At 61.3% G+C, this 230,686-nt stretch carries 196 protein-coding genes and 2 tRNA genes (2 of these 198 only partly in view); 75 read left to right on the top strand and 123 right to left on the bottom strand.

Going from position 1 to position 230,686, the window contains the following annotated elements:
- A protein-coding gene (locus B5T_RS04675) for a TetR/AcrR family transcriptional regulator (protein WP_014993315.1) crosses the window boundary here: on the top strand, positions 1-265 show its 3' portion. It extends 344 nt beyond the left edge of the window; the window shows 265 of its 609 coding nt (coding positions 345-609); its start codon lies beyond the left edge, outside the window; the stop codon is at positions 263-265.
- 38 nt (positions 266-303) lie between these two features.
- On the opposite strand, the gene B5T_RS04670 is transcribed toward B5T_RS04675, so the two are convergent.
- From B5T_RS04670 to B5T_RS04650, 5 genes are all read right to left on the bottom strand, one after another.
- The gene (locus tag B5T_RS04670; RefSeq protein ID WP_014993314.1) at positions 304-1,275 is read right to left on the bottom strand and encodes an acyl-CoA dehydrogenase family protein; all 972 of its coding nucleotides are present in this window, start codon (positions 1,273-1,275) and stop codon (positions 304-306) included.
- A 21-nt stretch (positions 1,276-1,296) separates the two neighbouring features.
- A complete protein-coding gene (locus B5T_RS04665; protein WP_014993313.1) occupies positions 1,297-1,860 on the bottom strand; it encodes an NADPH-dependent FMN reductase in 564 nt (187 codons plus the stop codon).
- 52 nt (positions 1,861-1,912) lie between these two features.
- Positions 1,913-2,203: a DUF1330 domain-containing protein gene (locus B5T_RS04660; protein WP_014993312.1), complete on the bottom strand. Its 291-nt coding sequence runs from the start codon at positions 2,201-2,203 to the stop codon at positions 1,913-1,915.
- Positions 2,204-2,361: 158 nt separating this feature from the next.
- Positions 2,362-3,156 (bottom strand): ligand-binding sensor domain-containing protein, encoded by a 795-nt coding sequence (locus B5T_RS04655; RefSeq protein ID WP_014993311.1) that lies wholly within the window; start codon positions 3,154-3,156, stop codon positions 2,362-2,364.
- 10 nt (positions 3,157-3,166) lie between these two features.
- Positions 3,167-7,732, bottom strand: a complete 4,566-nt coding sequence (locus B5T_RS04650; RefSeq protein WP_202803033.1) for a phosphodiester glycosidase family protein — start codon at positions 7,730-7,732, stop codon at positions 3,167-3,169.
- Positions 7,733-8,021: 289 nt separating this feature from the next.
- On the opposite strand from B5T_RS04650, the gene B5T_RS04645 reads away from it, so the two are divergent.
- Positions 8,022-8,828, top strand: a complete 807-nt coding sequence (locus B5T_RS04645; RefSeq protein ID WP_014993309.1) for a LuxR family transcriptional regulator — start codon at positions 8,022-8,024, stop codon at positions 8,826-8,828.
- 128 nt (positions 8,829-8,956) lie between these two features.
- Here B5T_RS04645 and B5T_RS04640 read toward each other — a convergent pair whose 3' ends face one another.
- Positions 8,957-10,252, bottom strand: coding sequence for a substrate-binding domain-containing protein (locus tag B5T_RS04640; protein WP_014993308.1), 1,296 nt, complete (start codon positions 10,250-10,252; stop codon positions 8,957-8,959).
- Between the two features lie 97 nt (positions 10,253-10,349).
- The gene (locus B5T_RS04635; protein WP_041716861.1) at positions 10,350-11,636 is read right to left on the bottom strand and encodes a PstS family phosphate ABC transporter substrate-binding protein; all 1,287 of its coding nucleotides are present in this window, start codon (positions 11,634-11,636) and stop codon (positions 10,350-10,352) included.
- Positions 11,637-11,691: 55 nt separating this feature from the next.
- Between B5T_RS04635 and B5T_RS23350 the strand changes: the two genes are divergently transcribed.
- Positions 11,692-11,928: a hypothetical protein gene (locus B5T_RS23350; RefSeq protein ID WP_167321201.1), complete on the top strand. Its 237-nt coding sequence runs from the start codon at positions 11,692-11,694 to the stop codon at positions 11,926-11,928.
- Between the two features lie 176 nt (positions 11,929-12,104).
- Here the strand turns inward: B5T_RS23350 and B5T_RS04630 are convergent, their stop codons facing one another.
- Positions 12,105-12,896, bottom strand: coding sequence for a LuxR family transcriptional regulator (locus tag B5T_RS04630; protein WP_014993306.1), 792 nt, complete (start codon positions 12,894-12,896; stop codon positions 12,105-12,107).
- Positions 12,897-12,955: 59 nt separating this feature from the next.
- Complete coding sequence (locus B5T_RS04625) at positions 12,956-25,225, bottom strand: filamentous hemagglutinin family protein (RefSeq protein WP_014993305.1); 12,270 nt, start codon at positions 25,223-25,225, stop codon at positions 12,956-12,958.
- Positions 25,226-25,549: 324 nt separating this feature from the next.
- Here B5T_RS04625 and B5T_RS04620 point away from each other — a divergent pair, with 324 nt between their 5' ends.
- The 3 genes from B5T_RS04620 to B5T_RS04610 are packed head-to-tail and all read left to right on the top strand — an operon-like array spanning position 25,550 to position 27,794.
- The gene (locus tag B5T_RS04620) at positions 25,550-26,260 is read left to right on the top strand and encodes an STN domain-containing protein (RefSeq protein ID WP_167321200.1); all 711 of its coding nucleotides are present in this window, start codon (positions 25,550-25,552) and stop codon (positions 26,258-26,260) included.
- Complete coding sequence (locus tag B5T_RS04615; protein ID WP_014993303.1) at positions 26,257-26,814, top strand: RNA polymerase sigma factor; 558 nt, start codon at positions 26,257-26,259, stop codon at positions 26,812-26,814. The genes B5T_RS04620 and B5T_RS04615 overlap by 4 nt, the downstream gene beginning before the upstream one ends.
- Entirely contained in the window at positions 26,811-27,794 is a 984-nt protein-coding gene (locus B5T_RS04610; protein WP_041716859.1) for a FecR family protein, read from the top strand. Before B5T_RS04615 ends, B5T_RS04610 begins: the two co-directional genes overlap by 4 nt.
- On the opposite strand, the gene B5T_RS04605 is transcribed toward B5T_RS04610, so the two are convergent.
- From B5T_RS04605 to B5T_RS04565, 9 genes are all read right to left on the bottom strand, one after another.
- Positions 27,762-28,091 carry a hypothetical protein gene (locus B5T_RS04605; RefSeq protein ID WP_014993301.1) on the bottom strand — a complete coding sequence of 110 codons (330 nt, stop codon included), beginning with the start codon at positions 28,089-28,091 and terminating at the stop codon, positions 27,762-27,764. The two genes, B5T_RS04610 and B5T_RS04605, sit on opposite strands and share 33 nt — an antisense overlap.
- A gap of 25 nt (positions 28,092-28,116) precedes the next feature.
- Positions 28,117-29,082, bottom strand: a complete 966-nt coding sequence (locus tag B5T_RS04600; RefSeq protein ID WP_014993300.1) for a peptidylprolyl isomerase — start codon at positions 29,080-29,082, stop codon at positions 28,117-28,119.
- Between the two features lie 50 nt (positions 29,083-29,132).
- A complete protein-coding gene (locus B5T_RS04595; protein ID WP_014993299.1) occupies positions 29,133-29,645 on the bottom strand; it encodes a YbjN domain-containing protein in 513 nt (170 codons plus the stop codon).
- A gap of 40 nt (positions 29,646-29,685) precedes the next feature.
- Positions 29,686-30,354, bottom strand: coding sequence for a hypothetical protein (locus tag B5T_RS04590; RefSeq protein ID WP_014993298.1), 669 nt, complete (start codon positions 30,352-30,354; stop codon positions 29,686-29,688).
- A gap of 29 nt (positions 30,355-30,383) precedes the next feature.
- Positions 30,384-32,078: a putative porin gene (locus tag B5T_RS04585; protein WP_014993297.1), complete on the bottom strand. Its 1,695-nt coding sequence runs from the start codon at positions 32,076-32,078 to the stop codon at positions 30,384-30,386.
- A 61-nt stretch (positions 32,079-32,139) separates the two neighbouring features.
- Positions 32,140-32,898 carry an energy transducer TonB family protein gene (locus B5T_RS22965; protein WP_148279203.1) on the bottom strand — a complete coding sequence of 253 codons (759 nt, stop codon included), beginning with the start codon at positions 32,896-32,898 and terminating at the stop codon, positions 32,140-32,142.
- A 29-nt stretch (positions 32,899-32,927) separates the two neighbouring features.
- Positions 32,928-33,353 (bottom strand): ExbD/TolR family protein, encoded by a 426-nt coding sequence (locus B5T_RS04575; RefSeq protein ID WP_014993295.1) that lies wholly within the window; start codon positions 33,351-33,353, stop codon positions 32,928-32,930.
- An 11-nt stretch (positions 33,354-33,364) separates the two neighbouring features.
- Positions 33,365-35,269: a DUF2341 domain-containing protein gene (locus B5T_RS04570; RefSeq protein ID WP_014993294.1), complete on the bottom strand. Its 1,905-nt coding sequence runs from the start codon at positions 35,267-35,269 to the stop codon at positions 33,365-33,367.
- Between the two features lie 59 nt (positions 35,270-35,328).
- On the bottom strand, positions 35,329-36,828 hold the full coding sequence (locus tag B5T_RS04565; RefSeq protein ID WP_014993293.1) for a ShlB/FhaC/HecB family hemolysin secretion/activation protein: 1,500 nt from the start codon (positions 36,826-36,828) through the stop codon (positions 35,329-35,331).
- A gap of 496 nt (positions 36,829-37,324) precedes the next feature.
- Between B5T_RS04565 and B5T_RS04560 the strand changes: the two genes are divergently transcribed.
- Together B5T_RS04560 and B5T_RS04555 are read left to right on the top strand one after the other, a co-directional pair.
- Positions 37,325-37,651 carry a hypothetical protein gene (locus B5T_RS04560; RefSeq protein WP_041716856.1) on the top strand — a complete coding sequence of 109 codons (327 nt, stop codon included), beginning with the start codon at positions 37,325-37,327 and terminating at the stop codon, positions 37,649-37,651.
- Between the two features lie 63 nt (positions 37,652-37,714).
- Positions 37,715-38,416, top strand: a complete 702-nt coding sequence (locus B5T_RS04555; protein WP_014993291.1) for a 4'-phosphopantetheinyl transferase family protein — start codon at positions 37,715-37,717, stop codon at positions 38,414-38,416.
- 162 nt (positions 38,417-38,578) lie between these two features.
- On the opposite strand, the gene B5T_RS04550 is transcribed toward B5T_RS04555, so the two are convergent.
- The 3 genes from B5T_RS04550 to B5T_RS04540 form a co-directional block, all read right to left on the bottom strand.
- Positions 38,579-40,366: an acyl-CoA dehydrogenase C-terminal domain-containing protein gene (locus B5T_RS04550; protein ID WP_014993290.1), complete on the bottom strand. Its 1,788-nt coding sequence runs from the start codon at positions 40,364-40,366 to the stop codon at positions 38,579-38,581.
- 87 nt (positions 40,367-40,453) lie between these two features.
- Positions 40,454-40,825 (bottom strand): YbaN family protein, encoded by a 372-nt coding sequence (locus tag B5T_RS04545; RefSeq protein WP_014993289.1) that lies wholly within the window; start codon positions 40,823-40,825, stop codon positions 40,454-40,456.
- A gap of 168 nt (positions 40,826-40,993) precedes the next feature.
- Entirely contained in the window at positions 40,994-42,790 is a 1,797-nt protein-coding gene (locus B5T_RS04540) for an acyl-CoA dehydrogenase C-terminal domain-containing protein (RefSeq protein WP_014993288.1), read from the bottom strand.
- A gap of 215 nt (positions 42,791-43,005) precedes the next feature.
- Here B5T_RS04540 and B5T_RS04535 point away from each other — a divergent pair, with 215 nt between their 5' ends.
- A complete protein-coding gene (locus tag B5T_RS04535) occupies positions 43,006-43,194 on the top strand; it encodes a Trm112 family protein (protein ID WP_041717317.1) in 189 nt (62 codons plus the stop codon).
- A gap of 32 nt (positions 43,195-43,226) precedes the next feature.
- Positions 43,227-44,240, top strand: coding sequence for a phospholipase A (locus B5T_RS04530; protein WP_014993286.1), 1,014 nt, complete (start codon positions 43,227-43,229; stop codon positions 44,238-44,240).
- 9 nt (positions 44,241-44,249) lie between these two features.
- Here the strand turns inward: B5T_RS04530 and B5T_RS04525 are convergent, their stop codons facing one another.
- Positions 44,250-45,593, bottom strand: coding sequence for a nicotinate phosphoribosyltransferase (locus B5T_RS04525; RefSeq protein ID WP_014993285.1), 1,344 nt, complete (start codon positions 45,591-45,593; stop codon positions 44,250-44,252).
- A gap of 189 nt (positions 45,594-45,782) precedes the next feature.
- Positions 45,783-46,301: a macro domain-containing protein gene (locus tag B5T_RS04520; protein ID WP_014993284.1), complete on the bottom strand. Its 519-nt coding sequence runs from the start codon at positions 46,299-46,301 to the stop codon at positions 45,783-45,785.
- Between the two features lie 63 nt (positions 46,302-46,364).
- On the opposite strand from B5T_RS04520, the gene B5T_RS04515 reads away from it, so the two are divergent.
- Both B5T_RS04515 and B5T_RS04510 read left to right on the top strand, forming a co-directional pair.
- Positions 46,365-46,823, top strand: a complete 459-nt coding sequence (locus B5T_RS04515) for an LEA type 2 family protein (protein ID WP_014993283.1) — start codon at positions 46,365-46,367, stop codon at positions 46,821-46,823.
- A 45-nt stretch (positions 46,824-46,868) separates the two neighbouring features.
- Positions 46,869-47,801 (top strand): alpha/beta hydrolase, encoded by a 933-nt coding sequence (locus B5T_RS04510; RefSeq protein ID WP_014993282.1) that lies wholly within the window; start codon positions 46,869-46,871, stop codon positions 47,799-47,801.
- A 142-nt stretch (positions 47,802-47,943) separates the two neighbouring features.
- Here B5T_RS04510 and B5T_RS04505 read toward each other — a convergent pair whose 3' ends face one another.
- Positions 47,944-48,954 (bottom strand): AraC family transcriptional regulator, encoded by a 1,011-nt coding sequence (locus tag B5T_RS04505; protein ID WP_188832160.1) that lies wholly within the window; start codon positions 48,952-48,954, stop codon positions 47,944-47,946.
- A gap of 102 nt (positions 48,955-49,056) precedes the next feature.
- Between B5T_RS04505 and B5T_RS04500 the strand changes: the two genes are divergently transcribed.
- From B5T_RS04500 to B5T_RS04490, 3 genes are read left to right on the top strand one after another with little or no spacing between them, the layout of a single operon-like run.
- Complete coding sequence (locus B5T_RS04500; protein WP_014993280.1) at positions 49,057-50,508, top strand: flavin-containing monooxygenase; 1,452 nt, start codon at positions 49,057-49,059, stop codon at positions 50,506-50,508.
- Entirely contained in the window at positions 50,492-51,451 is a 960-nt protein-coding gene (locus B5T_RS04495) for an alpha/beta hydrolase (RefSeq protein ID WP_014993279.1), read from the top strand. The genes B5T_RS04500 and B5T_RS04495 overlap by 17 nt, the downstream gene beginning before the upstream one ends.
- Positions 51,448-52,221: an SDR family oxidoreductase gene (locus tag B5T_RS04490; RefSeq protein ID WP_014993278.1), complete on the top strand. Its 774-nt coding sequence runs from the start codon at positions 51,448-51,450 to the stop codon at positions 52,219-52,221. The genes B5T_RS04495 and B5T_RS04490 overlap by 4 nt, the downstream gene beginning before the upstream one ends.
- 13 nt (positions 52,222-52,234) lie before the next feature.
- Here the strand turns inward: B5T_RS04490 and B5T_RS04485 are convergent, their stop codons facing one another.
- Positions 52,235-52,654 (bottom strand): 3D domain-containing protein, encoded by a 420-nt coding sequence (locus tag B5T_RS04485; protein WP_014993277.1) that lies wholly within the window; start codon positions 52,652-52,654, stop codon positions 52,235-52,237.
- Between the two features lie 295 nt (positions 52,655-52,949).
- Between B5T_RS04485 and B5T_RS04480 the strand changes: the two genes are divergently transcribed.
- Positions 52,950-53,813: an SDR family NAD(P)-dependent oxidoreductase gene (locus B5T_RS04480; protein ID WP_014993276.1), complete on the top strand. Its 864-nt coding sequence runs from the start codon at positions 52,950-52,952 to the stop codon at positions 53,811-53,813.
- On the opposite strand, the gene B5T_RS04475 is transcribed toward B5T_RS04480, so the two are convergent.
- On the bottom strand, positions 53,789-54,400 hold the full coding sequence (locus B5T_RS04475; RefSeq protein WP_014993275.1) for an acyl carrier protein phosphodiesterase: 612 nt from the start codon (positions 54,398-54,400) through the stop codon (positions 53,789-53,791). The two genes, B5T_RS04480 and B5T_RS04475, sit on opposite strands and share 25 nt — an antisense overlap.
- 200 nt (positions 54,401-54,600) lie before the next feature.
- Between B5T_RS04475 and B5T_RS04470 the strand changes: the two genes are divergently transcribed.
- Positions 54,601-55,542 carry a DegV family protein gene (locus tag B5T_RS04470; RefSeq protein WP_014993274.1) on the top strand — a complete coding sequence of 314 codons (942 nt, stop codon included), beginning with the start codon at positions 54,601-54,603 and terminating at the stop codon, positions 55,540-55,542.
- Between the two features lie 7 nt (positions 55,543-55,549).
- On the opposite strand, the gene B5T_RS04465 is transcribed toward B5T_RS04470, so the two are convergent.
- Positions 55,550-56,152, bottom strand: coding sequence for a GNAT family N-acetyltransferase (locus B5T_RS04465; RefSeq protein ID WP_014993273.1), 603 nt, complete (start codon positions 56,150-56,152; stop codon positions 55,550-55,552).
- Positions 56,153-56,201: 49 nt separating this feature from the next.
- Entirely contained in the window at positions 56,202-57,302 is a 1,101-nt protein-coding gene (locus tag B5T_RS04460) for a DUF2855 family protein (RefSeq protein ID WP_014993272.1), read from the bottom strand.
- Between the two features lie 73 nt (positions 57,303-57,375).
- Here B5T_RS04460 and B5T_RS04455 point away from each other — a divergent pair, with 73 nt between their 5' ends.
- On the top strand, positions 57,376-58,005 hold the full coding sequence (locus B5T_RS04455; protein ID WP_041716853.1) for a TetR/AcrR family transcriptional regulator: 630 nt from the start codon (positions 57,376-57,378) through the stop codon (positions 58,003-58,005).
- Between the two features lie 13 nt (positions 58,006-58,018).
- On the opposite strand, the gene B5T_RS04450 is transcribed toward B5T_RS04455, so the two are convergent.
- Together B5T_RS04450 and B5T_RS04445 are read right to left on the bottom strand one after the other, a co-directional pair.
- Positions 58,019-58,459, bottom strand: coding sequence for a hypothetical protein (locus tag B5T_RS04450; protein WP_014993270.1), 441 nt, complete (start codon positions 58,457-58,459; stop codon positions 58,019-58,021).
- Positions 58,460-58,545: 86 nt separating this feature from the next.
- A complete protein-coding gene (locus B5T_RS04445) occupies positions 58,546-58,884 on the bottom strand; it encodes a histidine triad nucleotide-binding protein (RefSeq protein ID WP_014993269.1) in 339 nt (112 codons plus the stop codon).
- 337 nt (positions 58,885-59,221) lie between these two features.
- Between B5T_RS04445 and B5T_RS04440 the strand changes: the two genes are divergently transcribed.
- Positions 59,222-60,100: a 6-pyruvoyl trahydropterin synthase family protein gene (locus B5T_RS04440; RefSeq protein WP_014993268.1), complete on the top strand. Its 879-nt coding sequence runs from the start codon at positions 59,222-59,224 to the stop codon at positions 60,098-60,100.
- A 192-nt stretch (positions 60,101-60,292) separates the two neighbouring features.
- On the opposite strand, the gene B5T_RS04435 is transcribed toward B5T_RS04440, so the two are convergent.
- Positions 60,293-61,243 (bottom strand): LysR family transcriptional regulator, encoded by a 951-nt coding sequence (locus B5T_RS04435; protein WP_014993267.1) that lies wholly within the window; start codon positions 61,241-61,243, stop codon positions 60,293-60,295.
- Between the two features lie 179 nt (positions 61,244-61,422).
- Between B5T_RS04435 and B5T_RS04430 the strand changes: the two genes are divergently transcribed.
- Together B5T_RS04430 and B5T_RS04425 are read left to right on the top strand one after the other, a co-directional pair.
- A complete protein-coding gene (locus B5T_RS04430; RefSeq protein ID WP_014993266.1) occupies positions 61,423-61,695 on the top strand; it encodes an Arc family DNA-binding protein in 273 nt (90 codons plus the stop codon).
- A 114-nt stretch (positions 61,696-61,809) separates the two neighbouring features.
- Positions 61,810-63,030, top strand: coding sequence for a GGDEF domain-containing protein (locus B5T_RS04425; RefSeq protein WP_014993265.1), 1,221 nt, complete (start codon positions 61,810-61,812; stop codon positions 63,028-63,030).
- Positions 63,031-63,226: 196 nt separating this feature from the next.
- Here B5T_RS04425 and B5T_RS04420 read toward each other — a convergent pair whose 3' ends face one another.
- The gene (locus B5T_RS04420) at positions 63,227-64,777 is read right to left on the bottom strand and encodes an HD-GYP domain-containing protein (protein ID WP_014993264.1); all 1,551 of its coding nucleotides are present in this window, start codon (positions 64,775-64,777) and stop codon (positions 63,227-63,229) included.
- Positions 64,778-64,960: 183 nt separating this feature from the next.
- Here B5T_RS04420 and thrS point away from each other — a divergent pair, with 183 nt between their 5' ends.
- The 8 genes from thrS to B5T_RS04380 all read left to right on the top strand — a co-directional run bounded on the left by thrS (position 64,961) and on the right by B5T_RS04380 (position 74,004).
- Positions 64,961-66,877, top strand: coding sequence for a threonine--tRNA ligase (thrS, locus tag B5T_RS04415; RefSeq protein WP_014993263.1), 1,917 nt, complete (start codon positions 64,961-64,963; stop codon positions 66,875-66,877).
- Positions 66,878-66,908: 31 nt separating this feature from the next.
- The gene (gene hisI, locus B5T_RS04410; RefSeq protein ID WP_014993262.1) at positions 66,909-67,334 is read left to right on the top strand and encodes a phosphoribosyl-AMP cyclohydrolase; all 426 of its coding nucleotides are present in this window, start codon (positions 66,909-66,911) and stop codon (positions 67,332-67,334) included.
- A 3-nt stretch (positions 67,335-67,337) separates the two neighbouring features.
- Complete coding sequence (cysS, locus tag B5T_RS04405; protein WP_014993261.1) at positions 67,338-68,720, top strand: cysteine--tRNA ligase; 1,383 nt, start codon at positions 67,338-67,340, stop codon at positions 68,718-68,720.
- 204 nt (positions 68,721-68,924) lie between these two features.
- Complete coding sequence (yidD, locus tag B5T_RS22470) at positions 68,925-69,239, top strand: membrane protein insertion efficiency factor YidD (protein WP_014993260.1); 315 nt, start codon at positions 68,925-68,927, stop codon at positions 69,237-69,239.
- Entirely contained in the window at positions 69,226-69,555 is a 330-nt protein-coding gene (locus B5T_RS04395; protein ID WP_014993259.1) for a hypothetical protein, read from the top strand. The genes yidD and B5T_RS04395 overlap by 14 nt, the downstream gene beginning before the upstream one ends.
- Before the next feature lie 119 nt (positions 69,556-69,674).
- On the top strand, positions 69,675-71,795 hold the full coding sequence (locus B5T_RS04390; RefSeq protein WP_014993258.1) for a TonB-dependent receptor domain-containing protein: 2,121 nt from the start codon (positions 69,675-69,677) through the stop codon (positions 71,793-71,795).
- Between the two features lie 87 nt (positions 71,796-71,882).
- Complete coding sequence (locus B5T_RS04385; RefSeq protein WP_014993257.1) at positions 71,883-73,193, top strand: hypothetical protein; 1,311 nt, start codon at positions 71,883-71,885, stop codon at positions 73,191-73,193.
- A 292-nt stretch (positions 73,194-73,485) separates the two neighbouring features.
- Positions 73,486-74,004: a porin family protein gene (locus tag B5T_RS04380; protein WP_014993256.1), complete on the top strand. Its 519-nt coding sequence runs from the start codon at positions 73,486-73,488 to the stop codon at positions 74,002-74,004.
- A 76-nt stretch (positions 74,005-74,080) separates the two neighbouring features.
- Here the strand turns inward: B5T_RS04380 and folE2 are convergent, their stop codons facing one another.
- The 3 genes from folE2 to B5T_RS04365 all read right to left on the bottom strand — a co-directional run bounded on the left by folE2 (position 74,081) and on the right by B5T_RS04365 (position 77,812).
- Positions 74,081-75,037, bottom strand: coding sequence for a GTP cyclohydrolase FolE2 (folE2, locus tag B5T_RS04375; RefSeq protein ID WP_014993255.1), 957 nt, complete (start codon positions 75,035-75,037; stop codon positions 74,081-74,083).
- A 360-nt stretch (positions 75,038-75,397) separates the two neighbouring features.
- Positions 75,398-76,336: a tetratricopeptide repeat protein gene (locus tag B5T_RS04370; RefSeq protein WP_014993254.1), complete on the bottom strand. Its 939-nt coding sequence runs from the start codon at positions 76,334-76,336 to the stop codon at positions 75,398-75,400.
- Positions 76,337-76,339: 3 nt separating this feature from the next.
- On the bottom strand, positions 76,340-77,812 hold the full coding sequence (locus B5T_RS04365) for a sodium/proline symporter (protein WP_014993253.1): 1,473 nt from the start codon (positions 77,810-77,812) through the stop codon (positions 76,340-76,342).
- A 194-nt stretch (positions 77,813-78,006) separates the two neighbouring features.
- Between B5T_RS04365 and B5T_RS04360 the strand changes: the two genes are divergently transcribed.
- From B5T_RS04360 to B5T_RS04340, 5 genes are all read left to right on the top strand, one after another.
- Complete coding sequence (locus B5T_RS04360; protein WP_014993252.1) at positions 78,007-78,540, top strand: MarR family winged helix-turn-helix transcriptional regulator; 534 nt, start codon at positions 78,007-78,009, stop codon at positions 78,538-78,540.
- Positions 78,541-78,544: 4 nt separating this feature from the next.
- Complete coding sequence (ectA, locus tag B5T_RS04355; protein ID WP_014993251.1) at positions 78,545-79,078, top strand: diaminobutyrate acetyltransferase; 534 nt, start codon at positions 78,545-78,547, stop codon at positions 79,076-79,078.
- A 28-nt stretch (positions 79,079-79,106) separates the two neighbouring features.
- Positions 79,107-80,399 (top strand): diaminobutyrate--2-oxoglutarate transaminase, encoded by a 1,293-nt coding sequence (gene ectB / locus B5T_RS04350; RefSeq protein WP_014993250.1) that lies wholly within the window; start codon positions 79,107-79,109, stop codon positions 80,397-80,399.
- Between the two features lie 65 nt (positions 80,400-80,464).
- Positions 80,465-80,863: an ectoine synthase gene (locus tag B5T_RS04345; protein WP_014993249.1), complete on the top strand. Its 399-nt coding sequence runs from the start codon at positions 80,465-80,467 to the stop codon at positions 80,861-80,863.
- Positions 80,864-80,943: 80 nt separating this feature from the next.
- Positions 80,944-81,594 (top strand): response regulator, encoded by a 651-nt coding sequence (locus B5T_RS04340; RefSeq protein WP_014993248.1) that lies wholly within the window; start codon positions 80,944-80,946, stop codon positions 81,592-81,594.
- Between the two features lies 1 nt (position 81,595).
- On the opposite strand, the gene B5T_RS04335 is transcribed toward B5T_RS04340, so the two are convergent.
- The 12 genes from B5T_RS04335 to B5T_RS04280 all read right to left on the bottom strand — a co-directional run bounded on the left by B5T_RS04335 (position 81,596) and on the right by B5T_RS04280 (position 98,579).
- Complete coding sequence (locus B5T_RS04335; RefSeq protein WP_014993247.1) at positions 81,596-85,060, bottom strand: hybrid sensor histidine kinase/response regulator; 3,465 nt, start codon at positions 85,058-85,060, stop codon at positions 81,596-81,598.
- Between the two features lie 58 nt (positions 85,061-85,118).
- Entirely contained in the window at positions 85,119-85,340 is a 222-nt protein-coding gene (locus B5T_RS04330) for a hypothetical protein (RefSeq protein ID WP_014993246.1), read from the bottom strand.
- 26 nt (positions 85,341-85,366) lie between these two features.
- The gene (locus tag B5T_RS04325) at positions 85,367-85,972 is read right to left on the bottom strand and encodes a 3'-5' exonuclease (protein WP_014993245.1); all 606 of its coding nucleotides are present in this window, start codon (positions 85,970-85,972) and stop codon (positions 85,367-85,369) included.
- Between the two features lie 17 nt (positions 85,973-85,989).
- The gene (locus B5T_RS04320) at positions 85,990-87,804 is read right to left on the bottom strand and encodes a DUF294 nucleotidyltransferase-like domain-containing protein (RefSeq protein ID WP_014993244.1); all 1,815 of its coding nucleotides are present in this window, start codon (positions 87,802-87,804) and stop codon (positions 85,990-85,992) included.
- Between the two features lie 78 nt (positions 87,805-87,882).
- Positions 87,883-89,679, bottom strand: a complete 1,797-nt coding sequence (locus B5T_RS04315; RefSeq protein WP_014993243.1) for a sodium:solute symporter family protein — start codon at positions 89,677-89,679, stop codon at positions 87,883-87,885.
- Between the two features lie 29 nt (positions 89,680-89,708).
- A complete protein-coding gene (locus B5T_RS04310; protein ID WP_014993242.1) occupies positions 89,709-89,966 on the bottom strand; it encodes a DUF4212 domain-containing protein in 258 nt (85 codons plus the stop codon).
- A 158-nt stretch (positions 89,967-90,124) separates the two neighbouring features.
- On the bottom strand, positions 90,125-92,461 hold the full coding sequence (locus B5T_RS04305; RefSeq protein WP_041716848.1) for a CHASE2 domain-containing protein: 2,337 nt from the start codon (positions 92,459-92,461) through the stop codon (positions 90,125-90,127).
- A gap of 42 nt (positions 92,462-92,503) precedes the next feature.
- Positions 92,504-93,541 carry a FecR domain-containing protein gene (locus B5T_RS04300; protein WP_014993240.1) on the bottom strand — a complete coding sequence of 346 codons (1,038 nt, stop codon included), beginning with the start codon at positions 93,539-93,541 and terminating at the stop codon, positions 92,504-92,506.
- Between the two features lie 73 nt (positions 93,542-93,614).
- On the bottom strand, positions 93,615-94,619 hold the full coding sequence (locus B5T_RS04295) for a fimbrial protein (RefSeq protein WP_014993239.1): 1,005 nt from the start codon (positions 94,617-94,619) through the stop codon (positions 93,615-93,617).
- Positions 94,612-97,161 (bottom strand): fimbria/pilus outer membrane usher protein, encoded by a 2,550-nt coding sequence (locus tag B5T_RS04290; RefSeq protein WP_014993238.1) that lies wholly within the window; start codon positions 97,159-97,161, stop codon positions 94,612-94,614. Before B5T_RS04290 ends, B5T_RS04295 begins: the two co-directional genes overlap by 8 nt.
- A 43-nt stretch (positions 97,162-97,204) precedes the next feature.
- Positions 97,205-97,948, bottom strand: a complete 744-nt coding sequence (locus B5T_RS04285; protein WP_014993237.1) for a fimbrial biogenesis chaperone — start codon at positions 97,946-97,948, stop codon at positions 97,205-97,207.
- A gap of 76 nt (positions 97,949-98,024) precedes the next feature.
- Entirely contained in the window at positions 98,025-98,579 is a 555-nt protein-coding gene (locus B5T_RS04280; RefSeq protein ID WP_014993236.1) for a fimbrial protein, read from the bottom strand.
- A gap of 631 nt (positions 98,580-99,210) precedes the next feature.
- Between B5T_RS04280 and B5T_RS04275 the strand changes: the two genes are divergently transcribed.
- A complete protein-coding gene (locus B5T_RS04275) occupies positions 99,211-99,939 on the top strand; it encodes a response regulator transcription factor (protein WP_014993235.1) in 729 nt (242 codons plus the stop codon).
- 6 nt (positions 99,940-99,945) lie between these two features.
- Here B5T_RS04275 and B5T_RS04270 read toward each other — a convergent pair whose 3' ends face one another.
- Positions 99,946-100,293: a hypothetical protein gene (locus tag B5T_RS04270; RefSeq protein WP_014993234.1), complete on the bottom strand. Its 348-nt coding sequence runs from the start codon at positions 100,291-100,293 to the stop codon at positions 99,946-99,948.
- 437 nt (positions 100,294-100,730) lie between these two features.
- Between B5T_RS04270 and B5T_RS04265 the strand changes: the two genes are divergently transcribed.
- From B5T_RS04265 to dxs, 3 genes are all read left to right on the top strand, one after another.
- Entirely contained in the window at positions 100,731-100,967 is a 237-nt protein-coding gene (locus tag B5T_RS04265) for an exodeoxyribonuclease VII small subunit (RefSeq protein ID WP_014993233.1), read from the top strand.
- Positions 100,957-101,859 carry a polyprenyl synthetase family protein gene (locus tag B5T_RS04260; RefSeq protein WP_014993232.1) on the top strand — a complete coding sequence of 301 codons (903 nt, stop codon included), beginning with the start codon at positions 100,957-100,959 and terminating at the stop codon, positions 101,857-101,859. Before B5T_RS04265 ends, B5T_RS04260 begins: the two co-directional genes overlap by 11 nt.
- A gap of 99 nt (positions 101,860-101,958) precedes the next feature.
- Entirely contained in the window at positions 101,959-103,881 is a 1,923-nt protein-coding gene (gene dxs / locus B5T_RS04255; RefSeq protein WP_014993231.1) for a 1-deoxy-D-xylulose-5-phosphate synthase, read from the top strand.
- A 127-nt stretch (positions 103,882-104,008) separates the two neighbouring features.
- Here the strand turns inward: dxs and B5T_RS04250 are convergent, their stop codons facing one another.
- The 9 genes from B5T_RS04250 to B5T_RS04210 form a co-directional block, all read right to left on the bottom strand.
- On the bottom strand, positions 104,009-104,485 hold the full coding sequence (locus B5T_RS04250; RefSeq protein WP_014993230.1) for a phosphatidylglycerophosphatase A family protein: 477 nt from the start codon (positions 104,483-104,485) through the stop codon (positions 104,009-104,011).
- An 18-nt stretch (positions 104,486-104,503) separates the two neighbouring features.
- Complete coding sequence (gene thiL, locus B5T_RS04245; RefSeq protein WP_014993229.1) at positions 104,504-105,415, bottom strand: thiamine-phosphate kinase; 912 nt, start codon at positions 105,413-105,415, stop codon at positions 104,504-104,506.
- 40 nt (positions 105,416-105,455) lie between these two features.
- Positions 105,456-105,935 (bottom strand): transcription antitermination factor NusB, encoded by a 480-nt coding sequence (gene nusB / locus B5T_RS04240; RefSeq protein WP_014993228.1) that lies wholly within the window; start codon positions 105,933-105,935, stop codon positions 105,456-105,458.
- Positions 105,935-106,405 (bottom strand): 6,7-dimethyl-8-ribityllumazine synthase, encoded by a 471-nt coding sequence (ribH, locus tag B5T_RS04235; protein ID WP_014993227.1) that lies wholly within the window; start codon positions 106,403-106,405, stop codon positions 105,935-105,937. The genes nusB and ribH overlap by 1 nt, the downstream gene beginning before the upstream one ends.
- A gap of 137 nt (positions 106,406-106,542) precedes the next feature.
- Positions 106,543-107,655 (bottom strand): bifunctional 3,4-dihydroxy-2-butanone-4-phosphate synthase/GTP cyclohydrolase II, encoded by a 1,113-nt coding sequence (gene ribBA, locus B5T_RS04230; protein WP_014993226.1) that lies wholly within the window; start codon positions 107,653-107,655, stop codon positions 106,543-106,545.
- A 79-nt stretch (positions 107,656-107,734) separates the two neighbouring features.
- Positions 107,735-108,397: a riboflavin synthase gene (locus tag B5T_RS04225; RefSeq protein WP_014993225.1), complete on the bottom strand. Its 663-nt coding sequence runs from the start codon at positions 108,395-108,397 to the stop codon at positions 107,735-107,737.
- A 126-nt stretch (positions 108,398-108,523) separates the two neighbouring features.
- Positions 108,524-108,931, bottom strand: a complete 408-nt coding sequence (locus tag B5T_RS04220; protein ID WP_041716845.1) for a GFA family protein — start codon at positions 108,929-108,931, stop codon at positions 108,524-108,526.
- A 19-nt stretch (positions 108,932-108,950) separates the two neighbouring features.
- Positions 108,951-109,361: a putative signal transducing protein gene (locus B5T_RS04215; RefSeq protein WP_014993223.1), complete on the bottom strand. Its 411-nt coding sequence runs from the start codon at positions 109,359-109,361 to the stop codon at positions 108,951-108,953.
- Positions 109,362-109,481: 120 nt separating this feature from the next.
- The gene (locus B5T_RS04210; RefSeq protein ID WP_014993222.1) at positions 109,482-110,177 is read right to left on the bottom strand and encodes an FMN-dependent NADH-azoreductase; all 696 of its coding nucleotides are present in this window, start codon (positions 110,175-110,177) and stop codon (positions 109,482-109,484) included.
- A gap of 149 nt (positions 110,178-110,326) precedes the next feature.
- On the opposite strand from B5T_RS04210, the gene B5T_RS04205 reads away from it, so the two are divergent.
- Positions 110,327-111,217 carry a LysR substrate-binding domain-containing protein gene (locus tag B5T_RS04205; RefSeq protein WP_014993221.1) on the top strand — a complete coding sequence of 297 codons (891 nt, stop codon included), beginning with the start codon at positions 110,327-110,329 and terminating at the stop codon, positions 111,215-111,217.
- Between the two features lie 13 nt (positions 111,218-111,230).
- On the opposite strand, the gene B5T_RS04200 is transcribed toward B5T_RS04205, so the two are convergent.
- Entirely contained in the window at positions 111,231-111,875 is a 645-nt protein-coding gene (locus B5T_RS04200) for a response regulator (RefSeq protein ID WP_014993220.1), read from the bottom strand.
- A 206-nt stretch (positions 111,876-112,081) separates the two neighbouring features.
- Between B5T_RS04200 and B5T_RS04195 the strand changes: the two genes are divergently transcribed.
- Positions 112,082-113,014, top strand: coding sequence for a helix-turn-helix transcriptional regulator (locus B5T_RS04195; RefSeq protein WP_014993219.1), 933 nt, complete (start codon positions 112,082-112,084; stop codon positions 113,012-113,014).
- Positions 113,015-113,078: 64 nt separating this feature from the next.
- Here B5T_RS04195 and B5T_RS04190 read toward each other — a convergent pair whose 3' ends face one another.
- From B5T_RS04190 to B5T_RS04175, 4 genes are all read right to left on the bottom strand, one after another.
- Entirely contained in the window at positions 113,079-114,788 is a 1,710-nt protein-coding gene (locus B5T_RS04190) for a hypothetical protein (protein ID WP_148279202.1), read from the bottom strand.
- A 139-nt stretch (positions 114,789-114,927) separates the two neighbouring features.
- Positions 114,928-116,841: a hypothetical protein gene (locus tag B5T_RS04185; RefSeq protein ID WP_014993217.1), complete on the bottom strand. Its 1,914-nt coding sequence runs from the start codon at positions 116,839-116,841 to the stop codon at positions 114,928-114,930.
- Positions 116,842-117,010: 169 nt separating this feature from the next.
- Positions 117,011-117,526, bottom strand: a complete 516-nt coding sequence (locus B5T_RS04180) for a hypothetical protein (protein ID WP_014993216.1) — start codon at positions 117,524-117,526, stop codon at positions 117,011-117,013.
- A 319-nt stretch (positions 117,527-117,845) separates the two neighbouring features.
- Complete coding sequence (locus B5T_RS04175) at positions 117,846-120,542, bottom strand: hypothetical protein (protein ID WP_229682919.1); 2,697 nt, start codon at positions 120,540-120,542, stop codon at positions 117,846-117,848.
- 411 nt (positions 120,543-120,953) lie between these two features.
- Here B5T_RS04175 and B5T_RS04170 point away from each other — a divergent pair, with 411 nt between their 5' ends.
- The 3 genes from B5T_RS04170 to B5T_RS04160 all read left to right on the top strand — a co-directional run bounded on the left by B5T_RS04170 (position 120,954) and on the right by B5T_RS04160 (position 126,431).
- Positions 120,954-121,595: a response regulator gene (locus tag B5T_RS04170; protein ID WP_014993214.1), complete on the top strand. Its 642-nt coding sequence runs from the start codon at positions 120,954-120,956 to the stop codon at positions 121,593-121,595.
- A 170-nt stretch (positions 121,596-121,765) separates the two neighbouring features.
- Positions 121,766-123,934 carry a sensor histidine kinase gene (locus B5T_RS04165; RefSeq protein ID WP_014993213.1) on the top strand — a complete coding sequence of 723 codons (2,169 nt, stop codon included), beginning with the start codon at positions 121,766-121,768 and terminating at the stop codon, positions 123,932-123,934.
- A gap of 280 nt (positions 123,935-124,214) precedes the next feature.
- Positions 124,215-126,431: a sensor histidine kinase gene (locus tag B5T_RS04160; protein ID WP_148279201.1), complete on the top strand. Its 2,217-nt coding sequence runs from the start codon at positions 124,215-124,217 to the stop codon at positions 126,429-126,431.
- A gap of 92 nt (positions 126,432-126,523) precedes the next feature.
- Here B5T_RS04160 and paaK read toward each other — a convergent pair whose 3' ends face one another.
- The 4 genes from paaK to paaX form a co-directional block, all read right to left on the bottom strand.
- On the bottom strand, positions 126,524-127,819 hold the full coding sequence (gene paaK, locus B5T_RS04155; RefSeq protein WP_014993211.1) for a phenylacetate--CoA ligase PaaK: 1,296 nt from the start codon (positions 127,817-127,819) through the stop codon (positions 126,524-126,526).
- Positions 127,820-127,878: 59 nt separating this feature from the next.
- On the bottom strand, positions 127,879-128,349 hold the full coding sequence (gene paaI / locus B5T_RS04150; RefSeq protein WP_014993210.1) for a hydroxyphenylacetyl-CoA thioesterase PaaI: 471 nt from the start codon (positions 128,347-128,349) through the stop codon (positions 127,879-127,881).
- Positions 128,350-128,375: 26 nt separating this feature from the next.
- Positions 128,376-129,167, bottom strand: a complete 792-nt coding sequence (gene paaG, locus B5T_RS04145; RefSeq protein ID WP_014993209.1) for a 2-(1,2-epoxy-1,2-dihydrophenyl)acetyl-CoA isomerase PaaG — start codon at positions 129,165-129,167, stop codon at positions 128,376-128,378.
- Positions 129,168-129,564: 397 nt separating this feature from the next.
- A complete protein-coding gene (gene paaX / locus B5T_RS04140; RefSeq protein ID WP_014993208.1) occupies positions 129,565-130,491 on the bottom strand; it encodes a phenylacetic acid degradation operon negative regulatory protein PaaX in 927 nt (308 codons plus the stop codon).
- Between the two features lie 312 nt (positions 130,492-130,803).
- Between paaX and B5T_RS04135 the strand changes: the two genes are divergently transcribed.
- The 5 genes from B5T_RS04135 to B5T_RS04115 all read left to right on the top strand — a co-directional run bounded on the left by B5T_RS04135 (position 130,804) and on the right by B5T_RS04115 (position 135,448).
- Positions 130,804-131,961, top strand: coding sequence for an ABC transporter substrate-binding protein (locus tag B5T_RS04135; RefSeq protein ID WP_148279200.1), 1,158 nt, complete (start codon positions 130,804-130,806; stop codon positions 131,959-131,961).
- Positions 131,962-132,034: 73 nt separating this feature from the next.
- Positions 132,035-132,910 carry a branched-chain amino acid ABC transporter permease gene (locus B5T_RS04130; protein WP_014993206.1) on the top strand — a complete coding sequence of 292 codons (876 nt, stop codon included), beginning with the start codon at positions 132,035-132,037 and terminating at the stop codon, positions 132,908-132,910.
- Between the two features lie 17 nt (positions 132,911-132,927).
- Entirely contained in the window at positions 132,928-133,914 is a 987-nt protein-coding gene (locus B5T_RS04125) for a branched-chain amino acid ABC transporter permease (protein ID WP_041717301.1), read from the top strand.
- Positions 133,911-134,705 (top strand): ABC transporter ATP-binding protein, encoded by a 795-nt coding sequence (locus tag B5T_RS04120; RefSeq protein ID WP_014993204.1) that lies wholly within the window; start codon positions 133,911-133,913, stop codon positions 134,703-134,705. Before B5T_RS04125 ends, B5T_RS04120 begins: the two co-directional genes overlap by 4 nt.
- Complete coding sequence (locus B5T_RS04115; protein WP_014993203.1) at positions 134,702-135,448, top strand: ABC transporter ATP-binding protein; 747 nt, start codon at positions 134,702-134,704, stop codon at positions 135,446-135,448. The genes B5T_RS04120 and B5T_RS04115 overlap by 4 nt, the downstream gene beginning before the upstream one ends.
- Positions 135,449-135,524: 76 nt before the next feature.
- Here B5T_RS04115 and lepB read toward each other — a convergent pair whose 3' ends face one another.
- From lepB to B5T_RS04085, 6 genes are all read right to left on the bottom strand, one after another.
- Positions 135,525-136,349 (bottom strand): signal peptidase I, encoded by an 825-nt coding sequence (lepB, locus tag B5T_RS04110; protein ID WP_014993202.1) that lies wholly within the window; start codon positions 136,347-136,349, stop codon positions 135,525-135,527.
- 68 nt (positions 136,350-136,417) lie between these two features.
- On the bottom strand, positions 136,418-138,373 hold the full coding sequence (locus B5T_RS04105; RefSeq protein ID WP_014993201.1) for a WD40 repeat domain-containing protein: 1,956 nt from the start codon (positions 138,371-138,373) through the stop codon (positions 136,418-136,420).
- Positions 138,374-138,385: 12 nt separating this feature from the next.
- Complete coding sequence (locus tag B5T_RS04100) at positions 138,386-139,186, bottom strand: DUF4163 domain-containing protein (protein WP_148279199.1); 801 nt, start codon at positions 139,184-139,186, stop codon at positions 138,386-138,388.
- 269 nt (positions 139,187-139,455) lie between these two features.
- Positions 139,456-140,430 carry a hypothetical protein gene (locus tag B5T_RS04095; protein WP_014993199.1) on the bottom strand — a complete coding sequence of 325 codons (975 nt, stop codon included), beginning with the start codon at positions 140,428-140,430 and terminating at the stop codon, positions 139,456-139,458.
- Positions 140,431-140,452: 22 nt separating this feature from the next.
- On the bottom strand, positions 140,453-140,908 hold the full coding sequence (locus B5T_RS04090; protein WP_051015447.1) for a GNAT family N-acetyltransferase: 456 nt from the start codon (positions 140,906-140,908) through the stop codon (positions 140,453-140,455).
- Between the two features lie 122 nt (positions 140,909-141,030).
- Complete coding sequence (locus B5T_RS04085) at positions 141,031-142,398, bottom strand: hypothetical protein (RefSeq protein ID WP_014993197.1); 1,368 nt, start codon at positions 142,396-142,398, stop codon at positions 141,031-141,033.
- A 262-nt stretch (positions 142,399-142,660) separates the two neighbouring features.
- Here B5T_RS04085 and B5T_RS04080 point away from each other — a divergent pair, with 262 nt between their 5' ends.
- Positions 142,661-144,484: a bifunctional metallophosphatase/5'-nucleotidase gene (locus tag B5T_RS04080; RefSeq protein ID WP_014993196.1), complete on the top strand. Its 1,824-nt coding sequence runs from the start codon at positions 142,661-142,663 to the stop codon at positions 144,482-144,484.
- 43 nt (positions 144,485-144,527) lie between these two features.
- Here the strand turns inward: B5T_RS04080 and B5T_RS22190 are convergent, their stop codons facing one another.
- The 3 genes from B5T_RS22190 to B5T_RS04065 form a co-directional block, all read right to left on the bottom strand.
- Positions 144,528-145,109 (bottom strand): hypothetical protein, encoded by a 582-nt coding sequence (locus tag B5T_RS22190; RefSeq protein ID WP_148279198.1) that lies wholly within the window; start codon positions 145,107-145,109, stop codon positions 144,528-144,530.
- Between the two features lie 182 nt (positions 145,110-145,291).
- Positions 145,292-145,759, bottom strand: coding sequence for an OsmC family protein (locus tag B5T_RS04070; protein WP_014993194.1), 468 nt, complete (start codon positions 145,757-145,759; stop codon positions 145,292-145,294).
- A 48-nt stretch (positions 145,760-145,807) separates the two neighbouring features.
- Positions 145,808-147,406, bottom strand: a complete 1,599-nt coding sequence (locus tag B5T_RS04065; protein WP_014993193.1) for a tannase/feruloyl esterase family alpha/beta hydrolase — start codon at positions 147,404-147,406, stop codon at positions 145,808-145,810.
- Between the two features lie 616 nt (positions 147,407-148,022).
- On the opposite strand from B5T_RS04065, the gene B5T_RS04060 reads away from it, so the two are divergent.
- Positions 148,023-149,612 (top strand): Fic family protein, encoded by a 1,590-nt coding sequence (locus tag B5T_RS04060; protein ID WP_014993192.1) that lies wholly within the window; start codon positions 148,023-148,025, stop codon positions 149,610-149,612.
- A gap of 197 nt (positions 149,613-149,809) precedes the next feature.
- Here the strand turns inward: B5T_RS04060 and paaZ are convergent, their stop codons facing one another.
- The 13 genes from paaZ to B5T_RS03995 form a co-directional block, all read right to left on the bottom strand.
- Complete coding sequence (paaZ, locus tag B5T_RS04055) at positions 149,810-151,861, bottom strand: phenylacetic acid degradation bifunctional protein PaaZ (RefSeq protein ID WP_014993191.1); 2,052 nt, start codon at positions 151,859-151,861, stop codon at positions 149,810-149,812.
- Between the two features lie 127 nt (positions 151,862-151,988).
- Positions 151,989-153,065: a 1,2-phenylacetyl-CoA epoxidase subunit PaaE gene (gene paaE, locus B5T_RS04050; RefSeq protein WP_014993190.1), complete on the bottom strand. Its 1,077-nt coding sequence runs from the start codon at positions 153,063-153,065 to the stop codon at positions 151,989-151,991.
- 17 nt (positions 153,066-153,082) lie between these two features.
- Positions 153,083-153,622: a 1,2-phenylacetyl-CoA epoxidase subunit PaaD gene (gene paaD, locus B5T_RS04045; protein WP_014993189.1), complete on the bottom strand. Its 540-nt coding sequence runs from the start codon at positions 153,620-153,622 to the stop codon at positions 153,083-153,085.
- Positions 153,609-154,379, bottom strand: coding sequence for a 1,2-phenylacetyl-CoA epoxidase subunit PaaC (gene paaC / locus B5T_RS04040; protein WP_014993188.1), 771 nt, complete (start codon positions 154,377-154,379; stop codon positions 153,609-153,611). Before paaC ends, paaD begins: the two co-directional genes overlap by 14 nt.
- 11 nt (positions 154,380-154,390) lie before the next feature.
- Positions 154,391-154,672, bottom strand: coding sequence for a 1,2-phenylacetyl-CoA epoxidase subunit PaaB (gene paaB / locus B5T_RS04035; protein WP_014993187.1), 282 nt, complete (start codon positions 154,670-154,672; stop codon positions 154,391-154,393).
- Between the two features lie 25 nt (positions 154,673-154,697).
- The gene (gene paaA / locus B5T_RS04030) at positions 154,698-155,693 is read right to left on the bottom strand and encodes a 1,2-phenylacetyl-CoA epoxidase subunit PaaA (protein WP_014993186.1); all 996 of its coding nucleotides are present in this window, start codon (positions 155,691-155,693) and stop codon (positions 154,698-154,700) included.
- Positions 155,694-156,105: 412 nt separating this feature from the next.
- Complete coding sequence (locus tag B5T_RS04025) at positions 156,106-156,765, bottom strand: glutathione S-transferase family protein (protein ID WP_014993185.1); 660 nt, start codon at positions 156,763-156,765, stop codon at positions 156,106-156,108.
- Between the two features lie 115 nt (positions 156,766-156,880).
- Positions 156,881-157,069 (bottom strand): VOC family protein, encoded by a 189-nt coding sequence (locus B5T_RS04020; RefSeq protein WP_014993184.1) that lies wholly within the window; start codon positions 157,067-157,069, stop codon positions 156,881-156,883.
- A 162-nt stretch (positions 157,070-157,231) separates the two neighbouring features.
- Positions 157,232-158,347, bottom strand: coding sequence for a bifunctional diaminohydroxyphosphoribosylaminopyrimidine deaminase/5-amino-6-(5-phosphoribosylamino)uracil reductase RibD (gene ribD, locus B5T_RS04015; RefSeq protein WP_014993183.1), 1,116 nt, complete (start codon positions 158,345-158,347; stop codon positions 157,232-157,234).
- On the bottom strand, positions 158,344-158,877 hold the full coding sequence (gene nrdR, locus B5T_RS04010; RefSeq protein WP_051015446.1) for a transcriptional regulator NrdR: 534 nt from the start codon (positions 158,875-158,877) through the stop codon (positions 158,344-158,346). Before nrdR ends, ribD begins: the two co-directional genes overlap by 4 nt.
- Before the next feature lie 60 nt (positions 158,878-158,937).
- Positions 158,938-159,294 (bottom strand): four helix bundle protein, encoded by a 357-nt coding sequence (locus B5T_RS04005; protein ID WP_014993181.1) that lies wholly within the window; start codon positions 159,292-159,294, stop codon positions 158,938-158,940.
- Between the two features lie 60 nt (positions 159,295-159,354).
- Entirely contained in the window at positions 159,355-160,611 is a 1,257-nt protein-coding gene (gene glyA / locus B5T_RS04000; RefSeq protein ID WP_014993180.1) for a serine hydroxymethyltransferase, read from the bottom strand.
- A gap of 149 nt (positions 160,612-160,760) precedes the next feature.
- Complete coding sequence (locus B5T_RS03995; protein WP_014993179.1) at positions 160,761-162,356, bottom strand: methyl-accepting chemotaxis protein; 1,596 nt, start codon at positions 162,354-162,356, stop codon at positions 160,761-160,763.
- 203 nt (positions 162,357-162,559) lie between these two features.
- Here B5T_RS03995 and ettA point away from each other — a divergent pair, with 203 nt between their 5' ends.
- From ettA to B5T_RS03975, 4 genes are all read left to right on the top strand, one after another.
- Complete coding sequence (ettA, locus tag B5T_RS03990) at positions 162,560-164,227, top strand: energy-dependent translational throttle protein EttA (RefSeq protein WP_014993178.1); 1,668 nt, start codon at positions 162,560-162,562, stop codon at positions 164,225-164,227.
- Between the two features lie 54 nt (positions 164,228-164,281).
- Positions 164,282-164,896, top strand: coding sequence for an RNA polymerase sigma factor (locus B5T_RS03985; protein WP_014993177.1), 615 nt, complete (start codon positions 164,282-164,284; stop codon positions 164,894-164,896).
- Positions 164,890-165,126, top strand: a complete 237-nt coding sequence (locus B5T_RS03980; RefSeq protein ID WP_014993176.1) for an anti-sigma factor family protein — start codon at positions 164,890-164,892, stop codon at positions 165,124-165,126. Before B5T_RS03985 ends, B5T_RS03980 begins: the two co-directional genes overlap by 7 nt.
- Before the next feature lie 70 nt (positions 165,127-165,196).
- Positions 165,197-165,892, top strand: a complete 696-nt coding sequence (locus tag B5T_RS03975; RefSeq protein WP_014993175.1) for an HvfX family Cu-binding RiPP maturation protein — start codon at positions 165,197-165,199, stop codon at positions 165,890-165,892.
- Here B5T_RS03975 and B5T_RS03970 read toward each other — a convergent pair.
- Positions 165,860-166,768: a helix-turn-helix transcriptional regulator gene (locus tag B5T_RS03970; protein ID WP_167321199.1), complete on the bottom strand. Its 909-nt coding sequence runs from the start codon at positions 166,766-166,768 to the stop codon at positions 165,860-165,862. The two genes, B5T_RS03975 and B5T_RS03970, sit on opposite strands and share 33 nt — an antisense overlap.
- Before the next feature lie 59 nt (positions 166,769-166,827).
- On the opposite strand from B5T_RS03970, the gene B5T_RS03965 reads away from it, so the two are divergent.
- Positions 166,828-167,592 (top strand): YiiX/YebB-like N1pC/P60 family cysteine hydrolase, encoded by a 765-nt coding sequence (locus B5T_RS03965; RefSeq protein ID WP_014993173.1) that lies wholly within the window; start codon positions 166,828-166,830, stop codon positions 167,590-167,592.
- A gap of 17 nt (positions 167,593-167,609) precedes the next feature.
- Here B5T_RS03965 and B5T_RS03960 read toward each other — a convergent pair whose 3' ends face one another.
- From B5T_RS03960 to B5T_RS03950, 3 genes are all read right to left on the bottom strand, one after another.
- Positions 167,610-169,988, bottom strand: coding sequence for a TonB-dependent receptor domain-containing protein (locus tag B5T_RS03960; protein ID WP_014993172.1), 2,379 nt, complete (start codon positions 169,986-169,988; stop codon positions 167,610-167,612).
- Positions 169,989-170,303: 315 nt separating this feature from the next.
- On the bottom strand, positions 170,304-171,254 hold the full coding sequence (locus B5T_RS03955) for a FecR domain-containing protein (RefSeq protein WP_014993171.1): 951 nt from the start codon (positions 171,252-171,254) through the stop codon (positions 170,304-170,306).
- A complete protein-coding gene (locus B5T_RS03950; RefSeq protein ID WP_014993170.1) occupies positions 171,251-171,754 on the bottom strand; it encodes a sigma-70 family RNA polymerase sigma factor in 504 nt (167 codons plus the stop codon). Before B5T_RS03950 ends, B5T_RS03955 begins: the two co-directional genes overlap by 4 nt.
- Positions 171,755-172,049: 295 nt before the next feature.
- On the opposite strand from B5T_RS03950, the gene B5T_RS03945 reads away from it, so the two are divergent.
- The 5 genes from B5T_RS03945 (at position 172,050) to B5T_RS03925 (ending at position 179,443) form a co-directional block, all read left to right on the top strand.
- A complete protein-coding gene (locus B5T_RS03945; RefSeq protein ID WP_014993168.1) occupies positions 172,050-173,093 on the top strand; it encodes a methyltransferase domain-containing protein in 1,044 nt (347 codons plus the stop codon).
- Positions 173,094-173,112: 19 nt separating this feature from the next.
- Positions 173,113-175,269, top strand: coding sequence for an FAD-dependent oxidoreductase (locus B5T_RS03940; protein ID WP_041716826.1), 2,157 nt, complete (start codon positions 173,113-173,115; stop codon positions 175,267-175,269).
- 22 nt (positions 175,270-175,291) lie between these two features.
- A complete protein-coding gene (locus B5T_RS03935; protein WP_014993166.1) occupies positions 175,292-176,074 on the top strand; it encodes a DUF547 domain-containing protein in 783 nt (260 codons plus the stop codon).
- A 144-nt stretch (positions 176,075-176,218) separates the two neighbouring features.
- On the top strand, positions 176,219-178,342 hold the full coding sequence (locus B5T_RS03930; protein ID WP_014993165.1) for a TonB-dependent receptor: 2,124 nt from the start codon (positions 176,219-176,221) through the stop codon (positions 178,340-178,342).
- A gap of 15 nt (positions 178,343-178,357) precedes the next feature.
- The gene (locus B5T_RS03925) at positions 178,358-179,443 is read left to right on the top strand and encodes a PepSY-associated TM helix domain-containing protein (RefSeq protein ID WP_014993164.1); all 1,086 of its coding nucleotides are present in this window, start codon (positions 178,358-178,360) and stop codon (positions 179,441-179,443) included.
- A gap of 57 nt (positions 179,444-179,500) precedes the next feature.
- On the opposite strand, the gene B5T_RS03920 is transcribed toward B5T_RS03925, so the two are convergent.
- From B5T_RS03920 to rnr, 11 genes are all read right to left on the bottom strand, one after another.
- A complete protein-coding gene (locus tag B5T_RS03920; protein WP_014993163.1) occupies positions 179,501-180,871 on the bottom strand; it encodes a TrkH family potassium uptake protein in 1,371 nt (456 codons plus the stop codon).
- On the bottom strand, positions 180,868-181,518 hold the full coding sequence (locus B5T_RS03915; protein WP_014993162.1) for a potassium channel family protein: 651 nt from the start codon (positions 181,516-181,518) through the stop codon (positions 180,868-180,870). Before B5T_RS03915 ends, B5T_RS03920 begins: the two co-directional genes overlap by 4 nt.
- Before the next feature lie 53 nt (positions 181,519-181,571).
- Positions 181,572-182,939 (bottom strand): DNA repair protein RadA, encoded by a 1,368-nt coding sequence (gene radA / locus B5T_RS03910; protein WP_014993161.1) that lies wholly within the window; start codon positions 182,937-182,939, stop codon positions 181,572-181,574.
- 45 nt (positions 182,940-182,984) lie between these two features.
- Complete coding sequence (gene alr, locus B5T_RS03905; RefSeq protein ID WP_014993160.1) at positions 182,985-184,049, bottom strand: alanine racemase; 1,065 nt, start codon at positions 184,047-184,049, stop codon at positions 182,985-182,987.
- Between the two features lie 18 nt (positions 184,050-184,067).
- On the bottom strand, positions 184,068-185,459 hold the full coding sequence (gene dnaB / locus B5T_RS03900) for a replicative DNA helicase (protein WP_014993159.1): 1,392 nt from the start codon (positions 185,457-185,459) through the stop codon (positions 184,068-184,070).
- A 213-nt stretch (positions 185,460-185,672) separates the two neighbouring features.
- A complete protein-coding gene (gene rplI, locus B5T_RS03895; RefSeq protein WP_014993158.1) occupies positions 185,673-186,125 on the bottom strand; it encodes a 50S ribosomal protein L9 in 453 nt (150 codons plus the stop codon).
- A 15-nt stretch (positions 186,126-186,140) separates the two neighbouring features.
- Entirely contained in the window at positions 186,141-186,371 is a 231-nt protein-coding gene (rpsR, locus tag B5T_RS03890) for a 30S ribosomal protein S18 (RefSeq protein WP_014993157.1), read from the bottom strand.
- Between the two features lie 17 nt (positions 186,372-186,388).
- Positions 186,389-186,700, bottom strand: a complete 312-nt coding sequence (gene priB, locus B5T_RS03885) for a primosomal replication protein N (RefSeq protein WP_035451201.1) — start codon at positions 186,698-186,700, stop codon at positions 186,389-186,391.
- Positions 186,700-187,041, bottom strand: coding sequence for a 30S ribosomal protein S6 (gene rpsF / locus B5T_RS03880; protein ID WP_014993155.1), 342 nt, complete (start codon positions 187,039-187,041; stop codon positions 186,700-186,702). The genes priB and rpsF overlap by 1 nt, the downstream gene beginning before the upstream one ends.
- 116 nt (positions 187,042-187,157) lie before the next feature.
- The gene (gene rlmB / locus B5T_RS03875; protein WP_373287308.1) at positions 187,158-187,967 is read right to left on the bottom strand and encodes a 23S rRNA (guanosine(2251)-2'-O)-methyltransferase RlmB; all 810 of its coding nucleotides are present in this window, start codon (positions 187,965-187,967) and stop codon (positions 187,158-187,160) included.
- Complete coding sequence (rnr, locus tag B5T_RS03870; protein ID WP_014993153.1) at positions 187,964-190,396, bottom strand: ribonuclease R; 2,433 nt, start codon at positions 190,394-190,396, stop codon at positions 187,964-187,966. The genes rlmB and rnr overlap by 4 nt, the downstream gene beginning before the upstream one ends.
- A 240-nt stretch (positions 190,397-190,636) precedes the next feature.
- Here rnr and B5T_RS03865 point away from each other — a divergent pair.
- The 3 genes from B5T_RS03865 to B5T_RS03855 all read left to right on the top strand — a co-directional run bounded on the left by B5T_RS03865 (position 190,637) and on the right by B5T_RS03855 (position 192,983).
- A tRNA-Leu gene (locus B5T_RS03865) sits at positions 190,637-190,723 on the top strand.
- Between the two features lie 166 nt (positions 190,724-190,889).
- The gene (locus tag B5T_RS03860; protein WP_014993152.1) at positions 190,890-192,641 is read left to right on the top strand and encodes an alkaline phosphatase D family protein; all 1,752 of its coding nucleotides are present in this window, start codon (positions 190,890-190,892) and stop codon (positions 192,639-192,641) included.
- Between the two features lie 87 nt (positions 192,642-192,728).
- On the top strand, positions 192,729-192,983 hold the full coding sequence (locus B5T_RS03855; protein WP_014993151.1) for a hypothetical protein: 255 nt from the start codon (positions 192,729-192,731) through the stop codon (positions 192,981-192,983).
- Between the two features lie 27 nt (positions 192,984-193,010).
- On the opposite strand, the gene B5T_RS03850 is transcribed toward B5T_RS03855, so the two are convergent.
- From B5T_RS03850 to B5T_RS03840, 3 genes are all read right to left on the bottom strand, one after another.
- Positions 193,011-193,694: a hypothetical protein gene (locus B5T_RS03850; protein ID WP_014993150.1), complete on the bottom strand. Its 684-nt coding sequence runs from the start codon at positions 193,692-193,694 to the stop codon at positions 193,011-193,013.
- A gap of 65 nt (positions 193,695-193,759) precedes the next feature.
- Positions 193,760-195,166, bottom strand: coding sequence for an alkaline phosphatase (locus B5T_RS03845; RefSeq protein ID WP_014993149.1), 1,407 nt, complete (start codon positions 195,164-195,166; stop codon positions 193,760-193,762).
- A 26-nt stretch (positions 195,167-195,192) separates the two neighbouring features.
- Complete coding sequence (locus B5T_RS03840; RefSeq protein ID WP_014993148.1) at positions 195,193-196,653, bottom strand: alkaline phosphatase; 1,461 nt, start codon at positions 196,651-196,653, stop codon at positions 195,193-195,195.
- 322 nt (positions 196,654-196,975) lie between these two features.
- Between B5T_RS03840 and B5T_RS03835 the strand changes: the two genes are divergently transcribed.
- Entirely contained in the window at positions 196,976-198,727 is a 1,752-nt protein-coding gene (locus B5T_RS03835) for a PhoX family protein (RefSeq protein WP_014993147.1), read from the top strand.
- 129 nt (positions 198,728-198,856) lie between these two features.
- The gene (locus tag B5T_RS03830) at positions 198,857-200,464 is read left to right on the top strand and encodes a hypothetical protein (RefSeq protein WP_014993146.1); all 1,608 of its coding nucleotides are present in this window, start codon (positions 198,857-198,859) and stop codon (positions 200,462-200,464) included.
- Positions 200,465-200,543: 79 nt separating this feature from the next.
- Here B5T_RS03830 and B5T_RS03825 read toward each other — a convergent pair whose 3' ends face one another.
- The 12 genes from B5T_RS03825 to B5T_RS03770 all read right to left on the bottom strand — a co-directional run bounded on the left by B5T_RS03825 (position 200,544) and on the right by B5T_RS03770 (position 213,778).
- Positions 200,544-201,836 carry an adenylosuccinate synthase gene (locus B5T_RS03825; protein ID WP_014993145.1) on the bottom strand — a complete coding sequence of 431 codons (1,293 nt, stop codon included), beginning with the start codon at positions 201,834-201,836 and terminating at the stop codon, positions 200,544-200,546.
- A gap of 20 nt (positions 201,837-201,856) precedes the next feature.
- Positions 201,857-203,035 (bottom strand): ATP phosphoribosyltransferase regulatory subunit, encoded by a 1,179-nt coding sequence (locus tag B5T_RS03820; RefSeq protein ID WP_041716814.1) that lies wholly within the window; start codon positions 203,033-203,035, stop codon positions 201,857-201,859.
- Between the two features lie 16 nt (positions 203,036-203,051).
- Positions 203,052-203,249 carry a DUF2065 domain-containing protein gene (locus B5T_RS03815; protein WP_014993143.1) on the bottom strand — a complete coding sequence of 66 codons (198 nt, stop codon included), beginning with the start codon at positions 203,247-203,249 and terminating at the stop codon, positions 203,052-203,054.
- 75 nt (positions 203,250-203,324) lie between these two features.
- Positions 203,325-204,386, bottom strand: a complete 1,062-nt coding sequence (hflC, locus tag B5T_RS03810; protein WP_014993142.1) for a protease modulator HflC — start codon at positions 204,384-204,386, stop codon at positions 203,325-203,327.
- On the bottom strand, positions 204,386-205,570 hold the full coding sequence (gene hflK / locus B5T_RS03805) for an FtsH protease activity modulator HflK (RefSeq protein ID WP_014993141.1): 1,185 nt from the start codon (positions 205,568-205,570) through the stop codon (positions 204,386-204,388). The genes hflC and hflK overlap by 1 nt, the downstream gene beginning before the upstream one ends.
- An 11-nt stretch (positions 205,571-205,581) precedes the next feature.
- The gene (gene hflX / locus B5T_RS03800; RefSeq protein ID WP_014993140.1) at positions 205,582-206,949 is read right to left on the bottom strand and encodes a ribosome rescue GTPase HflX; all 1,368 of its coding nucleotides are present in this window, start codon (positions 206,947-206,949) and stop codon (positions 205,582-205,584) included.
- Positions 206,950-207,105: 156 nt separating this feature from the next.
- Positions 207,106-207,405, bottom strand: a complete 300-nt coding sequence (gene hfq, locus B5T_RS03795) for an RNA chaperone Hfq (RefSeq protein WP_014993139.1) — start codon at positions 207,403-207,405, stop codon at positions 207,106-207,108.
- Between the two features lie 201 nt (positions 207,406-207,606).
- The gene (gene miaA, locus B5T_RS03790; RefSeq protein ID WP_041716811.1) at positions 207,607-208,611 is read right to left on the bottom strand and encodes a tRNA (adenosine(37)-N6)-dimethylallyltransferase MiaA; all 1,005 of its coding nucleotides are present in this window, start codon (positions 208,609-208,611) and stop codon (positions 207,607-207,609) included.
- Positions 208,611-210,458: a DNA mismatch repair endonuclease MutL gene (gene mutL / locus B5T_RS03785; protein WP_014993137.1), complete on the bottom strand. Its 1,848-nt coding sequence runs from the start codon at positions 210,456-210,458 to the stop codon at positions 208,611-208,613. Before mutL ends, miaA begins: the two co-directional genes overlap by 1 nt.
- Before the next feature lie 48 nt (positions 210,459-210,506).
- A complete protein-coding gene (locus tag B5T_RS03780; RefSeq protein WP_041717291.1) occupies positions 210,507-211,823 on the bottom strand; it encodes an N-acetylmuramoyl-L-alanine amidase in 1,317 nt (438 codons plus the stop codon).
- Between the two features lie 43 nt (positions 211,824-211,866).
- Positions 211,867-212,298, bottom strand: coding sequence for a tRNA (adenosine(37)-N6)-threonylcarbamoyltransferase complex ATPase subunit type 1 TsaE (tsaE, locus tag B5T_RS03775; protein ID WP_014993135.1), 432 nt, complete (start codon positions 212,296-212,298; stop codon positions 211,867-211,869).
- A complete protein-coding gene (locus B5T_RS03770; RefSeq protein ID WP_014993134.1) occupies positions 212,288-213,778 on the bottom strand; it encodes a bifunctional ADP-dependent NAD(P)H-hydrate dehydratase/NAD(P)H-hydrate epimerase in 1,491 nt (496 codons plus the stop codon). Before B5T_RS03770 ends, tsaE begins: the two co-directional genes overlap by 11 nt.
- A gap of 64 nt (positions 213,779-213,842) precedes the next feature.
- On the opposite strand from B5T_RS03770, the gene queG reads away from it, so the two are divergent.
- Positions 213,843-214,889, top strand: a complete 1,047-nt coding sequence (gene queG, locus B5T_RS03765; protein ID WP_014993133.1) for a tRNA epoxyqueuosine(34) reductase QueG — start codon at positions 213,843-213,845, stop codon at positions 214,887-214,889.
- A gap of 52 nt (positions 214,890-214,941) precedes the next feature.
- On the opposite strand, the gene orn is transcribed toward queG, so the two are convergent.
- Complete coding sequence (gene orn, locus B5T_RS03760; RefSeq protein WP_014993132.1) at positions 214,942-215,484, bottom strand: oligoribonuclease; 543 nt, start codon at positions 215,482-215,484, stop codon at positions 214,942-214,944.
- A 101-nt stretch (positions 215,485-215,585) separates the two neighbouring features.
- Here orn and rsgA point away from each other — a divergent pair, with 101 nt between their 5' ends.
- The 3 genes from rsgA to asd all read left to right on the top strand — a co-directional run bounded on the left by rsgA (position 215,586) and on the right by asd (position 218,467).
- Complete coding sequence (gene rsgA, locus B5T_RS03755; protein ID WP_014993131.1) at positions 215,586-216,614, top strand: small ribosomal subunit biogenesis GTPase RsgA; 1,029 nt, start codon at positions 215,586-215,588, stop codon at positions 216,612-216,614.
- A gap of 148 nt (positions 216,615-216,762) precedes the next feature.
- Positions 216,763-217,581, top strand: a complete 819-nt coding sequence (locus B5T_RS03750) for a sulfurtransferase (RefSeq protein WP_014993130.1) — start codon at positions 216,763-216,765, stop codon at positions 217,579-217,581.
- A 25-nt stretch (positions 217,582-217,606) separates the two neighbouring features.
- Positions 217,607-218,467, top strand: coding sequence for an archaetidylserine decarboxylase (gene asd, locus B5T_RS03745; protein ID WP_014993129.1), 861 nt, complete (start codon positions 217,607-217,609; stop codon positions 218,465-218,467).
- Between the two features lie 15 nt (positions 218,468-218,482).
- On the opposite strand, the gene B5T_RS03740 is transcribed toward asd, so the two are convergent.
- Entirely contained in the window at positions 218,483-220,393 is a 1,911-nt protein-coding gene (locus tag B5T_RS03740; protein ID WP_014993128.1) for a sensor histidine kinase, read from the bottom strand.
- Between the two features lie 187 nt (positions 220,394-220,580).
- On the opposite strand from B5T_RS03740, the gene B5T_RS03735 reads away from it, so the two are divergent.
- The 4 genes from B5T_RS03735 (at position 220,581) to B5T_RS03720 (ending at position 224,337) form a co-directional block, all read left to right on the top strand.
- Positions 220,581-222,827 (top strand): AsmA family protein, encoded by a 2,247-nt coding sequence (locus B5T_RS03735; protein WP_014993127.1) that lies wholly within the window; start codon positions 220,581-220,583, stop codon positions 222,825-222,827.
- A gap of 29 nt (positions 222,828-222,856) precedes the next feature.
- Positions 222,857-223,894, top strand: coding sequence for an A/G-specific adenine glycosylase (gene mutY, locus B5T_RS03730; RefSeq protein WP_014993126.1), 1,038 nt, complete (start codon positions 222,857-222,859; stop codon positions 223,892-223,894).
- A gap of 31 nt (positions 223,895-223,925) precedes the next feature.
- Positions 223,926-224,210 (top strand): oxidative damage protection protein, encoded by a 285-nt coding sequence (locus B5T_RS03725; RefSeq protein WP_041716803.1) that lies wholly within the window; start codon positions 223,926-223,928, stop codon positions 224,208-224,210.
- Between the two features lie 51 nt (positions 224,211-224,261).
- Positions 224,262-224,337 (top strand) — tRNA-Phe (locus B5T_RS03720).
- 199 nt (positions 224,338-224,536) lie between these two features.
- Here B5T_RS03720 and B5T_RS03715 read toward each other — a convergent pair.
- Positions 224,537-225,148 (bottom strand): TetR/AcrR family transcriptional regulator, encoded by a 612-nt coding sequence (locus tag B5T_RS03715; RefSeq protein ID WP_014993124.1) that lies wholly within the window; start codon positions 225,146-225,148, stop codon positions 224,537-224,539.
- Between the two features lie 131 nt (positions 225,149-225,279).
- Here B5T_RS03715 and B5T_RS03710 point away from each other — a divergent pair, with 131 nt between their 5' ends.
- Both B5T_RS03710 and B5T_RS03705 read left to right on the top strand, forming a co-directional pair.
- Positions 225,280-226,491, top strand: coding sequence for an MFS transporter (locus B5T_RS03710; RefSeq protein ID WP_014993123.1), 1,212 nt, complete (start codon positions 225,280-225,282; stop codon positions 226,489-226,491).
- A 70-nt stretch (positions 226,492-226,561) separates the two neighbouring features.
- Positions 226,562-227,512: an alpha/beta fold hydrolase gene (locus tag B5T_RS03705; protein WP_014993122.1), complete on the top strand. Its 951-nt coding sequence runs from the start codon at positions 226,562-226,564 to the stop codon at positions 227,510-227,512.
- 65 nt (positions 227,513-227,577) lie between these two features.
- Here B5T_RS03705 and B5T_RS03700 read toward each other — a convergent pair whose 3' ends face one another.
- Entirely contained in the window at positions 227,578-230,010 is a 2,433-nt protein-coding gene (locus B5T_RS03700) for a TonB-dependent receptor (RefSeq protein ID WP_051015444.1), read from the bottom strand.
- Positions 230,011-230,140: 130 nt separating this feature from the next.
- On the bottom strand, positions 230,141-230,686 hold the 3' portion of the coding sequence (locus B5T_RS03695; RefSeq protein WP_081586820.1) for a FecR domain-containing protein. Its footprint extends 447 nt past the window's final position; 546 of the gene's 993 nt are visible here — the last part of the coding sequence; the start codon falls outside the window, past its right edge; its stop codon occupies positions 230,141-230,143.

The following is a 230,686-nucleotide window of genomic DNA, read 5'->3' as shown; positions in this document are numbered from 1 at the left end:
GCACCGGCTGCCCACGGCTCGCGTGGCGGACGTGCTACAGGATCACTTCCTGGAACTGGCGCGGCTGTATTTCATCAAGCACCACCAGAAGTACCCGATCGAGGATCTGCAGGTGCGCATGTTCATCGTCGCCAACAGCACCTTGTTCACCATGGTGCGTCAGGTCAGCCAGGACGAAGGGTTGCTACGGCAGGAAGACGTGGCCGAGGGGCTCACCAACATGATCGTCGGCTATCTCGGCGGTGAGACAGGCCCGTCCCGGTAGCATGACCGGCACGGGCCCCGGTTCAGGACACCCCGGGTTCAGGACAAGGTGGCGAGTTGTTCCCAGGCCCGTTGGACGCGCAGTTCCCGTGGTTTGGAGGCGATCTGGAATAACGGCTGGTCCCGCAGCCAGCGCCGCAAGGCCGGGTCCCCGTTGTCACCGCCGCGCCACTGATCGGTCACCCTGCCATACAGGGCCTGCCCCTGACCGAGCAAACCGGCCAGCGCCACATGGGTCGCCGGGCTGGTGGCATCCACGTTGGCCAGGCTGCCCAGCGAGAACAAATTGGCGGCCAGAGCCTCGATGAGCGGATCCGGCCAGCCGCGATAGCGGGCTTCGCGCAACAAGTAGGCGTGCGTGGCGATGGCGATAAAGGTGTCTTCCACGGTGCGGAACGGCTTGACGTAATCGCTGTAACCGTCACCGGGCAGTACCGCCGCCCGCGGCACCCTTACATTATCGAAGGCCGCCGCCTGATGGGGCACCTCCGGCACGAATTCCAGCGGCGTCTTCTCCGAGAAATAAATGCCTTCGGAGGAGGCCGGCACCGCCACCACTTTCAACGCCGGCCTGGCTTCCGGTTCGTGGCCGTTGAGGCGGGCCACCACCAGAAACACGTCCACCACCGGTCCCAGCGTGGTCCAGCTCTTCTCGCCACTGACGGTGACCGTGCCGTCGCCGTTGTCGGTCACCTGGGTGCGAATATCCCGAGGACGGTTGCCGCTGCTTTCCGTGGCGCACAGCGCCATCGTCCATTCGTTCTCCAACAATTGGGGCCGGAAGGGAGTCAACAACCGCCGTAATGCCGATTGGTAGCCGCCAGCAAAGGCCCAGGCCAGTCGGTCGGAGAGAAAGCCGCCACTGACCGCCAGCGCCACCGGCGACAAACCCTCGGCGGCCTGGGCCCGCCATTCCGGCGCCCAATCCTCGGCGGTTTCCAAAGCGTCCACGTCCGCCCGGGAACTCAGCGCGAAACGCAGGGCCTCCATGAAATCGGATTGATCAGACATGATGCTCTCCCTCCCTCGGCATTACGAAGCGCGCAGCGGTTTCAAGGCGCCGGCCCATCGTTCCAGTTCATCGAGCATGGCCTGAGCGCTGTCCCGATGATAATCGTTACTTTCAAAGACACCGTCCTGCAGATGTTGGTTCACCATCGGTACCATCACCTGCTCCACCAGCGGCATCATTTTCAAGGTGGTCAACAACGGCTTGGTGGCCTGAACCGAACGCAATCCCCCGGAAGCCCCGCCATAGCTGACGAAGCCCGCGGCCTTGTAGTTCCACTCCAGGTACAGGTAATTGAGCGCGTTGGTCAGCGCCGGTGTCGGTCCGAAGTTGTACTCCGGCACCACGAAGACGAAGGCGTCGGCGGCATCCACCGTCTCCGCCCAGCGGCGCGTATGTTCATGCTGGTACTTCTGCATTCTCGGGTGATTGGGCTCGTCGAGCAGAGGCAGATTCATCTCGGCCAGATCCACCAGACGGGCATCGAAGGCGCCGTGCTCGCTGGCTACCGGGTAGAACCAATCGGCCACCGCTTTGCCCACCCGTCCGGGGCGGGTACTGGCGATCACCACATCAAGACGCAGCATGCGTTGCCCTCCAATTGCAGAAGTGATGCCTACAATCTACTCCCCAGCGCCGCTACTGCAAACCTTGAAGAAGCAAAACCACTCCATGAGAGCCCGCTTTGCGATCCCTGGCAATGGTGATGTACTGCTCGGACTGCGACCATTCCCGAAAGGCCTGGGCGTCGGGGAAGGACATCAGAATGGCCTTTTGGTAACCCCACTCCCCTTCCACTTGCTCCGGCGCTTCGTCGGCGGCGAGCAGCCGTCCCCTGAACTGCTGAAAGACTTCCATGAAACGGGACAGGTAACGCTGGTAGGCGTCACGATCGGTGATGGTGATTTGGGCTAACGCATAGACGGTCATGATCGGCTCTCCTTAACAGGCCAGCTTCCTTATTAGGAGAGACCGGCTGGTCAGGCAATGACCGAAAAGCAGCAATCCATTGGCGGGATATTCCGGACACGGTGACCGGGGCGGCCAATGCCGCCCCGGACCGCCCCCCCCTTTTTTGGCAGTCTCTTTTAGTCGGATTCCGGGCAGAACAGATTCGCTTCGTCGCTACCGCTCAGCCGTACCAGGTCCACATCTCCCTGGAACGGGGTCCGCGCCATGCTCCCCCAAGCGGCGCCGACCATGGCACCGGTAGCCTGGCTGGAAAGAATCGGCAGGCCGGCGTCGCGATCAAACTCCGCCACGGTCTCACAATCCAACTGCACCGTGACGTGATTGCCGTCACTGCCCACCCACAGTTCCTGCCAGGTGCCGGCGTCCCCCAACGCCACCACCAGACGACGCGCCTGGTTCGGGAAGTTCAGCACCGCGGCGGCACCGTTCATTTGCAAATCAAAGGCCAGTGCTCCCTGACTGCCCAGAGAGAACACCGAGCCCTGCGGGTCGGCGGCACTGCGAGCCCGCACATGCACTGCGAACGCCTCGCCGATCACGGTGTTGGCCAGTACCGAGTTTTCCCGGGTGGACAGCTGATAAGTGCCGTCGAAACCCAGCACGCCGCCAACGGCGCCGCCCTCCTCCGGCCGCGGCGCGGTTTCCAGTTCCTGGTAGCCGCCGTCCAGCGCGTACAGCGGATTACCGTAGGCGGAATAATCATTGACGCAAAAGCCCTCGCAGTCGGCATCCGCGTCCATGACCCAGAAACCCAGCACGTGGCCGTCCACGGGCATGTACTCCACCGGGTTCTCGACGGTGTCACCGGGGACTTCGGTGACACGATCCACATAGCGGGTGTCATCGCCGCCACAGGCGGTCAACGCGAAGGCCATGACGGCCAGGCTCAATGAAGTCTTGGCGAATTTCATGGTCAGCTCCTTAGCGCCCCGCCCGTGGGGTGATGATGGTGTCGTCCACCACGGTGCCGTCGAGAGTGCGCGTCAGCACATGCATGCTCTCGCCGTCGATTTGCAGCGTGGTGTAGGTGTTGACGTTGTCGTCGAACAGCACATCGGCGAACTCCGCGATGCCGCCGCCGTTGTTGTCGTAGTACTTGGCCGAATCGGAACCGGCGATCAGGTAGGTCGCACCGGCCGGGTGCGGCTGTCCGCCCGCCATCGGCACACTGCGCGAGTACATGTGGTCGTGGCCAGAGAGCACCAGATCAACGCCGAGCTCGTCCACCACCGGTGGCAGATACTGCATCACGCGGCCATTGCCGGAAGCCGGGTTGCCGTTGTACGGCGGCCGGTGAATCATGACGATCTTCCAGGTCTGGTCGGACGCGCTCATATCCGCGCGCAGCCAATCCATCATCTTCGGCCAGTCGCTTTCCTCGGTGAGTTCGCTGGTCAGCACGGCGATGTGGGTATTGCCGTAATCGAAGCTGTAGATAGCGCCTTCGAAGGGATCGGTCACGCCACTGTCGGTCTCGGCGAAGCGGAATATCGAGGCGAACTTCTCCGCGCCTTCGTTGTAGACCTCGTGATTGCCCTCGGCCGGAGCCCACACACGAGACGCCAACATGTCCTCGCCTTCCAGGGATTCCAGGAACAAACGCAACAGACGGTAGTCGCTGAGGTCCTCGGTGAAGTCGCCGACGTGCAGGATCAGATCACCGTCGGGCAACTGCGCCTGCATCTTGCGATACAGCTCCGTCACCAGACCGCTGCCGTTGAAGATGTTTTCGTTGGACAGGGTCTGGGTGTCACCGAACAGATGAATGTTCACCTGGTCATCGCCGTCGTCGGTGGTGAAGCTGAATTCGGCGCTTTGGTTGCCGGCGCCATCACCGACCCGGTAGCGGTAGGTGGTTCCTGGCGTCAGATTATCCAGCGCCACATGATGCACCCGCACCACACCCGCTTCGGAGCCGTAGAAGAAGGGCAGGATTTCGGATTCACCGGTGGCGGTCTGGTTCAAGGAACCGGTGCCGTAGGCGACCTCGCTGGCGCTCACGTCCGTGGAGGTGTACCAGGTCACGTTCACCTGAGTACCATCGCTGCCCGGGGTCAGGTACAGGTGGCGCGGCGCCGGTGTCAGCCGCTCCACCAAGGCCTGCACATCGGTCATCAGCGACGAGCCCTGATCGTCATAGGCCCGGAACAGTAAATCCTGGGAGTCGCTGCCAGCGGGCAGGGTCACCGCCAGGCGGCCTTCCGCGTCGGTGGTGCCGAGCACCACCACGTCACTGATCTGGTCCGTGCCACTGTTGTAGGTGAAGGTCTCCACCGTTACCCCGGAGGCGGCGTTGCCCTGCTGATCCACCACCAGCATGTCCAATTGCTGGCCGCTGATGCCCCAGTGAGTCAGCAAACGATAACGGCTGCCCACTTCCTTGCGCACCACCGGGTGGTAGTAGGTCTCTCCATCCAACTGGCCGTTCACCACCACGGACACGAAGGTGTTCTGGATGTAGTCGCGCACCTTCAGTTCCAGATACGCCACCACGCCGGTATTGTCATTGAATCCGGTAAAGCGTCCGCTCCAGTTGCCTTCCGTGGTGCTGACATCGGTGGCGCTCAGGTCGCCATCGATCACCGTCATGGCGGCTTTGGTGGCGTCGTAGTCGAGACTCAGATTCAAGTCACCGAAGTTGCCGCCGCCCTCCACGCGAATCGGTACCTGGAAGGTGCCGCCGGGGTAGAACTGGATATTGGCACTGTCGATGTAAACGCGCGGGCCGCCGGTCAGCACCTGGAACAGATAATCCCCGGCGGTGACGTTGCCGTTGGTATCCGCCACGCGGTAGTCCACCCGGTGCCAGCCGTCCGCCAGACCGGCGCTCTGGAATTCGATACGGTCCTGGCCATTGTTGGTGAGCGACGCGGAAACGTCCTGACCATCCAGGGCCACATAGGCGCTGCCGAAATCCACACCGGAATCGTCATGCACCTGCAGGGACAACAACGGATCGGGCTGATCCACCGTGGCGTCCGCTTGCGGCGACACCGTCACACCGGGACCGGCGAGATCAGTGTCATCGCTGTAGATGGCAATGAAGTCATCCAGAATCACGTGGGAGTCGATGCGCTCGGCGGTCTTCAACACCAGGAAGCGGAACGGCTGATTGAAACGCAGTGGTTCCCTGTAGCCGGAACCGATTTCCGCCTTCATGAAATGCCAGCCCCGTTCCGGCAAGGCGTCGCCGTCGTTGTTGTAGTTCAAGGTGACGGTCTTGTCGTCGGCATCCTTGAGACTGCCGCGCACCCACCACACCTTGCCGGCCAGTTCATCGGGGATATAAACGTTCACACCCAGATACTTGGGATAGCCGGGCAATTTGACAACATTATTTGGGTCGGTCAGGTAAGCACCGAACGTCCCCGGCTGAGCCGGGTTTGCTTCCCAGCTCAGCTTCATGGAATAGTCGCCGGCGAATACCTGGTCGGAGACTTTCTCGATATTCACCGCATTGTGTCGCGCACCGCCCGGCGCAAAGGCGCTGGTGTCACCCTCGAAGTCGGTCACCAGCTCCGGCGCCACACCGATGTTCACCACGGTAGTGGCGCTCTCGCCGGCGGCGGTGGCGGTAACGGTACAGCTGCGGCCTTGTACCGGCGCCACGGATAGCACGCCGGTTGCAGGATTCAGAGCGCAATCGTCGGTGTTATCCAACGCATAGCTGATCGCGTCGGTGGAGTAGTGCACGCTGTCGCCGTTGCTGATAAGCAGCGGCGTCAGTTGCAGACTGCCGCCGCTGTCCACCGCGTACTGATCGCTGGGGAAGCGGATCTCATCGATGGTATCGGTGACACGCACTCGGGCCACGCCCTTTTGCTCACCGACCTGAACCACCACGTACCCTTGTGCGTCCGCATCGGCGGCCTTAAAAGCACCGGTGCGGCTGTCGATCAATCCCAGGGACGCATCGCTGATGCCGTACTCCGGGATGTCACCACCCCCTTCCCAGGACACACTGTCGTACCCCACGCCCCGGAAACGGCGATAAACGGACCCGGCCATCACCGTCAGTTCCCGGGGGTAAACCGCTACCTCATTGGCGTCGTAGCGCGCCTGTTCCGCGTTCAACACCAGGCCCCACTTGGTGGCGGTGACCCGCTCGCCGCCATCGGAAGGCGTATTCACCAGATAGGTGTAGCGTTCCCCAGGCAGACGCGCCGCCAACGTGGACGAGCCACCGCCGTCCAGGTTGATAGCCTGCACCGCGCCGTAGCCAATCATGATCTGACCCAGCTTGGTCTGGGTGATGCCTTCGTCGGGCGCACCTACCGGCTTATCCACCACCAGGAAGAAAGCGCTGCCGTCGGCGCGAATGCCGAAAGCGGTACGGCTGCTGACGTCGGCTTCATTCTGATTGCTGCCAAGCTGACCGTCCTTCACCAACAGACCCCGACCGAAGCCGGCCCCCAAGGCGCTTTCCACCTGGTCCCAGGACGGATCGTCGGTTTCGTAACGGATAGCCACCCGGCTGCCCGCGGACAGCGCGCCGCCATCCACCAGCAACGCATGACCGGCGGGAACCACGTAGTGGGCGCGATCTTCCACGCGCCCCACCACAGTTCCGGACAGTGGCGGCAATTGCACGCTCAGTTGTCCATCGCCTCGCTCCACCACGCTGACGCCATTGGCCTCGGCGGCGATCAGCGCGGCGCTGCGACCGGTCAGATCGATGGTGCCGCGGTAGCTTTCCGCCGGGTACAGCTCCAGCTCGGAACTACCACGGCTGAAGCTGGTGTTGGTCTGGCTGGCGTTATCGAAGTAATGCACCTTGCCCAGCGGCTCCAGCAGCTGGCCGTTGTGGTATACGTTCAGGGTGAACTCCGGCACCTGTTCCAGAATGCCGGGCGAGCCGTCCTGGTAGACCACGATCGCCTGTTCGTTGCGATCGGAAAACCCCGTGTAGGTGACCCCGTCCTTTTTGATCAGACCCATGTTCCAGCCCTGGGTCATGTTATAGGGATCGGCGTTCACCGCCAGAATCACGTTCTGGCCGTTGTCGATGGCATGGTTGGCGGACGCGGTGGTGCGCTCGAAGGAGAACTGACCGTTGGAACGGGTCAGCGGCACCAGAGAGAGACTGCCGCCGGTGGTGAATTCAGCACTGAAGATGCCTTCATCGCGAACGTGATTCAGACGGCCGCTGGTCAGACTCAGATCAGTGTTGATCTGAAAACGCTGGTAATCGCTGATTACCGTCGGTTCCTTCTCTTGCTCCCGTTCGGTCACCCCATTGACCACCGGGGCCGGGTGCGGCTGGAACTGGTCGTCGGCGCCATCCGGCGCGGCGATTATATTCGCGGTAAAGGTTTCCGCACCGGAGAGGTCCTCCACATAGGGGACGTCCTCTTCCACCGGCACGTCGACAATCTTGTCGACGAATTTGGTGTCGGTATCCCCACCACAACCGGCCAGCAAGGACGCGATCAACGCTGGCAATACAGCCGCACGCCATCGGCCCGCGTGGCGAACGCAAGCTCCCATGATGTTCTCCCGAATCGATAAACCAATGTCAGGGCAAAGACCCTGCTAAAGATCGGGCACCATAAGAGAGCACAATGGCAAATCGATTACCGGCAGGTGACAGAATTTATGACAATCGGCCTTCCCTTTCCCCATGTCACAGCGGTGAAATTTCCCCTCATGCAAAACTGTAAGAAAGAACAGGGCAATCATCATGAAACCGCAACACTTACTGCCTAACCTGTTATGAAAATCCGAGAATCAAAATCATAAAACGAACACCCATAAACCACAGGGAAGGCTCAGGGGGATGTTCTACGACAAAAGCGTGGTGGCCCAGATCCTGGCTATCACCCGCCTTACACGTCTTACACGTTTGCACACCGCGGTGGAGTACTTCATTCGTGAACACGGCTTCCACTGCTATTTTTTTGTCATCAACAGCACGGTATCTCTGAATCAGTCCGAACCACTGCGCCTGCATAATCTGGCCGACGACTGGGTTCAACTTTACCGGGACGAGCACCTGATCAATACCGACCCGCTGGTCCACTATGCCCTGAACCATCAGTTACCCCTGGACTGGCGGTCCCTCATGACCCTGCCGGACTACGACACCGGCGAACAACGCCGCGTCATGATCCTGCGTGCCCACCACGGCATGGCCTCCGGCTGCACCGTTCCCCTGGCCATCGGCGGCCTGCATGCCCGTTTCAACCTGATCAGTGAACAAGACGGCGAGCGCGCCTGGGACCACGTTCATCAGTTCCTGCCCTATGCCCTGCTGCTCGGCAACGTGATCCTGGAACGCACTCGCACACTGCGCGGCCAGGATGGCACTACCACAGCACAACAACGTGAAGCCCATTGCGCCGAAGCGCTCAACAGCCGCGAACGGGAATGCCTGGTATGGGCCAGCGCCGGCCACACCAACAATGAAATCGGTCAACGCCTGGGCATCACCGAGCGCACCGTGGTCTACCACATCAGCAACGCCTGCCGGAAACTGCGCGCCCGCAACCGTCAGCATGCGGTGACCCGGGCGATTCTTTCCCGGCAATTGCCGTTGGAAGGACTGCCGGTGCAGTTTGATTCGCAGGGTGGCGGGGGCGACTGAAGCGGATACAGCGCCTCGGCTTACCCAGTGTGATCGGACCGATTGCTTCGGACGGGTATGGCTCTCTTTGTCTGTGGGCAGGGATACCCCATCGCTCATCGATCCGATGAGGCCCCTTTGCCCCCAGATTAGTTAATGCAAGCATCAACCAGGGTTTCCATGGATGACATGGTAGTGGAATCAAAGTAGGCATAGCCAGAAGGGAGAGGAGTTGTGCCACCAATCACTTCCTTGAACAAACCTCGAATCGCGCCCGGGTCCGGGTTATTTTCGGTGTAACCCAGCAAGTTGATAAACGCAACAATCGGATAAGCCTGAGTCAATTGGGCAGCCGGATCAATCATGGCCACGCAGCTCTCTTGCATAACCGGGTCGAGGGGCTGTGTAGTTGGCAAGCCACCCCAGGTGTTAGCACCAAGCACCCTGTCCACTAGAAGTTGCGAGGGCGATATCGTCAATAAGCTCGGCAGTGCCACGGGGTCAACGCCAGAAATGGTGAAATACTCCAACCCCGACGTTGTTGCAATAGTAGGGAAGCCGGCATAACCAATGCTCCCATAATTGGACTGCACCGTGGAAGTGATACCGACGTCACCACTGGCAGCGATAGCGTCATAATAGTTGGACACCCCTCCGACGGCAGCAGGAAAACTCTGACCCGTCTGAAAATGATTGCCTGGGATAGGCGTTCCATTCACCGTACGGCCATTACAGGTATCCGCAAGATAATGCGTTAATGCAACAGTGGCACCACTGTCATCGACTCGGTACACCACCACGATTGGCTGATTTGGCCAGGACGGGTTGATACTGTCCCAGTATTGGTAGATACCGGCATAAATACCGCAAACATCATCGGCGGAAAGATTCAGAGGCCCAGTACCCAGATTGAAAGACAGCCCCAAAGCCACGGCCAATGCCGGAGCCTGTACCAGATTATCACGATTGACCTGGTGACCATTTTGGAAGGTTACGATGTCATCCACACTGAGAGGTACCGCCGAAGACGAGAAGCCCGGGACAGGATTCAGATGGCTGAACCCCACCGGCACGGCCCCGTAATCACGGCAATCGCCATCAGCGGACCATCCCGAAGCCCCAAGAAAAACGCGTTTTCCTATACCGTTACCAGTTTGGCAGTAGGAAGCCGTGTGTGTTCCGGATAGCATTTCAAAAGTATCGAATATAGATCCAATACTGATAAACGATTGCACATATGGCGCCCCTGACATGGGATCAAACCCGGGAAACAGGGTGGTGTTAGTGGACAAACGGGACGATGGCGAAGTATAGGTAAAGTCTTCTCCAACGAAGGCGATAGCTGGTAATGACGCGCCGCCACCAACCAAATCAGTGGCCTGGGCATACAGAGGGGCCATGGAGAACGCCACAGCCATACTCAGTTTTACCAGATACTGTTTCATGATTAACCCCTTAAATTGTTTGTTTTATAGGTTTGTCGCTTATAAAAAGGGGCGCCCTCCTGGGGCGCCCCGCTCCGGTAGGTACCGGATATGATGCTTAGTTGATGCAGGTGCTGATGATGTTGGACACTGCAGTGGAGGCAACGCGAGCGTAGCCTACCGGCAGATCATAAACCGGCTCGCCGTTCTGATCACGAGTACCGTGAGTCACTTCGGTAAACAGCGCTTGAGTAGCCGCCGGATCGTTATTGTTTTCGGTGTAGGTCAGCAGGTTGGTGAAGGCGACGATCGGGTAGACCTGTTCCAGTTGGACGGCGGGATCCACCACGGCCAGACACTCTTGAGCCAAGCTCGAGTCCACGTCCTCAGGTTTCGGCAGACCAGTCACAGAATCATTGTCACCCAGAACCTTGTCGATCAGGATGTCGGAAGCGGCAACGTTGATGCTGCCACCATTCGCCGGATCGTGGCCTTCCACCAGGGCGTAAGCCAGACCCGGCTCAACTGCCACGTTGGAGAAGTTGGCGTAACCGATGGCACCCGGGGTGCCGGTTACGGCGTCGATCACACCACCATTACCGCTGCCACCCACATCACGACCGCCGTATACGGTCAAAGAGATAGCATCGCTATACAATTCCTGAGTAGTAAAGGTAGGGGCCAAGCCGCTGTTGCAGTTGGCCGCCAGATATTGACTGAAGGCGAAGGTGGTGCCACTGCCATCGGAACGATGAACCACCTTGATCTGCTGACTGGAAGGCACGCCCACATCGCTCCAAACGGTGGCGCTGCCGTCAAAGATGGCACAGACTTCGGCGGTGCTCAGATCGACATTGGTGATGGGATTGCCGGAGCCGTCCTGGATATTGATCGGCAGGCCCAGAAAAGCCCCCAGGGCCGGCACCTGAACCAGGTTGGTACGAGCAGCCTCATTACCATTCTGGAAGGTAACGATATCATCTGCGGTCAGAGGCGCGTCGGAACCGGCGAAATCCGGCAGAGCATCCAGGCCGCTGAAGCCTTCCGGAGAATCGCTGTAGTCCCGGCAATTACCGCTGGCGGACCAGCCAGAGGCACCCAACAGAACCCGCTTACCGGTGCTGCTGCCGGTCTGACAGTAAGAAGCGGTATGGCTCAGGTTATTTTGTTCAAAGACATCAAAAATGGAGTCGATACCCAGAGGGGCATCAAGGAAACCGGAACCAGGATTCAGGCCTGCATTGGTAGACAACCGAGCCTGGGGATCGGTCAGAGTGAAGTCTTCACCTACATAGGCCACAGCCGGCAGAGTGGCACCACCACCAACCAGATCAGTAGCGGAAGCGGCGAAAGGAGCGGAAGCGATAGCGGCAGCCAGGGCTGCCTTCTTGATCATAGCGTTCATAACAACAATACCCTCTTGATGTTTAATTCGATTGCAACGAAGCGCGGCGAACCGCATGAACCACATTAAAGAGAGCGTGTTTCCAAACCTTTTCACTTCAGGGAATATTGCCGGTCGCTCAGGCGACGTTTTCTTGTCACGGTTTTGTTGTTTCCCGCAGTTTGTAACCGGTTCTTCGTTCTCTTTTATGAACCCCGCTTGCATCCGGGGGTTGGGCACTGTCGATCTGGGAGGCCATGTGACAGAAGGTCATAAATCGGAGAAAAAGATTGCTGTGATCGGCAAAGAATGAAGACCGCTCTTGGGGGTGAATTCAGAGATTGCTACAAGGTGTCTGTAGGAGCTTGCCCTGCAAGCGAATTGGGCTCCCGAGGAAAGAGATTCGCTTGCAGGGCAAGCTCCTACAGCGGCTTCGTAGGTCGAGCGGGGAACAACAGATAGGTGATCGCTTTCGATCAGCGGCAAGCGCTACACCATGTTACCAACCAGCCGGGAACTGTCACTGGTGAGACCAAACAGCTTTCGAGACAGGATGGCCTTGGTGACCGCGTGTTGGCGATTGCGCGCATGGAGTTTTTCGCAGGCATGGTGAACGTGATACACCACGGTACGTTCGCTGATACCGAGCAGAGCACCGATTTCTGCGTTGGTCTTGCCTTCACTGGCCCAAAGCAGGCACTCCCGCTCCCGTTGAGTGAGCGGTGTGCCGCCATCGGGCTCCATCAGGTCGTCGTCTTCTTGCCGGGTCAGATCCCGGGTTTTATCGAGAAGGACCTGTCCCAATAAAGAGGCATAAGGCAAGTAGCGGCGAATACAGAGGTCCGCTTCCTCATCATCGTGATCACAGATCAGATCCAGCCTGGCCAGAATGCCATTGGCCTGGCTCAAGGGCACGGTGCAACCACTCAAAAGTCCGTGTTGAGCCCGGGCCGCCATGACGCGCAGACAACCTCGGTGCTGGTAGCCGGGCAAGGCCATGATCTGTTTCCAGTCCATGGGCAGAGTGCGGGTGGCAGCGTAATGAACGAGAGGGTCCTGATCCGGCTCTTTATCCATTACGGGCTTGCGGCCATTGGCCGGCAAATTATGCAAGGTGACCGGGTCGCGCCCTGTCAACGTATGCTGCCCGCGCAGCGAAAAATAATAATAGCGGAAGCCGTGCATCTGAATCAGATATGCGGTGGCGGCATGCAGGCGCGCCAGTGTGGTTACCCGGGTCATCGACAGTATCTGACTGGCCGCGTCACGGTCGTAGAACATCCTTGTGTCTCCTGGCAATGTCCCCGAAGCGGGCTTGCTCCGGGGATCAACCGAGATGATCAGCGCGATTTGAGTCCCTGACGCTCGGCGGGCGTCAACATACCTGTCTGGTTCGCCGACAACGGCCCCGCCCCCAACACTTCCACCACGCCCTCTCCAGACCGGGAGGCCGGGGCGGCACTGGTCCGGTCGCCTCCCGCTTCCAGACGTTCCTGGCCGTAACCGAGAATTTCCACGTTGATGATCGAGGGCTGCTGTTGCTGATAGCGCCGGCCGACCTGCTCCGCCGCTTGTACCGCACTGGAAGCGGCGTTGCTGGCGCTTGTCAGGGCGCCTACGTTCACCGCCGCCACCGCCGGCAAGCCGGTGGAATCCCCTTGCACCTGGATATTCTCCGCGTTCACCACCTGCAACGCCGCCACATTGATGCTGCCGGACACGCGGATGCCCGCCTCGCCAGCGTCAATCACGCCCAGCGGTGCGATCAGATCAATGTCTCCTGGCGGCACTTCCGGAATCGGCGCCAGAGTGGCGATGCCCGCGCCGGTACTTGGCACGGACGGCGATAGCGTCACATTACCCAGATCGTCATAAGTGCGGCGCGGCGGCGTGTACACCAGGGTGGTCTTGGCCCCGCGCCCGGCGTTGATGTCGCCAGCGTTGGACCAAGCGAAGATGTCGCCGCCGTAGGTGGTCATGATGCGGGACAGGCCCAACGCGATATCGCCCTGGCTGAACAGCTGAATATCGCCGCTGCCCTGGGTCATGATGCCGTTGTCGCCGCTTTCCGGGCGCACCGCTTCCAAGCCAATGATCAGGTCACCGCCGGGCACCAGCATCTGGATGTCGCCGCCGCCTTCGGTGCGCACCAAGCTGGAGTTCTCTCCGGTAATGTCCCCTGCCGCATTCCGCCGCTGGGTGGTGAACATGGTGAAGTCGCCGTTATAAGCCGAGGTGCCAGCCTCACTGTCCATCTCTGGCAACAGCGTCTCGATCATGCGGCGGCCACGCAGATAGCTGCCGTAGCGGTCACCGTCGGGGTCATTGTACTCCCGGCCGCCTTCACGCAGTTCGGCGTAATAAACTTCGCGCAGGAAGATACGCTGTTGCTCCGGCGTCAGGGCCAGGAAGTAGCTCAGAGCATCGGTGCCATCGAGCGCCGCGTCGCCGTATCGGGACAACAGCCAGGTTTCCAGCTCTTCCTCGTAGGTTTTGGCCACCTTGTCCGGCTGGTCCGCCAGGGCCAGGTCTGGGTCGGCCAGATTAGAGGGATCAAGATAGGCGTCGATGAGCGCCTGGTAATCCGGCCCCGCCTCTCCCATACCCACATTAATGACGATGTCCGCGCCGCCGCTGGGATCACTGGTTGCCAATTCCGTATGGGGGCCACGGCTGATCAGCTGGCCGCTGTCCGCCTGGTAGAAATTGCGCCCGGCGCTCAGTTCCAAAGTGCCCGCGCCCACCACCTGGGTATCGATATAAATCAGATCCCGGCCGGCCTGGATAATAGACACATCCGTATCGCTGTAGTGGCCCATGGCGGTAAGGCCGTTATTGCCATACCGCACGATATCCCGGCCAGCACGCACATGGGCCGGGCGACCGGCTTGGTTGATCAGCGACTGGGATCCTATCGGGCTGGTGTAATAGCCGTAGTACAACTGATAGATATCCCCCTCCCGGGCATAAAATCGGGCGGGAGAGACAGTGGAACCGAGCAGGTCCGGCTCGTAGGCCGACGACACCCCCAGGGTATAAATGGAATCCCCGGCCAGGAATTCCAGCCAGCCATCGGCGGTGGTTTCGGCTACCCAGTTCCTGACATTTGTACTGACGCCATTACTATTGCCGTAAATCGAACCCTCGGCGGCGATGGCGCTGAGCCGGCCCGGAGCCAAGCCCCCCGAGGTATCCCCCGACCCAACGCCCACATTGCCACCAGCGCTGAACAGGGAAGCCTCGGTTGTATCGGTCCATAGATCGACCCTGTTGACGCCGGGATCCTCCGGGTTAACGATCTGGTCCCCCAAGGTGTAGACCCGGGCCCGGGTATCGCCCAGCACCAGACGCAAGCCCCCATAGAGGTTGCGGTCGACTTGCAGTAATTCGTCGTCCGGTCGAGGGTCGGTGTTCGTGCTACTAACCAAATAAGTATTCCAGATCTGACCGATCGCACCGGCCTGCACCAGGACGTCGCCGCGCAGGTTGGTCACACTGCCATGTCCTTCGTCCATGGTGTCTTGGCGGGTATGATTAACGATGCCCCCCACCTCCAGGCGCAGATCGCCACCACCGTACTGCTGGCGCTCGCCGCCGGCGTTGACCCAGCCGGAAGAGGCCACCGCCAGGGACAGCCCGCCGAACAGGGTACCATCGGTCAACTGATCATAGACGCCGAAATCCCCGCCCACGGAAACGTCCAGGTTGCCACCGCCCAGGGTGCCGATACCGTCGAAGATCACCAGCTCACTGGCGTTGCCGTAACTGCCGGTATTGATCCACCAGGCCTCGGCGCCGCTCGCCGGGTCGCTCCAGGTCCAGAGCCAATCGGAAACCTCCTTCTTGGCCGTAGCGTCGCTGGTCTTGTAGTCATTACCCCTCATATCACGACCCACTCGCACCCGCACATTGCCGCCGCCCGTAGCGAAAGAGCCGGGTGTGGCTTCGGCAACACTCAGATAGGTGGGATCGTCTTCGTCCTCGGGGACGTAAGTATCACTGGGTAGAGTATCAGGATCTCTCTGGCGCTCGGGGGCGCCACTTGCCTCGGCCGCGGTGCCAGCGGTATAGATACCGAAGGGGGTTTCCTGAAGATAGTCGCGGGCGGCGATCAGTTCCAGATCGCCGCTGCCGGTGCGGATCACGCTGGTGCCCTGAAGGGGGTCACCGGCAAGGGCAAGACGGACCAGATAATCGTTGTCCAACACCAGATCACCGCCAATATTCCCGGTGGCGCGGGAATCGGCGGAATTCAGGTCGGCCCCGGCCACCAGCCGGATATCCCAGCTTTGGCTACCTTCCGGCAGCAGGGGCGCCACCGCCCAGATCGTCTGGGAAACTTCCTCGCTGGACTGGAAAGCACTTAGGCCGAAGCCTCTGGGTAATTCACTGCCCGCCGCCAGCACCTTATCCTTGCCGGACTCCAATACATCCTGAGGCCTTAGCCCCGCCAAGTCCGTACCAGCCGGAATAACCACTTCGTCCGTATAAAGGTTGGCGTTGGCACTAAAAACATTCCCCGACTTCACCGTCGAACCGACGGGTACGATAATACTGGTAACCAGGCTCCCAGCGGGAATCACCCCCGCGTAGACCGCTCCATTAGTATCCCTTACCGTCTCTCCTTCCGGTAAAAGAATGTCGGCCTCTAAAGTAGTATTGCGAACCGCCAATGTCCTGCCCGAAAGAACCACATCAACAGGCAATACCGTTCCACGAACCAGTGCAAGACGGCCAGTAACGGTAATATCAAATGACAAGGACCCGCCGTAGTTATACGCGGTGCCAAGATCCCAGCCAGCCTTCAGGGTCATGTCTTCAGGCAAGGCGTAGGTATCGGTGAGACGACCAGCACTGTCCAGCAAGCTTGGGTCCAACTCGATATCCAGATAGTAGCTACTGTCCGGCGTGTTCGGTGGCAAGTCAAAGCCATCCGTGACACTGCCATTGACTTCCAGATCGCCCCCAGCGCGCATCACGAACACACCGGCGGTGCCGCTACCGTACACGGCGTCATCCACACCTGGCCCATAACGATACTTGGCAAAGTTCACGTCACCGTCGATGCGCAGATTGCCACCCTCGGTGGCGGAGACGATCTCCACACCGGGGCGTAAAGAGAAAGCGTCGCCTGCGGCGGCTTTCAGGCTGGAGAGACGATCCTGTAAATCGTCGTTGTCCAGAGCCGCGTTGATAAAGTCCTTACTGTGCTCATGAACACCATCAAGACCATCCCAATGCGGATTTTCTTCCTCACCTTCAGGCACTTTCTCTTTCGTTTTATCCAACCAATCCTGGTCGACAACCTGGGTGTTTTTGTTCTCAGGATCGTTCGGAGCGTCGTCGTAGGTCCAGAAGCCGTTCACCGACACCCGCTTGGCGCCGGTGATGGTTAGCCCATTGCCCACGTCCACCGCCACATCGTTGCCGGTGGCCGACGCTTCGGTGGGCTCGCCCAGGCGGCGGGCATTCAGGTCGATGGTGCCACGGGCCTCGCCACCCGCGCCCACATCCAGCGTCACGTCATCACCCAGCACCAGACGGCCGTCCCGGCTGGTCAGGTTGATGATGGCCCGGTTGCTGCCCTCGATAGGGTCGCCATAACTGTCGACTTTCAGACTGTCGCCACTGGCATCCAGAGTCGACCCGTTGGTGACCCGCAGATCGTTGCCGGCGGCCAGGTAAATACTGCCGGCGTAGTCGCCGCCGGCGCGCAGGTTGCCGTCGACGATCAGGTCGCCACCGTTGGCGGTGGCCTCGATATGCTGTGCGCGGACTTCATCACCCAACGTCAGGTCGCCTTCATTGGTTTCGAAGCCGCGCAGGTAGTCAAAGCCGCCGTCGGTGAGGCGCTGATTGAGCGCCACGAAGCCAGGCAGGGTATTGGCCTTGATACGGATAGTGCCGCCTTCTCCCTCCCCTTCCGGATCCTCCTCTGGATTACGAGCGACCAGCTCACCGGCCAGGTCCACGGTACCGTTGACGGCGGTGGCTTCCAGTTTGCCGGCGTCGCTATAAGGCGCGGACACATCAATGCGGCTTCCCGCCGCCTGCTGGACATTGCCTTCAGCGCTTTCCAGGCTGATCGCGCCGCCGAAGCTGTATCGGGTGACATCGAAGAACTCCACCGCCCGGCCGGCCACGTTGATCAGGCTGCCGTCGGCCAGCAGTAGATCCTCAGTGGACTCGATGGCCACCTTGCCGCTGGGGGCGATAATGCTGCCTTCGACACGAACGCTGCTGCCTTCCAGGCTCAGTTGCGCGCCCAGGTCCAGGTTCACCGGATCCACGGCAGCGGCGTTGTCGGGGCGGCTCACCAAAAGGTTACCGCCTGTGCGATAGGCCATTTCAGATCCGGCCTGGCCGGTGAGCACCGGTGCACTCAGGGTCAGATTGCCACCGCTGAAGGTGTCGTCACTGTTCTTTTTCTGGTAAACCGACAGGTTGCTGTACAGATCGCTGCTGATACGGTCTCGGGCTTCGAAGGCAACATCGTTGAAACCGAGCATCAGACGTTCCAGGGTGGCATTGGCACTCTGGTCGCCCACCAGTCCATTGAAGCCGAACATTACTTCGTTGGCTTCCACCCGGAAAGCGCCCGTGCCCGTACCCGCGCCGCCGGCGATTACCTCGCCGGGCGCCACCGAGCCGGCTTCAAATTCCGCCGTCCCTTCGCGACCGGAGGTATACCCCAAACCGCTCCAGTTGAACTGATCGGTGCGGATGGTGACCGTGTCACCGGCATCACCAAGGCCGTAGATGGCCGGTCCGATAAAGCGCAGATTGGCCTGAGACTCACCACTGTCATCGTAGGTGTCCAGGGAGACCGAACCAATGAAATTGATCGACTCGGAGGCCTGCAGGCTGAGGCTTTCCAGGTCACCCAACGCCAGCAGACCGTCCAGGGTGGTTTGATTGAGCTGCCAGCCACCGGAGAGCACCCCCTGGGCCTCGGCCGCCGCCAGGGCGGCGTCCTCGCCGATATTGATGTCCTCCATGGACAGCAGCAGATCGCTGGCGGCCAGGCTGATATCACCGATCTCCAATCCGCCCGGGGCGGACAGGGCCAAGGTGCCCTCGCCGTACAAACCGGCGCCGTCCTCGATACGGATGGTGCCACTGCCACTGGCGGCGCCGAACTGCATCCGGTCGTTGCTCACCGTCAGCAGGGCCACATCAGCGCTCGGAGAAACAAGAAAACCGTTTTCGGCGCTCCAGCCGGCCTGGCCCCGACCACGGCTGTCGAGTACCGCGCCGGATTCCACCACCACCGCATCCTGCCCCGACCCGCCAATCAGCAGGGAACCGGCCCGCAAGGTGGCACCGGAACGAATCACTGTTTTGCCGGAGGCGTTGCTGGCCCAACGATTGATACCGACCCCCAGCACGGTGGCGCCGAGTTGGTTGAGATCTTCGTCCAGCAGGGTGATGTAGCCGCTGTCCTCCTCGTCACGCTCCCCGGTGGCTGAGACCACTTCCAGGTCGTTACCGTACAGCGCCACCATGCCGCCACGGCCGTCTTCCACCTGGGTGTTGCGCAACTCCCCGTTGAAGGAGAACACCCGGTCATCGCCGCTGGCGGCATTGCGGAAATCGAAGCTGAGCGGCCGCACATCTTCCGGCAACAAGGGGACCATTAGACGGGTGTCACCGAATTGCGCCAGCGTGTTCGCCACCCATTCACTCAAGGTGGTTTCGTTGTAGCTCCCGTAGCGGCGCACGGAGTCACCGGACATAACCGTGGCCCACAGGGGCGCCGAATCCGAGACCCCGCTCAGGCCGTTGACCGTGTTCACCGGAGCGCGATACAGACCCGCTGCCGGGCTGGCCACGATGCCCGTATCATACCGGGCCGTGTCGCCGCCCAACTCCACCCGGTAACCGCCAGGCATCAGGGCGTATTCCGCCGGCAACAGGGTATAGGTGCCCGCCGGCAGGCCGGGAACGCCATCGCCGATGGTGATCCGTTGTCCCACTTTGGAATGGCTTCCCAGGGCCGGGTCGAGAGGGGCCTGGCTGTCGCTCAAACCAGGTACGATGGCGTAGACTTGGGCATCAGCGTCACCCGCATGCCAGGGGGCGGCATTGGCCAGGGCGGTATTGAGAATATCCACGGAGCCGCCGCGCCCCGTGGTGAACCCCACGCCGCGCAGCTCGCCGCCGGCGCTGACGTCGATCACCGCGCCGTCCTCGGCCTCGAATGTAGCGGTGGCGAAATGGATGCCCGTGGCAGTGCGCTGATTCTGTTCGGTTCCTCTCTCCCCCAATTCGTCATAGCGAACCTCGGCGCCATTGTAGTAATAACTCTCCCCTTCCAGATAGCCGTAGGGCAGAACCAGACCGGTTGCGCTCACCGAGGTCAGGCTGCCTTGACGTAACAGCACGTCCATTTCCAGATTGCTAATGAACCGGGGCGTTATGCCGCCATAAAGGTCCGTGGGGTAATTCGCAAAGCCGCCCTGGTTCGCGGACGGACTCGCGAACGCGATGCCTCCCAGCGGAGCGTACAGCGCCCCCCCCTGATCGATGACGGGGGCCTCCATGGACAGGTAACCATAGACGGAAAGCGGCGACGCCTGCTCCCTCGCCCGCGCCTCGTCGTAGTAGCGGAAGCGCAGCGCCGCGTCCTCCAGCGGACCACCGTTGATGCCGACATCACCAAGCCCCACCCGGATGCGGTTACCGCTATGGGTGGTGGGGTACAGACGTTGGCTGATGAAAGTCAGCGCCTCCGTTGCCATCAGATCAGCGCCGGTGAGGCGGATATCCCCGGTGCTGGTCAGGGTGATATCGGCGAAGCCCGGCAATTCCACCGGGGTGGCGCCATTGGGGGTATCATGGCTGCCCCGGGCGCCGAAGGTCAGTACCCCTTCACCGAGATCAATCAGCGCCGCCTCGACGTTCAGGCTGCTGTCCCCCTCCGTAAGCGGCGCATTGTTGTCGAATTGTAGATAGGGGCGAACTCCCGGATCATTTCCTCCCAAGCCGGTAGGTTCATTCACCCGCCCAGCCAAATGCACATGAGGCGCGGCCAGCCGCACCTGCCTGGCGGCATGATCGGGGGTGGCCAGGGTGACGGCGGTGAGCGACAGGCTGCCGCCCAGCGCCAGGTCCACGTCGCCATCGAACAGAATAGCGTCCCGGGCCCACAGGCTCAGGTGGTCGATGCCCGAATCCTGCAAAGCGTCAACGGAGAAGCGGGCCTGGCCATAGGCCAGATTTTCTTCGTCGTAACCGGAGCCGGTATCCGCCTGGGTGAGGGTGATATTACGCAGTACCGAAGCCTCTTCGGTGGCTTGAGAGGTGGTGGTCAGCGTACCTTCCAGCAGCACCTCCAGACCGCCCCCCGATGCGTTCGCGCCACCGGCGTCGGCCCGCAGTTCGCCATCGAAATAGATCCCGGAATTGGAACGCATGGCCAGGGAGCCACCATCACTGGCCACCGTGGTGGCAGTGGGCTGCCCCAGGTCCAGGCCGGCACTGGCGCCGGACACATCGATCAGCGCGCCTTCGCGCACCACCACGAACAGATTACTGGTGTCGTACAGATTGGTATCACCGAAGTCCTCGGGCGCCTCCGCCCCCAGTACCACCTCGCCGCCATCCAGCACGACTCCATAGTTGCGATCCCGGGCATCCGTAGCCGTATAGGCCAGACCGGAGGCATCCAGCACCGCGTTTTCGCCGATCTCGATCCGTGCTTCCGGTCCGCTCGCGGGTACTCTGCTCAGCAGGGAGGAAAGCACCTGGATGGTGCCCCCTTGCGCCCGCAGTGTTCCGTCCACGGTCAGTTGATTACGGCCGGAAAGCAACAGCGACTCTCCCGGGTCCACCTCCAGGCGAGCGCCCTCTGCCACCGTGATGGCCCCGCCCAGGCCATTGAGATCGGAGCGCAGGGACAGACTGGCTCCACCACGTTGTTTCAGTTCGCGGCCAAGGGGATCTTCCAGGAAAAGAGGCGGCAACCACAGTTCCAGAGCATGGTCATACGAGGCGGCCTGAAAGGAACCATCGGCCAGACGCAGCACTGGCATGGTGGCTTCCACCTCGGTGCCCTCGCTGACCAACACACCGTTATGGCCGTTAATATCGTAGCTGGAAAAACCGCGCTGGAAGTCGCTTTCTTCAAGGATCAGCGTTTTTTTCACCGCCACATCCATATCAAAAACCGTGCCCGCCTCGATAACCCGCCCGGCATTCAGCACCAGGTCCCAGGGCAGTGCGCTACCCGTCGCCAGGGTTGCCTGATGCGCTTCGACGGGCAAACCATCGGGAAAGGCGTCCGCCGGAATGACGTAGTCGGCGGGCAAGGTTCCAACGGACAAAGTCAATGTCGAGCCTGCCGGGATCGGGTCTCCCGCCGAGGCGACCTTATTTCCATCGTAAAGAACCTGAAAACCGGTCGCCGCTTCCGGCACCACCCAGTCCGCCGCCAGGGTAACGGGATTATCGGACAACGTAGGCGTCGTATTTCCAAAGGCCTCACCCGGTCGCGCGACGGTTCGCAAGTAGTTGTAGTCGAATGGCAGTCTGCTGCCCTCCGTCAAAATCAGATCGTCCAGCAGCGTCAGATCAAAAGGAACCTCTTCGCCCGCCTGCAGCAAACCGTTGCTCTGCAGCCCGCCATCGCCGATCACCACCGCCTGCCCGGTCTCCAATATCAGCTCGCCACCGCCGGCGACCCCGTAGCTGCGCAGTTCTCCGTCCAGTACCAAGGTACCACCACCAGGCCCACCGGAACTGCTGCTACTATTGATCGGCGAATTCGCGCTCAATGTGACATCACCGCCACGTCCTCCCAGCAATTCTCCATCCGCCTTCAAGGCTGCCCCGGAAGACACATCGACCAGGCTGCCTTCCGCCAAAGTCACATCCTGGGTGCCTTCGATGGTGACATCACCGCCATCCACATAGGCCTGCTTCCAGTTCTCACCGCTTTCCAACAGGCCATTGCGCCACAGGCCACGGGCGTCCAACTGGCCGTTTTCGGTCAGACGTAATTCGCTGTTTCCATCCTCATCCGTGAAAGCGATTCGGGTCGCTGAGTTGACGCCTTCCGGCGTCAGCATGTTGGTCAACGTGATGTCCCCGCCCCGGGCGGTGACGGCGGCATCCACCGCCACCTGTCCGGACACCAGACGCAACCGGCCACCCTCGGCCAGCGTCAAATCATTCTCCACCGAGATGCTGCCGCCGGACACCAGATCCAGGCCACCGAGGCGTTGCTCATTCAAACGACCGGCGTCCAGCCAAACGGTGTTGAGCCGTTCGCTGAGGTCGGATTCCAGGGTGAGCTGTTCGCTGATGTCGTCGAAATCGCCGATGCGAATGTCGCTGTCGTAGGCGTTTTCCAGGCCGTACTGGCCATATTGCCCCACCGCCAGGCGGCCGCGGCGGGCCACCCGGTTCTGCGCTTGCTGGTAGCTGTCCCGCCCGGCGTCCTGGGCCTGGTTCTGGCGCTCGCCCTGGAACACTTCGGCAACGATGTCGCCCTCCAGCACGGCGGTGGGGGCGTTGATGATCAGGGTGCCGGCGTCACGGCCCACGGTGTAGCCGTTTTCCAACTGACGTGGCGGCGCGATCAGCGGGCTGCGCCAGGCGTCGGTCTGGCCCCAGCGCTCGCTGACCCGTTCATAGCCTTGGTACAGGCCGGTGTAGAGCATGCTCGCCGGGGCGTTGGAGGCGTCGTAAAGTTTGCCGTCGGCGCCTTTAAGCCAGGTTTTGGCGACGTAGCCGGTCTGCACATCAAGGGTACCGCCGGACAGGTTCACCGACGAGCCGGTCTGGGTAACCACTTCACTGCCGCCGAGCAGCACGGTGCCGCCCGCCGCCGACCATTCCCCGATACCGTGGCCCTGGGTATCCAGGTAGCCGCTCACTTCCAGCAGGCCGCCGGCGGTGTACCAGCGGTCCTCCGTATAGCCGCCGGTACCGGCGGGCACGAAGATCAGGTTGCGGCGGTCGACCCAGACATCACCGTTATTAAGCCCGCCGTTATCGCGGTTGTCCGGCGAGTCCCGTTGATCATTGCCCTGCACGTTGATCAGGACGTTGTTGGATTCCATCGCCACTTTCACGCCCACGGAACCAGACACATCCAGCTCCGATCCCGCGTTCAGGTGGGTGCGGCGGCCGGCGTCCACGGCGATCTGGCCGCCGGTGGCCAGGGTCAGGGAATCCTGCTCGAACACCACGTCGCCGCCGGAGACGATTTCCACCCGGGACTGGTCGCGGCGGTCGGACATCAGGCCGATGTTGTCAAAGGCGCCGGTGATCATGTCATCGCGCAAGGCGTCCATCTCGGCGGACTGCCTGATCAGGGTGTCGCGCTGATTGTCCAGGGCGGTCTCGCCATCGTCCTCAATCACCACCGTGGTCACTGCGCCGTTGCCCAGGGTCACCTTGCCTTCGGCGTCGCTGGCCGAGTTGAGCAGATGAACGGTACCCCGGGTGTTCACCGTGGTGGTGGCCATGGCCACGCCCTGTTGGCGCACGTCATGACCGGTGAGGGTGATGTCCCCTTCCCGCGCCACGATCAGGCCTTCATTGGTGACGGTGCCGGCGTCGCTGCCGGCTTCCCAGGTGCTGGCCACTTCGTTGCCACGGGTGGTGGAGGCCTGGTTGGCTTCGGTGCCCGCGCCCTTGCGGATGTAGAAATCCTCACCGGCGGCCAGGGTGGTCTGGCCCCGGCGGGTAGTGATTTCCCCGGCGTTGTTCACCTCCCGGCCCATCAGCAGCACATAGCCGCCGCCCTGGGTCACCGATTCCGGTTCGTGGGTGGTGATGCGGGCGCCGGCGTCCACCGTCACGTTGCCGGCGGCGTCGGTGAAGGTGGGCTGGGAGCCGTTGGTGTCGATGTACAGGCCGCGTTCGGTGAATTGTTCGTCGCTGATGTCGGCGGCGGCGGCCACCAGGTTGCGTACGTTGACCTGACTTGAGCCGCTGAACACCACACCGTTGCGGTTGACGATCATCACCGTGCCGTCGCCCTGGATCCGGCCCTGGATCTGGCTGGGGCGAGCGTTCGGGTCGTTGACCCGGTTCAGCGCCGCCCAGTTGGCCTGCTGATCGAAGTCCACGGTGGTGTCGCGGCCGACGTTGAAGGTCTCCCAGTTGAGGATGGCCTTGTCGGCGGTTTGTTCGATGCTGACGGTGGTGTGGCCGTCCTTGGTGGTCTGGGTCGGGTCCTTGGCGCCCCGCCAATCGGCGGTGTCCGGGTTCACATCGACCTTGAGGCCACCTTCACCGAGGCCGTTGGGAATGTTCGACGCGGCCTGTTGGGCGGCCCTGCGAGCCGCTTCCTGAGCCGCTCTCTGGGCGGCCACGGCAGCGGCGGTGCGGCCGAGGTTGTTGATCGAGTGTTGCAGTTGTTCGCGGGCGCGCTGCTGCTGTGACAGCGGCGGCGGTGTCCCCACGCCGTTACCCGGGCGCGGTTGCGCGGTGCCGGAACGCATGGCACTGAACCATTCGGCACTGAACGGGCGTGAACCGGCGTCGGCCTGCCCGGCGCCCACCGCCAGAATCGAGGCCACGGCCAGAGCCAGCGGCTTGCGGGAAATCACGGAACGTACCGGAGTGCGACGGGCCGGTCTGGTGTTTTTCATCAGCATGAAATAGGCGCTCTCAACAACGACTGTGAACGACCGCCAAGATGACGCTGGCGCACGCGACAGGCGCGCCCCGCATCCCTGGACGTTACCGACAGCGGCCACGACACAACCCCAACGGCCCCCGACGCGGCATCGGCTCCAGCGTGAACGGTCTTTGTGAGAAAGATGATCGGCCCGCCCCACGACCGCCGTTTTTTCACGGAAAGTTCATCAAGGGGCACAATCCAGGCAGTGTCGGGTTCTACAGTGAACGACACGGATTTGACATACAGAGCCTGCATGGTGGAGCACGGATTGAATCCGCCGGCTCAAGACCCGGATGCAGTGTCTACAGGTGACCATGCCAGTGCCGTCTTTCCCGTGACGATCACCGCCTCTTTCGCCGACTGGAGCCCCATTCTCCGTCTGTTGCGGCTGGTGGGAACGGGATTGATGCTGGCATCGACCCTGGCCGGCCACGCCAATGACGGCGCCCCCTTTTTTGATCTTCCAGTGCAGCCCTTGCCGCTGTCACTGGAGACTTTCAGTGAGCAAACGGGGATATCGATCTTGGTTACCAGCGATCGCATCCAGGACAAAACCGCCAGCGCCGTACGGGGCCATTTCCCTCCGGATCAGGCGTTGACGCTCATGCTGAACGGCACCGGGCTGACCAGCCGCCAGCTGAGCAGCTCTGCCCTGACGCTGGTGCCGGAACGGCACGACGACGCCGAGACCATCGCCCCCAAAGCCCAGCCCGTGGTGCCGCCCGCTTATGCCCGCTCACTGCAACAATCCGTACTGACCAGTCTGTGTCGCCATCAACCGGAACAGCTGGGACGTTTTCGCCTGGTGGTGCAATTGTGGGCCGACCCTCAAGGCCGGGTAACCCGGGTGCACTTTCCGGATGGCGACGCCGAGGCACAGTGGGGAAAAACCGTCCGCGCCAGTTTCAAGGACCTTACGCTGCCGCCGCTGCCTCCGGGCATGCCTCAGCCAATTACGCTGCTACTCCGTCCGGGCACGCCATCCTGCCAAGGAGAATCCAGGGAATGAGTACCGCCGACACTCTGCACCACTCGCTGCAGGATTTATTGGTGCAACGTTACGATGAATTTCGTCAGCGCCTGTACAGCCGTCTGGGTTCCCATCAACTGGCGGAGGACGCCTTGCAGGAAACCTGGCTGCGAATCGAACGTATGCAGGAGGGCACCCGTGTTCAGCATCCCGCCGCCTACCTTTTCCGCATCGCCATGAACGTGGCGGAGGAGCAACGCCGTAAACACGCCCGGGTGATGACGCTGGACGAAGTGGAAGATCTCTATCAGATGGCGGATGAACTGGCCGATCCCGCCCGTGAGGCACTGGGTGAACAGGAGATCCGGATATTCCGCAGAGCCCTGGCGGAACTGCCACGCCGCCGACGCGCCATCGTTACCGCGGCGCGTATCGAGGATACCCCGCACGCGGAAATCGCCGAACGTTTCGGTGTGTCCCTGCGCACCGTGGAAAAAGAACTGCGCGCCGGATTACAGCATTGTTGCGAACGGTTGGAGCGGGATTACTCCCCACGTTACGGGCCCAGACAAAAAAGGCCGACGCAATCATGACCGATTATCGAAACGCCCCCGCCTCTCCTTCCGACCGGATTACCCGGGAGGCAAGAGAGTGGGTGGTGCACCTCTCCTCGGGACGCGCCAGCGCCGCCGACGGAGAAGCTTTCCGCCGCTGGTGCGCGCGGAGCCCGGAGCACGCCCGGGCATTCGTCCATTGCCGCCAGGTCTGGCAAGGCATGGAGCAGGCCGCCATCAGCGAGACGGGCGAAGCCCGGGTTCATCCGCTGCCGCAACGTCGCCCTTCCCGTCTCACTCGCCGGGCCTTTCTCGGCGGCGCCGTGGCGGCTTCGGCGGCGGGCTGGCTGGCGTTACGCTCGCCTCTGGATTTGTGGACGCGCATGGGCATGCAGTCCGCCGATCTCTGGACCGGCACCGGGGAGCAGCGCGAAGTGGTGCTGCCCAACGCCGCCACCGTGCAGCTCAACACCCGTACCAGCATCGATGTGAACCGGCAGGCGGAACACATTACCGGACTGGTGTTGAACAGCGGCGAAACCGAGATCACCACCGCCGATGGCAATCGCCTTCCCTTCACGGTAACCGCTCAGAACGGCCTCATCGAAGCGCGTCGCGCGCGCTTCAATGTGCGCTTCACCGACGACCGCGTCCGGGTGACCTGCCTTGATGGACAGGTGGCGGTGCGTCATCAACACCAGAGCGTTCAGCTCCAGCCAGCCCAGCAGGTGGTGTACAACACCACTCGCCTGTCCTCGGTCCAGCACGTGGACCCGGACCGGGTGACGGCCTGGCGCCAACGCATGCTGGTGTTCAACGGCACGCCCCTGGCCCAGGTGGTGGACGAAGTTAACCGCTACCGCCCGGGGCAAATCGTATTGGTGAACGATCAGCTCGGCCGGGTTCCGGTACAGGCTTATCTGTCATTGGACAAACTGGAGGACTTCGCCGCGCTGGTCAAAGAGGTGCGTGGCGCGGAGGTGCGATCACTGCCGGGTGGTATTTTGATTATCAGCTGAGAGGCAGTAGTAGACCACCGAATAGTTGTACACCAGCGTTACCGGAGCCCCCCGCGCCACCGGGGCGCTCACGGAGTCGCGGGAATCCACGTTCTTCAAGCGCACTCGATCCGTGCCACAGGCCTGGCGTGCCTTGGCGATACAGGGATTGCCTTCCACATCATGGGTCAATGAGCATTGCACGATCACCGAACGCTGGTAGCGATCGATGGCGGAATCGGAGCGAGGCGTGGTCTGGGTACAGGCGGCCAGAGAAGCGGCGGCCAACGCTGTTGCGATTACCATCCGGATTGGCATACGGGTTCCTTTTCGGCTAAGGCTGCTATTGGTTTTCCAACAGCGCCGTTACCGCCGCGCCATTGATATTGAGAGAAGCTTCACCCACCAACCGATTCAGATAGGCCTCGGCGTTCTGCCGCCGACGCTGCTCTCTGACCGTGGCGCGCAGTTGATCCCGCACTTCGTCGAAAGTGGCGGTTCGCGCCGCTTCGGTCTTCTCCAGTTTGAGCACGTGCCAACCCGACACGGTGCGGAACGGCGCGGAGACTTCTCCTTCCTTCAACGCCGCCACCACCGGGCGGGCCTCCGGGGTAAGCTGGGCTATTGACTGCACGCCGATATCACCGCCCCGGGCGGCGGAAGCCGGGTCATCTGAATGACGGCGGGCCAATTCGGCGAAGTCCCCTGTTTTGCCGCGGGCTTCCTTCACCAATTGCCCGGCGCGTGCTTTCACCTGATCGACATTGGCGCCCTCCACGGCGAGAAAAATCTGTCTCAGGTGATAGCGTTCCGGCACCGCCAATTCCTGCTTGCTGCTTTCATAAAGCTGCCGCAGCGTGGCGTCATCGGGAAAGTCCTCCGGCACCTGGCTCACCGCCTGCAAGTAACTGCGCAGCAGGATCTGATCACGCGCTTGATCGATGGCCCGCGTCACTTCCTCCCGCTTCTCCCAGCCCTGTTGCCGCGCCTCCTGAATCAGTGCTTTTTCCGCCAGACGCTGACGCGCCCAATCATCAAACAACGCACGATCCCGCTGGATTGCCGTACGGGCGCGCGGCGACAACGCCGCCAGCCAGTCGGCCACTTCCTGGTCGCGCAGACTGACCGCCCCCAGGGCCGCAACCGCCTCCCCTTGCCCGGTGGAGGAGGGTGATGAGGGCGCCGGTGACGAAACCGATACCGGTTCCGAAACGGCCACCGCCTGGGACGGCTGCATCACCCAAACGGTGCCAATGACACCCGCAACACCGGCCAATACCGCGCTGAGCAAAACCTGTGCGCTTTTCATTATTCACTCCTTGGTTGAATCCACCGCCGGCATGCCGACGGTTCACTTCGCTACTCGTCACTCTCCGCCGCTTCCGTGCTTATCGCCTGCTCATGTTCGGGGGTATCGTCTTTATCGTGGCTTTCATCGCGGCTCTCATTACGGTTCTCGTCACGGTAATTGCGCAGATAGAGCAGGAACTCCTGCAACAGACGGTCCCAGATTTCCAGGTTGGCGCGCACATAGGCGCGGCGTACACCACCGGCCACGATCACGTCCATTTCCAGCACCAGAAAATCACCGTGCCGGCTCAAGCGCGAAAAGCGCTTGCCACGGTTCCAGGCCGGGATCAGCCCCTCCGGCAACTCGCCCTGGACACGCAGAGCGCAACTGATGGTGAAGTCCAGCAGCCCCTCACCCAATGTGTTGCCGGGGCGCACGGCGAAACCAATGCCCTGACTGGCGCTGAGCAGTTGCTTGCTGCCGTTATGCTCGGTTTCGTTGGTGCGATAACCGGCTTGCCGCAGCAGGGTGCTGAGTTCCTCGATAGGCAGAGTGTCGATGATGTCGTTGTGGTCGCTCATGATCATGTCCTTAACAAACCGTTGTGACGTTTCGATGATGTCAGCCGTCGTTTTCCGCCGCCCCGGCGTTACTGTCCTGATCCGACCGCACCACGCCGACCTGGGCGTTGTACAGTCGGTCTCCCATTTCCTGGGCCCTGTTCTCGAACTCCACCCGCGACGAGGTCGCCAACGGTTGACGCATCTTGAACAGACTGCCGGCGCCGAGGCTTTCATAAGCGGACAGAATCTCCTTACCCGCCAGATACATCTCCTCGTTGCGGCTGACGCAGGTCTGCAATTCGGCGGTACGTTGTTGCAATGCCTTTTGCAGTGTCAGACGCTCCGCTTCCTTGCCCTTGGCCAGGGTCAGCAACTCATCGTAGGCACCACGCATCTGCTCGGTGCGTTCCTGGCTGGCGGCGATGCGCGCCTGACTACTGCGCTGCTGGGAGACCAGGTTCCCTTCCACCGCATCGAGCCGGGCCTGCAGTTTGGCCACCTGGGCCCGGGCAGCATCACGTTGCACTTCCGCGTTGGAGCGGGCCGCCTCCAGGCCCGCTTGCCGGGATTGCAGGTCCCGTAATTGCTGGGTGGTGTTGCGTAACTCGGTGCGCAGACGTTCTTCCAGGCTGGACTGCTGGGCTTGCGTCCACGCCGGCAAGGCCAGAACCAGCAATGCTATCGTCGCGGGGAACCACTTTGTTCTGACGTTATCCGTCATCTTCATGGTATTACCTCCCTTCATCGCCAGGTCGATCAGAACCGGGCATTCAGTTCGAGCTGCAAAATGTCGATGGACAGCGGCGGCCCATACACCTCTTCCGAACTCATCCAGCGTCCCTGGAAGTACAGACGCTCGTTCAAGGCGTAAGCCGCGCCCAGGTAGTAGCCCTTGGCGTTGGTGCCGCCAAGGTGGAAGGAAGAATCGTTGTAGGCATCCGGCAACGCATCCGGCTTGATGTATTTGTAGCCCAGGAACGTCATCCAGTCGCCGCGGCGTTTCAGGTCCAGGGACGACCCGAAAGCGGCATGCACCATCCAGGCGTCACGGCCGCTCTCGATTTCGCCGGTGTTCAGGTCGAAGTTGTTGACCAGATTGCCTTCGGCGTTCTGCCACATCTCCTGCTCGTCGTAGCCGTGGTTGTAGATGTAGTTACCCGCCAGCTGCAATTTGTAGCCGTTGAACAACGTGGTATCCCAACGCACATTCAGATCAAACAACTGGAACTTGGAGGCCAGGCCAACGTACTGCGGCATCGGAGTATGCTCCGGATCATTGGGATCCAGCTGGATATCGCGTAACAGGAACAAAGTATTGCCCTTTTGCATGAACGCCGGCACCGACCAGTCGGTGTCACAGGGTGGGCCGCTTTGGTACAGGAAACATTCGGAAGAACGCTGGCCACGAACATTGGTGAAGTCGTAATAAGCAAGGGTGGCCTGGAAGCGGTTCTGATTTTCAAATTCCCAATTGGCACCAATCTGAGCGCCCACCAGCCAGCGGTCCTCGCTTTCGCCTTTATCAAAGCTGTTGGAGGGCCAGTCATCATCGCTGTATTGCAACGGGAAAGCGCCCAGGGTGCCGAAGACACTCCCGCGCTGACTGAAACGCAGCCCTGAAAAGCCAGCGGAGATGCCGTCGAAGTTCAGATCGCCGGAGTAAAGGATATCCGTGGATACGAACGGGTTTTCAGCCCGGCCGGCGGTAAAGTTCCAGTTTCCCGGATGCCAACTGATCCAGGCCCGGTCCAGCCAGATGTCTTTCTTGCTCAAGCCGCCGCCGAGGGTCTGAGTGGTGGACACCGGTCCGTTGCTGCTGCCGGTGGCGAGCCGGACTCCGGTGGTCCAGTTCTCGGACAGCTTCGCCTCCAGACCGAAACGGGCGCGGATGCGCAGTAGATTCTCGCGGTCCTCGCGAGTATTTATCGTTGGGAAAGGATACGTCACCGAGTCATCATTGACGTTATAGTTATCCTCATTAAACTCCACGAAGTCGATAAGCTGATCACTGTTATCCCCGGAGAAGAACCGGCTCTCATTTCGTACCCGCACATCACCGAACAGCTTCACCCGAGACACCCAGTCCGGGAAGGTATTCGGCGCCGCCCAGTTTTCCGCCTTGGCCTGGGTCATCACTTCCTGTTTGACCTCTTCGCGAATCTCGTCACGAACCACTTCCGGGATGTAGGGAACACGCACGTCCCCTTCCCGCACGTCCGGCTCGGGGCGGCGCTGGCTGGCAGCCTGGGCCTCCTGTTGCGCCTGCTGTAGCAAGGCGTTGGCCTGGGCGTCGGTGATCACCCCCTGTTCCACCAACAACCGGATCAGGTGCACGGTAGTGCTGTTGCCCCCCGGCGCGGTGGATTCGGCGGGTGTCTGCGCCACGGCCGGGCCGCTCAAGGTCGCCGCCACGGCCAGCATCAGCAGCCACTGATTGCGCTTCATGTTCATTGCTTTATTGCTCCTGAAACGGTTCGTCTCGATTCTTGGGTCAGGTTGGTTTCGGTCCCGGTCAGCCCGGACGCCGCCCTTGCAAAGCCACTTTCACCGGCAAAGTCATCGACTTCGGCGGCTTCTGATCCAACGCCGGAATGGCACGCACGGCGGCGATCACTTTGTCGTCCGTATCCGGGTCACCGCTGGAGTTCAGTAACTGCACCCGGGTGATCTGGCCGGCTTCGTTAAGCCAGAGATTGATCTGTATCCGGTAACTCAGATGACGGATCGACGGCTCCTCGCGCAGCGCCCGCTGAAACGCGTAGGAGAGATACTGCCCGTAGGTGGCGTTGCCGACCCGGCCGGTGCCGGAGCCGGCCATACCGCCACCACCGCCGGCACTGATATTGAAGGCGTCGGTACCGGCCTGGGCCTCGCCGTCGATCTGCATGGCCTCGGACAAATCATCCGACGGTGACGGCGGTTCCTCAGGCGTCGGCTCTTCCACCGGAGTGGGCTCCGGCTCCGGTTCGACGATCTCCTCCGGCTCGGGCTCCGGTTCCGGTTCCTTCATTTCCTCCGGTTCCGGCTCCGGTGGCGGTGGCGGCAGCGGTACCAGCATCGGCTCCTGCGGCACCTGCCGGCGCACACCGCTCATATCGTTGGCCCATTGCCAGATCAGCCAGCCCAGAACAATCAACACCACCGCGCCGACAGCGAAGCGCACATAGGTCATCGGCCCGCGCCGGGTACGGGATGCCCTGCTCGCGGAAACGGAATGCCGCTTGCCCGAGGCCGTTCCGGAATCCCGCGATTGAGGTGACTGCAACGACATGGTTCTTCCTGTTATCCGGTTGTCATCGATCACTGCGGCGGCTTGCCGGTCACCAGACCGACCTGGTTGAGATCCAGGCGCCGCAGCACATCCAGCACTTGCACCACTTTCTGGTATTGCACCGCGGCGTCCCCGCGCACGATCACCGGAAAGCCGGGGTTCATGGCTTTCTCGGTACGCAACCGATCCTCCAGTTCAGCGAGCGTCACCGGGTAGGCATCGAGAAACACCTGCCCGTCGTTGTTCACCGAAATGGCCTTGGTCTTGGATTCGGACAGCGACACCGAGGAGCTGGCCTTGGGCAGATCCACCTTGATGCCGGCGATCTGCGCCGTGGCGGTGAGGATGAACATCACCAGCACCACCATGAGCACATCCACCAGCGGCGTGATATTGATGCCGTCCACCGGCCCGTCCATTTCATCGTCGTCCATCGACGTTCTTACCGAAGCCATCGTTGTTCTCCTTACACCACCGGACTTTGAGAGATGCCATGGCGCGCGGCATGACCGGCCTGCGCCGGCTGCGGCGACCGCTGCCCGGCGCCATGAATCTCCGCCAGGCGGGTGACGAATTCGTCCAGGAAGACGCGCATGTCGGAACTGATATCGCGGTTACGGCCGTTGATGCGGTTGTAGGCAAACAGGGCCGGGATCGCCACGAACAACCCCATGGCGGTAGCCAGCAGGGCTGCGGCCATACCCGGTGCCACCGCGTTGATGTTCACGTCCCCGGCCATGGCGGTGCCGAGAAACACCACCATGATGCCCATCACCGTACCCAGCAGGCCGATGTAGGGGCCGCCGGCGATGGCGTTGGAGAGAACACCGAGACGGGAACTCAGCTCGCGATTCTGCTGGGTGCGAACGGCGTCCATAGAAGCGCGGATCGCTTCCAGCGTTTCCGAGGAAATACTGGAAGTATCGGCGCCCTGGGCACGGCGCAAACGCAGCTCATGCACCGCCACTTGGTACAGCTGCCATAGCGATGAGTGTTCCAGTTCCTGTTCCAGCTCCGGGCTGTCCGCCATTTTTTCCAGTTGCGTGCCGACCTGAGCGAACTCGCCACGGAAACGGCCGTTGGCTTCGTCCACCCGGCGGGTATAACGGAACTTGCGGAACATGACGAACCAGGTCTGGATCATCATGATCACCAGGACCCCGATGATGACCCAGGCGTCGATGGGCACCGCGCTCAGCAAAAAGCCGAGAGCGCCAAAACCGAATCCGGACTGCTCTTCGTCGACGCCGAACACCACCAGCCGCGACTCGGAACCCTGGGCCTGGTAATCCGCCATCAGCAACGGCGCTGACCGGGCCTGTTTGGAAATCCGCACTTCATCCATAGCGCCATTGAAGTGGCGGGATGGCGTCGCTGCCGGCGTGGAAGTGGCGACAGTAGTGGCGACGTCCTCCCCTTCACTCGCGGTCTCTTCCGCAACCGGCGCGGCGGGCGTGTAACCCGGAATATCGCCCCCCAAGGCGATGGCGGTGGCCAGCGGCGGCAGTGCCACCGGCAAGCTGCTGATCTGGCGGCCATTCACGTACAACGCCACTTGCTGCCCATCGGCGGTCACCGCCAGGTGCTGCCACTGACCGGATGCCAGTGGTTGCGCCGGCGCCGTCCTCTGGCCATTGACCTCAACGAAAGGCTGGCCAGCATTGATTCCGATCAGCAGCGAGTTGCCGGAGTCACGGCGGGCATAAATCAGCTGTTCGTTGGCACTCTGATCGGCACGCACCCAGGCGCTGAAGGAGAACTGACCGGCGGCGGGCGTCGCCAGGGCCGGCGCGGCGTCCACCATCAGCGGTTCGCCACCGGCGAAGGCGGCTGCCTGGCCGATCACCCCGGTGACACTTTGCGGCACGGTGTTACTGGAGTTGTTGCCGTAGGCGGTGGCATCACGGGCCGGTGCGCCGGGCGCCTGGTCAAAGTGATAGACCAGGGTGTAATCCGCGTCGAACACCGCCTGACCGTTGCTGGTGGCCGGTGCGTCGGGGTTGCCGTAATACATCCAGACATCCTGGCTGGACCCGGCTTCCAGCGCCGGCACGTCCACCCAGATGTAGGCCACGCCCAACAGCGCGTCGAAACTTTCAATCTGATGATTGAGAACGGTCTGATCGTCCGCGGCGACAAAGCGCAGGTCCGAGCCGTTTTCCTGGACGTCCTGAAAACTGAAATTACCGGTATGCAGACGTACCAGCAGCGGTACCCGGCCGACCCGCTGATCGATGGCCGCGCCCTGGGGCGAGGTATCGATGGTGATTTGCTTGCGGTAACTCCAGTCGTCTTGCCACCAGGCATGGGCCAGGGTGGGCAACAGCGCACCCAGGCAGGATATGAGAAAAATCAGCAGGCGTTGTTGCATGATCAGACACTCCGAAAAACAAGCTGTTTGGTCGCCCTTGGGGACGCCCTTGGTTCTGTTCAGAAACTGGCGGTAATACTGAAATGCACTCTGGGGTCATGTTTTTCCGTGTTTTCCGCGTCGGTAAGCGGGTACCCCAGATCCAGCCGTCCGCTCAACCAGGCACCAATCTCCGCCCGCAGACCAACACCGACACTGGCCAGGTCGAATTCATCGTCCTGTTCCGGCAACGGGTTTTGCAGTGTCAGATGCGCGCCTTCACCGAAGACATGGGCGCGCAGCAGACTCCAGGGGGACCCCAGCCACTCGGCGATGGAGGGGGTGCGCAGTTCAATACTGGCCAGCACACCGTCGTCGGCGGATTGCTCCGCGGACAGATAACCCCGAACCGTGCCGGAACCTCCCACCGCGAACTGCTCGTTGGACACCAGCGAGCCGGACGCCATTTGCGCGCTCAGTTTTGTCGCCAGCCCCCACTCGCCCAGCAGCCTCTCGTTGCTGGCCTCGGCCTTGATCACGGCGAAATCCGGTTTGGCCCGGTACCGTTTGTAATCGAACTCTTCCCAGCCGCTGCTGTTGCTGGGGAATTCATTGGTAGCGGTAACCAGGGTCAGATTGATCGAGCCCTGGTTCTTTTCGGTGTAGTAGTAGCCGTTATAGCCAAAGGTAAAAGGCGCGTATTTCAGCGGGATGGTGTCCTCTTCGCCGCCGAATTCCAGCGACTCATCGAAGTCCTTGAAATCAACGCCGAGGGAGAAGGAATGTCCCCAGGTGCCGTCGAACGGAATGCTGTAGGTGGCGGCAACGCCGTAGGACTGTCCTTGCCCCAATACGCTGGTGCCGCCCACGGTATTGACGTCACTGTCGGAGGTATAACCGGAGAAGCGCAGGGACCAGCGCTCGGACAGCGGCATGCCGTAGCTCAACGACCAGACCTCGGCGTTATCGGTATCCTCCGGCGCGGTGAACAGGGTCAGCGACATGCTGTGCCCCCGTTGCCACAGGTTGGAATGACCGAGGGTGGCGACGGTGCGCAGCTTTTCCGTGTCGGCGCTGTAATCGTTGTTCAAGGTCAGGCTGCCGTTCCAGGGCGTCTGATCCTCGACGGCCAGATCCACATCCATGGTGCCGGGAATGGCGCCTTCCTTGACCACCGGCATCACCTGCCGCTTGCCAGTGCGGTTCACCTTGGTCAGATCGTCCTGCACCAGTTCGAAATTGGGCACCACGCCTTCCCGCAGTGCCGGCACTTCCTCGCGGATCTTCAGCGGAGAGTGATGCTCGGCGCCCACCACGCGCACCCGGCCCACGGTAACCTCGACCACCTGCAGATAGACCACGCCGCCGTTGACCCGCTGCTCCGGCAGCTCCACGTAAACGGATTGATATCCTTTGTCCTGATAAACCTTTTGCAGAGCCTTTTGCGCGCTCTGGATGTCTTCCAGGCTTCGTTCCGGACCGAGAAAGGGGTACACCGCTTTCTCAATGTCACGCACCTCCAGAACCGTGTTACCGCGCACAATATATTCGTTGATGGTCACCGTTCTCGGTGCCGCCACCGGCGCCTCCGTCCGTCCCTCATGGCCGGTAGCGCCTTGTTGAGCATGAAGTGACGATGTCAAAGTCATGGCTGCCACAAACATTCCCCCCATAAACCAGGACATTCCGCTCATTCTGTTGGCGTCACGCATTGACTCGACTCTGCAAACACATACATAGATCGGTGGCCAGCATCACCGTGGGAAACTCTGGTAACCACGAACCACAACCCCGAAACACACCGCGGCAAAGACGGTGATCCAGTTAACACTCTCTAGATGGCGGGAGTCCGTCAGAACCGAACCGTTGTCACCAAAAATTCACGGAAAGACCGCATTGCTACAGCAAAAAAGAAGCTGACCGGGGGCCTCTGATCGGCGCCCAGGCGGCGCCAGAGCGGCGATAGAGAGGAACGGTGGGGAGCGGAACGGCCCGTCATGAAAAATTCACTGAAAAACCGCCGCGTTTTCATTCTCCTGGCAGCGGGCACATTCATCGATAGAAAACGGAAACGACATGAAGCACTGGATAAGCATGGGATGGCTGGTACTGATGGCGCCGGCGCTACACGCGGCGGAAGCGCCCGCGTCCGAGGCCGATGAGCCTTCCTGTGTGGAAGTAGAAGTGAACGGCCATCGCGCCCTGCCCTACGACTGCCTGCAACGGAAGATGATGCCGACGTCGATTCCCGAAGGCGCAAAAGGAGATAACCCGGCGCTGGACTCCGCCGATGTCACCCGCCTACCGCCCAACCAGACCGGGCAGTTCAGTCAGTCGGCGTTGCGCAATCGTATGGGGAACGCGCTGGGAAGTGGCGTCAAGCCGCAGCGTCCGCCGCGTTGAGCCCGACTTGCCGACATCGCGGGCAGACGCCAGTATAAAGACCCCGTCAGCGAGCGCCGTGTTATGCCCGAATCCGTATCCAGCCTGGATCCTATTCAACTTGAGCACTGGCAAGACGGTCTCTGTCTGGCCAGCGGCGGCTATTATCCGGAACGGACCCGGCTGGAAGATTTCGAACATCAGGCAGTGCCGCTGCCAGCGTCCCTGCGGGGCGCGGTGGAAAAGCGGCTGGCCGAGTATCTGGCGGGGCGATGCTGCGCCAGAGCGGCCATCGAGGCGGTCACTCATGCCCCGGACCTGCCCGGCTACGGAGAGGATCGGGCACCGGTCTGGCCACTGGCGGTATGCGGGGCCATCACCCACGCTCAGGGCCGAGCGGCGGCATTGGTGGCTGATCGGAGGCGTTGGCGTGGCGTCGGCCTGGACGCGGAAGCGTGGATCGCCCCGCAACGGGCGCTGAAACTGCGCGAGCAGTTGCTGACGGAAGCGGAGATCGAGGCGTTGTCGGACCTGGATCAGGAACAACAGGCGCGCCGCGTTTCACTCACTTTCTCGGTGAAGGAGGCGTTGTTCAAAGCGCTTTATCCGCTTACCGGCCAACGCTTTTATTTCCAGGACGCGGCTCTGCTGGATGACCATCGCATCGTGTTGCGCACTACTCTATCGGATGAGTGGCGCACCGGCGTGGCGCTGGATTATCAGTGGCGGGAACAGAACGGCGGGGTGCTCAGCTGGATTCTGGTGGCGCGGGACGGCGAGGAATGACTTCAGAGGCGCTATAGGGCCTCCTGTACGAGGCTTCTGTAGGAGCTTGCCCTGCAAAGCGAATCTTTTGGTGCCTGCCCATTCGCTTGCAAGGCAAGCTCCTACAGCGGCTTCGTAGTCCGGTCTGTGGGAAGCCGCCGGGCGGCTCCCCACTTTAACCGCTTAAAACAAATCCGCGTCGAGGCTCATCATGGTTTCCGCACCGGCTTTCAATTGCCGCGCCAGGGCTTCGCTGCGCGGCAGCAGACGCTCGAAGTAGAACCGTCCGGTGATCATCTTGGCACGACCGAAGTCGTCGTCACGCCCGGCGGCGTTGACCATCATCATCGCCCACAGCCAGGCGTAGGTGACATAACCGAAGAGGTCCAGATACTCCACCGCGCCGGCATTGACCGCATCCGGATTATCACCGGCCTGACGCAGCAATTCCTCGGTGGCCATTTGCAGACGATCCACCGCCGCGACCAGCGGCTCGCGCACGCCGTCCAGGCCTGCTTCCTGGCCATTCTCTTCGATCCAGTGGCGCACTTCCGCCAGGAACGACTCCACGTAACGACCACCATTGCGAGTCACTTTCCGGCCGGCCAGATCCAGCGCCTGGATGCCGTTGGTGCCTTCATAGATTTGCGAGATACGGCAATCGCGCACGAACTGCTCCATACCCCACTCACGAATGTAACCGTGACCGCCAAACACCTGCTGACCCAGCACCGTGGTTTCGAAACCGCGATCGGTGAAGAACGCTTTCGCCACCGGCGTCAGCAGCGCCACGCGATCCGCCGCCTTGCGGCGCACTTCCTCATCTTCGGAAAACTTCACCAGATCCAGTTGGATACCAACGTAAGCGGACAAGGCGCGGCCGCCTTCATTGAGGGCACGCATGGTCATCAGCATACGGCGTACGTCACCGTGCACGATGATCGGGTCGGCGGCACCATCCGGATTGGCGGCACCGGTGGCGGCGCGCCCTTGAATACGTTCGCGGGCGTAATCCACCGCGCTCTGATAACTGGCTTCGCCCAGTCCCAGTCCCTGGATACCGATGGACAGACGCTCGTAGTTCATCATGGTGAACATACACGCCAGCCCCTGGTTGATTTCGCCGACCAGCCACCCCTTGGCGCTGTCGAAGTTCATCACGCAGGTGGCGGAACCTTTGATGCCCATCTTGTGCTCGATGGAGCCGGCGGCGACGCCGTTGCGTTCGCCGGCTTCCTTGCCACTGACAGGGTCGGCGTCCGGCAGGAACTTCGGCACCAGGAATAGAGAGATGCCCTTGGAACCGGCCGGGGCGTCCGGCAGTTTCGCCAGCACCAGATGGATGATGTTATCCACCATGTCGTGCTCGCCGCCGGTAATGAAAATCTTGGTCCCGCTGATCTGATAGGAGCCGTCGTCCCGGGGTACCGCCTTGGTGCGCAGAATGCCCAGGTCAGTGCCGCAATGCGGTTCGGTCAGACACATGGTGCCGGCCCATTCGCCACTGTACAGCTTGGGCAGGTAAGCCTGTTTCAACTCGTCGCTGGCGTGGGCGTCCAGACACAGAGTGGCGCCGTTGGTCAGCGCCGGGTACAGCGCGAAGGAGGAGTTGGCGCTGTGCATCATTTCCTCGAACAGCACCGCCAGGGATTTCGGCATACCCTGGCCGCCAAATTCCGGATTGCCGGAGAACGCGCTCCAGCCGTTTTCGGCATAGGTTTTGAAGGCTTCCTTGAAGCCTTTCGGTGTGGTGACGACGCCGTCCTCGAAGTGACAACCTTCCTCGTCACCGTCACGGTTCAGCGGAAACAGCAGGTTCTCCACCATCTTGCCGGCCTCTTCAAGCACGGCATCGGAAAGATCGCGGGTCACTTCGGAGATAGGGGGCAAGGAAGACCAGAGGTGTTCCGCCTGAAACACGTCGTTAAGCACGAAACGCATGTCTTCCAAAGGAGCCTTGTAGATCGCCATGGTCTGTCTCCCGATTGCTGACCGTGTGAAAGGCGGTCAGTTTAGCCACGACGCCGGTGCGGTAAACGATTATTTGTGACTCCCCATTCATCCGTGACCGCCCGGTTCCGGCCGTTTCCACAGCCAGATCAGGGTCACGCAGAGGAAGGCGGGCACGCTGATTTTCACCAGCAAAGGCGCCGCCGACAGCGTGATCAGCAGTACGCTCAGCGCCATCATCAGAGTCGCCGCGACCTTGGCGCGACGGGATACCGCGCCATGTTCACGCCACTGCCGGATCGAGAAGCCGTAGCGAGGGTGATTGAGCAGCCAGTGCTCCAGACGCGGCCAACCGTGCGTGCCGGCCCAGGCCGCCAGCAGCAAAAACGGCACCGTGGGCAGACCGGGCACCACCACGCCGATCATGCCCAGCGCCAGAGTCAGCAAGGCCAGTGTTCGCCACAACAGAATCTTGATCATGGCGGCTATTACAGCATGGCCACCGCCCACTGTCTTCGTACGGGGAACGCGCAAGACCCAGCCACGAAGCTCCAGGCCTCCCCGATGAGAAAGGAAGGATGACCGCCAGGGACGGCCGGCCACAAAAAAGCCCGCCGAAGCGGGCTTTTCAACAGAACATGCCGACAATCAGAACGCGAAGTGCTCGGCGTCCAGATCCATCATGCTGTCCACGCCGCCTTCGATGGCGCCTTTATGGCCGGCGGTGCGCGGCAGGATGCGCTTGAAGTAGAAACGCGCGGTCTTGATCTTGGCGTTGTAGAACGCCTCGTCACCCGCACCGGCGGCCAGTTGTTCCTGGGCCTTGGAGGCCATCAGCGCCCACAGGTAAGCCAGGGTCACATAGCCGGAGTACATCAGGTAATCGACAGAGGCGCCGCCAGCGTATTCCGGATTCTGCATGGCCTGCAGGCCAATCGCCTGGGTCAGCTCGCCCCACTCACGGTTGCAACCGGCCAGCGGCTCGACGAACTCCTGCAGATCGGCGTTATCGGCGTTGGCTTCACAGAACTTGTGCACGATCTTGGTGAAGTTACGCAGCGCCTTGCCCTGGCTCATCAGCACTTTACGGCCCAGCAGGTCGAGCGCCTGGATACCGGTGGTGCCTTCGTACAGAGTGGAGATGCGTGCGTCACGCACGTTCTGTTCCATGCCCCATTCGCGGATGAAGCCGTGACCACCGTAGATCTGCACGCCGTGGTTGGCGGCTTCCAGACCGGCTTCGGTGACGAACGCCTTGGCGATCGGGGTGAGCAGCGCCATCAGTTCGTGGGCTTCTTCCCGCTCTTCCTCGGTTTTGCCCAGTTTCACGCTGTCGCCCAGTTGCGCGCACAGGTAAACCAGAGCACGGCCGCCTTCGGCGAACGCCTTGCTGGTCAGCAGCATACGGCGCACATCCGGATGAACGATGATCGGGTCCGCCGGGCCGTCCGGGTTTTTCGGGCCGCTCAGGCTGCGCATGGCGAGGCGGTCCTTGGCGTAGGTCAGACCGCCCTGGAAGCCCAGCTCGGCGTGGGCCACGCCCTGAATGGCGGTACCCAGGCGGGCGAAGTTCATAAAGGTGAACATGCAGTTCAGGCCTTTGTTCTCCGGACCGATCAGATAACCGGTGGCGCCGTCGAAGTTCATCACACAGGTAGCGGAAGCCTTGATGCCCATCTTGTGCTCGATGGAGCCGCAGGCCACCGCGTTGCGCTCGCCCACACCGCCGTTACCGTCGGTGAGGAACTTCGGCACGATGAACAGGGAGATGCCCTTGGTGCCTTTCGGCGCTTCCGGCAGGCGGGCCAGCACGATGTGGACGATGTTCTCGGCCATGTCGTGTTCGCCAGCGGAGATGAAGATCTTGGTGCCGGTGATCTTGTAGGAGCCATCGGCCTGGGGCTCGGCCTTGCTCTTCAGGATGCCCAGGTCGGAACCGCAGTGCGGCTCGGTCAGACACATGGTGCCGGTCCATTCACCGCTGGTCAGCTTCGGCAGGTAGGTCTGCTTCTGCTCGTCGGTGCCATGGGCCTCGATGGTGGCCACGGCGCCGTGGGACAGGCCCGGGTACATGCTCCAGGACCAGTTGGCGGTGCCGGTCATTTCGGAGATGGCGATACTGGCGGAACCGGGCAGGCCCTGACCACCGAACTCCGGATCACCGCCCATGGCCGGCCAGCCGCCTTCCACGTACTTGGCGTAGGCTTCCTTGAAGCCCTGTGGGGTGGTGACCACGCCGTCCTCGAAGTGACAGCCTTCCTCGTCACCGGAACGGTTCAGCGGTGCCAGTTCGTTTTCCGCGAACTTGGCCCCTTCCTCCAGGAAGGCGTTGAGCAGTTCGCTGTTCACTTCTTCCAGGCCCAGCTTGGCGTAGTGGGCATCCAGGTCCAGCACCTCGTTGAGAACGAAGCGCATGTCGCGCAAAGGGACTTTATACTCAGGCATGTCAGGTCTCCCTGAAAACGGTCTGTCTGGGGTTCCGAGCGGGCACGCCCAAGGGCGCCGCCGTCATTGAAGGGCCACAATCTTAGGTGAGGGTGTCATCAGTGCCCACCTCTATTTGTGACCCACAAGTCAAACGACTGTTTGAATTCGCGCATGGGACCCCGAGGGCTGGTATAGTCGGCCCCGAACCATCATGACGATGAGGTATGAAGGCGATGATCGACCCCAATCTGCTCGACATTCTGGTGTGCCCGGTCAGCAAGGCCCCGCTGATCCTGGATGAGAAGGCCAGCGAGCTGAAATGCAAGGCCAGCGGCCTGGCCTACCCGATACGGGACGGCATCCCGGTGATGCTGGAGGAAGAAGCCCGCACCATGAGCAACGAGGAATTGAAAGGTCTTTAGAGTCTGTTCATGACCACCAACGAGGACGGGGTATGAAGCGCATTTTGCTGGTTTGTCTGCTGTGTGGCCCGCTGTTGGCCCTGGCGCAGGAAAGCACGGAAGCCACCGAGGCCGCCGCCCGGGAGGCGGAAGCGAAACGCAATGAATGCTTGTTGCGTGGTGTTCAACAAGGTGACCGTTCCGTCACCCTGGAAGAACTGCGCCGCTGGTGCGATCCACAGCAGCAGCAACGCAGTGCCCACGAGGATGCTCTGCGCGGCCGGCTGGCCCTGGAACGCTCTTCCCTGAACAACCCCTTTGCCCTCACGCCCCATCGCCGCAATTACCTGATGCCCTATTCCTATTGGTCGAATCCCCAGTGGAACGACCCGGACCGGGAAGACGACGACCTGGACTCCAAGGAAATCAAATTCCAGCTGTCCCTGAAGGCACCACTGTACGACGATTTCTGGGACGGCAGCACGCTGTACATGGCCTTCACCGGCACCTTTTTCTGGCAGGCCTACAACAGCAATCAATCCAGTCCGTTCCGGGAAATCAACTACGCGCCGGAGATCTTTCTGGCCAAACCGATGGACTGGAAACTGGGACCGGTACGCACCGAGTTGATGTCGTTTGGTTTCATTCATGAATCCAACGGCCGCGATGTGCCCGCGTCCCGTAGCTGGAACCGCATTTATGTACGGCATGTTTCCCAGATCGGTTCCTACTACGTCTCGATGATGCCCTGGTACCGGATTCCCGAAGACAAGAAAAAGGATCCGCTGCAAACCAGCGGTGACGACAATCCGGACATCGAAAAATACCTGGGACATTTCCAACTGGAAGTGGCGCGGCCGTTCGGCAACCACGTGCTGGAATTGATGGTGCGCAACAACCTGCGCTCCGACAATAAAGGCGCCGGCGAAATTTCCTACTCTTTCCCGATCAACAAGCGCTTCAAGGGACTGGTGCAGGTGTTCACCGGCTATGGGGATTCATTGATCAACTACGACGACTACGAGAACCGTTTCAGCCTCGGTATTTTGCTGACCGACACGCTGTGAAGCGCCGTTTCAATTCGTCAGCCGCGCCAGAGTATCCCGGCGCAGGGTTTCCAGAGCCTCGCTGAAACGCACCGGATAGGGAGCTTGCGGGGTCAGCCCGCGCAGCGCCGCCGGCAAGGATTGCCGCTCCCGGCTCAGCCGCTCCCGGGCCTGATCCGGATCCGGCAACGGCAACACCGGCCGGCCGTCACGGATCACCGCCCGTAACAGCGGCTCGCCTGCACCGGGCTCGGCCAGCCCGCGGATCTCATCTCCGGCCAGCATCCCGTTCGCGTCGTGTTGGCGCCATACCTGTTTGGCGCCGGGATAGACCGGCTTGCCCGGCGCGTTCTTAAGCCGGGGCTCGCCGCCGTATTCGGTGAGCTTGTAGGCGAAATCCAGGGACGGCGCGTCGGCCACCGAGCCCATTTCCGTGCCCACCCCGAAACCGTCCATGGGCGCGCCGCCTTCCACCAGCTTGGCGATCTTCCATTCGTCCAGGCCACCGCTAACAACGACGCGTATACCGCTCAGTCCGGCGTTATCCAGCCGCTGGCGCGCCGCTTTCGCCAGGGCGCCCAGGTCTCCGGAATCGATTCGAATGGCGCCCACCTCAATGCCCTCGTCCCGTACCAGGCCGATCACTTTGTCCACCGCCGCCAGAGTGTCGTAGGTGTCCACCAGCAGCGTGGTTCCCGGATACAACCGCGCGTAGTCGAGAAAGGCCTGCCGTTCATCCCCCACCGCCTGAATGTAAGAGTGCGCCATGGTGCCCTGGGCCGGCAGATCAAAGTCCCGCGACGCCAGCACATTGCTGGTACCGCTGATGCCCGCCACCCGGTAGGCGCGCACACCACGCCAGGCCGCTTCCAGGCCATGCATGCGGCGCATGCCGAAATCCATCACCGGCCGTCCGCCGGCGGCGTCCACCACCCGGGAAGCCTTGGAGGCCAGCAGCGTTTCCAGGTTGATGTAATTCATCAGCAGGCTTTCCAGCAGTTGCCCCTGGATCACCGGCGCGCGCACTTCCAGTACCGGCTCATGGGGAAAGACCAGGGTGCCCTCCGGCACCGTGCGGATCTCCCCGGTAAAGCGAAAACCGGCCAGCCAGTCCAGAAACTCCGGCTGGAATTGCTTCAATTCCGCCAGGCGGGCCACTTGCACCTCGGGAAAGCGCAGTTCACTGACCAGGTGGGCGGCATACTCCTGACCGCAGGCCACGGCATACTGGCGCTGCTCGGGCAGCACGCGGAAAAACAGGCTGAAAATGGCTTCGTCGTTGCGCTGCTGGTGCCAGTAAGCCTGCGCCATGGTCAGTTCATAGAGATCCGTGAGCAGACACAATGCGTCTCGGTCCGGCCAAATGGCGGTCATCGGGATTCCTCATGCTGTGCTGTGGCCGGGTGGCGGTGCCCCGGCTGTCCTGCACGCAGTGTACCGGCCAGGACCCGCCACGAATATGAAACGAAACAGGTCCACCAGCAGGGCGTCTCCGGCGCGCATTGATGTGCCGGTCATGACTGACCTCCTTCCCTCCTTCACCGGCGAACGCGGCCATCGGAATCAGCCGGCCTCCAGTTCCTCCAGCACCCGCCGGTGTACTTCGCCCGCGGTCGGATCAAACAATGCCAACCGCACCCGTTGCAGCGATGATCGCTGCTCGGTCACCGTCCGCACCGTTCGCAGCGCCACCCGGGCGGCCTCTTCCATCGGATAGCCGAAGACCCCGGTGGAGATCGCCGGGAACGCCACCGAAGCCAGCTCGCGGGAAACCGCCAGCTCCAGGGCATTGCGGTAGCAGTCGGCCAGTAATTGGTCGGACGGCTGATCCAATTGGTAAACCGGTCCCAGGCAATGGATCACATACCGATTGGGGAGGTCAAACCCTGCGGTAATCACCGCCTCGCCGGGGCGGATCGGCGCCAGGGGCGCGCAGGCCCGGGCCAGTTCCGGCCCGGCGGCACGGTGAATGGCGCCGGCCACGCCACCTCCGGGTTTCAATTCCCGATTGGCGGCGTTGACGATGGCGTCCATGTCCGCTTGTCGGGTAATGTCTCCCACGGTAATTTCCAAGGAAGTCATGGTGACGTCCTCCCGATCGGTGTTTGATGTCCTCATGCTGCTTGCTCATCAGGGAGCCTGTAAATGCGTTTTGCCGTTGTTATTTTCGCCCTGCTGCTGTCCGCCTGCCAGACCCTGAGCGGTCTGGAAAAACCGGAAGTGTCGTTGTCCTCGGTACAACTGGAACAAGTCAGTGTATTCGAGCAGCAATGGCATCTGGTGTTGCGAGTACGCAATCCCAATGACCGGGAACTGACCCTCAACAGCCTCGACTATGAAGTGTTTTTCAACGGCGAGCGCTTCGCTCGCGGCCTGACGGGAGAACGCGTCACCTTGCCGGCCATGGGCGATGCTCTGGTCAGCACCCGCATCACCACCACCCTGCTGGGGACGTTGCAACAACTGCAAGGCCTGCAGCGGCTGGACGAGCCGCTGGACTATGAGATCAAGGGCAAAGCCCGGGTGGCCGGTGTCGGCTTCCCGCTGCATTTCGACCGCAAAGGCCAGTTCACCCTGCCCGATACCTTGCCACGGGCACGCTGATCATGGCCGGCACGTTGTTTCACCACAGTCCGCCAGGAGGCCGGGATGGGATTACGACGTGAACTGTTGGGCGGCCAGGCCACGCCCTTTCAGGCGGCGCTGGCCATGGCTCTGCGGGGGCTGTTGCGCTTCGGAGTACGCCCCGCTTTTCGCCCCGGCATACGCCTGGGGGTGCAGCGCTTCTGGCTGAACACCGCCAGCCGCGCCAGTCTGGTCGCCGGTGGGGTGCCACGCCACCGGGCCCGCTTCGGCTCGGTGCCGGCGGAGATATTGGGCCGCCCCCAGGGGCCGGTCTTGTTGTATCTGCACGGCGGCGGCTACGTCTCCGGCTCGCCCGCCACGCGCCGGTCGCTGACGTCCCATCTGGCGCGCCGTCTCAACGCCACCGTGGTGGTGCCGGCTTATCGACTGGCGCCGGAGCACCCCTGCCCGGCGGCGCTGGACGACGCCCTGATGGTGTATCAACGCTTGCTGGACAAAGGCCATGACGCCAGCCACATCGCGGTGGGGGGCGATGCCGCTGGTGGCGGGCTGACGTTGGCGCTGCTGCAACGGATCCGGGATTCGGCGCTGCCGGCGCCGGCGGCGGGTGTGCTGTTGTCACCGTGGCTGGATCTGACGGTGAATCAGGAGCAGCGCTCCGACATTGGTGAAACCCTGCTGAACGTGCCCTGGCTGGCCCAGGCGGCACGGCTCTACGCCGGCGACGACCTCGCCCGGCCGCAGGCGTCACCGCTGTATGGCGATCTCAATGGTCTGCCTCCATTGCTGATTCAGAGCGGCGGTGATGAGTTGCTGCGAGTGGACAGCGAACGGCTGGCGGATCGGCTGCGCGCCACCGACACGCCGAGCCGCTATCAGTTGTTTCCACGCCGCTGGCACGTCTTCCAGACCCACGCCGGCCTCCTCGCCGACGCCGACCTGGCCGTGGCGGAGATCGGCGATTTTCTGCACCAGAAATGGGGGAATATCAATTGACAGTTGATAGTGGACAGTTGACAGCGTGAAAAGACAAAACAGCCCGATCTTTAGCCACTGTGGAAGCTTGCCGGGCGGCGCTCCCACAGAGAATTCATAAATTGACTTTTTCCTTTCGCTGTCAACTGTCCACTATCAACTGTCAACTGCCTCTCTTTTCCCGTCGATAACGCGCCGGCGTCTGTCCGGTCCAGCGTTTGAAGGCGTGAATGAAGTTGGAGACTTCGGAGAAGCCGAGGCGCGCGCTGATTTCCTCCTGCCTCAGCCCGCCACCCAAAAGCCATTGTTCCGCCAGCAGCCGGCGCACCTCGTCCAGCAATTCCCGATATCGGGTGTCTTCGGCCAGCAGCCGCCGGCGCAGGGTGCGACTGGTGACGCCGATCTCGTCGGCCAGTTGTTCCATGGTCGGGAATTGGCCGGGCCTGGCCAGCAGCTGCTCACGAACCCGTGCCGCCATGCCCACCCGGCGCCGACGCTGCGCCAGCAACTGCTGGCACTGTTGCTCGCACAACCGGGCGGTGACCGGGTTGGCCTGCGGCAAGGGCTGGTCCAGCAAGCCGGCGGCGAATCCGATCCGGTTCACTGGCTGGTCGAATTCCGGCACCAGCCCGAAGACCGCCTCGAAAGGGGCCGCGGCACGCGCTGACAGACGCAGCTGAAGACGCGACAGCGGCATCCGGCTGGCAAACAACTCCTGCTGGATCATCATGATGGCGCTGGCGTCACGGGCCAGCAGATAATCGCGCACCCCTTCCGGCAGGTCGCCGTCATCAATAATAAGCGCGGCCTGTCTGCCTTGTTCTTCCAGCGTCACCCGATTAAAGGCGAACGTCAGATCCAGGTACCGCTGCCCCAGCGCCACCGCTTCGCGGAAAGTGTCGCTGCTGAGCAGAGCGAATCCCCAAACGCCGTAGCTGCTCAAGTGATAACGCTGGCCCATGACCAGCCCCAGTTCGGCGCTGTCACCCAGTTCGGCGCACAGATTAGTGACGACCGCCAACTCCTGCTCCGCCTCGATCTGCACGTCATTGCGCGTCAACCATTCCGGCTCGATGTCTGAGCCGGGCAGCAGACGCGCCACGGAAACACCGTGCTCCGCGGCGAACTCCACCTGCATGCGTACGCTGGTCAAACCCCGGCTGGATGCGCTCATGGCTGTCCGTTTCCCACAACTTTTTGTCCTAGCATGCCATAAACAGCCCATTCCCATCCCGCTACAGTGGGCCGATATCAATAAACAAAGTGGATACCCTCAATGGAAGCGACCCACCAGGTCATCATTATCGGCGCCGGTTTCGGCGGCCTGGGCATGGCGATTCAACTCAAGACTCAGGGCCAGCACGATCTGTTGCTGATCGAGAAAGGCGATGATGTGGGCGGCTGCTGGCGCGACAATACTTATCCCGGCGCCGCCTGCGACGTGCCCTCGCATCTGTATTCGTTCTCCTTCGAGCGCCATTACCCCTGGAGCCGCCGTTTCGCGCCCCAGGCGGAAATCCTGGACTACCTGCGCCATTGCACGGACAAATATGGTATCCGGGAGCATATTCGCTTCGGCACCGAAGTCACCGAGGCCCGTTACCTGGACGCCCACGGTCTCTGGCAGCTAACGCTGAGCGATGGGGAAACCGTTACCACACGAGCCCTGATCACCGCCACCGGACAGCTCAATCAACCGGCCTACCCGCCGCTGTCCGGCATCGAGGACTTCCAGGGTCCGCATTTTCACAGCGCCCGCTGGGACCACGACGTGGATCTGACCGGCAAAACCGTGGCCGTGGTGGGCACCGGTGCCAGCGCCATCCAGTTCGTGCCGGAAGTGGCCCGCAAGGCGGGCAGATTGCTGCTGTTCCAACGCTCGGCGGCCTATGTGCTGGGCAAGCCGGACCGCCGTTACCGCCCCTGGGAACACCGCCTGCTGAAAACACTGCCGATAACCCAGACGCTGGATCGTCTGCGTATCTACGCCGCCAATGAATCCCGGGTACTGGGTTTTACTTCGTTGCAGAAAGCCATGACGGTGTACCAGAGGCTGTTTCGCCGGCACCTGGAAAAACACATTGCCGATCCATCATTGCGGGCAAAGCTGATCCCGGATTACCCGATGGGCTGTAAACGCATCCTGATGTCGAACCACTACTATCCGGCACTGGCCCGGGACAACGTGGAAGTGATCAACCACGGCATTCAGTCGGTGGATCAGAGCGGCCTCACCGACAGTACCGGCACCCATCACCGGGCCGACGCGATCATTTACGGCACCGGCTTCAGGGCCACCGATTTCCTCACCCCCATGACCCTCATCGGCCGCCATGGCCTGACGCTCAATCAGGTCTGGCGGGACGGGGCCGAAGCGTATCTGGGCATCACCGTGCACGGTTTCCCGAACCTGTTCATGCTCTACGGCCCCAACACCAACCTCGGCCACAACTCCATCATCTACATGCTGGAAAGCCAGATTCACTATATCCAGCAGGCGCTGGCGCAATTGCCTGCCACCGGCGCGCTGGAAGTACGCTCACGTACACAGAACGATTTCAACCGGCGCTTGCAGAAACGCATCCGCGACACGGTTTGGGATAAGGGCTGCGACAGCTGGTACAAAACCGAAAGCGGCAAGAACACCAACAACTGGCCGGGCTTCACCTTCGATTACCGGCGCCAGACCCGGGTACTGGACCTGAGCGACTATGACTACCCTCACTGAGGCACTGCGGCGACGGCGCCGCCCCGACCAGCGTCTGTTGGTCGCCACTTTACGCCGTGCCCTGCTGTTGCTGTTCAAACCCGTGGCCCACCCTCGCGTCGGTATTGCCGCGCAGCGGCGCTGGCAGGAAGCCCTTGCGCGCACCAACCCGGGGGCCAGTGGTATGCCCCATCACAACATGGAAGCGGGCGGAGTCCGCTGCCGCGTCTATCAGCCGGAGGGCGCCGACACCACCGTGCTGTACCTGCACGGCGGCGCCTATATCACCGGGTCGCCATCCACTCATCACGGTCTGACCTCTCATCTGGCCAGACACAGCCAGGCCCGGGTCGTGGTGCCGGACTACCGGCTGGCGCCGGAACATCCGTGTCCGGCCGCCATCGCGGATACGATGGCGGTATATCAGGCCCTGCTTGATCAAGGCATCGATCCGGCCCGGCTGGCACTGGCCGGGGATTCCGCCGGCGGCGGGCTGGCGGTGGCGACGCTGCTGGCCTTGAAACAGGCGCGCCTGCCACTGCCGGCGTCGCTATTCCTGATTTCTCCGTGGGTGGATCTGACCCTGACCCGGCTGTTCGATACCGACCGGGACGTAATGTTGAGTCAGGCCTGGCTGGCGGACGCCGCCCGAGCCTACGGCGGCGATCATCCCGAGCGGCCGCCATGCTCACCGATCAATGGCGATCTGGCCAGGCTGCCTCCGGTCCTGATTCAGGCCGGTGGTGACGAAATCCTGCTCAACGACAGCCACCGGCTGGCGCGAGCGATCCGTGATGCCGGCGGCCAGGCCCGCATTCAGGTCCATCCACAACGCTGGCACGATTTTCAATTGCACGCCGGGTTGCTGGCCGACGCCGATCTGGCCCTGCGCGGCGGCGCCGGTTTTCTTCGGCACCATTTCCGGCAATCCGACCACCCGGCAGCGGAGCAGACACGGCCATGATCCCCGCCACCACGAAAAGTATCCTGATCACCGGCGCCGCCAGCGGCATCGGCCTGGCCACCGCGCGCCACTTCCATCAACACGGCTGGCGGGTAGGCCTGCTGGACGTCAACGAGACCGCCCTGGCCGGGCTGGCGCGGGACCTGGATGGCGCCTGGTTTCACCCTCTCGACGTCACCGATGCGGAGGCCTGCGCGCGGGCGGTTTCCGCTTTCAGCGGCGATGGTGCGCTGGACGCGCTGTTCAATTGCGCCGGCATCCTGCGCATGGGGCGTTTCGAAGCGATCAGCGCGGAGCAGCACAAACGCATCATCGATATCAATGTCACCGGCCTGGTCAACATGAGTCTGGCGGCCCTGCCGGCCCTGCGGCGGGCGGACGCTCCGGTGGTCATCAACATGAGTTCCGCGTCGGCGCTTTATGGCGTGCCGCACCTGGCCAGTTATTCGGCCAGCAAGTTCGCCGTGCGCGGCCTCACCGAAGCGCTCAATATCGAATGGAAACGTCTGGGGATCCGCGTGGTGGATGTGATGCCTCCCTTCGTGAAGACCCCCATGGTGGAAGAGGCTGACTATCAGGCGCCGGTGGTGAGCCGTCTGGGCGTGAAACTGAAAGCGGAGGACATCGCCGCCAAGGTCTGGGAAGCGGCGGCGCGGGAAGTGCCGGTGCACAACCCGGTGGGGGGTGTGTTCAAGATGATCAAGCTACTCGACAAACTGCTGCCCAGTGCCTCGACACGCCTGACCATGACCTTTCTGAGTCGCGAGTAAGCGGACGACGGGACTAGCGGTTCGCCGTCCGCACGTCCGGGGAAAGGGGTTCGAAACGGATCTTGACCTTGCGTTTGCCCCAGCGCAGCGCCGCCCTGCGATCCTCACCCATATAGATATCGATCTTGTTACGCCAGCGGGAGTGCATTTTGTCGCGCACGTACCAGATACCGTCCAGCCCCTCGATGGAGACCGCCGTACCATAGTCCAGCCCCGCTTCAAGCAGGTCACGGGACACGGCGATGACTCTCATGCCCGGTTCCAGCTGATCACCCCAGGCAGCCAGGCTGTGATCTTCTCCCGCGCCCTGCCCCGGCAACGAATTGTAGGCTGTAGCTGTAACGGTGCGGCGCTCTGAGAGGGTGGTTTCCCCGTGCACCGGTATGCTCGCGGCGGCCAGCAGCAACGCCAGCGCCCTTATGGCGGCTCTCATCAGCGCCCTCGGACTCAAGTCGATTGATTTGGCGGCCGATTATACCTCAACAAGACGGGAAAGCGGGCCATGCAACGATCTGCATTCTATCCGCAACGCCCGATCCGGCGGCGCGGCAGCCATAATCGGGCCGTCGCGTGCTACTTATCATGGCAATGGTTACCAAATTCCAACGAACCGCGAATGTCCCCGGCGGTCCCAATCTGTAAGCCTCGAAACCTGTTCGGGTAATCGGACACAGCCCCTTCGAGCATTACATCGGCAAGCACAACGGCTTCGGGCACAGGGAGGAGCAATGAAGAAAACCGTACTCATTACCGGGGGGAATTCCGGGCTGGGATTGCACAGCGCTGAACAAATGGCCGCGCGAGGCGCCGAAGTCCTAATCGGCTGCCGGGACCGGACCCGCGGCCAGGCCGCCGTGGCGCATATCAAGAATCACCACCCACAGGCACGAGTGCGCCTGTTCGCTCTGGATCTGAGTGATCTTGCTCAGGTCCACAGCGCCGCCCGCCGGCTGCGGGACGAAATCGGCGAGCTGGATGTGCTGATCAACAATGCCGGAACCGTCCCCACCCGGCAGCAGTTCACCGCCGACGGCTACGAAATGCAGTTCGGCGTCAATTACCTCGCCCCGGTGCTGTTCACCCATTTGCTGCTGCCCCTGCTGCGGCAGGCCCCGTCCGCCCGCATTCTGCACGTGGCGTCCGTGGCGCACTGGCTCGGGCGCATCAATTCCCGTACCTGGCGGGGCCGCTTCCCGTATCTGGTGATGGACGCCTATGGCCAGTCGAAGCTGGGCAACATCCTGTTCAGCAACGTGCTGGCCCAACGGCTGGCCCGGGAGGGCATCACCAGCAATGCCCTGCATCCCGGCGGGGTCGACACCGGCATCTTCCGCCATGTTCCCGGCCCCCTGCGGACGCTGATCCGGCCCACTCTGATCACACCGGAAAAGGCCGCCTTTCTGCCGGTCTCCATGGCGCTGGACGAGGATTTCGTCGGTGTCACCGGCGGCTACTTCGATGCCCGGGGGCGTGCCCGCCGCTCCCCCAGCGCACGCAACGGCGAGCTGGCGGCGCGGCTCTACGAAGAGACCATGGCGTTATTGGAACTGACACCGCTGGCGGCGGCTCAACCGGCGCGCGTGCCCGGCTGAGTCGGGCGTTCCAGCGCGGCGCCCGCCACATGGGCTCGCAGTTCGGGGTAGAAACTCAGAAAGGTATCTTCCAACGCCCCATAGTGGAGGCGGATATCCTCGATGCTGCCGGCGAAGGCATTGGCGAAGCGTAATCGCCCGGCGATGCGGTCCAACGCCACGCCCACCGTATCCAGGTCGGCGTAATGCCCGAACCAGTCGTTGCTGACCAGGCGTCGGGTGGTGTCGCGCATGAGCCCGGGCATCAACGGCTGACCGTATTGCAGATGGCGATAATCAGCGCGGATCACTTGCGCCAGGTCTTCGTCATGGAAGCGGGACCAGTGGCGAATGAGAAAATGGTCGAACAGGACATCCAGCGCCACACCCGCAAAGCGCCGCCGCTGCGGCGAGAAAAGCCGGCGCGCGGCGCGCACCCGCGGATGGTCATCGGTAAAGCGGTCCACCAGACGGTGATTATGCAAGCCCGCCCGAACCGGCTCCGACAACGCCTCCTCACGAATCCCGCGCATGAAATCCCCCATCAGGTTGCCGACCTTGGAGGTCACCGTGGGCTGCGCCAGTACTAAATGAGCAAAATAATTCATTGTTTTATTGCGACGCCGAGGCGCCATCCACTTTTGTCTTATTGTAAAAGTCGTTGATTAATACAATAAGATGATCCATATATAGTCATAAAAGATTAGAACGCGGACCAGCGCGAACCATAAAAACCGTCGCTTTTGCGATTTCATGCCCGCCTGGCGCCCGAGTCGGCGCTGCTTGGGCATTATTGGCGAGGATACCCATGAAAACTGGCCTGGTGGTGGACTCCGGTTGCGACTTGCCCTCTGACTTTATCAAAGAAAACGGCATCCTGGTGCTGCCGGCGTCGATCCGGATCGGCGACGAGATCATCGCCGATGACCGTTCGCCCCAGCGCACCCGATCCTTTTATGACCGTCAGTTACTGGACAAAGTCCATGATGCGCAGTCCCTGCCCGCCACCGTGGCGCAGATCAAACAACTTTTTCTCGAACAGGTGGTGACCCATTGCGACTACGCCCTGGTGGAAACCGTACTGCAAAGCCGCAGTCCGATTTTCCAAAACGCCACGGAAGCGGCCCACGGCATCCTGTCCGAGTACCGGGCGGTGCGTGACCGGGCCGGCCTGCAGGGTCCGTTCGCGGTGCGGGTGATCGACAGCCAGACCCTGTTCGCCGGTCAGGGTGCGCTGGCGGCGGAAACCGTGCGGCTGATGGCCACCGGCATGCGCGGCGCCGAGTTGCGCGCCCGGGTCAGCGCCCTGGCCGGCAAAGCCACCGGCTACGCGGTGGTGCCCGATCTCTACTATCTGCGGCAAAGAGCCCGCAAGAAAGGCGACAATAGCGTGGGGCTGGTGGGCGCGTTACTGGGCTCGGCCCTGGATATCAAACCGATTCTTTGCGCGCGCAGCGGCGAGACGTTCCCGGTGGCCAAGATTCGCGGCTTCGCCCAGGGCGTGGCGCGCTTGTTCGAACACGGCGCGCGCTGTATCGAAAAGGGACTGTTATCGCCGGTACTGTGCGTAAGCTACGCTGGCGATCCTCAGGCGGTGTATCAGATGCCGGGCTTCGAGACGCTGAAAAGCTGCGCCGACCGCCATCAGGTCAAGCTGCTGGTCAGCAGTATGGGGCTCACCGGCAGCGTCAATATCGGCCCCGGCGCGCTCAGTATCGGTCTGCTGACCGAGCAGCGGGATTTCCGCTAGCTTGCCACTAATCGGGGCCAGGTACGTCCAGCAGAAAAGCCAGATTCTGCCGCACCGCCGGCCATTCCAGATTGATGATGGAAAACACCACGGTGTCACGGTATACGCCATCCGCACTGCGGGTATGATTGCGCAGCACGCCATCCTGCTTGGCGCCGAGGCGGGCGATCGCCGTCCGGGAGGCGCGGTTGTGCCAATGGGTGCGAAATTCCACCGCGATGGCGTCCAGCGCTTCGAAGGCATGGCCCAGCAGCAGCCGCTTGCATTCGGTGTTCAAGCCGCTGCGCTGAAAGCGGCGGGCATACCAGGTGTAGCCCACCTCCAGACGATGGTTGTCCTCGTCCACATGACAAAAACGGGTGGAGCCGATCACTTTGCCGCTGTCGCGATGGCGCACCGCGAACGGCATTTCACCATGCCGATCACGGCGTGCCAGGGCAGCGCTCACGTACTCCGCCACCGCATCCGGCGCCGGCACGAAGGTGTACCAGAGCCGCCACAGCTCACCATCCCGGGTCGCCTCGATCAGATCGTCCACGTGTTCGGCCCGCAACGGCTCCAGCACCACCTGACGGCCTTCCAGCGTGACCGGCTCTATCCATCGACTCATGGTCGCCTATCCTTTTTTCTGGGCATGGCCCCCGAGGATAGCCAATCTGCTACCGCAAAAGCACCACGTGTCCTTCCCGAGGCAGTCCGCCGTGATCATTTAATGCGCGGATCACCGGGCCCGCCGCCTCGAAACCCCGGTGCTCGCACAGGCTCATCCAGCCCGATACCGGGTCGCTGACCGCCTGCAGAAAACGCCGCTGCGCCGCGCCGAAGCGTTCGCTCAACACCGCTGGCCCCCAGTCCTGATTGCGTTTGCGGATCTGCACCGGCGCGAAGAAAAAACGGGGCTCCGGTGTCAGTGTTGCGTCGGCCTTGAGGAATTCCGTGTTGGTGGCGGAACCGGCGTAGCAGTCGTACACCAGGGCCGGGCCGAAATGGTCGTGGACGGCGTGCCGCAACGCCTCATCGCCGGAAAAGTCGACGTACAGGGTCGGTTGATCGGCATCCAGTGACGCCAGTTGATCATAGTCCACCACCTGCTGGTAGAGTCCCAGGCCCTCGACGTAGCCCCGATTCGACGGCGACGTCAGCGCGATGCGGGCCGGGTCGCCCATTTCCCGCAACGCGAAAGCGGCACCATAGGCGGTCTTGCTCGAGGCGCTGGAGACCACCAGTTGCCGCGCGCCGAAGAACTGGTTGTCGGCGAGGAAGTCCGCCAGCATATAAGAAGTGAAGAACAACGGCCGCAGCAGCATTTGGTAATCTTCCAGTTCCTTCACATAGGCGCCGTCGGTGCTGCACCGGGTGTACTGGTTATAGGGTGAGGGCAATCCCTGGCGGTAGTCGGTGGCGTCATAGAAGCCGCGCTCGCTGATCCGCTCCGGCCGCACCTTGAGCACCGTGGCGATGGGGAAGTAACCATAGAAACGCTCCCCGGGGTCCACTCCCGGCACCCGCGAGTCGGTCACGGTGGCGAATCCCCACACCGGCATGTGCCCCCATCCGTTCTGCCCGGTGGGGAAGAAGGACCAGTAGTTCATGGCGTCACCGAAGGCGGCGTAGGTAATGTTGTTGGTGGTCAGGGCAAACCGGTCCACGGTGAGAATCACCTCGCCGTCACCGGCTTCCGGCAGTGTCTGGCTGTCATCCAGCCGGGTATGGCCCAGGTCGGTCTTGTCGGTCAGCAGTCGCAAATTAGGGGTGCGCATGGTCGCTCCGTTGGTGATGATTAACGTGGCATCATGCTAACAACGCCCCTTCGCCAACGGGTTCGGATTCCCCATGACCAGGAAAACACCATCGAAGCCCCTGCCCCAACCGCATAAGCGGCCCTCCCAGGCACGCGCGGTTTTCACCGTGCAGGCCCTTTACGACGGCTTTGTTCGGATTTGGCGCCGCGACGGACCGGCCGCCGCCACTACCCGTGCCATCGCCGAAGAGAGCGGCTACGCCGTGGGAACGTTGTATGACTATTTCCCCAACCGCACCGCGCTGTTGTCCGGTTACGTACGCCATTGCATGGACGTGCTTTGCCAGCGGCTGAGCGAGGAAGACGCCGCTCTGGACCGGCATTGCTGGGAGGAGCGTCTGCGGCGAGCGGTATCACTGACACTGGACGAGGACGGGCAAGCGCCCTACTTCGATCGGGATATGTTGATGATGGAAGGGAAAATCGCCACCGCCGCCCACCACCAGCGCGCCTTCCGACAGCTGGTGGACACCTGGGACGCGCTGGTGGCGGGCTGGCCGGACCGGCCCGGGCCGGCGGTGACCGCCGACACTCTGGAAACCCTGGTCCTGGCCCTTTGGGGGGCGCGGCGCTATGCGCTGTTGCTGGACACCAACACGCCCCCGATCCGACAACGGGTGGATCGGCTGGCCGTCATGGCCCGGGCTCTGCTGACCTCCTGAGCGGACACCAGGGTCAGGACGGGTCCTCCCCCGCGGCCTGGCGTTTGGCGTAGTCCTCCATGCGCTTCATCTGGTCCCTGGCGCGTTCCAGGGAGGCGGAGGCGCCGTCACAGGAGGTTACCGTGCCCAGACAGTCCACGCATTGCACCAGGTCGTTGGCGGCCATGCTCAAATGCACCTTGAAAGCCAGGGTTTGCAACGCGGCGGCCTCGCCGCGCAGGTTACGGGCCAGCTCCGGCAAGTCGGGGAAATCCGCCTTGCAGGCCTTTTGGACGTCGGCGGTTTTGCTATCGGGGTATTTTTCGTGCAACTCGCGGCCGGTCTGTTCCAGCGCGGCGATGCGCGTCATCAGACGGTCGATGACTTTGCGCTCGGCGTCGTCGGGCAATTGCGCGAAAGCCGGCACACAGGCGACCACGGCCAGCAGGCCGATGATCCAGGCTTTACCATTCATCTTATTATCTCCTTTTGTTTTTAGGCGGCACTCGGGATTGCCACCTTTTATTAGGGGCCGGGCAAGCCGGCCCCGGGGCTCCGGGCTCAGCCCGGCGGCCAGTTGAACGGACGTCCCCCCATGACATGAACGTGCAGATGGAACACCGCCTGACTGGCACTGGCGCCATTATTCACGTTGACGCGAAAGTCCTCCAGCCCCTCCCGGGCGGCGACCTGGTTGCCGACCAGCAACAGGTGCCCGAGCAACGCCTGGTCTTCCTCGGTGGCGTCGGAGAGCTTGGGGATGGGTTTCTTGGGAATCACCAGGAAATGCACCGGGGCCTGAGGGTTGATATCCCGGAACGCCAGGCATTGCTCATCCTCATAGATGATGTCCGCCGGGATCTCCCGGTCGATGATCTTGGAAAACAGGGTCTCGCTCATCTTTCAACGGTATCCAATGGCTTTACTGGGTTTTCGCGCCGCCGGCACCGGGCATCCGCGCACGGGTGTTTTACCGACGGGCAGAGCCAACCATAGAACAACAGAGCAGCACACGCCAGACAGCCGGTCACCGCTGGTCGCAGCTTGCGTTTACCACCACCACCGGGCAGGATGCGCGCCACGTCGCCGAGACGTGGTGCCGTTCACATCCCGTCCAATTCATCGCCCCGATCGCCTTCGGTGGGGTGAGCCAGGCCGCCCGGGGCGCGTATACTATCGCCCTGGCATCGCCGGCGGCGATGATATCCGTGAACTCTGTTTTGCTGATCGGAACGATATGGCCACTCTGTTCGTAGACAACCTGACCGTACTGGATTTCTCCTACCTGCACCCCAAGCGGGGCATGATCGGGGAATCCTGGATCGTGGACCTGGAACTGTCCGGTGATCTGGACGGCCAGGGCATGGTGTTTGATTTCGGCCAGGTCAAACGGCAGCTCAAGCGCCTGATCGACGATCAGGTCGACCACCGTCTGCTGTTCCCCGGCGCCCATGAGGCACTGAGCCTGAATCGGCGTAAAGACCAGCAACTGAGCCTCACCTGGCAGTATGGTGCCGGCGAAATCCGTCTGCTGGCGCCCACCGAGAGCCTGCTGGAAATCCCCGGTACCGAGGTGTCCAAGGCCTCCGTCACCCTGTTCCTGATGGAACTGCTGGAACCGTCCCTGCCAGACAATGTCAATGAAGCGCGCATCCTGCTCCGTGAGGAGGACACCGGTACCGCGCCTTTCTACCATTATTCCCATGGCCTGAAGAAGCACGACGGTAACTGTCAGCGCATCGCCCACGGCCACCGTTCCACCATTCAGATCTTCGAGAACGGCCGCCGCAGCCGTTACTGGGAGAAGCTGTGGGCGGACCGCTGGGAAGACATCTACATCGGCACCCGGGAAGATCTGGAAGGCACTTACTTCGTCGAGGAAGTCCCCCATCACCGGTTCCGCTACGACGCGCCCCAGGGCCACTTCGAACTGGTGATCCCGGAAGACCATTGCTATCTGATCGACACCGACACCACGGTGGAATACCTGGCCGACCACATCGCCCGGCAATTGGCCGAGGAAGCCCCCGGCAAGCACTTCCGCGTCCGCGCCTTCGAGGGCGTCGGTAAGGGGGCGATAGCTGAAGCCGGCGAAAACAACCTAAAAAGCAGTTGACAGTTGATAGTGGACAGTTGACAGCGGAAAAACAAAAACGGGTGATCTTTAACCGCTGTGGGAAGCTTGCTTGCAAGCGAATGGGATTCTCTCAGGCGCTTGGCAATATTCGCTTGCAAGCAAGCTTCCCACAGCGGTCCGGTCTCTTGTTTTCGCTGTCAACTGTCCACTATCAACTGTCAACTGCCCTTTTTATGGGTCCTCCGCCAATATCCGCTCGGCCTCCTCCTGGATCAGCTTGCGCAGCCAGCGGTGGGCGGCGTTGTGGTGCAGCAGGGGGGACCAGGCCATTTTCAGTTCGAACTCGGGAATGTCGAACGGTGGTGATTTGATCACCAGACGGGGGTTTTGTGCCTGCATGCGCGCCACCCGGGACGGCAGAGTCGCCACCAGGTCGTTGTTCATGGCCAGCAGGGCGGGCATTTGATAGTGGCGGGTGAAGATACTGATCTTGCGGGTCCGCCCCATCTGCTGCAGAGCGTGGTCGATCCAGCCCAGCCCACCCAGCTTTTCCGGGTTCATGCCAAAACCGACACCAAAACCGGTCTTGGATACCCAGATATGCTGGGCGGACAGGTAGCTGTCCAGATCGAAATGCCTGGCGATCGGGTTGTCCCGGTTAAGCAGGCAGGAGAAGGCGTCCTTCCACAGGGTGACCTGGTAGAAGGACCCCGGGATTTCATTGAACCGGTTGACCGCCATGTCCACCCGGCCCTGTTCCATATCGGGATAACTGACATCCGACGGCGTCAGGAAGTCCAGAACCACATGGGGCGCCTCTTCACGCAGACGGCGCACGATGTGCGGCACCAACGTGCCCTCCGCGTAATCGCTGGTCATGATACGAAAAACCCGGCGGCTTTCCTCGGGACGGAACACTTCCTCCGGATTGAACAGGGATTCCGCCTGCGCCATCAACTGACGCACCAGAGGCTGCAGCTCCAGGGCCCGGTCGGTGGCGGTCATGCCCTCACTGGTGCGGATCAGCAGCGGATCGTTGAACATCTGCCGCAGCCGTTTGAGGCTGTTGCTCATGGCCGGCTGGGTAATGCCCAGCTGTTCCGCCGCCCGGGTCACGTTTTTCTCCCGCAGCAGCACATCCAGGTACTTCAATAAATTCAGATCGGCGCCGGCGACATTCATGGCGGTGTGCTCTCTCTCCTGACAAGGCGATCATAACAGAGGCCGCGACGCTACCCCGCATGCTCTTTCGCACCGGGAATTGACCCGGATCAAGGCCGATTAATAGCACCGTGCCATCATCGCGTCATGTTTAAAAAGTGCGTAAGGTAACCGTTTTCTCGGGGCATATGACATACACTATGAAGCAGGACGAGACCACGCGGGCCGAGAAGTTCGTGGTTCGTTTCCCTCCCGGCATGCGTGATCGCATTGCCCAGGCCGCCCGCCACAGTCACCGAAGCATGAATGCGGAAATCGTGGCCCGGTTGCAGCGCAGCATGGTTGAATGGCCCGGAGATCTGCCAAGATCCGAAGGCTGTGTTCCCCAGGGCCTGGAGGAGGGATTACTACTGGACTGCTTTCGCCGCCTGCCCGCGGAAAAGCGCCAGGCGCTTTTGGCTTTGCTGATATAGTTGGCTTTGCTCATATAGCTGCGGGATATCTGTCGCGTCAGGCGTTATGCTGGGAGCCTGAATGTATCCGCAGGGACACCTCTGTCCCTGAACCAGCAGTAATAAGGACCCAAGGTGACCCAAGACCCGCAACGGACGAGCACGCTTCCGTCCGGCAGCGACATACGGCTGCCCTGGCATTTGCGTCTTCCGGCGCCGCTGGAACGCGAATTCGTTGACTATTTCCGCAGTAACGTGGCCCGTATCACACCCTGGGCCACCATCACCCTGGTTTCCATTCTGGCTCTGTCGGTGATTCTGGAGTTGACCGTGGAGCCGGACCTGGTCACCGCCACCTGGCGCCCACGTTTGTTCTGTATCATGCTGGCGGTGGCCACCGCGGTGGTCGCCCATCGCCCGGATTTGCGCCGCTGGCTGCATCCGATGATTATCCTGCTGGCGTTCGCGGTGGCGATCACCGGGATGTGGATGGGCCTGTCCATCGATCACCCGCAAGCGTTCTTGCTGTTCCTGCAAACTCCCCTGGCGATCCTGGTGCTCGGCGTACTGCTGCGTGTGCCGTTCCTGGCCTCCGCTCTGAGCACTTCGGCGATACTGGCGCTCCAGGCCCTCTGCACCCTCGCCCCCAATACTCTGCCGCTGTCCCAGGCGTTGACGCTGCTGTTGTTCTCCCTGGCAACCGGCACCATGAGTTTGTTTGGCCAATATATTTACGAGCGTCTGCTGCGCAGCCACTTTCTGTCCGAGCACGTGCTGTATCAGCACCGGGCGGAGCTGCATTCGGCCAACCGGGTGCTCGAGAGCCAGGCCACCGGGGACGGCCTGACCGGCTGCCTGAACCGGCGCGGCATGGAGTCCCGCCTCAATGACGCTTTGCACGGCCGTAGCCGGCATGCCATCGATAACGTCACCGTGGTGCTGTTCGACATCGATTTCTTCAAGCAATACAACGATACCTACGGCCACCTGGCCGGCGACGAATGCCTCAAGTCCGTGGCCGGCATTCCCCGTGGCATGGCCCAGGGCGAAGCCGATTTCGTCGCCCGTTACGGCGGCGAGGAGTTCCTGGTGGTGCTGGCCAACACCAGCCTCAAGGACGCCCTGGTGTTCGCCGAACGGATGCGTACCCGGATCGAGCAGTTGGGCCTGCCCCACGCCGGATCAAGGATCAGCCAGGTGGTCACCATCAGCGTCGGCGTGGCCAGTTCCCTGCCCGGAGAAAAGGACGTTCTCGCCCTGATCAAACGGGCCGACGAGGCGCTCTACCAAGCCAAGGGCGCGGGCCGCAATTGCGTGGCGTTCATGGATGAGCTGCAGCGGGTGCAGACGCTGTGAAGGAAGTTGACAGTTGATAGTGGACAGTTGACAGCGAAAACAAGGGGCTGAACTGCTGTGGGAAGCTTGCTTGCAAGCGAATGATGTCACTCAAGCCTTTGACAATATTCGCTTGCAAGCAAGCGGCTAAGAATCAGACTGTTCCGCGATCTTTTTCTTTTCGCTGTCAACTGTCCACTATCAACTGTCAACTGATTCAGTAGTATCTTCCCACTTCCTCCACATCCCGTTGTTCCGGGTCGAGGGCCTCGAGGGCGTATTGGCGCCAGACGCCGGCGTCGAGGAACAGCCGGTAAAGGTCCGGGTCCAGGTGCTGGTCGTCGCGCATCTGGCGCATGATCGCCAGCGCTTCCGACAGCTTCAGCGGTGGCTTGTAGGGCCGCTCCCGGGAGGTCAGCGCCTCGAAGATATCGGCGATGGCCATGATCCGCGCCGGGATCGACATTTGTTCGCGGGTCAGACCGCGGGGGAAGCCGGTGCCGTCCATGCGTTCGTGGTGACCGCCGGCGTATTCCGGCACTCGCCGCAGCTTGCGCGGAAACGGCAGCGATTCCAGCATCGCCAGGGTCACGTCCATGTGCCCGTTGATGACCGCCCGCTCGTCCTCGGTCAGCGTGCCCTTGGGGATGCACAGATTGTTCACCTCGTCGTCGCTCAACAGCGGCTGTAACCGCCCTTGCGCATCGGTCCAGGTGCGCCCGGCCATCGCCCGGACCCGTTCCTGATCCTCCCGGGCCATGGTTTCCCCGCCCAGGTTGACCCGCTGCAACAACGCCAGATCCGCTTCCAGCTCCGCCAGCGCCCGCTCTCTTTCCTCCGCCAGCGCCGCGGTCCGCTCCGGTTCCGCCCGTTCCCGCTCGGCGAAGTCCGCCACCAACTCCGCCCGCAGCACCGCGAAACGAGCGGCGACCATGTCAATGCGGTCATGCAGGGCCTGCAGTTTGGTGGATTTCTCCAGCACTGAGTCCGGTGTCGCCAGCTTGCCGCAGTCGTGCAGCCAGGCCGCCACTCTCAGTTCGTACCAGCCGTCCTCGTCCAGATCGAAGTCAGCGAAGGTGCCGTGATCCTGGCAGGCGGCACGAGCCAGCAATTCGGTCAGCAGGGGGACCCGCTGGCAATGGGCGCTGGTGTGCGGGCTCTTGGCGTCAATGGCCTGGGCGATGACTTTGACGAAGGCGTCCAGCAGATCCTTCATCTCCGCCACCACCAGCAGATTATTCAAGGCGATGCCGGCGTAGCCGGCCAAGGCCTCCGCCACCACGCGCTGGCGCCGGGAGAACGCCAGTCGGTGGCCCTGGTCGTCACGGGCATTGATCAACTGCACCACACCCACCACCTCACCATCATGGTTGGGCAGCGGCACCAGCAGTTGTGCGGACACCTCCGTCACCAGATCCGGCACCCACAATGCCCGGTCCTCTTCCGCCAGCCCCAGCCCGGACGCCAGCAACAGGGTTTCTCTTTCTTTCGCCACCCGCACCACCGGGCGCCCGGACCAGGCCAGGGGCACTTCGACCTCGTCCGTCACGCCGATGCCGCCTTCCCCTTGCCGCACCATGCAGACCAGGCGTTCACCACCGCCGTCGCCCCGGTACAGCCAGAGGGCGCCGGCCTCCGCGCGGCACAGGGCGCGCGCCTCGGCGACAATGGTTTGCGCCAGTGTGGCCACGTCTCTTTGCTCATTGATGCGCCGTGCCACCCGCAGCAGCGGCATCAGCTGATCTCCGATCCTGTGCAGTTGGGGCATGCCGTTTCCTCGTCGTTATTTGCCAAGCAAACCACGTCATAAGGCTGCTGTCATGGCTTGGCGCTTGAAGCCGCCGCGGCGATTGCCTACCATCCGTCGGTTCCGGGACGCAAACCCGTGCCCCCGCACCGGGCCTGCTTTCCACATCCGCCTGCTTCATTTGCTTTGGATTCCGTGTCACCCATGAGTGTGAGCTATCGACTGCCCGACGGGGCAACCCTGGAGTTTGATCAACCGGCCTCCGCCCTGGAGATCGCCGGGCGGATCAGCAAGAAACTCGCCAAACAGGCGCTGGCGGTGAAGGCCAACGGCCATCTCACCGACGTCTACCTGCCCCTCACCGACGGCACGGAAGTGGAAATCATCACCCGCGACCATGAGGATGCTCTGGAGCTGATCCGTCACGATGCCGCCCATGTCATGGCCGAAGCCGTGCAGGAGCTGTTTCCGGAAACCCAGGTCACCATCGGGCCGACCATCGAGAACGGCTTTTATTACGACTTCCACCGGGAGACCGCGTTCACCCCGGAAGACCTGGTCGCCATCGAAAAGCGCATGCAGGAGATCATGCGGCGCAACGAGGAGATCCGCCGCGAGGTCTGGGACCGGGACGAGGCGATCCGCTTCTTCCTGGATCAGGGCGAGGAATTCAAAGCGGAGATCATTCGCGATCTGCCCGAGGGCGAGGAAGTCTCGCTGTATCGCCAGGGTGAGTTCATCGACCTGTGCCGGGGCCCGCATTTGCCCTCCACCAGCAAGCTCGGCGACGGCTTCAAGCTGATGAAAGTGGCCGGCGCCTACTGGCGCGGCAACGCCGACAACGCCCAGTTGCAGCGGATCTACGGCACCGCCTGGCGCGACAAGAAAGAGCTCAACGCCTACCTCAAGCAGTTGGAAGAGGCTGAAAAGCGCGACCACCGCAAACTGGCCCGGGAAATGGACCTGTTCCATATCCAGCAGGAAGCCGTGGGCAGCATGTTCTGGCACCCGCGCGGCTGGCGCCTGCGCAAGAACCTGGAAAACTACATTCGCGCCAAGATGGAGAAGTACGACTACTCCGAGGTGTCCACCCCGCAGATGATGGACCGCGTGCTTTGGGAGCAGTCCGGACACTGGGACAAATACAGCGACGACATGTTCACCGTCTGCACCCATGATCACCGGGAAATGGCGATCAAGCCGATGAACTGCCCCGGCCACGTGCAGATCTTCAACCAGGGCATCAAGAGCTACCGGGACCTGCCGATCCGCATGGGCGAGTTCACCGCTCTGTTCCGTAACGAGGCCCATGGTGCCTTGCACGGTCTGATGCGGGCGCGCTCCTTCAGCCAGGACGACGCCCACATCTTCTGTACCGAGGGCCAGATCAACGAGGAAACCGCCGCCTTCATCACCATGTTGCGCGAGGTTTACCAGGATTTCGGTTTCGACAGCTTCCGCATCAAGTTCTCCGACCGGCCGGACAACCGCGCCGGTTCCGATGAAACCTGGGACCGCGCCGAGGGCGCTCTGCGCGAGGCGGTGGAATCCCTGGGCCTGGAGTGCGAACTGAACCCCGGCGAAGGTGCCTTCTACGGCCCGAAACTGGAGTTCGTACTGCGTGACGCCATCGGTCGTGACTGGCAGTGCGGCACCCTGCAGGTGGACTTCGTGTTGCCCGAGCGTCTGGACGCCGAATATGTGGCCGAGGACGGCAGCCGCCAGCGTCCGGTGATGCTGCACCGGGCGGTGCTGGGGTCGCTGGAACGCTTCCTGGGCATTCTGATCGAGTCCACCGCCGGTCATCTGCCATTATGGATGGCGCCGGTGCCGGTGGTGGTGGCCACCATTACCAACGCGGTGGATGACTACGCCGCCGGGGTGGTCGAGCAGCTCAAGGCGCGCGGTATTCCGGCGGAACTGGATACCCGCAACGAGAAGATCGGCTTCAAGGTGCGCGAGCATTCCCGCGCCAAGGTGCCGGTGATCTGGGTGGTCGGCGAGAAGGAAGCCGAGCAGAATCAGGTGGCGGTACGCCGTCTGGGCTCCCAGGCCACGGATACCGTGGATCTGGACGAGGCGGTGGAACAACTGCATCGGGACACCCGGGCGCCGATCTGAACGGGTCGGACGTCCGACCCCAAGAGGTCTCATGTTCAAAGCCAACGAACAACAGCCGGAAGGTTTCAGCGTTGCCCTCTGCGAAGCGCTGGATAATCTGGCCTTCAACGACCAGGGCCTGGTGCCGGTGATCGCCCAGCAGCACGACAGTGGCGAAGTTCTGATGTTCGCCTGGATGAACCGGGAGGCGATCGAGGAAACCGTGCGCACCGGCCGGGTCTGCTACTACTCCCGTTCCCGCGGCACGCTGTGGCGCAAGGGCGAAAGTTCCGGGCAGGTGCAGTATCTCAAGGAACTGCGGCTGGACTGCGACGGCGACGTCCTGCTGGCCAAAGTGGAGCAGACCGGGCCGGCCTGCCATACCGGCCGCCGCGCCTGTTTTTACTGGAAGGTGGAGGGCGATCGGGTGGTGATCGACCGCGCCCCGATCATCGATCCCAACGAGTTATATAGCTGAGCCATGCTGAAACTGCACAACACCCTGACCGGCCGCAAGGACGATTTCATCCCGCTGGACCCGAACCGCATCACCCTCTATGTGTGTGGGCCCACGGTGTACAACTACGTCCACATCGGCAACGCCCGTCCGGTGGTGGTGTTCGATGTGCTCTACCGGCTGCTGCAGAGGCTCTATCCCCAGGTGGTGTACGCCCGCAACATCACCGATATCGACGACAAGATCATCAAGGCGGCGGCGGACAACGGCGAGGACATCGGCGCCCTCACCGCCCGCTTCACCACGGCCTTCGAAGAAGACATGGGGCGGCTCAACGCCCTGCCTCCCACCGTGGTGCCCAAGGCCACCGATCACATCGGTGACATGCTCACCATGATCGAAACGCTGATCGCCAAGGGGCATGCCTACGAGGCCGATGGCCATGTGCTGTTCGCGGTGGAATCCATGCCCGACTACGGCAAGCTCTCCGGGCGCAACCTGGAAGACATGCTCGCCGGCGCACGTGTGGAAGTGGCGGACTATAAGCGCCACCCCGGCGACTTCGTGCTGTGGAAACCGTCCAGCGATGACCAGCCCGGCTGGGATTCGCCCTGGGGACGCGGCCGGCCGGGCTGGCACATCGAATGCTCGGCGATGATTCACAAGCATCTCGGCGATGTCATCGATATTCATGGCGGCGGGCAGGATCTGATCTTCCCCCACCACGAGAACGAGATCGCCCAGGGCTGCTGCGCCCACGGCACCGAGTATGTGCGCTACTGGATGCACAACGGCTACATCAACATCGATGGCGAAAAGATGTCCAAATCCCTGGGCAATTTCCGCCTGGTCCGCGAGCTGTTGAAGGAATACGCCGGCGAGGTGCTGCGTTTCGCGCTGCTCTCCAGCCACTACCGTTCGCCGCTGAACTTCTCCGCCGAGGTGCTGGATCAGGCCGGCAAGAGCCTGGACGGCCTTTACTACGCCCTGCTGGGACGCGGCGAACAGGTCGAGCCCGATACCGGCTACCGTCTGCCGGAGGATCACCCGGTGCTGCTGGCTCTGCGCGACGATCTCAATACCGCCGAGGCGATCAGCGCTCTGCACGCAGTGGCGGCGAAGCTGAACAAGGCGGATCTGCCGGAAAAACCGGTACTCAAAGCGGAACTGCTGGCCGGCGCCGGACTGTTGGGCTTACTGGAATCCGATCCGGTGGCCTGGTTCCAGAACCAGGGCAGCGCCGATGACGGCCTCGCCAACGACGAGATCGACGCCCTGGTGGCGGAACGGACCGCGGCGAAGAAAGCCCGCGATTTCGCCCGCGCCGACCAGATCCGCGACCAGCTCAAGGACGCCGGCATCCAACTGGAGGACACCCGTGAGGGCACCCGCTGGAGCCGGGACTAGGGGCTGACACGCTGACACGCAACACGCTAAACCCGTGGCGGAGGGGAATGGTGTGTTTCCTGACAGGGGACAGGAAACACACCACGGTTTCAGAGCCAGGGTTTAGCGTGAAAGCGTGTTGCGTGCTGCGTGTTGCCGCCAAATGACAGACAAATGTCATCTTCCTCGGGTATGCTGGCCGGATTCTGATTGGGAGTCGCCACCGTGAAACGGGTTCTACTGGCCAGCCTGCGTTTCTACCAGGGCTATTTAAGCCCCTGGCTGGGCAACCAGTGCCGTTTCTATCCCACTTGCTCCGAGTACGCGCGCCAGGCGGTGGAGCACCATGGCGCCTTGCGCGGCAGCGCCCTGGCGGCGCGCCGTTTGTGCAAATGCCATCCCTGGCATCCCGGCGGTTTTGATCCGGTACCAGGCCAGCCGCACCCGCTGCATGGCGACGCTCAGCATGATGGTCCCCAGCAAAACGGCTTCCAGAGCAACGGCCCCAAGGCTAACGGAGAGGACCATGTGTCCCCGTAGCGCCAGGGCCTTCCCGGTTCGTCTCCTGCTACTCTCCCTGCTGCTGATCGCCGGTCAGTGGCAGATGGCCTGGCACACCACCGAGCATTTGCCGACCGCCACGTCCCAGGCCGGCGACATTCCCGACGATGGCGGCACCTCCGCCGCCCCCCATTGCCAGCACTGCGCGCCGGTACAGATTGCCGTGCCGCCCGCCACGCTGGTTCAGCATAACCCCCCGGCGGAGCCATTCTGGCGCCCGCTGGCGCAGGGCCGTGGCCATACCCAGGCCAATCTGCGCGCCTACCTTTCCCGCGCCCCACCTCTGTCCACCTGATCTCCGATTTCGCAGCCGCCTCAAGCGGTTCGGGTTTCGATAGCGCATTTGTTATGATATAACATTCGCAGCATGCCAAGGCATGCTCCGCGTGCCTGTTCGATAGAGGAAAAGAGTCCATGAGACGCAAAGCTTTACCCCTGCCACTGGCCCTGGGGCTGATGGCCGGTGCCACCCTGACCGCCCTGCCCGCATCGGCGCAACAGAACGACAACGCCGATGATCAAGCGTCCCGGCAGCCGTCCCATCAGTTGGATTCGGTACAGGTGTCCGCCCTGCCTTTTGACGAGGACGCCGCCAGCGGCGCCTCGTCGTTCGGCTTGCTGGAGGACGGCCTGCTGTTCCAGCGCAGCAACGCCACCCTCGGCAACACACTGGAGGGGTTGCCCGGTGTTCATTCGGACACCTTCGGCGGCGGCTCCAGCCGTCCTGTGATCCGCGGCCAGGGCGCGCCACGGGTAAGCGTGCTGTCTGATGGTGCCCGTCTGTTCGACGCCTCGGATATCTCCCCGGACCACGCCACCACGGTGGAGCCCATGCTCGCCCGCAAGGTGGAGGTACTGCGTGGCCCGTCCACCCTGCTCTATGGCGGCGGCGCCATCGGCGGCGTGGTCAACGTCCTGGACGACAAGATCCCCACCCGCATGCCGGACCGTCCGGTGGAGGGCTTTGTTGCCGCCCGTGGCAATACGGTGGCCAACGAAAAGGCCGGTGCCGCCGGCATCACCGCCCGCGCCGGCGACCATTTCGCGGTGCACGTGGAAGGCTCCCGGCGCCGCGCCGACGACTATGAAGTGAATGGCTTCACCGTACCCGACATCGATGGCACCTACGCCGACAGCGACAATGTCAGTGTCGGTGCTTCCTGGATCGGCGAGCGCGGCTATCTGGGCATGGCCTACTCCTACCGCAGCGACATCTACGGTCTGCCCGGTCACAGCCATGAATTCGAGGGGTGCGGGGCCAATGGCGATCAATTGTCCTGTGATGGGGATGGTCATGACCATGATCACGACCACGGCGAAGGCGAGCACGCACCGCCTTACGTGGACCTGGACGCCCGCCGCATTGATCTGCGCGGTGAATACCGGCAGCCGCTGCCCGGCATCGAGAAGGTCAAGGTGCGCTCCAGCCACACCGACTATCGCCATCATGAAATCGAGGGCGGCGAAGTGGGCACCACTTTCCGTCACAAGGGCTATGAAACCCGGGTGGAAGCGGAGCACGCGCCAATTGGCGGCTGGCATGGCGTGGTCGGTTTCCAGTACGCCGATCACCAGTTCAACACCCAGGGCACCGAAGCCTTGATGCCAAAGACCGACACCGAAACCCTCGGCGTGTTCGCGGTGGAACACTATCGCTTCTCCGAACAGTGGCACCTGGAAGTGGGCGCCCGTCACGAGCATCAGCGCCTGGACCCGGTGGAGGATCCGCTGAACCGGCCGTCCTACAGTGACTCCGCCAATTCGCTATCGGCGGCGCTGACCTGGGCGTTCCTGCCGGACTACAACGTATCGCTGTCCGCCACCCGTGCCCAGCGCATGCCCCATGCCCAGGAGATGTACGCCCGGGGGGTTCACCTGGCCACCAACACCTATGAGTGCGGCCTGGTGTCCAGCAGCTACACCTGCGGCGCACCGGGTGATGATTCCGCCATTCATAAGGAAACCTCGCGCAACATCGGCCTGAATCTGCGCAAGGTTCGCGGTGATCTGACCTTCGATGTCGGTCTGTTCCATAACCAGGTGGACAACTACATCTACGCCCGCACCCTGGATCAGATCGAGGAATTCCGCCTGATCAAGTACACCCAGGACGATGTGGAGTTCACCGGCGCCGAAGCCGAGATGCGCTATCAATGGACACCGCGTTGGTCCACCACGGTGTTCGGCGACATTGTCAAAGCCCAGTTCAGTCGCGGCGGCAACGAGCTGCCACGGATTCCGGCCAAGCGTCTGGGCGGCCGCGTCAACACCTACTGGCGGGCGTTCGACGGCGAGCTGGAGTTCTATCGGATGTTCCCGCAGAACGACATCGCCGGCTACGAAAGCCGCACTCCGGGCTACGACATGCTCAACGCCACCCTCAGCTACACCCTGGAAGGGGCCCAGCGCTACAGCGTTTATCTGCGCGGCAGCAACCTGCTGGGCGAGGAAGTGTGGAATCACACCTCCTTCCTGGCCCGCACCGTGCCGGAGCCAGGCCGCAATCTGACCGTCGGCATGCGCATGGAATTCTGAGACCGGCCGGGCCCTTTGAGGGTCCGGTGCGATCCATTACTGAAACGCTATAACGTCATAAAACCGCAACAAATTCAGGAACGACACATGAACAACTCATTGCACTCCGCCCTGCCCCGCCTCGGCGCCTTGACCCTGGCCCTGCTGTTGGCCGCCTGTAACAACGACACCGGCAGCACCACCCTGCCCGGCGGCGACGATGATCACGACCATGACCACGAGGAGACGGCCGGCCGTCTGGTCTTCACTCAGGCCGCGGGCAATAACTCCCGCGTTTACGTTTACGATCTGGAACAACAGGCCACTATCGCCGATTTCGCTCTGACCTATCCGGCCACCGCACTGCACGCCAGCCCCGGCGGCCGCTACGCGGTGATCATGCAACGTGACAACGATCAGGTGCAGATTCTGGATGGCGGCATCTGGCTGCACGAAGACCATGTTGACACCGGCACTCCCGGGCTCACCGCACTGACACTGTATGGCGTAAAGCCCACCCATTACCGCGGCAACGACGGGCTCGGCACGGTGTTTTTCGACGGAGACGCCGCCACCGGTTCCCAGTTCCAGTTATTCAGTGACAGCAGCCTGGAAAGTGACGGCGTCATTGCCTCTCAGATTCTTGAGCAAGCGCACCACGGCATCGCCGAACCGCGCGGCGAGTGGGTGCTGAGCAGTAACGTCAGCGACGGAGCGAGCGGCGCCGACGGCATCGCGCTGTATCACTTGCACGGTGACCACTTCCATGCCGAGGGCACCCTGGCCACCGCCTGCCCGGGCCTTCATGGCGGCGCCTCCAATACCACCTATTCCGTATTCGGTTGCGAGGACGGTGCGCTGGTGGCGGAGTTGCACGGCGACCACTTCCACGATCACAAGGTCACCGCACCGGAGCGTCTGGCGACGATCCTGGGCAGTACCGATCTGGCGGATTTCGCCGCCCTCTCCTACCCCGCCTATAACCTCTACCGGATTGCCCCGGATGCCACCGAGGCCGAGCAGATCGTGTGGCGCGAGAGCACCACCGCCGACGCCAAGCCACTCGCCTACGGTCTGGACCCGCACGGAGAGCACCTGGTGATCCTCGATGATTCCGGCATTCTGCATGTGATCGATACCGCCGAGTGGCACCACCATGGGCAGATCACGGTATTGGATCAGGTCCCGGCCGACGGCGCCCCGGCACCAGCCCTGGCCTTCAGCGGCGATGGCCACGAGGTGTTCGTCTCCGACCCCCAGGCCCAGGCCATTCATCGCGTGGAACTGGAGTCCCTGACCGTGACCGCTGAAGTGGCGGATCTCGGCTTCGCTCCGTTGGGGCTGGCCTGGACCGGTGCCGCCGAAGAACATGACGAGCACGACGGCGAAGAAGAAGGCGAGCACGACCACGAGCATTAAACGGTAAGCGGGCTGTTCCGCAACCATGGACCAGCCTGCTCATACACAACACCCTGGCAAGCGCCCACAGCGGCTCCGTGGCGCAAACTGTGGGAGCCAGCTTGCTGGCGAATACGACCTTCGGCGTTGGCACATTCGCTTGCAGGCAAGCTCCTACAGCGACTCCGTAATGATCTCTGAATAACAGATATCAAATGGGAGGAGCGTGTCGCAACCCGCCAACCTTTCTTACGCAGCAAACTTCATTACAATGACAGCACTCTATCGTGGTTGTGATGAAAGGACTGTTGTAATGAAGAAAACATGGCTTTTGGCCGTCGGCCTGGCCCTGCCCATGATCGCCAACGCCAGCGGCTTCGCCGGGCTGGACTACGTGAGCAGCAAGGTGGAACCGGATCGCGGCGGCAGCGCCAAACCCTCGGCGCTGCAGTTCAAGCTGGGCACCTGGATCAACCGCACCGAAACCCTGGGCGGCGAAGTACGCATTGGTCTGGGGCTGGATGACGACAGCCTGGGCAATGGCACCAAGGTGGAAATCGACCGCCAGTACGGCGCTTATTTTCGCGGGCAGTTCCCCAACTCCATGCCGATCCGCCCCTATGGTCTGATTGGCGTCACCCGGGTGGAAACCACCCACGACTATCGCGCCGGCGGCTCCAGCAGCAAGAACTACAGCGACCTTTCCCTGGGTCTGGGTGCGGACTTTCCCGTCAGCCCCAAGGTGTTTCTGAGTGTGGAGTATCTGCGTGCCGTGGACAGCAGCGGTGATGAGGTCAACAACCTGGCGTTCGGCGTCAACGGCCGGTTCTGAGGGAATTCAGAGGAAAAACAATCGCGGCCAGTGGGGCTTGCACCCACGGGCCGCGTTTCTTGTCAGAAAATCAGCGTCACGGAATCGGCAGGTAGCCGCCGTCCACTTCCTTGGTGACAATCGCCACCGCGTTGTGAGCGTGCAGGCTTTCCAGGTGATTCACCCGCAGCCAGAAGTCGCGGTAGCAGGGTTGAGGATCCAACGCATGCTTGAGACGACGCGCCGCATCTTCACAAAACATCAGATTCTGGCCATTCAGCAGCGCGAATTCCTGCTCATCGATACGCTTGACCGCCGTCTGCACCGGCGTTTTCAGCGCCTCTTCGATGGCGTCGATCAGCGCCGTGATCGGGAAGGATTCAGCGGCCTTATCGAGCAATACCCGGACCTGCGCGATACTGCGCTGGCTGTGGGGCGTGGCGCGAATGCCTTCCTCGGTACCGAGCCACTCGAACACCTCGTCCACATCCACTTTGCCGGACTGAAAATCCTCGCGGAATTGCTCCTGGATCAACTGTCGGGCCAGCGCCGCGGAACAGGGGCAGGTGGAAGAGTACGGCACTTCCACGTACATCTCGGTGCACAGCCCTTCTTCACCCAGTGACGCCTTGATGCTCACGGTATAGCTCTTCCAGCCGGCGTAGCTGCTCTTGAGCGCCGGGCGGCGCATGGAATATTCGAAATCGAACTGCACGAAACCACGGGTGCTGAGCCCCTCATGGGTTTCCAGGAAATTGCCGAGCAGCTGTTCGATGGAAGCCGGGCTTACCGAATGATCCCCGAAGGTTTCCTCCAGCATCAAATACAGGCGCGACATGTGGATGCCCTTGGCATCCGGATTAGCCAGATTGACGTAGGCCTGAATGGAGGTGCTCACCGGGCGCTCGCCGACCCGGGTATCACTGACCCGTGCGGGCAGGTGAATTTCACTCATGCCGACCCAGTCGAGGGTGCCGCCGATATGGTCGACCATGGAGTTGGATGCCACATCAGGCATCGCCTTGGTGTTGTCCGCACCACTTTCGCGCTTCATGGAAATCTCCGATAAGGACGACCGGAACGCAGGATGGCGCTAATCGGATGCCGGGACACAGAATGGCGCCCAACGAATCAGCACTGATGGCAATCCGACTGTCATCGTCCAGTCACTCAGGGGCGCAGAGTGTAGCAGAAACCTTCCGCCAAATAGACCTGTTGCTGATGAGGAAATAGCCGTGAAAAGCCCGGATTACAGGCTCATGGCAGCGCCGGGGAGCGGTGAATTACGACGCCGATTGGCACTTGGACTGTTATCTCCTTGAAATATAAAGAGAAATATACAGACTTTATGGTGGCCGGAGTACCGGCTCCGGCCCGGCCAACAGCTTTCTCTCATGGCACTGACAGCATCGACCTATGGGTCGAGAGGCTCCTCACCGCCGATCAGAGCCTGGAACCGGGGCAGGTCCCGCAATGGCTGGAACATTTCCTCCGCCCGGGCATGCTGACGTAGCGCGTCCGACTGATTCACCGCCTGCTCCAGATCACGCAGGGCGTTATCGGTTTCGCCCAGTCCGGTCCAGGCGCAAGCGCGCTGGTAGAGCGCATGGGAGTTATCTTCGTCCACTTCGAGCACCCGGTCACACAGACTCAGCGCCCATCGCTGCTCACCCAGCTCCAGTGCGGCATCGGCCTTCCATGCCAGCGCTTCCGGGTCGTCCGGGCGCAGTTCCAGGATGCGGTCGTACAGCTCGATTTTCTCCTTATAGCTGGGCTCCTTGGAGGCCTTCAGCCACAGGCTGTGGATCTCGTTGGTGCGCTCGATTTCCTCCTGATTCTCGGCGATGGTGAGGGACTTCTTGCGCAGCTCCTTCTCCAGGTCCGCCAGCCGTGATTCGTACTCCACGGTCAGACGGGACATCTCCTTCTCGGCGTAAACACGGACGTTGTCCTTGAGATCCCGGATCGTGGACCAGCCCACCAGCGCCAGAATCGAAGCGGCGCCGGCGATCAGGTAAAAGAAGTACGTCACCGTGTTGGTGGCGTAGCCCATGGCCTTGTCCGCCACTTCCAGTTCCCGGTCGGTGACCTGCTTGGTCATCTCGTTGCGGTATTCCATCATGTCCTGACGGAGGGAACGCAATTCGCCGAGAATCCAGTTTTCACGGAACTGGGAAATCACCGGCCCTTTTTCAATCTCGCTTTGCGCCTCAGGCCGGGGCGCACCCTGTGAGTCTTCCGGAGCCTGTGAGGTTTGGGCCTGGACCGCCAGCGGCAACATCAGACAACCGATCAACACACCCACTTTTCCGCCAACACGGCCGAGCCGCTGAAGCAGCGCTTTGCGGAACACGATTCACCTCTTGCTGAGTCCCTGGGAACCTTCCAATGGGCGACGTTCGCCCAAACCGGTGAGGTGCCCCATGGCAAACACCAGCCAGGCGGCGACCATCGCCGGAAAAACCTCCGACATGGTCGCATTAAGCCCCGCCAGGCGCCAGCCGACCGCCACCACGGTGGCAACGACAACCATACTCACCGCCACCGGCTCACCGGGACGGCCACCCAGCGCGTAAACCACCAGCAGACTGCCGAACGAAGCACCGAGAATCCCCCAGGCGAACAACACCAGATCAAACACATTCTCGTTGGCGAACAGGGCAATCCCCAGGGACGCCACCACCACCACCAGGGTGATGACACGGGCAGTGCCGTAACCATGCCAGCGGCGTGGCATCAGATCCCTGGACAGGCAAGCGCTGCAGCTGAGAATCAGTGAATCCACGGTGGAGATGGTGGCCGCGAACAACCCCGCCAGCACCAGCCCGGTGGCCACATCCGGCAACAGTTCCTGGGCCATTACCGGCAACGCCAGTTCCGCGTCCAGGTTACCGGCATCCATCACCAGCGACGGGTCGACAATGCCCTGGTCCATCAACAGCCGAGCCATCATCCCGACGCCCACCGCCAGCGTGTAGAAAGCGATGAACCAGGCGTAGTAATAGCAACGGGCACGACGCACCGAGCCGGCGTTCGTCACCGCCATGAAGCGCACCATGACATGGGGCTGACCGATCACCGCGGCGCCGGCGAACGTCCAGCCCACCAGAAACAGCACCGGCCCTTGCCATCCCAGTGCCAGGCTCGCCTCGGAAAAGAACCGGAAGAAATGATCGGAGACACCGTGCAACCCGGTCCAGGCCGCCTCCCAGCCACCGACCATATACACCGCGGTCCACAGCATCACCGTCATGGCCACGATCATCACCACCGATTGCGCCGCGTCGGTCCAGATCGAAGCACGCAGCCCGCCGGAAAAGCCATAGAACAACACCATCACCGCGCCGATGACCGCGCCGGTACGGGTATCCCAGTCGAACAGGGCATGCAGCGCCTTGCCACCGGCCTTGAACTGAGCCGCCGCGTAGACCCCCAGCAACACCACGGCGATAGCCGCCGCCACCGTCTTCAATACTTTGAACTCCGTACCATTCCAGTTGGACAGCAGTTCCGGAAACGTCAGGCTGTCCCGCTTCTCCGCGGTTTCACGGATGCGGCGGGCCACCAGAGTGGAGGCCATCCAGTCGCCGAGAATCCAGCCCACCATCATGGTGAACGCCGGCAAACCGGTGGCGTAGGTGTAGCCGATCACACCGATGAACATGAACCCGGAATTATTGGTGGCGACGGCGGAAAGTCCGATCAGGGACGGTGCCACGCCGGAGCCGGCGAGCAGGTAATCGGCCTGGCTTCGGGAGCGCACCAGCACCGAAGCAAAGCCAATCAGAAGAAACAACAACATGAAGCCAATGAAGCTCGCCAGAACCATCAGGCGCCTCCCCGAACAGCCAATTACTTTGACATCTAAATATTATATCTCTAAAATAGCCTACCACTTTGAACCACGGAGGTCCCGGCCTTGCCGCCTGGTTAGCCGAAACCAATCGAAAAAAACCCTTTCAACTCGAAATTGCGTTTTTCTTTTTTCAGTCATATTGATTCGCTATCAAGGCAATAACGGACATGGCCAGACACGACGAAGTGTTGATTGCGTTAAGGCAGATCATTCGCGCCACCGACTTGTACTCCCGGAAGTTGAGCAAGGTTGCCGGTCTCACCGCGCCTCAGCTGCTGGTGCTGCAAGCGATCAAACCCCATGGGGAATTGACCATGGGCGACATCGCCAATGAGGTATCAGTGAGCCAGGCCACGGTCACCACCATTCTTGACCGCCTGGAGAAACGGGGGCTGATCGAACGCAAACGTGGCGAACAGGACAAGCGCCGCGTTTACGCCTCGCTCACCGGCGAAGGCGGCGCTATTCTTGAACGAGCCCCGACCCCTCTCCAGGAGGAGTTCATGGCCCGTTTCGAGCAGCTTCAGGACTGGGAGCAGACATTGATTCTCAGTTCCCTGCAACGGGTTGCCGCGATGATGAACGCGGGTGACATCGATGCCTCACCGGTACTGGATCTGGGCGCCATCGATCGCGCCCAGCCGGCAACCGAAGAGCGCCGGGGCCGCCACCGTACCCATTCCCAAACCGACCAGAAGTGACACCATGCCTGCAGATGACACGACCGACAAAAAACACCAGGACGACGACCTGACCCTGCGCAAGCCGGAAAGCCAGGACGGCCCCCGGGTGCATCAGTTGATCGCAGAGTGCAAACCCCTGGATGAGAACTCCGTCTACTGCAACCTGCTGCAATGCACCCATTTCGCCGACACCTCGGTGGCGGCGGAACTGGATGGCGACCTGGTCGGCTTCATCTCCGGCTACCTTCCGCCCAAGCAACAGGACACCCTGTTTGTGTGGCAGGTAGCGGTGCATGAGAAAGCGCGGGGCCGGGGCCTTGCCAAGCGCATGCTGGCCGCCCTGCTGGAGCGTGACGAAGCCGCGGATGTGCGCTACATCGAAACCACCATCACTCCGGACAATGAAGCATCCTGGGGTATGTTCCGCAGCTTCGCCTACGAGCGCCGCATGCCCACCGAGGAATTCATCCTGTTCGACTCGCGCCTGCATTTCGCCGGCCAGCATCAGGATGAACATTTATTGCGCATCGGCCCGTTCAATCGGGACGACGCCTGAAGACGAATTCAGAGAGGACGACGGAACCATGGATACCGACATTTTTGAAAGCCACGAATCGGAAGTAATGAGCTATGCCCGTAGCTTCCCGGTGGTCTTCGACCAGGCCAAGGGCAGCTACCTGTACGACGAAACCGGTGCCGAGTACATCGACTTTCTGGCGGGGGCCGGCACGCTCAACTACGGCCACAACAACCCGATCCTGAAAGAAAAACTGCTCGAGTACATCCAGCGCGACGGCATCGTCCATGGTCTGGACATGCACACCACCGCCAAGCGGGAATTCATGGACGCCTTCTATGAGGTGATCCTCAAACCCCGCGATATGGACCATGTCATGCAGTTCACCGGCCCCACCGGCACCAACGCGGTGGAAGCGGCGCTGAAAATCGCCCGTAACATCAAGGGCCGTCACAATATCATCGCCTTCACCAACGGCTTCCACGGCGTCAGCCTGGGTGCCCTGGCGGCCACCGGTAACAGTCACCACCGTGGCGTGGCCGGCGTCACTCTGAGCGGCGTCAACCGCATGCCCTACGACGGCTATCTGGGCGACGCCTTCGATACCACCGAGTACCTGGACAAGGTGCTGGGCGATTCCTCCAGTGGTGTCGATTTCCCCGCCGCCGTGATCGTGGAAACCGTACAGGGCGAGGGCGGCATCAACGCGGCCAGCTTCGACTGGCTGCGCAACCTGGAGAAAGTGTGTCGCAAGCATGACATGCTGCTGATCCTGGACGACATCCAGGCCGGCTGTGGCCGCACCGGCAGTTTCTTCAGTTTTGACGACGTGGGCATCAACCCGGACATCATCACATTGTCCAAGTCCCTCAGCGGTTATGGCCTGCCGTTCGCCATGGTGCTGCTCAAACCGGAACTGGATCAGTGGAAACCCGGTGAGCACAACGGTACTTTCCGCGGCCACAACCTGGCGTTCGTGACCGCCGCCGCCGCCCTGAATCACTACTGGCGCGACGACAATTTCGCCAAGGAAGTGCAGAAAAAAGCCGACATCATCACCGAGCGTTTCCGCGATATCGCCCGCAGCTATGATGATCACTGGTTCTACCTGAACGGGCGCGGCATGATGCAAGGCTTGGTCTGCCGTGACGGCGAACTGGCCGAGGAAATCACCAAAGCCTGCTTCAAACGCAAATTGGTGATCGAGACCTCCGGCGCCGACGATCAGGTGATCAAGACCCTGTGCCCGCTGACCATCAGCGAGGAAGACCTGGACCGCGCCATGGACATCCTCAAGGACAGCGTGTCCGAGGTCATGACCGACCGGGTCAAACGCAGTGAAGCGCACTCCGTGGGCTGATCCCACTCACGCTCCCCCGTCCGGGGGAGCGCCTTCCTCCCCCGCGATACTCTGGAGCTACTTTAATGATCGTACGCACTCTGGCGGAAGCCGAGAAAACCGAACGCCGCGTGGTCGCGGAAAATGGTAACTGGCAGTCCGTGCGGCTGTCCCTGAAGGAAGACGGCATGGGCCACTCCTTCAACATCACCACCATCTTCAAGGGCACCAAGACCCACATCAAATACGCCAACCACTGGGAATCGGTGTACGTGATCTCAGGCAAGGGCAAAATCGAGATGGTCGAGAGCGGCGACGTCCACGAGTTGACCCCGGGCACCATCTACCTGCTCGACCAGCACGACGAGCACTATCTGTACGGTGGTGAAAACGAAGACATGGTCGTGGCCTGCGCGTTCACTCCGCCGTTGAGCGGCAAGGAAGTCCACGACGAAAACGGTGTTTACCCCGCCGACCTGGACTGACTGTTACTCCCGCACCGACCCGGCGCGCGGTTCCGCGCGCCAATCATGGTATTGCCCCTCGCCATGCGTATAATCGGGGCATGACCCGGATACTGATCGCCGACGACCACCCCCTGTTTCGCGCCGCGCTGCGCCAGGCGGTGGCAAGCAGTTTTGCCGATGCCCGTATTATCGAAGCGGATTCCCTGGCGGCGCTGGAGCGCCTGGGCCAGGACGAGGCCGTGTTCGATCTGATCCTGCTGGATCTGCACATGCCGGGCACACATGGTTTTTCCGGCCTCGTCTATCTGCGCGATATCTATCAACGGGTCCCTCTGGCGGTGATTTCCGCCAACGAAGAGGTCGCCGTGATTCAACGGGCCCTGCACTTTGGCGCCGACGGTTTCATTCCCAAATCCGCCTCGGTGGACGCCATGACCGAAGCGCTCGAACGAATCATGAACGGCGAGCGCTGGGTACCGGAGAAAGCCCGCGGCCCACGGCCGCCCGATCTCGCCGATTACACCGCCATGCGGGAGCGCATCACCAGCCTGACGCCGCAACAATTCCGGGTCATGGGCATGTTGCTGGAAGGCATGCAGAACAAAGTGATCGCTTACGAACTGGATGTCTCCGAAGCCACGGTCAAGGCGCACATGACCGCCATCTTCCGTAAACTCGGTGTCCGCAACCGGACCCAGGCAGTACTGGCACTCAAGGATCTGGCCATCGACCCTCCTGGCGATCTTTGATTCACAACGCCCGCAACACCGCCAGCAAGGCATCCTGATTGACCGGCTTCTGCAGGAACTGCACGCCCATCTCCTCCGCCATGGTGCGGATCTCCGGCCGCCGGTCAGCGGTAATCAAGACCGCCGGCACCACATCGTCCCAGTAGCCGTCCAGCACCTCGATCACCTGAAAACCGGTCTCGCCATGGTCCAGTTGGTAATCCACCACCAGCAAGTCCGGCGCCGGCTGGCTTTTTGCCTTTTCTATCGCCTCGCCCACGGAACCGGCCACCACCGGCTCACACCCCAGTGCACGGAATAACGCTTCCAGACTGGCCAGCAAAGCGGCGTCATTATCGACACAGAACACTCGCATGCCCTGAATGTCCCTCTGCGGTTCCTCGATCACGTCCACCGGCGTGACCAGCGGTGTTTGCGACCGGATACGTGGCACCGAGACGCTGAACACGGTGCCCTTGTCCGGCCAGGAACGCACCGTCAATGGATGTTCCAGCAACCGGCAAATACGGTCCGCGATCGCCAACCCCAACCCCAGCCCCTTCACCTGTCGGCGCCCCTGCTGCGGCAAGCGCAGAAATTCCCGGAACACCTGGGTCAGCTGATCCTCGGGAATACCCGGCCCGGTATCCCAGATCTCGATACGAACCCAGTCGCCATCGCGGCGGCAGCCGAACAACACCTTGCCGCGATCGGTATAACGCACCGCATTGGACAGCAAATTCTGCAGCACCCGTCGCAACAGGGTGGGATCGGTACGCACCTCCACGTCCGCCGCCACCAGGTGCAGGCTCAGCGCCTGATCCCTCGCCAACACGCCGAACTCCTGTCCCAACTGCAGCATCAGGGGCCGCAAACTCACCGGTGCCGGATGAGACGGCATGGTGCCAGTATCCAGCCGGCTGATCTCAAGCAGCGCGGAGATGATTTGCTCCGCCGCCTGCAGCGAGCTGTCGATATGCCCCAGCACCTCTGTTTCGTAGGCAAAATCCGCTTCCTTGCGGCTCAGCCGCTGCCCCAGGGAAGAAACAAACAAGTGCGCCGCGTTGAGCGGCTGCATCAGGTCATGGCCGGCGGCGGCCAGGAAGCGGGTCTTGCCTTCATTGGCCTGCTCCAGTTTGGCATTCAATTCCGATAGCCGGCGGGTCCGTTCGGACACCATCTGCTCCAGGTTTTCATTGATCTGCCGTAACGCAATTTCGTCCCGCTTGCGTTCGGTCACATCCATGTAGGTACTGACGAAACCGCCCCCTTCCATGGGGTTGCCGCGTACTTCCACCACCACACCATTGGGCAATTCCCGCTCGAAGCGGTGAGCATGGCCCTCACGCAGCAACTGCACCCTTTTATTGACGTCCTCTTCCAGATCGCCGCCATCGTAGAAACCCCGTCCGGCGTTATAGCGATACACTTCCCCGATCGGCCTGCCGAGACGAATCAAACCCTCCGGGTATTCGAACATACGCACATAGGCCTGATTCCAGGCCACCACGTTAAGGTCCCGGTCCACCACGCAAATACCCTGACTGATGGTCTCGATGGTGGTGCGCAGCAGTTGATGATTGAACTGAATCAACTGGGACGCCTCGTCCATGATCCGCACCATTTCATCATGGCGCACATTCTGCTTGCTCAGCAGAGAGCCCATCACGATACGCGCGGTGGACGCCCCCATGGCGCCGGCCAACAATCGCTCCACATAGCGCACCAGATGCAACGGCGCCGGCAATTGCAGATCCGCCGGCACCTGACGCCGCTCCAGATAATCGAAGAACAAGGTCCGCGCGCGCGGGTGCCCCAGCCCTCTCTCACACACCTGCAGCAATTCCGCCGTGGAAATCAGCGGATGGCCCATCTTCTCCCGCCACCAATCGGTGGGGGTATCGACAAAGCGGGTGGCCTGGGTTTCATCCAGCGCCTCACGGAAAGAGCGCCGGGAAAAATAGATATAGGCGGCCAGATTCAGACTGAGACTCCAGAACACGCCATGGGTTAACGGATCCAGTCCCTCGATAGCGAACAAGGCGTGGGGCCGCAGCACACCAAGACCGATCAGCCCGTGCAGATTGAGCCAGTCCACCGCCGAATCCGGCAACATCAGCGGCAACAACAGGCAGTACAGCCAGATCACAAAACCCACGATCATGCCGATAAAGGCACCCGTGCGGTGCCCTTTGTGCCAGTACAGCCCCCCCAGCAGCGCCGGCGCGAACTGCGCCACGGCGGCGAAGGAAATCAGCCCCAGGTGAGCCAGCCCCTGAATACGGTCGATGATGGTGTGGAACAGAAACGCCAGAACCAGCAAAAGAACGATACTCAGACGCCGGAGAAAACGCAGTTGACCGCTCAGATCGGACAGCTCCTCCTTGCCCTGGATCCGGTACTGCACCCAGGCCGGCAGCAGAATTTCGTTGGTCAACATGATCGCCAAAGCAATGGTGGAAACGATCACCATGCCGGTGGCGGCGGCGATACCGCCAATAAAGGACACCAACAACAGCCCATGATTGCCGGTGGCCATGGGCAACGACAACATGAACATGTCTTCCTTGGTACCTGGCGGCAGCATCTGCAACCCCGCCGCCACGATCGGCAATACGAACACCGCGAACAGCAGAAGGTACAACGGCAACACCCAGCGACTGCTGCGCAGATGACGGAGATCGTTGTTCTCCACCACCCCCACATGGAACTGCCGGGGCAGACAGATGATGGCCAGCATCGACAGCAGTAACGCGGTGACAAACCCTTGGGAAAACAGGGTCGGCTCGAACAGATCACGGATGGCGACGTCGGCGGTCACCCGATTCCACAGATCGAAGGGACCATTGTAGATACCGAACAAACAAAACAGCCCGATAATGACGAAGGACACCAGCTTGATGAAGGATTCGAAACTGACCGCCAGCATCAATCCGGACTGGTGCTCGGTGGCGTCGATGTGGCGGGTGCCGAATAACAGAGTGAACAGCGCCATCAGCGCCGTGACCACCAAGGCCGTGTCCAGGGGCGGCGACACATCCGCTCCCAGCACGTGCTCGAACGACAAGGTCACCGCCTTCAACTGCAAGGCGATGTAGGGCAAGACACCGATGATGGCCACCAGCGTGACCAGCACCGCCAACCGGCGCGACTTGCCGTAACGGGCGGCCAGAAAGTCGGCGATGGAAGTAATGTGGTGCTGCTTGCCCACCGACACCAGCTTGTAAACCAGCGCGGCGCCGAACAGCACGGTGATGATGGGGCCCAGGTAAATAGGCAGGTAGGTCCAGCCGCGCTGGGCGGCTTCCCCCACGGCGCCATAAAACGTCCATGAGGTGCAGTACACCCCCAGAGCCAGACTGTAACTCCAGGGATTGTTCACCACCCGCAGGCCACGCCGCTCGGCACGATCCCCCCACCAGGCGATGACAAACAGGATCAGAACATACAGCAGCGCCAGGCCGCCCAACTGCCACAGAGAAACCACTTTGCCTCCGAACCGCGATACCGGAAGACGTCCGGGCGGGCCTATCCTCCGCCTGGCATCACCACAGCATCAAGGCACGCGCGAAGCGAATCACCACCGCCAGCAATAATAACAATACACCCACCCGCTGCGCCTTGAACTCCGCCACCGACAGCGCCATGCCGCGGGCCCAGAAACGGGCCACGCCGCGCCAATCTCCGGTGCGACGCCAATAGTGCGCGTAGGTGCCCAGGACGATCAACAAACCCAGGGTCAACAATGTGGTTTCCAAATACACCATGGTTTATCGCTCCTTACCAGCGCCGCTCAGCCCTTTTCCACCAACCGGGTGTACATCAGCGCGGCCGTGGTGGCATCACCGCGGGCGCTATGCCGGCCCATAACCGGAACCCCCAGATCCGCCGCCACTTGCTCAAAACGCAGATCCGCCATCTGCTCGGGCTGGCGATGGCGCAGGCGTTTCTGATACAGACTGCTCAACTCAATACAGCGATTGGGCAGCTCAAAGCCGAACAGGTCTTTCGTGTAACGATTCAGAATGGCCAAATCGAAGCTCAGACACCAGCCCACCAGAGGCCGGTTATCAATAAAGGCGAGCAGTTGTTCCAGTACCCGGCGAACATCGCCGCCTTCACGTAGATCCACCGGCCGCAGCCGATGAATGCGAATCGAGGTCGCGTCCAGGGAGGCCGGTGCCTGAACATGCAGATTCAACGCCGCACCCGCCCTTACCCGCCCGTGACTGATGGGCACCGCCGCCACCGATACCAGTTCCGCGCGGCGAACATCCAGTCCGGTGGTTTCGCAATCAATCGCCACCAGCTCATCCGGGTCCGTCGGCAGTTCGAACATATGAGAAAAGGGACCGTCGCCGTGTCGGTGGCGTTGCCAGATGCGCTTCAATGTATGCATGGTTCGGTACTCCGGATTCAGTACTCAAGATGAAAACGCCGGCTCAGGCTTTTCTTGAAATCATTAACCACATGCAAGGCGTCGCGCAGCATATCCCGCTCCAGGGACGATAAGCCGGCGACGCTGACCAGATTGCCGGAATCCAGCGTGGCGCCGGGTTCGGACATGGATCTGATCTGCTGCCGCAACCGCAGCTCCGTGAACACCGCCAGCGCCCCACCCAGATCATCGGCCACTTCCGCCTCCAGATGACCAGCATCGACCAGACGCCTCATTCGGGACAAGGTATTGGTTTCCCGTATGCGATAACGCAAACTCAGAGCCCGCACTCCGTGAATCAGCGGAAAGACGCCCCCCTTTTTTATATCCAGGGTCTGATCACGGGTCTTGAGCGTACCGAACAAGGTCAACGGTGTGGCGAAGTGCAGAACGGGACGGGCAAACTGGGACAACAGAATTTCGTCGTGACTGCAGTGCTCGAACAACAAGTCCCGCAGACGTTCCACCAAACGCACCTGCCCCGCCACCGGATGAGCGTCGGCCAGAATCGCCAACCGCATCATCGCGGCGTCATCGCCCTGGCCCACCCAACGCCGGATACGCCGGCGCCAATCGCTCAACGTACCCACCCACTCCGGATTCGACGCCATAATGCCACCGGGGCAACGAGGGTAACCCAGACGCACCAGCGTGTCGGTGAAAGCACGGGAAAGATCGCGCAGTTCCGGCCAGTTCAAGTCCTCTTCCAGAATCAGACCGTTATCCTGATCGGTCTTCAGTATCTGCTCGCCACGGCCTTCGCTGCCAAACACCATAAGACAACACTGCGTCGCCCGTGTCCGGGGCATCAGAAACTCAAAGGCACGGGCAATAATGCGGCCGTTGAGCGCCGCCATCAGCTCCATGGCAAAGCGCATGCGCACGCCCTGAGCCATCAGCGCCTGCACCAGCTCCGGCAGACGGGCGCTGGCCAATACCAGGGCATCCATATCCTCCGCCCGTTCCACTTCCAGGCCCACTACATAGGAGCGGCTGGAAAAGAAACTGAGTACATCCGGCAGCTCCACCACGCCCAAGGCGCGGCCCTCCGCCATCACCACCACCCGGGTGACCTGGTGCCGGGTCATGCGTACCAGGGCGGCGAACAGAAATTCATCCAGCTCAACGGTTACCAGAGAAAACGATGCCAATCCCACCGCCGCGCTTCGCGGAGTCAGGCCCTCCTCCACCAGACCACGCAGTAAATCGGTTTTGGTGATCACCCCGACCCGGCCGTTGGCTTGCAGCAACAAACTGTCGACACCATGCCGGGTCAACTCCGTGGCCGCGTCACCGATAGTCCCGTCCGCGGCCAGCAATACCGGCTCACGCATGCACTCACTGACCCGCGCCAACATGAAACCGGCCAGGGTGACACCGCCTTCACGCCGCTCCGCCAGCAACTGGCTCTTGGCCGCCAGCCTCGCCTGGAAGTAATCCGCGAAGGCGGGCTCTTCATTGCACAGAGTCTGAAACAGCTCCGAGGGAATCAGATAGCAAAGCGCCTCTTCCTCCACCCTGAACCGGTAACGGCTGGTGCCATTGAAGACGGTGATGGCGCCGAACAGATCATCATCGGTATAGACGGCAATCCGCGCGGACGCTTCCGGAGCACGAGGGTCCAGTTCCACCACCACGCCTTTGTGAACCACATAGACATAGTCGGTGGCGTCACCGGCGTCGAGGATCACGGTTCCCGCGGCCAGAAACGTCATTTCCACGGCCTGGCCCAAACGTTTACGACCGAGCTCACTCAACAGGGAGAACGGCAGCTGCTCGAAATTCAGGTCCACCTTTGCCCGTCCTTTTTATGAAAAGAAAGGGCGAGGCGCATCGCGCCCCGCCCCCCCTTATCGTTCCTGATTCTCAGATCAGTGTTGTGTCGCCGCGCCCGCGCCACGAGGCACCCGGATATCCTCGACAATATGCTGGATATGCTCCGGCGGTGCCTGGGTAACCCGGGAGACCGCGAAAGCCACCACGAAGTTGAGGATCATGCCGACGGTGCCGATCCCTTCCGGAGAGACACCGAACAACCAGTTATCGGCGGTGTTCAGTTCCGGTGAGATGAACTTGAAGTAGACGATGTAGCCGAAGGTGAAAGCCAGCCCCACCAGCATGCCGGCAATCGCCCCTTCCTTGTTCATACGGCGATAGAAGATGCCCATCAGGATCACCGGGAAGAAACTGGCCGCCGCCAAACCGAAGGCAAAGGCCACCACCTGCGCGACGAAACCGGGTGGATTAATGCCGAAGTATCCGGCGATAACGATGGCGACGACAGCCGCCAGTCGCGCCGCAAGCAGCTCCTGTTTTTCCGTGATATCAGGCACCAGTGTTTTTTTCAGCAGGTCATGTGAAATCGCCGACGATATCACCAGCAGCAGCCCGGCCGCCGTCGACAAGGCCGCGGCCACGCCACCCGCCGCCACCAGGGCGATCACCCAGGCCGGCAAGTTGCCGATTTCCGGGTTGGCCAGAACGATAATGTCGCGGTCAATGTAAACTTCGGAGGCATTATCGGTGGGAGTATTGGTCAGCACACGCTCCCCTTGTGCACCGGTGGCCTCCTCGCGGGAGCCGGAGAAAGTCGGCTTACCCTCGAACGGAGCGCCCGCCGCCATCTGCACACGGCCGTCGTTGTTCTTGTCCATCCAGCCAATCAGACCGGAGTTCTCCCAGTTATAGAACCAGCCGGGCAGCTCCTTGTATTCGGTTCCGTTCACGGTTTCGATCAGATTGGTACGCGCGAAGGCACCCACCGCCGGGGCGGAGGTGTACAGCAAAGCGATGAAGAACAGCGCCCAGCCGGCACTGATCCGGGCATCACGCACACGTGGCACGGTGAAGAAACGCACGATAACGTGAGGCAAACCGGCGGTCCCGCACATCAGCGCGGCGGTGATGAAGAACACATCAATGGTGGATTTGCTGCCATCGGTATAAGCACCGAAGCCAAGATCCTGAACCACCTGATCCAGACGCTCCAGGAGATAGACTCCGGTATCGTTACCGGAGGCATCCAACACGGTGGCGCCAAAACCGGTTTGCGGCAGTATGTGCCCGGTCATCATGATGGACAGAAATACCGCCGGCACCAGGAAGGCGAAAATCAGCACGCAGTACTGCGCCACCTGGGTGTAGGTAATGCCTTTCATGCCGCCAAGCACGGCGTAGAAGAACACGATGGCCATGCCGATGATCACGCCAATGTTCACATCCACTTCCAGGAAGCGGGCGAACACGATCCCGACCCCGCGCATCTGCCCGGCCACGTAGGTGAACGACACGAATATCACACAGATTACCGCCACCGTCCGCGCCACGTTGGAGTAGTAACGGTCACCGATGAAATCCGGTACGGTGAACTTGCCGAACTTACGCAGGTAAGGCGCCAGCAGCATCGCCAGGAGGACGTAGCCGCCCGTCCATCCCATCAGGTAAACGGAAGCGTCGTAGCCGGCATAGGCGATAATCCCCGCCATGGAAATAAAGGACGCGGCGGACATCCAGTCCGCCGCCGTGGCGGCACCATTGGCCACCGGGGAAACACCACCGCCGGCCACGTAGAACTCCTTGGTGGAACCGGCCCGTGACCAGATGGCGATACCGATATAGAGCGCGAACGACGCGCCCACGAAAATATATGTCAGAAGCTGGACATCCATACTCTTATCCTCATTGTTATCGAGCTGGTTTACTGCTCGTCCACGTCGAATTTCTTATCCAGTTTGTTCATGGAATGGGCATACATGACGATCAGTATCAGGAACACATAGATCGATCCCTGTTGCGCAAACCAGAAGCCGAGCTTGAAGCCGAAGAACTGGATGGCATTCAGTTGATCCACGAGCAGGATGCCGAAGCCGTAGGAGACGACAAACCAGACAACGAGATAGGAGAAGATCAATCTCAGATTGGCGGCCCAATAGTCGCGGGCGTTTTTTTCTTTCATTAGTTAACCCCTTTCCCAGTGACGATGACTGCACTGACGGCGGCACCGCCAGCCCGGCTTTCATCGCACAGGCACGGACGGTCCGCATCTAGGAAGAGACTAAACAAACCCGGATGGCGCGACAGTATGACTTTAGTCGAAGGGCGGAGCCGGCGTCCTTAGTCGCCGGCGTCCGTATAGGCGGGAAAGTTCAAGGTGAACGTGGAGCCCTGACGCACCACGCTACGGCAGTGGATTTCACCATTGTGTTTGTCCATCACCGTCTTCACGAAAGCCAGCCCCAACCCCAGCCCGGTGGCCATGTTGTCGGCATCGAAACGGCGATAGCTTTCAAACAGGTAGGGGATGTCGTGGCTGGCGATGCCGATCCCCTGGTCGCTGACCTGGCAAATGACCCGGTCACCGCTTTGCAGAACCGACAACGTCACCACGCTTCGGGGCGGGCTGTATTTGATCGCGTTCTCGAGCAAATTGAACACTGCCCGTACCAGGAACCCCTGATCTCCCCAAATCGGCCCGCCGTCATCGTCAAGGTTGTCGCTTTCCAGCCGGATACCTTTGGCCTGAGCCAGGGGCCAGGCCCGGTCCAGCGCATCCATGGCGATATTGGCCAACAGCACCTCCCGGAAATCCAGCGCGCCAAACTCCACCTTGGCCAATTGCATGAAGTCCTCGATCATGTCCAGGGCGGATCGTACCTGGCGCTCCAGGCGCGCATGAAATTCCTGCGCCGGCAACGCCGCGGTACCGTTCTGCATATCGAGCAGGGCCAGCATGCTGGCCTGCGGCGCCTTCATGTCGTGGGACAGAAACCGCAACATGTGCGCCCGCTGTTCCGCCGCACGGCGTTCGCCGGTCATATCCACCAGACTGATCAGCCAGCCGGCGTCCAGGGTAATCGCGGTCCACAGCGGCGCCACTTCAATACGATAGTGATTACCCCAGCGATCAAAAAAAGCCTGGCCATGCCAGTGACGCACATCGGCGAAGCGCCCTCCCTCGGAGAGAAAAACCGGCACCGCATCCGCCGGCACCACCGTCAGTAATGCATCCCGCAGCTTCCAGCTCTCCACCCCCGCGGGATTACCCACCAACCAGCGCGCCTTGCGATTGGCGGCCTTCACCTTGGCCTCGCCATCCACCAGAAACGTCACCACCGGTAAGGAATCCAACACGTCGGTGACGAATCGGCGAGAAGCACGCAACTGTTGCACACCGGCTTCCAGGGCCATGACGCGGCGATGCAGCGTACTGCCCCAACGCATACCGGAAGAGCCTCCGGCCTCCGGCACCATGTTCGGCTCGCTGCTCAGTGACTCGATCTCGGTGCTGAACCAGCGCAGGATCACGCTCTGGCTACGCCATTGCCATAGCAGATAGAACAGCACCAGCCCCATCAAAGACGCCGCCGGAGGCCACCAGATTCCCAACCGCAAAGCCAACGCGCACGCCGCCATGGTCAGTGCCACCATCAACGCCATCAGAGCATGGACATAGCGCATACGCGACACCAGCAAGGCGATCATCAATGCCAGCACCGGCACCATGGACAGTAATATCCGCGTGGCTTTATCCAGCTCGGTAATAACATAGCCATCCATCAAACCGTTCAGCAGGTTGGCCTGGATTTCCACTCCGGCCATGGTGCCCATACGGCCCGATACCGGTACCGCGTAGCGATCCCCCAGACCGGAGGCGGTGGCGCCAACCAGCACGATTCTGCCCCTGAGCAGTTCGTCCGGAACCTCACCCAGCAGCACACTGCTGTAGGACACTCGGGGAAACGCCCCCGGGGGGCCCCGAAACGGCACCCGGACCAGATGATCCCGATGCCAGGAAGGGGTATTGTGAATCGATTGGATTTCCTCGCCCGGCATGGCCATTCCCGCGGCCAGCCCCTTGCTCACCAGGGAATCGAACAGCGCCCAGGTCAGATGCGGCACCACCTGACCGATGACGCCCTCGCACAGATACAGACGCCGCACCTTACCGTCCATATCCGCTTCCACATTAATGTGACCAATGCCGGCGGCATTATCGGCGATGTCCGGCAAAGGCGGATAAACCACGGGAGGCGCCCCTGGTGTCGCCATGGGTGCGCGCGCCAGCGGCACATATACATTACCGGCACGGGCCATGGCTTCGCCCAGGCGCCGGTCCGCCATGCCGGCGCCTTCCGCTTCCAGGAAAAGGATATCCATCATCACCGCCTGGACACCAGCCTCATGCAAACGGTCCACCAACGCCGCGTGCACCAATCGGCTCCAGGGCCAGCGCCCGATATCACGAAGGCTGTGGTCATCCACGGCGACAATGAGGATGTCATCGTTCACCGGTTGGTCCGACCAGGCGATCAAGCGGTCGTAGACTGACGCGTTGAGCTGCACGAAGTCACGGCTTGCCAACCAGCCGGTGGCGGCCAGGGCGATCAGGAGCAACAGGCCCCATTGGAAAAACAGGCGGCGAAATAGCACTTCGCTGGTCAATATGGGCATCAGGACAGCTTGTTAACAAGAAGAATCGAAAAACGAGGGGGCCTAGCGGTGAGCACCCACCCCGCGCAGGAAAAACACATGATGCGCTTCGCGCCCTTCGATGCCATTGGCATCGACGGCCGACAAGCGGACATGGTACGCCCCTGCGGGCACGTCCTCGACTTTGAACTCACCATTATCCGACACCGCTTCACGCACCAACTCAATGAAATCGCTGTCCCTGGACATCTGCAGGCGGTACTGGACAGCGCCCGGCAACGATTTCACCCTGGCGTGCAGGACTCCGCCAGCGCCACGCCAATCAGGCAGCAAGGTGGGCGCGGGCAACAGCGCCGCTCTGGTCAGCCGACCCCGGCTGTCCAGACGGCCCCCCTCACCTTCACGCACCCGGCCTTGCGAGCGTCCATCATGGCTGATCGCCACCGCCCCGCGCAGCACACTGGTGGTAGCGCCTCCAGCCTGTTCGCGCACACGAAAATGGGTACCGCGCACACCGATGATGCCTACCGGGGTTTCCACCTGATAATGCTCTTCACCAGGACGGGAGGTGACTTTGGACTCCACCGCGCCGCGCTCCAGGCGGACACGAACAACGCCCCGCTCTCGCTCCTTGACGAACCGTATCCGGCTGCTGGATGGCAGAACCACCTGGGAACCATCCTCCAGACGCAGGGATACAAACGCGAAAGGACCGGTAACCACCGACTGGCTTGCATCCAGTTGCATGCCCGTCAGCAGCGGCCGGCGATTTCCGCCAACGTCCTCGGCCCAGACCTCACCCTCCAAGTGAAGCACATCGATACTCAAAGGACTGTTTTCCTCCAGTATCAGCTTGGTGTCGGGTTGCAAATGGTAGGGGTCGGACAGGTGGTTGAGGTCACGCACGCGGCGCCAGGCCCGGGCATCCCCCAGATAGGATTCGGCGATGTCCCAAAGTGTGTCGCCGGGACGGACTATGTGATAGCCCGGAGATGGTGGAGATTCCGCCTCGGCCGGCGGCTGCGCAGCCATCGCGGTACTGGTGAACAGCAGCCCGCCAAGCAGGCCGCCGATCACCCCGTTCTGTATTACGCCTTGCATGGTCCACCCTCTTCATCAGGCCCTGTCCTCGGGCCGAATCGGCGCGTTCCCTCGCTGTTGGCGTTAGAGCCGATTAGTTGTATTCGATGGTGAATGTGGCGATCGCGCGGGTTTCACCGCCGTTGACGGTGGGCGCGGTCTGGTAGTAACGGGCTTTCAGCGGCAGTTGGAATTGATGATCCCCCGGCGTCACCGTACCCAGTTCGACACGGTCACCGTTGTCGATGGGCGTGGAGGTACGGTTATCCAGCAGTTGTATACCCACGCCGCTGGCGGCTTCGGTGCCGCCATCGATCTTGATCACGCCAGCGGCGCCACTGGGATCCGGGGTGTAGCCGAAAGACAGCTTCACCGAATCCTGGCCATGACTGGGACCAACACAGGACAACCCCACCTGGAATTCCCTTTCCGTATTGGTGCTGCCGACACCGGCAAAAATGGAACGGGACACCGTACCGAAGTCCACGGCGATATTTCGGGAGCCCATATCCACCTCGCAGGCGGAGGAGACGATGGTGATGGCGCTGGCGTCCAGCGTGGAGGTCAGAATCGGGCGCCCGGCCCCGGTGCCGTCAGCGTAGTAACGGGTGTACTGCCCCGATACCAGTGTTCCCGACCCGGTTTGCTCCGAGATCTTGATGATCTCCACCCGGAAATACCCTTCACTGAGATTCAGATTGGTATTGCTCCACGGGCCCAATTGGTGAGGATAGACCACGGTCTGGCTGAGCCCTTCGATACGCCGGGATAGACGAATGCCAATGCCCTGAACGTTGGTGGTATAGATCTGCGGATCATAGGTGCTCGGGTTACCGATCAGGGTCTGGCCAATCATGTAGCCCGACCCCCAGGTACAGTTGGCGAAGTTAGAGACCGGAAAGATAGGAAATTCCTGCATGGCCAGCACCGTTCCCACCGGCACATTCGGTGTCAGGGTCACTTGCCCCATGGTCATTTTGATGTCCTGGGGCACGATGCCCGAACGGACGTTACATGCGGACCACCCCAGAGAAGGCAGAAGGGCCGCCATCAGTACCAGTGCAATGCGTCGCGTGGACGGGAACAGATGTTTAATCACAGCGAGCCTCCAGATGATGGTAGGCGCGGGCCGCGCTTGCGTCCTCGTCGGACTCCGGCACGCGATAGTCGATGTCGCAGCTCTGGGCCTCTTCCTCGCCCCACTTCACATTCAGGCGGCCGCTTTCTTTTTCGGTGCGCAGATAGACCCGGCCGCTCTGCCCCACCAGACCCACCGGCTGCCCGGCTTCGTCGTACACTTCAGCCCCGAACGGAACCGGTTTGCCATCCGCTCTTTTGGCCTTGATCAGCAGCGCCTGACCGCTGACGGTATCGAAAGTGAGTTTGGCCACGGCCCCGGCATAAGGCGCCACCTGCTGACTGCTGGTCTTCAGTTCCACTTCGGTGGACATGTCGTTGGGATCCAGGGTCACCGAGTTCAGACGATAGGGGGACACATAAGGCACCACCGCATAGCCGCGCTTGTCGATGCGCACGCCTGACATATTGGTCACGCGCGCGCCCGCCGCCGCCGGCGCTTCCACCAACACCATGGTTTCGCCACGCTGAGGCGTCAGCGTCACACCACCGCTGTGCGCCACCATGCTGCCGCTGACACCGGCACCCATCTGAGTGAAGTTGTCGTTATGGCTGTAAGAGGCCCGCAGCGTGGCATAGGGCGCCCGGTATTCACCGCTGAGTTCGCCGGTGGCGCCGCTTTGATCCTGGTGGCTGACCGCCACGTTATAGGTCATGTTGCCGTCCACGCCGGTGCTGCCGGAGACACCCAGACGGCTGCTCTCGTAGGCACTGTCACGCATGGTTCCGGAGCCGATCAGGCTGGCGTTGCCGGCCACGTTGTCCAGCGGCACCGAGAAGTTGAAGTTGTACTGGGTGTCGTCGTAGCCAAATTCGTCCTCGGTCTTCAGCGCCGAGAAACCGTAGTGGAAAGGCCCGTAGTTGTTGTTGTACCCCACCTGGTATTGCGTGGTTTCCCCTTCGCTTTTCCAGTAATCGCGAACGGAGCCGGTGAAGTACATCGCCCCCCAACCAGCCCCCAGGGTCTGATTCACGGTGAGCTGGAATTCACTGCGCTGACGGCGTACCGCGTCGAAACCCAACTGCCGGTCTTCGTAATCGTGGGCGATGATGGCGTCACGCAACCCGAGGTAGCCGGAGGTGGAATAGCGGTAGGCCGCCACCGTCACATTGGTGCCGGTATCGGGCATGAATTTGCTGTAGCCCAGCTTGTAGCTCTGACCATTGCGATCGCCATAGCGATCGAACCCGGTACGGGCGTGGGTGACGTCGGCGGAGAAGGCACCAACGGGCGTCCCCACCGCGACACCGGCCAGATAAGCCTGGTAGTCATCACTAAAGGTGGCGCCGGTATAACCGGTCAGCCGGTTGGTCAGACCCTTTTGGTAGGTGGCCTGCATCAACCAGGGATCATCATCCAGGCTGGTTTCGCGCACCTTACCGGCGGTGACGCTGTAACGGGAGATGCCCGGACGCAACATCTGCGGCACGGAGGCAAAGGGCAGGCTGAAGCGGCGGATGCGGCCATCCGCTTCGGTGACGGTGACCTCCAGGTCGCCGCCATAACCGGTGGGGTACAGATCGTCGATGACGAACGGCCCCGGCGGCACCGTGGCCTGGTAAATCACCTGACCATTCTGGCGCACTTCGACCACCGCGTTACTTTCCGCCACGCCACGAACCGTAGGCGCATAGCCGCGCAGCGAATCCGGCAGCATGCGGTCATCGGACGCCAGACGGGCACCGCGGAATCCCATGGAATCAAACAGATTGCCTTCGGTGTAGGCGTCGCCCACGGTGACCATGCCGCGAATCGAGGGAATCGGCCGGCGCAGATAGGTGGCGGTGTTCTGCCATTCTGTCCCCTGCCCGTCACGGCGGGACACATTGGAATCATGCCGCAATTGCCAGGCACCGATGTTGATGCCGCTGTTGAGCATCAAATAGGCATTGTCGTAGGTGTCGTCATTGCCGCCGTAATGGGTCTCGGTACGCAACGCGTTGAAGTTATAACTCAGGAAACCGGCATTGATGCCCGGGTCCCAAAACGCCGGGTCCACGTAACCGCGCGCGCTGCGGCGCATATTGGCCTGCGGAACACTGATATCCAGACGCATGTTGCTGCTGTCGAAGCGAGCCTGGGCGCCCGGCAACCAGCCTTCCAGGGAGCGGCACTCGTCGCTCAGCGCGTCACCAACACCGTCAATGGTGCTGACGTCCACGCCATAGCCGGACAACATGCCCAGGGTAAAACAGGTATGCGCGTTGATTTCGCCGGGGGCGGCACGAAAGGCCAGCTCATTACGGCCTTTCCAGGAGCCATTGACGTAGACATCCAGATAATAGTCACCCGCCAGAGTCGGATTGCCCTGGGCGTAACGGGAGACATCCATATCCTTGGCGCCACCGCGAAGGAAATCGCTATTGAAGGAGGCCGCCGCCACCTGAGTCTCGGTTTGAGCCAACACGGCCTGCGTCCAAGTCAGCAGAGCCAGGCCACCAAACAGTTGGGCACCGGCACTCAGACCGGTAATCCGGCGTGACACAACGCACTTTTGATTCATGAGACACCCCGCGTCCATGGTTTTTTGTTCAGGCGTTTTTCTATCAACGACCCACCGGCACATCCCGGGCTACCCGACCACCGAAGTCATTGATGGTGGTCATGCGCACCTGGCCAATTGCGGCAGGTGCACTAGCGGGCAAGGCGAATTCCAGGCTGCCACCGGGGGCGATCATGCCCTCGTCCACGGGCACCGGTACCTGCTCACTTTCTCCACGGAGAATGTCCAGACGGCTGACGGTGACGTGGTAAGGCGTGGGGTTTTTTGCTTTGAGTACCGCTTGCCCGCCGGAACGGGACAGGTACCACTGCAGTTTTTCCGGAGCGTCGTTGGCTTTACCGCTCAACCCCTTGGGCCGGTAAAACAACTTGATGCGCGAGCGAACCGCCAACTGCAGGAAATTCTGGGGAATACCCTCTTCCCCTTTCGGCGCCGGCGGAATGTCGAGCACATTCAGCCAGTACACGGATTCGCGGTCTTCCGGCGGCACCTTGCCACCGGTGAAAGAAATTCGAAGAACCTGACCACTGCCGGCTTCCACGCGGGAAATCGGCGGCAGCACGATGAAAGGCACATCGCTTTGTTCCGGAGCGGCGTCGGCATCGCCGGCGTCGATCCATACTTGCACCAGGGCCGGGTTTTCGCCGTCGTTGGTCAATTGCACCGAGACTTCACGATCGCCACCGGGATAGACCACCCGGGTACCGCCGATCACCACGGCGGCCTGTGCGGCAACGCCCGTGACCAGCAATGCGAAGGACAACAAACATAGGGAAAAGCGCTTCATAGCCACCACCCGAAACCTGGAAAAAAGACAAGAAGGTATCCGGGGCCGGCAGGCCGGCCCGCGGAAACCGGGGGAGTTACTGATAGATAATGGTGTACTGAACGCTGGTGGAGACGTCACCGGCGCCAGCGGCGGCGGTAGCGTAGTACTCGGCGTAGTAGTTCAGGTCAGCGCCGTCGCCTTCGTTGGCAACCGTTACCCACTGGGAGTTGGTTTGCGCACCGTTGGCACCAGCGGCCAGCACCGGCAGGAAGCCGTTGTTCTCACCCAGCAGCTGGATTTGAACGTTGGTGGCACCATTGCTGGCGGCGTCGATCTGGTTGTTCAGACGACCGGTGTTGAAGTCCACGGTGGGACCCGGTTCGAAATAGGTCGCCACTTGCCCGGCGGAGCAGTTGGACAGGTTAATGGCGAAAGGAGTACGACCAGCAACTTCACCGGCGGCGGCCAGCGTCTGAGCAGACACGGTCGGCAGGGTTACGGTGAAATCGGTGCCACCCGGGGTGGTGATTTCACAAGTTTGGTCGGTAATTTTACCGTTGAAGGTGATGGTGCCGTCCGCGGCGAGAGCGGAACCAGCACCGGCCAAGCCGAAAACTGCCAGAGCAATAGCGGTTTTATTCATTTTCATAACAGATGCATCCCATCCTGATAACGTATTTTGGGACCGGCACGCCTGTTCGGGAGCCGTTCCGCGGCTTTGCGGCCTGCCGCCCCGGCACTTTGCCCGGTGGGTTCAGTACCAAGCGCCACTAAGAAATGCGATTATGTGACGTGGTCGGCAGACTGCGGGGGAGGAGAATGGATGGGGAGAAACAAACAAACAACAGTCCGAAACCATTGTTCATATTCCGTTGACAGTTGTTTTATATTTATTACGGAACGTACGATTAAATACCTATAAATGAAAAGCATTTTAATACTTTAACATCAGATTCTTTCTTTCCATTTATTCGAATAAGCATAAAATGCATTAACAATTTTTGCCTTATCGTGGATGACTTTGCCGGTTCACCGCCCTAACATTCCGCCCGGGCAAAGCCGCCCCGGACATGCCTGATCCTGCCCTGTTGCAAAGTGCGCCAAGGGCGTGGATGCAAAACATTAATAAAAATAACGCTTTGATCCCCCGCTGCGGCCCGGGTCGGATGACAATTCGCACAGGCGCGCCGGGAAATTTCATCAGCGCCAGGGAAAGATGACTCCATATAACTGAACTCCATATAACAATGCACCGTGTCACTTGAGAGGGAACAGGGACCATGCATATCGCCATACTGGATGACGAGCCTGCGGTACTGGCCCAGGTCAGTCAGGCCCTGACTGGTCCATGGGGGCGCCATAAAATCACACTGAAGATCTCCACTTTTTCCAGTTGCAAGGAATTGATCCAGGCGACAAAACGCCACACCTTCGATCTGGCCATTCTCGATTGGGAGTTGCCGGACGGCAGTGGGCTGGAAGTTCTGACCTGGTTCACCTCGTACCTGGAATCGCCACCTCCGGTGATCATGCTCACTGTACGCAACAGCGAACAGGACGTGGTCGAGGCCCTCACCGGAGGGGCAGAGGATTTCATCAACAAACCGTTCCGGGCGCGGGAGTTGAAAGCACGGGCCATCGCCGTGCTACGCCGCCGCAACGGGCCGCTGAGTGTGGAGAAAGGACGTGAGGAAGATCCCAGCCACGGCAACATCGTGTTCGATGTGAATCGCCAGACCCTTCACCGCGATGGTCAGCCGATCAAGCTGACACACCAGGAATACCGGCTGGCCTTTCTGCTGTTCAGCAATCTTGGCCGCCCATTGGCCCGAGCGTATCTATACGAGTATGTCTGGGGTAAAGACGAGCAGTTCTCGTCACGCACACTGGATGTACATATCTACCGTGTCCGCCGCAAGCTGGGGCTGACCCCGGAACACGGCTGGCAGCTCAATGCTGTATACGGCTATGGTTATCGCCTGCAGGAAGCCGATCCCTCCGCCGCTTAGGGCCTGTCAGCCCTGGGACAGTGGCAAGCCGCTGCCTTCCCACTCCGTGTACACCAGCACCGACCCGCCCGTCGTCAGCGCCCGCTCGAACGCGTCACGCACCGCCGGCCGGGCCTGGTGCAGTTGCCCTTCGATGAGAACCCCATCCCGGGCAACGAGAACCTCGCCCCACCCATGTTCCCTGGCCACCCGTTCCATGCGCGAATAATCGTGGTACCCACAAAGACGATATTGGCGGGAGAACACCATCAGCGGCTGCCAGGCCCCCACCCTCTTGTCTTGCGCCTCCTCACCAGCAGCGAGAGCACAACCAATGAACACATGGATCTCGTAGGTGGAATTGGCGCCCACCATCGCTCTGTCCCCTCTTTTATTATTGTTTGCTGTCGGCCGGGCCGACTTTCCTATCGAAAGGGAACGGCGGAGGGAAATAAACCACCCGAATTAAGGGGACAGAAAAAAAGCCTGGAATGACCCGAATGAACCGGCCTCTGCGGTCCAGAGAAGAGGGAATTGAGGTGAGACGAGCGGGGAGAAAGAGCCCCCGCCGGTACCGCAAGCGAGACGCCATAGGGAAAGGAGATCAGAGGAAGAAGCGGCTTGCGGCGGCCAGCGGGCATTTCACTATAGGCGCCCCACCAAAACCTCGGAAGCCCCCTGTTAGACCTATTTGGAATCAATGGCGTCTGCTCATTCCCACCCCCCCGATTCTCCGCGGCACCAGGCTCCGCGCCACCGATTGACCCGGCCTGGCGCCTCCGTTAACGTTGCGCCGCCCACGGAGGAAAACGATGGCCAAGCAAGTCCCGCAATTGGAAGAATCCCTGGATAACCTGGAAGCCCTGGTGGAACGCATGGAATCCGGCGAGATGACCCTGGAAGAGTCTCTGCGCGCTTTCGAGGAAGGGGTAAAACTCACCCGCCAGTGCCAACAGGCGCTGTCCCGGGCCGAGCAGAAAGTACAGATCCTGCTGGAACAGGATCCGGACGCCGAACCGGCCCCCTTCGAGGCCCCCGATGGCCAGTGACAAACCGGGCCTGGGCCCTTTCGCCGACGACACCCGCGCCCGCCTGGAGCAGGCTCTGCTCATCTATTTGCCGCAACCCGCCGACAGCGATGCGCCACGCCTCGCCGAGGCCATGCGCTACGCTGCCCTGGCCGGCGGCAAACGGATTCGTCCCTTGCTGGTGTACGCCGCCTGCCAGTTGAGCGGCGGCACGCCGGAACAGGCCGATGTCCCCGCCACGGCAGTGGAACTGATCCACACTTATTCGCTGGTACACGATGATCTGCCGGCCATGGACGACGACGACCTGCGCCGCGGCCAGCCCACCTGTCACCGCGCCTTCGACGAGGCCACCGCTATTCTGGCCGGCGACACTCTGCTCACGCTGGCGTTCGAACTGCTTGGCGGCGCCGGCGATTATCCCGCCGCCACCCGGGCCGGCATGGTGCGCACCCTGGCCGGGGCCGCCGGGGCCGCCGGCATGGCAGGGGGCCAGATGCAGGATATGGAGGCCGAGGGCCGCCTGCAGCAGGTCAGTGCCCTGGAACGCATGCATTACCTGAAGACCGGCCGCCTGATTACCGCCAGTCTGCACCTGGGTTATCTGGCGGCGAACCGCCCGGATCCGGCCCTGGAGCGGGCTCTGCTGGCTTTCGGCGACGCCATCGGCCTGGCGTTTCAGATTCAGGACGACATCCTTGATGTCACCGTGGATACCGCGCATCTGGGCAAGCCCAGCGGCTCGGATGAAAAACAAGGTAAAAGCACCTTCCCCGCCCTGATCGGTCTGGAGGCCAGCCGCGAACGGGCCCAAACCCTTTGCCAGCAGGCCCGCGAGCACTTGCAAAGCCACGGAGAAGCGGCCCGCCCTCTACTCGATCTGGCCGATTATATCGTCCGCCGCGGTCACTGACGGGGTTGCCTCAACCCCGCTATAATGACGTTTTCCGCACCCGCCCGGCCTTGGCCGGCCGCCGGCGGCGGAACATCGCAGCTCCGTTCAGAGGCAGTTATGCCAAAGACCTTTACCGACATCCCGCTCACCCGCCCGGCCACGCCGCTGCTGGACAGCATCCACGCTCCGGCGGATTTGCGCCGGCTGGCACCGCACCGGCTCGAGCAGCTGGTGGACGAACTGCGTGCCTACCTGTTGTTCGCGGTGGGCCGCAGCGGCGGCCACTTCGGCGCCGGCCTCGGCGTGGTGGAGCTGACCGTGGCACTGCATTATCTGTTTGATACGCCCCATGATCGCCTGGTATGGGACGTCGGCCATCAGTGTTATCCGCACAAGATTCTCACCGGGCGCCGCGAAGCACTGACCAGTATCCGTCAGCGGCATGGCCTGTCCGGCTTTCCCAAGCGTAGCGAATCCCCCTATGACACCTTCGGCGTGGGCCATTCATCCACCTCGGTCAGCGCCGCCCTGGGCATGGCTCTGGGCGCCCGCCAGGGGGACAAGGACCGGCGTACCGTGGCGGTGATCGGCGATGGCGCCATGACCGCCGGGCAGGCGTTCGAGGCTCTCAGCCACGCCGCCCACACCCGCGCCAATCTGCTGGTCATCCTCAACGACAACACCATGTCCATCGGCCACAACGTGGGCGGTCTGGCCAACTATTTCGCCCGCATCTGGGCCTCCAAGACCTATATCGCGCTGCGCGAAGGGGGCAAGAAAGTGCTGTCGGCGATGCCGGCGGCCTGGGATTTCGTGCGTCGCACCGAGGAGAGCATGAAGAACATGGTGAGCCCGGACATGCTGTTCGAGGCCATCGGTTTCAACTACATCGGCCCCATCGACGGCCACGACCTGGACGAGCTCACCGCCACCCTGGAGAACATGCGTGACCTGGAAGGGCCGCAGCTTCTGCACGTGTACACCACCAAGGGCAAGGGCTTCGCTCCCGCCGAGGCGGACCCGGTGGGCTATCACGCGCTCAACAAGATCGAGCCCAAAGCCAAGGTGGAAGTGGCCAAACCGGCCAAGGCCAAAGGCCCGAAATACCAGGACGTGTTTGGCCAGTGGCTGTGCGACATGGCCGAGCGCGATCCACGGGTGGTGGGAATTACCCCGGCCATGTGCGAGGGCTCGGGCATGGTGGCGTTCCGTGACCGTTTCCCGGACCGCTATCACGACGTGGCGATCTGCGAACAGCACGCGGTAACACTGGGCGCCGGTCTCGCCTGCGAAGGCCAGAAACCGGTAGTGGCGATCTACTCCACCTTCCTGCAACGGGGCTACGACCAGTTGATCCACGATGTCGCCCTGCAGGATCTGGATGTGACGTTTGGCCTGGATCGCGCCGGCATCGTTGGTGAGGATGGCGCCACCCACGGCGGTGTTTTCGACCTGGCCTACCTGCGCACCGTACCCAACATGGTGATCGCCGCGCCCAGCGATGAAAACGAATGCCGGCAACTGCTCTACACCGCCTGGCTGCACCAGGGACCGGCGGCGGTCCGCTATCCCCGCGGCACCGGCCCCGGCGCCATTATTGAAGACAACATGACACCGTTGCCACTGGGCAAAAGCCGGGTGCTGCGGGAAGGCAAGGGACCGGTGACGATTTTGTCCTTCGGTGCTCTGGGCGAAGCTGCCCGCGAGGCGGGCGAGGCCCTGGACGCCACTGTTCTCGACATGCGCTGGGTCAAGCCGCTGGACCGCGACGCGATCCTCGGCGCGGCCACCAGCCACACCCTGCTGGTCACCCTGGAAGATCATCAACGCATGGGCGGTGCCGGCTCCGCGGTGAATGAGCTGCTCATGGATGAAGGCGTGGTAATGCCGGTGCTGAATCTGGCGCTACCGGACGAATTCGTCCACCACGGCAAGCGGGAAGCGCTGCTGGCCGACCACGGCCTGGATGCCGCCGGGGTCGAGCGTCAGATTCGGGACCGTTTGCAGCGACTGGACGCGGCCCTGCCCAATCGGGCGTAAACGGGGCATTCGCTGCCAACAGAAGGGGCTACGGAGCCGCTGTAGGAGCTTGCCTGCAAGCGAATATCCCAACGCCGAAGGCCATATTCGCCAGCAGGCTGGCTCCCACAGTTTGCGCCATAAACAGTCACGGCGATGGCGAACGCCGCTGCCCAATGGCGCGAAACAACCACAGCACCACCAGCGCCATCGCCCCGGCGATCAGATCATCCGCGACAATGCCCCAACCGCCGGGCAAGGCGTGATCCGCCCAGCCCACCGGCCCGGCCTTGATCACATCGAAGAGACGGAACAGCACAAACCCGGCGGTCCCCCACCACCAGCGCCGGGGCAGACCGGCCAGCGCCAGCCACAGGCCGGTCCATTCGTCCCAGACCACGGCCGACGGATCATGCAGCCCCAACCGGCTGCTGGTACTGCCGCAGATCCACACTCCGGCCAGACTCAACGCCAATACCAACAGCAAGTACCAGGGCACCGGCAAACGCGCCAGCCACCACCACAATAGCAACGCCAGTGCGCTGCCGGCGGTGCCCGGCGCCACTGGCGACAACCCCGAGCCGAAACCGAAAGCAAGCCAATGGACCGGATTGGCGATATCCATGGTTATATATCCATACCGCTAAAAGTGACGCCAGCCGCCCGGCTCCGCGTCGCTCACCCGCCCATCGGGATAATGCAATTGCACCCCCCCGCCATCGGTGATCCGGCCGATGGCCCGGGCCCCTTCCGGGACCGCGACACCGGCCGGCCAGGTAAACAACAGACCATAATCATCGCCGCCGGACAGCTGCAACGCCCAGCGGTCTTCCGCCTCCAGCGCCGCCAGTTCGTCGTTCACCGGCAGGTCCGCCAGCACCAGCTCCGCCCCCAGGTCACCGCTGGCGCTCAGAATATGCCCCAGATCTTGCAGCAGGCCGTCGGACACATCGAGAGCGGCACCGGCACGCCCGGCCAGCGCCGCGCCCCACTCCAACGCGGGGCGCGGGCGGGCAAAATGCCGCGCGCTTTGCGAATCGCGCATACCGGCCCGCCAGTGACGCAGCCCCAGCCCGCCCAGCCCGGGCGCACCGGTCACCGCCAGAGTTTGGCCCGGCCGCGCGCCATCCCGGCGCAACGCGCGCCCCGGCAATACCGAGCCGGTGGCTTGGATGGCGATATTCAAGGGCCCCCGGGTCACGTCGCCGCCCACCAGAGAGATACCGGCCTGATCGGCCAGTTCGAACAGGCCGGCGCTGAAATCGCGCAACCAGTCCGGATCGGCTTGCGGCAAGGTCAGGGACAACAGAAACCAGCGGGGCGTGGCGCCCATGGCGGCGAGATCCGACAGGTTCACCGCCAGGCAGCGGTAACCGATATCGGCGGCGGGCATATCCTCGGGGAAATGACGACCGGCGACACTGGTGTCCAACGTCATCACCAGTTGCTCACCGGCCGGCGGCGACAGCAGGGCGGCGTCATCGCCGGGGCCGAGGACCACGTCCTCGCCCTGGCGATGATGAAAGTAGCGGCGGATGAGAGCGAACTCGTCCATGCCAGCTCCTGTTCATGAACGAAAGGTCAGGAAAGGCGCGTCAGGAGGGCGGCTGATCGTCGGGCGCGGCACCGCCGGGCCGGGTTTCCGCCGCGCGCGCCCGGCGGGCCAGCTTGTCCAGAACCCCATTGACGTACTTGAAGGAATCATCGGCACCGAACACCTTGGCCAGTTCGATACCTTCGTTGATCACCACCCGATAAGGCACGTCCAGGCGTTCTCGCAGTTCGAAGGCACCGATCCGCAGGATCACCTTCTCCACCTGGGACAACTCTTCCACCCGGCGGTCCAGAAAGGGCCTCAGCGATTCGTCCAGGTCAGTGACCCGGGCGGGCACGCCGTGGAGCAGATCATGAAAATAGCTTCGATCGACCTTGCTCATGTCGTTCTGGGCCAAAAACTGAGCCTCGATATCGCTCAGCGTGGTCCCCGCCAGTTGCCATTGGTACAGCGCCTGCAAGGCGTAACGCCGGGCCTTGCGGCGGGCGGCGGGGGTGGAGGACGAAGCGGGAGTGGTCATTAAAGGGCCTTGAACAGAGAAACCATTTCCAGAGCGGACAAGGCAGCTTCCGCGCCTTTATTGCCCGCCTTGGTACCGCTGCGCTCGATGGCCTGTTCGATGCTGTCCACGGTAAGGACACCGAACGCCACCGGCACACCGGTGCTGTTTTGTACCGCGGCGATGCCTTTGGCGGCTTCACCGGCGACGTACTCGAAATGCGCGGTACCACCGCGGATCACCGCGCCGAGGGCGATGACGGCGTCGTAGTCCCGCTTCTCCAGCACTTTCTTCACCGCCACCGGCAGCTCCCAGGCCCCCGGCACGCGAATGATTTCAATATCGGCGCGTTCCACGCCGTGCCGCACCAGAGTGTCCACGGCGCCGGCCAGCAGCGCTTCCACCACGAAGCTGTTGAAACGCGCCACCACCAGGGCATAACGGCCGCCCACATTGCTCAAGGTGCCTTCAAAGGTTTTGATGTCTTGCATGATTCCATCCTGCTAACCCACCGCACCGGGTAACGCCGGTGCTTACGGTGGTGTCTACTGATGGCCGGACGCCAGACGCCCGACGCCTCACGCTTTTGAGGTTCAGCGTCTCGCGTCCGGCTTCTCGCGTCCAGCGTCTACTGTTCCGCTTCCACGTATTCCACGATCTCCAGGCCGAAGCCGGACAACGCGTTGAACTTCATTGGCGAGCTGAGCAGGCGCATTTTACGCACGCCCAGCGCGGTCAGAATCTGCGAGCCGGTGCCGATGTTGCGGTAGGCCCGGGACTGCCCCTTCGGCTGCGTGGCGGTGCCATCAAAAAACGCCTCGATCCGATTCAGGGTCGGTGCCGCCGACTCGTCGTCCTGACCGAGAATGATCACCACCGCGCACTCCGCCCGGGACACGGCATCCAGCACCCGGTGCATGTTCCAGCCGGTACGGCCGTCGATCTTGGCGCTCATCAGGTCCCGCAGCGGGTCCACCTGATGCACCCTGACCGTTACTTCCCGGTCCTCGGTGATCTCGCCTTTTACCAGCGCCACGTGTACGTGCCCGTCCACCGTGTCGCGGAATGCCACCAGGCGGAAGTCGCCGTACCAGGTCGCCAGCGGGTGCTCGCTGACCTGTTCCACGGTCTGTTCATTGAGGGCACGGTACTGGATCAGGTCGGCGATGGTGCCGATCTTGAGGCCGTGCTCCTGAGCGAACGCCTCCAGATCCGGCCGCCGGGCCATGGAGCCGTCTTCGTTCATCACTTCGCAGATGACCCCCGCCGGCTGGCACCCCGCCATCATCGCCAGATCACAGGAGGCCTCGGTGTGGCCGGCGCGGCGCAATACACCGCCGGGCTCCGCCATTAACGGAAAGATATGTCCGGGCTGGACGATATCGGACGCCTTGGCATCGCGGGCGGCGGCGGCCTGCACGGTGCGCGCCCGGTCCGCGGCGGAAATGCCGGTGGTGACGCCCTCACGGGCTTCGATGGAGACGGTGAACTTAGTACCGAAACCACTGCCGTTGGCGCGCACCATGAGCGGCAGATCAAGTTGCTCGCAGCGTTCCTTGGACATGGGCATGCAAATCAGCCCGCGCCCGTATTTGGCCATGAAGTTGATCGCCTCGGCGGTCACGTGCTCGGCCGCCATCACCAGGTCGCCTTCGTTTTCCCGGTCTTCATCGTCCATCAGGATCACCATCCGGCCCTGGCGGATATCCTCGATCAGTTCTTCAACGCTGTTGAGCTGCATAAAAATTCGCCTTCAAGCTGACACGCAACACGCTTACACGCGAATCCAGGAGGGTGCGTGCATACGGGGAGAACCAGTGTTACTTCACAAACCCGTGTTCCGCCAACATCGCCATGGTGATGCCGCCGGAACCGGGCTCGGCCGCCCGTTCGCCGAGCAGCAACCGCTCCAGGTAACGAGCAATGATATCAACTTCCAGGTTCACTGGCGTGCCCGCTTTCCAGTCCTGAATGGTGGTCACGTCCTGGGTGTGGGGAATGATGTTGAGGGAGAACACCCGGCCATCCACCTCGTTCACGGTGAGGCTGATGCCATCCACTGTAATCGAGCCCTTCTTGGCGATATAACGAGCCAGCTCCGCCGGCGCTTCGATGTCGATGCGCACGGATCGGGCATCGGGGGTCAGGGATACTACCTTGCCAAGACCGTCCACATGGCCACTGACCAAATGACCGCCCATACGCGTGGAGGGCGTCATCGCCTTCTCCAGATTGACCCGGCTGCCCGCCTTGAGCTGTTGCAGTGAGGTCAGCGCCAGGGTTTCGCCGGAGACATCGGCGGAAAAGGTGTCGCCGCCGACCAGTTCGGTCACGGTCAGACACACGCCATTGACGGCAATGGAGTCGCCCAGCCGCACATCGGCGAAATCCAGGTCGGCGCTCCGGATGCGCAGGGTCACGTCACCGTTGCTGGGAATCAGGGCGGCGATATGGCCCTGGGCCTCGATAATACCTGTAAACATGGTGGTACCTCTGAATGATCCGGGCGGACAGGGACGGACCGCCGCGAAGGCGCAAGAGCCCGTTTAAGGTCTCTACGGCGCGGCAAATGATAAACGCCCAGGGGGCTGGAGCCAAATCCGGCGCGCTCAACGATGCCCGGGATAGCCCTCGGGGTAGTTGGGCAGATCATCGTCGATCCGCCACCAATTGGCCTTGGAGGCGGTGAAGAAATGCCAGGCCGGGCGCACATCCAGCGGCTCGTTGATCAGACCGGCGCGGATCCGCACCACATCCGGCAGATCGGCCCGGCGGCTGAACAGCGGCGAACCACAGTGGCCGCAGAACACCCGCTCCTTGCCCGGGGTAGACTCAAAGCCCTTCAATAGCGCCTCTCCGGCGTCCAGCAGGAAGGCGCTGGTCGAGACCGGAATGTTGGTGGCGAAGGGCGTGCCCTGAGCATGCCGGCATTGGGCGCAATGGCAGACCTGCACCGACGCCAGTTCCCCCTTGATGCGAAACCGCACTCCGCCGCATAAACATTGTCCCGTGTACATTGCCGTTCCTCTTCCTCTGCTAGTCTTCGTCATCCCGTCCCCGCCAGCGTTGACCGCAGTCAATACACTGGTATTCACGACGGCGAAACGGCAACGGCAGGCTGAACAGGAAAAACCCCACCATCGCCACCCGCCAGCGCATCTTCAGTTCACTGCCGGTGAGGCCGCCGCAGCGTGGACAGCGGGGGCGGTCGGCCTCGGGCTCGTCCAGTTCAAAGGCCCCTTCGGCCAGTTCACCAAGCACCGTCCGGGCCCGCTCCGCATCCGCCTCGGCCACCTGCAATTTGACTCCGCCCAGGGCATTGGACAAAGCCCAGTTGGCCCAGACGTGGTGCTCGTGCACCACTTCCGCCTGAATCCCTTCCGCTTGCAGGCGACCGCGGGCCAGATGGGCTTGCAGCGGATCGGTATAAGCAGCGACGGTGATCATTGGCATTGGCATTGACGGCGGAGACGGGCTCCAGTGTTGCCGCGCGCCTCCCGCAACACAAGAGCCGGATGCCAGAACCTCGCGGCCCTTTGCTTATTACCGGGCCTGCCCTCCTATTGATCAGGCGCAAGCCGGCACCGTCTCCCGGCTCCACTGGAGCTCATCCACCAGGGCATCCACCCGGGACAGCGCATCGGCGATGGACGCTTCCAGGCGCTCGCCGCCCTCCTCCTGGTGTTCAATGGCGATTTCGTGGAAACGTTCAATGCCGATGAAACCCAGCGCGGTGCGAATACTCGCTTCCAGATGGTTTAAATGCGCCAGCGGCCCGCCGGGATTCATGCCGAAGCCTCCCCGTGAGGACAGAATCACCGCACGGCGGGGCCGGTCGGCAAGCAGCGGAGTGAACGGGTCCTCCAGATTGGACGGATCGAAATCCACCGTCCGCCCGACCCGCACGATGTTGTCGATCCAGGCCTTGAAGGCGGCGGGATAGCTGAAGTTATACATGGGCACCCCCAGCACCAGAATGTCCGCATCCAGCACTTCCTGAACCAGGGCGTCACTTTCCGCCAGCACCTCCCGCATCCAGGGCTGATGACGGTCCGGGGCGGTAAACGCGGCCTGGATCCACTCCACCGTGGTCAGCGCCGGTGGCCGGGCGCCGATATCCCGGCGCATCACCGCATCTCCAGACCGCTGGCGGCGCCATTGGGAGACGAAATGGTCGGTCAGACGGCGGGTATGGGAGCCGTGCTCGTCGGTCCCTGAACGGCCGGGACGGGGGCTGGCATCGAGATGCAATAAAGCGGTCATGGTCCTGCTCCTTCATGAATGAGGTTAATTCAGTCTTTGTTGACACGAACCCCATAAAGCCAGAGCCTGATAACCGCGACAAACGACGTTTATTTGTCGATTCTGACAAATAAAACTCAACCATCTTACCATCAAGTAAGGCAGCATCCATGAGTGCCCGACACCTGCCCCCGCTGTCCGCCCTGCGCGCCTTCGAAGCGACCGCACGTCTGCGCAGCGCCAAGAAAGCCGCCGAGGAGCTGTCGGTAACGCCCACGGCGATCAGCCACCAGTTGCGACAACTGGAAGAGCATCTTGGCGTGCCCTTGTTCATACGCCGCCCGCGGCAACTGACTCTCACCGCCCAGGGGCAGGCGCTGCGGGCGGTATGCACCGACGCCTTCGATGCGATTGATGACGTGGCGTCACGATTGCGACAGACACCACAGCGACAAAGCGTCACCCTGTCCACCATCCCGTCGGTGGCGGCGCGCTGGCTGCTGCCCAATGTCTGTTATCTGAGAGAAAAGCAGCCGGACCTGAATCTGAGCCTTCAGGTGACTTATGACGTTCTACCACTGGATGGCATCGCCGCCGACATGGCGATCCGCTATGGCCATGGCCCATGGCCCGGACTGGAAGCGGAAAAGCTGTTCGATAACGTCTTCATTCCCATCTGCAGTCCGGCGCTGGGCATCAGCCAGCACAGCGACCTGCATCATCACACTCTGCTGCACTACCACCCCACCACCGCTTCCGGCGCGGCGCTGGGCTGGCCCGCCTGGCAAAAACTGGCCGGGGTAGCGGGGCTGGATATCGATGCCGGTCTGGCGCTCTCGGACGACACCCACATCGTCAGCGCCGCCCTGGACGGTCAGGGCGTCGCATTGATGAGCCGGGAGTTGATTCAGGATGAATTGCGCAGTGGCCGTCTGGTACAACCGTTCGGACCGGAACTTCTGGCGCAGCCGTTCCACCTGGTCTATCCGAAAGAAAGGCTGCGAGAACCCGCCATCGCAGCGGTACGGAACTGGATCCTGGGACTCCGCGTAACGCTTTGATTCAGCACCGTGTTCAATGATCGCTGTTCACCACACCAAGCCGCGCCGCCTGCAACGCCGCTTCGGCGCGGCCGGATACGCCCAGTTTCCGATAGATACTCTTGGTGTAGGTCGCCACCGTACTGGCCGCGATTCCCAACGCCCCCGCGATATCGGTACGGGTGAATCCCCTGGCCAATAAACGCAGCACCTCCGTTTCACGTTCACTCAGGTCCGGCACTTCCTCAGCCGAGCTCTCCATACGCCGAAAGTGTCGCAACATTCGCCGCGCGACGCTTGGTGAAAGCGGTGGCTCGCCCCGGGCGATCCCTTGCAATTGAGAGCGCAATCGGGCCCTGGGCTGGTCCTTAAGCAGATATCCATGCGCGCCCGCCTGAAGCGCGGCGAACAGATGTCCATCATCATCATGAATCGTCGCCATCACCACATAGGTCTCCTGGGCGCTTCGGTTCAAGGATTTCACCAAATCCACGCCACACCCATCCGGCAAACTGATATCAACCAGTGCCAGACTAAAGCTCCGAACCGATAATATCGCCTCCGCCCCGGCCAAGGTCCCCACGCTTTCAACGACGATATCGGGAAATGCCTCCTCCAACAGCCCCGCCAGCCAATCACGACTTTCCTCATGATCCTCAACGATCAATGCGCTCAACATGCCGGCTCCCGCCTCCCCCTTTCTGACAACGCTCATCCCTCGCGGGAAAATCTAACGCCGCCAACACCCGACACAACATCCTGCAAATGTACTACACTGACTCAAGGGAACAGAGCCAGCGCAATTCAACGCTTAATCGGGGAACAACGACAACGGAAGCGGTGCTCACCGCTTCTCAATCCCCAAAGGGACGGGGGAACCATGGTATGTCGCTCCATAAAATCAGTGATTTTTTACTGACGGTACACGATGCCAGCATGCATCTTGAACCCGTGCAATTTCAGCGCTGGGCGCTGGATGAGATACGCCGGCATGTTGCTTTTGATTTCGCCATCTGGGGCACTGGAGATGGCCAGAGCCGGGAACTGCATACCGCGACCATCCTTGACCAGACCGATACGCTGTTCGACACGTGGGAAGCGGTCAAGGAAGAGGACCTATACGCTCACCTGGTCATCGGCAATACCGGCAAAACCTGGTCGCTTAACCAGATCCCCAACATTTATCAAAGCCGTGCCTATAACGAGCATTGGCGTCTTTATCAGGCACGGCAAATGATCTCGACCATGGAGATCGATCCCCATACCGGGCTGCATATCTTTGTAACATTGGCACGGGACCATCGATATACGGGGTTCAGCGCCAGGGAAGTGGAATTCAAGAATCTGGTCACTCAGCACCTGTTCCTTGCCGCCTGCAATAACGACAAGCACTATCTGTCCACTTTTCGGGCACCGGCGGCGCTGGTGGACACCAAAGGATTGCTACATGCCGTGCTACCGGACTTCACCACCCTGGTTACTCACGAGTGGGGGCCCTCGGCGCACCGGCAACTGCCGCAAGACGTCATTCTTTCTCTTTGGGCATCCAAGCGTTACCGGGGCAAGACAATAACCCTGACCTCGGAACGAGTCGGCGCCCGGCTTTTGGTGTGTGCGCAGCCCGGCGTGGTTACCGCGCTCAGCAAACGGGAAAAGGAAGTGGCCTGGGCGTACGCCCAGGGCCAAAGTCACAAACATGTCGCCAGGACCCTGAATATTTCCCCCACCACCGTGCGCAGCCATATCAGCCGCATCTACCAGAAGTTGGGGGTGCGCGATAAAGGCGCCCTGGCTCTTTGGTTACAGGAGCATGGTTGAATTCAACGGATGCCCCTCGGGCAGAAGCCCGGTGCGCAACCACTTCGCGCACCGGGCCAACCCGTCATTCCGGTCCTGTGGCTGACCAGGGCTGAAGCTGGATACGGAAGTCATAGCGCAATGTGGCGCTATGCCCCGATGCCGTCCCATAATAATCAGGATGGACTCTAAGGTAGTACACGCCCGTCTCACCGCCGCCGATCTCGTGACGAAGACCGTCACAGGAATAGGTCGAGTCGTTCATTACCGCGACGTAACCTTTGGACGTCATTTTTGCCAAAAACAAATGCATACGATGCCCCAGAGGCGAAGGCACACCGCCGCATACGAAGTCGTCCACCAACAAGGTTCGCCTGCCCGAGCCCACATAGAACAGGTAATGCGCATAACTATTGACGTTAGCGGTGCCGCTGTAGGCACTCTGCGAAAAGGCGGAACCATCCTTACTGCCTGCCCACCCACGGTAGGGCGCACGGTTGGGATGAATCACCATGGGCTGAACAGGGTGGCCATCACCCAAACGCTCCGCCAACACTTGTACCGTGCGCGCCTTTCCCGTGGTTCTGATACGAAAGAAAACCCGTTCTCCTTCTCGCAATGCCCGGGTTCCCACATCGCATGCGTCGTAACCGCTGCACTGCTCGGCGATATCACCATAACCGACACGGCCCGAAGGGGTATATTCCAGAACTATCTTGCGGTTGTCAGGAGTGTGCGGCACTCTCAAACGCACCACGTAGCTGGCGGCGGCCGGCGCATCCAGATAAAACCCTGCTGCCCCGTACTCCTCTCCCACCAACACATCCTGCGCTCCGGCTCCCGGGCAGATTTGCCTGTTGAAATCATCATTGCTGCCATTCGGCCCCTGGGAGCAACTTGGCGCATTGCCCACCAGCACACTGCGCATCCCGCCCAGGACAGCCGGCGCAAAGGTTTCTCCGGCGGCCAGAGGGTACTGCCCGTTCAGTTGCGCCTGCAGATGTTCAAGCAGTGTGGTCTCATCATGATGCTCCGCCACCAAGGAGGCGTACCCCTCCCACATGGCTTCCCAGAACGCCCGGGCGCTTTCATTGTCCGCGCCATCAATGGCGAAACCCGAGCGCGCTTCGGCCAGACCGGGCATGGCACTTTCCGCCGCGGCGGCGGCGATCAATGGCAGCAGTCGGGATTCCTGGTAATAACCAACATCCAGCGTTTCTCCCTGGATAAACCCTTTCAGCATATCGAGCAATCCCGGAGGCTGGTTCAAGCCCGTGAGCTCGCGATAATCGGCCATCACGCTGGATAGCGCGGTGGGATAATCGTCGTCATTATCGGCCAGCGCCTTTTGCAATCGTTCGCTGATCAAATCAGTCAACACATTAACGTTGGCTTCACCGTCGGCGACGTTCACCACTGCCCGCAGAGTGACCGGCTCACCGCTGTACTGACCGCTACGTTCATCGAACCAATATCCGCTGGCCCGCAGCAGCGCCGGCCCTTCAAGCCCTGTACCGGAGAAGGTGTATCGGCCGCGCTCGTCCACCGTGGTCTCAAGCTCGCGAGCGCCCTCCACGGGAACCCCATGCCGCAAAGGAACCAGCGTTACTTTAGCCCCCGCCTGGAACGGCCCTTTTTGTACCGCGCCCAATAAAGGCCCTCCTTCCGGCAGCTCCTCTTCCTCCGGGGGCTCAGACGGAGAAGGCTGTTCCGGCTGCGGACTTCCTTCCTCAGGTGACAATGGCGAAGAAGAAGAATCACCGGACGACGAACCGCCGCAGGCAGCCAGCGCCATCAGTACCAGAGCCAGACCCCAGACACGCCACGGCCATACCGGCTCGCGGTAAAACGTTGGAGATGACATTGTCATCCCTCCCTGTGAATGCGTAATGCGGGGCGTCCACCGGACGCCCCATCGTGCCATGGCCAAGCTCTTAGAACTTCGGCAGCGGGCTCTGCAAATGGGAGCTGGAGCTCTCGGTAAGCAGTTGCAGAGAACCCTCGTCACGCACATCCAGGTACAGCACATCGTAGGTGCATTGGCTCCACACGCAGAGGTAATCCTCCTCGTCGTCATCGTTGCTCATCGCCCAAAGCAAGCGGCGGGGCCCCGGACCGACACCGTTAAACCGCGCCGCGGTGACGCCGTCAGGCAACGCTCCGAAGTTCACCTTGCCCGCCATGGGGTCATCCGCCTGCAATGCCGCAAGCTCGGTATTCGGCCCGACCATGAACACCTGAGCCAGAGTCTCACTACCGTGACGCATATCAAGGGAACCTTTGCCGTTGGAGCTCGCGCCCACCCAGGTCCAGCCCGCCATATCCAAACGCTCATTGGTTGCCGGGTTCAACGCCACCGCCACCGGGCTCCACTGGGTCTCGCCGGTACTTTTATCTTCAAATCGGTTGTAAAAAAGCCATTCGCCATTGGCGCTGGTACCCAGCACGGGCTGCCGATCAAATTTCAACTGGAAGACACCATTCCCCCGGGCGTCCATGACCTTACGGCCAGAACCATCCGGAAGCAGGGCGATCACTTCCTTGCCGCCGTCAGCCTCGTTGCTTTCCATAACCAGATGTCCACCGGCATTCATCAAGAACGTCGTCGCGGTGCCCCCCATGAAAGCTCCGCCCTCGATCGTGGTGGCTATTGACCAGGTATCACCGCTCAGGCGGATCAGGTTCACCGATGAACTGGTTATATCGCCCTCCACATCGGCATACAGGAAGAAGGTCTCGCCATTCATAACGGTGACATTCCGGTCATCGGGAATCTGAAGCACGTTGGCCACGTTGTGCCCCATCAACAGCGGCTCACCTTCAGCCGATGTTACCCGCTTGACGGTTCCGGCCCCCGCCGCATCCGTTTCATACAGCCAGACTTCGGGATGATCCCGATCCTCAATATACAAAACCACATACTGGTGGCCCTCCGTCGAGCGCATGCGAAGGTCCGCAGCCTCCATGATATCGGTTACCGGATTACCGGTGTCCGCATCAAGAACAGGCCCCAGGTTCTGCAGATCCCTGCCGATAAAGCGCAGCACGTTATCATCATCAATGGCCAGGTAACCCTCCCCTTTCATGGCCTGAGGATCCAGCGTCGCCGCGAACACCCTCATGTCAAAAAGCTGTCCTGGCGGGGTGGTCATGCCGTGGTTCAGACAGATCTGTTTCCAGTTTTTGTTAAAATTATCCGTAGGATCAAGCAGACAAGTCCGGCCCGCGTCGTTCAGATCATGAAGGACCTGTCGGCTCGGCTGGAGTTGTGGAGCTTTCTTCGCATTCGTCACCATCTCCGGTGTACGAACAAGATGGTCCGGGCTGACCATGACACGGCGGTAACCATTGCCCAGATGATCCTCCTCCGAGCCATCAGCATAGAAAAGAAAACTTGATCTCAGGTTCTCCAGATCCCCCGCTGACCCGTCCGCCTCGAACAAGGTAAAAAAAGTATTTTCGTGGCGGCTAATAAACCTCATGTTGCTGGGATCCATGTCCGTCACATCATGAAATCCAATACCCACATTGACGTCCACATCTTCCACTTGCGGCTGCCCGGATAGGCTTTCCACCATATACAGACCGGAGCCGTCCTGCGGGGAACCTTTTACCTGGGTGAAGTACAGAGCTTCTTCGTTCCCCGTCACGGCGAAGCCGGACACATCCTCAGGCATCTGTGTGACAACGTTAACGGAGCCGCCATCCGAACCACCGCCACCACCGGAATCACCGCCTCCCGGGCCATTGCCGCCACTACTGGAACCACCACTGCCACCGCACGCCGCGATTGCCGCGCTCAACACCAGCAAGGATGTGGTCTTTGCTACTTTTCCATAGTTATTCATGGTCTTACTCCCTATGTTCCCTTGCCCCAACGGGCCATGTGTTTTCAATATCGGATTACTCATCATCTCTCTTCGTAGCGCCCTTTCACGGCTAACACCTTGATGGCGAGCGCTTCTGATCAGAAGCCCCTTATGGCTCGTCAGCCCCAGGCACAGGCACGGCCCCACGTCAGTCATCCGCCCGCAGATGCACGTCAAAGAGCAGGTCCAGCGTCAAGGTATCGCTACGGTCAGCGTCCTTACCCACCCCTTCCAGACGTACAAGGGTGCCCTGATAGCGCCCCTTTGCTCTCGGCACACCCCCATTCTCGAGATGCTCAATAGTCAGTTTTCCCTGTCCTTCGTTGCTGTACATCGGGAAGAGTTTTTTCTCGGGAAAGAAGGACACCTCGGGTTCCGCCAACAGCTTTCCATTCATGACGGTGAAGGAGAGACTGATCGAGCCGGCCACGGAGAATCTCTCTTCCCGATGCCCCTGTATCTGATAACTGGTCATCCCCGGAGCAATGCTGAAAAAGCTGGCTGTGGATGCATCATCGGCATGCAGCACATGCCAGGACAGGGACTCCCCTTCCAGTACCCCCTCCAGAGTATCGGCCCATGCCGATTCCACACTCACCGGCAGTACGACGGCCAAAGAGATCACACCGATTAGGTGCCGCAAAAGCCAAGCTTCCTTCTTCATAGGACATATCCCTTCATCGCCGTTTCACGATTGGCCTGCGCCCATCAGGTGCGGCAGCCGGCTCGACAAGTCGAATATTGGTCAGAGCATAGAGAGTCATCCCCTTTCCCCCAATCCCTCAAACGGGGTCCCCCAAAGGAGGGGTACAAATCAGCGAAGCTTTATAAATCCGGGCAATCGAAGGGGCGCGTCTGCAAACCACGGACGGCCCGGTATGTACTGGGCGAGGAGACACCAAGTCAGAAGTAGTAGTATGCCGTTGCCGCCTTCTCCGACGGCGGGCCAGCGCAAAGGATTAATAAATCGGAAGGATCCGGGCTCATAGCCCGCGACTGCAGTTGATACCAAAGCCAAGGTCAATCCAGTAGCTTCCTCTGATACCCACGTTCAAGTTACCCGACACCCGCTCGATACGGTTGGGTTCATACTCCAACCACTCGTATACAACCGTCCCGGTCACCCGCGCTTCCAGCATACGTGCCCCATCAGCAACGCCCATATCATCCGGATAATTCAACATGTCATGCCGCGTCACCTGCACGATCGCCTTTGGTATCGGTGTCAGGCCAGCCGCATCCGCCATCTGGGACGAGGGGTTGTACCAGACACTTCTGGCCGACGGCAGGGTATTACCGAAATGACCTGGCTGTACCACCGCCCGATATGTTCCAGTAGCCCCCGGAGCAATAGGGTCTTCGGATAAGTCCAGATGCAGAAGCGAGAAATCGCCACTGTGGTGTTTCATCGCGACGATGCTGTTCTGATCATCCACCTCAATCCATTGCGTTTCGCCCACGGCCTGCTGTTGAAAATCCCCACCAACCTGGCCATCCCACCAACACGTGCAGTCTCCTACTGTCATATGGGCGACGGCAGTGATCGTATCGTTTCCTTGCACACTGGCGGTAATGGCGACCTGGCCGGTACCATTAGCCTCCCCCGCCGTGTAAAGCCCTTCCGCGGTAATCCACCCTGGACCATCCACTCTCCAGTTAACCGGAACAGGCTCCCCACCCAGTCCGGTCACGGTAAACTGTTGTTGCTCTCCTTCCTGGATACACTTAGAGGGTGGGGATATTTCCAGACGTTGAGTGCCTTCCCCTCCCGTAACAAGCAGAACGCCGCGACGGGGGGGAGGATTGTGAGAAGGTGCCCGTATTCCTGTATCCAGATCCACGTTTGCTTCGACTTCCAGCAACAGGTCTTCTGGAAATCCGCCCTCTGGCGGCATATAAGTAAAGTGCATCACCGCGCCGCTACGGCCGTGATACGCGACACTTCCCACCGCGAACCCGTTCAGAAAGGCATTCACATCGATGTAATCCTCACCTCCGCCAACACCCAGCGATGAGGCGTTCTCCAGAGTAAGAGAGAAATCCACGGGCCCATCTTCAACCCGAAGCACCGACGGATTGAACTTAAGATCGAGATAGTCCAGTGAGATACGCTTGGTTGTTATCGCTGGCGCGACAGCAGGTAATTCTTCTGGCCGTGTGTTGAAACGAAGCAAGGAGGTTTGCAGATGGAACGCCTGGGGGGTACGCAGCCGAAACGCCATTTCGTGCTGCCCGGTAGGTGTTTGCTCAACAATGGATTGATCAGCGCTTCCTGACAGGCTGGCTGCCTCAACTTCGAGCCATTTCTGCGGTTCGCCGTACATCAAATCGACATCATTCCAGAAGAACGACATATCCGCGCCAACGGGGAAAGAAGCCAGAAACCTTTTGCCGATACCGCTCGCCGCGTAGTCAATAATTTTACCACCGACATCCCCCACAATCCCCGATCGTTGAACAGCGTCACCGTACACTTCTGCCAGTTCCTTGCTCATTCCTACCGATATCATCTTCGCGGCATCCTTAACGATGGCATCGGCAATATCCCGAGTTATGTTTACCGGCTCGCTCTCCGCCCTGGCACGTGCGTCATTGAGCCAGATCTGACTTTCCGGCATGTCCTCGGTAACCTGGCCACTCTTCGGGTCAAGCGTGACATCCAATGAGACGATACAACACGGGGACGTAATCTTGGCGACGCCGTTCACTCGAGAAAGAAACAAGACGATGTTGGATACCTTTGCCATCAGCTCGCGCCGGGCGGCTGTTATTGCCGCCGCTGCACCGCCTCCGGTCCCAGCGGCAACCGGCAATGCCGCCAGAATACCCACAGCGGAGATATAAGAACCCACATACTTATCAAAAAGGCCCATGTTACGTAGAGACCGCCGGGCCTGATCATACTTCTCCAGCTCAGCCGCCAGCGCCAACGCATTCCCTATTGGCATCATCCCTTGTTGTCTGATGATTCTGCCGGGCTCTTCCCCCGTATACCGCATATAGCTTCTTGCCGACACACCACTATTGGTGCGCACTGGCAAAAGATCGGATGCATCATTCAGAAGACTGTGCCCTTCAGCGAAGTAGGCAGCCATTCCAAACATCGTCTCATCCATCGGCTGCGCTGCCAGAACTCGCTCGAGCATCACTCTGACGTCGTCGGGCATGGGCTGATTGATCCAGGCCAGCTCGTTCTGCTTATCAAACATCGCGTGCCAGCTTTGCCACAAGGGAATAAGGTGAACCGGCATCTGGTCTAGATTGTCACTCCAACCTTCCCATTCATCGGGATAACTGCGCCCCAGCGCCTCGGTTGCTTCCCGCAGCACAGCCTCCGCGCCTTCAAGTAACGTATCGACGCTACCAACCCTTGGCGGTGGCAAGGCATCAATCTGTGTCTCAAACGTCTCACTGGTACTATTTCCGTCAGTCAGTCTCCATACGATGACGGCACCTTCGGCGTCCAGTAACGGCATGGCCAGAAAGAACGTCTGATCAAGCTCGAAAACCGGTAGAAGACGGAATTCATCAACCTGACCTTTCAGTGGAGCCTCTCCCTCCTTTACATAGAACTCCACATACAGATCCGCGATCTCGAAATCACTGGGCAATCCGGTCAGTTCAAGCACCTGAAGAGGTGAGGCCTCGCCCGCGACGGGTTTAACGACCGTCAGATCCAAGCCACCTTCGGCGGTATGTGCGGGAGTTCCGGCAGTTGGCCATTCACGCGAGCCCCCTCCGTCGGGACTTGCGCCACCGTCTCGGCTTGCTCCTCCTCCGCAGGCCCCAACCAGAGCAAATAGTAGTATCACACCGAATCGGGACACCACATTCGCGATACTCATTGGCACTCTCCTGGTTCGACCTGTTGCAATGGAGGAGCATTTGGCCATCCTCTCTCCAGCCTCAGTATCTGTGCGGTTGACATCCTCCGAGCATAGGAGCTACCCCGGTGCGCCCCAATCCCTCAAATGGGGTCCCCCAAAGAGGGGATCGGCCGATGGCAACGCCAGGACTACAGTAGTCCAGATGATTAAAGTCATTGGATTGTGGTATAGATATGCAGATATTTGGGGGAGGCAGGGACACGCATGAAAACAGCACTGATCGTCGAAGACCATCAGGAGAGCAGAGATTGGCTCGCCGACCTGATGCGGCAAGCTTTCCCGGGCATTATCATTGAGATGGCTGACACGTTGAGCAGTGCGAGCATCAAAGCCAGTAAAGACAGTTTTAATCTGGCCATGGTCGATATCAGCCTCCCCGATGGGAACGGTCTGGACCTGGTTGCCCAACTGCAAGCGACATCACCTGACACCTATATCATCATGGCCACGATCTATGATGATGACGACCACCTGTTTGCCGCACTGCAAGCCGGTGCCCTGGGCTATATTCTCAAAGACCAACCCAGGGCGCGGCTGCTCTCCCAGCTGCAGGGCATAGCCCGAGGCGAGCCCCCTTTATCTCCAAGTGTCGCTCGGCGAATTCTTCGCCATTTTCGTCGCACCACGGCACCACAGGAAGCTCCTGAGCTGACTCAGAGAGAAACCGATGTACTCCGTCTTCTGGCACGGGGTTTTACCCGAACCGATATCGCCGAGGCGCTGGATATTACCGCCAATACAGTCGCCACCTATACCAAGACCATCTACCGGAAACTTGGTGTTTCTGGCCGTGCGGAAGCGGCACTGCAAGCTGTACGCCTCGGCGTTATAAACCAGGATTTATGAGCTACGGAAGCGGCGGCGCAGTTCCAGCGGTACGCCAGAACATGACCAGGCAAACACGGCAACAGCCTCAGAAGCGCTTCCCTCCATTGTTTCCCAAAACACGCCAGGAAGAGACATATTGAGAATAACGTCTCGACGTTCTCAAAGGTTTATGGCCAGGTTGAAAAGACATGATCACATCAGTGACAAGAGCCGCGCCGCAGCAACGCCTCATCATCATTACACTGCTTGCACTGCTTGCCACCGCGCTGTCCGCTGGCTATCTGATAAGCATCCCTCAACTTGGCATCACCTGGGACGCGGATAGGGAGCGCGGCCTTCTGACTGTGGCCAGCGTTTCCACCGAAGCCCCCAATGCCGGCAGGATCCGCCCCGGCGAAAAGGTGATCGCCGTGGAAAGAGCCGATGGTTCCCGGATCCCACTATTCGCGGACACCATTCATGAAGATCCGGATTTACTTTCCTACCAGAGTTACAACGCCTTACTGGAACAGCACAACCAACTTGTTAAGGAGATTGGAACAGGCGAGCTAAAGGTCATCACCGAGAGTCAAGACGCAATCATTCTTCAGGTGGATAGCCGCCCGAGCAAGAGGGCCATCGGCTACTTTCTGGTAAAAGCGGGCTATGGATGGGTGGCTCTTCTGGTCGCCGCCGGAATCTGGGCCTACAGTCCCGGAAGGATAGAAACGCGACTGTTCCTCCTATCAGGTATCAGCATTTTTCTTACCACTTTAACATTAGGCATCTATGGGGGGCGCGAGCTCGCCATCAGCGGCTACGTTCTGGCATTGGCAATGTCCGTTAACCACCTCGCCGTCTTACAGGTCAGTGCCTCCCTGACCGCTCTTTTCTGGGTCTATCCATTTCGGCAATCACGCCTTCCGGTCCATTACCTGATACTTTTCCTCGGCGTCCTGGCCTGGCTCGCGGACCAGCTACAGATTGGCGCCTCTCCCCGATACAGCATCTACTCGGTCATTGTATTCGGCTTTATCTCCGGCGTTGCGGTTCTTGGACGACAGTGGCACCTGACACGCGACCACCCACTGGAGCGAGCCTCCTTGAAATGGTGTGCCATATCTATCTTCATAGGCTGCCTATTGCTTACATCATTGATTATTCTACCGCCGGCATTGGGTGGACAGCGCGGCATTCCACTATCTCTCAGTCTCGTCTCCGTTTTGGTCCTCTATTTGGGTATGGCGGCCGGTCTGACCCGATACCGTCTTTTTAATCTGGAGCAATGGTGGTTCAAAACCTGGCTATGGTTTTTCGGCGGCGTTCTGGTTGTACTGCTCGACCTGACACTCATCTTCGGTCTAGGACTGGCCGGAGATATCGCCCTGATGCTATCTCTGGTACTGGCAGGCTGGCTCTACTTTCCTTTAAGGCAGGGTCTTATGCACAGGTTAGGTCAAAGCCGACAGCGCAACTTCGATCTTGCCCTCAAGACGCTGGTGGACAAACTATTTTCTGTCAATAGCGCCGGGAGCATTCTATCCGCCTGGCCAGACTTACTGAACCAGACTTTCTCACCGCTTGCCATTCGTCAACTGACTGAGCATCCCGATGGCGCCTCGGTAGCGGTATCCACAGATGGTGCGCGGCTTATTTTGCCTCCCCTCGAGACGGGAGAACCATGCTTTCAGCTTGAGTTCGCCGATAACGGCCGGCGCCTTTTCTGCCCCGATGATCTGCGCACCGCGGACCTGTTAAGAGCCATGAGCAAACAGGCCCTGTCCACGGTCAGGGCACGAGAAGACGGCGCTGAAGCCGAGCGGCGCCGTATTATGCGCGACCTTCACGACGATGTTGGTGGCAGAATACTTAGTGTTCTGCACAACGCGAACGACGACCGGCAAGCAAGTCTCGCCCGAAACGCACTGCAATCCTTACGTGATGCACTGCAAGCGCTCGACCAGGAATCCTTGAACTGGTTGGCTGACAGCATTGATGACTGGCACGACCTTTGCTGTCAACGCTGTGACGAAATGGCCGTACCACTGCAATGGTCGTTAATGGGAAAGATTGACCCTGAACAAACCATAACCGTGCGCCAACGAATAAATCTTAGCCGTATCATCCACGAGGGACTTACCAATGCGTTCAAGCATGCGATTCCAAATTACATTAAAGTCAGCTTGCATATTGATGGAAACCACCTGCTTCTCGAGATCGGCAACGATGGTGTGACCATCGGTCAGGAGGAAAATCGCGGGATCCCAAGAAGAGGGTTAAACAATATGCAAACCCGCGCTGAAGAGCTGGAAGGAAGTTTTCAATTCCAAACCTGGAATTCCATCGCCACGATCAGGGTCGCAACACCTATTGCCTGAAAAAAGCAGCCCCACGGCATACCAACTCCTACTTCCGGCTTTCTCAACGGAGCGCCTTACCGCGGCATCATGTTCATAAATTCTTGAAATAGAAAGAATATGATATATGTACCCTCTTCCTGCGACGATTTGGAAAACAAATGAAAACTGAGCCAACCGCCGTTGCACCACCGAAGACCGGACCTCACTGTCTTTCCGCTCACAGCCTTTGCCAATCCGGTCCATGGAAAGCCAGGCACCGGAACAGATCCGAAAGCAACACATCGGGGGGCTATAAACAGTGACCTCCGAACCTTCGCGATGGGGGGTCGCGCCCTTACAGACCCTTTTAGCCGTCAGTCTTTTTCTATTTATGGCGATTGCGCTTTCCGCATGGCTGGCGCTGCGTGGCCCCTGGCTTGGCGTACAGTTCACACCCTCGGGGATGAACGGGTTACAGGTTACCGGAGTTGACCAACGGGGGCCTTTGGCCAGCCGCTTATATCCAGGCGATTATGTAAGGGCGCTGTTACTACAAAACACGCCGATCTCAGTCGATAACTATGATCACCACTTACAACCTCATGCGGAGCCGACATTCGATGCCTACAACGCTTATCTTGATAAAGAGGGGCAACTGGCCGACGCCCTTGATGCCCCTTTCGTTACCTTGATAATCAACGATGGTGAAGAGCTGACATTCAAACCAGCGCCTCGCCGCCCGATCTCGTCCTTGCCGCTCACATTCTGGCTGTTACATTCATACGGCCTTATTGCCCTTCTGATCGCACTTTCAGTGTGGGTTTTTCTGCCAAGAAACTGGCCCGCCCGGCTTCTGGCAATCTCCGGCGCGGGTATGTTTCTGGCTACCTGGCAACATAGCTTGTGGGAAGTGAGAGAACTCGCCTTGTCGAGATGGCAGTTCGATACGCTTATGAGAGTGAACCATATCAGGGTGCACCTTCTCCTTCTCGCCTTTCTGATTCTTCTGATTATCTACCCAAAGCCACTGAAGCATTCTCAAAAACTCATCTTCTTTCTGGTTTTCGCCGTTGTCCTTCAGCAAACGAATGAGAATCTTCAGATTTTTGATCTGCCCTTGCACAGCTACTATCTTCCCCTGCTTCTTTACTATCCGCTGGGCACGGCGCTCGTTTTTCTGCAATGGCGGGGGGCGCGGAACAACCCCACGGACCGAGCCGCATTACGCTGGTTTTTCCTTTCAATTCTTATCGCCATGGGGGCTGGTCTGGTGGTTTATTTTCTACCCGTTGTACTCAAGACACCGCCAATCGCGAACCCCTCCACTATGGTCGGACTGGTGGTAACACTTTACTTGGGTTTCGCCTTGGGGATTCTTCGTTACCGTCTTTTCCATCTGGAACGCTGGTGGTTCACCGCATGGGCCTGGTTTCTCGGCGGACTCACCGTCGTCCTTGTGGATATTCTGGTGGTCACCTCCTTCGGCCTGAGCCACGCGCACGCCCTGGCGTTCTCTGTCATCGCGGTGGGCTGGATCTATTTTCCCGTTCGGCAATGGCTTTGGCGGCGGCTCGCCGCTTCATCCGAAGTCAATATGGAGCGCCACATCCCCGCCTTCGTGGAAGCCCTGTATACCAGCCCCGACGACCGCACTTCACCTCTTTGGCAGGACCTGCTTCGACAGGTATTCCAGCCCCTCTCACTGGACCGCATCGACGACACCATTGAACAAGCACGCCTGGCCGGCAACGGCGCCCGCCTGCTTGTTCCCGCACTGGGCGATGCCTCGGGGGGCATAAGTCTGCTCTACGGTCAAGGCGGCCGCCGACTCTACTGTACCCGGGACAAAGAGATAGCCCAGGCATTGATTTCCACCGCGGTACGGATCAACAACGTAAGACGGGCCCGGGAGGCCGGCGCCAACCAGGAGCGCCAGCGGATCATGCGGGATCTGCACGATGATGTTGGTGGCCGGCTTCTGACCTTGATTCACAAGGCCCCGAATGAACGCAACGAAAGGTTGGCACGTAGCGCTCTGTCAGCGCTACGAGAGGCAATCTATGCTCTCGACCATAAACGCCGCTATGGTCTCCAGGAGTTGTTCGAGGACTGGCATGGCGACCTTCGTGAACGGCTGGCACCGGAGTTCGACCTGAGCTGGTCGATATCGGGAGACTTGGATGACATCTACCTATCGCCGCGTCATTACATTAACCTGCGCCGGGTTCTGGACGAGGCGATCACCAATGCTCTCAAGCATGGCGCGCCAACACAGCTCACTTTCCAGGCCGAGTTGAATCAGCGGGGCGAGCTGCTTTTGATTCTCCGCAATGAGTTCGACAGCTCCCATTTTACCCAGGGGCAGGACGGACTCCCCGGACGCGGCCTGAGCAACATGCGAACACGCATTCTGGAGCTCAATGGCGAGTTATCACTGTACTGTCTGACAGGCGCCCCTTACGAATTTTGTATGGAAGCACGGATCCCCCTGCCCCAACAAAGCACCGCTGACGAACACTCTGTCGCCCCAGGATAAGGTGTCCGATAGAGCTTGCTTTTCGGATGGGAGCGATTCGAAATGCAACCACCAGCAACTTCGACGGGAACCCCGCTCCGCGTCCAACACCGCTACTTCGGCCGTCGATCAAAAACATGTCTGGCCTTGCCTTCGGAACGCGCCAGCGAGCCGGTATCGGCCACCTCCACCTTGGTACTGATACCGATGTGGGTTTTCACCCGCTGCTGCAGTGCTTTGGCCACGTCGGTGGATTCGGCACCAGACTCCGGTTTGCGTTCGACCCGTACCGTCACGCAGTCCAGATTGCCTTCCTTTTCCACATGAATTTCATAGTGCGGAGCCAGATCCTCGATCTTCAGAATCTGCTCCTCCACCTGGGTGGGGAAGACATTCACGCCGCGGATAATCAGCATATCGTCGCTGCGGCCGGTGATCTTGTCGATGCGGCGCATGGGCCGGGCCTGGCCAGGCAACAGCCGGGTCAGGTCGCGAGTCCGGTAACGGACGATCGGCAGTGCTTCCTTGGTCAGGGAGGTGAAAACCAGTTCGCCGTACTCGCCGTCCGGCACCACTTCTCCGGTTTCCGGGTTGATGATTTCCGGGTAGAAATGGTCCTCCCAAATGGTCGGGCCATCCTTGGTTTCGATGCATTCCATGCCCACACCCGGCCCCATCACTTCGGACAAACCGTAGATGTCCAGTGCGCTGATGCCGAGACGGCTCTCCAACTCCTCGCGCATGGTCTGGGTCCACGGCTCGGCACCGAAGATACCCAGCCGCAGGCTGGACTCGCGCGGGTTCATGCCCTGCCGCTCCATTTCATCGGCGATGTTGAGCATGTAGGACGGTGTCACCATGATGATGTCCGGCTCGAAATCACGGATCAACTGCACCTGCTTCTCGGTCTGGCCACCGGACATGGGAATCACCGTGCAACCAAGACGCTCGGCGCCGTAATGCGCGCCCAGACCACCGGTGAAAAGGCCGTAGCCATAGGCCACGTGCACCTTGTCGCCGGCATGGCCTCCGGCGGCACGGATGGAACGCGCCATCACATCCGCCCAGTTATTGATGTCGTTTTGGGTATAGGCCACCACCGTGGGTTTTCCGGTGGTGCCGCTGGAAGCATGCACCCGCACCACTTCCCGCATGGGCGTGGCGAGCATGCCAAACGGATAGTTGTCGCGCAGATCCGATTTGGTGGTGAACGGAAAGTGACGCAGGTCGTCCAGCGATTTCAGATCATAAGGATGAACACCGATGTCATCGAACGCCTTCCGATAGAACGCCACATTGTTGTAGGCATGCGTGAGACTCCAACGAAGACGCTCCACTTGCAATCGCTTGAGCTCATCCACGCTGACCCGCTCCACCGGATCGAAACGATTCTCCAGGTTGAATGGCATGTTCATGCTCCGCTTCTCGTTATTCTGTCATTGAGTCTGTCTGCGTTGCCTAGAGCCGCTTATGCCTGGCTCTCTTCATCATGAATCACCGGCCCGCGAACGCGGTAGGATTTGCCGCGAAACAAGGCCACCAACTGGCCGTCACCGCCGGTGACACGCACGTCGTAAACACCGGTTCGCCCTTTACGGGTCAACTCCCGCGCTTCCGCGGTAAGCACATCACCAGGCAATCCCGGCGACACATACTCAATGGAACAACCGGAGGCCACGGTGGCTTCGTTATAGGTGTTACAGGCAAAGGCGAAGGCGGAATCCGCCAGGGCGAAAATAAAGCCACCATGACAGGAGCCGTGCCCCTGGATCATGTCATCACGCACCGGCATGCATAGTACGGCGCATCCCGGAGAAACCGTTTTCAGCGTCATGCCCAGTTCGCGGGTAGCGGTATCCCGCTGGTACATGGACTCGGCACAACGCCGTGCCAAAGCAACACTGTCCAGCGCCGCGGTGGCGGTATTCGGATCGGCCATGCAAATCTCCAGATGGGAGGACAGCCTTAGCGGCCTTTGAATTCAGGTGCGCGCTTTTCCATGAACGCGGCGACGCCTTCGCGGTAATCCTCGGTACGGCCCGCTTCACGCTGCAGGTCCCGCTCCACGTCGAGCTGCGTATCCAGATCGTTGTCAAAGCTTTGGTTCAATGCCTGTTTGATCAAAGCAAGACCCCGGGTCGGCTGAGCGGCCAGATGGCGAGCCAGGTCCGTGGCGGTGGAGCGCAGCGCGTCGTCATCCACGCACTGCCAGATCAAACCCCAGGCGGCGGCCTGCTCGGCGGTCAGTTTGTCACCCAGCATGGACAGCCCCTTGGCGCGGGCCATTCCCACCAGGCGCGGCAGCTGCCAGGTGCCACCGGAGTCCGGCACCAGACCGATCTTGCAGAAGGCTTGAGTGAAACTGGCGGAGCGGGCGGCGATGACCAGGTCGCAGGCCAGGGCGATGTTGGCGCCGGCACCGGCGGCGACCCCATTGACCGCCGCGATCACCGGCATCGGCAAACGCTGCAGGGTGCGAATCAATGGGTTGTACCAGGTTTCAATGGAAGAACCCAGGTCGGGCGCTTCGGCGCCGGGCACCACGCTCCTGTCGGACAGATCCTGGCCGGCACAGAAACCGCGTCCGTTACCCGTGATCAGCAGGGCTCGTACGCTGTCGTCCCGCTCCACCATGGACAGGGCTTCCCGTACTTCCTGGTGCATCTGCTCATTGAAACTGTTCAGACGTTCCGGACGATTCAGCGCCAGGGTGGCGACGCCGTCCTCCAGATCAAACGCAATGGTGGCGAACTCCATAATCCGGTCCTGCCTTTTTCTTGGTATCGATGATCAGACCTGCCGGACAGTGATCCGCCGAGCAGTTCCGACGCCAAACTATGGTTGGAAAGCATAGCCCAGACATGACACAAGTCAAAACGCCAAATCCATATTTGTGTATCGAATTAGAAGAACAGAATAAGAACAAGATCCGGAATAAGGCGTTTTTTTCTTTTAATTTCAGCAAGATAAGCTCAAAGCCTAGGTCATTCCCTTTGTGCTACCAAAATTCCCACAAGAAAACTCAATAAGGAATCAGGGCGGCCCGGGAAGCCCGCTGTAGGAGCTTGCCCTGCAAGCGAATGTCCTGGGCCCGAAAGCACAATTCGCTTACAGGGCAAGCTCCCACAGCGGCCTTGTAACCACCAGCGTTTAGTCAGTCGAGCCCGCCAAAACGCTGATAGAAACCATCCCCCGGCTCGGGCAACGGCCCTTCCGCGGTTTCCGTGCGCTCGCTCATCCAGGCCTCCGCGCCACGGTAAGTGAGGCGGTAGAGATTACGGCAAAGCTGGCGCGCGGCGCGGCCTTCCCAGTCCGAAGGTAATAATTCTTCCGGCAATAGCGGATCACGCAACAGCAGTTTTCGGTATTCGTGAATCAGCAGCGTGCGCGCCAGAAAGCACTCCATCGGCGGTGGCGTCTCCAGCTTGCTCATTTCCTGCCAGAGCGGCCGAAACTGATCAAGAAATTCCCGGTACCCTTCCGAGAGCTGCTCCAGATTCCAGGCATCCCTCACCTGCAAACGCAACGGCCGTGACGCATAACTGTCCTGGGCCCGGGTCTCGAAGATGATGGTGTCTTCCAGCGCATTCTGTTCCTGGAGCGTGGCGTTCAGTTCGGCCCGGTCCACCATCGGGTGGGCCACCATGCCCGGCGTCAAACCGCCAAACCCCATCCATTCCAGTTCCTGGCGCACATCGCGACGGGCGTCCGGATCCAGCTGGTTGAGGATGACCAGCGTCCAGGCGCCGTCCCAGGTCGGCTGCACACCGGAATAAACGCGCTTGAAAGCCTTCTCGAAACGGCGGCGGCCGGCGGCGGTGAGTCCATAGTAGCTGCGGCGCCCCACTTTCTCCGCGATAAGCCAGCCCTCCCGGGTCAAACGGAACACCGAGGTGCGCACCAGACGCTGATTGATGCCCATGGGTTCAAGCAGATCGATCAGGCTGCCCAACCACACCGCGCCGCCCCTGGGTACAATGGCGTCACCGAACAGGGTAATGATCAGAGAACCGGTACGCAGCGGCCGGCGCTGCTGAAAACGTTCGATCAAGCGTTCCAATTGCTCGCATTGCAAATCCACTGGGCGATCTTCCTATCTCCGGGCCCTTTCCGGGGCGTCCAAATCAGCGTGATACCGGCCTTTCCGGCGGCGCGACATGCTACCAAACCCTCCTGTCCGGAGACATAAAAGGCCAATGAATAGCACCATAAAACAGCCACTTGGGCCAATATAGCAACTTTTATGACACATTAAATTTGATCTTGACTTGAAATTCGTATCGCTTTATACCTGAAAAAACAAGGACGCTGATGGACGTCCCGCGCCACCGGGCTCCGGCAAGGCGCATAAAAACAAAAGTCCCTCCGGGGGCATACGCAGATAGGTGTGATAATGAAAACAATGCTGAAGAACCTAGCCGTGGGCGCCGTGGCGGCGCTGGGCCTGGCCTCCTTGTCCCCGGTCGCGAAGGCGGAAGACCCCATTCGCATCGGATCCTTCCTCTCCGTCACCGGCCCGGCCGCGTTTCTCGGCGACCCGGAACTGAAAACCCTGGAACTGTATGTACACCAGCTGAACGAAAACGGCGGCCTGTTGGGCCGTGAAGTCCAGCTGGTTCATTATGACGACTCCGGTGACGCCTCCAAAGCCCGCACCTTCGTCACCCGGCTGCTGCGGCAGGACAAAGTCGATCTCATCATCGGTGGCAGCACCACCGGCGCCACCATGGCGGCGGTGCCGGTGATCGAACAGGCGCGGGTGCCGTTCATCTCTCTGGCCGGCGCGGAAACCATCTCCACCCCGGTGAAGAAATGGGTGTTCAAGATGCCGCAATCCGATCGTCAGGCCGCCCGCCGCGTACTCACTGACATGAAGGAACGCGGTCTCACCCGGATCGGTCTGATCTCCGGCACCGGCGGCTTCGGCGCCTCCGGACGTAACGTGACCCTGGAGGAAGCCAAAGCCATGGGGATCGAGGTGGTGGCCGACGAGACCTATAACCCGAAGGATACCGACGTCACCGCTCAGCTCACTCGCATCCGCAATACCGATGGCGTGCAGGCGGTACTCAACTTCGACTTCGGCCAGGGCCCGGCCATTGTCACCAAGAACTACAAGCAACTGGGCATCGAACTGCCGTTTTACCAATCCCACGGCGTCGCTTCCGACAGCTTCCTGAAACTGGCCGGCGATGCCGCCAAAGGCCTGCGCCTGCCCGCCACCGCCTTGCTGGTGGCCGATACCATCCCCGACAGCGATCCCCAGCATGGCGTGGTCACCGGCTACAAAAAAGCCTATGAGGACCGTTACAACAGTTCGGTGTCGACCTTTGGCGGCTACGCTTACGACGGCTTCCAACTGGCGGTGCAAGCGATCAAACAAGCTGGCTCCACCGATCCGGCGAAAGTGCGCGACGCTCTGGAAAGCATCCAGGGCTATGTCGGAGTCACCGGCACCTACAACCTGAGCGCCAAGGACCACATGGGGCTGTCCTATGATTCCTTCCGCATTCTGGAAGTGAAGGACGGCCACTGGACGCTGGTGGAGTAATCCACCCGCCGGGCGCCATGGACGGCACCCCGGATGCTTGCTCTCACCGCCCTCTTTCCAGGCAGGACCGAACATGTTCAGCGAGTTTTTTCAGTTCACGTTCTCGGGGATCACCCTGGGCGCCATTTATGCCTTGGTGGCACTGGGTTTCACCCTGATCTACAACGCCAGCCACGTGATCAATTTCGCCCAGGGCGAATTCCTGATGATCGGTGGCATGGGCACAGTGGTACTGGTGGGAGCCGGCCTGCCGTTGCCGGCGGCCATGGTGGGCGCTCTGGTGCTGGCCACGGTGGCGGGCATTTTACTGCACCGCCTGGCCATCGCTCCGGCGCGGGACGCCGACGTGGTGACGTTGATCATCATCACCATCGGCGCTTCGATCTTCCTGCGGGGGCTGGCTCAGTTTTTCTGGGGCAAGGAGTATCATGCCCTGCCCCGCTTCAGTGCCACCGAGTCCCTTTCCATCGGCGGTGCCACCCTGTTGACGCAAAGCCTGTGGATCCTAAGTATCGCCGTGGTGCTGGTGGTGGCATTGGCGGTGTTCTTCAGCCGCAGCAAACTGGGTAAAGCAATTCTCGCCACCTCCATGAACAAGGACGCCGCCCGGCTCGCCGGCATCAAGACCCAGGTCATCCTGGGTGTGGCCTTTGGTATTTCCGCACTGCTCGGCGCCGCCGCTGGCCTGATCGTCACCCCGATCACTTTCACCGCCTATGACGTCGGCATCATGCTGGGGCTGAAAGGCTTCGTCGCCGCCGCCATCGGTGGCTTGGGCAGTAGCACCGGCGCGGTGGTCGGCGGTCTGTTATTGGGCTTGAGCGAAGCCTATACCGCCGGCTATATCTCCTCCGATTACAAGGACGCGGTGCCGTTCGTGATCATCCTCGCCATCTTGTTTTTCCTGCCCAACGGTTTGTTCGGCAGCCGGGCCGCGGAGCGGGTGTGATGAAGGGCGCGAGCACGATGAAAAAAACCATTCTGATGTCCCCATACGGGGGCCTGCTACTGCTGACGCTGATCCTGGCACTGATGCCATTGGCGGTCAGTAACGATTTCCACTATGACCTGCTGACCAAGATCTGCCTCACCGCCACCGTGGCGGTGGGATTGAATCTGCTGGTGGGTTACGCCGGCCAGGTCAGTCTCGGCCATGCCGCGTTTTACGGCGCCGGCGCCTACGCCAGCGCCATTCTCACCGGCCAGTACACTCTTAGCCCGATGCTGGCCCTGCTCAGTGCCGCCGCCGGCGTCGGCGTACTGGCCTGGCTGGTCGGGCGGCCGATCCTGCACCTGAAAGGTCACTATCTTTCCATGGCCACCCTGGGCCTGGGCGTGATCGCCGCCATCGTACTCAACAACGAAGAGCAGCTCACCGGTGGCCCGGACGGCATCGGTCTACCTCCGCTGTCCCTTTTCGGTCACGAACTGAGCGTGTTCGGCGAGTACCAGTTCGCCGGACTGACGTTCACCGGCGTGGAATTGTGGTATCTGCTCGCCGCGGCGGTCTTGGTGGTGGCGGTACTGCTGGCACTGAATATCATCGACTCACCACTGGGCCGGGCACTGCGCGCGCTGCACGGTTCGGAAATCGCCGCCCAGGTGGCCGGCGTGGACACCGCCAAATACAAGTTGCGGGTGTTCGTTATTTCCGCCGTCTACGCCAGCATCGCAGGCAGCCTGTATGGCCATTACAGTGGTTTCATCACCCCTACCGTGGCCTCTTTCGAACACTCCATTGAACTGATCACCATCGTCGTACTTGGCGGCATGGCTTCCACTTTCGGTGTCATCATTGGTGCCGCGATCCTGGTGCTCATTCCCCAGTTTCTCACCGACTTCCAGGAGCTGGAGATGGTGGTGTTCGGCGCCATTCTGATGGCAGTGATGATTTTTCTGCCCCGGGGACTGCTGCCCAGCGTGCTCCAGCGATTGCAGCGAGGTGCCCAATGAGCGCTCTGCTTTCCGTCACCAACCTGAGCAAGGAATTCGGCGGCGTGCACGCCATCGAGGATCTGTCCTTCGATGTGAAGCGTGGCCATGTGCATTCGATCATCGGTCCCAACGGCGCCGGCAAAACCACCCTGTTCAATCTGGTGACCGGCCTGTACCAGCCCAGCGCCGGCACGGTTACCCTGGGTGGCCGCGACATCACTGGCCGGGAACCCCACAAGCTCTGCGAAATGGGCATGGCGCGGACGTTCCAGAATCTGCAAATCTGCATGAATATGAGCGCCCTGGAAAACGTCATGCTCGGCCGCCATCGCCATCTCGGTAGCGGCGCCCTGGCCGCCATGCTCAAACTGCCAGGGCTGAGAAAGGCGGACCGGGACTGTCGCGAACACTGCCGGGAGCTGATGACCTTCGTGGGTTGCGGTGATTACCAGGATCACGCCGCCTCCGCCATGCCCTACGGCGCGCTCAAACGCCTGGAGATCGCCCGCGCCCTGGCGGCGGAACCGGACATTCTGTTGCTGGACGAACCCGCCGCCGGTCTCAACGCCACCGAAACCGACGCCTTGAAATCGGTGATTCAGAAGATCGCCGGGAAAGGCATCACCGTGGTGCTGGTGGAGCACGACATGAAACTGGTAATGAAGGTATCCGACCATCTTCTGGTACTCAGCTATGGCCGTAAACTGGCGGAAGGCACTCCAGAGGAGATCCGCGAGCACCCCGAAGTGATCGCCGCGTATCTCGGTGGCGGCACACGCCAGCGTGAGACGCAGGAGGTGCCGGCATGACCAGCGCCGCGCCCTTCACTCCCCGTCCCGAACCGACACCTTTGCTGTCACTCGAGAAAATAACCAGTGCCTACGGCCGGATCGAAGTGCTTCATGAGCTGGCATTGACCATAGCCCCGGGAGAAACCGTGGCATTGGTGGGTGCCAACGGTGCCGGCAAGAGCACCTTGCTGCGAGTGATCTCCGGCCTGCAACCCGCCAACGGCGAGATCCACTTCGATGGCCGGAACCTGTCGCGCAGTGACACCGCCGATCGCGTTCGTCGCGGTATCGTGCAAGTACCGGAAGGCCGCCAGGTCTTCGCCGGGTTGTCGGTGGAGGACAATCTTATGCTCGGCGCTTATACCCGCAACGACAAAGCCGCCATCGCCGAGGATCTGGAAAAGCAATATCAACGCTTTCCCATCCTCAAGGACAAGCGGCGCCAAACCGCCGGCACGCTGTCCGGGGGCCAACAGCAAATGCTGGCCATGGGACGGGCTCTGATGGGGCGGCCGCGGCTGTTACTGCTGGACGAACCCAGCATGGGTCTGGCACCGCTGATCATCGAGCAGATCTTCGACATCGTGTGTGAATTGAAAGCGGAAGGCATTACCCAGTTCGTGGTCGAGCAGAACGCCGCCGAGGCGCTGGCGGTGGCCGACCGCGGCTATGTCCTGGAAACCGGGCGTATCGTCGCCAGCGGAAAAGGCTCCGCACTGCTGGACAACGACAGCGTCAAGGCCGCCTATTTGGGCGGGTAGGTTTTCGGGGCGGATAGTTTTTTCGAGCAGGCGCCGTGCTGGCAGGCACGGCGCTTCTTTTTTTGCTCGCTCCCCACTACCAGTTCAGAACGATCTTGCCGATCATATCCTTCGCGGGAATCATGCCCAGGTAGCGGCTATCGCGGCTATTGTCGCGGTTATCGCCCATAACGAAGAAGTGCCCATCCGGAACAACGTGATCGAATCGGCGCCCCGGCCCAGCCGTCATTGAATACTGCACTGAATAGCGCTGTTCGTTGAGCGTTTCCGTGGCTTGTTCGCCATCGTTCCCGAATACGGTGGGCAGCGGCTCGCCATTAAGGACCAGTTGTTTGTTCTCATACTGGATATGGTCCCCCGGCAAACCAATTACCCGCATCACGAACAGCTGCCCCGCCATCTCCGGAGGCCGGAACACGAACAACTCTCCACGGTGTGGCGGCGTACGTCGTTCCACATCGCTCTCGTACAGAGTCAAGCCAAAGGCGCCGTAAACCCCATAGCCCCAACGCTGCATCACGGCGTAGCCACCCGGCTGCAACGTCGGCGCCATGGAGGAAGACGGGATCCGGAACAAGTCAAACAGAAACGCTCGCGTGGCGAAGACAACCAGAACGAAGGCCAGCGGCAAACTGAGCGTGCCCCACCAGGTGTTGAACCAGCGTCGCCGGCCATCGAAACAAACGCGCCCGGCAAGAATAAACGCCTGCACCGCGGCGGCGACGGACACCAACAGGCCAATACCGGAAGGGGCCCCTTGGCCCGCCAGCGTCAGATCCGCCCAACCGGCCGCCAGCATCGCCAGCGAATACACCAGTACCCACCGCCAGCGCGACAGATAAACAAACGCCAACGGCGGCACCAATACGCCAATCACGGCGGCAAACCAGCGGTTCGGCATGATTCTTCCTTTATCAAAAGTGCCCTGAAAATACGGCAGCCTGCCATTGAGGGAGGGCCGACCAGCAATCACCGCTGCCGGGGTAAATGCCAGTGCAATACGGTGGACAATGTCAGCGCATAGAGATCACGGCCGTCCGGGGAAAATGCCAGCGCCAGCACGGATACGCCGGACGGCACTTTGAGCGCCACCGGTGTGCGTCCTGTACGCGCTTCCCGAAGCTGCACCTGGTCGGCCACCGCCGTGGCCAGCCAACGCCCTTCCGGCGACGCCGCGGCAGCCCTGATCTGATCCCGTCCATCGAGCACCGCGGAATACAGATACTCCCCTTTTTCCGTGTCGAAGACATGCATGCCCGCCACTCGCTCACTCTCCAGCCCTGGACGCAACTGGAAACCACTGGTCACCCATCGGCCCTGGGAAGACCCGACCGCCGTCCAGGATGAGAGATGATGACGCAAATCCGGATTTGGTGGCGCCCCTTCAATCGGGAAAACGCCATAGCGCTGCGGCGCCTGAATCACTTTTCGTACCCGGCCATTGGCGGGGTTCAGCTCCGTCACCCCGTAGAGATCCTCTACCCACAAGGCATCGCCAACCCAACGCACCGGTCGCAGCGGCTGCGAAAATAAAGCCGCTCGCGGCACTTCGACAGCGTTGTAATGCCAGCGCCCGCCTTCTTCACGCTGATACCGATAAATCCGGTCCACCCGATAGCTGTACAAGCGAGGACGCCCCTGAGCATCCAGTTGCCAGCGTGGAACGTTGCCCGGGCCGGGCAGACTTGACGGCGTTGCCAAAGTCACCGCCTGCGGCGCTTTCTCATTTCCGCGATAGCGGAATAATGTCCCGTCGCCCCCGTTCAGCGGGCGCCCCCAGAACCACAACGTATCGGCGCTCTCGTCCAGCAGTATCGGGTCCGCCCCGTCCAGCCCCTGCCACAAGACCGATAGCGAAGCCTCTTCCGGTTCCAGTCGCCAAACCTCGGCAATCCACCTGCGCTTACCATCGACCTGAGCCGGCCGCTCCACGCCGATGACCAGACTGCCATCGGACATCACCTGCAACGTTCTAGGGTCCAGAGGATCGTCACTGGTCAGAGTGTAGATTTCGGGGATCACCTCACTGTCGGCTTTCCCGGCCTGTTGAAGTCGTGGCGCGGGAGGCTCTGGTGGAGCCTCCACCGGCGCTTGCCAACGCGCCGGATCCTCACTGATTTGCCAGTCGCTATCAGAAAGATGTTCTTCCAGTGCGCTCATTACCGCCTGAAACAGCTCTGCGGGCACCAGCGACTGAGAGAGCGTGGTGGGCACACCATCCGCCACCAGGAGCTTTCGGTGCGCCGGATTGGGAAAGGATTGACGACGGTGGATATCGATCATCGTCGCCGGGGAACCCAGCAGCGGCTCGGCATCAAATACCGTCACCGTTTGCTTCACGTGATATTGCTTGCGCCACCCTTGCGCCCATTCACGGGAAGATTCCGCTCGGGAATACAAGGACTTCATCCAGGGCAGGGTAAGCAGCCTCTTTGGCGAAACATCCAACCGGGCCAGGGCCTGGCTTCTGCGCCAGTCCCGCTCTTCCGGCATCAAAGCTCCGTCACGCACCGCCGCGTCCAGATCCGGTTCATCGCCACCGCGCGCCAGCGTGTCCCGCCACTGCGGATGCCGGGATAACATCACTCGCCGCCAAGGCTCATCCAGCGTGAACAAGGGTAAGGGTGTCTCCACCAAGGTAACTTTACCCACCAGCGCCTCGGATACCACTGGCCACACCTGCTCATAAGAAGCCCTTACCAGAAGATAAGCACGTTCCGCCCCCATCGCATGTTGCTCCCCCAGCACCACCACGGGGATACGCAAGGCATCGGGCGTATGACGGTGCACGCCGTCTTCAACTACCCGCCAGTCGCTCCCCTCGGATTCTGGAAACGCTTCCATGGCTTCCTCCCCTTGGGCAAGCGATGCCAACAAGACCACCACCAGGGCCACAGCCAGGTTTCCGATGTTTTGATCAAGCATGGCCCGTCCCGATCAATGCAAATGAACCGGCAGTGGCGGCCGACCCGGTCGCTGCCAGCGCCCGACCAAATCCCCATCATCGGTCCACTGAAAAGTAAAGGTCTCGGTGGTTTCGCCATCAGCACGGCGGGTCAGAACCACGGCCCCGTCCCGGCTCGCTTCCTGGTGCAATCGTATCGGTACCTTGTATTTATCGTAGGCGTACCAGGCCGGGCCGGACCAGGCTCCCAACACCAGGGTGACAGGATATCGCCCGTCGATCGAACCCAGAAAGACGCCATCACGGAAGCCTGACCGCCGCAACGGACAGTCGCTCCGACGCTCCAGCAACAGGCAGCGACCGAATTCACTCAGCCAGGGCGCCAGTGTGTCGTAGTCGAACCGACTTTCCTCATCGCCCAGGTCATTCAATGCCCGAACCGCATGGGGAAAGCCGCAGCCCCGGATCATCACCAAGGCATCGGCTCGCAACTGCCACTCCCTCTCATCGTACAAACCGGCCCGAACGTTCTCACGGCACTCCCGGTAAAGGTCAGCCTGGATCTCCGCCTCCTGCTGATCCAGACCGTTCGGCTGGGCAGCCTGCAAAAAGGCGTCGATATCATGAATCTGCATCGCATCGACCCGGTCCCGCAGTTTCCTCGCACCGTCTTCGGTGAACAGCGTTGCCAGGAACAACGGCTGACCGGTCTGCGTTTCAAATTGATAACTCTGGGAAAAGGTCGAAGGATAGGCGCCCGTGTATTCCCCATTGAAAACAATGGAGAGGACCCCCTTGGTGTTGGTCACCACCTGGTAGTCGAGAGATGTCACCCCCGTCCATTGTCCTTCCTTCGGCCAGACCGCATCGAAGGGTGTCTCACCGGGGCCGCCAGGGAAGCGCTCCAGCAAGCTCACCTGAAGCCAGGTATTAATACGTCGTGCCGCTCCCGTGTCTCCTCGCACCAAAGGAAACCGAAATATGGCGTAATCACCCAAGGTCGCGTGTTCCGCCGACAATTCGTCGACGGCGACCTGAGCCCAGGCCGTTGGCGCCGTGCTCGAAAAAACGACCAACACGGCATACCAAAAGCCCCTGATCACTACTCTATCTCCATGCCGGTTATCCATCCGGTTATCCTCGCCACTTCCAGCTCTTTTGAGTCCTTGGGTTTATGCAGTACCACCGAGATCAGATAAACCGTGCCCTCCTTGGTGTCTTCCGTGGTCAGCACGCCATGCCCCTGGTACTTTCCGGTCGCCTCCAGGGTGACGGCCCTGCCACGCCCCATGATACGAAGCCGGTAATTCTCGATCGGCGGGACCAGCCCCTTCAATGAGCCGTAGACCTCCTCCAGATTGGCCACAAATTCTCGACGCTTTTTCCTGGGAAAATAGCTGGAGACGAAGAGCTCCTCGTTGCTCGCCGCCAGCTCATCAACGAACCCCTTGCCATCGCCGCTATTAAGAAGGTTCCGAAGTTCACTGAATCTGGCTACCGTTGCCTGTTCCAGCTCTTCCCGATCCCAGAGACTCAGATCCTCCGATGAGCGCCATCCTTCAAGTATGTAGGGCACCTCGGCGTTGAAATGCCAGGTTTGCTCGACAAAGGGAAGATCATGGTCGATGGGAGCGAAGGCCAGGGTCCGCAGCTTTTTGAATTCGTCGGTCCGTTTGTCCACCATGTAAAGCGTGGGCGGCCGATCCCCCGCTTCGGTAAGAGCGAGAATATCCCGGGGCCGCAGCTGGCCGCCGTTGTAGTCATCCGGCGCCCACACCCTGAGTGTGACGGATTGCTCTCCACTCTCAAGAATATAGTCGTTGAGAGTCTCCGGACCCGGCCCCGCCTGGGTGCCGCCTGCCGCGATCACATCATTGACCCGCAGCTCGAAGGGAAATGGAATGTCGTAATCGACGAAATAGGCGATCTGCTCGCTATCCAGCACCTCCTCTCCAGATTTGGCGTGGACGACACCCACTCCCAAGTAGCAGACCATCATCATTGCAAGCAACGGAGGTCTTTGAAGGCGTGGCCACCAACGACCATCAAACCGAAGAGAAATAGCACCCAGACCCATGGCCACATCCTGTGCTGAAAGATTATTCGAGATCCAGCCCCAACCTTAGCATGTCCTTATGCTGGATCCCCGCCTCCATCACCGGTTCATCATAATGGTCGAGGAAGAAATCGCGGACCACACGCTCTACCCGAAAACCCAAGCGTTGGTAGAACGCCAGTTGATAGCCGAAAGCACCGGTACCCAACTCAATACGGCGCACGCCCTTGGACCGGCACTGGTCGATCACATAGCGCAGCAGGGCCGATCCTACGCCCTGTCCCTGTACTTCGGGGGATACAGCGATATTGAATAGCTCCAGGACACCATCATCGATGGTATTGAGAACACAAGCACCGACGATATCCCTGCCCTTTGTCGCGGAGAAGCACTGGCTGCCTTCCAGATACTTACATACATTCCGCTCTGAAGGATCGGCTTCCAGCAACAAAGCCCAAGGTAACGTCTGCGCATCGACCTGAGATACGGAGAGTTCCATTATTTCTTCCACCGTTACTTCCCGTCAGCTGCTGAGGAGTCGCCGTGAGGACACATGGTGCCACCTGTCCTGATTCGACACTTCCTCTTCTGAGCAGACTTTCAATCCAAGCAACCGGTGAATCATCCCCGTTTGCGTGCAAACCGATGTAGCAGCATCAACAGAGCCGATCCGAACAATAGAACGGGATCGATGAAGCCACCTCCGCCACTACTACCCGGGCTAACATTCGATCGCTTCGGAGGAGAACCAATACGAGCCTTCAGAATAGGCCGACTACTGTCATCCTCCTGTTCGTACCAGGCCACCACAGCGAGATCGCCGCTCAATGCCACTCTGGTGTTGGCGGACGCGTCGTGCGACCCCGAGGCTCCTTCGGACACAATAAATGCAGGGTCACCTATTACGCCTTCCTCGTCAAAAGCTGTGATCTTTCGGTAACGAGGCTCTCCGTCCTCAGAAATGGTCCAGCCAATCAAAAATGTCCCATCTCCATCACCAGTCATATCCAGCTTGCCCGACAGGGTGTTGAGTGGATCCTCCCCAATCGTCACCGCCACATCCACAGTACCATCGGCGTTTATATATTGAGTTCGCTGACTGAATACTTCTTGCGCGTCAACGGATGCACTTTGAAACCAAGCGCTGGCATATCCGTCATCCACGCCGGTCGCCAGGACCGGAAAGGTTTGATATAAGTCAATGCCGCCATGATCCCCAGCACTTAACTGTGAAACGTTTTCCACTCCCTCCGATCCATCAAAATCATAACGGCTCACCGTAAGAACCACATTATCACCCTCAACGTCCGGCCAGATGAAAAGTGCGGAATTTACCTGCAACGCTACAGCGATCGGAATGTTTAAATCAGCTCTAGAGCGGAGAAGGAAAGGAGGGCTACGTCCGTAACCCTCTGGGCCATAAACTTGGACTATGTAACCTGGATCAGTGTAGTAAGACATCCCCACTACAAACCAACCATCTTGATTCACTGCCAAGTCTGCGTCGCAGCTATATCCATACCCCATTGAAGCCAGCCATGGGGCCGACACGTTATCATCGGTGCCCACTCGACTGAGCATGACGTGTTCTCGACAATGCGAAGACGACATACTGGAACCGGCATTCCAAACCACCACCATGCCACCATCTCCGTTCGAACCGACAATGGGGTCGGACAGTCCAGAATCCGAAGAAGCAGTATTTTCTGAAACCGTGAGAATGTCGCCCATGACATTTCCGTCCTGGTCGAAGCGTGCCAGCTTGACCTGATCCAGGCCGGTGTCAATATTATGTTCCACCCAAGTCGCTGCAAATCGGCCATCCGGTAAAGAAGTGACATCGAACCCCTGAAACCGGACCTGAGCTTCGGCCTGGTACAAGTCCACGATCTCATCGGTATCAAAAACAGAAACCGCTACAGCAGAGGCGGGCAACAGGGCACCGATGACAGCAGCCAATGCCGGCATATAAAAAGCGCTCTGATTCATGGCGTATCCTTGCTCGTGCTATTTAAAGAAACCGCCCCAAAGGCGGCCCCCCACCTGGAGCAATTTAGCATAGCTCATAAGTAGTCGGGACCCCGGACCTGCGCTCCTGATACCTGAGCGGACCCAAACCCACCCGCTCCGCTCCGGCTTTTCTTGCCCCATATCGCCACATCCCGTCCATAAAACAGCCACCAGACTGTCATCACCAGCTTCTAGGATGCGCGTCGACTTGCCTTTCCTTTATCCGAATCGGAGTTGAATCGTGGCTATTCCCAGATCCCTTCCGGCCTTCGCCCTGGCCGGCTTCTCTTTATTTTTAGCCGGCTGCGGGAGTGACAACGACAATCACAACCCGCCAGCGGAGGCCAAGCCGCTGCGGCTGCAGGTGCTACACACCAATGATCATCACTCCTATTTCGAGGGACAGAGCTACGACCTGAGCCTGGACTACGACCCTACCCTGGTCGGTGCTGAAACCGTACGTGTTGACCTCGGCGGCTTCCCACGCATCGCCACCGCTATCGATGAGTACCGTGACGATCACACCCTGGTCCTCAACAGCGGTGAGCTGAACGGCACCCTCTACTTCAGCCTGTTCAAGGGCGAGGTGGATTTCAAAGTGTTCAACGCCATCGGCCTGGACGCCTACGAGCTGGGTAACCATGAGTTCGACGAGGGTGAAGCGCATCTCGCCGAGCTGCTGAAGACGGTCAATTTCCCGGTGATCGCCGGCAATGTGCACCCCACCACGGACAGCCCGCTGTTTGGTTCCGATATCGCGCCCTACGTGGTCAAGGAGATCGACGGCGAGAAAGTGGCGATCATCGGTGTTCTCAAGGTGGAGAAGACACAGGAATCCTCCCTGGTCACCGACGCCGTGGAATTCGACGACGAAATCACCTCGGTACGCGAACACATCTACGCTCTGAAAGACGAAGGGATCAACAAATTCATCGTGCTCAGCCACCTGGGCTACGACTTTGACCAGGAACTGGCGGCCAGCGTCCGCGACATCGACCTGATCGTCGGCGGTGATACCCACGACGTTCTCGACGCCACCGGCGAGTTCGAAGCCATGGGGCTGGACGTGGACGGCGACTACCCCACGGTGGTGAACAACCCGGACGGGCAGCCGGTCTATATCGTTCAGGCCTGGGAGTACGCCAAGGGACTGGGCAAACTGGAAGTGAGCTTCGACGCCGATGGCGTCATCACCGACATCGACGGCAATGTGGAGCTACTGGTCGGCGAGAACTATCAGGTAAAGGGCGCCGACGATACCTGGGTGGCGGCGAGCAGCGAGCAGACGGCGCAAATCAATGGCGTGATCGACGGCCTGGCCACGGTACGGGTGGCAAAGGAATCCCAGGCCATTCTCGATATTCTCACGCCGTACAAGGCGGAAATGGAGAGCTTCAAACAGGAAACCCTGGGACAAGTAACACAGCACATGCCGTTCGAGCGCATTCCCACACCGTTCCAGGCCGGCGAAACACCCACCGGAAGCTACGCCGCCCAAGTGGTGGCCGATGCCTTCCTCATCTATCTGCCGAAGGCCGATGTGGCGATCCAGAACGCCGGCGGGGTGCGCGCTCCGCTCGAGGACGGGGAATTCACCGTGGCGGACGCCTACAACATCCTGCCGTTCTCCAACACTGTGGTCACCATCGACATGACCGGCGCGGAAATCGTCAAAGTGCTCAACGAAGCGCTCGACTACGCCCAGGGCATCACCTCCTCCACCGGCGCCTTCCCCTATTCCGCCAATCTGCGCTACGACGTGGTGCTCGGCGCGCCGGTGGGCACCGGCATTCAGAATGTGGAGGTAAGGGATGAAAGCGGAACCTGGGGCCCCATCGACAACGGCGCCGTCTATTCCGTGGCCACCAACTCTTTCACCGGGCTCGGCAAGGACGGCTACGACACTTTCGGTGAAGTGCGCGAGGCCAACCCGGAGGCCTTCGAGAATTCCGACGTGGCCTATGTGGTGCCACTTCTGGAGTACTTCCGGGAGGAGCTGCCGGACAACACACTGCCGGCACTGGATCCGGACCTCTACTGCCTGAAGTCCGTAACCCAGCAATAAGCATCAAACCCGGAGCCGGACGTCCGCCGTCCGGCTCCGTCGCTCAGGAGAGGTACCCGTAAGCTTCCGCCTGAGCCGACAGCCAGAACAGCAGACCGATCCCGGCGGCCAGCCCCAGCGCCACGAACACCAGAAAACCCACCCGCTCACTGGGCGTCATATGCCGCACGCCTTCCAACGTGCCAGGCCGCACCAGGACGTAAAACAATCCCATCCCCGCCAGGAAAGGTCCGCCGATGGTCTTCCACCAGGAATAGGACACCACGGACGTGCCCGCGGCAAGCGCCTGCAACGTATCGCGAACGTAATAAACGCTCCACCCCAGCCCCAGTGCCAAAAACACCAGGCCGACAATCAAAGCGCCTTTTCTCGGATCCGGCGTCTTCGCCTGAACCGGCGCTTCCGGCACGTGACGGGCCGGATCCTGGGCGATTTCCATGGCCCGTTCATGGGCCTTCTGGCGACTGCGATGGCGTACCAGGGAGACAATTCCCGAGAGCAGCATCAAGCCACCCATGGCCAACATACCGAGCACCACGCCCTGATCGCCGAAACGCTGGTACAACCAGCCGGTACGTTCCTCCGCCGTGGCCGGCTCGCCCCAATGCACCAGGGCAAACACCATGAACGCTATACCAAAAACAGACAGGATCAAGGATCGGGCTACCGCCAACATGAGCAAACACCGGGAAGATCAGAAAGGGGGGCTCAACCTACCCAGCACGACGGGCCGGGTCAACGGCGAACCCCATAAATCAGACAGCAGCCGGATACCAACAGGGAGCGGCACCCGGCCCCGCTCCAGCCTTAGAATCGAGGCTCCGTCATCACCTCGGTGCGCACCGAGTTGGCGATGAAGCACTCATCATGGGCCAGGTGATGCAGTTTTTCGATCTGCTCCGGCGAAGGTCGGCGATCACCGGAGAACAGCACCCGGGGACGCAACGTCACCCGGGTCACCGCCAACTTACCGGCCTCATTCTCCGCCATCACACCGACAGCCTCATCGATGTAGCGATCCACCACATAGCGTCGCTTGGCGGCGATGCCCAGGAACACCAGCATGTGGCAACTGGACAGCGCCGCCACGAACGCCTCCTCCGGATCCACGTTCTCGGCCACCGAATACGGCAACGGCACGATGTGCGGCGACGCCGATGCCGGCACCGTCACCCCGCCGTCGAACATCCATTCATGGGCCCGGCTGTAACGGTTATCGTTGAAGGTCTCCCCGTCCTGGCGGCGCCATTGAATGGTGGCGGTGTATTCGGCCATCTCTCCTCCTGACGGGATTATAGATACTCGCTTTGACCCTGCACTGTATTACTCGACACACTCAAACGACGATGCCGACATCGGGTCACCGCCGTCCACATAGCGGGGCCACGCCGGATAGTCGCACAGCGGCCGGGTGCGGCCCGGTGCGCCGATCAGGTCCATGGTGACCTGATCTTCGGGTGCCATATCCTGCTCCACCCAGTTTTCCAGGGCGGTCAGGGAATCCCAGGTGGCGTGGAAATGCGAACTGGCGCCGTGGCCGAATCCCGGGATTTCGTAATAGCGCACAAAGGAGTCCACCTTTTCCTGCCCCATCTGCTCCAACAGCCGCTGGTAGTAGATTTCCGTGGCACGGGAGCTGACCAGCACATCCGACAACCCATGCGCCAGCAGCAACTTGCCACCGCGATCCGCGAACCCGGAGATATCGGTGCCGGAATTAAGCATACCGCTCAGTTCGCTGATCCGTTCCGCGTACTGCTGCTCGGGGTTGATCGGGTCCAACTCAAAGGAATTGAAATCCGCGTCACCCGCCACCGAATACTTCACCCACTGATCCACCAGCACGCTCAGGTACGGCGCGTTGCGGGGCATGTCCGGCTGGGCCGGCTGCGCGGTCCCCAATGCGAGAAAGACCACCGTGGGCTGCACCGGTGTATCGATGGTGGTGATGCCAAGATCCGCGCCCCAGACGTTGCTGCCAGGATAGCCGGTTTCGCCGCTGGCCAACGGGAAATTGAATTCGACACCGTCATTCATCGCCTTCAACGCATCGATCTGGGCGTCGGACAGGCAATGGTCACCATCGTCGGCACCACCCGGACAACGCAGATCGCTGCCACCCACCATGGCGGTTGCCGGATCAAAGGTCTCGTTGCATTGACGCTGGTCACTGATCACGCCGTCCTCGACCCCATCCAACGCATCGCAGGCTTCCAGGGCGGCATCGAGTAACTTCTGGCGTTCGCCGGAATCCGGGTAAGCACCGGGTTCCGCCAGGGCCCGGCTGAGGTATTGCCCGGCCAGCAGCGCGGCCACGTTGTTCCAGGCCGGATACCAGGCGATGGCCCCATCCCAATCGTCCGGCCAGCGCTGAATATTGGTCAGCGCCTCACGGCCACCGGTGGAGCCGCCGGCAAAGTAACGCTGAGTCGGTTTGCTGGCATACCGTTTCTCGATCAAGAAGGTCGCCGCGTCCCGGGTTTTCTTCAGCGCCTCGCCGGAAAAGTTGCGCACTGCCTCGTCATTCAGACCCCAGCGGCCATCCTGGGAGCCGTACTCATTGGCCTGGTGCCCGGAATCGCTGGCGAAGGTGGCATAACCCCGGCCCAGCGGCGTCGGCTGATCCGGCGCGCCCTGGGATACATCACCGGTGATCGCCGGAATGGAGCCATTGAAGCCGCCGCCGCCAAACATCAGCACTTTCGAATTCCACTCGGAGGGCAACGCCACCTTGAATTGAATGTCCGGCGCCTGCGGATCCACCGGCGCAATACGCCCTGATACCAGACAATGCTCCGGCACCGCCGCCGCGCCACTGCCGCTGGCCTCGACCACCTCAGCCGCCGTGACCTCACCGCCGGAGGTGGATAATTCCATGGCGTCGGCCGGAATCGCCAAGCCAACCAGTTGATCGCAGGACATCGGCCTCTGCGCGTGCGAATCGCTACTGCTACCTCCGCAACTCACAAGAGCGACGGTGGAGATCCCGAATAGCGCCATACCCAGCCTTGTCAGGCCATTTCTTGTTTTCATGCTGCTCTCCCGGTTTTGTCATTATTGGATGGGTGATACTTGTGTTGTTTACACCGGCCCGGATGCCTTATCCAATCAAGCCGCCGGACAGCAAACCACGGACACGGTGTCTGGGGATCATAGGTCTTTTTCTTCCGATGTTCACTCGAGCGCGGAAACGCCAAGGGGGCCATAGCAGGCGGGGTCAAAGCGGCTTTCCTGCTCGGCACCGACCAGGGACAGGTAGGATTGGCTTCAATGCCACAACTGACACGCATATTGGGTACTTCTAACCCCAAATAGGTATCTATAGTGGTGACAGCTCGCCGGGCGTCACGGGTGCAATGCGAGTCATGATGCTCTCCTGAAACGCAATAATTTGACCGCAGATGCAGAAAAGAAACCGCATAATACCGGTTTTTCAGTAATTTGACCGGAAAAATTCGATTCCCGGCCATTTTTCTGCAAAAATACCAATTTCCGGCCACCCTCCGGCAAACCCGGCCAAATTACTGAAGAGGCCTCTATGTCCGCACCGCTTGGCTACCAATGGCTGATCGAACAGTATGATCTGCGCACATTGCCGCTGGACGAGTGCGCTTATGTGGCCAATATCCGCGGCGGACGCCAAAGCGCCCAGCAGGGGGGGCAGATCGTCCACCGTTTCGAACCGAACTACGATCCCGGTGAGACATTAGCCGGACAGATCCAGTTTGCTCTTCGCTATGAAGGCGTCAACCTGCAGGTCCTTTCCCTGCTCTTCGAAAAAGAGGGGAAAGAAGAACTAGTGGAATGGCTCCTGGACAGCCCTGAATCCCAATATGCCCGAAGGGCCTGCTTCCTGTTTGAATGGCTCACCGGGCAGCGTCTTCCCATTGACGCCCCCGTGCCCTCACGGGCCCGATACGTTCTCGCCGTCGATCCGAAACATCACTTCGTCTGGGAGCACGGCGAACACGACAAGCGGTTCCGGGTCACCAACAATCTCGCCGGACCCCGTTCATTCTGCCCCCTGGTAAAGCGCACGGACTACCTGAACGACATGATCCGCAAGGACCTCCGTAAGAGCACCGTCGAGACCCTGGCACGGTATGACGAGGATCTACTGAGGCGCGCGGCTGCATTCCTTTACCTCAAGGAAACCCAATCCTCCTTCGAGGTTGAACGGGAAAAGCCGAGCCCACAAAAGGCACAGCGTTTCGCGGACATGCTGAGACAAGCGGATGCCCATGAACCGCTCACAGAAGAAAGGCTGGTCGAACTGCAAAACATCGTGATTGATCCCCGTTTCCACGAGTTCACCTGGCGCCACCGACAAAACTGGATTGGCAAGGACCTTGGTCATCGCCAGCAGATCGATTTCGTGCCCGCCAAGCCGGAAGATCTATTGGAGTTAATGGGCGGACTGCTTACCATGTCCTCCAATCTAAGGGACGATCTGGAAGAGGTGAGGGACCGGGAAAAGCATGACGCGCAACCCATACTAGACCTGGACTTCGTCAACGAACGCTATGTAGTTTATGTGCCGCCGATAGATCCGGTGGTTGCCGCGGCATGCATAGCGTTCGGCTTCGTCTATATTCATCCGTTCATGGACGGGAACGGACGCATCCATCGCTACCTCATTCACGACACTCTGGCCAAGGCCGGGTTTACCCCGCGTGGCATCGTCCTGCCAGTATCGGCGGTGATTCTGGCCAACCTGGACGACTATATTGATACGCTGGAGCACTTCTCCAAGCCCCTGAATCGGCTCACGGACTACAACCCGGGCACGCCAGACAGTCCGGCCACAGGTAACGACGCCGTTTATTTCCGCTATCCGGATCTGACCCGACAAACAGAATTCCTCTATCGGGCCCTGGAAAGAACCGTCGAGCACGACCTTCAAGAGGAAATCGACTTCCTGCTGGGCTTTGACCGTGCCTGCCAGTCATTGAACGGGCTGCTGGATTGGCCAGACCACAATTTGGAACTGTTTGTGCGCGTGGTGCGACAAAACGACGGTGCCCTTTCGGCCAGCAAGCGGAAAAGCCATTTCGATTGGATGACCGAAGAGGAAATCGCGACAGCGGAACAACTTGTCAGGAAAGCGTTTTCTTCGGATCCGGGATAGAAGCTCCCCGTCTCCCAGCAGGACGGCGGCACGGGCGGCATCAGGCGCCGGCGGGCTCCGGAGCGGCGGAGATCACGAGGCGGCCCGCGCTGACTTCCACCTGCGTACCGGGCGCACAAAAAAGGCCGCCCCAAAAAGAGCGGCCACCACCAAAGGAAGCCTTGAATTAAAAAGTAAGGACTAACTCACCACATGAGTTATGCGTCCCCTTTCTTCTTCGCCACCAGCGTCAGAATGTCATAGCTGGCCACCAGCTCGTCGTCCTGGTTGGTGACCTGCACGTCCCAGACCACCACACCTTGGGGGGTGCCGTCGGGGCCAGCTTTGCCCTGGTCGATTTTGCGTTTGCAGGTGAGGCGGGCGCGGATGGTGTCACCGGCGCCGACGGGGTTGATGAAGCGCAGAGTGTCGAGGCCGTAGTTGGCGAGGACCGGGCCGGGGGCCGGGGAGACGAACAGGCCGGCGGCGGCGGAGAGGAGGAAGTAGCCGTGGGCGATGCGTTTGCCGAACTGGGAGTCCTTCGCCGCGATTTCGTCGAAGTGCATGTAGAAGTGGTCGCCGGAGAGGCAGCCGAAGTTGACGATGTCGGCTTCGGTGACGGTGCGGCGGTGGGTGAGCAGGGATTCGCCGATGGCGAGGTCGTCGAAGTGGCGGCGGAAGGGGTGCACTTCAGTTTCGAGCATCTCGGCGCCGCGCACGTATTCGCCAGTGACGGCAGCGAGCATGGACGGAGAGCCCTGAATGGCGGTGCGCTGGAGGTAGTGGCGCACGGCGCGGATGCCACCGAGTTCTTCACCGCCGCCGGCGCGGCCAGGGCCGCCATGTTTGAGCATGGGCAGGGGCGCGCCGTGGCCGGTGGATTCCTTGGCGGATTCGGCGTTGAGTACTTGCAGGCGGCCGTGGCGGGCGGCAAGCACGGGGATGGCGCGGGCGGCGTTGTGCGGGTCTTTGGTGGCGAAGGTGGTGACCAGGCTGCCTTTGCCTTTGCCGGCCAGGGCGATAGCTTCGTCCAGGTCGCCATAGCCCATCAAGGTGCTGACCGGGCCGAAGGCTTCGATGTCGTGGGCGCCACCGTCAGCGTGGGGGTCGTTGCTGCGCAGCAGGCGCGGACCGAAGAAGGCGCCTTTGTCGGTGCCTTGGCCGATCAGTTGCGGGTCGCCGTTGCCGCCGAAAATACATTCGCTGGTGTTGAGCAGCTCGTTGACGGCGGCGGCCACATCTTCTTTCTGGTCCTGGGAGGCGAGCGCGCCCATGCGCACCCCTTCTTCGTCCGGGTCGCCGAGGGTGATTTTTTCCAGGCGCTGAATCAGACGTTCGGCGAAGGCATCCAGGTGCTGCTGGGGTACCAGGATGCGGCGGATGGCGGTGCATTTCTGGCCGGCTTTGACGGTCATTTCGCGGACCACTTCCTTGGCCAGCAACTCGAATTCCTCGTCGTCTGGGGTGACGTCGGGGGCGAGGATGGCACCATTGAGAGAATCTGCCTCCGCATTGAAGGGAATGGAGCGGTTAATGATGTTCGGGTGCGCGCGCAGTCTGCGGGCGGTGCTGGCCGAGCCGGTGAAGGTGACCATGTCCTGTTCGTCTAGCTGATCTAATAGGTCCCCCGTACCGCCAATGATCAGTTGCAGGGCCCCTTCCGGCAGCGCGCCGGAGTCCTGCATCAGGCGCACGCAGGCTTCGGTGAGGTAACTGGTGGCGGTGGCCGGTTTGACGATGCACGGCATGCCGGCGAGGAAGTTGCCGGCGAACTTTTCCAGCATGCCCCAGACCGGGAAGTTGAAGGCGTTGATGTGCACGGCGACGCCACGGCGCGGCACCAGGATATGGGTGCCGGCGAAGTGGTTCTCTTTACCCAAGGGAATCACCGGGCCTTCGTGGAGGACGTTGCCGGAGGGCAGTTCCTTGCGGCCCATGCTGGCATAGGCGAACAGGGTGCCGAAGCCGCCGTCGATGTCGAAGGCGTTGTCGCTCTTGGTGGCGCCGGTGTGGCGCGAGAGTGTATAGAGTTCTTTCTTGTGCTCTTGCAGGTAGAGCGCCATGGCCTTGAGGCGGGCGGCCCGTTGCTGGAAGTCCAGCTTGAGCAGTTCGCGGGTGCCGGTGGTACGGGCATAGTCCACGGCGGCGGCGAAGTCGGGGGCATCGTCATGGGTGTGGGCGACGATCTCACCGTTGATGGCGCTGGCCAGGGGTTTGGCGGCCTGGCTGCCGAACCATTGGCCGGCGAGGTAGCTTTGGAGAACGGTCATGGCGTGGCTCCTGTTTTAATCGGTTGGATGTTCGCGGCCTCGGCCGCTCATTCGCTGGCAAGACCCGCTCCCACAAAAACAGGATTCCTTGGCTCTCTTGTGGGAGCAGGCTCCGGCCAGCGATGCCTTACGGCTGATCGAAGTCGAGGACGACCTTGTCGGTGATCGGGTAGCTCTGGCAGGAGAGCACGTAGCCGGCGGCGACTTCGTAGTCCTCCAGAGCAAAGTTGTTGTCCATTTCCACTTCGCCTTGCACCACCTTGCAACGGCAGGTGGAGCAGACGCCGGCCTTGCAGGAGAACGGCAGGTCCGCGCCCTGCTCGTTGGCGGCATCAAGGATGTTCTTGGAGTCACGGGGCAATTCAACGCGCACTTCGCGGCCGTCGGCGATGATGGTGACTTCCGTCCTGGCCTCGTGCGCGGAAACCTCCTCCGGACGCCGATGCGGACGTTGCGTCTGCCCTTCCACGCCGAACAATTCGAAATGCACCCGGCTTTTTTCCAAACCATTGGCGACAAGGCGGTCACGCACAGTTTCGGTCATGGATTGCGGGCCGCAGAGAAAGGCAGCGTGCAGGTTCGGGGTGTCAAGCCAGCGGGAGAAGATGGCGTCGCACTTATCCGCGTCGAGACGGCCGTTGTAGAGGTCCACGTCCTGTTGCTCGCGGCTGAACAGATAGATGATGTTCAGGCGCCCGAGCCAGGCGTTTTTCAGGTCGCTGAGCGCTTCCCGGAACAGGGTCGAGTTACTGGAGCGATTGCCATAAAGCAGCGTGAAGCGGCTTTTCGGTTCAGTTTCCAGGGTGGATTTGATGATCGACAGAATCGGCGTGATGCCGCTGCCGGCGGCCACCGCCAGGTACTCGGCTTCCCGCGCCGGGTCCAGATCGATGTAGAAGTGACCACTGGGCGGCATGACTTCCAGAGTGTCGCCTTCCTTGAGCTCGCCGTTGGCAAAGCCGGAGAAACGGCCGCCGGGTACTTTTTTCACCGCCACACGCAGGTCTCTGTCGTTGACGCCGGTGCAGATCGAGTAAGAACGACGCACTTCCTCGCCGTCCATATGGGTACGGACGATCAGATGCTGGCCCTGGGTGAAATGGAAAGCACCGGCCAGTTCCGGCGGAACATCGAAGGCGATGGACACCGCCTCCCGGGTTTCCGGTCGCACTTCGCGGATTTTTAATGAATGAAATTGGTTCATGTCAGGCGCTCTTCTTTTTAAAGGCACTTGAAGTAGTCGAACGGTTCCAGGCAATCGCGGCAACGATAAAGCGCCTTGCACGCGGTGGAGCCGAATTCGCTGAGTTGTTCGGTGTGGGTGCCGCCGCAATGCGGACAGGCCGCCGGCCCCGGGTCCCGCAGCGTATCCCGGCCCTGCCCTTTCGGCGGAGGCGCGATGCCATAGGCCTTGAGCGCCGCACGGCCCTGGTCAGTAATCCAGTCCGTGGTCCAGGCCGGCGCCAGCACTCGCTCGATGCGCGGCTTGTGAAAACCAAAGTGCTCCAGCGCGTCTCTGACATCGCGCTCGATCACCTCGGTGGCCGGGCAGCCGGAGTAGGTGGGCGAGACTTGCACGTGCAAGTGGCCTTCTTGCCACGCCACCGCGCGAATCATGCCGAGATCGACGACGCTGACCACCGGCACCTCCGGGTCCATCACTTCGGCCAGGCAGTCCCATGCGCGCGCGAGATCCGCTTCACCCAGAGGCGTTCCGGTGAAGGTGGCCCACTCACGATAGATCAGTTCACCAGGTTGCATCGGGGTACGCTCGTTGCAGGTACTGCATCTCGGCCAGCAAAAAGCCAAGGTGCTCGGTGTGCTTGCCGTTCTTGCCATCCATGTAGAAATGGCGCGCCGGTTCCGGCTGCTCCAGGCCGGCTTCGCTGAATACCCGAGCCACCTCAGTGCGCCAAGCATCGCCCACGTTGCCGGCGCCGATGCCCGCTTCAGCGAGCTGGTCTTCAAGGACGTCGGTGTCGGTGAGTTCGTAGGTGAAGCGCCAAAGGTTTTGCACCGCATCAGTGAGACGGCGATGGCTTTCCTCGGTGCCCTGCCCCAGGCGCAGCATCCATTCGGTGGAGCGGCGGCGGTGGTAGGTGGCTTCCTTGAGGGCCTTGGCGGCGACGGCGGCGATGCGCTCGTCACTGGATTCGGTGAGTCGGGTGAGCACCTGGTGGTGCCAAACGTCGAACAGGAATTGCTTGGCGGTGGTGACGGCGTAATCACCGCGCGGTTGCTCCGCGATCAGCAGATTGCGGTATTCCCGTTCATTGCGGCGGAAGGCCAGATGATCGGCATCGCGACCGTCGTCGAGCAGTTCGGCGGCGTAGTCATACCAGTTGCGCGCCTGACCGAGCAGGTCCAGGCCCACATTCATCATCGCCACTTCTTCTTCCAGCGCCGGGGCGTTGCCGCACCATTCGCACAGGCGCTGGGCCAATACCATGTTGGTGTCGGCCAGGCGCAGCAGGTATTCGGCCAGCGCGTTCCGGGTGTCTGAGAAAGCCTTTGTCATGGTCGCGCTCCTCACATCTGATCCACTTCCGGGGGCAGCTTGTAGAAGCTGGCGTGGCGGTAGACCTTGTCGTCGGCCGGGTCGAAGAAGGGCTCTTTCTCGTCGCCGGCGCTGGCGGTGATCTGCTCGGCGGGTACCACCCAGAGGCTCACGCCTTCACTTCGGCGGGTGTACAGCTCACGAGCATTTTCCAACGCCATTTGGGCGTCAGCGGCGTGCACGCTGCCTACGTGTTTGTGATTGAGGCCGTGCTTGCTGCGCACGAAAACTTCGTAGAGGGTCCAGTCAGCCATGTTCGTCTCGATGGGTTGATTCAGTTCAGGCGGCGCTTTTCGCTTTCTGTTTCTGCTTCCGGGCATAAGCCACGGCGGCGTCGCGCACCCACTGGCCTTCGTCGATGGCGCTTTTGCGCTGTTGAATGCGCTCGACACCGCATGGGCTGTGGCCCTTGAGTACGTCGAAGAATTCCTGCCACTGGATTTCGCCGAAGTCGTAGTGGCCGGTTTCCTCGTTCCATTTCAGATCCGGGTCCGGCGCGGTGCAGCCGAGGAATTCCAGTTGTGGCACGGTCTGGTCAAGGAAGCGCTGACGCAGTTCGTCATTGCCGTGGCGTTTGATTTTCCAGGCCATGGATTGGGCGGAGTTCGGCGAGTTGGCGTCGGAGGGACCGAACATCATCAGCGACGGCCACCAGAAACGGTTGATGGCGTCCTGGACCATGGCTTTCTGCTCGTCGGTGCCCTCGCGCATCATGGTCAGCAGGATTTCGTAGCCCTGGCGCTGGTGGAAACTCTCTTCCTTGCACACGCGGATCATGGCGCGGGCATAGGGTCCGTAGGAGCAACGTTGCAGCGGCACCTGGTTGACGATGGCGGCGCCGTCCACCAGCCAGCCGATGGCGCCCATGTCAGCCCAGGTCAGCGTCGGATAGGTGAAGATGGAGGAGAACTTCACCTCGCCACGGTGCAGCTTTTCGATTTCCTCGTCACGGTCGGCGCCGAGGGTCTCCATGGCGCTGTACAGGTACAGACCGTGGCCGGCCTCGTCCTGGATCTTCGCCATCAACTGCAATTTGCGCTTCAAGGTCGGCGCCCGGGTCAGCCAGTTGCCTTCCGGCAGCATGCCGACGATCTCGGAATGGGCGTGCTGCGAGATCTGCCGGATCAGCGTCTTGCGGTAGCCTTCGGGCATCCAGTTCTTCGGCTCGATGCGCACTTCCGCATCCACCTTCTCCTGGAAGTGCCGCTCTTCCGGGCTCATCTCCTCCAGGCTTTTCAGGCGCTTGGCGCCGGTATCCACCTGTTGTGCGTACATGAGGTTCTCCCTGCTCCGTCGTGGCGGTGATGCCACCCATGGATGCAGTATTATATGACACATAAATTTATGTCAATAATCAGTTTGTGTGTCATGTTTTTCAGGCAATCTCAATTATTTTGCTATCCATTATTTTTATTCTTATAAATCATGGTGTTATAACTTATAAACCACAAAAAAACGGGCTCTCGACATGAACACTCAGGCCTCATCCACCTCTCAATCCGATACAACAACTCCAACAAAAAAGAAGCAAACTACGGACTCTTTGGCGGTATCATCATTACCACCGCCCACGGTGACTTTTCACGCACGGCACAGCACCGGTCGGTTATCCGGACCGGCGCAATGGTATTGATCAGGGTGGATAGAGAGGCTTAACCGGAGCGTCGCAGTTTGATCTGGCGTCCGTTCAGTCCCGATCCGGCGCGCCCAAGGGAAACAGAGGCCGATACGGCCGGGCCTCTTCCACCGCGCGGGTAAAAGCGGGCCGCGCCAGCAGGCGCTGCCGGTAGGCGGCCACCCGAGGAAAGCGGCCGTCCATCGGGTGGGTCCAGTCCGCATAGAACAGTGACGGGGCGGCGGCACAATCCGCCAGGGTGAAGGCATCGCCCATGGCCCAAGGGCCATCTCCGAGGTTGTCTTCCAGCCATTGATAGGCGATATCCAGTTGCTGCCGGGCCAGGGTAACGCCGTGAGGATCCCGGTCACCCGGCACGCGCAGGGCATCGAACACAATCCGCATCTGCGGTGCACTCACGTAGTTGTCGAAGAACCGGTCCAGGAAACGCACTTCCAGGGCCACATCCGGCGACGCCGGAATCAGTGAGACCGGGCCGGGATAATAGACTTGCAGATATTCGATGATCACCGTCGCCTCCGGCACCGGACGATCCCCCTCCACCAGCAGCGGAAACCGCTTGATCGGCCACAGCTCAGCGAACGCCGCCTGATTGGCTTCATGCTCCGGCGACAACATGCGCAACTCAAAGGGGATGTCGTTCTCGTAGAAGGCGATCAGCGCCTTCTGACAGTAGGACGAGAAAGGATGGGCATAGAGGGTCAGCGGCATGTTCGGCTCCCGTTCGGATCACAGTTACCTTGTGGTCGAACGGAAAAGCCGGGATTCGACAATCGCCATGGCGTCCGGAGCAGTCCGCCCGTTTCATGCCTTGGCGAACTCAGGATCAGTTGCCTTCAGGACCTTCCTGGAGCCAGCGCATACCCGGATAGGGCTTTTCTCTCAACGTGCTCAAACGGGAGGCCAGATCACTGCAATGAAACTCCAGCTTATGGCCGTCGGGATCGAGGAAATAAAGGGAGTCGCCTTCGCTGCGGTTGTCTTTCCAGAGAGGGATGCCGTGGCGATAATGCATACATCAATCTGCTCTTTGGCTCTGATTCTTCACTTTTCTTTTAGAGGATAGCGTCGAATACCGGGACAGACTATTCGCTGCCCAGGCAGCTTCCCACAGCGGTTTCATCCCCCTTGTGGGAAGCTGCCTGGGCAGCGAATTCCACGGACCGCTATGATCTTACTATTCTGGCACCAGCGTCAGCCGCAGATCGTTGCCCAGTTGCCGCACATCCGCCCAGCGCAGGGATACTTTTTCCGCCATGCGTACCAGCGGCAAGGAGAGCAGGCCACGGGCGTCGGTGCCGAGCAGCGCCGGTGCCATGTAGACAATCAATTCGTCGAACAGCGCTTCGCGGACGAAGGCCCCGGCCAGGGTGGCGCCGCATTCCACCAGGATTTCGTTGCATTCCCGCCTGCTCAGGTCCGCCAGCAGCGCTTTCAGGTCCACGCCGGAGCCGGAGCTGGGCAGGTGCATGACTTCCGCGCCGGCCGCTTCCAGGGCACGCTGCCGTTCGGGATGGGCCTCCCCACCGACGACCAGGCAGGGCCCGGCGGTGGTGACCACCGGCACGTCCACCGGCGTGCGCAGGCGCCGGTCGAGGATCACCCGCAAGGGTTGGCGTACCTGATCGGAGCCGTACTCACCCAGCCGCCACTGATCCGCGCGCACGGTGTAGGAAGGCCGGTCCGCCAGCACCGTGCCGATACCGGTGATCACCGCCGAGCTGCGCGCGCGCAGCCGCTGCACATCCTCGCGGGCCTGCGGGCCGGTGATCCACTGGGATTCGCCGCTGGCCATGGCGGTGCGGCCGTCCACACTGGCGGCCACCTTGATCCGCACCCAGGGCCGTTCACCGCGCATGCGACGGATAAAGCCGGGGTTAAGCGCCCGGGCTTCACTCTCTTGCAGACCAACCTCCACCTGAATGCCGGCGGCACGCAGCTTGCCAAAACCATTGCCGGCCACTTGCGGGTTCGGGTCCTCCATGGCCGCCACCACCCGGGCCACGCCAGCCTTGATCAAGGCGTCGGCGCAGGGACCGGTGCGGCCAGTGTGGGAACAGGGTTCCAGGGTGACATAGGCGGTGGCGCCGCGCGCTTCGGCACCGGCGGTGGTAAGGGCGTGACGTTCGGCGTGAGGTTCACCGGCACGGGCGTGGAAGCCCTCGGCGATGATTTGCCCGCCCTTGGCCAGTACACAGCCCACGCGCGGGTTGGGGTCGGTGGTATAAAGTCCTTGTCGGGCCAACTGCAGGGCTCGGATCATGCAATGCTGATCAAAAGCCGGATCGCTCATGCGCCGCCCTTTTTACCCTTTTCATCGTCGCCGCCCTTCTTGCCGCCCGCCTCCTTTCCACCGCCCTCCTTTCCACCAGATTTGCTGCGCAGCCGGTCCACTTCGGCGGCGAATTCGGAAATGTCCTGGAAGCTGCGGTAGACCGAGGCAAAGCGCACATAGGCCACATCATCCAGCAACTGCAGCTCTTCCATTACCCGCTCACCCAGCTCCCGCGCCGGCAATTCCCGCTCGCCGGTGGCCCGCAGCCGGTGGCAGATGCGGCTGATGGCCGCTTCCAGGTCCTCCACGCTCACCGGACGCTTCTCCAGCGCCCGCTGCATGCCGGCCCTTAGCTTGTTCTCATCGAACGGCTCGCGAGTGCCATCGGATTTGATCACCCGCGGCATCACCAGCTCAGCGGTTTCAAAGGTGGTGAACCGCTCGTTACAGCTCAGACACTCACGGCGACGCCGCACCTGGCCGCCATCGGCCACCAGCCGCGAATCGATCACCTTGGTATCTTGCGCGCCGCAGAAAGGACAGTACATGGGAAGACCAGTTGACAGTTGATAGTTGACAGTTGATAGCTAAAAAACCAGCAACCCGCGTTATCCTCGAGCCTTGGTGGTTCTGATAATGGCTGTCAGAATTCTTAATAACTCTTTGGTATCCGCCATCATAGACCGTCCGTGCCGCAAATCTAAATAGCCAGACTCAGTCAATAAATCCAGCCAATACTCCGTTTCGTTGGCTTCCTTCAGTGCAATCGCCAGCTTATGAACGAAATCCGCCCGACTCTCAGCCTGCTCCGCTTCGCGAATCAGTGCCCCAATCGCCGTTCCGCTACGAAGCAATTGCTTGCTCAATACGTATTCCCGCATCTCTTCCTGGAGCAACCGGCAACACTTCACCACCCGCAATGCAAAAGCGCGGGATTTCTCCCGCGCCACAAATTTTGTCGTCATCCTTGACGCCTCGTTTTGTTTTCGCTGTCAACTGTCCACTGTCAACTATCAATTCGCCGTTTAGCGCTCATAGACCGGCAACCGCGCGCAGATCTCAGCGACCTTGCCGCGTACTTCATCAATCACGCTCTCGTCGCCCATGTTCTCCAGGATGTCGCAGATCCAGCCGGCGAGTTCGGTGGCGTCCTGCTCGTTGAAGCCGCGGCGGGTGATGGAGGGGGAGCCGATGCGCAGGCCGGAGGTGACGAACGGGGAACGCGGGTCGTTGGGGACGGCGTTCTTGTTGACGGTGATGTGGGCGCGGCCGAGGGCGGCGTCGGCATCCTTACCGGTGATGTCCTGCTTGATCAGGCTGAGCAGGAACAGGTGGTTTTCAGTGCCGTTGGAGACCACATCGAAGCCACGGTCGATGAACACCTTGGCCATGGCCTGGGCGTTCTTGACCACGTTTTGCTGGTAGCTCTTGAAGGACGCGTCCATGGCTTCCTTGAAGCAGATCGCCTTGGCCGCGATCACGTGCTCCAGAGGACCGCCCTGGCCGCCGGGGAAGACAGCGGAATTGATCTTCTTCTGCAGGTCTTCGTTGGCCTTGCCCATGATCAGGCCGCCACGGGGACCGCCCAGGGTTTTGTGGGTGGTGGTGGTGGTGATGTCGGCGATGCCCACCGGGCTCGGGTAGACGCCGGCGGCGACCAGACCGGCCACGTGGGCCATGTCCACCATCAATACCGCGCCCACTTCATCGGCGATGGTGCGGAAACGCTGCCAGTCCACCACCTGGGAATACGCGGAGAAGCCGGCGACGATCATTTTCGGCTTGTGCTCGCGGGCCAGTTCTTCCACCTGGTCGTAGTCGATCAGGCCGGTGTCGTTGTCCAGACCGTACTGGATAGCGTTGTACATCTTGCCGGAGAAGTTCGGCTTGGCACCGTGGGTGAGGTGACCGCCGGCGTCCAGGCTCATGCCCAGCACGGTGTCACCAGGGTTGAGCACCGCCATGTAGACGGCGGCGTTGGCCTGGGAGCCGGAGTGCGGCTGCACGTTGGCCCAGTCCGCGCCGAACAGCTGGCAGGCGCGATCGATCGCCAATTGCTCCACCACGTCCACATGCTCGCAGCCACCGTAGTAGCGCTTGCCCGGATAGCCTTCGGCGTACTTGTTGGTGAGTACGGAGCCTTGGGCTTCCATCACCCGCGGAGACGCGTAGTTCTCGGAGGCGATCAACTCGATGTGCTGCTCCTGACGCAGACGCTCGGCGTCGATGGCGGCCTGGATTTCCGGGTCGAACTCGGCGATGGACATGGATTTGGGGAACATGGGCTACCCTCTACGGTACGGTCTGGTTGGGGATTCAGGGGCGCGTATTCTAACCAAAACCCCGCCCTTTGGCACTTGAATGGCGCTCATGGCGACTTGAAGGGGGGCGAATCCCACTGGCGCGGGGCCATCCCGCGCCAGTGGCGACCTCAGGAAGCGGTCCGCTCCCCGCCAGAGGGGCGCTCACTGAGCCGGAAAGCACCGATCACCGCGCTCAGAGACTCCGCCTGGTCGCGCATCTCGCCGGCGGCGGCGTTGGTTTCCTCGACCATGGACGCGTTGTGCTGGGTCATGGTGTCCAGTTCGGTCACCGCGGTGTTGACCTGGCCGATGCCCAGGCTCTGCTCCTGGGCGCCGGTGCTGATCTCGGCGATCACACCGTTGACCTTCTCGATGGCGGCAAGGATTTCCTCCATGGTGCGGCCCGCCCCCTCCACCTGGGTGGCGCCGGAGCGGGTCCAGTTCACCGAGGTGCCGATCAGATCGCGAATCTCCTTGGAGGCCTCGCCGGAGCGGCTGGCCAGGGTACGCACCTCCTGGGCCACCACCGCGAAGCCCTTGCCGTGCTCGCCGGCACGGGCCGCTTCCACCGAGGCGTTCAGCGCCAGAATGTTGGTCTGGAAGGCGATGCCGTCGATCAGGGTGACGATATCGGCGATGCGGGTGGAAGAGTCGTTGATACGCGCCATGGTCTGCTCGACTTCACGCATCACCTCCTGGCCACGGCGGGCCACCTCGACGGTACCGCCGACCAGTTGCGTTGCCTTGCCGGTGGCGTCCGAGGTGTTGTGGACGGTGTGAGTGATCTGCTCCATGGACGCGGAGGTTTCCTGCAGGTTGGCCGCCGTTTGCTCGGTCCGGGCGGACAGTTCCTGACTGCCACGGGCAATTTCCTCGGCGGCGCTCTTCACGCTCAGAGCGCTGTCGCGCACTTTCAGCAGAGTGCCATCAATACGCCCGATGAAGGCATTGAATTGATCCGCCAATTCGCCGATCTCATCACTGCGGCGGCTGTGGATGCGGGCGGTCAGGTCGCCGTCTCCTTCGCTGATCTCACGGATACGCCGGGTGATCTGGCGGATCGCCCGGGACATCAGGTGCGGGCCGATCAGGGCGATGGCGATCGCCAGCACGCCGATGATCACGGCGAAGACGCTGATGGCCAACTGCTGGAGACGCACCGTCTCCAAGGTCTCTTCCTGCAACGCCCGGATGCGCGCGGCGACATTGTCACCGGCCTGATCATAGAAGGCGCGCAGGGCATCGAAGCTGGCCTGGGACGGCCCATCCAACTGCTCCATGGCCTCCCCCACCAATTCGTCATTATAAAGCTGGAACACCTTGGCCGATTCACGCCGCCAGCTCTCGTAGAGTTGCCGGTACTCATCAGCCTTGCCGCCGGTATCGGTATCCATGTAGCCGTCCATCAGCTCCGCCATGCGCGCGATGCGCTCCTGGGCCTGGACCGCGTTCTCCTCATAGAACGCCTGATGGGCCCGCGCCTCCGGCGTACCGGGGATACCGCGCAGAAAGGCCATTTCCGCCAGCCGGGCCTGGTACAGGTCCCGGTCGGCGTTGACCACCTCGGTGATGGCCGGCGTGAACCGGTCGCCAAACTCCACCAGCCGCTGTTTCACCGAGTTCACCAGCAGTACATTCACTCCCACCACGATCCACAACGCCAATGCCACCCCGATGAAGGCGACCCCATACTTCACATTGATCCGGTTGAGTTTTGCCAGCACGGCCTGCTCCTGAAAGGTCCAACACACCCGCTTCGGAAAGTGGAATCGGGTTTCGTGGCCGTGTTATCGGCGGAGCCGACCGGTTCTTGAGGGTCCGGGCACGCGCCGGGCTTTCATCCTCCCCCGCCTTCGGTTAGTTTAGGCGCCACACCCCGGCCCCCGCCTAGCGGGGCCTTAACGCACTGTCAGGCAAGCCATTTTCTATGTCTCAATACATCTTCACCCTGGACCGGGTGGGCAAGGTGGTCCCCCCGAAGAAGCAGATCCTGAAGGACATCTCCCTGTCATTCTTCCCCGGTGCCAAGATCGGCGTGCTCGGTCTCAACGGCTCGGGGAAATCCACCCTGTTGAAAATCATGGCCGGGGTGGACAAGGACTTCATCGGCGAAGCCCGCCCGATGGCCGGCATCAATATCGGCTACCTGCCCCAGGAGCCGGAGCTGGATCCGGAAAAGAACGTGCGCGAGATCGTTGAAGAGTCGCTGTCCGAGATCCGCAACGCCCAGACCCGGCTGGAAGAGGTGTATGCCGCCTACGCGGAAGAAGATGCCGACTTCGACAAGCTGGCCGAGGAACAGGCGCGGCTGGAAGCGATCATCGAAACCGCCGACGCCCACAATCTGGAGCGCAAACTGGACATCGCCGCCGACGCCTTGCGCCTGCCGCCCTGGGAGGCCTCGGTGAAGAACCTGTCCGGGGGCGAGAAGCGCCGGGTGGCACTGTGCCGGCTGCTGATGAGCGCCCCGGACATGCTGCTGCTGGACGAGCCCACCAACCACCTGGACGCCGAATCGGTGGCCTGGCTGGAGCGCTTCCTGCACGAATTCCCCGGCACCGTGGTGGCGGTGACCCACGATCGCTACTTCCTGGACAACTCCTGCGAATGGATCTTGGAACTGGACCGTGGCGAAGGCATCCCCTGGAAAGGCAACTATTCCTCCTGGCTGGAGCAGAAGGAACAGCGCCTGGAGCAGGAAGCCAAGAGCGAATCCGCGCACCGCAAGACGGTGGAAAAAGAACTGGAATGGGTACGGCAGAATCCAAAAGGCCGCCGCGCCAAGAACAAGGCCCGGGTGTCCGCCTTCGAGGAACTGGCCAGCCAGGAATTCCAGAAGCGCAACGAAACCCAGGAGCTGTACATCCCGCCGGGCGAGCGTCTCGGCGAAAAGGTGTTCGAAGTGAAGGACGTCAGCAAGCATTTCGATGACAAGATGCTCTACGAGAACCTGAACTTCTCGGTGCCACGCGGCGCCATCGTCGGCATCATCGGCCCCAACGGCGCTGGTAAAACCACGCTGTTCCGCATGTTCGCCGGCCAGGAGACACCAGACAAAGGCGAGATCGAGATCGGCGACACCGTGGATCTGGCCTACGTGGATCAGAGCCGCGAGGACCTGGACGGCAACAAGACCGTGTGGGAAGAGGTCTCCGACGGTCTGGACATTCTCAAGATCGGCAATTACGAAGTGCCCAGCCGCGCCTACCTGGGTCGCTTCAACTTCAAGGGCGCCGATCAGCAGAAACGGGTGAAGGACCTGTCCGGCGGCGAACGCAACCGCCTGCACCTGGCCAAGCTGCTCAAACAGGGCGCCAACGTGCTGCTGTTGGACGAACCGACCAACGACCTGGACGTGGAAACCCTGCGGGCCCTTGAGGAAGCGCTACTGGCGTTCCCCGGCTGCGCCATCGTGATCTCCCACGACCGCTGGTTCCTGGACCGGGTGGCCACCCATATCCTCTCCTTCGAAGGCGATGCCCAGGTGGAGTGGTTCGAGGGCTCGTACACCGAATACGAAGAGTTCAAGCGCAAGCAGCTGGGCGACGACGCCCTGCAACCCAAGCGCATGAAGTACAAGCGTATCGAGGTGTAACCCATAAGGGCGCCCGCTTTGCCGGGCGCCCTGTTCAAGCGGAAACCGCGGCCAATGAGCGAATCGCAACTGGAAACCCCCGACTTCGTCGAGCGCCTGCGTGGTGGCGACCGCGCGGCCTTCGCCTTGCTGGTAAAGCACTACCATTCCCGGCTTCTCAGTACCGCCCGCAGCCTGCTGCAACCGGCGGACGCCGAGGAAGCGGTACAGGAGAGCTGGATCGCCGCCCATGGCGCCCTCGCCCGCTTCGAAGGCCGCAGTACCGTGCTCACCTGGCTCACTCGCATCGTCATCAACCAGGCACGCATGCAACTGCGCCGCCAGGGCCGCGAGATCCAGTTCGATCCCACCGAGGATGCCGGCGACGCCCTGGCCCACCGCTTTCGCGGCGACGGTCACTGGCAAACGCCGCCGCTCACCTGGGAACTGCACGGCCCGGACGCGTTACTGACCCGGGACGAATTGAAGCACTGCATGGAAAAGCATATTGATGCCATGCCGGACAATCAGCGGCTGGTATTGGAACTGCGCGATATCCAGGGCCTGGATTTCGACGTCATCTGTAACATTCTCGACATCAGCCCATCCAATGTCAGGGTACTGCTGCATCGCGCCCGCACGCGGCTGTTTCAATTGGTGGATCATTTCCAGGAGACCGGCGAATGCTGAAATGCAAAGAGGTAGTACAACGCGCCGACGCTCTTATCGATGGCACGCCGCTGAGCTTTGGCGAACGCCTCGCCCTGCGCACCCATCTTATGATCTGCCGCCATTGCCGCCGCTATGTACGGCAATTGGACGCGCTCACCGAACATCTGCGCCAACAGGCTCCGGTTGCGCCGTTGGACGATGGCGAGGTGGACACTATCCTGGCCCGGTTGCCGCCCCCGCCTTCCTGACCGGCGCCGCCTGTAACATTCGCATCGCCACCGCATCCATACTCCACCTTCCCCAAAACAGGATGCCGGCATGTCTCTCCCCGCTCTCGCAGGCTCTCGCGTTCAGGCGCTGCTCGATCGCGCCCGTTCCCTGGACTTTCTGGCGCCGCTGGCGCTGCGGCTGTACCTGGCGCCGGTATTTTTCAGCGCCGGTCTCAACAAGCTGACCGCCTTCGACGCCACCGTCGCCTGGTTCGGTAACCCGGATTGGGGCCTGGGCCTTCCCTTTCCCTGGCTGCTGGCATTCATGGCCACCGCCACCGAATTGATCGGCGGCGTTCTGCTGCTTCTCGGCCTGGCCACCCGCCTGATCAGCGTGCCCTTGATGGCCACCATGCTGGTCGCCATCTTCGCCGTGCATTGGCCCAACGGCTGGTTCGCCATCGCCCCTTCCAATGCGGAAACCAGCATGGCGCGGCCGCTGGCGGCGCTGGGCATCCCCGCCGCCGAAGCAAGCCTTGAGAACAGCTCTGGCGTCAACGAGCGGTTGGCGCAAGCCCGCGGTCTGTTGCAAGAACATGGACACTACGACTGGTTAACGGAGAAGGGCACTTTCGTGGTGCTCAATAACGGCATCGAGTTCGCCGCCACTTACCTGCTCATGTTGATGGTCTTGTTCTTTCATGGCGCGGGCCGCTTTCTGAGCCTGGATTACTGGGTGTCCCGTTTTCTGACGGCATCGGGGCAGAGCACCTCAGTTCCGCTGGCCCAGCCAGAGAGCCGTTAGGGCAGCACGGCTCCTGACATTGAATTTACGGTAGATACTGCCGACATGCTTATGGGTGGTGTCCGTTTTCTGGTTCAGTTTTTCCGCGATCTGCTTTTCCGCCAGACCGGTCAACAGATGATGCATCACCTTCTTTTCAGTGGGCGTGAGTGGCTGGCGGGCAATCAGCAGGCCATGGCCGAGCAGCACTTTTTTGTGAAACCAGCCCAGGCTGCGCAACGTTTCCGCGGCCACCTCCAGCTCGGCTTTGCTAAACGGTTGCTCACTGCCGACCCGGTTGAAGCAAAAATAGACTTCGGTATCGGCATTGACCGGCGCCGCCACGAAGAGAGTGTCGGTGATGTTGCGACGTTGATAATAATGCCGGTAGTGCGGCCCGCTGAAGAAATCCGCCGAGACGTGATCCCGCATCAGCGTGGCGCGAAAACGCCCGGCCTGGCGCACATGATTACGCGTACTTTCATCCACCGGGTATTCTCCCGCCTCGAGCTTATCCATGTTGTTCTTCACCACCGACTTGTCGTCGGGCATTTCCTTGTAGAAAAACATGGGGCCAGGCCGCCAGCCCAGCATGGGATCCCTGTCGGCGTCCAAATGACCAAGCAGGAAACAGCTGAGCCAATAGCCGTGATCGGCACCGATCAGCTCGCTGATGGATTCCAGCAGGTAACGCAGCCCATCCGTTCCCAGCAGTGGCTCGGGAAAATCGGCCAGTCGATCCCAAATACGATGAATGTGCTCGCGAACGGTATTGGACATGAAGCGAATTGTTGTTGATCCCCAGAGTTGGCTTCTTCCCCATTCTACCCATTTCCAGCCACGATACAGCAAATCCGGCCAGCATCGCCGGAGAACAAGCTCCTGCTCACGACTCAATCTCCTGTTCCGCATTCGATTGCGTTATGGTTCCAATAAACGCTAATAAGGGGTGAATCATGGGTGTTCGCTGGTGGTTAGGCCGCTGTCTGGTGCGTTATCTGGCTCGCGCCCGGCCGCATCTGTCGCTGGCCCCCGCCACCGGGCTCCAACAGCTGGCGGACACGGTGCAAGTGGGTGACGTCCTGTTGGTGGAAGGCACCAGCCGTTTCAGCTCGGCGGTAAAATATCTGACCCAGTCCACCTGGTCCCACGCCGCTCTGGTGGTCGCCACCGGCCCGTCACCGCAACATTGCCGCCTGATCGAAGCGGATCTGGAACAGGGTGTGCGCGAGGTCCCGCTTGATCACTACCGTGGCTTTCACACCCGCATCTGCCGAAGCGTGGGGCTCACCGCCGAAGACCTGGCGCGGGTGGTGAGCTACGCCCGTGGGCGGGTGGGATACCGCTATGATTTGCGCAATATCATCGATCTGGCCCGCTACCTGATCCAGACACCGCCCGCTCCCAGCCGCTGGCGTCGACGCATGCTGGCGCTGGGCAGCGGCGATCCCACCCGCGCCATCTGCTCCACGCTGATCGCCCAGGCGTTTCAGACGGTCCGCTATCCGATCCTGCCCACGATTGAGTGGGAAGATCAGTGCGACCCGGCCCAGCGAGGCTACTGCCGGGAAATCCTGCATATTCGACACTACAGTCTGTTCGCGCCAAGAGACTTCGACATTTCGCCGTATTTTCAGGTGATCAAACCGTCGCTGCGGGGTTTCGATCCCTATCGGGTCAACTGGTCACCGGAAAGCACAACGGCGGTATCGGACCACTGACGCCGCCGCCAGATCCACTAGAAATTCAGACTGTACCCCACCGTCACAACCCGACCACGTCCCTTGAAATACTGGGTATCGGTGGTGGTTCCGGATTGCGAGTAGTAGGTGAAATAATCCTCGTTGAACAGATTCTCCACCCCCCCGCTCAACTGCCCTTTCGGTAATTGGTAGATCACGGACAGATCCACCAGGTTGTAGCCCTCGAAACGCTTCTCCGGCTCATCGAAATGGCGGCTGAAGTAATGGGTACCCTGGATCTGGGAGCGCAGCTTGCCGGTCCAGTTGGCCTGCCACCGCAACGTCAGGCGATCCGGCGCCACATTGCGGCCATCCAGTTTGGTGTCCACATGCCCGTCCTCGTTGCTGTCATAACGGCCACGAACTTTGGCGTAGCTGGCACCGAGGCGGTGTTTTTCCAGAACCTGCCAGCCGACACTGGCTTCCAGGCCGTCAATCTCGGTCTTCTCTCGGCGCACCTTGGTGAAGCCATCGGGATTCTGTTCAAGACGCTGCCCCAGATCGGAATCGGATTGGTAATAGCTGACCTCGAAGTCCACTGGATGCTGGTGAAACCGCAACCCGATCTCCCGGTTTTCGGTAATGATGGGGCGCAGGTCCAGGAACTTCTCGATGTCGGTGTCGGGATCGTCGATCTCGCGCAATACCCGTCCCACATCCGGCAACCCGAAGCCTTCCGCGTAGCTGGCGAACAACTGCCAGCCGTCCGTGATCTGATAAGTCAGGCCGGCGTTATAGAGCGTTTCATCGTAACTGGGTTTGCCGCCGGGAACGCGGGCGCCGCCATAGGATGCCAGCGTGGTGAAATCATCCACGTCCAGCTCGGCGTACTCGTAGCGAACACCGGCCTGGGCGGAGAGCCGGTCATTGACCCGCCAGAGCCCTTGCAGGAAAGGCGCGATATTGCGGAACCGGGTCTCCGGCACCCACTCCCGATGGGTCAGCACCATGATCTGGCTGGTCTCGTCCTGAATCACATCGAAACCGGCGGTGAGTTTGACCCGGCCATCGAAAAGCCCGTCCCGGTTCAACGTGAACTTGCCACCAATCTTGTCGGCCTCGTTTTGCGATTGGTCGTACAGGTTGTTGCCGGGATCAATGTCCGGATCCTGAAACACCGAAAAAACACCACCACCGTACCGGGCCCGGAACCGTTGCGTATACACCTGGGCCTGCACGTCGTTGCCCAGAAAATCACGGTGATGATAGTTGAGACTGGTGGTCAGCACTTCGTTGCGGGGCGGCTTGCCGCCGGGATCGCCCTTGACCGAGGTGGTGGGCCTGCCGATGGAGCGATTGCCATCCACGGTCATGTAGTCGTGGTTGCTTTCGAGAAAAAAGCGGTTGGCGGTGAATTGCAGATTCTGATTGTCATCGAACCAGTAGCCGATTTTCACCATCACATCATGGCCCTGGGAATCCATGATATCGCCCTGGCTCCGATCGATGCCCACCGGGTTCCCCTTGGCGTCATGGAACAGACCACGGGAGTGATAGGTGACGCCGGCGAGGTAATCCCAGTTACCGGCGATGCCTTCCACCCGATAGCTGCCCATGTAGCTGACACCGTCGGACTCGAAGTCGGTGGGGGCGCTGATGTTGGTGGCGAAGTGTTGGCGGACATCGTCGCCTTGCGGACGCCGGGTGACGAAATTGATGATACCGCCGGTGGCGCCCAAACCGTGCTCGGCGCTGGCACCGTGGATGACTTCGATACGGTCCACCATGGCCAGATCGATGGTGTAGCTTTCCCGGCTGCTGTCTCTCAGCGGGTTCGATTGCGGCACGCCGTCAATCAGGAACAGCGGCTTGCGGCCACGAAAGGTTTCACCGTAGTTGGTCAGCTTTTGCCGGCTCGGCGCATAGGACGGAATCAGGCTGCTCAGCACCAGGGACTGGTCGCTGGTCATGGCCATCTGTTCCTCGATCTGCTCCCGGGTGATGACGGTGACCTTCTGCGGTGTTTTCCCCAATTGCGCTTGCGACCGGCTGGCGGTAACGGTCACCGGTTCCAGAACCGCCGGAGCCGCCGCTGCCGTCAGCACCACCGAGCGCTCATCCACCCGCCGCCAGCCAAGACCGCTTCCAGCCAGCAGTCGCTCCAGCGCCTGTTGCCGGGTGTAGGCCCCCCGCACCCCTTGGGTATGGTGGCCTTTCGTCATCGCGGCGTTGGCGGAGACGATCCAGCCGGATTGAGCGGCGAAACCGGCAAGCCCTTCTGCCAGAGGGCCGGCGGCAATGTCATAGTTTTGCTTATCAGTTACCGGCGCGACGGTCGGTGCCTCCTGGGCCCATACCGGGCGTTCCACCAGGCAGGGCAGCAAAAGGAGGGAAAGTGCCAGCACCAAGGGCTGGCGGCGAAGCCTGAAAAGCATGTCGTTCTCCTGTTTTTCGTTTTGCGCATGGGCCTTTGTGATCTAAGCCCCGCGAAAAGCGAAAACCGGAAAAAAAGTTCGTCGCGATTTAAAAGGAAACAGAATTGCTCTCCATCAGGGACAGCGGCAAGCGCAGGTGTTCTTCTGGTCTTGGAGACATAAATTCTGAGGTCGCTACAACTCCGCTGTAGGAGCTTGCCTGCAAGCGAATCTTGGGCCCGGAAGCCCATTCGCTTGCAGGCAAGCTCCTACAGCGGCTTCGTAGCCCCTTCTGTGCCAGCAATCCGTCCGACCGGTGCTCCGATGGAGGGAATATCAGCGTGACGCGGATTCGACCTTGACCCACCAGGGCGTCAGGCGTGTCACCTTCACCGGCAGGGTCGCTTCCAGCACCTGGAGAATGCGATCCGTGTCGTCCAGCGGAAAACCGCCACTCAGTTTCAGATCCGCCACGCTCGGGTCATAGCGGAGCACCCCGTGCCGGTAACGGGCCAGCTCATCGAGGAAGTCCCCCAGGCGCCGGCCATTGGCCACCAGCAGCCTGTCACGCCAGGCGTTCTCTTCCGCCGATGGGCGTATGCGCTCCAGGCGCCCCTCGCCATCGACGACAACGCCCTGCCCGGCTTCCACCAGCCACTCCCCGGCGTCACCAACGGCGGCGTTCACCGCCACCCGGCCACGGTCGACCCGCACCCGAAGATTCTCTTCGGTGAGGCGCACACCGAAAGCGGTGCCCAACGGCGCCGCCGAGCCCAGGGCGGTGGTGACTCGCATGGGCCGGACATCCCGGGCGGTCTGCAGATACAGCTCACCGGCCCACAGGTGCAATTGGCGGTCAGCCGCGCTGAAATCGAGAGACACCGCGCTGTGCGTGTTCAGCCACAGCCGGCTGCCATCGGGTAGCGTCACTTCGCGGATTTCCCCCACCGCGGTGCGCAGGTCCGCCCACCCCAAACCGGCGGGCAGCTGCCGCCAGCCCCACCATCCCAGTGGTGCCAGCAACAGCCCGCCGCCCAGGCCGCGCAACAGGCGCCGTCGGCGACGCCCGGCATCGCTCAGGATGTCACCGGCGGACTTTACCGGCATGGCGTGAAAGGCGCGGTCGATTCGCCCCACCCTGTCCCAGGCCCTTTGGTTGCCGGCGCTGGCGTTGAGCCACTGGCGCCAGTGCGCCCGGTCCTCTTCGCTGACGTTATCGGCACCAAGGAGGGCGAACCAGCGGGCGGCCTGCTCCAGAGCCTCGTCGGAAATCTCCGGGGTACTCACGGCAGTAGCCCCGGATCCGCCTTCAGGCAATGGAACATGGCTTGCTCCATGTAGTTACGCACTGTCCTTTCCGACACTGCCAGCCGGGTGGCGATATCGACATAGCGCATGCCATCCAGGCGGGACATTAGAAAAGCCCGCCGTACCTTGGTGGGCAGCGCATCCAGCAGCACATCAATGCGGTAGAGGGTCTCGATCACCAGGTAGCGGGTTTCCGGCGATATCGCGACGGGTTCCGGCTGCTGCTGGAGCGTCTCCAGATAGGCCTGCTCGATGGCCTTGCGACGCCAGTAATTAGCCAGCAACCCGTTGGCGATACGCCCGAGAAAAGCTCTCGGTTCGCGGATATCGACGATGTCGTCTTCACGGCGCAACAGCCTCGCGAAGGTATCCTGGGCCAGATCCGCGGCCAGTTCGGAGCAACCCGAACGCCGGTACAACACCGCTCGCAGCCAGTTATGATGGTGCCGGTAAAGCGTCTCCAGTGACGGATCGGACATAGGGAACTGAGCGGCCGCGTGGGCGGAAGAAGACATGGACAAAGAATGGAAATGATAACCATCATCAATTATGAATAACAAGGGCCCGGATGTGTTTTTCTGTACACCATGGAGAAACCGCTGATGAAGCCTTCGTTACAACGCTTTGCCGCCCACCCTGTCCAATAGCGCAGCATCAGCGCCCGGACGAAACCGCGACGGTCGTCTTCATCCGACAGACTGAAATTGTCCGGTGGTCCGTAACAACGACCGCCGCCGGGCATCCAATTCACGGCACCAATGAAGGAAGACAGTGATGAGAGACGACGTTCAGGACTATTACGGTAAACACCTTTCCGGCAGTGGCGACCTGCAAACCAACGCGTGCTGCGACCAGACACCTCCGGACCACTTAAAACCGCTGCTGGCGCGCCTCCATGACGAGGTGATCAGCCGTTACTACGGCTGCGGCCTGGTGGCACCGGCGGCTTTGAGCGGCGCCCGGATCCTGGATCTGGGCTGCGGCTCCGGCCGTGATGTCTACCTGCTTTCCGCCCTGGTGGGCGAGCAGGGCTCGGTGGTGGGCGTGGACATGACCGGGGAACAGTTGGACGTCGCCCGCCGCCATCAGGATTTTCACCGCGATCAATTTGGCCACGGCCACAGTAACGTTGCCTTTTTTGAGGGCTACATCGAGGAACTGGATCAACTGGATCTGCAGCCGGGCAGTTTCGACGTGGTGGTCTCCAACTGCGTGATCAACCTCAGTACCGACAAGGCCAAGGTGATCTCGGACGTCAAACGTTTGTTGAAACCCGGCGGCGAGTTTTATTTCTCGGATGTGTACTCGGATCGGCGAGTGCCGGAGTCGCTCACCCGGGACCCGGTGCTCTATGGTGAATGCCTGTCGGGCGCCCTCTACTGGAATGATTTTCTCAATCTGAGCAAGGACTGTGGTTTTGCCGATCCCAGGCTGGTGGAGTCGCGCCGCCTGACCATCGACAACCCGGCCATCGAAGCCAGGCTCGGTGACATCCGCTTTTACTCAGCCACCTACCGTCTGTTCAATCTCGACGGTCTGGAACCCGCCTGTGAGGATTATGGCCAGGCGGTGGTCTACAAGGGCACGGTGGACGAGCAGCCCCACGGCTTCATGCTGGACGGGCACCATTACCTGCCCACCGGCAAGGTCTTTCCCGTATGCGGCAACACTTGGCGTATGCTGGCGGAAAGCCGATTCCATTCCCACTTCGACTACATCGGCGATTTCAGTACCCACTACGGCATTTTTCAGGACTGCGGCGTGAGCCTGCCGTTCGAAGACACGCAAAGTTCCTCCAGCGGCGGAAGCTGCTGTTGAGGACACCGACGAGGTGACGATGACAGCGAAGAAAGGCTTTCTCCTGCTCCTGATTGCCGTGCTGGTGGCGGCGTTTTTCCTGTTCGATCTCGGTCAGTATCTGAGTCTGGACTATCTGAAGTCCCAACAGGCGGCCTTTCAGGAGCTGGCAGGAGAACACCCTCTGCGGGTACTGGGCGGTTTCTTTGCGCTGTATGTGCTGGTCACCGCCCTCAGCCTGCCCGGCGCCGCCATCCTGACCCTGGCGGCCGGCGCCTTGTTCGGATTCTGGTGGGCGTTGCTGCTGGTGTCGTTCGCCTCCAGTCTGGGCGCCACCCTGGCGTTTCTGGCTTCCCGATTCCTGTTCCAGGACGCGGTACAACAGCGCTTCGGGGACCGGTTGAAAAAGGTCAACGCCGGCGTGGAAAAAGACGGTGCCTTCTATCTGTTCACGTTGCGTCTGATTCCGGTGTTTCCGTTCTTCGTCATCAACCTGCTGATGGGGCTCACGCCGATTCGCACCGGCACCTTCTACTGGGTCAGCCAGGTGGGCATGCTGGCCGGCACGGCGGTATACGTGAACGCCGGCACCCAACTCGGACAACTGGAAAACCTTTCCGGAATACTCTCACCGGGGTTGATCGGCGCTTTTGTGTTGCTGGGCCTGTTTCCCTGGCTGGCACGATTGCCTGTCCGCTTTTGGCAGACACGGCAAATTTATCGCGGCTATCAGAAGCCCCGCCATTTCGACCGTAATCTGGTGGTGATCGGCGGCGGCTCCGCCGGCCTGGTCAGCGCCTACATTGGCGCCACGGTGAAGGCCAAGGTGACCCTGGTGGAACAACAGCGCATGGGGGGCGACTGCCTCAACACCGGTTGCGTGCCCTCCAAGGCCCTGCTCAAGAGTGCCCGTATTGCCCATCTGGAAAAGCAGGCACACCACTACGGTTTCCGTTCCATTGATAACGAATTCGACTTCAGCGATATCATGGCCCGGGTACAGCGGGTGATCAGCAAAGTCGAACCCCACGATTCCGTGGAGCGCTACACCGAGTTGGGGGTGGAGTGCCTGCACGGCCATGCCCGCCTGATCTCCCCTTGGGAAGTGGAAGTGGATAATTCGACGGAGGGCAACGAAGGCACCACCCGGCTCACCACCCGGTCGGTGATCCTGGCCACCGGCGCCGCCCCCTTGGTGCCACCGATCCCCGGCATCGACCAGGTGCAGGCGCTGACCTCCGACACGCTGTGGCAATTGAAGGCGTTGCCTGAGCGTCTTCTGGTGCTCGGCGGCGGGCCCATCGGCTGCGAACTGGCTCAGGCGTTTTCCCGCCTTGGCAGCCAGGTCACCCAGGTGGAAATGCAGTCACGTCTGATGCCCCGGGAGGACGAAGACGCCGCCGCGCTCGTCACCGCGGCGCTGGAAGACAGCGGTGTGCGTGTACTCACGGAGCATAAGGCCCTGCGTTTCAGTGTGGAGAACGGCACCAGCCAGTTGCATGTGGAACACCGGGACCAGGAGTCCGTGCTGCCCTTCGACGCGGTGCTGGTGGCGGTGGGCCGGCGTGCCCATACCGAGGGGCTGGGCTTGTCGGCCCTGGGCATCACCACCCGGGCCAACGGCACCATAGAGGTGAATGAACGCCTGCAGACCCGCTTCCCCAATATCTATGCCTGCGGTGATGTGGCCGGCCCTTATCAGTTCACCCACACCGCCGCGCATCAGGCCTGGTATGCGGCGGTGAATGCCCTGTTCGGGCGGCTGAAGTCCTTTAACGTGGATTATCGGGTGATTCCCTGGGCCACCTTCACCAGCCCGGAAGTGGCTCGCGTGGGCCTGAACGAGGACGATGCCCGGCAACAGGGTATTGCCTACGAGGTGACCAAGTACGGTATTGATGATCTGGACCGGGCCATCGCCGATGGCGTGGATCAGGGCTTCGTCAAGGTGCTCACCGAGCCCGGCAAGGACCGCATTCTTGGTGTCACTATCGTCGGCGAATCCGCCGCGGAACTGATCAGCGAGTATGTATTGGCGATGAAACACGGCCTTGGACTGAACAAGATTCTCGGCACCATTCACATCTACCCGACCCTGTCGGAGGCCAATAAATACGCGGCGGGGGAATGGAAAAAGAACCACAAACCGGAGCGTTTGTTGCGCTGGGTGGAACGTTTCCACGCCTGGCAACGCTGACCGCCGCAACGGAGATTTCCCCATGCGCCCTGTGATCATCACTCTGCTGCTGCTACTCACCGGCATCGCCCAGGCCTTCGAACACAGCGCCTGGGACGCCCTGCTCAAGGCCCATGTGCAATGGGTGCGCGGTGGTGTCACGTCACAGGTGGATTACAACGGTTTCGCCGCCGACGAGAAACGCCTGGAGCACTACCTGGGCAGCCTGAGCGCCGTATCCGAACAGCAGTTCAGGCGCTACGACCGGGATCAACAACTGGCTTTCCTGATCAACGCCTACAATGCCTTCACGGTAAAGCTGATCCTCGATCAGGATCCGCGCCCGGATTCCATCCGTGACATAGGTTCCCTGTTCTCCGGCCCCTGGGATCAGCGCTTCTTCGAGCTGCTGGGCGCTCCCCGTATCCTGGATGAAGTGGAGCATGACCTGATTCGCGGCAATCCGGAGCTCATGGATCCGCGTATTCATTTTGCCGTGAACTGCGCTTCGGTGGGCTGCCCGGCGCTGCGCCCGGAAGCCTACACCGCCGAGCGACTGGATCGGCAGTTGGAGGACAGCACCCGCCGCTTCCTGTCCGACCGGCAACGCAACCGCTATGACGCCGATCGAAACCGCCTGGCGGTCTCTTCCATTTTCAAATGGTACCGGGACGATTTCGCCGACGCGGCCGGCACGCTCCACAGCTGGCTGGCCCGATACCATGCTCCCCTGGCGCTGTCCGAGGACACCGCCGAAGCACTGCGGAGAGGCATCCTGGACCTGAGCTTCATGTCCTATGACTGGTCCCTGAACAGCGCCCGGTGACGCCGCTGGGCACGCATTGTCCTAGCACTTTAGTACCACTGTTTTAACCATTCGGCAATAGACAACGATTCTCATTTGTCTTAGTGTCAGCGCCCGTCCTTACAAACGATACACAACTCTCACCAACAAAAAAGGAGAACGCCCATGCGCCCTCTCCGCTTCGGCGTGCCTGTCTCTCTGCTGTCACTGACCCTGGCCCCCCTGGCCATGGCCGAAAACGATCCTCACAAACTGGATGCCGTCACGGTCACCGCCAGCCGGTCCCAGGGGGAAGTGGGTAAAACACCACAGAAAGTCACCGTGATCACCCGCCAGGAACTGGAAGATCAACTGGCCATCACCGGCGACCAGGCTCAGGTACTCAGCAACCTGATTCCCGGCTATGCGCCGAGCCGGCAGAAACTGAGCAATGCCGGCGAGAGCTTCCGGGGCCGCAATCCATTGTTTCTGGTGGACGGCGTGCCCCAGTCCAATCCATTGCGTGACGGCAGCCGTGACGGCTACACCATTGATCTGTCCATGGTGGAGCGCATCGAGGTGATTCACGGCGCCAGCGCCGAGCACGGCCTGGGGGCCACCGGCGGCATCATCAACTTCGTCACCCGCCGCCCGGAAGGCGACCGTGTGCGCCAGCACGCCGGCGTCAGCGTCAGCGCGCCCACCGACTATGAGTCCGACGGCCTCGGCTACAAAGCGGACTATCGGGTGGAGGGGCTGCATGGCAAATGGGACTACCTGGCCGGCGTCACCTACCAGTCCCGCGGGCTGTTCTATGACGCCAACGGCGATGCCATCGGCGTGGACAACACCCAGGGCGATATCATGGACTCCGAAAGCCATGACGTGATGGTGAAAGTGGGCTACTGGTTCGACGACAACCAGAACCTGCAATTGACCGTGAACCGCTTCTTCCTGGAAGGGAATCACGACTATGTCATCGAGAATGGCGTTCGAAGAAACCGGACACCCACCACCTCCGAAAAAGGCGATCCGGAGGGTAAACCCACCCGTAACGAGGTGCTCACCACCAGCCTCAACTATCACAATCTGGATCTGGCCGGAAACGACCTCCAGGTTCAGCTTTACACCCAGCGATTCCGCGCCCGCTACGGTGGTGGCACGTTCGATACTTTTCAGGTCGACCCCGAGGCCCTCGGTGAAGACAGGATCTACGATCAATCCCAGAACGAGTCCGACAAGGTCGGTGGCAAAATCACCCTGAACCGGGACGGCCTCTTCAACGGACGGGTCAAACTCACCACCGGCCTGGACGTTCTGCAGGACGAGACCAGTCAGGTACTGGTCCACACCGATCGCGAATGGGTACCAGAGACCCGGTTCCAGAACATCGCTCCTTTCTTGCAAGGGGAATGGCGCGTTACCGACCGCCTTACCGCCCAGGCCGGGGTCCGCTATGAGTACGCCAAACTGGATGTGGATGACTTCACCACCCTGGCCTACTACGGTGATGACCACAAACAGGGCAATCGCGTCGTTGGTGGCGACCCCAGCTTCGACGAGACCTTGCTCAACGGCGGTCTGACCTACCAGATCACGGAGGGCTTGCAATTGTTCGCCAACTACTCGGAAGGGTTCGGCATGCCGGACGTCGGCCGTGTGCTACGTGCCATTGGCGACGATGGCGCGCGAGTGGATGACTTTCTGGATCTGCGCCCCATCGTCACCGACAATCGCGAAGTGGGGATTCGCATCAATCAGCACCCGGTGACCTTCGAAGCCAGCTACTTTGAATCCGACTCGGACCTGGGCGCCCGGCTGGCCGACAATGGCAGTGGCTTTTTCGAGGTCAAACGGGAAAAAACCGAGATCAACGGCGTGGAAGCCCAGGTTGGCTGGCAGGTGGAAGAAAACCATCATCTCAGCGCCAGCTACGCTCACACCAGCGGCAAATACGATGGCGACGACGATGGCCATTTGGAAAGCCGCCTGGATGCCCGCAATATCGCCCCGGACCGTCTGACCCTGCGTTGGCAGGCCCGCTGGACCAGCCGTCTGCGCTCCCAAGTCCAGGGCTCCCATTATTTCAGCCGTCATTTCGATGACGACAACACCAACTTCGACGGCTACAACCTGGTGGATCTCTCCCTGGTCTATCAACTGCCCAAGGGCCAACTCTCCGGCGGCATCGAGAATCTGTTCAACGAAGACTATTTCACCTACTACTCGCAGAGTGCCACCAACCGCGAGGATCAGTACTTCAAGGGACGCGGGCGCGTGATTACGGTAGGCTACAGCCTCGATTTCTAAGGACCGTTATTCCCCATGCGCAGGCTGATCTTTACCCTGCATCTGTACGCCGGTCTGGGCGCGGGCCTGTTGCTCGCCCTGATCGGCGTCACCGGCAGCCTGCTGGTGTTTTATCCACAGCTGGATCAATGGCTGACGCCGGCGCTGACCACGCCGGCCACCACCGCCACCCCTTTGCCGCTACAGGAAATTCTGTCACGGGCCAGCGATGCCGTGGACGGCGCCGAGCCTCGCCGGCTCTACCTGCCCGGCACCAACGGCGACTACCATCTGGTCCGTTTCGATACGCCACCGGACGCGCCGGGGCCCTTGCAGGTGAACGTGGATCCCTACACCGGCGAGGTTGCCACCGTGCGGACATGGGGGGCGTATCCGATGACCTGGATCTACCGTCTGCATTACACCCTGCTGGCCGGCACCACTGGCAAGTACGTGGTCGGCGTATGCGGCATTCTGCTGGCGCTGTTCGCGATTACCGGGGTGTATCTGCGCTGGCCCAAACGCGGCCGCTGGCGGCGTGCTCTCGCCATCGAACGCGGCAAGGGCCGCTTTCGTTTCTATTTCGACCTGCACGGCGCGCTCGGCTTATACCTGTTTCCGGTGTTGATGGTGGTGGCGCTGTCCGGGGTGTTCATGGTGTTTCGCGCACCGATCACCGGCGCCGTCGCCGCGCTCGCCACGGTGACGCCGGCACCTCAACCTCAATCGACGCCATCGGATTCCGCCCCGGTGGATCTGGACCAGGCGGTTGCCGCCGCCACCCCGGTCTTCCCCGGAGCCCGGTTGAGCCGGGTCTACCTGCCACGCTCCGAGCGCGACAGCTACCGGCTGGCCTATGTCCTGCCCGAATCCAACTGGCAACGCTACGCGGCCAGCTCGGTCTGGGTGGATCAATACAGCGGCAAAGTGCTGGATGTATGGGACGAACGCCAATTGGGCGCCGCCGATACCGTGCTGGCCTGGCAGTTTCCACTGCACAATGGCGAGGCCCTGGGACTGCCCGGACGCTGGCTGGTATTCGTGTCCGGCTGGTTGCCCGCCCTGCTGTTCGTCACCGGGGTTTATTTATGGTGGCGTAAACGGCGGCTGAAACGGCGGTAAAGGTTACCGCTGTGGGAAGCCAGCTTGCTGGCGAATACGGATGGGCAGAGAGCCTCATCACCCAATTTGCACGTGGTCCTCGACGTAGCGCAGTTTCGGTATTTGCGGCCGCGCCAGCGAGAACGCCAGGGCCAGCGGCCCGATGCGGCCCATGAACATCAGTATCATCAGCACACACTGGGACGGCCAGGACAGCTCCCCGGTAATGCCCCGGGACAAGCCCACTGTCGAGAACGCTGAAAACGCCTCGAACAACACGTCCATCACCGCCCGCCCCGGCTCCAGCACCACCATCAGGAATCCGCTCAACGCCACCGCCAGCAGACTCAGCATCACTACCGCCTGGGCCCGGAACACCGACTCCACGGCAATGGCGCGCCGGAACACCGTGGGCCGCTGACGCCCGCGCAAGAACGCCCGCGTGGCCAGCAGCATGACCATGAAAGTGCTCACCTTGATACCGGAAGCGGTGGAATTGCTGCCACCGCCGATGAACATCAGAAACATGATCAGCATGACCGTGGGCGCCATCAGACCGCCCATATCCACGGTGTTGAAACCAGCGGTACGGGGCGTCACCGCGGTGAACCAGGCGGCCCAGAGCCGGCCGGATTCGGGCAGTTCCCCAAGCGTACGAGCGTTGTTCCATTCAAAACCGATCACCAGAAACCAGGCGCCAAGGCACAAAACCAGCGTGCCGGCCAGAGTCAGCTTGCTGTGCAGGGAGAGGGTGCGCCATTGCCGTTTGCGCCACAGATCCAGAAGCACGGTGAAGCCCAGACCGCCAATAATGAACAGCGCGGTGATCACCAGGTTGACCATGGGATTGGCCGCCCACTGTGACAGGCTGTCTGGCAGTAAAGCGAAGCCGGCGTTGTTGAACGCGGAGACGCTATGGAAAACACTGAACCACAGCCCCCGTGCCACTCCCAGCTCCGGAATCCAGACCACGCTCAGCAACCCGGCTCCAATGGCCTCCATGATCAGCGCCAGCAACGCGGTGTGCCGGACCAGCACCAACATATCCGCCGGCGAGGTCTGGTCGGTGGCCTCGCGCACCAGGCGCTGGCCGCGCAGTCCCAGGCGGCCACCGAGCGCCACCAGCGTCAACGCGGCGAAGGTCATCAAACCAAGGCCGCCCAGTTGCATCAGCCCCAACACCACCGACTGACCAAACGGACTGAGATGGGAGCCAGTGTCCACCACCACCAGACCGGTAACGGTGACCGCCGAGCAGGCGGTGAACAGGGCCTGGAAGAACGTCAGCGGCGGCGTGCCGGAAACCGGCAGCCACAGCAACACGGTGCCGATCCCGATCAGCAGCAGGAAGCTGCCAGCAAGGATCGCCGGCGGACTGTAACGCCAGGGGTGGCGCAGGGACAGAACCGCCTCGGTGCGGGCCCTGAGTCCGGGAAACCAGGTTCTCATAGGCTCTCGGAGAATCGACGCAAGGCCGGCTCTTCACCCAGCAGCACCAGGTGGTCGTTGCGCTTGAGCCGTTGCTGCGGACTCGGTTGCATATCCACGTTCTGGCCATGCTTGATGGCCAGCAGGCGCACGCCGATCTCCTCGATCTTGAGATCCGACAGCGGGCGGTCCTCCAGCACTTCGCCGGGGCGGATCTCGATGACGAAGTAGTTATCCCCCAGGCTGATGTAATCCAGCATATTGGGATGAGCCATGGTCTGGGCGGCGCGCAATCCCATTTCATACTCGGGGTGCAGAACACGGTCGGCGCCAAGCTTCTCGACGATACGGTGATGGACCGGCGAGATCGCCTTGACCCACACCTCCTTCGCCTCCAGGGATTTCACCGCCATGGTGCAGAGAATGCTGGCTTCGATGTGCTCGCCGATGGCCACCAGCACGGCATCGAAACTGGGCAGGTCCAGTTCACGTAGGGCGTCCTCGTCGGTGGCGTCGGCGATCACCGTCTGCGTCAATTTGTCGACCAGACGATTGGCCTGGCTCTCCCGATTATCGACGCCCAGCACCTGGTGCCCCAGACGCATCAGTTCCAGTGCCACTGCTTCGCCAAAGCTGCCCAGCCCAAGCACCGCGAATTGCTTTTTCATAACCGCTCCCTTGTCTCGGGCCCAATGTCAGAGCGCTGACGCCGGGTCCCTCATCACAACTGCTCCAACGCCTCCGCCAGAGTGCTCACGGCGATCAGTTCCACCCCTTCCGGCAGGTTGCGCGGCTGATTGGACTTGGGGATCACGGCGCGGCGAAAACCATGTTTGACCGCTTCGTATAACCGCTCCTGACCCTGCGGTACCGGGCGGATCTCTCCGGACAAACCGATCTCCCCGAACACCACCAGGTCCCGTCCCAACGGCCGGTCGCGGAAGCTGGAAACGATGGACAGCACCAGAGCCAGGTCGGCGGAGGTCTCGCTTATTTTGACGCCGCCCACCACATTGGCGAACACATCCTGGTCGCCAACCTGGATGCCACCATGACGGTGCAACACCGCCAGCAACATGGCCAGACGGTTGGCTTCCAGCCCCACGCAGACGCGCCGGGGATTGCCGAAATGGCTGGCGTCCACCAGCGCCTGCAGTTCCACCAGCAACGGCCGGGTGCCTTCCCACACCACCGTGACCAGAGAACCCGGCGCGATCTCCTCGGCGCGGTTGAGAAAAATCGCCGACGGATTCTTCACTTCCTTGAGCCCCTCGCCGGTCATGGCGAACACGCCCAGCTCATTGACGGCGCCGAAGCGGTTCTTCAAACCGCGCAGGGTACGAAAACGGGAATCGGAGGAACCTTCGAGCATCAGCGAGCAGTCGATCATGTGCTCCAGCACCTTGGGCCCGGCCAGGGTGCCGTCCTTGGTGACATGGCCCACCAGCAGCAGCACGGTGCCGGTCTGCTTGGCGAAGCGGGTCAACGCCGCCGCGCACTCGCGCACCTGAGCCACCGAACCCGGCGCCGATTGCAAACCGGCCAGATACATCACCTGAATGGAATCCACCACCAGCAGGTGCGGCTGTTCCTTGCGGGCCAGCTCGATGATGCGCTCCACATCGGTTTCCGCCGCCAGCCGCAGTTTGTCCTTGGGCAGCTTCAGACGATCGGCGCGCATCGCCACCTGGGACAGGGATTCCTCGCCGGTGACATAAAGACAGGAATGGGCGTGAGCCAGCCGGCACAACGTCTGCAACAACAAGGTGGATTTGCCGGCACCGGGATGACCGCCGATCAGAATGGCGGAACCGGGCACCAGACCGCCGCCGAGCACGCGATCCAGTTCGCCCATGCCGGCGCTGATACGCGGGGTTTCCTCAAGAACGATCTCATCCAGATTGCGCACTTCCGCCAGCTGTCCGCTGAAGCCGCTGCGGCCGGCGCCGCCACTGGCGCGGAACGGGGCGCTGTCCACCACGAACTCCTGCAGGGTGTTCCATTGCCCGCAGGCCGGGCACTGTCCCTGCCATTTGGGGAAGTCCCCGCCACATTCAGTGCAGACAAAAGCGGTTTTCTTCTTCGCCACGGACTCTCCTCGATGCCGGGATCCGGGAGCGTCGCCCCCGCGCAGTCAGCCGATCACCCGTTCCGGCCGGGCGGTGACCTGACAGAATAACTCGTAACTGATGGTGCCGCAGGCGACGGCCACGTCATCCACGGAAACGGTATCGCCCCACAGCTCCACGTCGTCACCGACGCGGGCCTCGAGGCCATCCAGTCTCACCGTGATCATGTCCATGGAGACCCGGCCAACCAGTTCGGTGCGCCGGCCGTTCACCGCCACCGGCGTACCGTTGGGGGCGTGGCGCGGGTAGCCGTCACCGTAACCCACCGCCACCACACCGATGGTGCCATTTTCCGGCGCACGCCAGGTGGCGCCGTATCCCACCGTCTGGCCGGCGCCAATGGGATTCACGGCGATCAGACGGGCACTGAAACGCTGGGTCGGGCGCAGCCCCAATTCACTGGCGGAGCGCCATGGGAACGGCGACGAGCCATACAGCATGATGCCGGGACGGACCCGCTGCCGGCGCGCCGCCGGGTAGCGGATCAACGCCGCGGAATTGGCGGCGGTCACCGGCAACCCCAGTTCCTCGGATAACGCCAGCACCGTCGCCAGTTGCCGCTCGCTAAGCGGATCATCCTGCTGATCGGCGCAGGCGAAATGACTCATCAGGCCGGCCAGTCGCACTCCAGGGATGGCCCGCAGTAACGCCGCCTGCTCCCGTGCCTGCTCCGGCGGCATGCCCAGCCGATTCATGCCGGTATTGATTTTCAGCCAGACGCCCAGGGGAGCCGGCCGTTTGCTCAGCAGGGCCACCTGCCAGGCGGCGTGCACCACCACTTCCACATCCAGGCGGGCGGCTTCCGCGATCTCGTCCTGATCGAAGAAGCCCTCGGCCACCAGGATAGGCTTGCGGATGCCGTGTTCACGCACCACCCGGGCCTCGTCCATCAATGCCACACCCAAGCCGTCCACCTGGCCGGCCATGGCGTCGGCGGCCAGCGTCAGGCCATGGCCGTAGCCATTGGCCTTGATCATGGCGAACACCTGGGCGCCGTCGGCCAGGGTCCGGGCCACGCCGGCATTATGGGACAGGGCCGTTGGCCGTATTTGTAACCGGGTACCGCGCATGGTTTTCTCCCGCCCCGGTTATTCGTTGTCCTGATACTGCTGGTAGTACTCCGGCGCCAGATCATCGAAGCGCAGGAATTCCCCGCGAAACGCCAGCCGAACCGTACCGATCGGACCATTCCGGTGCTTGCCAAGGATAATTTCAGCGATGCCCTTCTCCGGAGTGTCCTTGTTATAGACCTCGTCGCGATAGAGAAAGATGATCAGGTCCGCGTCCTGCTCGATCGCCCCGGATTCCCGCAGGTCGGACATCACAGGCCTTTTGTTCGGACGTTGTTCCAACGACCGGTTCAGCTGTGACAGAGCCAGCACCGGGCAATTCATTTCCTTGGCCAGCCCCTTCAGGTTCCGGGAGATCTCGGAGATTTCGTTGACCCGGTTGTCGGCGCCGGGAACCTGCATCAATTGCAGATAGTCGACCATGATCAGACCGATCTCGCCGCCGCATTCCCGCGCCACCCGGCGTGCCCTGGCGCGCATTTCCAGCGGGCTGAGCGCGGCGGTATCGTCGATAAAGAATTTCTGCTCACTGAGCATCTGGATCGCCGAGGTGATACGCGGCCAATCGTCCTGATCCAGATTCCCGGAACGGATCGCGCCCTGATTGATGCGGCCCAGGGAAGACAGCATCCGCATGACGATGGCGTCGGCGGGCATCTCCATGGAGAACACCAGCACTGGCTTACCGGCCTTGATCGCCACGTTCTCGCACAGATTCATGGCGAACGTGGTTTTCCCCATCGACGGCCGTCCCGCCACCACCACCATATCCGACGGCTGCAGCCCCGCGGTTATCTTGTCCATTTCCTCGAAGCCGGTGGTGACCCCGGTCAGGGAATTCTTGTTGCGGTACAGCTCATCAATGCGGTCCACCGCCTTTTTCAACACCGACTTGATGTTCTGCGGACCTGAACCCTTCTTTTGCTGTTCGGCGATTTCGAAAATCGACGACTCGGCGGTATCGAGGATTTCCAGGGACGGCTTGCCCTTGGGATTGAACGCCAGATCCGACACCTTGTGCGATACCTGAATCAGCTGCCGCAAAATGCTGCGTTCGCGAACGATCTCGGCATAGGCATTGATATTGGCGGTACTCGGCGTATTGCGGGCCAGTTCCGAGAGATAGGTGGCACCGCCCACGTCGTCCAGCTCGCCACGGTGAGTCAGAGCCTGGGAAACGGTAACCAGATCGCTGGGCTTTTCCTCTTCCACCAACTGACCGATCACCTGGAAGATCAACCGATGCTCTTTGCGGTAGAAGTCCTTCTCGCCGACCCGTTCGGCAACGTCGTCCCAGGCTTCGTTGTTGAGCAACAGCCCCCCCAGCACCGCCTGTTCCGCTTCCACGGAATTGGGCGGGATACGCAGGCTGTCGGGAAGATGATCATCCAACGCAAGAGACTCGTTCATGGTGGGTCCGTTCGGTGGCACGCAAAAAAGATCAGAGGGCGATCATAACAAAAAATCGTCCGGAACGATTTTTGACGTCGCAACAGCGACGGCCCGGAGGGTGGCCGCCATGGACGGCGGCCACAAAAAAGGCACCGCCCGATGATCGGACAGTGCCTTGATTGTGTCACCGCGCCCCCAAGGGGGCAAACCGGCGCAGGGTAACGGCCGTGATTACTCGGCCGGTACCACCGCCAGTTTGATGGTCACGGTCACATCGGCGTGCAACGCCAAGTCGATTTCGTACTCGCCGGTTTGACGCAGCGCGCCGTGCGGGAGCTTCACTTCGGCCTTGGACATTTCCACACCGGTCTGCTCGGTGATGGCGTCGGCGATGTCGCGGGTACCAACGGAGCCGAACAGCTTGCCTTCGTCACCGGATTTGGCGCCGATGGTCACGGACGCTTCGGCCAGCTTGTCAGCGCGCTCTTGAGCGGCCGCCAGTTGCTCGGAAGCTTGTTTTTCCAGTTCCGCGCGACGGGCTTCTACTTCGGCCAGGTTACCCTTGGTGGCCGGCAGCGCCTTGCCTTGCGGGATCAGAAAGTTACGGCCATAGCCGGGGCGAACGTCCACCACGGAGCCCAGATCACCCAGGTTCTTGATGGTTTCCAGCAGGATCACTTGCATGACGGTCCCCTCGGCTTAATTGTCGTGGCTGTCGGAGTACGGCAGCAGCGCCAGGAAGCGGGCCTGCTTGACCGCGCTGGCCAGCTGGCGCTGATAGCGTGCTTTGGTGCCGGTGATGCGGCTGGGCACGATCTTGCCGGTTTCGGTGATATAGGCTTTCAGCGTGTCGAGATCCTTGAAATCAATGTACTCAACACCTTCCGCGGTGAAGCGGCAGAATTTGCGACGGCGATAAAAACGGGCCATGGTTTTCTCCTCGATTCCTAGTCCAGGGGCTCCAGCGTTTCCACGATCAACTGCAAACGGTCCCGGGCTTCGCCCTTGTAGCCGGCGCGGCTGAGAAAGCCGCCGACTCTGACCCGTTGTCCTTCCTTCAGGTGCTTCGCCAGGGCGGTCTTGCCGCCGGCGAGTACCAGCCCGATACGGGCCTGGACTTCACGGGGATGGCCGTCTTCAAGCTGCCGGGACCGGTGCTCCAGCCAGAGACGCTGGCGGGGCACGCCACCCGGCGTTACGGCCACCTTTTCAAGGGTGACGATGATGCCGGTGAGCTCGCAGTGATTGCGCTCGGAAATCAGCTGGCGGCCTCCTCCTTCTCGTTGGATTTCGCCAGCGAGGACGGCTCGGTGATGGCCTTTTCGCGACGAATTACGAGGTGACGGATTACGGCATCGTTGAACCGGAAGGTGTTTTCCAGCTCGGCGAGGGTTTCGCCGTCACATTCAATATTCAGCATCACATAGTGTGCTTTGTGGATCTTGTTGATCGGGTAAGCCAGTTGACGGCGGCCCCAGTCTTCAAGACGGTGGATCGTGCCGTTGCCATCGGTAACGATCGCGCTGTAACGCTCGATCATGGCGGGCACTTGCTCGCTCTGGTCCGGGTGGACCAGGAACACGATTTCGTAGTGACGCATTGTTGGCTCCTTACGGATTGGGCAGCTTCCCGAATATCGGTGAAGCAAGGAGTCCGCCCGCCACCGGGTCGGCGGCAGGCGAAGGGCGGGGATTCTAGCTCAGAAGGCGCGCCGGCTCAAGAGTGACCGCGGGCGCGGAGGTGGAACAGCATCACTCCGGTGGCCACGGACACGTTCAGGCTCTGCACATCACCGGCCATGGGGATCGACACCAGATCATCACAGCGCTCCAGGGTCAGGCGCCGCAGCCCCTCGCCTTCGGCGCCCATGACCACCGCCAGGCCCGGATCGGGCTGGTAGTCGAACAACGACACACTGCGCTGATCCAGGGCCGCCCCGGCCACCCGGATGCCGCGATCCTGGAGCGCTGCCAGCAGCTGGGCCAGATTGCCCACCTCGAAGTAACGCAGCGACTCGGCGGCGCCGGCGGCGCTGCGGCAGGCCACCGGCGTCAGCCCGGCGGTGTGGCGGCGTGGCACAATTACCGCGTCGACTCCGGCGGCGTCGGCGCTGCGCAGGCAGGCCCCCAGATTATGGGGGTCCGTGACCCCTTCCAGAATCAGCAGCAAGGGTGGCCTCTCAAGCCCCTCCAGCAAGGTCGCCAATTCGGATTCCCCGCCCGGCACGCGCGGCCGGGCCCGGGCCACCACGCCCTGATTCTGCGGCCCCGCCAGTTTCTCCAGTGATTCCCGGCGCGCGGACTGCACCGCGATGCCCTGGACCAGCGCCTGTTGCATCAACGCATCCAGGCGGGCCTCGCCGCGTTCGGCCCGGCGATCCAGGACAAACAGCTCCAGGACCGCTTCCGGCCGGTGCCGCAGCAGCGATTCCACCGCATGGATGCCGGAATACATCACCGGCTTGTCCATGGCACCTTTACGGGACCCCGCTTTGCCCCGGGGCGGGCCGGAAGGACGCTTGCTCATCCGCGGCGGCGCCCCCGGCGGGCGGACTTGGACTTGGGCTTGCGTTTACCGTCCTTGGGAATCTCGCCCTTGGCCAGCTTTTCCCGGGTGCCATCGCCCTTGGCGGCCGGCTCGGCGGCCTGTTTCGGCGCCTTGGCGGCCTTCTTGGCCTTGCCGGAGCGGCCTTTCTTGCCCGGCCGCGCGGAAGCGGAGCTGATCAGCTCCAGGTCGATCTTGCGCTCTTCGGTGTGCACCCCGGCCACCTTCACGCAGACCGCGTCACCGAGACCATAACGGCGCCCGGAGGATTCTCCCACCAGTACCATATTGACGTCATCGAAGCGGTAGTAATCGCTGTCCAGGTTGGCCACGTGCACCAGGCCGTCGATATGCAGATCGTTGATCTGGACAAACAGACCGAAGGCCGCCACACCGCTGATCACCCCGTCGAATTCCTGCCCCAGGTGCTCCTCCATATACTGACACTTGAGCCACTGCAGCACATCACGGGTGGCGTCATCGGCGCGCCGCTCGGTCATCGAGCAGTGCTCACCCATGGTCACCATGTCCGCCGGGCTGTAAGGCAGGATGCGTTCGCGCGGAATCGCCGGCAGCTCGCCGGGATTGTCCACATGGGGGCTGTCGGCGCCGGAACGGATCAGATAGCGGATGGCCCGGTGCACCAGCAGATCCGGATAACGGCGGATCGGCGAGGTAAAGTGGGTATAGGCGTTGTAGGCCAGACCGAAGTGCCCCTTGTTGCCGGCCTCGTATTTGGCCTGGCTCATGGAGCGCAACATCATGGTCTGAATCACCTGGCGGTCCGGCCGGTCGGCGATGTCCCCGCCCAACGCCTGGAACACGCTCGGCTGGATTGGCCCGTCGGACCAGGCGAGACTCAGGCCGAGCCCGCCCAGGAACTGCTGCAGATTGCTCAGGCGCTCTTCCTTGGGCGGCTCGTGATTACGGTAGAGCGTCGCCACATCGGCCTTCTCCAGCAGGCGGGCGGCACAGATGTTGGCCGCCAGCATCGCCTCCTCGATCATGATATGCGCCACATTGCGCACCACCGGCACGATGGCGCGGATCTTTTGATTCTCGTCGTAGAGAATCCGGCTCTCGGCACTGTCGAAGTCGATGGCGCCACGCAACTCCCGGCGGCTGCGCAGGGCCTGGAACATCTCGTGGAAGGACCAGACCATGTCGATGGACTCGTCGTCCAGCGACGCCACCGTTTCCTGGGCCAGCTCGGATTCCGGTTCCTCGATCATCGCCCCGACCTTGGTGTAGGTCAGCCGGTGACGGGAGCGCATCACCCCTTCGCGGAATACGAAGCGCGATACCCGGCCGTTGGCGGAGACCAGCATGTCGCAATAGAGACACAGCCGGTCCACATGAGGGTTGAGTGAACACAACCCGTTGGACAGCGCCTCCGGCAGCATCGGCACCACCCGGTTGGGGAAATACACCGAATTGCCGCGCTTGTGGGCTTCATTGTCCAGCGGGCTGTTGGGCTGCACGTAGTGGCTGACGTCGGCGATGGCGACGATCAGGCGCCAGCCGCCACGGCGGCGGCGGGCGACATAAACGGCATCGTCGAAATCACGGGCGTCCTCGCCGTCGATGGTGACCAGCGGCAGATCGCGCAGGTCGACCCGGTGGGCCTTGGCCTCATGGGGCACATCCACGCCAAAGCGGGAGGCGGCTTCTTCTACCCCTTCCGGCCACTGGTGGGGGATCTCAAAGCGGCGCAGCGCCACTTCCACTTCCATCCCCGGCTGATCCGGAGTGGCGATGATCTCCTCCAGGCGCACCAGCACATGATGGTCACGGGACGGATACTGGGTGATTACCCCGCGAACGTGATCACCCGGGCTCGGTTTGAGGCCATTATGGTCCTCCACCAGGACTTCCTTGGCGATACGCCGGTTCTCCGGCTCGATGAAACTGACCCCCGCCTCACGGCGGAAACGGCCCACCACTTCGGTCACCGCCCGTTCGGCGATCTCGACAATGCGCGCCTCGCGCTTGCCGAAGCGGTTGAAACCCGCCTCGTTCACCAGCACCCGGTCGCCGTCCATGACCTTTTCCATCTGGCGCGGCGCCAGGAACAGGTCGGACAGGCTGCGATCATCGGGGATCAGGAAACCGAACCCGTCGCGGTGGCCCTGCACGGTGCCGGCGACCAGATTCATGCGGGAGACGATGCCCAGTTTACCGTTGCGGTTTTCCACCAGTTGGCCGTCACGGAGCATGGCCTTGAGGCGGCGCTCCAGACCAATCAGACCGTCTTCACCCACCGCCAGCAGTTCCGCCAGTTGCCGCTGATCCAGCGGCTTGCCCTGGTCATTCAACACTTCAAGGATCAACTCTCGGCTGGGAACCGGATTCTCGTATTTCGCCGCTTCCCGATCCGCGTGGGGATCCGTGTAGCGTTTTTTTGATGACATTCAATACCCTCAAAAACAAATGTATGGGTTGGCCGGCGCATAATGCGCCTCAATTTGGCTCGTGGGAAAAACGTGGCAAGCCGGTCTCCCTGGCAAGGCGTTGTGGACGCCGGAGATGAAACCAATATGAAGAAAATGGGACGACTTTTTTGCAGAAACCGTTTGACATCGGGCCATCATATACTAGAATGCACGCGCTTTCGCGATGAACGGCCTGATTTTTTCAGCCTTTCACGCCAAGCCGAGGTGGTGAAATTGGTAGACACGCTAGCTTCAGGTGCTAGTGGGGGCAACCCCGTGGAGGTTCAAGTCCTCTCCTCGGCACCAATTTAAAAAAGGCTCCCAAACGGGAGCCTTTTTTCGTTAGGGCAAGGTCGGACTCCCGTCCCCACACGCGCATCACCCTCCCCTCCATATACAACATCCAACATAAAACCGTCATAGCGGCTCATTAGCATCGCTCCCACCCAACAACCTGACAGGGAAGAGCACTATGAGACGCCTTACTCGTCGTGATTTTATTCGTGCCTCGGCGCTGGGCATGGGCGCGGTGGTGGTGTCCACCGGCCTGACCGGCTGTGGCGGATCGTCCTCCAGCAACAATAATGACGATGGTCGCCAGGTGGCGTTCCACCATGGCGTTGCCAGCGGCGACCCGCAGACCCAGGGCGTCATTCTGTGGACCCGGGTGACCCCGGAAGACGGCGACACCGCGCCGGTATCAGTGAGCTGGGAAGTGGCCAGTGATGCGGACTTCACGCAACTGGTGAATGAGGACAGCGCCGAAGTCCGGGAAGCCTACGACTACACCCTCAAGGTGGACGTCCAGGGGCTTGAGCCTGGCAAGACCTACTACTATCGCTTCCATGCCGCCGGCGTCACTTCCCCGGTGGGCGTTACCCGCACTCTGCCGGAGGGCAGCGTGGATCAGGTCACCTTCGCGGTGCTGTCCTGCTCCAACTATCCGGCGGGCTATTTTCATGTCTATGCCGAGGCGGCCAAGGAGGCGCAGTTGGATGCGGTACTGCATCTGGGGGACTACCTCTACGAGTACGCCACCGACGGCTACGACGGCGACCAGGCCGAGGAGATGGGCCGCACCCTGCCAGAAAACAACGACCTGGAAATGATTCAGTTGGTGGACTACCGCCGCCGCTATGCGCTCTATCGCACCGACCCGGATCTGCAGGCCCTTCATGCCAAGGCGCCGTTCATCGCCGTCTGGGATGACCACGAAATCGCCAACGACGCCTGGATCGGAGGCGCGGAGAACCATGACCCGGACACCGAGGGCGACTACCTGCTGCGCAAGCAGTACGCCCTGCAAGCCTACTTCGAGTGGATGCCAATCCGGCCGTTCGACGACAACGATCGGGAAATCATCTACCGCAGCTTCCACTACGGCGACCTGGTCAGTCTGCACATGCTCGACACCCGCATCATCGGCCGGGACAAACAGCTCAGCTACACCGATTACGTGACCGAAACCGGCATCGACGCCGCAGCCTTCACCGCCGCGGTCACCGACCCCGATCGGCATTTGCTCGGGACCACGCAGTTGAACTGGCTCAGTGGGGCACTTGCCACTTCCAGCGCCACCTGGCAGGTGCTGGGCCAACAAGTGCTGATGGGCCGCATGCTGATGCCGGCGGAAATGCTGCAGGGCCTGCTCAATCTGGACCCGGCATTGGTGGATCTGATCGTCGAACTGACCACCCTGAAAGGGCGCTATCTGCAAGGCGACCCGACCCTGACCGAGGAAGAGATCGCCCGCATCACCACTGTCCTGCCCTACAACCTGGACGCCTGGGACGGCTACATGGCCGAGCGCGAAATGCTGCTGCGGACGGCGAAGGATCTGGGCAAGAACCTGGTGGTACTGGCCGGCGACACCCACAATGCCTGGGCCAGCCATCTCACCGTTGGCAGTGGCGAGGACAAGCAGAGCGTCGGCGTGGAACTGGCCACCGCCTCGGTGTCCTCGCCGGGCCTGGAGTCCTATCTGCAGTTACCGGCGGAGGCAATCCCCCAGGCGGAGCAGGCCATCACTCTGCTGGTGGATGACCTTCAATACTTGAACGCCAGCCAGCGCGGCTACCTGCGAGTTACCTTCACCGCCGAGGAAACCCGGGCCGACTGGCGTTTTGTTTCCACGGTTAAACAGAGCGACTACCAGATGGACGAGGCACGCGGGCACTCAATGACGGTGCAGCCCGGGGATCCGACACTGACCCTGGTGACCTGACCCCGACGGGGGTGGTGAACTTGCATACGCCGCCGAAGTGGCCCAATATCCGGGCCGCACGCTGAACCGAGCGATAACGTGGTCCCTATGCAAAAGAATCAAGCCACCCCCGCCCCTCATGCCTCCCGGGGCCGCCGCCTGCCCGTATTGGCACTGGCCCTGTTTCTGGCCTTGCAGGCGCCGGCCTATCTGCCGGCAACCGCGCAGGCCGAGGTGCACCCGGAGATTCAGAAGGCCAACGAACAGCGAGCCCGGGCGGAGCGGCGTCAGAAACTGCTGTTACTGTTTCCCGCCGCCGCCCTCGGCATCACCATCGCGCTGATCATCATCAAACGCCGCTGAGCCTGCTCACGATCTCCACACCACCGCTCAATCAAGCAGGTCCGAGTAGTCCCGGTTCTTGTAACCTTCCAGGGTAGTCCAGGGAGCCGGCTCCGAATCGGCGATTTCCTTTGCTTCGATGGTGCGGCCGGACAAACCGTGTTCGTCCCGGGCACGAATGGACACCACGTAGCGGCGCTCGGGATTCCACACCAACGTAATATGCTGGGAACCGCGCTGGATCTGGTAGGTTTCGACGCCGTCATCGGCCACCGAGGACGGTTCCAGGGAAGACAGGCTGGCCGGATCCACCAGCGCCCAGGTTTCCATCCAGTGACCGTCGTAGCCCACGTTGCCGTAGTACGGCGGCGCGATATCGATCAGACGCTGTTCGTAACGGTCCACCAGTTTGACGTCGACGTTGCCGTTGTCGTTCCGCTGGATCCACAACGGCGCGCCCACCACATCCGCGTGTTTGTGGCCGAGGCCACCGTGATGGTGGTCATCATGATCACGCTGGGCGGCTTCCGGCACTTCCCGCTCGACCCACAGGGCATTCTCCTGGCGATACAGTTTCTCCGTGTAGGACAGCTCCTGCCGCACGCCATCCTTACCCACTTGCCACTGATGATACTCCACCCGCAGCGCCGAAGCCGGCTGTGCCCATGCGGATAGCGGCAATCCCAAAAACGCCACCAACCCCAGAGCCATGATTCGTTTTGCAACCATCATTCAACTACCTGCAAACAGCAAAAAAAAGGGTGGCCATGACGGCCACCCGCGAAAACCGGAAAAACTTAAAGCCCCATGGCTTCGTGGATCAAACCAAACACGTCCACGTTATCCAGGGTACCTTTGAACAGATCGCTGCCGGCACCACCCGCGTTCAGGCGAACATCACCGCCACCGTGAGTTTCACTGCCCGGTCCGCCCAGTTTCACGCCCACTTCCTGCAGGTAATCGTCCTGCAGCACTTCGTCCTCGGTCAACGTGGCCCGATCCGCTTCACGGGGGCCGCCGCCATTACCGAACACCAGAGTAGTGAAGGGCTTGCCCTGAGCGTCGAGCGCCAGCCCGCCAGTGCGGTATTCCTTCAACAGGCCGAGTACCGGGTTACCGATCTTGGAGTAGCCGTTGAACGCCATGACGTGATCGTGATCCGCGGTAACGATGATCAGGGTATTTTCCAGATCCGCTTTTTCCATAGCAGCGGCAATGGCCTGGTCGAAGGCCAGCGTGTCTTCCAGTGCGCGCTTGGCATTGGTGCCGTGCAGCGCGTGGTCGATACGGCCGCCCTCCACCATCAGGAAGTAGCCGTCCTGATTGCGGGACAGGATATCGATGGCGGAACGGGTCATCTCCGCCAGACTCGGCTCATCCAGCTCGTTATTGACCCGATCCAGCTCGTAGTTCAGATCGCTGCTATTGAACAGACCGAACAGTTTTTCCGTATTGCCCAGGTCGACAGCCCCCAGCTCGGAGCCACTGCTCACGTAGGTATAACCGGCGCCCTGCATTTCCATGATCAGGTCGCGGTCATCACTGCGGCGTCCGTCAGGGGCCGGCAGGAAGTGACGGCGGCCACCGCCCAGGATCACATCGATACCGTCGTTCCCCAGCGCGCTGTTATAGCCCTCACCGCCCGGCACCATCTGCGTGGCAATGGTATTTTCAGCATTGCGGTTGCAGATGTGGGCGTAGGTAGTAGCGGGCGTGGCGTGGGTGATACGCGTGGTGGTCACCACGCCGGTGCTGTAGCCCTCGGCTTTGAGGATCTCCAGCAGAGTCCGCGCCGCCTCGCCGTTACCGGTTTCCGGGCAGAGGCTGTCGCCATTGGTCTGGTACGGATTACCATCACCATCGTTGGGGTTGGTGTCCGGTGTCATTGAAATCACTTCGTTCTTGGATTTCATGCCAGTCATGTAGCTGGCCATCCCCGGTGCGCTGTCGGTGGTCTGGGCGTCCTCGGAGTAGGTCTTGATACGCGCGGCGTAATCCAGCTGTTCCATCGCCAGCTTGTGGGTCTCCGGCACTTCCAGACCGGCTTTTTCACCGGCGTAAATGCGCGCCGCGGTCTGTGTTACCGGGCCCATGCCGTCGCCGAGGAAGAAAATAATGTTCTTGGCCTGAGCGGCGTTGACCGGTTGGGTCATCAGAGTGGCGGCACAGCAGATCAGTGCACCGCCAATAACGGAACGTTTCATGTTTCTCTCCTGCTTTAATTGGCGGTTCAATCCAGATCCAGGGCGGCCTTGATCTTGCCGAAAACTTCGGTGTTGTCGATGACACCGTGGAAGACGTCGGCACCCATGCCGACCGCTCCCAGGAACACATCACCACCGCCGTGGGTTTCACTGCTGAGCTGAATGACTGCTTCCTGCAGATAGTCGTCCGCGGCGGTTTCCGTCTCCGTCAACGCGACACGGGTGGCGGGGCGATTCGGGCCGTTACCGAAGCCGAGAATGGTGTACGGGTTGCCATCAACATCGGTGCGCGGCACCCCTTTGTTCGGGCCGTTGGCATAGTTACGCACCATACCCAGAACACCGGCGTGGTCCTCCGTGGTCTTGCCAGTACGCTCGGCGTAGCCATTGATCACCAGAGTGTGGTCGTGGTCCGCGGTGACCACGATCAGGGTATTTTCCAGACCCGGATCGATCGCTTCCATTTTTTCCAGCGCGGTTTTCACCGCGTTATCGAACGCGATACCGTCGGTCAGAGCACGCTTGGCACTGGTAGCGTGCAGCGCATGGTCAATACGACCGCCTTCCACCATCAGGAAGAAGCCATTGTCGCGAGGGCTGAGCAAATCGATGGCTTTGCCGGTCATTTCGGCCAGGCTCGGCTCTTGCGTGGGAATACGGTCGAGCTCGTAGCTCATATCGCTGCTGGTGAAAATGCCAAGCAGCTTTTCGGTGTCGTCGGCCACGCCCATCAAAGCGTCGGTGTTATCCACGTACTGATAGCCGGCGGTTTGCATTTCCTCGATCAGGTTACGACCGTCGGTACGGCGGCCACTCTGATCCGCGGGCAGGAAGTGACGGCGGCCGCCACCGAGCATGACGTCGACACCGTCACCAAGGGCGGCGTTGAAGCCGTCCCCGCCCGGCACCATCTGCGCGGCGATGGTGTTTTCACCGTTACGGTTACAGATGTGGGCGTAGGTCGTTGCCGGAGTGGCGTGAGTCACGCGGGTGGTAGTGACCACGCCGGTGGCAAAGCCTTGCCCCTTCATCAGCTCCAGCAGCGTCTCAACTGAGGCGCCGTTACCTTCCTCACAGGTGCTGTTGCCGTCGGCATCCACATACTGGGAACCGTCCGGCGCGTAGGCGTTGGTGCCGGTGCTCATGGAGATGACTTCATTTTTCATCTTCACGCCGGTCATGTAAGCGGCCATGGAGGGAGCGCTATCGGTCACCTGACCATCCGCGGAGTAGGTACGGACAAAAGCGGTTTCCGGCAGCGTATCGATGGTGATGCTTCCCGCTTCACCGGCCTCGAAGATACGCATGGCGGTCAACGTCGTGATACCCATGCCATCACCGAGGAAGAACAGTACGTTTTTCTTGGCGGCGGCTGGCGGTGGCGCATCGTGGTTGTCGCTGTCACTGCCGCAGCCGGCCAGCGTTACGGCAAGGGCGAGCCCCGCCATTTTGAGCATTTTCATCAGCACTTCCTGTCTCATCGTCATGTCTTCGGCCCCCAACTGGGCAAGGGACCACCCCGGCAAGGAGTATTCGAAATCTTTATGACAATTTTGAGATACTTACAGGAATGTGCGGCGAAATAGCGGCCATCTCCTCTTAAATGTAACGATATAACAAATCAAAATTTGACCGGGACACCCCGAAACGAAGGCCTGATCCCGCCGCCAGTCAACAATCACCACGCCGCTGATTACTCACTTCTCATGACGAGAAATATTTTTGTCATTTTTCTCTCATTAAAACGCCATCCGCCCCCCTCACCCTGGTCACCACCCCAATTCCAAACAATAGTAGACGGAGCTATCCATGTCTCTGAGGAACGACACTTTTAAACTGGGCGCACTGGCGGTTGCCATTTCCATGGCAATCACCGGTTGCGGAAGCGACAGTGATAACGACCCTGATCCGCAGCCACAGATGGAACGGCTGACCCGTATCGCCACCCTGCCGCTTGGCGCGGAAGCGACCGGACTGTTCCTGAAGGAAGACGGTGAGGTCTTCACCAACATTCAGCATCCGTCCGACGCCAATGTTACCGCGGATGCAGATGGTCACACTTACAGCCTCGCCACCGTGGGCGTGATCGAAGGTGCCGATGTCAACGAACCCTTCGCAGCCGTTTCCGTGCCGGAAACCGACGAAGAGAAACAGGTGATGCGCGTGGCCCTGGGCCGCTACAACGTGCTGGGCCAGCAGAGCGAAGACTGGGCCGGTGCGCCTGAACCCGGCGGCCTGGGCGCCATCAACGTGAAGGACGGCAGCGCCACCATCCGTGTTTCCAACGACCCGGACTTCAACGGCTGGATTCCGGTCAGCGAAGACGAGGGTTATCTGTTCACCAACTGGGAAGACCGTCCCGGTGGTATGAGCCGCCTGCACCTGATGCGCGACCAGGATGGCCGCTGGATGGTGCAGGACCACCAAGCCTCCATGGTGGATTTCTCGGCGGTGAACGGGACCTGGGTGAACTGCTTCGGCACCGTATCCCCCTGGAACACCCCTCTGACGTCGGAGGAGTTGTACTTCGACGACACCATTGACTGGAACAATGCAAACTACCCGTACTACGGTCAGGCACAGGATCTGGCGGACTATCTGGCCGGCGAGATCAACACGGATTACAGCGCCACCTTCCCGAACCCCTACGATTACGGCTACATCGTCGAAATCACCGACCCCACTAGTGCGCCGACGCCGGTGAAGCACTTCACACTGGGTCGCTACTCCCACGAAAACGCCGTGGTGATGCCCGATCAAAAGACCGTCTATATGAGCGATGATGGCGGCGGCGTGATCCTGTTCAAATTCGTGGCCGACACCGCCGGCGACCTGAGCAGTGGCACTCTGTACGCGGCGGCCGTTCAACAGGACACCGTGCCCATGGACGCCGCCCAGGCTGGTTTCGACATTGAGTGGGTCGAGTTGGCCAGCGGCAACAACACCGAGATCGAAAGCTGGGTGGACGAGTACGACGGCATCACCCCGAACGACTACACGGAAGGTGCCAACAGCTACATCAGTCAGCAACAGATTGACGACTGGGCGGAAAGCAAGCGCGGCGAGGATCTGGACAACAGCGGCGACGTAGCTACCAATCCGTTCGGCGACGATCGTGTGGCCTTCCTGGAGTCCCGCAAGGCGGCGGTGGCCCTGGGCGCCACCGGGGAGTTCAACAAGATGGAAGGTATCAACGTCAACATCGGGCGCGCCCAGGCAAGCGTCGAAGGTGACGGCCCGCAGGCCTACGTCTACGTGGCCATGTCCGACATCAGCGGCACCATGACTGACAGCGACGGCCTGGTGCAACTGACCAACCAGGATGCCAACTGCGGCGGCGTGTTCCGCATGCCTCTCGGCGCTGACTACGACGTAGCCCGCCTGGAAATGGTGGAGCTGGGTGGTCCGCACCAGCCCGAGGACGCCGCCAACACGTGTAGCGTGGACGGACTTTCCGGCCCGGATAACGTGGCGGTCATGAACGATGGTCGCGTGCTGATCGGCGAGGACACCGGCGGTCACGAAAACAACATGGTGTGGTTGCTGGATCCGGAAGGCTGATCACGCCCTTCGGACCCGCACCGGGGAGGAGCGCGTCTGGCGCCCTCCCCGTTTTCCGTTCTGACACTCTCTTTTCAATCAATCGGTTCCTCGACCATGAAAGCACTACTTTACGCGACCGGAATCGCTATGGCCGGCCTCGCTCTCGTCGGCTGCGACCAGAACAACAGCAACACGGAGATCGGCGACACGGTGCCTGCCGCCGCCCTGGAGCGGAAGCTGCCGCCGGACCTGTCAACCATCTACAACCAGGAGGCACCGATTCCGCCGCAGTGCTATACGCGCACCGAGGGCCAGTTCAATCCCTGCTACACCTGTCACCAGACCTACCCCGACCGGGCCCGCCCCAACACCATGGGCGACGGCTACCTGCAAGGGAGTTACGATTTCTCCGAGCTGGGGGAAACCAACCACTGGCTCAACCTGTTCGTCGACCGCCGCGAAGCGGTGGCCAAAATGGACGACCAGGCGATCCTGGACTACATCAACCAGGACAACTACAGCGATTACATGAAGAGTCTCGCCGACTCCAATGACTGGAGCGGTCCGGTGCCCTACATCGAGAACCTGGCAAACGGTTCCGCTGCTTTCGATGATCTCGGCTTCGCCAAGGACGGCAGCAACTGGGTGGCGTTCAATTACAAGCCGCTGCCCAGCACCTTCTGGCCCACCAACGGCAGCACCGACGACGTCATGGTGCGACTGCCGGAGAAATTCCGCACCAGCACCTGCCAGGCCGGTGAGTCCCGCGACGTCTATCTCGCCAATCTGTCGCTGATGGAAATGGCGATCAAGGAACTGGACCGCATCGACACCCCGCCCCTGGACGAACAGGCGGTGTGCGCCGACCTGGACGGCGACGGCCGGCTCGCCACCGCCGCCACCCTGCTGCGCCGCGATCACTACCTGGGAGGAGCGGCGGACGTGCCGGTGGTGGACATGCTCTATCCGCAGGGCATTGAGTTCCTGCACACGGTGCGCTATGTGGGTGTGGACGAGGACGGCACCATCGGCGTGCCCAAGCGCATGAAGGAAGTGCGCTACATGAACAAGATCCGCTTCTACGACACCAATCACCTGCGCTCGCTGTTCGCCAACGAGCACCAGGAAAAGATGGAAGGCAATCTGCCCACCTACGCCAATCACGGTGATCGTGGCATGGACAACGGCTTTGGCTGGATGGTGCTGGGCTTTATCGAAAAGGCGGACGGCACCCTGCGCCCGCAGAGCAACCAGGAGCAGCGTTTCTGCATGGGCTGCCATACCACCGTTGGTACTACCATCGACCAGACTTTCGCCTTCCCGCGCAAAGTCACCGGCGCCGAGGGCTGGGGCTACATCGATCTGAAAGGCATGCCGGATGCGCCGGCACTGAATCAGCCCCTGGGCGAGATCGCCCAGTACCTCGGCCTGGTCGGCGGCGGTAACGAGTTCCGTGAGAATGGCGAGATGCAAACACGCTGGTTCAACGAGGATGGCAGTGTCGATCTGGAAAAGATCGCCAAGGCCGATGTCTACGAACTGATCACGCCGAGCCGGGATCGCGCTCTGTCATTGAACAAGGCCTACAAGTTGATCGTCGAGGAACAGAGCTTCCTGTATGGCCGCGACGCCACCCTGGCGCCAGCGAAGAACGTGTTCCGTCATATCAACCCGGACGACATCGCACCTCTGAAACCGGAAAAACGCATCGACGGCTATGAAATCCGTCTTGACTGGTCCGCTGGCACGAACTGAGTGTCAGCTCTATTCAGGACGGGTCAGTCACATAAAAAAAGCCGGCTATTGCCGGCCCTTTTGTCAGCGGAAGCGAAACTCAGGAGAACGGATTACGCTTGATGATGGTTTCCACCCGGTCCGGTCCGGTGGAAATAATGTCGATGGGCGCGCCGGTCACTTCCTCGATGCGTTTGAGGTAGGCCTTCGCGTTTTCCGGCAGGTCCTCAAGCTTCTTCACTCCCAGGGTCGATTCCTTCCAGCCCGGCAGGGATTCGTACATCGGCGTCACTTCGGCGTAACTGTCCGCGTCCCAGGCGCATTCCAGTTTGTCACCGGCGGCGTTTTTATAACCCACGCAGATACGCACTTCTTCCAGGCCATCCAGCACATCCAGCTTGGTCAGACACAGACCACTGATCGAGTTGATCTGAATAGCCCGCTTCAAAGCGATGGCGTCAAACCAGCCGCAACGCCGGGCCCGACCGGTGGTGGCACCGAACTCGTGGCCTTTTTCCGCCAGATAGCGGCCGGTCTCGTCGAACAGCTCGGTGGGGAAGGGGCCGCCACCTACCCGGGTGGTATAGGCCTTGGTAATCCCCAACACGTAATCAAGATACAGCGGGCCGAAGCCGGAACCGGTGGCGGCACCGCCAGCGGTGGTATTGGAACTGGTCACGTAGGGGTAGGTGCCGTGGTCGATATCCAGCAGCGTGCCCTGGGCGCCTTCGAACATGATATTTTCACCACGCTCGCGCGCTTTGTGCAGTTCCGCGGTGACATCGCAGACCATCGGGCGCAGCTCTTCGGCCATGGCCAGCAGATCGTCCAGCGTCTTCTGGAAATCCACCGGCTCGGCGTTGTAGAAGCTGCGCAGGATGAAGTTATGGTAATCCATCACTTCACCCAGCTTGGCGGCGAACCGTTCACGGTGGAACAGATCGCCGAGACGCACGCCACGGCGCGCCACTTTGTCTTCGTAAGCCGGGCCGATGCCGCGACCGGTGGTGCCGATCTTCTGGGCACCGCGCGCCACTTCGCGGGCCTGATCCAGGGCCACGTGCACCGGCAGGATCAGCGGGCAGGCGGAAGACAAGCGCAGACGCTCACGCACCGGCACGCCCTGCTCCTCCAACCCCCGCATTTCCTCGAGCAAAGCGTCCGGCGCCAGCACCACGCCGTTGCCGATCATGCATTGCACGCCATCGCGGAGAATGCCGGACGGAATCAGATGCAGCACGGTCTTCTTGCCATCGATCACCAGGGTATGGCCGGCATTATGCCCGCCTTGGAAACGGGCCACATAGGCCACCTGATCGGTGAGCAGATCGACGATCTTGCCCTTGCCTTCATCACCCCATTGGGTACCGAGAATTACGACGTTCTTGCCCATGGCTATCGCTGCTTCGCTGTTCAGGAGGAAATGGGTTGAATGGTCCAGCCATTGTCGGCGGCCACCAGTTGCCGGTCACACCCCAGTTCGTCGGGGTCGTTATCGGCGCCGGGCAGAGCCAGCACCACACGTTCGCCGTCCGCGCGCAATGCCGCCACTTCAGCGGCGAAGGTAGCGTCGGACAGCTCGCCCCGGGCGAGTACACCACCCTCCCGAGGCATGGCGGCCAAAGCCGCCAATTTCTTCAGGTCGGCACTGAAGCCGGTGGCCGGACGGGCCCGGCCAAACACTTCACCGATATGATCATAGCGGCCGCCCTTGGCCAGCGGTTCGCTGTCACCGGGCAAATAAGCGGCGAGCACCACACCGGTATGGTAGTGATAGCCGCGCAATTCCCCGAGATCCAGGTGTAACCGGGCCGGACAGCCAGCCAGCGCGTCAGCCAGCGCCTCAAGGGCAGCCAGGGCCGCCAACGCCTCCGGAAAACCCGCCAGCAACGCCCGGGCCTGCTCGAACACCGCGCTGTCGCCGTCCAGGAAAGGCAGTTCCGCCAACGCCCGGCTGGCCGCCGCCGGCAGCGTCCGCTCGGCCAGAAACGCATTCAGTTCCGTACGCGCCTTACGCAGGTAGATGTCTTCCAGACGAGCCTGGTCGGCGGCGGTCAGATCACAGGCCGCCACCAGGGAGCGGAAAATGCCGACGTGGCCCAGGTCCAGCACCACCTGATCCTGGATTCCGGCCAGAGCCATGGTTTCCAGCATCAGCAGAATGACTTCCAGATCGCTTTCGGCGCCATCATGGCCGAACAACTCCACGCCCAGTTGGTATGGCACGCGGCTGCCGCCGGCCTGGGCCGGGCGGGCACGCAACGCGGTGGAGCAGTAACACAGCCGCGTCGGTGCGCGGTGACGCAGACTATGGGCGTCCATGCGCGCCACCTGGGGCGTCATATCCGCGCGCACGCCCATCAGACGGCCGCTGAGTTGATCGGTAATTTTGAAGGTTTCCCGCTCCAGGTCACGGCCGGCGCCGTTGAGCAGGGATTCCAGGAATTCGATGAGCGGCGGAAATACCAGCTCGTAACCCCAGGACTGGTACAGGTCCAGCGCCCGGCGCCGCAGGTGCTCGATGGCCCTGGCGCGTTCGGGAAGGACCTCTTCCACGCCATCGGGGAGCAACCACTGTTCTTCCTGATTCATTGTCATGCTCTCAAAGTCACATGCCCGGCCGCAGGAGCAGCAGGATACCCGCGCCCACTGCCATGGCCAGCAGGCCACAGACGCGCAGTATCCGGCCATCCAGACGGGCCAGTTCGAGGGCGGCGCGGCGCATGCGCTCCGGAGCCAGTGCCAGGGGCAACCCCTCGATCACCAGCACCAGACACAACGCCTTGATCAGCAGAATCCAGTCCATCCGGAGCCTGTTCACAAAAAAACCGGGTGCCAGGCACCCGGTTACGGCATTCTACCATGGACCAAGGGCCGACGACTAACGGCCGCCCTCGGAGTCCTTCAGATACCTGAAGAAGTCGCTATCCGGTTCCAGCAGCAGAATGTCATTGGGTGATTTGAAGCTTTCCCGATAAGCCTGCAGGCTGCGGTAGAAGCGGAAGAACTCTTCATCGCGGGAGTAGGCCCGGGCGTAAATTCCGGTGGCCAGGGCATCCCCTTCACCCCGGACTTTCTGTGCCTCTTCGTAGGCCCGCGCCACGGTTTCGGTTTCCTCGCGATCGGCCGCGGCACGGATCCGCTCCGCTTCCTCGCGCCCCTCGGAGCGATGCTCGGAGGCATCCCGGGCCCGCTCGGCACGCATCCGGTCGAACACCCGGCCACGCACTTCATCGGGCCAATCCACCTGCTTCACGCGAACATCCACCACTTCGATCCCCAAGTCCTGGAGAGTGGCGGCGTTCACTTCCTCGGCCACCGAGTTCATCAGCTTCTCACGCTGGTCGTTCTTGTCTTCCAGCAACGCCTGGGTGGCCCCTTTCTCCTGCACTTTCTTGCGGAATTCCTCGTCTTCTTCGGACGCCAGCTGCTCCTCGCTTTTGTCGAGGGCCTCACCGGTGCTCACCGCGGACGGATCCAGCGCCTCATCAGGCAGCTCACCACCTCGACCCGCCACCACTTCCTGCACCGTGCGGGCGGCGAACTGGTTCCGCAGCGCCTCGTTGACACGCGGATCGAGCAGTTCCCGGGCGCGGCGCTCCATCACCATGCTGTTGTTGGAGCCCGCGCCGACACTGACGATATAGCGCTGGACATCGGCAATACGCCAGGTCACGAAGGCATCCACGTTGAGCAGCTTCTTCTCGCCGGTGAGAAACGCCTGAGTGGGCACGTCATGGGTCAGCAGACGGCCATCCACGCGAACCACTTCGTCGATCAGCGGTACCTTCGGATACAGCCCGGGTTTGATGTCAGTACTTTCGATCCGGCTGAAGCGCTTGAGCACCGCCTTCTCGGTTTCATTGACGATATAGAATGAATCGAATGCCAGCAGCAATAGTACGCCCGCCGCCACCAGCATCAGCCAACCTCGTGTACCCATCAGCGAATCTCCGTGCGGTTGGTGTTATACAGGCTGCGTGGCGTCTGGCCCCCGCTGCTTCCGCCGTCATCGGCGCCCGCATTGGTGGTGCGCGATGTGCTGCTGGAAGACCCGCCGGAGCCACTCTCGACCCCTTTCGCGGTTTCCCTTGGCTTCATCAGCTGATCCAGAGGCAGATACATCAGGTTATTGCCATTTTTCACATCAACCAGAACCTTGCTGGATGCACCCAGGACTTCCGTGATGGTGTCCAGGTATAAACGGTGCCGGGTGATGGACGGCGCCTTCTCATATTCAGTGACCAGATCCTCGAAGCGCGCGGCGTTACCCTGGGCTTCCGCCACCACCTTGGCTTTGTAGGCCTTGGCTTCCTCGGTGATCCGCGCGGCCTTACCACGCGCCTGTGGAATGATCGCGTTGTAGTACGCCTCCGCTTCCTTCTTGAAGCGGTCCTCATCCTCACGGGCCTTGGCCACGTCGTCAAAGGCGTCACGCACGGCATCCGGTGCCGCGGTACGGTCCAGCACCACCTGGTTGATCACCAGGCCGGTGTTATAGCGGTCCAGGTATTCCTGCAGCCGCTTGCGCACCTCCAGGCGAATATCCTCACGCTGGTCACGCAGTACGTCATCCATGGTGGAACTGCCCACCACATGGCGCAGCGCGGAGCTGGTGGCGTGTTCAAGAATGGCTTCCGGAGCGGCCACCCGCAGCAGAAACGCCTGGGGATCCAGCACCTTGTACTGCACTCCCAGTGTCACGGAGACGATATTGGTATCGCGGGTGAGCATTTCTTCGCTCAGCTCGTAGCTGCGGTTCTGGCCCACATCCACTTTCATCGCCTGTTCGATCACCGGCGCTCGCCAGTTCAGGCCCGGCTCCACCATGCGGTTGAACTTGCCGAAGCGCAGCACCACGCCCTGCTCCCGCTGGTCCACCTGGTAAAAGCCCATCATCACATAGCCGACCACCAGCACCAGAGCGACGATGATCAGCAGTCCTTTCGGTACGCCGGCGCCTCGCTTGCCGCCACCGCCGCCGCCACCTTTACCCCCGAACAGATCGTTGATGCGATCCTTCAGGTTCTTCAGCGCTTCATCAAGATCGGGTGGACGTTGATCTCCGCCACCGCCCCCACCCCAGGGATCCCTGGGTTTATTGCCGCCAGGTTCATTCCAGGCCATTGATTTCTCCGTTATCCCGCTTTGTGCGAGCGTTCTGGATTGTAGGAATGGGCCGAGCCCTCTGCAACCTGAGGCGCCGGCACCAATACATCCTTTTCGCTGAGACCCGCTTCTCGCAGCAGGCGTTCAAAGTGCACCCGGTTCAGATGCACCCTCAGCAACATGGCGCCGTCGGTGCCGGCTTCCTCCGCCAGCACCTCGCCCGCCTCATGTAAACGCGCTCTCAAGCGCCCGGCCTCCGGCGGCAAACGCAGCCACCGGTCCACCCAGTGTTCGGCCAGCCGTTCGGCAATCGCCTGGTACAACAGATCAAACCCTTGCTGCTCCCGGGCTGACAGCCACACTCTCCACGGCCGCCCCTGTTCGTCCCGGTCCAGCCGGGGCGTATCACCGAAACGATCCACCTTGTTGTAAACATGCAACACCGGCACCTGATCGGCGCCGATCTCTTCCAGCACTTCATTCACCGACGCCACGTTATCGTCGCGCTCTTCGGCACTGCAATCCGTGATATGGAGCAGTAACGAAGCATTGACGGTTTCCTCCAGGGTGGCCCGGAAGGCCTCCACCAGACGGTGAGGCAAATGGCGGATGAAACCCACGGTATCCGCCAGAATCGCCGGCCCCACTCCTGGCACCCGCACCTTGCGCAGAGTCGGGTCCAGGGTGGCGAACAACTGGTCCGCAACATAAACCTCGCCGGTGGTCAGCGCATTGAACAGGGTGGACTTGCCGGCGTTGGTGTAGCCCACCAGGGAGATCAACGGCGTCTCCGAACGGTCACGGGCCCGGCGTCCCTGCTCTCGCTGCTTGCGTACCTTTTCCAGCCGGGCCTCGATGGCACGGATACGATCCCGGATCAGGCGACGGTCCGTTTCCAGCTGCGTTTCCCCGGGACCACGCAGGCCGATACCGCCTTTCTGCCGCTCCAGGTGAGTCCAGCCGCGCACCAGCCTTGAAGCCAGGTGCCGCAATTGAGCCAGTTCCACCTGCAAACGCCCTTCGTGGGTACGGGCACGCTGGGCGAAGATGTCCAGGATCAAGCCGGTACGGTCAAGTACCCGGCATTTCGCCGCCCGCTCCAGATTGCGCTCCTGGGCCGGGCTGAGCGCGTGGTTGAACAGCACCACATCGGCCTCTTCCTGGCGTACCAACTCGGCCAGTTCCTCGCTCTTGCCACTGCCGATGAACAGTGCCGGATCAGGACGGTCGCGCTTGCCCAGCAATTCCGCCACGGGCACCACGCCACTGGACACCACCAAGTGGTGGAATTCCTCCAGATCCTCCCGCCCGAAGGCGTCGGGCAGGTCCATGTGCACCAGAATGGCCCGTTCGCCAGCCCCGGTGCGTACCTGTTCAGTACGTTCGAATAAATCCATGGACCTCAGTGTACCCACAGTCCGCGGGAACGCCACAAATACGACGGACCGAATGTGATTTCCTGCATCACGTCAGCAGCGCCGTGCAGGATGGTCAACAAAACAAAGCCACGCCGCAAGGGCGTGGCTTTGCATAAGCCGGAACAGGCGACGCGACTATTGATTACCGTATTCGTCACCCGCCCCAGCCTGGCCGCCGGCGGCGGCACCGGTGGTGCCTTGCATGGCCGGATTGCCACCGCCGGACGCACGCGGATTGCGGGCCGGTACCACGGTGGAAATGGCATGCTTATACACCATTTGGCTTACCGCGTTCTTCAGCAGTACCACGTACTGGTCGAAAGACTCGATTTGCCCCTGCAGTTTGATTCCGTTAACCAGAAAGATAGAAACCGGAATACGTTCCTTTCTCAGCGCATTGAGAAAAGGGTCTTGTAGCGAATGCCCTTTTGACATGGCAGTTCTCCTCAGCATCCAAATATAAAAAGTAGCGCCCAACGGTTCGGGCAATCAGCGCATTGAATCCGCGTCCCGCGGGTGTCCAATTCAATGTTATACCCCGGTCGTCCAAAACCGGCCATCCGAGACCGGCCATCCCTGACTCCGGGCCCTGAATCCGTTCATTGATTCATCCGGCAACATAACCTTGAAAAAGTTTCACCCCAGATCATTCTCACCGCTACTAAACACGGATTTACAAACCTGCGCAAGCCGCGCTGTGCACGCCTTGCGCTGGTTCTCCCCGGTACTGTCGTACCACTGCAATCCGGGCCATTTTCGCAACCAGGTGAGCTGCCGTTTTGCCAGTTGGCGTGTCGCAATGATACCTTTTTCGACCATGGTCGGGTAATCCCATTGGCCGTCCAAATAGGCCCATACCTGTCGGTAGCCCACGGCTTTGATCGCCGGCAGATTCTCGTGCAAATCGCCGCGATGAAACAGTCTTTCCACCTCTTCCAACAACCCCTCCCGCAACATGGCGTGGAAGCGCTGCTCGATACGCCGATGCAATTCCTGGCGCGGCGGCGCCACCGCCAGACTCAGCACCGGCGAGGACAGACCACTGAAACGATAAAAGCCCTGTTCCAGCGCTTCCGCGCGGGTCTCGTGCCGGGCATGGAATGCCGACAGCGGCTCGCCGGTGAGCCGGTACACCTCCAACGCCCGCTGCAACCGCTGCCGATCACCGGGTTTGAGGCGCCCGGCACTGACCGGGTCGACCCGGGCCAGCTCCGCGTGCACCGCGGGCCAACCTTCCCGCTCGGCCAGGGCGGCGATCTCCGCCCGCACCGCCGGGTCCGCCGGTGGCATCGGCGCCAGCCCATCCGCCAGGGCCTTGAAATACAGCATGGTGCCGCCGACCAGCAGCGGCACTTTGCCACGCCGCTGGATATCCTCGATCTCGGCCAGCGCGTCAGCACGGAAATCCGCCGCCGAATAGGGCTCCGACGGATCCCGGAACCCCAATAACCGATGGGGCGCCTTCGCCAACTCTTCCTTAGTGGGGCATGCGGCACCGATTTCCAACCCCCGATACACCAAAGCGGAGTCCACATTGATGATTTCCATCGGAAGCCGGCTTACGGCATCCATGGCGAGGGCGGTTTTACCGGCCCCGGTTGGCCCCATCAGGAAGACAACGGGCCGGCGTCCAGCGTCCATTACTGCCCCCGCATGAACAGGCGATCCAGGTCCTTGACACTCATCTGGGTCCAGGTTGGTCGGCCGTGGTTGCATTGCCCCGAACGCTCGGTGGCTTCCATGTCCCGCAGCAGGGCGTTCATTTCCGGGATGGTCAGCTTGCGATTGGCGCGCACGCTGCCGTGGCAGGCCATGGACGACAACAGCGCATCCAGATGCTGCTCGATGCGCTCACTGCTGCCATGGGCGAGCAAATCGGAAAGAACATCACGGACCAGCGTCTCGCTGTCGGCATTGCGCAGCAACACCGGCACTTCCCGCACCATCAGGGTTTCCGGCCCGGCCCGTTCGACGCCGAAACCGAGGCGTTGGAACACTTCCGGCTGCTGTTCGGCGAAGTCCGCCTCCCGTGATGACACCGCCATCGACACCGGCACCAGCAAGGGCTGCCCGCGCACTTTCTCCTCGGCCCAGTCCCGCTTGAGCCGCTCATAGGTGATGCGCTCATGGGCCGCGTGCATGTCCACCAGCACCATGCCGTGCTCATTCTCGGCGATGATGAAAATGCCATGGATCTGCGCCACCGCGTAGCCCAGTGGCGGCGTCTGCCCCGGTTCCGGCGCCGGCATCGGCGCGGCTTCCGGGCGGGGCGTCACCAGCGAACCGTAGGCACTGGCCTGGCGGTCGCCATCGGCAACCGATGGCGGCGGGCGATAAGCCGGCGCCGCGCCCCCACCCTGGTACCCATTCCCACTGACCCCCGCCCCGCTGTCACGGGCCTGAGTCAACGGCATGGCGCCCTGCGTCGGCACCGACCACGAGGGCATCGTCTGCGGCAACTCCGGCACGTCCAGCCGGTCCGCCGGGCGCACCTCGGCGATCGCCCGGTGCAGGGTCCGATAGAGGAAGTCATGGACCATGCGCTGCTCGCGGAAACGCACTTCGTGCTTGGTGGGATGCACGTTCACATCCACCAGGGCCGGATCCAGTTCCAGGAACAGCACGAACGCCGGGTGGCGGCCATGGTAGAGCACATCGGAATAGGCCTGCCGCACCGCGTGGCTGACCACCTTGTCGCGGATCACCCGGCCATTCACATAGAAGTACTGCAAATCCGACTGGGAACGGGAGAAGGTCGGCAACCCGAGCCAGCCATGCAAGCGCAGACCGGCGTGGGACACGTCCACCGGCATCGACTGTTCCATGAAAGCACTGCCGCACAATCGCGCCACCCGGGCGGCCCGCAGCGCCTCGTTGTCGCCACTGGGCAGCTGATGCACCACTTTCTGGTTGTGGCTGAGCCGGAATCCAGTCTGGAACTCACTCAGGGCGATGCGCCGGAACACTTCCTCCAGATGGTTGAACTCGGTTTTCTCGGTGCGCAGGAAGCGGCGCCGGGCCGGGGTGTTGAAGAACAGATCGCGCATGGTCACGGTGGTACCACGCGGATGCCCCGCCGGCGTCACCGAAGGGGCCATGTCGCGGCCTTCCACCACCACTTCCCAACCTTCCGCCTGCTCACCGATGTTGCTGGTCAGGCTCAGCCGCGACACCGAACTGATCGCCGCCAGCGCCTCACCGCGAAACCCCAGGGTGCCGATGGCTTCCAGGTCCTCGGCCACATGGATCTTGCTGGTGGCATGCCGGGACAGCGCCAACGGCAGTTCGTCCCGCTCGATGCCGCCGCCGTCGTCGCGCACCCGGATCAGCTTGGTGCCGCCCTGCTCCACGTCCACGGTGATCTGCCGGGCACCGGCATCCAGGGCGTTTTCCAACAGTTCCTTGAGTACCGATGCCGGCCGCTCCACCACCTCGCCCGCGGCGATCTGGTTGGCGAGGCGGGAATCCAGCAGTTGAATCTTGGACAAAATGGTCTCCCGGGGTCGCGACCCCTGCTTTATTTCCGCTTTCCGGGATCAGGAGCCCGGAATGGTCAGCAACTGCCCCACCACGATACGGTCGCCGTTGAGATTGTTGGCGGTACGCAAGGCGTCCTCGGACACCTGATGGGCACGAGCAATGGCGGACAGGGTATCACCGGGCTGGATACGGTACTGATCCCCCTGTTGCCGGCGCTGGGCGGCGAAGTAGCTGTTCGGGGCCGGGTGGGTCTGGAAATAGCGTTTGACGCCATTGGTCACCGCCCGGGCGATACGGGCTTGATGGGTGCTGGAGCGCAACAGGCCCTCTTCCTCGCGGTTGGAAATAAACCCGGTCTCCACCAGCACCGATACCATTTCCGGCTCCTTCAATACGGCAAAGCCGGCCTGTTCCACCGTGGTCCGGTCTCCATGCAGCTTGGTGACACCGTTGAATTCCTGCAGGATCTGCCGCCCCAAATAAAGGCTGTGCGCCATGGAACCGGACATGCGCATGTCCGCCAGTACGCTGAGCAGGTTGGAGTCGTCCTTTTCCTCCTCGTAGACCCCGGCGACGCGGTCGGACTCGTTGGCGATCTTGGCCAGATAACGGGCCCGGGCACTGGTGGCGCCGCTGTTGGACAGCGCGAATACACTGGCGCCCCGGGCGCGGGCATCGGTGAAGGCGTCGGCGTGGATCGAGATGAACACATCGGCGTGATTGTCCTCACGGGCGATGCGGCGGCGCTCCGCCAGCGGCACATAGTAGTCACCATCACGAACCAGCACCGCGCGCATGCCCGGCTCGTTGTTGATCATGTTGTAAATCTTCTTGGCGATCTGCAGCACCACCACTTTTTCCTTGGTGCCCCGAGGCCCTCTGGCGCCGGGGTCCTCGCCACCGTGCCCCGGATCGACGGCGACGATCATTTCGCGGGGCTTCTCCGCCGAGGCCTTGGGTTTGGGAATGGTCTTCGCCGGCGCGGGCTCCTTATCGAACAAATCCACCACCAGCCGCCAGCCGTGCGGCGCCACCGGCTTCAGCAGATTGGTACGCGGCCGCACCGCCGTCTTGAGGTCAAACACGATGCGGGTTTTGTCCGCATGTTGCCCCACCCGGATATCGGCGACCGGCCCGTCCCCCGCATCCAGCGTTTTCACGTCGAAGTTGAAGTCGGTGTCCATCAGATCCACCACCACCCGATCCGGGTTGGCGAGGATGTCCACCTTGTGCTCCACCGGATCCGGCAGGTCAAACACCACCCGGGTATGATCCGGAGCCCGGTGCATGCGCACGGAATCCACTTTCACCGCCGCCTGTGCCGCCATCGCCAGAAGGCCGCCCAGCATGCTGATGAGCAGACGCCATGCCATCATTCCCCGGACGGACTTACGCTGATTTACACCCATAGTTCGGCTATGCCCACTCCAAATTCGCATTACGCCCCGGCGGCTGCACGGTCAGTGTCACGGTGAGATCCGGCGCCGGAATCACCCCGGCGCCTTTTTGCGGCCATTCCAACACACACAGCCCTTGGCCGTCGAAATAATCCCGGATGCCGATCAATTCCAGCTCCTCGGGATCCGCCAGCCGGTACAAGTCAAAATGATAGATATGGACGCCATTGAGTTCATAGGGTTCCACCAGAGTATAAGTCGGGCTCTTCACCGCCCCCTGGTGACCCAGCCCCCGCAGCAGCCCGCGCATCAGGGTGGTCTTGCCCGCCCCCAGGTCCCCCAGCAGATAAACGCACTGGCCGGATTTGAGCACGGCGGCCAATTCCGCGCCCAGGGCCAGGGTGGCCGTCTCGTCCGCCAGATAGCGGGATCCGGTTGGTTTATTTTCCATTCAATTCCCATCGTAACGGCGGTAAAAGATCCGTGGCCAACAGCCCGCGCTCGCCGTGCTCGGCGGCGGCCCGGTCGGCGGCCCGGGCGTGCGCCATGGCGCCCAGGGCAGCGGCCTGGTACGGCGGAACCCCCTGGGCCAGCAACGCGGCGATGACGCCGGTGAGCACATCGCCCATGCCGCCACTGCCCATGCCAGGGTTGCCGTCGCTGATCAGAGCGCAACCGTCCCCGCCACGCACCAGAGTACCCAACCCCTTGAGCAGGGCGGCACCGCCGTAACGGCTGGCCAGGGCTTCCACGGCGGCAAAGCGATCCCGTTGCACAGTGGCGCTGTCGCTGCCCAACAGCCGTCCGGCCTCACCGGGATGGGGCGTCAATACCCAGTGATCATTGGCGTCCACGCCCCAATCGGCCAGCAAGTTCAAGGCATCAGCGTCCAGCACCAGCGGCAGGTCCGTCATCAGTGCCCGTTTCAGTAACGTTTGCCCCCACTCGCCAGTGCCCAGCCCCGGCCCCACCGCCACAACCGTGGCACGTTCCAGCAGCGGCTCCAGCTCGGCCACGTCCTCCACCGCCCGCACCATGATTTCCGGCTGCCGGGCCAGTACCGCGGTCAGATTTTCGGCGCGGGTGGCGAGACTGACCAAACCGGCGCCGCAACGGGCGGCGGCCTGGGCACTCATGGACGGCGCGCCGGCGAAACCATGATCGCCACCGATCACCAGGACGTGACCGTAATGGCCCTTGTGGCCGTCCCGGCGCCGACGCGGCAGCCAGCGGCGCAGATCCAAGGGCGTAGGCCGCCAAACCGGGTCGGGTATGGCCTGGTACACGGCCTCGTCCACGTTGAGGCCGGAGAACACCAGCTGGCCGCTGTGGCATGGCCCCACCCCGGTGAGCAGTCCGCGGTTCACGCCGATGAAGGTAATGGTGCAATCCGCGCCCAACACGGCACCGGCGCTGGCCCCGGAGTCCGCCGACAAGCCGGAGGGAACATCCAGAGCCAGTACCGGCTTGCCCAAGGCATCGAGCGCCTGCAGCAAAGCCCGCATGTCTTCGCGCAACACCCCGCTGATGCCGGTTCCCAGCAGGCCATCCACCAAGAGCGGCGCGGCATGCGGCAGGTTGTCCAGATTCAATGGCAGCATCGGCACCCCGGCATCACGGGCCGCCTCCGCCATGGCCAGAGCGTCGCCGCCAAGCTGATCCAGCGGACGCCACTGATAGACCACGGGCCGCAACCCGGCTTCCTGGGCCAGGCGCGCCACCACATAGCCGTCACCACCGTTGTTACCCGCACCGCACAGAATCGCCGGCTCACGCACCTCCGGCCAACGCTGCAGCATCAGGTCAAAGGCGGCCTGTCCCGCCCGGGCCATCAGAGTGGCACCGCTGACACCGCCCTCGATGGCAAGACGGTCCAGCTCCCGGGTCTGGGCAGCGCTGTAAAGTCGATTAGGTAACGGTGCCATGGTCATCGCTGCTATCCTGTCGCGAACATCGCCCATTATACGTTGACCACGTACAGTTCTCGATCACTCCATGGATTTCACTCATTTCAAAACACAACTGGCCGAACAGGCCAGGCTGCTGGGTTTCCAGCAGCTTGGCGTGGCCGATATCGACCTCGGAGAGGCCGAGACGAGGCTGAGACGCTGGTTGGACGCCGGATACCACGGTGAAATGAAGTGGATGGAAGCCCACGGGCACAAGCGCTCAAGGCCACAGGAGCTGGAACCCGGCACCCTGCGGGTGATCTCCCTGCGCATGAATTATCTGCCACCGGACACCCAGCCGGTGAAGCTGCTCAAGCAGGGCGAGAAGGCCTATGTGTCGCGCTACGCTCTGGGGCGCGACTACCACAAGCTGGTCCGCAAGCGGCTGGCGACACTGGCGCGCTGGATCCGCGAACAAGTCAGTGACAGCGAACTGGCCCGGGCGTTTGTCGACAGCGCGCCGGTGATGGAAAAGCCGCTGGCCGCCAAAGCCGGACTGGGCTGGCAGGGCAAGCATACGCTGCTGCTCAATCGCGAAGCCGGCAGTTGGTTTTTTCTCGGCGAGATCTACACCGATCTGCCACTGCCAGTGGATCAGCCGGTGGAAGACCGCTGCGGCAAATGCTCCGCCTGCATGACAGTCTGTCCCACCGACGCCATCGTCGCTCCCTACCAGTTGGATGCCCGTCGCTGTATCTCCTACCTGACCATCGAGCATCCCGGCTCCATACCCGAGGCCCTGCGCGCCGGCATCGGCAACCGCATCTTCGGCTGTGACGACTGCCAGCTCATGTGCCCCTGGAACCGGTTCGCGCAATTCACCGGCGAACACGACTTCCAGCCACGGCATCAGTTGGAAAACAGCGATCTGGTCACTCTGTTTCTGTGGGACGAAGCCACTTTTCTGCGTTGCACCGAGGGCTCCCCGATCCGCCGCGCCGGCTATCAGCGCTGGTTGCGTAATCTGGCGGTGGCATTGGGCAATGGCCCGGCCAGCACGGAGGCCATCGGTGCGCTGCGCTCGCGGCGGGACGATCCCAGCGAACTGGTACGTGAGCACGTGAACTGGGCCCTGCATCGCCTGCTGGCCTGAACAGACTCTCGATCCCGGTGGCGGCAAGGGTCCGAACACCGCCAAAGGGACGCTACTCGCGGATGAAATGTTCCCGGTAGTAGGCCAGTTCGGCGATCGATTCGCGGATGTCGTCCAGCGCCAGGTGCTTGTTCTCTTTTTTGACGCCGGACAGGATTTGCGGCTTCCAGCGCGCGGCCAGTTCCTTCAAGGTGGAGACATCCAGATTGCGGTAGTGGAAGAACGCTTCCAGGGTCGGCATGTAGCGGGCCAGGAATCGGCGGTCCTGGCAGATGCTGTTGCCACACATCGGTGACATCTTCTCGTCCACGTATTGCGCGAGAAACAGCAGGGTCTGCCGCTCCGCTTCCGCCTCGTCCACACGGCTGGCGCGTACCCGGTCGGTCAACCCGGAGTTGCCGTGGTGGCGGGTATTCCATTCGTCCATGGCCGCCAAACGCTGGTCGCTCTGATGCACCGCCAGCACCGGTCCCTCCGCCAGCACCTGCAGATTGGCGTCGGTGACGATGGTGGCGATTTCAATGATGCGATCCTGTTCGGGGCTCAAACCGGTCATTTCCAGGTCGATCCAGATCAGGTTGTCTTTCGATGGCATCTCACGGGCCCCGTGCGGTAATGAATTTGACGTCATGGTAGCAGAGCCGGAGCCCCAACCGTGCCATAATGGCGCCACCTTAACCGACCCCTCGCGAACGCATGGCGAAACGCAATCTCAACCGGCGACAACGCTGGCGCATCGAAAAGATCCAGGCCGAGCGCCGCGATCGCATGCAGCGCAAAGCGGAAAAAGATCAGCCCGTGGCCACCACCCTCGGCGAGGAACAGTGGGGTACGGTGACCGCCCATTTCGGTGGCCAGGTATTGGTGGAGGCCCGGGACGGTACCCGGACCCGCTGCCATTTCCGCGCCAATCTGGAACAACTGGTGGTCGGCGACCGGGTGCTCTGGCATCCGCCGCACAGCGAAGGCACCGGCGTGGTCACGGCCGTGGAGCCGCGCCACTCGGTTCTGAAACGTCCGGACAATTACGGCAACTTGAAGCCCGTGGCCGCCAATGTGGATCGTCTCCTGGTGGTGTTCGCTCCGCGCCCGGCGCCTTCCAGCGCCCTGCTCGACCGCTACCTGGTGGCGGCGGAACTGTCCGGCATCGAGCCGGTGCTGGTGCTGAACAAGACCGATTTGCTGGACGATGGCAATCGCGATCACGCCGAGCACATCTGCGCGCTTTATCGGCACCTTGGCTATCAGGTCATCACCCTGTCCGCCCATGGCGACGGTCACCAGTTGGCCTCCTTGCGCGCCGCCCTGGCGGACGCCACCAGCGTCTTCGTCGGCCAATCCGGGGTTGGCAAATCCTCTCTGGTGAACGCCATCCTGCCGGAAGCGGAACTGCCCGTGGGCGAAATTTCGGAGATGTCAGGGCTGGGCCAGCACACCACCACCACCGCGCGCTTGTTCCATTTTCCCGAAGGCGGCCACCTGATCGACTCCCCGGGAATTCGCGAATTCGGTCTCTGGCACATCGATGAGCAGGAGTTGCTGCACGGTTATCGGGAGTTGTCCGAACGGGCCGGCCATTGCCGCTTCCGTAACTGTACCCACCGGCATGAACCGGGCTGCGCTCTGCTGGAAGCCGCCCAGGACGATGCGTTTATACACGAGCGCCTGAACAACTACTTCCAGATCGCCGACACCCTGGACGATGAGGCCCGCGCACGGTACTGAGTGATTCGCGCCGCCGCCATCGGGACTGTCCCGCCTGGATCCCACCTGGATAAAGCCCGGCGGATATTGGACAATGATTCCATGCACGAGGCGGTGAAATTTTATTCACACCCTCCAAATTCCCGACCCACGACCGTTTGATTGACTTATGTCCCTGCCCCTGTTGCTGGAACCCGCCGAACTGGCCAATCATCTTGATGACGCCAACCTGCTGATCGTTGATCTGAGCAAGGAACAGGTTTACGCCCAGGCCCATGTGCCCGGCGCCGTTCACCTGGATTTCAAACGCCTGCAGACAGGCACTCAGCCGGCCCCCGGCCTGCTGCCCGATGACGATACCCTTTCCGACCTGTTCTCCGAGCTGGGGCTGACCCCGGACACCCAGGTGGTCGCCTATGACGATGAAGGCGGCGGCTGGGCCGGGCGGCTGTTGTGGACCCTGGATTACATCGGCCATGCCCACTACACCTACCTCAATGGCGGCATCCACGCCTGGCTGGCGGCGGACCTGCCCACCAGCAGCGAACCGCATACCCCCACGCCCGGCGATTATGAGGTCAGCCTGCACAAGGCCGGCGTCAACGTGGACCTGGAGACGGTGCTGGCCGAATACCAGAACCCGGATGTGGTGATCTGGGATGCCCGCTCCGAGGAGGAGTACGCCGGCATCCGTGCCTTCGCCCAGAAAGGCGGCCACATTCCCGGCGCGGTGCACTATGAGTGGACCGATGCCATGGACAAGAACGACCACCTGCGAGTGCGTGATCTGGATACCCTGCATCAGGAACTGGCCGAGCTGGGCATCACCGCCGACCGCAAAGTGATCACCCACTGCCAGACCCACCATCGCTCCAGCTTCACCTGGCTGGTGGGCAAACTGCTGGGTTTCCCTCATATCGCCGGTTATGCCGGTTCCTGGGCGGAATGGGGCAACCACCCCGATACCCCGTTCGAAAAATCCGAATAACAACCAGCCGCATTTCGAGGTGCCCTTGAAGGACTTATGGCAACGTCTGTTCGTCGCTCTGCAATATCTGCTGCCCCACCATGCCCTGTCGCGATTGGTGGGTATTCTGGCCCGTAGCGAAACACCCTGGGTGAAGGACACCTTCATTGGTCTGTTCATCCGCCGCTTTCAAGTGGATCTGTCCGAAGCGGAGATCACCGAAGCCGGGCGATTCCCCCATTTCAACGCGTTTTTCACCCGCGCCCTGCGCGAAGGCGCCCGGCCGCTGCCGGAACAGGCCGATGCCATCGCCTGCCCGGCCGACGGCACTGTCAGCCAGCTTGGCGCCATTGAAGGCGACCGGATTTTCCAGGCCAAGGGCCATAACTACAGCCTGTTCGAACTGCTCGGCGGCGACCACGATCTGGCCACGGAATTCCTCGGCGGCCAGTTCGCCACCGTTTATCTGTCACCAAAGGATTATCACCGGGTGCATATGCCCGCCACCGGCACCCTGCGGGAAACGCGCTACGTGCCGGGCCGGCTGTTCTCGGTGAATCAGGCCACCACCGAACGGGTGCCCGGCCTGTTCGCCCGCAACGAACGGCTGGTGTGCGTTTTCGATACCGAACAGGGGCCGATGGCGGTGATCCTGGTGGGGGCCATGATCGTCGCCGGTATCGAGACGGTGTTCTCCGGCCAGGTCACGCCGCTGCCTCGCCACGTGACACACAGCGACTATCGGAACCGGCAACCGGTCACGCTGCAACGGGGCGAGGAACTGGGCCGCTTCCTGCTCGGCTCCACCGCCATCGTGCTGTTCGCCCGTGGCCACGCGGAATTCGATGCCGCCCTGGCCGCCGAAAGCCCGGTACGCATGGGGCAGGCGATGGGGACACTGCGCTAGGGGGCTTCACGCCCCCTATTCCGCCAGCGGCAAGCGGATCACCAGGGTAAAGCCCTGCCCTTCGCCGGCGCTTTCCGCCCAGATCCGCCCGCCGCTCTGCTCGATCATCACCCGCGCCATCGCCAGAGACAGGCCGAACCCATCCTCGTGATGGCGTGAGCCCATGATGAAGAACGGCTCGAACAGACTCTCCAACTGATCCGTGCCGACACCACGGCCATTATCCCGCATGCGGATTTCGCCCACCCCGTCCAGACGCTGACTGCTGACATCGATGATTTCTCCAGCGGGGCTGAAACGGATGGCGTTATCCAACGCCATGGCCAGCACCTCCTGAAGCTCACTCTCGTTGGCACGCACCCGCAGCCGTTCCGACACCCGGTTCTGCACCTTCAGGCCACTCTGCTCCAGGCACTCGCAACGGCTGGTGGTAAGCGCCTCCACCAACCAGTAGGGATCGCACACGGTGATCAGCGTGGGGCTCTCCCGATCCGACAGATCGAAATAACGCAACGACGTACTCACCATCCCCATCAGACGTTGCTGCCCTTTGCGCACCAGATTCCAGGTATCCCGGCGATCATCATCGTCGCTCAGGGTATCCGCCGCACCGAGCCAGTTGATCGGGGTGTTCAATTCGTGGCTGACATATTGCAGGAAGGTGGACTTGTCCCGGTTCACGCGCTCCATTTCCGCCACATGGCGTTCCAGGTTGCGGCGGGACTCCTCGAACAAACTGTTGCGCTCACGTTCCAGGAAACGAATGCGGTCCCCCAGGGCCAGTGACAGCATCACCACCACCCACAACGTGGCCAGATGCGGCAGGATGGTGATGAACGAGGTGTAGGGAAGCCAGCCGACGATACCGAGGATAAAAATGAACACCAGCAGCATGAAGACCCACCAGGCCAGCACGTACAAACGTGCCGCCCGATACCCCTGGGACAGAACCATCCAGCCAAGCCAGCTGAACAGCACTACGGTGACCCCCACCAGGGCCGTGGACAGATAGTAGGACCAGGGCGGCACGATCATCAGTTGCACCGCCAGCAGCACGAACGCGCCGATCAGGTAGTGCCGCAATACCCGGTCATAGCGCGGAAAGCGCACGCGCAATTCCAGGAAAGAGCGGGAGTACATGGCCAGTGCCGGACAACTGATGTAAATGCCGAGCCAGTAATACTCATTGAGCTTGGGCCACAGTGGCCACACAAACTGCAAGCCGAAGCCGTTGATGTTGAGGATGAAGATCACCATCCCCACCAGGAAAGCGACGAAATACAGATACACCGGTTCCCGCAGCGACAATGCCAACAGGGCGTTGTAGATCACCATGATCAGCAAACACCCATAGAACACCCCGTACAACAGGGTATCCCGGTAGGTGTATTCCACCAGCCCGGTGCTGTTGTAGAGTACCGGCGACAGGTTGATCGCCCCTTTGCCGCTGACTTTCACATAAAAGGTGCGCGGCCCGGGTCTGTCGGTGTCCAGGGGGAAAATAAAGGCCCGATGATTCATCATCCGCATGTGGAACGGCAGCGTATCCCCCATCGCCACTTCGTCGTAACCGCCATCCGGGCGCGGTGCATACAGCGTGATGTGGTCGAGAATCGGATAACGCTCCACCAGATACCAGCTCTGGTTCATCACTTTGCTGGTGTCGAGCGTGAATCGCAGCCAGATCACGCTGCTGGTAAAACCGAAATTGGGCTCCTCCGCCGTGTTGACGGTAAAGCGGCTGGAAAAATCCTCGCGCACCTGAGGCAAATCCCACCGCCCCTCCGGATCCACCAGCACGTCCATGGATTTCGCCACCGCCACCTGACTCTGGTGGCCGTCCGGCACCACCACCGGCGCCGCCCAAAGCCGCGCGGCACATAGGGCCAGCCCCAGAAACAGCAGGAAGTTACGGAACTTTACCAATCGTCGTTCCCCAAATGGTCATAAGAGCCAGTTCGCGATCTTTACGCCGCGGCGACACAAGCACCACGGCCCGGGCTCAAAAGGTTATCATCGTTATCATGGTGTCGAACGGGCCAGAGCTTCGTTACGATTATACCAACTCGTTATCATCGGGGCCCGAGGGCCCGGGCGCAAGGAGAGCACCGTCATGGGACGTGCAATCAAGATCATTGTCATCGTAATCGTGGCCATCGTGGTATTGCTGGCCGCGGCGATCTTCGTCGTCACCCAGGTGATCGACCCCAACGATTTCAAGCCACAGATCGAGGAGCAGGCACGCAAGAACGCCAACCTGGACCTCTCCATTCCCGGCGACCTCTCCTGGCAGTTCTGGCCCTCCCTGGGCGTCAGCCTGGGCCGCACCGAAGCCCGCATCGCCGATGAGGAAGAGCTGTTCGCCGCCCTCGACAACGCCAGCGTCAGCGTCGCCGTGTGGCCCCTGCTGCTTGGCCAGGTGGAAATGGATGGCGTGCTGATCGACGGCCTGGAAGTGAATCTGCGCGAAGATCAACAAGGCGGCAACTGGGAAAGGATTGGTCCCCAGGACGACACCAGCCAGGATCAGACCGAAGAGGAACAGCAAACCGCCGACGGCGGCGAGGAAGGCAGCACCCTCGATATTCCCCTGACCATTCCCTCGGTGGATATCACCAACGGCCGCATCAGCTATCGCAACGCCACCGACGGCACCGATATCCGCGTCGAGCATTTCAACTTCAATGCCCGCGATGTCAGCCTGGATCAGCCGTTCCCGCTGGAGATGTCGCTGCGCTATCAGGACCAGAGCGACATGCGCGTGGACCTGAACCTGAAAACCACCCTGGCCGCCAACCTGGATGCCAACCACTTCGTGTTGAATCCGATGATGCTGGACGCCAATATCGCCGGCGCCACCGCCCAACCCGTGGATGTGCATCTGGAACAGGCGCTGGACGTGAACCTGGATGAGGATAGCGCCAACCTCACCAACCTGGTGCTGCAGGCCGCCGGCACGCGCACCACCGGCGAAGCGCGGATCACCGGACTCACCGGCGACATGGTCGTGGCCGGCAAACTCGATACCGAGCCGTTCAACCTCAACACGGTATTGAAGACGCTGGGCGAGCCGGCCATCGAGACCCGCGGCGACAGCGCCCTCAACAAAGTGGCGATGAGCGCCACCCTGTCCGGCCCAGCCAACAGCGTCATCGCCAAGCCCCTCACCCTTACCCTTGATAACAGCACCATTAATGGCAGTGCCGGGCTGCAGAACCTGGAAAGCGGCAAGATCGTCTTCGATCTGACCATGGACAAGATCGTGCTGGATCAATACCTGCCGCCGGAAAGCCCCTCCTCCGAGGACAAACCGGCCGCCACCGGCGGCGACGCCGGCAAGAGCGGCGGTACCGCCAACCTCACCGAGGCCGAACTGATTCCGGTGGAGAGCCTGCGTCCGTTGCTGCTGGACGGCAAGTTCCGCATTGGCCATCTGACTTTCGAACAGATCGAGGCCAGCGATCTGAGCTTTGCCGTGTCCGCCGCCAATGGTGTGTTGAAGCTGACCCAGGCCAGCGGCAAGACCCTGAACGGGGATTTCAGCGCCAGCGGCACCCTCAACGTGGCCGGCAAGACCCCGCGGATCAGCGCGCGCACCAAGGTGAATCGCATGCAGATCCAGCCCATCGCCAAGATGGCCATGAAGGACGATCTGGCCACCGGCCTGTTCAGCATGGACGGCGACTTCAACGCCAGCGGCAACAGCCAGAAGGCACTGGTGGAATCCGCCAAGGGCAACTTGAACCTGGGACTGGCCGACGGTACCGTGCGCGGCCTGAATCTGTACAACACCCTGGTGGGCGGCATCAACGATACCCTGGGCGGGCTCAAGGGGCTGACCGCACTGATTCCCGACCAGCAATCCGGCAAGCTGCCCTCGGTGCTTTCCGAGGACACCAAGATCATCGACCTGACCAGCCAAACCCGCCTGGACAAGCAGGTCGCCTACCTCGAAAGCCTGGACGCCACACTGGAAAAAGGCAGTCTCTCCGGTAACGGCTGGTTCAACGTGCTGACCCAACAATTTGATCTGCACATCGGCATGAAGTCGCCGGAGCTGGACGGCGGCAAATACCTCGGCGACGCCACCTGGCCGCTGCGCTGCCAGGGCAGCCTGGAGAGCAGTCCGGCCAAATGGTGCGGCCCGGACCGGGACGGTTTCCGCAAGATCGCCCAGCAGGCGGCCACCAACGCCGCCAAGGGTAAACTGAAAGACAAACTCGGCATCGACGCCGAAGGCGACACCACCGAGGAAGTGCTGAAAAACGCCGCCGGGCAGAAAGCCCGGGAGGAAATCGAGAAGCAGCGCGACAAACTCAACGAAAAACTGGGTGACAAGCTCAAGGGGCTGTTCAACTGAGTACCACGACCACCGCTTTCAGTGACGCCGTGCTGGCCTGGTACGACCAGCACGGGCGCAAGGACCTGCCCTGGCAGCATCCACGCACGCCCTACCGGGTGTGGGTGTCGGAAATCATGCTGCAGCAGACCCAGGTGATCACCGTCATCGATTACTTCCAGCGCTTCATGGAGGTTTTCCCGGACGTGCATCGCCTGGCCGCCGCCGAGGTGGATCAGGTGCTGCACCTGTGGACCGGGCTTGGCTACTACGCCCGTGCCCGCAATCTGCACAAGGCGGCCCGGCAACTGGTCGGTGACCATGATGGCGAATTCCCGGACACCGTGGAGGAAGTGGCTTCCCTGCCCGGTATTGGCCGCTCCACCGCCGGCGCCATCCTGGCGCAAAGCCGAGGGGTGCGTGCCCCCATCCTGGATGGCAACGTGAAACGGGTACTGACCCGCCTGCACGCCGTGGCCGGCTGGCCCGGCCAGAAAGCGGTGGAGAACCGGCTCTGGGAGCTGGCCGAGCACTATACGCCGCATCATCGCCTGGCGGACTATACCCAGGCGATGATGGACCTGGGCGCCACGCTGTGCACCCGGCGCCGCCCTGCCTGCGGCGGGTGCCCGCTGCACCGGCGCTGCCAGGCCCACGCCGATGGCAATCCAGAGCAGTATCCTGGCCGCAAGCCGGCCAAGGCCAAACCGGTTCGCCAGTCCCGCATGCTGATCCTGCAAAGCGACGATGGCAGTGTCTGGCTGGAACCGCGCCCGCCCAGCGGCATTTGGGGCGGCCTTTGGTGCTTCCCGCAGCAGGACCTGGAGGAATCACCGGAAAGCCTGCTGACACAATGGGGCCTGACCGCACGTCATCGGGAAACCCTGACGCCGTTCCGGCACACCTTCAGCCATTTTCACCTGGACGTGGAGCCGGCGCTGATTCAGGTGGACGGCACCGGCACCCGCTTGGGGGAAGACCGTGGACGCTGGGTGGACCCCACCGATCCGGGCGAGCTGGGCCTGGCCGCCCCGGTAAAAAAATTGCTCGGTGGGCTGCGTCAACCGCGCCAACAGAGCATGCTGTAACCTGAAAACCCTGAACCATTCCGAGGATGCCATGACCCGCACCGTATTCTGCCGCAAATATCAGGAACGTCTGGAAGGCCTGGACCGCCCTCCCTTTCCTGGCACCAAGGGCCAGGACATCTATGACAACGTGTCACGCAAGGCCTGGCAGGAATGGCTGCAGCATCAAACCTTGCTGATCAACGAGAAGCACCTCAACGTGATGGATCCCAAGGCGCGCGCCTTTCTCGACGAGCAACGTGATCGTTTTCTCAACAACGAAAACGTGGAACAGGCCGAGGGCTACACCCCGCCCTCGGAAGAAAATGACCAATAAATAACCGCACTTGACGACGCCCAACGGAGTCGCTTTAATACGCGCCCTGACGCCCGGATAGCTCAGTCGGTAGAGCAGGGGATTGAAAATCCCCGTGTCGGTGGTTCGATTCCGCCTCCGGGCACCAGATACATAGTTCCTGATGCTCACGCATGACCAGGGACCCCAGAGAAACCGGCGCTTCTGCCGGTTTTTTTGTGCCCAGGTGAATCATCGTCAAATCGATGGCCCCACTATCGTCGTTCCGCTTTACCGGAATCGGGGGCGCCACACCGCCTTGAGGTTCCGTAGTAGCTCTAACCCTTGGATGAAGATCTGTTACTTCCCTAGACTGCGTACAGGTCCCAAATTTCCATGGCCTGAGAGATAGCGGTATCCATGACCTGAAGTCCGACCCCATCTCTGGCAAGCGTGGATAGACCAAGCAGGAAGCTGTCGAACACCGTGCGCAGCGCACGCGTATCGACCTCTTTTCGGAGTTCACCTGCAGCAACGGCTCTTTCGATGCAGGCCTTGATCCCGGCGCGGGTCCGCGCGCGCGAGCGTGTGAGTGGTGCCGTTACGGCAGACAGTTCGGGGGAAGGTGCGCTCATCACGCCCAGGCCGACCATGCAGCCTTTGGGATGCCCGCGCTCGCACTGCATGCGAGCCGAACGCCTGAGAGCCTGCTCCAATGCCTCCCTCGGAGCCAGGCTTGTATCCCAGAGGCATTCGGTGACCTGAGCGTAAGTGGCCAAATAACGCGATATGCATTCCTGGAAGAGCGCTTCCTTGGAGCCGAAAGCGGCATAGAAACTGGGTGCAGAGATGCCGCTACCGATGGCAGCCTTTAACTGATTCAGGGACGTGCATTCGTAGCCCTGTTCCCAGAACAGGTGCAACGCCTGCTCGATGGCGGCGTCTCGATCGAAGGTTCGGGGCCTACCCATTTGTGCCATGACATGCTCCTTATTGCAACATAAATACTAGTCGATACATAAGTCGTAGACAAGCGCCTACGGCTGGACTACATTTATACCGATCGATATATATCTATTATCCACCGGGCACTCTTATTAAAGGAAACCGCGTGACTTCTCCCACTGCTTTGACCGCTGACGCGCCAGCCGAACGGCTGCCCATCGCTGCCTTGCTGGCATTGGCCATGACAGGCTTCATCTGCATTGTCACTGAAACCTTGCCCGCGGGCTTGCTGCCGCAGATTTCCGAAGGGCTCGGTGTGACCGCATCGCTTGCCGGGCAGACCGTGACGGCCTACGCGCTTGGCTCGGTGCTGGCGGCCATTCCGCTGACGATCGCCACCCGCGGCTGGCGGCGGCGCAACGTACTGCTGCTCACCATCGTGGGATTCCTGGTGTTCAACTCCATCACCGCACTGTCCTCGGACTACTGGCTCACGCTGGTGGCGCGCTTCTTCGCCGGCGTGGCGGCCGGCTTGGCCTGGAGCCTGTTGGCCAGCTATGCACGGCTCATGGTGCAGCCGCATCAGCAGGGCCGGGCGATGGCGATCGCGATGGTCGGCACGCCCGTCGCACTATCTCTGGGTGTGCCGTTGGGCACCTGGCTGGGGGGAGTGGTGGGCTGGCGCAGCGCGTTCGGCGTGATGTCCGCGCTGACCCTGGTCCTGATCGTCTGGGTGCTGGCCAAGGTGCCCGATTACCCGGGCCAGTCGAGTCATGAGCGCATGGCCTTGCGCAAGGTGCTCACCACCCCTGGGGTTCGTCCGGTTCTGGCCACAGTCATGGCCTGGATGCTGGCGCACAACATTCTCTATACCTATGTCGCGCCGTTCGTGGCGCAGGCCGGACTGCTGGACCGGGTCGATGTGGTGCTGCTGGTCTTCGGCCTCGCGGCACTGATCGGGATATGGATCACCGGCCGGCTGGTGGAGCGCCACCTGCGCAGCAGCGTGCTCGCGTGTCTGGCAACGTTCTTCATCGTTTCGCTGTCATTCGTTTGGCTGGCCAATGTGCCGAGTGCCGTCTACGTCGGCGTGGCGGTGTGGGGCCTGACCTTCGGCGGCGCGGCGACCCTGCTGCAGACCGCCCTGGCGGACACCGCTGGCGACGGCGCCGATGTGGCGCTGTCGATGAACGTGGTGGCGTGGAACAGCGTGATCGCCGGCGGCGGCGTGCTGGGCGGCGTGCTGCTGGAGCGCTGGGGTGCTCACACCTTCCCCTGGGCACAGTCCCTGTTGTTGGCCATTGGCTTCGTCATCGCCTGGTCAGCCAGGACACACGGCTTCCGCCCGGGGTCGCGAGCACACGGCGTCAGGCACTGAGCCGGGCCCCATTGATCGAGCTTCAGAACCTTCTTCCTTTCACCCTCCACCCACAAAGGAGCTCACTAACATGTTCAAACGTCTCTTTATCACGCTTGTTCTGGGGGCCGCGCTGGCGCTGGGCGCCCCCGCATTCGCCGCCGACGAATTCCCGGTGCCCGAGGGCTTCAGCAGCGGCTACCAGACCATCGACGGCGTCAAGCTTCACTACGTCAAGGGTGGTTCCGGGCCGCTGGTCTACCTGGTGCACGGCTTTGGTCAGGGCTGGTACGAGTGGCACCAGTTGATGCCTGAACTGGCCAAGCAGTTCACCGTGGTCGCGCCGGACCTGCCCGGGCTGGGTCAGTCTGCCGTGCCCACCTCCTATCGCGCCACGGATGTCGCACCGCTGTTGTACAAGCTCGCCCTCCAATTCAGCGGTGGCAAGAAGTTCGATCTGGTGGCACACGACATCGGTATCTGGAACACCTACCCGATGCTGGTCCAGCACCAGGACAACATCCGGCGCGTGGTCTACATGGAGGCTCCAATTCCGGATGACAGCATCTATTCGTTCCCGGCCTTCACGCCGGAGGGTGAATCGCTGGTGTGGCATTTCAGCTTCTTCGCCGCCAACCAAAGGCTGGCCGAGACCCTGATCACCGGCAAGGAGCGTGTTTTCTTCGAACACTTCATCAAGGAGCACGCGACCAACAAGGACGTCTTCACGCCCGAACTGCTCGACCTTTACGCTCAGTCCTATGCCAAGCCGCACACCCTCAACGCCGCATTCGAGTATTACCGCGTGCTCAACCAGGGTGTGCTGGACAACAAGGAATTGTCCAAGACCAAGATCACGATTCCCGCGTTGGCCATAGGTGGCGGCGGACACGGCGGCATGGGCAAGTACCAGATTGACATGATGAAGCGCTTCGCAACTGACGTGACGGGCCAGGTGCTGCCGGGGTGCGGCCACTGGCTACCGGAGGAGTGCGCGGCGCCGCTCAACAATGCAGTGACGAACTTTCTCGAAGCGCGCTGAACGAGTAAGGAGCATCGGTCACGCTCACGAAGGCGCCGGCCATTTTATGGCCGGCGTCCCTGCCCCTACAAATCGATGCTGACGGAGAAAAGCACCGTCCTCGGCGCCCCCATGGTGAGATATCCAGGATAGTAGGCGGATGAAGACCAGTAATCCTTGTCCAGCAGGTTTTCCACGTTGAGACGCAACGTAATCGGATGTTCGACCCTCCGGATCACGTAGCGCGCCCCCAGGTCCACGCGGTTCCAGCTGTCCAGTTCCTGAGTATTGGCGTTGTCCACCGGCTGCTCGGAGGTATGGATCAAGCGGGACTGCAAGGTCAGCCCATTCAGGAAACCCGGATCCCATTCGCCACTGACGTTGGCTTGAAACTCCGGCACACCGGGCGCGTCGTTGCCCTCGTTGGCGCCATCGCCGGTTTCCGTCAAAGTGGCATCCAGCACGGTAAAGCCGCCAAGCAGCCTCAGCCCCGGACGGATCTCCCCGAACAGATTGAATTCCAATCCACGGTTGCGCTGTTCGCCATCGATCTCAAAGCGACCATCCGGCACGCCCACCCCGGAAGGCTGAGTGATCTGGAACGCGCTGAGGGTGGTCATCAGGCGTCCCCAGTCTTTCTTCACGCCCAGCTCATACTGTTTGGACTTATAGGGCTCCAGTGTTTCCCCTTGGTTGGTGTAGCTGTTCCCCACCACCGTGCCTTGCTGCAACCCCTCGATGTAATTGGCGTACACCGAAAGACTCTCGGCCAGTTTGAACACCACTGCTCCGCTAGGCGTCAGGGCGCTGTCGTCATAACGGCTGGTTCGCGCCCCCGTGGCATTGAAATTACTGGTTTTGATACTCTGGCGCCGCACGCCCAATGTCAGTTGCAGCCGGTCGTCCACCATCGACAGGGTGTCGGTGATCGCCACACTGCTGAGCAGGTTGTCACCGGTACGGGACGGATCCAGGTCCGGTACCGCCGGCGCGGGAACATCGGCGGGATCGTACAGGTTGGAGTCCAGGGCCGGCCCAATACTCACGGAAGCACTGTCGGTGCGCTGGCGAAACCGGGTGGTACTCAATGTCAGTTGGTGCCCAATCGCACCAGTGTCGAAATAGTTGCGCGAACCAATTTCCTGACTGTCGGTTAGATACCGGTACTGCAACGCTCCCGGCGTGCCATTGAGGTTACCGTCGGCGTCGACGACGCGTCCGAAATAACTGAGTCGTGACCAATGTGTTTCCTTGACGCCCGCCGCGGCATAAACGGTCCAGTGGTCGTTTACATCCAGTTCGCCACGCAGCGCCCCGAAGGTGTCGTCAATATCCACCCAGCTCCAGGGAAAAAACCAGTTGGAATCATTGTCCGGCTCATCCGGTACTGGCAGGCCCGCGCTCAGGAAGGTGATCAGGGCCGGCGCGTCCACGTATTGCTCCTGATATCCCAGGTCGAGTGAAGCGCGCCAGCTGTCCGCGCGATAATCCATTCCAAGGACCGCGGAGCCCTCCCGCCGGGACTGATCATCAACATTGGCGTCACCCTCCTGCCAACTGCCGTTGAAGCGGACACCGAAAGCCTTGTTCTCCCCCATACGGCGCCCCAGATCCACTTTGCCACCGAATTGCGAATCCTCGACGAAGGTCGCCGACAGCCGGGTCAGCGGCAAGTCTCCGGCCCGCTTGGGCACCAGATTGATGCTGCCACCAACACTACCGGTGGGTTGCATACCACTGAGCAGTGCACTGGGGCCCTTGAGAATTTCCACCCGCTCGGCCATGTCCACATCAACGGTAAAAGTGGGTGCCACGCCGTACAAACCATCAAACGCCACATCCTGATTACTGGCCGCGAAACCCCGAATCATCAGCGGGCTGCTGTACCCCGAAGCCGGCCAGGAAGCCTGCACCGACGAGTCATTCGCGATCACATCGGCAATGGTGCGGGCCTGCAGGTTCTCGATCAGCTCCGCGGTATAGCTGGTCTGATTGAACGGCGTGTCCAGGACGTCCCGGTTTCCCAGAACCCCGAGACGTCCTCCTGCAGCGACCTGACCACCGGCGTATTCCGGCGCCAACATCCGCCCTTGAGGCGCCTCCCCCTTCACATTGATGGCATCGAGTTGAACAGCCCCCTGCCCCGGGCCAGCATGCTTCTGCAGGCGATAGCCCCCGCTACGCCCTTCAACCACGATCAGGTCGGACCCGGCCAGTAAAATCCGCAGCCCTTCCATCACCGGATAAGCCCCGCGTAAAGCCGGGGCGCTTCGCCCTTCCACAAGGTCCGGGCTGTAGGAAAGGCTGATCCCGCTCTCGCTGGCAAAACGGCTCAGGGCACTGCCAAGAGGGCCAGCGGGAAGATGATAGGTACGGATGGATTGGGTCCGGCCGGTGCCGTCCGGATCGGCAAAGGCGATGGGAGTGAGTGCCCAAAGAGCGGCGCCGCAACTGATCAGAGCGGCCCATACGAATCCGCGTGGCGCCCCACGGCGCAACATACTTGTATTACTGAACATGTCGTTCCCCGGTATTGGTCGATGAAGCAGCCCGGAAAGGCTGTTTTCATGGACTGAGCCGAACAACAGCCCGAAAAGGGACACGGGAAACCATCATTATTGCTTTGTGCTCCATCCCGGCGATGGCGATTCAGTGTACGGGGCCGATCATGACCCAATACGGCGTGATGCTGGACACCGTCACCGGCAGAGTTTCGCCGATCAGATCCAGCACCTGATCGGTATCACCAAGCTGGAATACGCCGGACAATCGCAGGTCCGCCACAGCCGGATCACAACGCAGCACGCCGGGACGATAGCGTGCCAATTCCCGAATGAAATCCCCCAACCGCTGCCCCTGCGCCAGGATCCGCCCTTTGCGCCAGGCCGGATCGGCGGTGGCGGCCGAGGAGACCGGAAACCAGTGCCCGCGCGTGAAGGTCACCTCCTCACCAGCCGCCAGTTGCATCGGTGACCCGCCCCCCGAGGGGGTGATCGCCACCGCCTGTTCCAGCACCCTGACCCGCGTGGCGCCAGCCGGTGCCATGTCCAGCTCACGCACCGTGAATCGTGTCCCCAGGGCCTGGACCTCCCCTTGCGAGGTCTCCACCAGAAAGGGACGCCCCGGCATCGTCGTATCCGGCGCCGTCTCAATCAGCACTTCGCCACGGCGCAGCAACAATCGCCGCTGCCGCTC

The organism is Alloalcanivorax dieselolei B5 (assembly GCF_000300005.1).
Lineage (GTDB): Bacteria > Pseudomonadota > Gammaproteobacteria > Pseudomonadales > Alcanivoracaceae > Alloalcanivorax > Alloalcanivorax dieselolei.
This window is presented reverse-complemented; position numbering and strand designations above follow the sequence as displayed.

Bases quoted from the DNA above. Each gene is read 5' to 3' on its own strand.
- B5T_RS04670 (WP_014993314.1), bottom strand. From the start codon at position 1,275: ATGTCTGATCAATCCGATTTCATGGAGGCCCTGCGTTTCGCGCTGAGT.
- B5T_RS04665 (WP_014993313.1), bottom strand. From the start codon at position 1,860: ATGCTGCGTCTTGATGTGGTGATCGCCAGTACCCGCCCCGGACGGGTG.
- B5T_RS04660 (WP_014993312.1), bottom strand. From the start codon at position 2,203: ATGACCGTCTATGCGTTAGCCCAAATCACCATCACCGATCGTGACGCC.
- B5T_RS04655 (WP_014993311.1), bottom strand. From the start codon at position 3,156: ATGAAATTCGCCAAGACTTCATTGAGCCTGGCCGTCATGGCCTTCGCG.
- B5T_RS04650 (WP_202803033.1), bottom strand. From the start codon at position 7,732: ATGGGAGCTTGCGTTCGCCACGCGGGCCGATGGCGTGCGGCTGTATTG.
- B5T_RS04645 (WP_014993309.1), top strand. From the start codon at position 8,022: ATGTTCTACGACAAAAGCGTGGTGGCCCAGATCCTGGCTATCACCCGC.
- B5T_RS04640 (WP_014993308.1), bottom strand. From the start codon at position 10,252: ATGAAACAGTATCTGGTAAAACTGAGTATGGCTGTGGCGTTCTCCATG.
- B5T_RS04635 (WP_041716861.1), bottom strand. From the start codon at position 11,636: ATGAACGCTATGATCAAGAAGGCAGCCCTGGCTGCCGCTATCGCTTCC.
- B5T_RS23350 (WP_167321201.1), top strand. From the start codon at position 11,692: ATGAACCACATTAAAGAGAGCGTGTTTCCAAACCTTTTCACTTCAGGG.
- B5T_RS04630 (WP_014993306.1), bottom strand. From the start codon at position 12,896: ATGTTCTACGACCGTGACGCGGCCAGTCAGATACTGTCGATGACCCGG.
- B5T_RS04625 (WP_014993305.1), bottom strand. From the start codon at position 25,225: ATGCTGATGAAAAACACCAGACCGGCCCGTCGCACTCCGGTACGTTCC.
- B5T_RS04615 (WP_014993303.1), top strand. From the start codon at position 26,257: ATGAGTACCGCCGACACTCTGCACCACTCGCTGCAGGATTTATTGGTG.
- B5T_RS04610 (WP_041716859.1), top strand. From the start codon at position 26,811: ATGACCGATTATCGAAACGCCCCCGCCTCTCCTTCCGACCGGATTACC.
- B5T_RS04605 (WP_014993301.1), bottom strand. From the start codon at position 28,091: ATGCCAATCCGGATGGTAATCGCAACAGCGTTGGCCGCCGCTTCTCTG.
- B5T_RS04600 (WP_014993300.1), bottom strand. From the start codon at position 29,082: ATGAAAAGCGCACAGGTTTTGCTCAGCGCGGTATTGGCCGGTGTTGCG.
- B5T_RS04595 (WP_014993299.1), bottom strand. From the start codon at position 29,645: ATGAGCGACCACAACGACATCATCGACACTCTGCCTATCGAGGAACTC.
- B5T_RS04590 (WP_014993298.1), bottom strand. From the start codon at position 30,354: ATGAAGATGACGGATAACGTCAGAACAAAGTGGTTCCCCGCGACGATA.
- B5T_RS04585 (WP_014993297.1), bottom strand. From the start codon at position 32,078: ATGAACATGAAGCGCAATCAGTGGCTGCTGATGCTGGCCGTGGCGGCG.
- B5T_RS22965 (WP_148279203.1), bottom strand. From the start codon at position 32,898: ATGTCGTTGCAGTCACCTCAATCGCGGGATTCCGGAACGGCCTCGGGC.
- B5T_RS04575 (WP_014993295.1), bottom strand. From the start codon at position 33,353: ATGGCTTCGGTAAGAACGTCGATGGACGACGATGAAATGGACGGGCCG.
- B5T_RS04570 (WP_014993294.1), bottom strand. From the start codon at position 35,269: ATGCAACAACGCCTGCTGATTTTTCTCATATCCTGCCTGGGTGCGCTG.
- B5T_RS04560 (WP_041716856.1), top strand. From the start codon at position 37,325: ATGAAGCACTGGATAAGCATGGGATGGCTGGTACTGATGGCGCCGGCG.
- B5T_RS04555 (WP_014993291.1), top strand. From the start codon at position 37,715: ATGCCCGAATCCGTATCCAGCCTGGATCCTATTCAACTTGAGCACTGG.
- B5T_RS04550 (WP_014993290.1), bottom strand. From the start codon at position 40,366: ATGGCGATCTACAAGGCTCCTTTGGAAGACATGCGTTTCGTGCTTAAC.
- B5T_RS04545 (WP_014993289.1), bottom strand. From the start codon at position 40,825: ATGATCAAGATTCTGTTGTGGCGAACACTGGCCTTGCTGACTCTGGCG.
- B5T_RS04540 (WP_014993288.1), bottom strand. From the start codon at position 42,790: ATGCCTGAGTATAAAGTCCCTTTGCGCGACATGCGCTTCGTTCTCAAC.
- B5T_RS04535 (WP_041717317.1), top strand. From the start codon at position 43,006: ATGATCGACCCCAATCTGCTCGACATTCTGGTGTGCCCGGTCAGCAAG.
- B5T_RS04530 (WP_014993286.1), top strand. From the start codon at position 43,227: ATGAAGCGCATTTTGCTGGTTTGTCTGCTGTGTGGCCCGCTGTTGGCC.
- B5T_RS04525 (WP_014993285.1), bottom strand. From the start codon at position 45,593: ATGACCGCCATTTGGCCGGACCGAGACGCATTGTGTCTGCTCACGGAT.
- B5T_RS04520 (WP_014993284.1), bottom strand. From the start codon at position 46,301: ATGACTTCCTTGGAAATTACCGTGGGAGACATTACCCGACAAGCGGAC.
- B5T_RS04515 (WP_014993283.1), top strand. From the start codon at position 46,365: ATGCGTTTTGCCGTTGTTATTTTCGCCCTGCTGCTGTCCGCCTGCCAG.
- B5T_RS04510 (WP_014993282.1), top strand. From the start codon at position 46,869: ATGGGATTACGACGTGAACTGTTGGGCGGCCAGGCCACGCCCTTTCAG.
- B5T_RS04505 (WP_188832160.1), bottom strand. From the start codon at position 48,954: ATGAGCGCATCCAGCCGGGGTTTGACCAGCGTACGCATGCAGGTGGAG.
- B5T_RS04500 (WP_014993280.1), top strand. From the start codon at position 49,057: ATGGAAGCGACCCACCAGGTCATCATTATCGGCGCCGGTTTCGGCGGC.
- B5T_RS04495 (WP_014993279.1), top strand. From the start codon at position 50,492: ATGACTACCCTCACTGAGGCACTGCGGCGACGGCGCCGCCCCGACCAG.
- B5T_RS04490 (WP_014993278.1), top strand. From the start codon at position 51,448: ATGATCCCCGCCACCACGAAAAGTATCCTGATCACCGGCGCCGCCAGC.
- B5T_RS04485 (WP_014993277.1), bottom strand. From the start codon at position 52,654: ATGAGAGCCGCCATAAGGGCGCTGGCGTTGCTGCTGGCCGCCGCGAGC.
- B5T_RS04480 (WP_014993276.1), top strand. From the start codon at position 52,950: ATGAAGAAAACCGTACTCATTACCGGGGGGAATTCCGGGCTGGGATTG.
- B5T_RS04475 (WP_014993275.1), bottom strand. From the start codon at position 54,400: ATGAATTATTTTGCTCATTTAGTACTGGCGCAGCCCACGGTGACCTCC.
- B5T_RS04470 (WP_014993274.1), top strand. From the start codon at position 54,601: ATGAAAACTGGCCTGGTGGTGGACTCCGGTTGCGACTTGCCCTCTGAC.
- B5T_RS04465 (WP_014993273.1), bottom strand. From the start codon at position 56,152: ATGAGTCGATGGATAGAGCCGGTCACGCTGGAAGGCCGTCAGGTGGTG.
- B5T_RS04460 (WP_014993272.1), bottom strand. From the start codon at position 57,302: ATGCGCACCCCTAATTTGCGACTGCTGACCGACAAGACCGACCTGGGC.
- B5T_RS04455 (WP_041716853.1), top strand. From the start codon at position 57,376: ATGACCAGGAAAACACCATCGAAGCCCCTGCCCCAACCGCATAAGCGG.
- B5T_RS04450 (WP_014993270.1), bottom strand. From the start codon at position 58,459: ATGAATGGTAAAGCCTGGATCATCGGCCTGCTGGCCGTGGTCGCCTGT.
- B5T_RS04445 (WP_014993269.1), bottom strand. From the start codon at position 58,884: ATGAGCGAGACCCTGTTTTCCAAGATCATCGACCGGGAGATCCCGGCG.
- B5T_RS04440 (WP_014993268.1), top strand. From the start codon at position 59,222: ATGGCCACTCTGTTCGTAGACAACCTGACCGTACTGGATTTCTCCTAC.
- B5T_RS04435 (WP_014993267.1), bottom strand. From the start codon at position 61,243: ATGAATGTCGCCGGCGCCGATCTGAATTTATTGAAGTACCTGGATGTG.
- B5T_RS04430 (WP_014993266.1), top strand. From the start codon at position 61,423: ATGAAGCAGGACGAGACCACGCGGGCCGAGAAGTTCGTGGTTCGTTTC.
- B5T_RS04420 (WP_014993264.1), bottom strand. From the start codon at position 64,777: ATGCCCCAACTGCACAGGATCGGAGATCAGCTGATGCCGCTGCTGCGG.
- thrS (WP_014993263.1), top strand. From the start codon at position 64,961: ATGAGTGTGAGCTATCGACTGCCCGACGGGGCAACCCTGGAGTTTGAT.
- hisI (WP_014993262.1), top strand. From the start codon at position 66,909: ATGTTCAAAGCCAACGAACAACAGCCGGAAGGTTTCAGCGTTGCCCTC.
- cysS (WP_014993261.1), top strand. From the start codon at position 67,338: ATGCTGAAACTGCACAACACCCTGACCGGCCGCAAGGACGATTTCATC.
- B5T_RS04395 (WP_014993259.1), top strand. From the start codon at position 69,226: ATGTGTCCCCGTAGCGCCAGGGCCTTCCCGGTTCGTCTCCTGCTACTC.
- B5T_RS04390 (WP_014993258.1), top strand. From the start codon at position 69,675: ATGAGACGCAAAGCTTTACCCCTGCCACTGGCCCTGGGGCTGATGGCC.
- B5T_RS04385 (WP_014993257.1), top strand. From the start codon at position 71,883: ATGAACAACTCATTGCACTCCGCCCTGCCCCGCCTCGGCGCCTTGACC.
- B5T_RS04380 (WP_014993256.1), top strand. From the start codon at position 73,486: ATGAAGAAAACATGGCTTTTGGCCGTCGGCCTGGCCCTGCCCATGATC.
- folE2 (WP_014993255.1), bottom strand. From the start codon at position 75,037: ATGAAGCGCGAAAGTGGTGCGGACAACACCAAGGCGATGCCTGATGTG.
- B5T_RS04365 (WP_014993253.1), bottom strand. From the start codon at position 77,812: ATGGTTCTGGCGAGCTTCATTGGCTTCATGTTGTTGTTTCTTCTGATT.
- B5T_RS04360 (WP_014993252.1), top strand. From the start codon at position 78,007: ATGGCCAGACACGACGAAGTGTTGATTGCGTTAAGGCAGATCATTCGC.
- ectA (WP_014993251.1), top strand. From the start codon at position 78,545: ATGCCTGCAGATGACACGACCGACAAAAAACACCAGGACGACGACCTG.
- ectB (WP_014993250.1), top strand. From the start codon at position 79,107: ATGGATACCGACATTTTTGAAAGCCACGAATCGGAAGTAATGAGCTAT.
- B5T_RS04345 (WP_014993249.1), top strand. From the start codon at position 80,465: ATGATCGTACGCACTCTGGCGGAAGCCGAGAAAACCGAACGCCGCGTG.
- B5T_RS04340 (WP_014993248.1), top strand. From the start codon at position 80,944: ATGACCCGGATACTGATCGCCGACGACCACCCCCTGTTTCGCGCCGCG.
- B5T_RS04330 (WP_014993246.1), bottom strand. From the start codon at position 85,340: ATGGTGTATTTGGAAACCACATTGTTGACCCTGGGTTTGTTGATCGTC.
- B5T_RS04325 (WP_014993245.1), bottom strand. From the start codon at position 85,972: ATGCATACATTGAAGCGCATCTGGCAACGCCACCGACACGGCGACGGT.
- B5T_RS04315 (WP_014993243.1), bottom strand. From the start codon at position 89,679: ATGGATGTCCAGCTTCTGACATATATTTTCGTGGGCGCGTCGTTCGCG.
- B5T_RS04310 (WP_014993242.1), bottom strand. From the start codon at position 89,966: ATGAAAGAAAAAAACGCCCGCGACTATTGGGCCGCCAATCTGAGATTG.
- B5T_RS04305 (WP_041716848.1), bottom strand. From the start codon at position 92,461: ATGCCCATATTGACCAGCGAAGTGCTATTTCGCCGCCTGTTTTTCCAA.
- B5T_RS04300 (WP_014993240.1), bottom strand. From the start codon at position 93,541: ATGCAAGGCGTAATACAGAACGGGGTGATCGGCGGCCTGCTTGGCGGG.
- B5T_RS04290 (WP_014993238.1), bottom strand. From the start codon at position 97,161: ATGAATCAAAAGTGCGTTGTGTCACGCCGGATTACCGGTCTGAGTGCC.
- B5T_RS04285 (WP_014993237.1), bottom strand. From the start codon at position 97,948: ATGAAGCGCTTTTCCCTATGTTTGTTGTCCTTCGCATTGCTGGTCACG.
- B5T_RS04280 (WP_014993236.1), bottom strand. From the start codon at position 98,579: ATGAAAATGAATAAAACCGCTATTGCTCTGGCAGTTTTCGGCTTGGCC.
- B5T_RS04275 (WP_014993235.1), top strand. From the start codon at position 99,211: ATGCATATCGCCATACTGGATGACGAGCCTGCGGTACTGGCCCAGGTC.
- B5T_RS04270 (WP_014993234.1), bottom strand. From the start codon at position 100,293: ATGGTGGGCGCCAATTCCACCTACGAGATCCATGTGTTCATTGGTTGT.
- B5T_RS04265 (WP_014993233.1), top strand. From the start codon at position 100,731: ATGGCCAAGCAAGTCCCGCAATTGGAAGAATCCCTGGATAACCTGGAA.
- B5T_RS04260 (WP_014993232.1), top strand. From the start codon at position 100,957: ATGGCCAGTGACAAACCGGGCCTGGGCCCTTTCGCCGACGACACCCGC.
- dxs (WP_014993231.1), top strand. From the start codon at position 101,959: ATGCCAAAGACCTTTACCGACATCCCGCTCACCCGCCCGGCCACGCCG.
- B5T_RS04250 (WP_014993230.1), bottom strand. From the start codon at position 104,485: ATGGATATCGCCAATCCGGTCCATTGGCTTGCTTTCGGTTTCGGCTCG.
- thiL (WP_014993229.1), bottom strand. From the start codon at position 105,415: ATGGACGAGTTCGCTCTCATCCGCCGCTACTTTCATCATCGCCAGGGC.
- nusB (WP_014993228.1), bottom strand. From the start codon at position 105,935: ATGACCACTCCCGCTTCGTCCTCCACCCCCGCCGCCCGCCGCAAGGCC.
- ribH (WP_014993227.1), bottom strand. From the start codon at position 106,405: ATGCAAGACATCAAAACCTTTGAAGGCACCTTGAGCAATGTGGGCGGC.
- ribBA (WP_014993226.1), bottom strand. From the start codon at position 107,655: ATGCAGCTCAACAGCGTTGAAGAACTGATCGAGGATATCCGCCAGGGC.
- B5T_RS04225 (WP_014993225.1), bottom strand. From the start codon at position 108,397: ATGTTTACAGGTATTATCGAGGCCCAGGGCCATATCGCCGCCCTGATT.
- B5T_RS04220 (WP_041716845.1), bottom strand. From the start codon at position 108,931: ATGTACACGGGACAATGTTTATGCGGCGGAGTGCGGTTTCGCATCAAG.
- B5T_RS04215 (WP_014993223.1), bottom strand. From the start codon at position 109,361: ATGATCACCGTCGCTGCTTATACCGATCCGCTGCAAGCCCATCTGGCC.
- B5T_RS04210 (WP_014993222.1), bottom strand. From the start codon at position 110,177: ATGACCGCTTTATTGCATCTCGATGCCAGCCCCCGTCCCGGCCGTTCA.
- B5T_RS04205 (WP_014993221.1), top strand. From the start codon at position 110,327: ATGAGTGCCCGACACCTGCCCCCGCTGTCCGCCCTGCGCGCCTTCGAA.
- B5T_RS04200 (WP_014993220.1), bottom strand. From the start codon at position 111,875: ATGTTGAGCGCATTGATCGTTGAGGATCATGAGGAAAGTCGTGATTGG.
- B5T_RS04195 (WP_014993219.1), top strand. From the start codon at position 112,082: ATGTCGCTCCATAAAATCAGTGATTTTTTACTGACGGTACACGATGCC.
- B5T_RS04190 (WP_148279202.1), bottom strand. From the start codon at position 114,788: ATGGCGCTGGCTGCCTGCGGCGGTTCGTCGTCCGGTGATTCTTCTTCT.
- B5T_RS04185 (WP_014993217.1), bottom strand. From the start codon at position 116,841: ATGAATAACTATGGAAAAGTAGCAAAGACCACATCCTTGCTGGTGTTG.
- B5T_RS04180 (WP_014993216.1), bottom strand. From the start codon at position 117,526: ATGAAGAAGGAAGCTTGGCTTTTGCGGCACCTAATCGGTGTGATCTCT.
- B5T_RS04170 (WP_014993214.1), top strand. From the start codon at position 120,954: ATGAAAACAGCACTGATCGTCGAAGACCATCAGGAGAGCAGAGATTGG.
- B5T_RS04165 (WP_014993213.1), top strand. From the start codon at position 121,766: ATGATCACATCAGTGACAAGAGCCGCGCCGCAGCAACGCCTCATCATC.
- paaK (WP_014993211.1), bottom strand. From the start codon at position 127,819: ATGCCATTCAACCTGGAGAATCGTTTCGATCCGGTGGAGCGGGTCAGC.
- paaI (WP_014993210.1), bottom strand. From the start codon at position 128,349: ATGGCCGATCCGAATACCGCCACCGCGGCGCTGGACAGTGTTGCTTTG.
- paaG (WP_014993209.1), bottom strand. From the start codon at position 129,167: ATGGAGTTCGCCACCATTGCGTTTGATCTGGAGGACGGCGTCGCCACC.
- B5T_RS04135 (WP_148279200.1), top strand. From the start codon at position 130,804: ATGAAAACAATGCTGAAGAACCTAGCCGTGGGCGCCGTGGCGGCGCTG.
- B5T_RS04130 (WP_014993206.1), top strand. From the start codon at position 132,035: ATGTTCAGCGAGTTTTTTCAGTTCACGTTCTCGGGGATCACCCTGGGC.
- B5T_RS04125 (WP_041717301.1), top strand. From the start codon at position 132,928: ATGAAAAAAACCATTCTGATGTCCCCATACGGGGGCCTGCTACTGCTG.
- B5T_RS04120 (WP_014993204.1), top strand. From the start codon at position 133,911: ATGAGCGCTCTGCTTTCCGTCACCAACCTGAGCAAGGAATTCGGCGGC.
- B5T_RS04115 (WP_014993203.1), top strand. From the start codon at position 134,702: ATGACCAGCGCCGCGCCCTTCACTCCCCGTCCCGAACCGACACCTTTG.
- lepB (WP_014993202.1), bottom strand. From the start codon at position 136,349: ATGCCGAACCGCTGGTTTGCCGCCGTGATTGGCGTATTGGTGCCGCCG.
- B5T_RS04105 (WP_014993201.1), bottom strand. From the start codon at position 138,373: ATGCTTGATCAAAACATCGGAAACCTGGCTGTGGCCCTGGTGGTGGTC.
- B5T_RS04095 (WP_014993199.1), bottom strand. From the start codon at position 140,430: ATGGGTCTGGGTGCTATTTCTCTTCGGTTTGATGGTCGTTGGTGGCCA.
- B5T_RS04090 (WP_051015447.1), bottom strand. From the start codon at position 140,908: ATGGAACTCTCCGTATCTCAGGTCGATGCGCAGACGTTACCTTGGGCT.
- B5T_RS04085 (WP_014993197.1), bottom strand. From the start codon at position 142,398: ATGAATCAGAGCGCTTTTTATATGCCGGCATTGGCTGCTGTCATCGGT.
- B5T_RS22190 (WP_148279198.1), bottom strand. From the start codon at position 145,109: ATGGTGTTTGCCCTGGTGCATTGGGGCGAGCCGGCCACGGCGGAGGAA.
- B5T_RS04070 (WP_014993194.1), bottom strand. From the start codon at position 145,759: ATGGCCGAATACACCGCCACCATTCAATGGCGCCGCCAGGACGGGGAG.
- B5T_RS04065 (WP_014993193.1), bottom strand. From the start codon at position 147,406: ATGTCCTGCGATCAACTGGTTGGCTTGGCGATTCCGGCCGACGCCATG.
- B5T_RS04060 (WP_014993192.1), top strand. From the start codon at position 148,023: ATGTCCGCACCGCTTGGCTACCAATGGCTGATCGAACAGTATGATCTG.
- paaZ (WP_014993191.1), bottom strand. From the start codon at position 151,861: ATGACCGTTCTCCAAAGCTACCTCGCCGGCCAATGGTTCGGCAGCCAG.
- paaE (WP_014993190.1), bottom strand. From the start codon at position 153,065: ATGAACCAATTTCATTCATTAAAAATCCGCGAAGTGCGACCGGAAACC.
- paaD (WP_014993189.1), bottom strand. From the start codon at position 153,622: ATGCAACCTGGTGAACTGATCTATCGTGAGTGGGCCACCTTCACCGGA.
- paaC (WP_014993188.1), bottom strand. From the start codon at position 154,379: ATGACAAAGGCTTTCTCAGACACCCGGAACGCGCTGGCCGAATACCTG.
- paaB (WP_014993187.1), bottom strand. From the start codon at position 154,672: ATGGCTGACTGGACCCTCTACGAAGTTTTCGTGCGCAGCAAGCACGGC.
- paaA (WP_014993186.1), bottom strand. From the start codon at position 155,693: ATGTACGCACAACAGGTGGATACCGGCGCCAAGCGCCTGAAAAGCCTG.
- B5T_RS04025 (WP_014993185.1), bottom strand. From the start codon at position 156,765: ATGCCGCTGACCCTCTATGCCCATCCTTTCTCGTCCTACTGTCAGAAG.
- B5T_RS04020 (WP_014993184.1), bottom strand. From the start codon at position 157,069: ATGCATTATCGCCACGGCATCCCTCTCTGGAAAGACAACCGCAGCGAA.
- ribD (WP_014993183.1), bottom strand. From the start codon at position 158,347: ATGAGCGATCCGGCTTTTGATCAGCATTGCATGATCCGAGCCCTGCAG.
- nrdR (WP_051015446.1), bottom strand. From the start codon at position 158,877: ATGTACTGTCCTTTCTGCGGCGCGCAAGATACCAAGGTGATCGATTCG.
- B5T_RS04005 (WP_014993181.1), bottom strand. From the start codon at position 159,294: ATGACGACAAAATTTGTGGCGCGGGAGAAATCCCGCGCTTTTGCATTG.
- glyA (WP_014993180.1), bottom strand. From the start codon at position 160,611: ATGTTCCCCAAATCCATGTCCATCGCCGAGTTCGACCCGGAAATCCAG.
- ettA (WP_014993178.1), top strand. From the start codon at position 162,560: ATGTCTCAATACATCTTCACCCTGGACCGGGTGGGCAAGGTGGTCCCC.
- B5T_RS03985 (WP_014993177.1), top strand. From the start codon at position 164,282: ATGAGCGAATCGCAACTGGAAACCCCCGACTTCGTCGAGCGCCTGCGT.
- B5T_RS03980 (WP_014993176.1), top strand. From the start codon at position 164,890: ATGCTGAAATGCAAAGAGGTAGTACAACGCGCCGACGCTCTTATCGAT.
- B5T_RS03975 (WP_014993175.1), top strand. From the start codon at position 165,197: ATGTCTCTCCCCGCTCTCGCAGGCTCTCGCGTTCAGGCGCTGCTCGAT.
- B5T_RS03965 (WP_014993173.1), top strand. From the start codon at position 166,828: ATGGGTGTTCGCTGGTGGTTAGGCCGCTGTCTGGTGCGTTATCTGGCT.
- B5T_RS03960 (WP_014993172.1), bottom strand. From the start codon at position 169,988: ATGCTTTTCAGGCTTCGCCGCCAGCCCTTGGTGCTGGCACTTTCCCTC.
- B5T_RS03950 (WP_014993170.1), bottom strand. From the start codon at position 171,754: ATGTCCGATCCGTCACTGGAGACGCTTTACCGGCACCATCATAACTGG.
- B5T_RS03945 (WP_014993168.1), top strand. From the start codon at position 172,050: ATGAGAGACGACGTTCAGGACTATTACGGTAAACACCTTTCCGGCAGT.
- B5T_RS03940 (WP_041716826.1), top strand. From the start codon at position 173,113: ATGACAGCGAAGAAAGGCTTTCTCCTGCTCCTGATTGCCGTGCTGGTG.
- B5T_RS03935 (WP_014993166.1), top strand. From the start codon at position 175,292: ATGCGCCCTGTGATCATCACTCTGCTGCTGCTACTCACCGGCATCGCC.
- B5T_RS03930 (WP_014993165.1), top strand. From the start codon at position 176,219: ATGCGCCCTCTCCGCTTCGGCGTGCCTGTCTCTCTGCTGTCACTGACC.
- B5T_RS03925 (WP_014993164.1), top strand. From the start codon at position 178,358: ATGCGCAGGCTGATCTTTACCCTGCATCTGTACGCCGGTCTGGGCGCG.
- B5T_RS03920 (WP_014993163.1), bottom strand. From the start codon at position 180,871: ATGAGAACCTGGTTTCCCGGACTCAGGGCCCGCACCGAGGCGGTTCTG.
- B5T_RS03915 (WP_014993162.1), bottom strand. From the start codon at position 181,518: ATGAAAAAGCAATTCGCGGTGCTTGGGCTGGGCAGCTTTGGCGAAGCA.
- alr (WP_014993160.1), bottom strand. From the start codon at position 184,049: ATGCGCGGTACCCGGTTACAAATACGGCCAACGGCCCTGTCCCATAAT.
- dnaB (WP_014993159.1), bottom strand. From the start codon at position 185,459: ATGAACGAGTCTCTTGCGTTGGATGATCATCTTCCCGACAGCCTGCGT.
- rplI (WP_014993158.1), bottom strand. From the start codon at position 186,125: ATGCAAGTGATCCTGCTGGAAACCATCAAGAACCTGGGTGATCTGGGC.
- rpsR (WP_014993157.1), bottom strand. From the start codon at position 186,371: ATGGCCCGTTTTTATCGCCGTCGCAAATTCTGCCGCTTCACCGCGGAA.
- rpsF (WP_014993155.1), bottom strand. From the start codon at position 187,041: ATGCGTCACTACGAAATCGTGTTCCTGGTCCACCCGGACCAGAGCGAG.
- rlmB (WP_373287308.1), bottom strand. From the start codon at position 187,967: ATGAGCAAGCGTCCTTCCGGCCCGCCCCGGGGCAAAGCGGGGTCCCGT.
- rnr (WP_014993153.1), bottom strand. From the start codon at position 190,396: ATGTCATCAAAAAAACGCTACACGGATCCCCACGCGGATCGGGAAGCG.
- B5T_RS03860 (WP_014993152.1), top strand. From the start codon at position 190,890: ATGAGACGCCTTACTCGTCGTGATTTTATTCGTGCCTCGGCGCTGGGC.
- B5T_RS03855 (WP_014993151.1), top strand. From the start codon at position 192,729: ATGCAAAAGAATCAAGCCACCCCCGCCCCTCATGCCTCCCGGGGCCGC.
- B5T_RS03850 (WP_014993150.1), bottom strand. From the start codon at position 193,694: ATGATGGTTGCAAAACGAATCATGGCTCTGGGGTTGGTGGCGTTTTTG.
- B5T_RS03845 (WP_014993149.1), bottom strand. From the start codon at position 195,166: ATGAAACGTTCCGTTATTGGCGGTGCACTGATCTGCTGTGCCGCCACT.
- B5T_RS03840 (WP_014993148.1), bottom strand. From the start codon at position 196,653: ATGACGATGAGACAGGAAGTGCTGATGAAAATGCTCAAAATGGCGGGG.
- B5T_RS03835 (WP_014993147.1), top strand. From the start codon at position 196,976: ATGTCTCTGAGGAACGACACTTTTAAACTGGGCGCACTGGCGGTTGCC.
- B5T_RS03830 (WP_014993146.1), top strand. From the start codon at position 198,857: ATGGCCGGCCTCGCTCTCGTCGGCTGCGACCAGAACAACAGCAACACG.
- B5T_RS03825 (WP_014993145.1), bottom strand. From the start codon at position 201,836: ATGGGCAAGAACGTCGTAATTCTCGGTACCCAATGGGGTGATGAAGGC.
- B5T_RS03820 (WP_041716814.1), bottom strand. From the start codon at position 203,035: ATGAATCAGGAAGAACAGTGGTTGCTCCCCGATGGCGTGGAAGAGGTC.
- B5T_RS03815 (WP_014993143.1), bottom strand. From the start codon at position 203,249: ATGGACTGGATTCTGCTGATCAAGGCGTTGTGTCTGGTGCTGGTGATC.
- hflC (WP_014993142.1), bottom strand. From the start codon at position 204,386: ATGGGTACACGAGGTTGGCTGATGCTGGTGGCGGCGGGCGTACTATTG.
- hflK (WP_014993141.1), bottom strand. From the start codon at position 205,570: ATGGCCTGGAATGAACCTGGCGGCAATAAACCCAGGGATCCCTGGGGT.
- hflX (WP_014993140.1), bottom strand. From the start codon at position 206,949: ATGGATTTATTCGAACGTACTGAACAGGTACGCACCGGGGCTGGCGAA.
- hfq (WP_014993139.1), bottom strand. From the start codon at position 207,405: ATGTCAAAAGGGCATTCGCTACAAGACCCTTTTCTCAATGCGCTGAGA.
- miaA (WP_041716811.1), bottom strand. From the start codon at position 208,611: ATGGACGCTGGACGCCGGCCCGTTGTCTTCCTGATGGGGCCAACCGGG.
- B5T_RS03780 (WP_041717291.1), bottom strand. From the start codon at position 211,823: ATGGCATGGCGTCTGCTCATCAGCATGCTGGGCGGCCTTCTGGCGATG.
- tsaE (WP_014993135.1), bottom strand. From the start codon at position 212,298: ATGGAAAATAAACCAACCGGATCCCGCTATCTGGCGGACGAGACGGCC.
- B5T_RS03770 (WP_014993134.1), bottom strand. From the start codon at position 213,778: ATGACCATGGCACCGTTACCTAATCGACTTTACAGCGCTGCCCAGACC.
- queG (WP_014993133.1), top strand. From the start codon at position 213,843: ATGGATTTCACTCATTTCAAAACACAACTGGCCGAACAGGCCAGGCTG.
- orn (WP_014993132.1), bottom strand. From the start codon at position 215,484: ATGCCATCGAAAGACAACCTGATCTGGATCGACCTGGAAATGACCGGT.
- rsgA (WP_014993131.1), top strand. From the start codon at position 215,586: ATGGCGAAACGCAATCTCAACCGGCGACAACGCTGGCGCATCGAAAAG.
- B5T_RS03750 (WP_014993130.1), top strand. From the start codon at position 216,763: ATGTCCCTGCCCCTGTTGCTGGAACCCGCCGAACTGGCCAATCATCTT.
- B5T_RS03735 (WP_014993127.1), top strand. From the start codon at position 220,581: ATGGGACGTGCAATCAAGATCATTGTCATCGTAATCGTGGCCATCGTG.
- B5T_RS03725 (WP_041716803.1), top strand. From the start codon at position 223,926: ATGACCCGCACCGTATTCTGCCGCAAATATCAGGAACGTCTGGAAGGC.
- B5T_RS03715 (WP_014993124.1), bottom strand. From the start codon at position 225,148: ATGGCACAAATGGGTAGGCCCCGAACCTTCGATCGAGACGCCGCCATC.
- B5T_RS03705 (WP_014993122.1), top strand. From the start codon at position 226,562: ATGTTCAAACGTCTCTTTATCACGCTTGTTCTGGGGGCCGCGCTGGCG.
- B5T_RS03700 (WP_051015444.1), bottom strand. From the start codon at position 230,010: ATGTTCAGTAATACAAGTATGTTGCGCCGTGGGGCGCCACGCGGATTC.